188 protein-coding genes, 15 tRNA genes, 8 pseudogenes and 1 riboswitch (2 of these 212 running past the window's edge) are annotated in these 230,686 nt (G+C 46.4%); of the genes and pseudogenes, 83 read left to right on the top strand and 128 right to left on the bottom strand.

Annotated elements, in window-relative coordinates:
• From folC to fabB, 6 genes are all read right to left on the bottom strand, one after another.
• A protein-coding gene (folC, locus tag N5E87_RS07765; protein ID WP_086904072.1) for a bifunctional tetrahydrofolate synthase/dihydrofolate synthase crosses the window boundary here: on the bottom strand, positions 1–1,275 show its 5' portion. 24 nt of this gene lie to the left of the window's left edge; 1,275 of the gene's 1,299 nt are visible here — the first part of the coding sequence; its start codon is at positions 1,273–1,275; its stop codon lies beyond the left edge, outside the window.
• Between the two features lie 51 nt (positions 1,276–1,326).
• The gene (gene truA, locus N5E87_RS07760; protein ID WP_011625793.1) at positions 1,327–2,112 is read right to left on the bottom strand and encodes a tRNA pseudouridine(38-40) synthase TruA; all 786 of its coding nucleotides are present in this window, start codon (positions 2,110–2,112) and stop codon (positions 1,327–1,329) included.
• Positions 2,113–2,215: 103 nt separating this feature from the next.
• Positions 2,216–5,563 (bottom strand): FimV/HubP family polar landmark protein, encoded by a 3,348-nt coding sequence (locus tag N5E87_RS07755; protein ID WP_086904071.1) that lies wholly within the window; start codon positions 5,561–5,563, stop codon positions 2,216–2,218.
• Positions 5,564–5,742: 179 nt separating this feature from the next.
• On the bottom strand, positions 5,743–6,759 hold the full coding sequence (locus N5E87_RS07750) for an aspartate-semialdehyde dehydrogenase (RefSeq protein ID WP_086904070.1): 1,017 nt from the start codon (positions 6,757–6,759) through the stop codon (positions 5,743–5,745).
• A gap of 2 nt (positions 6,760–6,761) precedes the next feature.
• Positions 6,762–7,892, bottom strand: coding sequence for a 4-phosphoerythronate dehydrogenase (locus N5E87_RS07745; protein WP_086904069.1), 1,131 nt, complete (start codon positions 7,890–7,892; stop codon positions 6,762–6,764).
• 150 nt (positions 7,893–8,042) lie between these two features.
• On the bottom strand, positions 8,043–9,254 hold the full coding sequence (gene fabB / locus N5E87_RS07740) for a beta-ketoacyl-ACP synthase I (protein WP_041416791.1): 1,212 nt from the start codon (positions 9,252–9,254) through the stop codon (positions 8,043–8,045).
• A 138-nt stretch (positions 9,255–9,392) separates the two neighbouring features.
• Here fabB and mnmC point away from each other — a divergent pair, with 138 nt between their 5' ends.
• Positions 9,393–11,486: an FAD-dependent 5-carboxymethylaminomethyl-2-thiouridine(34) oxidoreductase MnmC gene (gene mnmC, locus N5E87_RS07735; protein WP_086904068.1), complete on the top strand. Its 2,094-nt coding sequence runs from the start codon at positions 9,393–9,395 to the stop codon at positions 11,484–11,486.
• Between the two features lie 120 nt (positions 11,487–11,606).
• Here the strand turns inward: mnmC and N5E87_RS07730 are convergent, their stop codons facing one another.
• The 6 genes from N5E87_RS07730 to prmB all read right to left on the bottom strand — a co-directional run bounded on the left by N5E87_RS07730 (position 11,607) and on the right by prmB (position 17,169).
• Entirely contained in the window at positions 11,607–12,215 is a 609-nt protein-coding gene (locus tag N5E87_RS07730; RefSeq protein WP_086904067.1) for an RNA methyltransferase, read from the bottom strand.
• 3 nt (positions 12,216–12,218) lie between these two features.
• Positions 12,219–12,500 (bottom strand): YfcL family protein, encoded by a 282-nt coding sequence (locus tag N5E87_RS07725; RefSeq protein WP_086904066.1) that lies wholly within the window; start codon positions 12,498–12,500, stop codon positions 12,219–12,221.
• 55 nt (positions 12,501–12,555) lie between these two features.
• On the bottom strand, positions 12,556–13,698 hold the full coding sequence (locus N5E87_RS07720) for an ATP-NAD kinase family protein (protein WP_086904065.1): 1,143 nt from the start codon (positions 13,696–13,698) through the stop codon (positions 12,556–12,558).
• Between the two features lie 64 nt (positions 13,699–13,762).
• The gene (locus tag N5E87_RS07715; protein WP_086904064.1) at positions 13,763–14,932 is read right to left on the bottom strand and encodes an MFS transporter; all 1,170 of its coding nucleotides are present in this window, start codon (positions 14,930–14,932) and stop codon (positions 13,763–13,765) included.
• A gap of 69 nt (positions 14,933–15,001) precedes the next feature.
• On the bottom strand, positions 15,002–16,096 hold the full coding sequence (aroC, locus tag N5E87_RS07710) for a chorismate synthase (RefSeq protein WP_086904063.1): 1,095 nt from the start codon (positions 16,094–16,096) through the stop codon (positions 15,002–15,004).
• A gap of 128 nt (positions 16,097–16,224) precedes the next feature.
• Positions 16,225–17,169: a 50S ribosomal protein L3 N(5)-glutamine methyltransferase gene (gene prmB, locus N5E87_RS07705; protein ID WP_011622198.1), complete on the bottom strand. Its 945-nt coding sequence runs from the start codon at positions 17,167–17,169 to the stop codon at positions 16,225–16,227.
• An 80-nt stretch (positions 17,170–17,249) separates the two neighbouring features.
• Here prmB and smrB point away from each other — a divergent pair, with 80 nt between their 5' ends.
• Positions 17,250–17,780 carry an endonuclease SmrB gene (smrB, locus tag N5E87_RS07700; RefSeq protein ID WP_041416788.1) on the top strand — a complete coding sequence of 177 codons (531 nt, stop codon included), beginning with the start codon at positions 17,250–17,252 and terminating at the stop codon, positions 17,778–17,780.
• Positions 17,781–17,846: 66 nt separating this feature from the next.
• Here smrB and sixA read toward each other — a convergent pair whose 3' ends face one another.
• The gene (gene sixA / locus N5E87_RS07695; RefSeq protein WP_011625784.1) at positions 17,847–18,317 is read right to left on the bottom strand and encodes a phosphohistidine phosphatase SixA; all 471 of its coding nucleotides are present in this window, start codon (positions 18,315–18,317) and stop codon (positions 17,847–17,849) included.
• Positions 18,318–18,486: 169 nt separating this feature from the next.
• Between sixA and N5E87_RS07690 the strand changes: the two genes are divergently transcribed.
• Both N5E87_RS07690 and N5E87_RS07685 read left to right on the top strand, forming a co-directional pair.
• Positions 18,487–21,276, top strand: a complete 2,790-nt coding sequence (locus N5E87_RS07690) for an insulinase family protein (RefSeq protein WP_086904062.1) — start codon at positions 18,487–18,489, stop codon at positions 21,274–21,276.
• Positions 21,277–21,560: 284 nt separating this feature from the next.
• Positions 21,561–25,829, top strand: coding sequence for an EAL domain-containing protein (locus N5E87_RS07685; RefSeq protein WP_086904061.1), 4,269 nt, complete (start codon positions 21,561–21,563; stop codon positions 25,827–25,829).
• Positions 25,830–25,849: 20 nt separating this feature from the next.
• Here N5E87_RS07685 and N5E87_RS07680 read toward each other — a convergent pair whose 3' ends face one another.
• A complete protein-coding gene (locus N5E87_RS07680) occupies positions 25,850–27,463 on the bottom strand; it encodes an IS1634 family transposase (RefSeq protein WP_218558478.1) in 1,614 nt (537 codons plus the stop codon).
• A gap of 157 nt (positions 27,464–27,620) precedes the next feature.
• Between N5E87_RS07680 and N5E87_RS07675 the strand changes: the two genes are divergently transcribed.
• Entirely contained in the window at positions 27,621–27,974 is a 354-nt protein-coding gene (locus N5E87_RS07675; RefSeq protein WP_279775248.1) for a hypothetical protein, read from the top strand.
• A 745-nt stretch (positions 27,975–28,719) separates the two neighbouring features.
• Here N5E87_RS07675 and fadJ read toward each other — a convergent pair.
• The gene (gene fadJ, locus N5E87_RS07670; RefSeq protein ID WP_086904160.1) at positions 28,720–30,849 is read right to left on the bottom strand and encodes a fatty acid oxidation complex subunit alpha FadJ; all 2,130 of its coding nucleotides are present in this window, start codon (positions 30,847–30,849) and stop codon (positions 28,720–28,722) included.
• Between the two features lie 5 nt (positions 30,850–30,854).
• Positions 30,855–32,165, bottom strand: coding sequence for an acetyl-CoA C-acyltransferase FadI (fadI, locus tag N5E87_RS07665; RefSeq protein ID WP_086904131.1), 1,311 nt, complete (start codon positions 32,163–32,165; stop codon positions 30,855–30,857).
• A 273-nt stretch (positions 32,166–32,438) separates the two neighbouring features.
• On the opposite strand from fadI, the gene N5E87_RS07660 reads away from it, so the two are divergent.
• The 17 genes from N5E87_RS07660 (at position 32,439) to N5E87_RS07580 (ending at position 53,899) form a co-directional block, all read left to right on the top strand.
• On the top strand, positions 32,439–33,395 hold the full coding sequence (locus tag N5E87_RS07660; protein WP_086904132.1) for a MoxR family ATPase: 957 nt from the start codon (positions 32,439–32,441) through the stop codon (positions 33,393–33,395).
• A 73-nt stretch (positions 33,396–33,468) separates the two neighbouring features.
• Positions 33,469–34,437, top strand: a complete 969-nt coding sequence (locus N5E87_RS07655) for a DUF58 domain-containing protein (RefSeq protein ID WP_086904133.1) — start codon at positions 33,469–33,471, stop codon at positions 34,435–34,437.
• A gap of 63 nt (positions 34,438–34,500) precedes the next feature.
• Positions 34,501–35,094, top strand: coding sequence for a DUF4381 domain-containing protein (locus N5E87_RS07650; protein ID WP_086904134.1), 594 nt, complete (start codon positions 34,501–34,503; stop codon positions 35,092–35,094).
• Positions 35,088–36,104, top strand: a complete 1,017-nt coding sequence (locus N5E87_RS07645; protein ID WP_086904135.1) for a VWA domain-containing protein — start codon at positions 35,088–35,090, stop codon at positions 36,102–36,104. The genes N5E87_RS07650 and N5E87_RS07645 overlap by 7 nt, the downstream gene beginning before the upstream one ends.
• Entirely contained in the window at positions 36,104–38,149 is a 2,046-nt protein-coding gene (locus tag N5E87_RS07640; RefSeq protein ID WP_086904136.1) for a VWA domain-containing protein, read from the top strand. Before N5E87_RS07645 ends, N5E87_RS07640 begins: the two co-directional genes overlap by 1 nt.
• The gene (locus N5E87_RS07635) at positions 38,143–39,804 is read left to right on the top strand and encodes a BatD family protein (RefSeq protein ID WP_086904137.1); all 1,662 of its coding nucleotides are present in this window, start codon (positions 38,143–38,145) and stop codon (positions 39,802–39,804) included. Before N5E87_RS07640 ends, N5E87_RS07635 begins: the two co-directional genes overlap by 7 nt.
• Before the next feature lie 80 nt (positions 39,805–39,884).
• On the top strand, positions 39,885–40,448 hold the full coding sequence (locus N5E87_RS07630; RefSeq protein ID WP_086904138.1) for a sigma-70 family RNA polymerase sigma factor: 564 nt from the start codon (positions 39,885–39,887) through the stop codon (positions 40,446–40,448).
• On the top strand, positions 40,441–41,145 hold the full coding sequence (locus N5E87_RS07625) for a DUF3379 domain-containing protein (protein ID WP_086904139.1): 705 nt from the start codon (positions 40,441–40,443) through the stop codon (positions 41,143–41,145). Before N5E87_RS07630 ends, N5E87_RS07625 begins: the two co-directional genes overlap by 8 nt.
• 158 nt (positions 41,146–41,303) lie before the next feature.
• Complete coding sequence (putP, locus tag N5E87_RS07620; protein ID WP_086904140.1) at positions 41,304–42,755, top strand: sodium/proline symporter PutP; 1,452 nt, start codon at positions 41,304–41,306, stop codon at positions 42,753–42,755.
• Positions 42,756–43,095: 340 nt separating this feature from the next.
• Positions 43,096–44,391, top strand: a complete 1,296-nt coding sequence (locus N5E87_RS07615; RefSeq protein WP_086904141.1) for an outer membrane protein transport protein — start codon at positions 43,096–43,098, stop codon at positions 44,389–44,391.
• 100 nt (positions 44,392–44,491) lie between these two features.
• Positions 44,492–44,878 (top strand): VOC family protein, encoded by a 387-nt coding sequence (locus N5E87_RS07610; protein ID WP_086904142.1) that lies wholly within the window; start codon positions 44,492–44,494, stop codon positions 44,876–44,878.
• Between the two features lie 155 nt (positions 44,879–45,033).
• A complete protein-coding gene (locus N5E87_RS07605; RefSeq protein ID WP_086904143.1) occupies positions 45,034–45,750 on the top strand; it encodes an SIMPL domain-containing protein in 717 nt (238 codons plus the stop codon).
• Positions 45,751–45,929: 179 nt separating this feature from the next.
• Positions 45,930–46,943 (top strand): efflux RND transporter periplasmic adaptor subunit, encoded by a 1,014-nt coding sequence (locus tag N5E87_RS07600; protein WP_086904144.1) that lies wholly within the window; start codon positions 45,930–45,932, stop codon positions 46,941–46,943.
• Positions 46,944–46,978: 35 nt separating this feature from the next.
• The gene (locus tag N5E87_RS07595; RefSeq protein WP_086904145.1) at positions 46,979–50,221 is read left to right on the top strand and encodes an efflux RND transporter permease subunit; all 3,243 of its coding nucleotides are present in this window, start codon (positions 46,979–46,981) and stop codon (positions 50,219–50,221) included.
• A 41-nt stretch (positions 50,222–50,262) separates the two neighbouring features.
• Complete coding sequence (locus N5E87_RS07590; protein ID WP_011622175.1) at positions 50,263–50,475, top strand: DUF2892 domain-containing protein; 213 nt, start codon at positions 50,263–50,265, stop codon at positions 50,473–50,475.
• Positions 50,476–50,500: 25 nt separating this feature from the next.
• Positions 50,501–50,899 (top strand): rhodanese-like domain-containing protein, encoded by a 399-nt coding sequence (locus N5E87_RS07585; protein ID WP_086904146.1) that lies wholly within the window; start codon positions 50,501–50,503, stop codon positions 50,897–50,899.
• Positions 50,900–51,481: 582 nt separating this feature from the next.
• Positions 51,482–53,899 carry a S8 family serine peptidase gene (locus N5E87_RS07580; RefSeq protein ID WP_086904147.1) on the top strand — a complete coding sequence of 806 codons (2,418 nt, stop codon included), beginning with the start codon at positions 51,482–51,484 and terminating at the stop codon, positions 53,897–53,899.
• A 39-nt stretch (positions 53,900–53,938) separates the two neighbouring features.
• Here N5E87_RS07580 and N5E87_RS07575 read toward each other — a convergent pair whose 3' ends face one another.
• The 10 genes from N5E87_RS07575 to N5E87_RS07530 form a co-directional block, all read right to left on the bottom strand.
• Positions 53,939–54,484, bottom strand: a complete 546-nt coding sequence (locus N5E87_RS07575; protein WP_011622172.1) for a YaeQ family protein — start codon at positions 54,482–54,484, stop codon at positions 53,939–53,941.
• A gap of 85 nt (positions 54,485–54,569) precedes the next feature.
• Positions 54,570–55,481: a bifunctional precorrin-2 dehydrogenase/sirohydrochlorin ferrochelatase gene (locus N5E87_RS07570; protein WP_086904148.1), complete on the bottom strand. Its 912-nt coding sequence runs from the start codon at positions 55,479–55,481 to the stop codon at positions 54,570–54,572.
• A gap of 35 nt (positions 55,482–55,516) precedes the next feature.
• Complete coding sequence (locus tag N5E87_RS07565; protein WP_011622170.1) at positions 55,517–55,876, bottom strand: rhodanese-like domain-containing protein; 360 nt, start codon at positions 55,874–55,876, stop codon at positions 55,517–55,519.
• Positions 55,877–56,168: 292 nt separating this feature from the next.
• Positions 56,169–56,486 carry a DUF2007 domain-containing protein gene (locus N5E87_RS07560; RefSeq protein ID WP_011625764.1) on the bottom strand — a complete coding sequence of 106 codons (318 nt, stop codon included), beginning with the start codon at positions 56,484–56,486 and terminating at the stop codon, positions 56,169–56,171.
• A 256-nt stretch (positions 56,487–56,742) separates the two neighbouring features.
• The gene (secF, locus tag N5E87_RS07555; protein WP_086904149.1) at positions 56,743–57,690 is read right to left on the bottom strand and encodes a protein translocase subunit SecF; all 948 of its coding nucleotides are present in this window, start codon (positions 57,688–57,690) and stop codon (positions 56,743–56,745) included.
• A gap of 12 nt (positions 57,691–57,702) precedes the next feature.
• Positions 57,703–59,553 carry a protein translocase subunit SecD gene (secD, locus tag N5E87_RS07550; protein ID WP_086904150.1) on the bottom strand — a complete coding sequence of 617 codons (1,851 nt, stop codon included), beginning with the start codon at positions 59,551–59,553 and terminating at the stop codon, positions 57,703–57,705.
• Between the two features lie 17 nt (positions 59,554–59,570).
• Positions 59,571–59,903 carry a preprotein translocase subunit YajC gene (yajC, locus tag N5E87_RS07545; RefSeq protein ID WP_011622166.1) on the bottom strand — a complete coding sequence of 111 codons (333 nt, stop codon included), beginning with the start codon at positions 59,901–59,903 and terminating at the stop codon, positions 59,571–59,573.
• Positions 59,904–59,929: 26 nt separating this feature from the next.
• Positions 59,930–61,054, bottom strand: a complete 1,125-nt coding sequence (tgt, locus tag N5E87_RS07540; RefSeq protein ID WP_011622165.1) for a tRNA guanosine(34) transglycosylase Tgt — start codon at positions 61,052–61,054, stop codon at positions 59,930–59,932.
• 161 nt (positions 61,055–61,215) lie between these two features.
• Positions 61,216–62,253 carry a tRNA preQ1(34) S-adenosylmethionine ribosyltransferase-isomerase QueA gene (gene queA / locus N5E87_RS07535; RefSeq protein ID WP_086904151.1) on the bottom strand — a complete coding sequence of 346 codons (1,038 nt, stop codon included), beginning with the start codon at positions 62,251–62,253 and terminating at the stop codon, positions 61,216–61,218.
• Between the two features lie 64 nt (positions 62,254–62,317).
• Entirely contained in the window at positions 62,318–62,521 is a 204-nt protein-coding gene (locus N5E87_RS07530) for a hypothetical protein (protein WP_086904152.1), read from the bottom strand.
• Positions 62,522–62,703: 182 nt separating this feature from the next.
• Here N5E87_RS07530 and N5E87_RS07525 point away from each other — a divergent pair, with 182 nt between their 5' ends.
• The 3 genes from N5E87_RS07525 to N5E87_RS07515 all read left to right on the top strand — a co-directional run bounded on the left by N5E87_RS07525 (position 62,704) and on the right by N5E87_RS07515 (position 64,795).
• Complete coding sequence (locus N5E87_RS07525) at positions 62,704–63,330, top strand: acyl carrier protein phosphodiesterase (protein WP_086904153.1); 627 nt, start codon at positions 62,704–62,706, stop codon at positions 63,328–63,330.
• 145 nt (positions 63,331–63,475) lie between these two features.
• Positions 63,476–64,030, top strand: a complete 555-nt coding sequence (locus N5E87_RS07520; protein ID WP_086904154.1) for a protein disulfide oxidoreductase — start codon at positions 63,476–63,478, stop codon at positions 64,028–64,030.
• A 93-nt stretch (positions 64,031–64,123) separates the two neighbouring features.
• Positions 64,124–64,795: an RluA family pseudouridine synthase gene (locus N5E87_RS07515; RefSeq protein ID WP_086904155.1), complete on the top strand. Its 672-nt coding sequence runs from the start codon at positions 64,124–64,126 to the stop codon at positions 64,793–64,795.
• Positions 64,796–64,905: 110 nt separating this feature from the next.
• Here N5E87_RS07515 and N5E87_RS07510 read toward each other — a convergent pair whose 3' ends face one another.
• On the bottom strand, positions 64,906–65,340 hold the full coding sequence (locus N5E87_RS07510; RefSeq protein ID WP_086904156.1) for a hypothetical protein: 435 nt from the start codon (positions 65,338–65,340) through the stop codon (positions 64,906–64,908).
• A 336-nt stretch (positions 65,341–65,676) separates the two neighbouring features.
• On the opposite strand from N5E87_RS07510, the gene N5E87_RS07505 reads away from it, so the two are divergent.
• A complete protein-coding gene (locus N5E87_RS07505; protein WP_086904157.1) occupies positions 65,677–67,056 on the top strand; it encodes a Gfo/Idh/MocA family oxidoreductase in 1,380 nt (459 codons plus the stop codon).
• 52 nt (positions 67,057–67,108) lie between these two features.
• Here the strand turns inward: N5E87_RS07505 and N5E87_RS07500 are convergent, their stop codons facing one another.
• The 5 genes from N5E87_RS07500 to N5E87_RS07480 form a co-directional block, all read right to left on the bottom strand.
• Positions 67,109–67,633 (bottom strand): CIA30 family protein, encoded by a 525-nt coding sequence (locus N5E87_RS07500; protein ID WP_086904158.1) that lies wholly within the window; start codon positions 67,631–67,633, stop codon positions 67,109–67,111.
• Between the two features lie 76 nt (positions 67,634–67,709).
• On the bottom strand, positions 67,710–68,936 hold the full coding sequence (gene sstT / locus N5E87_RS07495; RefSeq protein ID WP_011716493.1) for a serine/threonine transporter SstT: 1,227 nt from the start codon (positions 68,934–68,936) through the stop codon (positions 67,710–67,712).
• Positions 68,937–69,108: 172 nt separating this feature from the next.
• Complete coding sequence (locus N5E87_RS07490; RefSeq protein ID WP_011716492.1) at positions 69,109–70,008, bottom strand: chemotaxis protein CheV; 900 nt, start codon at positions 70,006–70,008, stop codon at positions 69,109–69,111.
• Between the two features lie 91 nt (positions 70,009–70,099).
• The gene (locus N5E87_RS07485; RefSeq protein ID WP_256657207.1) at positions 70,100–71,308 is read right to left on the bottom strand and encodes a phospholipase D family protein; all 1,209 of its coding nucleotides are present in this window, start codon (positions 71,306–71,308) and stop codon (positions 70,100–70,102) included.
• Between the two features lie 42 nt (positions 71,309–71,350).
• Positions 71,351–72,556: a transposase gene (locus N5E87_RS07480; RefSeq protein ID WP_279775246.1), complete on the bottom strand. Its 1,206-nt coding sequence runs from the start codon at positions 72,554–72,556 to the stop codon at positions 71,351–71,353.
• A gap of 45 nt (positions 72,557–72,601) precedes the next feature.
• Between N5E87_RS07480 and tnpA (N5E87_RS07475) the strand changes: the two genes are divergently transcribed.
• Positions 72,602–73,018, top strand: coding sequence for an IS200/IS605 family transposase (gene tnpA / locus N5E87_RS07475; protein WP_037426855.1), 417 nt, complete (start codon positions 72,602–72,604; stop codon positions 73,016–73,018).
• A gap of 3 nt (positions 73,019–73,021) precedes the next feature.
• Here the strand turns inward: tnpA (N5E87_RS07475) and N5E87_RS07470 are convergent, their stop codons facing one another.
• The 5 genes from N5E87_RS07470 to N5E87_RS07450 all read right to left on the bottom strand — a co-directional run bounded on the left by N5E87_RS07470 (position 73,022) and on the right by N5E87_RS07450 (position 77,675).
• The gene (locus N5E87_RS07470) at positions 73,022–73,474 is read right to left on the bottom strand and encodes a hypothetical protein (RefSeq protein ID WP_254803567.1); all 453 of its coding nucleotides are present in this window, start codon (positions 73,472–73,474) and stop codon (positions 73,022–73,024) included.
• A gap of 34 nt (positions 73,475–73,508) precedes the next feature.
• The gene (locus N5E87_RS07465; RefSeq protein ID WP_086904846.1) at positions 73,509–73,979 is read right to left on the bottom strand and encodes a dual specificity protein phosphatase family protein; all 471 of its coding nucleotides are present in this window, start codon (positions 73,977–73,979) and stop codon (positions 73,509–73,511) included.
• A gap of 65 nt (positions 73,980–74,044) precedes the next feature.
• The gene (locus N5E87_RS07460; RefSeq protein WP_086904847.1) at positions 74,045–75,328 is read right to left on the bottom strand and encodes a DEAD/DEAH box helicase; all 1,284 of its coding nucleotides are present in this window, start codon (positions 75,326–75,328) and stop codon (positions 74,045–74,047) included.
• 37 nt (positions 75,329–75,365) lie between these two features.
• Positions 75,366–75,932, bottom strand: a complete 567-nt coding sequence (locus N5E87_RS07455) for a methylated-DNA--[protein]-cysteine S-methyltransferase (RefSeq protein WP_086904848.1) — start codon at positions 75,930–75,932, stop codon at positions 75,366–75,368.
• A 114-nt stretch (positions 75,933–76,046) separates the two neighbouring features.
• Positions 76,047–77,675, bottom strand: coding sequence for an AlkA N-terminal domain-containing protein (locus N5E87_RS07450; protein WP_086904849.1), 1,629 nt, complete (start codon positions 77,673–77,675; stop codon positions 76,047–76,049).
• A gap of 181 nt (positions 77,676–77,856) precedes the next feature.
• On the opposite strand from N5E87_RS07450, the gene N5E87_RS07445 reads away from it, so the two are divergent.
• Positions 77,857–79,686, top strand: coding sequence for an ABC transporter ATP-binding protein (locus tag N5E87_RS07445; protein WP_086904850.1), 1,830 nt, complete (start codon positions 77,857–77,859; stop codon positions 79,684–79,686).
• A gap of 449 nt (positions 79,687–80,135) precedes the next feature.
• On the opposite strand, the gene N5E87_RS07440 is transcribed toward N5E87_RS07445, so the two are convergent.
• The 11 genes from N5E87_RS07440 to gltX form a co-directional block, all read right to left on the bottom strand.
• Positions 80,136–81,467: an IS4 family transposase gene (locus N5E87_RS07440; protein ID WP_043015601.1), complete on the bottom strand. Its 1,332-nt coding sequence runs from the start codon at positions 81,465–81,467 to the stop codon at positions 80,136–80,138.
• 146 nt (positions 81,468–81,613) lie between these two features.
• A tRNA-Glu gene (locus tag N5E87_RS07435) sits at positions 81,614–81,689 on the bottom strand.
• Between the two features lie 100 nt (positions 81,690–81,789).
• Positions 81,790–81,865, bottom strand: a tRNA-Glu gene (locus tag N5E87_RS07430).
• A 100-nt stretch (positions 81,866–81,965) separates the two neighbouring features.
• A tRNA-Glu gene (locus tag N5E87_RS07425) sits at positions 81,966–82,041 on the bottom strand.
• A 100-nt stretch (positions 82,042–82,141) separates the two neighbouring features.
• Positions 82,142–82,217, bottom strand: a tRNA-Glu gene (locus tag N5E87_RS07420).
• Positions 82,218–82,317: 100 nt separating this feature from the next.
• Positions 82,318–82,393 (bottom strand) — tRNA-Glu (locus N5E87_RS07415).
• A 100-nt stretch (positions 82,394–82,493) separates the two neighbouring features.
• Positions 82,494–82,569 (bottom strand) — tRNA-Glu (locus N5E87_RS07410).
• Between the two features lie 64 nt (positions 82,570–82,633).
• A tRNA-Ala gene (locus N5E87_RS07405) sits at positions 82,634–82,709 on the bottom strand.
• Positions 82,710–82,815: 106 nt separating this feature from the next.
• Positions 82,816–82,891: transfer RNA gene (locus N5E87_RS07400), tRNA-Glu, on the bottom strand.
• 67 nt (positions 82,892–82,958) lie between these two features.
• Positions 82,959–83,034 (bottom strand) — tRNA-Ala (locus N5E87_RS07395).
• Positions 83,035–83,138: 104 nt separating this feature from the next.
• A complete protein-coding gene (gltX, locus tag N5E87_RS07390) occupies positions 83,139–84,548 on the bottom strand; it encodes a glutamate--tRNA ligase (protein WP_011625747.1) in 1,410 nt (469 codons plus the stop codon).
• 598 nt (positions 84,549–85,146) lie between these two features.
• Here gltX and N5E87_RS07385 point away from each other — a divergent pair.
• The 12 genes from N5E87_RS07385 (at position 85,147) to N5E87_RS07330 (ending at position 92,956) form a co-directional block, all read left to right on the top strand.
• Positions 85,147–85,222 (top strand) — tRNA-Val (locus tag N5E87_RS07385).
• Between the two features lie 48 nt (positions 85,223–85,270).
• A tRNA-Val gene (locus N5E87_RS07380) sits at positions 85,271–85,346 on the top strand.
• A 32-nt stretch (positions 85,347–85,378) separates the two neighbouring features.
• Positions 85,379–85,454 (top strand) — tRNA-Val (locus N5E87_RS07375).
• A gap of 41 nt (positions 85,455–85,495) precedes the next feature.
• Positions 85,496–85,571: transfer RNA gene (locus tag N5E87_RS07370), tRNA-Val, on the top strand.
• A 25-nt stretch (positions 85,572–85,596) separates the two neighbouring features.
• A tRNA-Val gene (locus tag N5E87_RS07365) sits at positions 85,597–85,672 on the top strand.
• A 25-nt stretch (positions 85,673–85,697) separates the two neighbouring features.
• Positions 85,698–85,773: transfer RNA gene (locus N5E87_RS07360), tRNA-Val, on the top strand.
• 144 nt (positions 85,774–85,917) lie between these two features.
• Positions 85,918–86,148: a hypothetical protein gene (locus N5E87_RS07355; RefSeq protein WP_023267212.1), complete on the top strand. Its 231-nt coding sequence runs from the start codon at positions 85,918–85,920 to the stop codon at positions 86,146–86,148.
• 394 nt (positions 86,149–86,542) lie between these two features.
• Entirely contained in the window at positions 86,543–87,565 is a 1,023-nt protein-coding gene (locus N5E87_RS07350) for a TRAP transporter substrate-binding protein (protein ID WP_086904585.1), read from the top strand.
• Positions 87,566–87,627: 62 nt separating this feature from the next.
• Complete coding sequence (locus tag N5E87_RS07345; RefSeq protein ID WP_086904586.1) at positions 87,628–88,272, top strand: TRAP transporter small permease; 645 nt, start codon at positions 87,628–87,630, stop codon at positions 88,270–88,272.
• Positions 88,272–89,669 carry a TRAP transporter large permease subunit gene (locus N5E87_RS07340; RefSeq protein ID WP_011625744.1) on the top strand — a complete coding sequence of 466 codons (1,398 nt, stop codon included), beginning with the start codon at positions 88,272–88,274 and terminating at the stop codon, positions 89,667–89,669. Before N5E87_RS07345 ends, N5E87_RS07340 begins: the two co-directional genes overlap by 1 nt.
• Before the next feature lie 99 nt (positions 89,670–89,768).
• Positions 89,769–91,580 carry an ATP-binding protein gene (locus tag N5E87_RS07335; protein ID WP_086904587.1) on the top strand — a complete coding sequence of 604 codons (1,812 nt, stop codon included), beginning with the start codon at positions 89,769–89,771 and terminating at the stop codon, positions 91,578–91,580.
• Positions 91,577–92,956 (top strand): sigma-54 dependent transcriptional regulator, encoded by a 1,380-nt coding sequence (locus N5E87_RS07330; protein WP_086904588.1) that lies wholly within the window; start codon positions 91,577–91,579, stop codon positions 92,954–92,956. Before N5E87_RS07335 ends, N5E87_RS07330 begins: the two co-directional genes overlap by 4 nt.
• A 229-nt stretch (positions 92,957–93,185) precedes the next feature.
• On the opposite strand, the gene N5E87_RS07325 is transcribed toward N5E87_RS07330, so the two are convergent.
• Both N5E87_RS07325 and N5E87_RS07320 read right to left on the bottom strand, forming a co-directional pair.
• The gene (locus tag N5E87_RS07325) at positions 93,186–96,257 is read right to left on the bottom strand and encodes a transglycosylase domain-containing protein (RefSeq protein ID WP_086904589.1); all 3,072 of its coding nucleotides are present in this window, start codon (positions 96,255–96,257) and stop codon (positions 93,186–93,188) included.
• 287 nt (positions 96,258–96,544) lie between these two features.
• A complete protein-coding gene (locus N5E87_RS07320; RefSeq protein ID WP_011716478.1) occupies positions 96,545–97,123 on the bottom strand; it encodes a thymidine kinase in 579 nt (192 codons plus the stop codon).
• A 539-nt stretch (positions 97,124–97,662) separates the two neighbouring features.
• Here N5E87_RS07320 and N5E87_RS07315 point away from each other — a divergent pair.
• Positions 97,663–99,753 carry a cytochrome c3 family protein gene (locus N5E87_RS07315; protein ID WP_011716477.1) on the top strand — a complete coding sequence of 697 codons (2,091 nt, stop codon included), beginning with the start codon at positions 97,663–97,665 and terminating at the stop codon, positions 99,751–99,753.
• Between the two features lie 171 nt (positions 99,754–99,924).
• A complete protein-coding gene (locus tag N5E87_RS07310; protein ID WP_088213103.1) occupies positions 99,925–102,075 on the top strand; it encodes a M3 family metallopeptidase in 2,151 nt (716 codons plus the stop codon).
• A 114-nt stretch (positions 102,076–102,189) separates the two neighbouring features.
• On the opposite strand, the gene N5E87_RS07305 is transcribed toward N5E87_RS07310, so the two are convergent.
• The 3 genes from N5E87_RS07305 to N5E87_RS07295 all read right to left on the bottom strand — a co-directional run bounded on the left by N5E87_RS07305 (position 102,190) and on the right by N5E87_RS07295 (position 105,806).
• The gene (locus N5E87_RS07305; protein WP_248967228.1) at positions 102,190–103,758 is read right to left on the bottom strand and encodes a Na+/H+ antiporter NhaC family protein; all 1,569 of its coding nucleotides are present in this window, start codon (positions 103,756–103,758) and stop codon (positions 102,190–102,192) included.
• A gap of 79 nt (positions 103,759–103,837) precedes the next feature.
• A riboswitch (Lysine riboswitch) is annotated at positions 103,838–104,034 on the bottom strand.
• A gap of 95 nt (positions 104,035–104,129) precedes the next feature.
• A complete protein-coding gene (locus N5E87_RS07300) occupies positions 104,130–105,056 on the bottom strand; it encodes an FAD-binding protein (protein WP_086904463.1) in 927 nt (308 codons plus the stop codon).
• Entirely contained in the window at positions 105,057–105,806 is a 750-nt protein-coding gene (locus N5E87_RS07295; RefSeq protein ID WP_279775244.1) for an electron transfer flavoprotein subunit beta/FixA family protein, read from the bottom strand.
• A gap of 310 nt (positions 105,807–106,116) precedes the next feature.
• Between N5E87_RS07295 and N5E87_RS07290 the strand changes: the two genes are divergently transcribed.
• The 12 genes from N5E87_RS07290 to N5E87_RS07235 all read left to right on the top strand — a co-directional run bounded on the left by N5E87_RS07290 (position 106,117) and on the right by N5E87_RS07235 (position 120,816).
• Positions 106,117–106,509 carry an H-NS family nucleoid-associated regulatory protein gene (locus N5E87_RS07290; RefSeq protein WP_011625737.1) on the top strand — a complete coding sequence of 131 codons (393 nt, stop codon included), beginning with the start codon at positions 106,117–106,119 and terminating at the stop codon, positions 106,507–106,509.
• 199 nt (positions 106,510–106,708) lie between these two features.
• Positions 106,709–109,783, top strand: coding sequence for an amidohydrolase family protein (locus N5E87_RS07285; protein ID WP_279775243.1), 3,075 nt, complete (start codon positions 106,709–106,711; stop codon positions 109,781–109,783).
• Complete coding sequence (locus tag N5E87_RS07280; RefSeq protein ID WP_279775242.1) at positions 109,783–111,072, top strand: amidohydrolase; 1,290 nt, start codon at positions 109,783–109,785, stop codon at positions 111,070–111,072. Before N5E87_RS07285 ends, N5E87_RS07280 begins: the two co-directional genes overlap by 1 nt.
• 77 nt (positions 111,073–111,149) lie before the next feature.
• Positions 111,150–111,530, top strand: coding sequence for an Rcs stress response system protein RcsF (gene rcsF, locus N5E87_RS07275; RefSeq protein ID WP_011622132.1), 381 nt, complete (start codon positions 111,150–111,152; stop codon positions 111,528–111,530).
• Between the two features lie 94 nt (positions 111,531–111,624).
• Positions 111,625–112,359 carry a tRNA (N6-threonylcarbamoyladenosine(37)-N6)-methyltransferase TrmO gene (gene tsaA, locus N5E87_RS07270; protein WP_279775241.1) on the top strand — a complete coding sequence of 245 codons (735 nt, stop codon included), beginning with the start codon at positions 111,625–111,627 and terminating at the stop codon, positions 112,357–112,359.
• Positions 112,360–112,989 carry an acyltransferase gene (locus N5E87_RS07265; protein WP_086904468.1) on the top strand — a complete coding sequence of 210 codons (630 nt, stop codon included), beginning with the start codon at positions 112,360–112,362 and terminating at the stop codon, positions 112,987–112,989.
• A gap of 170 nt (positions 112,990–113,159) precedes the next feature.
• Complete coding sequence (locus N5E87_RS07260) at positions 113,160–114,872, top strand: proline--tRNA ligase (protein ID WP_279775240.1); 1,713 nt, start codon at positions 113,160–113,162, stop codon at positions 114,870–114,872.
• A 263-nt stretch (positions 114,873–115,135) separates the two neighbouring features.
• Entirely contained in the window at positions 115,136–116,260 is a 1,125-nt protein-coding gene (locus N5E87_RS07255; protein WP_279775238.1) for a patatin-like phospholipase family protein, read from the top strand.
• A gap of 271 nt (positions 116,261–116,531) precedes the next feature.
• Positions 116,532–116,780 carry a hypothetical protein gene (locus tag N5E87_RS07250; protein ID WP_011716464.1) on the top strand — a complete coding sequence of 83 codons (249 nt, stop codon included), beginning with the start codon at positions 116,532–116,534 and terminating at the stop codon, positions 116,778–116,780.
• Positions 116,781–116,931: 151 nt separating this feature from the next.
• Complete coding sequence (locus tag N5E87_RS07245) at positions 116,932–117,642, top strand: YjbF family lipoprotein (RefSeq protein WP_279775237.1); 711 nt, start codon at positions 116,932–116,934, stop codon at positions 117,640–117,642.
• A 10-nt stretch (positions 117,643–117,652) separates the two neighbouring features.
• Positions 117,653–118,438, top strand: a complete 786-nt coding sequence (locus N5E87_RS07240) for a capsule biosynthesis GfcC family protein (RefSeq protein WP_279775235.1) — start codon at positions 117,653–117,655, stop codon at positions 118,436–118,438.
• Positions 118,438–120,816, top strand: a complete 2,379-nt coding sequence (locus N5E87_RS07235; protein ID WP_279775234.1) for a YjbH domain-containing protein — start codon at positions 118,438–118,440, stop codon at positions 120,814–120,816. The genes N5E87_RS07240 and N5E87_RS07235 overlap by 1 nt, the downstream gene beginning before the upstream one ends.
• Before the next feature lie 19 nt (positions 120,817–120,835).
• Here N5E87_RS07235 and rfbC (N5E87_RS07230) read toward each other — a convergent pair whose 3' ends face one another.
• From rfbC (N5E87_RS07230) to N5E87_RS07215, 3 genes and pseudogenes are all read right to left on the bottom strand, one after another.
• On the bottom strand, positions 120,836–121,378 hold the full coding sequence (rfbC, locus tag N5E87_RS07230; protein ID WP_188872207.1) for a dTDP-4-dehydrorhamnose 3,5-epimerase: 543 nt from the start codon (positions 121,376–121,378) through the stop codon (positions 120,836–120,838).
• Positions 121,365–122,255: a glucose-1-phosphate thymidylyltransferase RfbA gene (rfbA, locus tag N5E87_RS07225; protein ID WP_037428277.1), complete on the bottom strand. Its 891-nt coding sequence runs from the start codon at positions 122,253–122,255 to the stop codon at positions 121,365–121,367. The genes rfbC (N5E87_RS07230) and rfbA (N5E87_RS07225) overlap by 14 nt, the downstream gene beginning before the upstream one ends.
• 151 nt (positions 122,256–122,406) lie before the next feature.
• A pseudogene (locus N5E87_RS07215) lies at positions 122,407–122,843 on the bottom strand (HAMP domain-containing sensor histidine kinase); the annotation flags it as partial.
• A 278-nt stretch (positions 122,844–123,121) separates the two neighbouring features.
• Here N5E87_RS07215 and N5E87_RS07210 point away from each other — a divergent pair.
• On the top strand, positions 123,122–123,568 hold the full coding sequence (locus N5E87_RS07210) for a copper resistance protein NlpE (protein ID WP_279775845.1): 447 nt from the start codon (positions 123,122–123,124) through the stop codon (positions 123,566–123,568).
• Positions 123,569–123,709: 141 nt separating this feature from the next.
• On the top strand, positions 123,710–124,477 hold the full coding sequence (locus N5E87_RS07205; RefSeq protein ID WP_279775230.1) for a HutD family protein: 768 nt from the start codon (positions 123,710–123,712) through the stop codon (positions 124,475–124,477).
• Between the two features lie 113 nt (positions 124,478–124,590).
• Here N5E87_RS07205 and rfbB (N5E87_RS07200) read toward each other — a convergent pair whose 3' ends face one another.
• The 9 genes from rfbB (N5E87_RS07200) to N5E87_RS07160 form a co-directional block, all read right to left on the bottom strand.
• Positions 124,591–125,610, bottom strand: coding sequence for a dTDP-glucose 4,6-dehydratase (gene rfbB / locus N5E87_RS07200; RefSeq protein WP_279775844.1), 1,020 nt, complete (start codon positions 125,608–125,610; stop codon positions 124,591–124,593).
• Between the two features lie 498 nt (positions 125,611–126,108).
• Positions 126,109–127,518, bottom strand: a complete 1,410-nt coding sequence (locus N5E87_RS07195; RefSeq protein WP_279775843.1) for an ammonia-forming cytochrome c nitrite reductase subunit c552 — start codon at positions 127,516–127,518, stop codon at positions 126,109–126,111.
• On the bottom strand, positions 127,502–128,713 hold the full coding sequence (locus N5E87_RS07190; protein ID WP_279775228.1) for an NnrS family protein: 1,212 nt from the start codon (positions 128,711–128,713) through the stop codon (positions 127,502–127,504). The genes N5E87_RS07195 and N5E87_RS07190 overlap by 17 nt, the downstream gene beginning before the upstream one ends.
• A 212-nt stretch (positions 128,714–128,925) precedes the next feature.
• The gene (locus N5E87_RS07185; RefSeq protein ID WP_279775227.1) at positions 128,926–129,840 is read right to left on the bottom strand and encodes an RNA-guided endonuclease TnpB family protein; all 915 of its coding nucleotides are present in this window, start codon (positions 129,838–129,840) and stop codon (positions 128,926–128,928) included.
• A gap of 64 nt (positions 129,841–129,904) precedes the next feature.
• Positions 129,905–130,168 carry a transposase gene (locus N5E87_RS07180; protein ID WP_279774985.1) on the bottom strand — a complete coding sequence of 88 codons (264 nt, stop codon included), beginning with the start codon at positions 130,166–130,168 and terminating at the stop codon, positions 129,905–129,907.
• 18 nt (positions 130,169–130,186) lie between these two features.
• Positions 130,187–131,935, bottom strand: coding sequence for an IS66 family transposase (locus tag N5E87_RS07175; protein ID WP_279774986.1), 1,749 nt, complete (start codon positions 131,933–131,935; stop codon positions 130,187–130,189).
• Positions 131,936–131,956: 21 nt separating this feature from the next.
• Entirely contained in the window at positions 131,957–132,307 is a 351-nt protein-coding gene (gene tnpB, locus N5E87_RS07170) for an IS66 family insertion sequence element accessory protein TnpB (protein ID WP_253990070.1), read from the bottom strand.
• Entirely contained in the window at positions 132,307–132,588 is a 282-nt protein-coding gene (locus tag N5E87_RS07165; RefSeq protein ID WP_253990071.1) for an IS66 family insertion sequence element accessory protein TnpB, read from the bottom strand. The genes tnpB and N5E87_RS07165 overlap by 1 nt, the downstream gene beginning before the upstream one ends.
• 63 nt (positions 132,589–132,651) lie before the next feature.
• On the bottom strand, positions 132,652–132,879 hold the full coding sequence (locus N5E87_RS07160) for a helix-turn-helix domain-containing protein (RefSeq protein ID WP_279775226.1): 228 nt from the start codon (positions 132,877–132,879) through the stop codon (positions 132,652–132,654).
• A gap of 54 nt (positions 132,880–132,933) precedes the next feature.
• Here N5E87_RS07160 and tnpA (N5E87_RS07155) point away from each other — a divergent pair, with 54 nt between their 5' ends.
• Positions 132,934–133,332 carry an IS200/IS605 family transposase gene (gene tnpA / locus N5E87_RS07155; RefSeq protein ID WP_279775225.1) on the top strand — a complete coding sequence of 133 codons (399 nt, stop codon included), beginning with the start codon at positions 132,934–132,936 and terminating at the stop codon, positions 133,330–133,332.
• 452 nt (positions 133,333–133,784) lie between these two features.
• Here tnpA (N5E87_RS07155) and N5E87_RS07150 read toward each other — a convergent pair whose 3' ends face one another.
• Both N5E87_RS07150 and N5E87_RS07145 read right to left on the bottom strand, forming a co-directional pair.
• Complete coding sequence (locus N5E87_RS07150) at positions 133,785–147,035, bottom strand: putative Ig domain-containing protein (RefSeq protein WP_279775224.1); 13,251 nt, start codon at positions 147,033–147,035, stop codon at positions 133,785–133,787.
• A gap of 15 nt (positions 147,036–147,050) precedes the next feature.
• Positions 147,051–147,893 carry a sulfotransferase gene (locus N5E87_RS07145; protein ID WP_279775223.1) on the bottom strand — a complete coding sequence of 281 codons (843 nt, stop codon included), beginning with the start codon at positions 147,891–147,893 and terminating at the stop codon, positions 147,051–147,053.
• A 335-nt stretch (positions 147,894–148,228) separates the two neighbouring features.
• Between N5E87_RS07145 and N5E87_RS07140 the strand changes: the two are divergent.
• Positions 148,229–148,414 (top strand): annotated as a pseudogene (locus N5E87_RS07140) (HAD family hydrolase); the annotation flags it as partial.
• Between the two features lie 108 nt (positions 148,415–148,522).
• The gene (locus tag N5E87_RS07135; protein WP_279775222.1) at positions 148,523–149,446 is read left to right on the top strand and encodes an IS5 family transposase; all 924 of its coding nucleotides are present in this window, start codon (positions 148,523–148,525) and stop codon (positions 149,444–149,446) included.
• 124 nt (positions 149,447–149,570) lie between these two features.
• Here the strand turns inward: N5E87_RS07135 and N5E87_RS07130 are convergent, their stop codons facing one another.
• Positions 149,571–150,695 (bottom strand): ISAs1 family transposase, encoded by a 1,125-nt coding sequence (locus N5E87_RS07130; RefSeq protein ID WP_279775221.1) that lies wholly within the window; start codon positions 150,693–150,695, stop codon positions 149,571–149,573.
• 242 nt (positions 150,696–150,937) lie between these two features.
• Between N5E87_RS07130 and N5E87_RS07125 the strand changes: the two genes are divergently transcribed.
• The 7 genes from N5E87_RS07125 to N5E87_RS07095 all read left to right on the top strand — a co-directional run bounded on the left by N5E87_RS07125 (position 150,938) and on the right by N5E87_RS07095 (position 159,947).
• Positions 150,938–151,309 carry a hypothetical protein gene (locus N5E87_RS07125; RefSeq protein ID WP_279775220.1) on the top strand — a complete coding sequence of 124 codons (372 nt, stop codon included), beginning with the start codon at positions 150,938–150,940 and terminating at the stop codon, positions 151,307–151,309.
• On the top strand, positions 151,309–152,919 hold the full coding sequence (locus N5E87_RS07120; protein WP_279775219.1) for a hypothetical protein: 1,611 nt from the start codon (positions 151,309–151,311) through the stop codon (positions 152,917–152,919). The genes N5E87_RS07125 and N5E87_RS07120 overlap by 1 nt, the downstream gene beginning before the upstream one ends.
• Positions 152,912–155,860, top strand: a complete 2,949-nt coding sequence (locus tag N5E87_RS07115) for a hypothetical protein (protein ID WP_279775218.1) — start codon at positions 152,912–152,914, stop codon at positions 155,858–155,860. The genes N5E87_RS07120 and N5E87_RS07115 overlap by 8 nt, the downstream gene beginning before the upstream one ends.
• Before the next feature lie 7 nt (positions 155,861–155,867).
• A complete protein-coding gene (locus tag N5E87_RS07110; protein ID WP_279767716.1) occupies positions 155,868–157,382 on the top strand; it encodes a hypothetical protein in 1,515 nt (504 codons plus the stop codon).
• A 413-nt stretch (positions 157,383–157,795) separates the two neighbouring features.
• A complete protein-coding gene (locus tag N5E87_RS07105) occupies positions 157,796–158,962 on the top strand; it encodes a DUF3596 domain-containing protein (protein WP_115014222.1) in 1,167 nt (388 codons plus the stop codon).
• A 73-nt stretch (positions 158,963–159,035) separates the two neighbouring features.
• Positions 159,036–159,761, top strand: coding sequence for a zeta toxin family protein (locus N5E87_RS07100; protein WP_126512855.1), 726 nt, complete (start codon positions 159,036–159,038; stop codon positions 159,759–159,761).
• Positions 159,762–159,782: 21 nt separating this feature from the next.
• Complete coding sequence (locus tag N5E87_RS07095; protein WP_014610884.1) at positions 159,783–159,947, top strand: hypothetical protein; 165 nt, start codon at positions 159,783–159,785, stop codon at positions 159,945–159,947.
• 77 nt (positions 159,948–160,024) lie between these two features.
• Here the strand turns inward: N5E87_RS07095 and N5E87_RS07090 are convergent, their stop codons facing one another.
• Positions 160,025–160,201 (bottom strand): tyrosine-type recombinase/integrase, encoded by a 177-nt coding sequence (locus tag N5E87_RS07090; protein WP_197721152.1) that lies wholly within the window; start codon positions 160,199–160,201, stop codon positions 160,025–160,027.
• Between the two features lie 71 nt (positions 160,202–160,272).
• Positions 160,273–160,824, bottom strand: a pseudogene (locus N5E87_RS07085) (GDP-mannose 4,6-dehydratase); the annotation flags it as partial.
• 355 nt (positions 160,825–161,179) lie between these two features.
• Between N5E87_RS07085 and N5E87_RS07080 the strand changes: the two are divergent.
• Positions 161,180–161,434, top strand: a complete 255-nt coding sequence (locus N5E87_RS07080) for a type II toxin-antitoxin system HicA family toxin (RefSeq protein ID WP_014610888.1) — start codon at positions 161,180–161,182, stop codon at positions 161,432–161,434.
• The gene (locus N5E87_RS07075) at positions 161,431–161,772 is read left to right on the top strand and encodes a type II toxin-antitoxin system HicB family antitoxin (protein ID WP_014610929.1); all 342 of its coding nucleotides are present in this window, start codon (positions 161,431–161,433) and stop codon (positions 161,770–161,772) included. The genes N5E87_RS07080 and N5E87_RS07075 overlap by 4 nt, the downstream gene beginning before the upstream one ends.
• A gap of 163 nt (positions 161,773–161,935) precedes the next feature.
• Here the strand turns inward: N5E87_RS07075 and N5E87_RS07070 are convergent, their stop codons facing one another.
• The 6 genes from N5E87_RS07070 to N5E87_RS07045 all read right to left on the bottom strand — a co-directional run bounded on the left by N5E87_RS07070 (position 161,936) and on the right by N5E87_RS07045 (position 167,187).
• On the bottom strand, positions 161,936–162,316 hold the full coding sequence (locus N5E87_RS07070; RefSeq protein ID WP_086904820.1) for a helix-turn-helix transcriptional regulator: 381 nt from the start codon (positions 162,314–162,316) through the stop codon (positions 161,936–161,938).
• The gene (locus N5E87_RS07065) at positions 162,313–163,680 is read right to left on the bottom strand and encodes a HipA domain-containing protein (protein ID WP_014610930.1); all 1,368 of its coding nucleotides are present in this window, start codon (positions 163,678–163,680) and stop codon (positions 162,313–162,315) included. Before N5E87_RS07065 ends, N5E87_RS07070 begins: the two co-directional genes overlap by 4 nt.
• Positions 163,681–164,034: 354 nt before the next feature.
• On the bottom strand, positions 164,035–164,352 hold the full coding sequence (locus tag N5E87_RS07060) for a CcdB family protein (RefSeq protein ID WP_279775217.1): 318 nt from the start codon (positions 164,350–164,352) through the stop codon (positions 164,035–164,037).
• The gene (locus N5E87_RS07055) at positions 164,352–164,597 is read right to left on the bottom strand and encodes a type II toxin-antitoxin system CcdA family antitoxin (RefSeq protein WP_014610893.1); all 246 of its coding nucleotides are present in this window, start codon (positions 164,595–164,597) and stop codon (positions 164,352–164,354) included. Before N5E87_RS07055 ends, N5E87_RS07060 begins: the two co-directional genes overlap by 1 nt.
• Positions 164,598–165,634: 1,037 nt before the next feature.
• On the bottom strand, positions 165,635–166,885 hold the full coding sequence (locus N5E87_RS07050; RefSeq protein WP_014610931.1) for a type II toxin-antitoxin system HipA family toxin: 1,251 nt from the start codon (positions 166,883–166,885) through the stop codon (positions 165,635–165,637).
• A complete protein-coding gene (locus N5E87_RS07045; RefSeq protein WP_004249763.1) occupies positions 166,882–167,187 on the bottom strand; it encodes a helix-turn-helix domain-containing protein in 306 nt (101 codons plus the stop codon). The genes N5E87_RS07050 and N5E87_RS07045 overlap by 4 nt, the downstream gene beginning before the upstream one ends.
• Positions 167,188–167,470: 283 nt before the next feature.
• Between N5E87_RS07045 and N5E87_RS07040 the strand changes: the two are divergent.
• Both N5E87_RS07040 and N5E87_RS07035 read left to right on the top strand, forming a co-directional pair.
• Positions 167,471–168,174: pseudogene (locus N5E87_RS07040) on the top strand (IS3 family transposase); the annotation flags it as partial.
• 658 nt (positions 168,175–168,832) lie between these two features.
• Positions 168,833–169,963, top strand: a pseudogene (locus tag N5E87_RS07035) (reverse transcriptase domain-containing protein); the annotation flags it as partial.
• 39 nt (positions 169,964–170,002) lie between these two features.
• Here the strand turns inward: N5E87_RS07035 and N5E87_RS07030 are convergent.
• Positions 170,003–171,558, bottom strand: a protein-coding gene (locus tag N5E87_RS07030) for an IS3 family transposase (protein ID WP_088213182.1) whose coding sequence is annotated in 2 segments (ribosomal slippage) — positions 170,003–171,096 and positions 171,096–171,558 — 1,557 coding nt in all. Because the reading frame shifts where the segments join, the coding sequence is not laid out codon by codon here.
• A gap of 88 nt (positions 171,559–171,646) precedes the next feature.
• Between N5E87_RS07030 and N5E87_RS07025 the strand changes: the two genes are divergently transcribed.
• Positions 171,647–172,030, top strand: a complete 384-nt coding sequence (locus N5E87_RS07025) for a group II intron maturase-specific domain-containing protein (RefSeq protein WP_347881463.1) — start codon at positions 171,647–171,649, stop codon at positions 172,028–172,030.
• A gap of 186 nt (positions 172,031–172,216) precedes the next feature.
• Positions 172,217–172,444 (top strand): annotated as a pseudogene (locus tag N5E87_RS07020) (transposase); the annotation flags it as partial.
• A gap of 28 nt (positions 172,445–172,472) precedes the next feature.
• Here N5E87_RS07020 and N5E87_RS07015 read toward each other — a convergent pair.
• From N5E87_RS07015 to tnpA (N5E87_RS07000), 4 genes and pseudogenes are all read right to left on the bottom strand, one after another.
• A pseudogene (locus tag N5E87_RS07015) lies at positions 172,473–172,822 on the bottom strand (helix-turn-helix domain-containing protein); the annotation flags it as partial.
• A gap of 129 nt (positions 172,823–172,951) precedes the next feature.
• A complete protein-coding gene (locus N5E87_RS07010) occupies positions 172,952–173,281 on the bottom strand; it encodes a type II toxin-antitoxin system PemK/MazF family toxin (protein WP_014610905.1) in 330 nt (109 codons plus the stop codon).
• Positions 173,281–173,571 carry an AbrB/MazE/SpoVT family DNA-binding domain-containing protein gene (locus tag N5E87_RS07005; protein WP_220777345.1) on the bottom strand — a complete coding sequence of 97 codons (291 nt, stop codon included), beginning with the start codon at positions 173,569–173,571 and terminating at the stop codon, positions 173,281–173,283. The genes N5E87_RS07010 and N5E87_RS07005 overlap by 1 nt, the downstream gene beginning before the upstream one ends.
• A gap of 393 nt (positions 173,572–173,964) precedes the next feature.
• Positions 173,965–174,381, bottom strand: coding sequence for an IS200/IS605 family transposase (gene tnpA, locus N5E87_RS07000; protein WP_037426855.1), 417 nt, complete (start codon positions 174,379–174,381; stop codon positions 173,965–173,967).
• A 45-nt stretch (positions 174,382–174,426) separates the two neighbouring features.
• Here tnpA (N5E87_RS07000) and N5E87_RS06995 point away from each other — a divergent pair, with 45 nt between their 5' ends.
• Positions 174,427–175,632, top strand: a complete 1,206-nt coding sequence (locus tag N5E87_RS06995) for a transposase (protein ID WP_279775216.1) — start codon at positions 174,427–174,429, stop codon at positions 175,630–175,632.
• On the opposite strand, the gene N5E87_RS06990 is transcribed toward N5E87_RS06995, so the two are convergent.
• Positions 175,629–175,886, bottom strand: a complete 258-nt coding sequence (locus N5E87_RS06990; RefSeq protein ID WP_279775215.1) for a type II toxin-antitoxin system RelE/ParE family toxin — start codon at positions 175,884–175,886, stop codon at positions 175,629–175,631. The genes N5E87_RS06995 and N5E87_RS06990 overlap by 4 nt on opposite strands.
• A complete protein-coding gene (locus tag N5E87_RS06985) occupies positions 175,879–176,121 on the bottom strand; it encodes a type II toxin-antitoxin system ParD family antitoxin (protein ID WP_014610908.1) in 243 nt (80 codons plus the stop codon). Before N5E87_RS06985 ends, N5E87_RS06990 begins: the two co-directional genes overlap by 8 nt.
• Before the next feature lie 191 nt (positions 176,122–176,312).
• On the opposite strand from N5E87_RS06985, the gene N5E87_RS06980 reads away from it, so the two are divergent.
• On the top strand, positions 176,313–176,840 hold the full coding sequence (locus tag N5E87_RS06980; protein WP_279775214.1) for a hypothetical protein: 528 nt from the start codon (positions 176,313–176,315) through the stop codon (positions 176,838–176,840).
• On the opposite strand, the gene N5E87_RS06975 is transcribed toward N5E87_RS06980, so the two are convergent.
• The 5 genes and pseudogenes from N5E87_RS06975 to N5E87_RS06955 form a co-directional block, all read right to left on the bottom strand.
• Positions 176,833–177,201: a DNA-binding protein gene (locus N5E87_RS06975; RefSeq protein ID WP_014610936.1), complete on the bottom strand. Its 369-nt coding sequence runs from the start codon at positions 177,199–177,201 to the stop codon at positions 176,833–176,835. The genes N5E87_RS06980 and N5E87_RS06975 overlap by 8 nt on opposite strands.
• A gap of 10 nt (positions 177,202–177,211) precedes the next feature.
• Complete coding sequence (locus N5E87_RS06970) at positions 177,212–177,511, bottom strand: type II toxin-antitoxin system HigB family toxin (RefSeq protein WP_014610937.1); 300 nt, start codon at positions 177,509–177,511, stop codon at positions 177,212–177,214.
• Between the two features lie 320 nt (positions 177,512–177,831).
• Positions 177,832–178,116: a type II toxin-antitoxin system RelE/ParE family toxin gene (locus N5E87_RS06965; RefSeq protein ID WP_069453194.1), complete on the bottom strand. Its 285-nt coding sequence runs from the start codon at positions 178,114–178,116 to the stop codon at positions 177,832–177,834.
• Positions 178,106–178,345, bottom strand: coding sequence for a CopG family ribbon-helix-helix protein (locus N5E87_RS06960; RefSeq protein WP_069453195.1), 240 nt, complete (start codon positions 178,343–178,345; stop codon positions 178,106–178,108). The genes N5E87_RS06965 and N5E87_RS06960 overlap by 11 nt, the downstream gene beginning before the upstream one ends.
• A gap of 115 nt (positions 178,346–178,460) precedes the next feature.
• Positions 178,461–179,081 (bottom strand): annotated as a pseudogene (locus tag N5E87_RS06955) (IS66 family transposase); the annotation flags it as partial.
• 108 nt (positions 179,082–179,189) lie between these two features.
• Between N5E87_RS06955 and N5E87_RS06950 the strand changes: the two are divergent.
• The 4 genes from N5E87_RS06950 to N5E87_RS06935 all read left to right on the top strand — a co-directional run bounded on the left by N5E87_RS06950 (position 179,190) and on the right by N5E87_RS06935 (position 182,254).
• Positions 179,190–179,486, top strand: coding sequence for an antitoxin of toxin-antitoxin stability system (locus tag N5E87_RS06950; RefSeq protein WP_224021882.1), 297 nt, complete (start codon positions 179,190–179,192; stop codon positions 179,484–179,486).
• Between the two features lie 11 nt (positions 179,487–179,497).
• Positions 179,498–179,914 (top strand): type II toxin-antitoxin system YafO family toxin, encoded by a 417-nt coding sequence (locus N5E87_RS06945; protein ID WP_126512853.1) that lies wholly within the window; start codon positions 179,498–179,500, stop codon positions 179,912–179,914.
• 89 nt (positions 179,915–180,003) lie between these two features.
• On the top strand, positions 180,004–181,617 hold the full coding sequence (locus N5E87_RS06940; RefSeq protein WP_218558478.1) for an IS1634 family transposase: 1,614 nt from the start codon (positions 180,004–180,006) through the stop codon (positions 181,615–181,617).
• Positions 181,618–182,047: 430 nt separating this feature from the next.
• Entirely contained in the window at positions 182,048–182,254 is a 207-nt protein-coding gene (locus N5E87_RS06935) for a hypothetical protein (protein WP_279775213.1), read from the top strand.
• A gap of 119 nt (positions 182,255–182,373) precedes the next feature.
• Here the strand turns inward: N5E87_RS06935 and N5E87_RS06930 are convergent, their stop codons facing one another.
• The 3 genes from N5E87_RS06930 to N5E87_RS06920 form a co-directional block, all read right to left on the bottom strand.
• Positions 182,374–183,582 carry a molecular chaperone DnaJ gene (locus tag N5E87_RS06930; protein WP_279775212.1) on the bottom strand — a complete coding sequence of 403 codons (1,209 nt, stop codon included), beginning with the start codon at positions 183,580–183,582 and terminating at the stop codon, positions 182,374–182,376.
• Positions 183,583–183,793: 211 nt separating this feature from the next.
• Positions 183,794–184,141, bottom strand: a complete 348-nt coding sequence (locus tag N5E87_RS06925) for a type II toxin-antitoxin system RelE/ParE family toxin (protein WP_055647497.1) — start codon at positions 184,139–184,141, stop codon at positions 183,794–183,796.
• Between the two features lies 1 nt (position 184,142).
• Positions 184,143–184,403, bottom strand: coding sequence for a type II toxin-antitoxin system Phd/YefM family antitoxin (locus N5E87_RS06920; protein ID WP_086904670.1), 261 nt, complete (start codon positions 184,401–184,403; stop codon positions 184,143–184,145).
• A gap of 414 nt (positions 184,404–184,817) precedes the next feature.
• On the opposite strand from N5E87_RS06920, the gene N5E87_RS06915 reads away from it, so the two are divergent.
• Both N5E87_RS06915 and N5E87_RS06910 read left to right on the top strand, forming a co-directional pair.
• Positions 184,818–185,240: a nucleotidyltransferase domain-containing protein gene (locus N5E87_RS06915; protein ID WP_088585314.1), complete on the top strand. Its 423-nt coding sequence runs from the start codon at positions 184,818–184,820 to the stop codon at positions 185,238–185,240.
• Positions 185,233–185,649, top strand: coding sequence for a DUF86 domain-containing protein (locus N5E87_RS06910; protein ID WP_088585313.1), 417 nt, complete (start codon positions 185,233–185,235; stop codon positions 185,647–185,649). Before N5E87_RS06915 ends, N5E87_RS06910 begins: the two co-directional genes overlap by 8 nt.
• 394 nt (positions 185,650–186,043) lie before the next feature.
• Here N5E87_RS06910 and glmM read toward each other — a convergent pair whose 3' ends face one another.
• The 22 genes from glmM to rfaH all read right to left on the bottom strand — a co-directional run bounded on the left by glmM (position 186,044) and on the right by rfaH (position 210,964).
• Entirely contained in the window at positions 186,044–187,396 is a 1,353-nt protein-coding gene (gene glmM / locus N5E87_RS06905; RefSeq protein WP_279775211.1) for a phosphoglucosamine mutase, read from the bottom strand.
• Positions 187,397–187,432: 36 nt separating this feature from the next.
• Positions 187,433–189,043: an IS1634-like element ISSpu7 family transposase gene (locus N5E87_RS06900; protein ID WP_011787758.1), complete on the bottom strand. Its 1,611-nt coding sequence runs from the start codon at positions 189,041–189,043 to the stop codon at positions 187,433–187,435.
• A 193-nt stretch (positions 189,044–189,236) separates the two neighbouring features.
• Positions 189,237–190,298 (bottom strand): UDP-N-acetylglucosamine--undecaprenyl-phosphate N-acetylglucosaminephosphotransferase, encoded by a 1,062-nt coding sequence (wecA, locus tag N5E87_RS06895; protein ID WP_279775210.1) that lies wholly within the window; start codon positions 190,296–190,298, stop codon positions 189,237–189,239.
• A gap of 143 nt (positions 190,299–190,441) precedes the next feature.
• The gene (wecA, locus tag N5E87_RS06890; RefSeq protein ID WP_279775209.1) at positions 190,442–191,515 is read right to left on the bottom strand and encodes a UDP-N-acetylglucosamine--undecaprenyl-phosphate N-acetylglucosaminephosphotransferase; all 1,074 of its coding nucleotides are present in this window, start codon (positions 191,513–191,515) and stop codon (positions 190,442–190,444) included.
• A 129-nt stretch (positions 191,516–191,644) separates the two neighbouring features.
• Positions 191,645–193,066, bottom strand: coding sequence for a phosphomannomutase (locus N5E87_RS06885; RefSeq protein WP_279775208.1), 1,422 nt, complete (start codon positions 193,064–193,066; stop codon positions 191,645–191,647).
• Positions 193,067–193,069: 3 nt separating this feature from the next.
• On the bottom strand, positions 193,070–194,488 hold the full coding sequence (locus tag N5E87_RS06880) for a mannose-1-phosphate guanylyltransferase/mannose-6-phosphate isomerase (RefSeq protein WP_279775207.1): 1,419 nt from the start codon (positions 194,486–194,488) through the stop codon (positions 193,070–193,072).
• Positions 194,481–195,449, bottom strand: coding sequence for a hypothetical protein (locus N5E87_RS06875; RefSeq protein ID WP_279775206.1), 969 nt, complete (start codon positions 195,447–195,449; stop codon positions 194,481–194,483). The genes N5E87_RS06880 and N5E87_RS06875 overlap by 8 nt, the downstream gene beginning before the upstream one ends.
• A 9-nt stretch (positions 195,450–195,458) precedes the next feature.
• The gene (locus N5E87_RS06870; protein WP_279775205.1) at positions 195,459–196,058 is read right to left on the bottom strand and encodes a DapH/DapD/GlmU-related protein; all 600 of its coding nucleotides are present in this window, start codon (positions 196,056–196,058) and stop codon (positions 195,459–195,461) included.
• 11 nt (positions 196,059–196,069) lie between these two features.
• Positions 196,070–197,110, bottom strand: a complete 1,041-nt coding sequence (locus N5E87_RS06865) for a glycosyltransferase family 1 protein (RefSeq protein ID WP_279775204.1) — start codon at positions 197,108–197,110, stop codon at positions 196,070–196,072.
• Positions 197,094–198,077 (bottom strand): hypothetical protein, encoded by a 984-nt coding sequence (locus N5E87_RS06860; protein ID WP_279775203.1) that lies wholly within the window; start codon positions 198,075–198,077, stop codon positions 197,094–197,096. The genes N5E87_RS06865 and N5E87_RS06860 overlap by 17 nt, the downstream gene beginning before the upstream one ends.
• 268 nt (positions 198,078–198,345) lie before the next feature.
• Positions 198,346–199,263, bottom strand: a complete 918-nt coding sequence (locus N5E87_RS06855) for a glycosyltransferase family 2 protein (protein WP_279775202.1) — start codon at positions 199,261–199,263, stop codon at positions 198,346–198,348.
• Positions 199,220–199,819 carry a DapH/DapD/GlmU-related protein gene (locus N5E87_RS06850; RefSeq protein ID WP_279775201.1) on the bottom strand — a complete coding sequence of 200 codons (600 nt, stop codon included), beginning with the start codon at positions 199,817–199,819 and terminating at the stop codon, positions 199,220–199,222. The genes N5E87_RS06855 and N5E87_RS06850 overlap by 44 nt, the downstream gene beginning before the upstream one ends.
• The gene (locus tag N5E87_RS06845; protein WP_279775200.1) at positions 199,803–200,321 is read right to left on the bottom strand and encodes an acyltransferase; all 519 of its coding nucleotides are present in this window, start codon (positions 200,319–200,321) and stop codon (positions 199,803–199,805) included. The genes N5E87_RS06850 and N5E87_RS06845 overlap by 17 nt, the downstream gene beginning before the upstream one ends.
• Positions 200,322–200,334: 13 nt before the next feature.
• Positions 200,335–201,804: a flippase gene (locus N5E87_RS06840; protein ID WP_279775199.1), complete on the bottom strand. Its 1,470-nt coding sequence runs from the start codon at positions 201,802–201,804 to the stop codon at positions 200,335–200,337.
• Positions 201,804–202,631, bottom strand: a complete 828-nt coding sequence (locus N5E87_RS06835) for an SDR family oxidoreductase (protein ID WP_279775198.1) — start codon at positions 202,629–202,631, stop codon at positions 201,804–201,806. Before N5E87_RS06835 ends, N5E87_RS06840 begins: the two co-directional genes overlap by 1 nt.
• Entirely contained in the window at positions 202,632–203,189 is a 558-nt protein-coding gene (gene rfbC, locus N5E87_RS06830) for a dTDP-4-dehydrorhamnose 3,5-epimerase (RefSeq protein WP_279775197.1), read from the bottom strand.
• Between the two features lie 11 nt (positions 203,190–203,200).
• Complete coding sequence (gene rfbA, locus N5E87_RS06825) at positions 203,201–204,064, bottom strand: glucose-1-phosphate thymidylyltransferase RfbA (RefSeq protein WP_279775196.1); 864 nt, start codon at positions 204,062–204,064, stop codon at positions 203,201–203,203.
• Positions 204,065–204,156: 92 nt separating this feature from the next.
• The gene (gene rfbB, locus N5E87_RS06820) at positions 204,157–205,257 is read right to left on the bottom strand and encodes a dTDP-glucose 4,6-dehydratase (RefSeq protein ID WP_279775195.1); all 1,101 of its coding nucleotides are present in this window, start codon (positions 205,255–205,257) and stop codon (positions 204,157–204,159) included.
• 212 nt (positions 205,258–205,469) lie between these two features.
• A complete protein-coding gene (locus N5E87_RS06815) occupies positions 205,470–206,444 on the bottom strand; it encodes a Wzz/FepE/Etk N-terminal domain-containing protein (RefSeq protein ID WP_249554536.1) in 975 nt (324 codons plus the stop codon).
• A gap of 186 nt (positions 206,445–206,630) precedes the next feature.
• The gene (locus N5E87_RS06810) at positions 206,631–207,008 is read right to left on the bottom strand and encodes a four helix bundle protein (RefSeq protein WP_069453219.1); all 378 of its coding nucleotides are present in this window, start codon (positions 207,006–207,008) and stop codon (positions 206,631–206,633) included.
• 150 nt (positions 207,009–207,158) lie between these two features.
• Positions 207,159–209,672: an SLBB domain-containing protein gene (locus tag N5E87_RS06805; protein WP_279775194.1), complete on the bottom strand. Its 2,514-nt coding sequence runs from the start codon at positions 209,670–209,672 to the stop codon at positions 207,159–207,161.
• Between the two features lie 791 nt (positions 209,673–210,463).
• On the bottom strand, positions 210,464–210,964 hold the full coding sequence (gene rfaH, locus N5E87_RS06800) for a transcription/translation regulatory transformer protein RfaH (protein WP_279775193.1): 501 nt from the start codon (positions 210,962–210,964) through the stop codon (positions 210,464–210,466).
• Between the two features lie 474 nt (positions 210,965–211,438).
• Here rfaH and N5E87_RS06795 point away from each other — a divergent pair, with 474 nt between their 5' ends.
• Entirely contained in the window at positions 211,439–212,908 is a 1,470-nt protein-coding gene (locus N5E87_RS06795) for a peptide MFS transporter (RefSeq protein ID WP_279767646.1), read from the top strand.
• 201 nt (positions 212,909–213,109) lie between these two features.
• Here N5E87_RS06795 and N5E87_RS06790 read toward each other — a convergent pair whose 3' ends face one another.
• Both N5E87_RS06790 and N5E87_RS06785 read right to left on the bottom strand, forming a co-directional pair.
• Positions 213,110–214,213 (bottom strand): response regulator, encoded by a 1,104-nt coding sequence (locus N5E87_RS06790; RefSeq protein WP_279775192.1) that lies wholly within the window; start codon positions 214,211–214,213, stop codon positions 213,110–213,112.
• 122 nt (positions 214,214–214,335) lie between these two features.
• A complete protein-coding gene (locus N5E87_RS06785; RefSeq protein WP_279775191.1) occupies positions 214,336–215,121 on the bottom strand; it encodes a VacJ family lipoprotein in 786 nt (261 codons plus the stop codon).
• 221 nt (positions 215,122–215,342) lie between these two features.
• On the opposite strand from N5E87_RS06785, the gene N5E87_RS06780 reads away from it, so the two are divergent.
• A complete protein-coding gene (locus tag N5E87_RS06780) occupies positions 215,343–217,406 on the top strand; it encodes a flagellar hook-length control protein FliK (RefSeq protein WP_279775190.1) in 2,064 nt (687 codons plus the stop codon).
• Between the two features lie 15 nt (positions 217,407–217,421).
• The gene (locus N5E87_RS06775) at positions 217,422–217,730 is read left to right on the top strand and encodes an EscU/YscU/HrcU family type III secretion system export apparatus switch protein (RefSeq protein ID WP_086903746.1); all 309 of its coding nucleotides are present in this window, start codon (positions 217,422–217,424) and stop codon (positions 217,728–217,730) included.
• Positions 217,731–217,756: 26 nt separating this feature from the next.
• Here the strand turns inward: N5E87_RS06775 and N5E87_RS06770 are convergent, their stop codons facing one another.
• The 13 genes from N5E87_RS06770 to flhA form a co-directional block, all read right to left on the bottom strand.
• Positions 217,757–218,155, bottom strand: a complete 399-nt coding sequence (locus N5E87_RS06770) for a DUF2802 domain-containing protein (protein WP_011622093.1) — start codon at positions 218,153–218,155, stop codon at positions 217,757–217,759.
• Positions 218,156–218,309: 154 nt separating this feature from the next.
• Complete coding sequence (locus N5E87_RS06765) at positions 218,310–218,804, bottom strand: chemotaxis protein CheW (RefSeq protein WP_011073088.1); 495 nt, start codon at positions 218,802–218,804, stop codon at positions 218,310–218,312.
• A 7-nt stretch (positions 218,805–218,811) separates the two neighbouring features.
• Entirely contained in the window at positions 218,812–219,819 is a 1,008-nt protein-coding gene (locus N5E87_RS06760; protein WP_011716436.1) for a chemotaxis protein CheW, read from the bottom strand.
• A complete protein-coding gene (locus N5E87_RS06755; protein WP_011716435.1) occupies positions 219,803–220,594 on the bottom strand; it encodes a ParA family protein in 792 nt (263 codons plus the stop codon). Before N5E87_RS06755 ends, N5E87_RS06760 begins: the two co-directional genes overlap by 17 nt.
• A gap of 64 nt (positions 220,595–220,658) precedes the next feature.
• The gene (locus N5E87_RS06750) at positions 220,659–221,174 is read right to left on the bottom strand and encodes a hypothetical protein (RefSeq protein WP_041412972.1); all 516 of its coding nucleotides are present in this window, start codon (positions 221,172–221,174) and stop codon (positions 220,659–220,661) included.
• 13 nt (positions 221,175–221,187) lie between these two features.
• Complete coding sequence (locus N5E87_RS06745; RefSeq protein ID WP_011716433.1) at positions 221,188–222,312, bottom strand: chemotaxis response regulator protein-glutamate methylesterase; 1,125 nt, start codon at positions 222,310–222,312, stop codon at positions 221,188–221,190.
• 18 nt (positions 222,313–222,330) lie between these two features.
• Positions 222,331–224,613, bottom strand: a complete 2,283-nt coding sequence (locus tag N5E87_RS06740) for a chemotaxis protein CheA (RefSeq protein WP_279775189.1) — start codon at positions 224,611–224,613, stop codon at positions 222,331–222,333.
• Between the two features lie 15 nt (positions 224,614–224,628).
• Entirely contained in the window at positions 224,629–225,366 is a 738-nt protein-coding gene (locus tag N5E87_RS06735; RefSeq protein WP_011622087.1) for a protein phosphatase CheZ, read from the bottom strand.
• A gap of 13 nt (positions 225,367–225,379) precedes the next feature.
• The gene (gene cheY / locus N5E87_RS06730; protein WP_007649667.1) at positions 225,380–225,763 is read right to left on the bottom strand and encodes a chemotaxis response regulator CheY; all 384 of its coding nucleotides are present in this window, start codon (positions 225,761–225,763) and stop codon (positions 225,380–225,382) included.
• A 47-nt stretch (positions 225,764–225,810) separates the two neighbouring features.
• A complete protein-coding gene (locus tag N5E87_RS06725) occupies positions 225,811–226,524 on the bottom strand; it encodes an RNA polymerase sigma factor FliA (RefSeq protein ID WP_011716431.1) in 714 nt (237 codons plus the stop codon).
• Positions 226,517–227,398, bottom strand: a complete 882-nt coding sequence (locus N5E87_RS06720) for a MinD/ParA family protein (RefSeq protein ID WP_011622085.1) — start codon at positions 227,396–227,398, stop codon at positions 226,517–226,519. Before N5E87_RS06720 ends, N5E87_RS06725 begins: the two co-directional genes overlap by 8 nt.
• Positions 227,399–227,402: 4 nt before the next feature.
• A complete protein-coding gene (flhF, locus tag N5E87_RS06715) occupies positions 227,403–228,779 on the bottom strand; it encodes a flagellar biosynthesis protein FlhF (protein ID WP_279775188.1) in 1,377 nt (458 codons plus the stop codon).
• An 11-nt stretch (positions 228,780–228,790) separates the two neighbouring features.
• Positions 228,791–230,686: the 3' portion of a flagellar biosynthesis protein FlhA gene (gene flhA, locus N5E87_RS06710; RefSeq protein ID WP_011716429.1), read on the bottom strand. It continues 204 nt past the right edge of the window; only the last 1,896 of its 2,100 coding nucleotides appear in the window; its start codon lies beyond the right edge, outside the window; the stop codon is at positions 228,791–228,793.

Genomic DNA, 230,686 nt, shown 5'->3' with positions numbered 1-230,686 from the left:
AAAGAGAGACTTAAAACCTGCCACAGTGTAAAAGGAGCCAAACACAATTACCACATCATCGGGCTGAATTTGCGCTTTTAATGCCGTCCATGCCGAGGCGATATCGTCAAACTCATGGGCCTTAGTGTCTTTTGCTAAGGTTTGGCGCAGCAGGCTTGCATTCGCGCCGCGCTCACCCTGTAAACTCACTAAGTACCAAGTATCGATTAAGGGCGAAACCACAGGCAATACGCCTGCAATGTCCTTATCCTTTAGCATGCCACACAGGGCAAACACTCGCTTCCCCGTCACCATAGGCGTGAGCTGCTTGACTAAAAAGCGTGCCGCATGGGGATTGTGCGCCACATCGAGTAAAATCAGCGGCTGCTCGTTAACTTGTTCTAAACGCCCAGTTAAGCGCGCGCTACTGATACCTTTGGCAATGATATCGGCAGCAATATGCGGCCAGCCATGCTCAACAATCGCAATCACAGTCGCAGCGTTGGGTAATGGCAGTGTCGGCAAACTCAGCTGCTTAAGGGTCAATACTTGGCCTTGGTAATCCCACGTCTCGCCATCTTGCTGGTAACTAAATTCCTCGCCCACACGATAGAGCTTGGCGCCAACATCTTGGGCGACATCATTGACCGTATGGGGTAAGTTAGGCTCACCAACAATCGCGGGGCGACCTTGGCGAAAAATGCCTGCCTTTTCACGGCCGACCAGCTCGCGGGTATTGCCCAAATACGCCTCGTGGTCTAAATCGACGGACGTCACCACGCTGATATCGGCATCAATCATATTGGTGGCATCCAAACGGCCGCCAAGACCGACTTCTAAGATCACCACATCCAACTTGGCCGCTTTAAACAGGATCAAGCCCGCCAAGGTGGCATATTCGAAGAAGGTCAGCGAAATCTCACCGCGCGCCGCCTCAATCTGCTCAAAGGCCGCCACAAAGGCTTCATCGCTGGCATCTTGACCGTTGATACGCACCCTTTCATTGTATTTGAGCATATGGGGCGAGCTGTAGACGCCCACCGTCAGCCCTGATAAACGCAGGATGTTTTCGAGCATGGCGCAGGTGGTGCCTTTGCCATTGGTGCCCCCTACTGTGACCACTTTACAGGGGCCGAGATCCAATAAATGCAGGCGCGCGGCAACCTTTGAAACCCGGGTTAATCCCATATCGATTTCGGTTGGGTGAATCGATAATAAATAATCTAGCCATTGTGCCAATGGCGCATTCGCACTCGGCACAGTTAAGGCTGTCTGTTCAGTCGGGGCTGTGGTCATCTGTTCTTTCCTTCCTTCGATACGCGCTTCACTTAATCGGCAAAGCGGCGATTAATCCAGCATAAACAATGGCCCTAAAGCCAACTTAGGCAGTTGATACTGCTCGGGATATGTTACATCGACTAAATAGAGCCCATTGGGTTTGGCGGTGGCCGCCGCTTGATTGCGATCTTTAAGCGCCAGCAAATCCGCCATCCAAGTCAGTGGTTGGTTGCCTAGGCCGATTTCCAACAGGGAGCCAACAATGTTGCGCACCATATGGTGCAAGAAGGCGTTGGCAGAAATATCGACAATCACATACATGCCCTGACGGGTCACTTTAACGCTGTGTACATTGCGAAATGGGGTTTTCGATTGACATTGAATGGCGCGAAAACTGGTAAAGTCCTGCTCACCGAGCAGCGCCTGCGCTGCAACATGCATTTTATCGGCGTCGATATCACCATGGTAATGGCTCACACCGTGACGTAGGATCCCGGGGCGAAAATTATGATTGTAAATCACATAGCGATAACGTCTGGCCGTGGCTGAAAAGCGAGCATGGAAACTGTCATCCACCTCTTTGGCCCAGCGAACGGCGATATTATCGGGCAAATTGGCATTCACCCCTAAGGTCCACGCGCCTTCGTTACGTATGGCATTCGTCTCGAAATGCACCACCTGTCCCGTTGCATGAACGCCGGCATCGGTTCGTCCCGCACAGAACAAGCTGATGGGTTCGTTGGCCACCTTAGATAAGGCTTGTTCTAATTGCCCTTGTACTGAATCGACTTCGGCCTGACGTTGCCAACCGAAATAACCACTGCCGTCATATTCAATACCTAATGCAATCCGCATCCACACATCCTCACAGTTAATTTAGCGGCGCATTTTATCACAGCAGCCCACAAAAAAAACGGCGCTCTGCGCGCCGTTAGTGTGAAATCAAGCCCCTTAGGGATTAGCCCATCTCTTTAAGTAAACGAGCAGCTTCTTCTTGCTGACGCTCGTTACCGTCGATTTGGACTTCCCGTAGCAATGCTTTGGCACTGTCGCTATCATCGATTTCGATATAGGCGCGGGCTAAATCGAGCTTGGCATTGACTGAGTTTTCCTCATCGTCCACGTCGATCATGGCGGCATCGCCAATCAGGGCGCCCACATCGCTCATCTCAACATCCATTTCGGGATAGAGATCTGTCTCTGTGTTGTCCTGCTCGGCATCGTTAAGCAGTTTTTCGATATCGATATAACCATGCTCGTTTTGGAAGTTAGTTAAATCATGCTCTGGAACAAACTTCTTCGACTTGCGAGATTCCTGCGCATCGAGCGCCGCTAGAGCCTCATCTACGGTGAGCGTATGCTCATCATCGAGGGCAAAGCTGTCCTCAGGGGTTAATATCTCTTCCTCTTCGAGGTCGGTATTGGTGCTAAAGGCGGCAAGTACGCTGTCATCGCTTAAATCGACATCATCTGTATCGTCTTTTAAATCGAACTCGTGGCCTAAATCCAGCTCATCGTCGAGATTAAACTCAGTGCTCGAAGCTGTATTTTTAGCATAAACCTCTGGCTGAGTATCTGGTGCAAACTCTAGCGGTTTACGCGACGTGCCCTGCACTGGTACCGGATCTAAAGGCAAATCGCTTTCGGGTTTGACCGGCGTTTTCGCTTCAGGCGTAGGCGCAAAATTCAGTTCGGTATCCCAATCGAGAACATGGGGATCTTTAGTCTTGTTGGCCTTTAAGTCATTGAAGAAAGATGACTCTTTTTCCTTCGTACTCGCGGCGGCCGCCACGGCAGATGCGGCGACAGCGGCACCAAGAGCAGGTGCGATATCGTCAGTATCTTCATCAAAGCCTGTAAACTTAGGCTCTGTGGCAGCGTCATCGGCACTGTTATCCGTACTGTCTTGGTTATCCGCAATCTCTTCACTCAGTTCGAAGGTATCGTCCGTGCCATCAATGGCATGGGCGGCACCAATGCCCTTGAGTAAATCTTCTTCCTCGTCTTTTTCTTCTGGCTCGACATGGGTGGTTTCTAAGTCGAAGTTAAAGTCGTCGGCATCCGCCTCGGCTTGTTCAGGCACATCAAACTCGGCTAAGAGTGAATCGAGGTCGTCCTCTGCCGTTGACAAGTCTTCAGGTAATGCGGCTTCGAGTTCGGCGGCAATGTCATCGCGCTCAAGGGCGGCTTCTGCTTGAGCCGTATCGTCGATAACAGCCTCTTCGACGAGCGCTTCTTGCGTGTTAAAGCCTGCCAATAACTGGTCGAGGTCTTCATCGCTCGTTGGTAAGTTTGGAGCGAGTTCATCATCCAACTCGGCGGCAATGGCCGCTGCGACTTCAGGATCGGGCTGCGCAGGAGCATCTAAGCCCGCGAGTAGCGCATCGATATCGTCGGATTCGCTTACGCCAATGTCAGTTAAGTCGGCATCAAGCTCGGCGGCAATTTCATCGCTTAAATCGGGTTCGGGCGCGGCGGGTTTATCAAAATCTGCCAGTAAAGCATCAATATCATCGGTTTGCGCAACACCCAACTCGGCTAAGTCATCGTCCAATTCGGCGGCAATTTCATCACCGAGATCATCAGCAGTTTCTACTGGCGCCTTGTCATAATCGGTCAATAAGGCATCGAGATCCTCATCCGCCGCTTCGACAGGTTTGTTAGCCTCTGGCTGATTAAAGCCTGCGAGTAACGCATCGATATCGTCGTCGGCAGGCACAGCGTCGTTTTCAAGCTCAGCGCCTAGCCCAGAATCTAGCTCGGCGGCAATCGCGGTGGCTAAATCTTCATCCTCTGGATCTGGCGCAGTTTCAGCTGGTAAATCGAAACCGGCTAATTCGTCGAGTTCATCAAGCCCTGCAGCTGCAACTTGAGCCTCCTGCGGGGCCTCTTCTTCATCAGAGCCTAATCCAGCCAGCAGTGCATCGAGGTCTTCTTCCTCAATAATATTGCCAGATGCAGCTTTCTCTTCGGCAAAGGCTTCGGCTTCCTCTTGGTCTCCCATGGCCTCTGCCCAGAGATCGTCCAGAGACTGGCCTTCATCCTCTTCAAATTGTGGTTCAGGTTCAGTGCTGACACCTGGGTCAATAAACATTTCTGATGCCATGTCCATTTGTTCATGGCTATCGGTCATTTCCTGCTCGGGTTGCAGGTCAACACTGCCAACATCGAGTAAGCTGTCGATCGAATCAGCATGGTCAGTATCTAGATGCACCGCCATGTCGCTGAGATCGTCATCATCCATCGCCAGCACAGACGCACTCGCCACGCCAGCCGCACCCGCGGCCATCATCGCCGCCTGCTGCGCTTCTAACTCGCGGCGCTCTTTATTGCGTTTACGGCGTAATAGCCAGAAAACGAGCACCAGTAGCAATAATGCGGGGATCACCGCCGCCGCAACGAGGAGCAGCGGATTACTCATCAGGTTACGCCACAGATCATCGGGCTCTGCGGGCATGGCAGGCTCGTCTGTCGTCGCGGTATCTGGCGTTTGTGCAGCCTCAACCTCGGCTTTAAGTGCAAGGTTTTGCTTCTTACTGGCCTGTAGGGTTTCTTCTAATACCGCAATCTGTTGATTTAATTCTTCAACCTTGGCTTTGAGTGTCTCAACATCGGTATTTCTCACCGCGAGTTGATCTTGCGCTCTGGCTAACTCATCGGTCAGGGATAAATTCTTGCTCTCCGCCGCTTCGAGGCGTGCATTGATATCCGAACTCACCATCTTAGGCGCGGTTGGCGTCGCAGCCACTTCGGTATTGGTCACTTTCGCCGCTTCGGGCTTCACCTCGGCCTTAGGTGGCGTCTGCACCTTAGGTTTCGGCTGTGTGACGGTCTGAGTCGGTACAACAGGCTTAGTCGCAGGTTTGGTTTCTGCCTTAGGCGTGGCTTTAACACCAGAACGAGCCTGCTTGTCGCTACGCTCGGCGCGGGCAATGGCCAGACTATTGGGGATGGCGAGCATCACTTCTTTCGAAGGGATAAGCAAAATCATGCCACGTTCGAGGCTGTTATAACTGTCGGAGTTAAACGCATGGGGGTTAGCATCAAATACTGCGGCCATCACCTGATAAACGCTGACACTGGCATCGGGACGGACTTTTTGCGCAATACTCCAGAAAGTGTCCTTAGAGGTCGTTGGTCCATATTGATGATTGACCTGACGGATCTGTCCGTCTGGCCCCATGATTTTTAAAGGTTTTATTTTGGGAGTATCAGCAGCTATCGCAGGATCAATAAAAGAGGTCGTGGAAGAAACAGCTAAAACGGTGGCCATCAGGCCCACAAGATACGAAGTGCGAAATTTCATCAATCCTTCCCTTTGAAGCGCTATTTAAGTTATCTCGCTGATAACAGGCTTTAGGCAATTGTATTTATTGAGATTACTATAAACTAGAAATCCCAGCCCTGCTACTGTTCACAATTGTAAAACAAAAAAAGCCTGCTGGCAGCAGGCTTTTTCACTGGGCATCAATTGCCACTTAAGAGTTAGTAATAGTCTCTCACTAAAATCTCAGCAATTTGCACACTGTTTAAGGCTGCGCCTTTACGAATATTGTCCGACACCACCCAAAGGTTAATACCGTGAGAATGGGAGATATCCTTACGCACACGGCCCACATAAACAGGATCGGTACCCGCTGCATGGGTCACTGCCGTTGGATATTCGTCATCGGATTCGAACAATACCACTCCTTCGGCATCGCGCAGTAAAGCTTTAATATCTTCTGCATCCGCAGGCTGACGCGTCTCGATATGTACGGCTTCTGAGTGACCATAGAATACAGGCACACGCACGGCCGTTGCGTTAACGAGGATTTCGTCATCACCGAAAATCTTCTGGGTTTCCCAGACCATTTTCATTTCTTCTTTGGTGTAGCCGTTATCCATAAATTTATCGATTTGCGGCAATACGTTAAACGCGATTTGCTTTGGATAAACTTCAGCGTCAGCAGGCAGACCTTGCAGCAACTTAGTGCATTGTTTTGCCAGTTCTTCAATCGCCTTTTTACCTGTACCAGAGACCGATTGATAGGTCGCCACGTTAATACGGCTGATACCGTAAGTATCATAAATCGGTTTTAAGGCCACCAGCATTTGGATAGTCGAGCAATTCGGGTTGGCAATGATATTACGGTTGCGGAAATCGGCAATCGCATGGGGGTTAACCTCAGGCACAACCAATGGAACATCAATGTCGTAGCGGAAGTGCGAAGTGTTATCGATCACCACACAACCGGCTTCAGCGGCAATAGGTGCCCACTTGGCCGACACATCGCCACCGGCAGAGAAAAAGCCTATTTGTGCTTGACTCCAATCGAAGGTTTCGACGTCCAAAATGGTAACTTGTTTGCCATGGAAGCTGACCGTTTCACCGGCGCTACGGCTACTGGCTAAAGGGTATAAGTTCGCTACCGGGAAGTTACGCTCTTCGAGGATCTCAATCATAGTTTGACCCACTGCGCCCGATGCACCTAAAACGACAACATTAAATTCCTGCGACATAATTACCGACCGACTCCTGAAAAACCTAAATTGGACAACCAATCTACCTCAGATTGGCCGTGATAAGCCAGCGCCAATGCACTAAATTCGCGTCTATGTTTGTGATTTTTTCTCATAATGTCGAAGCCATTCTCCTTTGCAAAGCCATTTCGGAATACGGCATCGTCATCACGCAGGTCGTAGACGAATCTTGCGAGCTGTAATAAGGCTTTTTCATCGGGAGTTTGTTCGAGCTCGACCGCCTTAAAATGAAATGGCGGCAAGAGCTCGGATAAGCGTTTGGTGGCCGGAATGGCTAACAACTCACACAACTTTTGGTACAGCATAAAAGTGCCACGGGCCTTACCTTCTAAGCTGTAACCGGCGATATGCGGAGTCGCAAACTCAGCAAAAGGAACCAGCTCAGGCATGGGATGCGGCTCCCCTTCCCATACATCGAGCACCAATTTAAGGTCATCCCTTTGCTGCTTAACCTTAATTAAGGCTTGATTATCAATTACATCACCACGGCAACAGTTCACCAGCCAGATATTGGGTTTAAGACTCATCAGGCGTGCTTCATCGAATAAATGCAGTGTCTTATGCTCGCCACTGCGAGTGATGGGCACATGTAGGCTGATGATATCCGCTTGGTGTAATAGGGTCTCAAGGCTTATAAAATGACGGGGATCGCCCTCGGCCGCTTTGATGGGGTCATTGAGTAATACCTTAATGCCGTAGGCTTCGAGGCATTTGGCCGTCGCGCTGCCAGTATTGCCCGCGCCGACAATCCCCACAACTTTGCCCTTGAGCGGCGAATTAAACCGCGCCGCCAGTTCTAACATCGCAATAAAGGCAAACTCCCCGACTGCGGTCGCATTACAGCCGGGCGCATTCGAAAAGGGAATACCACGCACTGCAAGATAAGCAAGATCCACATGATCCGTCCCTATGGTGGCACTGCCGACAAACTTAAGTTTTGGATTGGCATCTAACAATGCAGCATTGACCCGGGTAACCGAGCGCACCAGTAGCACATCGGCATCTTGCACCTGCTCAGGCGTTAGCGTGCGGCCATTGACTGGGATTATCTCGCCTAACGCCCCAAATAAGGGTTCGACATAGGGCATATTTTCATCGACAACAATCTTCATGGGGACCTTTCTGATAAAAATGGGCTAGAGAGTGAGTAGCCAAGGATTCTAGCAAGACTCTGATCATAAACCCAATCCCTGAGTCGCATTACTGAATTTCAGCCAATAAAAAAGGAAGCCTAAGCTTCCTTTTTTAACGAAAATAATGGCTTACTTATATTTACGCATCACTAATGTTGCGTTAGTGCCACCAAAACCAAAGCTGTTGCTCATCACAGTGTTTAGCTCAGCATCGCGGTATTCACGCACGATTGGCATGTCTTTCGCGGCTTCATCTAAGTTATCGATGTTGATGCTAGGAGCAATAAAGCTGTTTTCCATCATGATCAAGCTGTAGATGGCTTCGTGTACACCCGCCGCGCCTAAGGCATGGCCAGTCATAGACTTAGTCGATGCAACTGGTGGGCACTTGTCTTTAAAGACTTCACGCAGAGCTTCTAACTCACGCACGTCACCAACTGGGGTAGAAGTACCGTGGGTGTTGATGTAATCAATTGGCGTGTCCACATCGGCCAGAGCCATTTGCATACAACGCACCGCACCTTCACCAGACGGAGCTACCATGTCGTAACCGTCTGATGATGCACCATAACCAATCACTTCAGCGTAGATCTTCGCGCCACGAGCCAGAGCGTGCTCTAACTCTTCAACGATTAAGATACCGCCGCCACCAGAGATCACGAAACCATCACGGTCCGCATCATAGGTACGAGAGGCTTTTTCTGGAGTGTCGTTGTATTTAGTCGACAACGCGCCCATCGCATCGAAGCCCATGGTCAGGGTCCAATCCACTTCTTCTGAACCGCCCGCAAACACCATATCTTGCTTACCCATTTGGATAAGTTCAACGGCGTGACCGATACAGTGAGCACTGGTCGCACAGGCTGAACTGATTGAGTAGTTCATGCCTTTGATTTTGAAGGGGGTTGCCAAACACGCGCTGGCGGTGCTCGACATAATGCGTGGCACGATATAAGGACCGACGCGTTTTACGCCTTTTTCGCGCAGAATATCCGCCGCTTGAACTTGGTTAGAAGACGAAGCGCCGCCTGTGCCCACAATCAAACCTACACGAGGATCTGAATACTGCTCTTCAGTTAACTGAGCATCCTTAATGGCTTCTTGCATTGCAATGTAAGCATATGCCGCAGCATCGCCCATAAAACGCAGCGCTTTACGGTCAATCAGCTCAGAAGGATCTAATTTGATATTGCCCCATACATGACTGCGTAGTTGCATTTCTTCAAACTGAGCGGAATGTGTAATACCACTACGGCCCGCTTTAAGTGACTCAGTCACTTCTTGCTTGTTATTACCGATACTTGAAACAACACCCATTCCGGTGATCACGACTCTTTTCATTTTATTGCTATCCATTGTGTACATGTCAGTACCTACTTTTTGCTGAGCCAATAGTATCTGTTTTGCTTCAATTAAGTGGTCAGCTTTCCATAAAGGCGGGTAAAATAATGCCCAATATGAGACTGAGAGTATATTTCTTTGACTGCTAAGCCCCAAAAATCTTGCCAATTTAAGCGTGATTACCCGCAATTGATCAACCTTTATCCCCCATGCGCGTTGACTACTGCACAGTCTCTGGACAATTTAACTCGCCTTCGACTCTCCCGCTTAACGACGCCATCAGCCCAACTCGGTCAGGGACTGTGCGTCATGGGGCAATGGGGATTAGGCGATGGACTCGAGCTGCTCTCTCTACTACAACACTGGCAAACGCAGACTCAAAGCAACACACGGCTGTTAGTCAAAGTGTTTGAGCCCAATCCCATTAACGATTACGAACTTAAATTACTTTGGGATCAATCGCAAAGCTTAATTTCCACGCCTCATTTACAACCGATTGCCAATGCCTTACTTAAGGCAAAACCTGCGCGCATTATAGGGTGCCAGAGATTAATTTTTGATGACGGCCGCATCACGGTCGATTTGCATTTTGGCGATCTACACACTGCACTCAGTCAACTGCCCCACAGCGCTGCTCATCCCATTCAGCAATGGCTGGTTTTACCGTATTTGGCATCGCATTTAAATGGCAAGCAAGTCTGGCAAATGGCCCGTTTGAGTACCGATGATGCCCAGCTGATTGGGGTCAATTTGGCTGAAACCGTGCAACAGCTTGCCCACAGCAGTGGCTTTAGCACACTTAACGTCAGCCAAGATACTTCGAATGGTGATGCAAGTGATGCGCTGCCAAGCCAGATGATCACCGATGAGATTTTGCTCCATGAGCGCAAACTGCTGCGCCAGCAAGCCGATACCGCTCAGGCATTTACCCCAAAACCTGCAACGCTCGCCACTAAAGATCACCCTGTAGCCATCGTCGGTGGCGGACTGGCATCAGCGAATCTAATGCTCTCCCTTGCCGAACGAGGCCAAAGTAGCACATTGTTTTGTAAAGATAATGAGTTAGGCCAAGGCGCATCCGGCAATCGCCAAGGGGCGATTTATCCCCTACTCACGCCTGAAAATGATGAACTGAGTCGTTTTTTCCAACAGGCATTTTTGTTCAGCCGCCGCCGTATCGAGGCGCTGAGCCATGCGTCGATGATGGAGACAGACGCTGCCCCTACTGTTACCGCGATTTCCCATGACTTTTGTGGGGTACTGCAAACGGGTCATGATGAGCGCAGCCAACAACGGTTGGATAAAATCATCCAAAGTCAGGACTGGCCGGCGGAAATCGCCTACGCCGTGGATGCGAATGAAGCCAACGAAATTGCTCAAATAGGGATTGATAAGGCTGGATTTTTTTATCCCCTCGGGGGCTGGGTATGCCCATTTGAATACGCCAAGGCGGCGGTAGATAAGGCCTCGCAGCTTGCCAATGTGCAATGCCATTTCAATACCGAGATCACCGAAATCGAGTGTAATGCAAAGGCTTGGTATCTCCACTGTCAAGGCCAACGTTTTGGACCATTCCACCAACTCGTGCTCGCCAATGGCGCGCAGCTCACCCAATTTTCGGCCAGTGAGCGATTACAGATAAGTCCGTTTCGCGGCCAAGTGAGCCACGTCCCCGCCCAATTTAAGCTGAGCCAATTGGCGACAGTGTTATGCGCGAACGGTTACCTCACCCCGAGTCATCAAGGCTTGCATTGCCTCGGCGCCAGTTATGTCAAAGCGGCGGAGCATCTCGATTTTTGCCCGCAGGAGCAACGGGAAAACCTCGGAAAAATGCAAGAAAGCTACCCCAACCAAACCTGGGTTGACGATATCGACATCAGCGGCAATAGCGCCCGTGTCGGCGTGCGGATGGTGACGCGGGATCATTTCCCCATGATGGGCTGTGCGCCCGATGTGACTGAAATATTGGCGCGCTATGAACTGCATCAACTCAATCAGCAGCAGGCCAAACAAAGCAAGCATTATTGGCAAACGACTCCGGCTCCAATCCTCGATGGCTTATATATCCTGGGTGGCTTAGGATCGCGGGGATTAAGCTCTGGCCCCCTGGCAGCCGAATGTTTAGCGGCGCAATTAACCGGTGAGCTGCTGCCACTGGATTGGCCCACCTTAAATAAACTCAACCCAAATCGGATGTGGCTACGCAAATTACTAAAGGGTAAAGCACTCTAGTAAAGAGCGCTTTAGTAAAGAGCAGCTTGAGTGAAAATTAGTCAACCAAAACAAAAAGGATTAAGCAGTGCTTAATCCTTTTTTGTATTTCGACAGAGCATTGACCATTGAGCGTTAACCCTAGAGCGAAGAACCCTGCTTAGTGGTTTTTACTCGGGTGCGATTATTGTTGTCGCGGCTTTGACGGATCAAGGCATCACCGTCAAACTCGGTTTGAGCTGATAGCTGCTCGCGATGGGCTTTCGCCAATCTATCGTAAAGCAGTACGTTCACCGAGGCCGCCAGATTCATGCACCCTACAGTTGGCACATACACCACGGCATCGGCTCTATCGATAATCTCTTGGCCAATGGTGCCATCCTCTGGGCCAAACACATAAAAGGCTTTCTCGGGATGCACAAACTCAGGTAAGGGTGTTGCCCCTAGGACTAAATCCACGCACACCAGCTTAGTGTCAGAGGGGAGCGCATCGAGTAAGGAGGCCACCCCAGTTAACGGAATGCGCTCGGCGGCGCTCTGCGTATCGGCATTATATTGCTGCGGCCCACGGGCGGCATACTCATAGCGTTTGCCGGTGTAGAACACGGCATCGACACCATAACAGCCCGAAGCGCGCATAATGCCGCCCACATTGGTCGGGGTTTTCGGATTGACTAGACCGATATAAACCGCTTGCTTCGCATCAGGTTTTGCCATGGCATCAACCGAAGTCGTCGTGGATGTACTCATCAATTAGGCCGCTAAATGACTAACAATCTTGCCATGCAATTGTGTCCACGCCGCTTCCACTAATGCAAAATCGGCATCATTTAATTCTTGGCGCGCGAGGGCTAAACAGTCGGTCATTTTTTCGAGCAAGGCAGCTAGCGTGCTCTCGCCTTCGTCTTCGAGTTGCGATAACACCACAGCCACATGCCCTTGCAGATAACCACAGGCAAATAAGGCGTCGTCATCACCATGGCTCACTACAGACTCAATCCACTGTTCTAGTGCTTCTTCATACTGCTCTAACATCGGGTCAAACTCTCCAATAACGTATTTCGCCCAAATGGCCGCTGGCCCCTCGGTGCTATAAATCTGAATAGTCGGGGTTGGCCACCTGATACATTACATAATCATGGTAACCCGTCGTTACTTTGTAATAGCCACAAAGCTCACGATCTAATTGAGGGTCGCCACTATCCACAATTAAGGGGCGTCCTTCAAGTGCTTTTAGCTTAGTTTTTGTGGCGAGGATAATAATATTGTCCTTACCGAGGCGGCGGATAAGCTCTGGCGACAACTGCTGGTTGCCACGACCGAGAATATGCCCCTGCCCGCCAATCAAGGTAATAACCAGTTTTGCCGGCTTATCTTGGGTAAGCTCGAGTAACTGCTTGGCGGTTAAATCACTCGCCACTAAGGCTTTATCTTGGATAAGATCTACCCCCAACAGGGTGTTATCGAGGCCAAGCTCTTCCATCACAAAGGCGACCGTGCTGCCCGAGCCCATAATGTACAGCTCGTCTTCCATCTGCTGGATAACATCGGCGGCAATGTCGGCGAGCACGAGCTCATCGACTTCTTTTCCGCCCATCTTCACCGCTTGCACATAACGGGGTTCTGCAGGCACTAACAGCTCACCAAACCGTTTGGCGCGCACCGTGCCTTGGCGAAATGCCACTTCATCAATATCCATCACATCGGCGCTCATCAGGCTGACTAACTCGCCATCAAGCAGCATTTTCACGACCATACCCGCAGCATGGGGCGTGATCCCGTAAACGCCCGAATGGATTTTTACCCCAGCCGGCACACCAAGCACGGGTAATTTATCGTCGATAACGGCTTGTTCAAACACGCTATACACATCGCGCGCGGTGCCATCGCCCCCCGCAAACAGTAATAAATCTAACGGTTCATCAAGCAAGGTACGCACAACGGCTTGCGTGTCTATCGCTTGAGTTTTATCCGGAGTTTGATACACGACACGGGTGTTAAAACCTAAGGCGTTGGCGGCATCCTCCCCCATCACCCCTGAGGCGGTAATGATTTCGATATCTTTGGCAAAAGGGGCAATCACTTCTAAGGCTTGCATCATACGCTTTATCGCCTTGGGCTCGGCGCCTAAGGCAAGGGCTTCTTCTGCCACACCATCGCTGCCCTTAAGACCCACACTACCACCTAAACCCGCCAGTGGATTGATGACTAAGCCTAAACGAAACCGGATCACCTTAACCTCTCTTGTTAATTATTCTAATTTTTACAATGAGTTATTTTTAAAAATAAATATAAGCTTATGCAGCAACTGCTTGCGCCCTATCCTTAGGGATCAAAAATACCGCTAACATGGCCGCAAAGGCACAGGCCGCCGCAAATACCCAAGACCATACAGCACCGCTACCATCACCCCAGATATAACCGCAAATCCACGTTCCGAGTGCGCCGCCAACCCCAAAGCTTAAGCTGGCATACAGGGCTTGTCCTTGACTGCGATGACTGGCATCAAAATGACGGTGCACAAATTGAATCGAGGCCGCATGGGTCAAACCGAAGGTGAACGCATGCAGCACTTGGCTTAATCCCAGTAACAACATGCTCTCAACGCCAAAGGCGACCAGCAACCAGCGCACGGCGGTCATAGCGATACTGACGACAAGCAAGGTATTGACGCCATAACGTCCAAGCAAGCGAGGCGCAAACATAAACATCACAATTTCGGCCATTGCCCCGAGGGCGACAAAAATCCCCGCAGCCGCTTCGGTGTAACCCGCCTGCTTAAGGTAGAGCACAAAGAAACCGTAAAAAGGCCCAGCGCTCATCTGTAATAACATCGCCGACACCATGAACCACAGAATGGGTTTAGTCCATTTGAGCGGTTGTCGCTCCTGCCCTTGAGGGCGCACGGCACGATTCGCAGGCAACGGCAAGGCACTGACCAGCATCCCAGTAAACAAGGCTAAACCAATATAAGGCAACACCTCAGTACCCCATTGGCCGATGGCAAAACCAGCTCCGACCACTAAGCAGATATAGCCAATGCTGCCAAAACTGCGGATTTGTCCATAGCGGCTGGCATTTTCACCTAAGGTTTCAAGGGTGATCACCTCAAGCTGTGCCAAAATCGCGTTCCAGAAGAAGGTATATAGCGCAAGGCTCAGCGCCATATACACAAAGCCACCGTGATAGAAAAAGCTTAAATAAGCCAGCATCGCGGCGCCCGCGCCCATCTTCACCAATTCGGAGCGCATGCCAGTGCGATCGGCCACCTTAGCCCACACATTGGGGGCCACGATTCGGGTTGCCATTAAAATCGCCAGCAAAAAACCGATTTCTTGAGGGTTAAATCCACGGTTTTCGAAGAAGACCCCAAGGTAAGGGATCATAGTGCCGAGAATTGAAAAGAAGAAAAAATAACAGGCACATAGCCAGCGTAACTGCTGGCTTGTGCTAGAGATTGTTGGCATTAACGCATTCCATTTATTACACAGCCGCTATGCATCTTTATTCCATGCAGACTGTCTCATTCATCGCGCCTATCTCATGCCGAGAATCGGTGTATGACTGCGAACATCCTGATTTTGAGCTCTGTGTCTTAACAGATGATCCATCAACACAATCGCCAGCATAGCTTCGGCGATCGGTACCGCACGGATCCCGACACAGGGGTCGTGACGACCTTTAGTCACGACTTCCGCCATTTCCCCTTGGGCCGTCATGCTTTGGCCCGGCACACTGATACTCGAGGTTGGTTTTAATGCAATATGGGCGACAATGGGTTGACCCGATGAAATGCCGCCAAGTATGCCACCGGCATGATTTGATTCAAAACCCAGTGGCGACATTAAATCGCGTCCTTCCGAGCCCTTTTGCGTGACAACGCCAAAACCATCGCCGATTTCAACGCCTTTTACCGCGTTTATGCCCATTAAGGCATGGGCGATGTCGGCATCTAGCCTATCGAACACGGGTTCACCCAGCCCAACGGGAACGCCAGTCGCCACCACAGAGATTTTGGCGCCAATCGAATCACCGGATTTTTTCAGCTCGCGCATATATTCATCCAGCGCCTCGAGCTTACTCGCATCGGGGAAGAAAAAGGCATTCTGCTCGACTTGACTAAAATCGAGGGTCTCAGCACAAATCGGTCCAAGTTGCGACATATAGCCTTGGATATTAATGCCATGCACTTGTTTTAAATACTTTTTCGCCACAGCACCCGCCGCGACCCGCATAGCGGTTTCGCGGGCCGATGAGCGGCCACCGCCACGGTAATCACGCAGGCCATACTTTTGCTGATAGGTGTAATCGGCGTGTCCTGGGCGGAATAAATCTTTGATATTAGAGTAATCTTGGCTGCGCTGATCGGTGTTTTCGATCAGAAGCCCAATGGAGGTGCCTGTGGTTTTGCCTTCAAACACACCGGATAAGATCCGTACTTCATCAGGCTCACGGCGCGCGGTGGTATAACGGGATGTACCAGGACGACGGCGGTCTAAATCATGCTGCATATCGGCTTCGGTGAGTTCGAGCCCTGGAGGGCAACCATCAATAATACAACCGAGCGCCACACCGTGACTTTCACCGAAGGTAGTCACCACAAAATTTTGACCAATACTGTTTCCAGACATCCGCTTTTTACACCTTAAATGATTTGCTTATCGCTCCGCGCCCAGCAATGGCTGGACAATTCTTTTTCCCGCTGCAAGCCTAACTGGCAGCGGGAAAAGACTCAACCTAATTTATGTACTTATTGTGATTATTGCGCGTCGCGATAAATAGCAAAAAGCGATTGATGTTCGACCAGTTGATCGCGAGTCAGCACAAACACACCGTCACCGCCGTGTTCAAAACTAACCCAAGTAAAAGGCACTTCAGGGAATTGCTCCATCAGATGCACCATAGAGTTACCCACCTCAACCACTAAAATCCCTGTTGGTGTCAGGTATTGGGCAGCATTCGCTAAAATACGTTTGGTTAAATCGAGGCCGTCACGACCCGAAGCTAAACCAATCGCAGGCTCATGGTGGTATTCATCTGGCATATCACCAATATCTTCTTCATCCACATAGGGCGGATTAGAGACAATCAAATCATATTGTGGACCTTCAGGAATGGCTGAAAACAGATCCGATTGCATCGGGAAAACTCTGTCCATCACCCCTAAGGTTTCGACGTTGATTTGCGCCACATCGAGGGCATCTTCACTGATATCCAGCGCATCAACCTCGGCCTCATCAAATTCGTAAGCACAGGCAATCGCGATACAACCACTGCCAGTACATAAATCTAAAATACGATTAACGGGTTTGCCGTATAACCAAGGGGCAAAGCGATTGGCAATCATCTCGGCGATAGGTGAACGTGGCACCAATACGCGCTCATCCACATAGAACTCAAGCCCAGCAAAGCGCGCTTTATTGGTTAAATAAGGCACTGGCAAACGTTCACGTACACGGCGAATAATCAGCTCGACGATTTTGTGTTTTTCGCTGCTGGTTAAGTTACTTAAAATCACCTGTTGGCCGATTTCTTCGGGCAAGTGCAGCGCATGAAACACTAAGGCGATAGCCTCATCCCACGCGTTATCCGTCCCGTGGCCATAGTACACATTGGCATCATTAAAGCGGCTCACCGCCCAACGCAACATGTCACCAATGGTGCGTAACTCTGTCACAGCTTCATCTACAAAGATCTTATCCAAAACGCTCTCCCGCTTGTATGTTCACAAACATTGTAACTGAACTCTATTCAGAAACCATAGGATTCAATAGAATACCCGCCATGAATAAAGACGATGACAAAGAAGGCATGGCGATGTTTTCGGCGCTAATCGAGGGGATAAAACCTATCACCCAAGATAAGCGGCATTTTCGCGCGCCCCTAAAAACCAAACAAGAAATTGAACTAAAAGAGCAACAGTTGCATGCTAACAGTTATTTCTCAGATACTTATCAACCGCTACTCCCCGTTCAAGGGCCGATGCGCTGGCTCGATGAAGGAGTCGATAGCCTCGAGCTTAAACGCTTAAGACGCGGCGATTATCAGCCGGATTTGTTGCTGGACTTGCACGGTTACCGCCAATCCGAGGCTAAACTCGAGCTCGCGGCGCTCATTCAAGCCTGTGTAAAACAGCAAAGCCAATGTTGTTGTGTGATGCACGGTTACGGCACTGGCATACTAAAACAGCAGGTGCCTATGTGGTTGGTGCAACATCCGATGGTAAAAGCGTTTCATCAGGCCCCCAAGGAATGGGGTGGCGATGCGGCGCTGCTGGTGCTTATCGATATTGGCGATCAACCACATCGACGTTAATGGACGTATTTATCCTCTAAAAAACAAAGGGCCCACTAATGTGAGCCCTTTGTTTTATCGAATGAATTAACTAATGCTGTGGGGCGCATGTTGCCAAACAATGCAAGCCTGCTCGGCATGTTTATCTATCAGAGTAATTCCAGAGGTAGCAAATAAGGGCGGCTCGACACCCGCAACTAACTCGCTGACCAAATAGCCTAAGAGTGGCATGTGGGAAATCACCAGCACTTTATCAGCCTTATACAACTCGGCATAGGCAACAATTAAAGCAGCCACATTAGCAGGATCGCCTGAAGGCACTAAATCATCAACAACTAGCCATTTACGGGGTTCGGGGAAATGTTGACTCAGTTCTTGCCAAGTTTGCTGAGCACGTAAATAAGGGCTAACCAAAACAAGATCAAAATCGCTGACACTTCGGGCTAACCAGTTACTCATTAACACTGTATGGTGTCTTCCTAAATCGGTAAGCGTTCTGTCCCTATCCGACTGAGCATTAAATCCAGCGTCACCATGTCGCATCAAAAATAGCTGCATACTTCTCTCGCTACCCACACTTGTTTTTGTTTTATCCCAATTGTAGCCCTAAAATGGATTTCGACAAACCTTGTAAGGGTTAATCTTTAGTCGATAAACACAAGAGATATTTGCCAAAAACCATTAAGACTATCAATATATAACAAGCCATCGTTACCGGAGTGTCTCTTTGCAAGCCTCTCAGTCTATTTACAAAAGTCCAAACGATCATCGTCAGTACCGTTATCTCGTATTAGATAATGCCCTCAGAGTATTATTGGTCGAAGATTTGGACGCCAGCCAAGCCGCCGCTTCCATGGCGGTGGCCGTAGGACATTTTGATGATCCTGTGGATAGACCCGGTATGGCGCATTTTTTAGAGCATATGCTCTTTTTAGGCACAGAAAAATTCCCCGACTCCGGCGAGTATCACGCCTTTATCAATCAGCATGGCGGCAGTAACAATGCGTGGACCGGCACAGAGCACACCAATTTCTTTTTTACCATCAACGCTGACGTATTTGCCGACTCCTTAGACAGATTTAGCCAATTCTTTATCGCCCCCAAATTTGACCTCGACCTAGTCGATAGGGAGCGCCAAGCGATTGAATCTGAATTTAGTTTAAAGCTGAAGGACGATATCCGCCGCACCTATCAAGTGCTTAAAGAAACCGTCAATCAACAGCATCCGTTTTCGAAATTTTCCGTCGGCAATTTAGTCACCCTTGGCGGAGAACAGGCGCAGGTTAGAAGCGAGCTATTGGCGTTTTATCAAAGCCATTACAGTGCCAATTTAATGACGCTCTGTTTAGTCGCGCCTATGCCGTTAGATGAGCTTCAGGCGCTGGCGGCCCAATATTTCAGTGCGGTCCGCAACTTAAACTTAGTCAAACAGTATCCTGATGTGCCGCTGTTTTCAGAAAATGAACTGCTTAAGCAAATCAATATTGTCCCTTTAAAGGAACAAAAGCGTTTAAGTATCAGTTTTAACTTCCCTGGCATCGACCACTACTACAAACGCAAGCCGCTGACCTATATTAGCCATATCCTCGGCAATGAGAGTAAGGGGAGCCTACTGTCGTATCTTAAAGAACAGGGGTTAGTGAATAATCTCTCCGCGGGCGGCGGAGTCAATGGCTATAACTTCAAGGATTACAGCATTGGCCTACAACTGACCGACAAAGGCTTGGCCAATATTGACGATATTGTCTGTAGCTGTTTTGAATATATCGAGCTGATAAGGACGCAAGGCCTTGAGGATTGGCGCTATCTAGAAAGAGCAAACCTGCTCAAAATGGCATTTCGCTATCAGGAGCAGGTGAAATCCCTCGATTTAGCCAGCCACTTAAGCATCAACATGCACCACTACGAAGTGGAAGACTTAGTCTTTGGTGACTATCGCATGGATGGCTTAGATATTAGCGAAACCCTTGAGCTATTGAGCTTAATGACGCCGCAAAATATGCGCTTGCAACTCATAGCACAGTCCGTTAAGACCGACCGCAAAGCCAATTGGTACCATACGCCATATCAAGTCTTACCGATAAAACCCGAATCCCTTGCCCGGTGGCAAGTGACACAAATTCGCCCTGAGTTGCAATTGCCCGCAGCCAATCCCTTTATCGTGGCCGACTCCATTGCCCGCCCCGATAAAAGTGAAGTCGCCGTGCCGGTGATTGTTGCAGAATCAACGGGATACCGGATTTGGCATAAAAAAGACGATGAGTTTAATGTCCCTAAAGGCCATATGTATCTATCGCTCGATTCGGAACAGGCGAGTAAAACCCCAAAACACGCAGCCCTCACCCGCCTATACGTTGAGATGTTGCTCGATTACTTGACTGAGCCAACTTATCAGGCTGAAGTTGCTGGACTAAGTTATAACATTTACCCCCATCAGGGCGGGATCACACTGCATCTATCTGGTTTTACGGGCAATCAAGAGACCCTGTTAGCCTTACTTATCCAAAAGGCGAGAGAACGTAATTTCACTGAAGAACGGTTCGCGTTAATTAAATCTCAGCTGCTGCGTAGCTGGCAAAACTTGGCGCAAGCCAAACCCATTTCACAGCTATTCACGAGCTTGACTGCCACACTGCAAAAACGCAGCTATGAACCAGCTCGCATGGCGCAGATGCTGGAAAATATCACCTTAAATGATCTGCATAACCATGTACGCGCCTTTTACGAGAAGATTTACCTTGAAGGGCTGATTTACGGCGATTGGCTTGTGTCAGAGGCGCAAGCCTTAGGAAAACGACTGGAGCATATCTTGTCCCTCGTCTCTAGCCCAAGCGCAGAGTCGACCCGTGAATTAATCAACTTAACCGGGCAAGGCACTCTCCTTCGGGAATTGTCGATAGACCATCAAGACAGTGCGATTATTGTTTATTATCAATCAGCTATAGCAACACCTGAAAAAATGGCGCTGTTTAGCTTACTCAACCACACTATGTCTTCGACCTTCTTCCATGAGTTACGTACCGAAAAACAATTGGGCTACATGGTCGGCACAGGTTATCTGCCACTCAATCGCCATCCGGGACTCATTTTCTATATTCAATCCCCGACAACGGGACCGCTGCATTTATTAGAGGCAATCGATGAATTTATCGCGGACTTTAATTATGCCGTGATGCAAATTACCAATGAAGAATGGGAAAGCACTAAACAGGGACTCATCAATCAAGTGATGGAACATGATGCTAACCTAAAAACCCGTGGTCAGCGTTATTGGGTGAGCGTGGGCAACCGTGATTATCAGTTTAATCAGCGTGAATTAGTGGTCGCGGAAATCAACAAACTCACTCGACCAGATCTCATCAAGTTTATGATGCGAAAAATGCGCACTAAGCATAGCGATAGACTGGTGCTTTTTAGCACAGGTTCTGCCCATGCGGCGCAGTCAGCGCTCAAATCAGAGAATATGATTACCGATCTTAAACTCTTTAAACAAAATACTGAAAAGTTCAATTTTTAGGCTGCAATCTCAAATTAGTTCATGAATTGAGAATTTGAACTAAACAAACAAAAGCGCTGTGTTACGGGTTTTACCTAGTCGTATCTCTTGTCTTTGTATAAAAATTTGATGCAAAACGCGGTCAATCCTCTTGATAGATGAAAAAGGATGCAAAATCCAACGCCATCTATATGCAATCCAAAGGATTTTTTACATCCTCACTTTTGACAAAAGCAAGTATTTCTGGAAAAGTGATGTAACACAATTGTTTCATGGCATCCTCGGACAATACTAAGAACAACACTATGCCAAAAGCACTCTTACAAATAATCCTACTTAGTTGCTTATTTTTAAGCACGTTGATTTCATCTTTCTCTGCTTCAGCATTTTCGAGTGAACCCTCTCCCATAGTGGTTTTACAGTCACAGTCATTTGGTGTCGAACAAGGTCTTTCACAAGGTACTGTAACTTCAATAGTACAAGATAACGATGGCTATCTCTGGATAGGTACGCTTAACGGACTTAACCGGTTTGATGGAAGAAATTTCAAACATTTTTATGCAAATGGAACAAACTCGGGGTTGCCAAGTTCATTTATTAGAAGTTTACAATTAGATAAGAATGGTGATCTTTACGTTGGTACTGATAATGGCTTAGCAATATATGATAAAAGTAAAGACTCCTTCATAAAATACGGCCCTCCACTTGAAAACAAACCTATTTGGAGCATAAATTTATCAATAAATAGCATCATTATTGGCACTAACAACTCAATAATAGAAATAACTGAAAAAAATAACTTTAATACATTAGCACCAAAAGGAATAGGAGAAATAAAGAAGTCCATAAAAATAGGTGATACTTACTTATTTAAGGACTACTCAGGAAAACTGTATGAATTAAAGAACGGAAACTTAGTTCTCATTAAAGAAAACATTATAGATATTGAACAAAAAGATACCAACACGCTCATACTATCTTCAAAGAATGGTCTTTTTGAATATGATGGTAACCTTGTAAAAAAAATAGATGACCGTGCATTTTCACAATTAGCCAAAAACAATGAGCTTATATATGGAATTTCCGAAAACAGTATCGTTAACATTCTTACAAGAAAAATAATAGGGTCTATATCTGAATACTCTCAAGACAAAGCAACTTACTTTTATGTGAATAAAAATTACTTTTCGATCGGTAGTGTTGACCAAGGATTTTCAATCATAAAAAGTCAAAGTAACTTAGTGAAACACACTACACTCGCTAACAACAGCACTTGGCATATAACTAAAAACAAAAGCGGTTTCCTTGTATCATCAGATTCAGAATATATCTCTCTTTTCAACAATAACTTTCAAAAAACATTTGATTTCAATACTCATACAAAGGGATACAAATATGCGGTAATGAACGAAGAGAAACTTTTTTACGGAACTAGCTCTGGCTTATTCGCTTTAGAAAACGAATCAACGACTATGCTGAGTCAAGAAACTATTTCATCATTATCTAGTAATGATGATGGCTCAATCTTATCTGCTGGGACTCCAGATGGGAAAGTATTAATAATTAAAGATTCTAGTATAATAAATACCTTTGACACAAAAAGAGGGGAGCCGATTTTCGATATTGAAATAATATCTGAAAACCTGTTTTACGTGGCAAGTCAAGGTGGTTTAAGAAAATATGAGAATGGAAACGAAACTCTTATCAGCGAACAATTAACTTACAGCATTGAAAAAGATAACAACAATATATTATTTGGAACTTCGACGGCCTTAATGCGTTATAACACATTAACGGGCGCAACAGAAAAAATATTATCCAACAATAAAGAAATATATTCAATTGTTAGTAACACAGACTTCATTACGGTATCATCGTTAGGTGAAGTCATTGTTTACAACAAGAAAAACCACACTTCATATACGTTAAATACATCAAATGGAAGTCAATATGAATATAACTCTCCTAGCGCTATAAGAGTTAACGAATTTGTTCTACTGGCAGGAATAGATGGGGTAAGTATTGTATCTCCAGAAGAAGTTAATGAATACATAAAAAACCAAAAAGTCAGCAAAACTGAGATAACAAACTTTTCGGTCTTCAATATTGCACAAGAAAAAAATGGCAAATACTTAAGCCAACCAATTGATGTTACTAATGAAATAAAACTAAAATACTCTGAATATCCATTCTCTTTCGATTTCATATCTCCAATGTCAGATGAATTTGCTACAAGCTATTACTATAGAATGCAAGGACTTTCTGATACTTGGATTTATTCTAATGGAACTAACTCTGCCACTTACACGAACTTATCACCAGGGAAATACATTTTTCAAGTTTATGCTATTAATAAACTTTCAGGAGATAAATCCCCTGAAAAAGAAGTGAATATTATAATAACTCCACCTTGGTGGTCATCAACTCAAGCCAAAGTATTTTATTTCATTATTTTAATGCTTTTCTCCCTGTTTATCTTCAAAGCCATCCTACGTAAACGAGAAATCCAACGGCAGATAGCATTAAGCGAAGAACGACTAAAGCTTTCTTTATGGGGAAGTGGAGATGAAATGTGGGACTGGGATATTGAGACCGGCAATATTTTCCGTTCGAATATTTGGGGAGCATTGGAATTCCCGAGAGATGGTCACCGTTCTGGCAACACTGATGAAGAAAGTAATATTCATCCCATGGATCAAGAACGTGTAAGAGAAGCGCTCAATAAACACTTCTACGGTGAAACCGATCATTTTGAAGCGGCATATAGAGTTAAAGGCAAAGATGATAGTTGGATCTGGATCCTAGACCGAGCGAAAATCGTAGAAAGAGACGATAAAGACAATGCACTGCGGATGACGGGTACAATTAAAAATATCAGTCAGTTCAAGCAAAAGGAAGAACAATTAAAACTGTTCGAAAAAGCCATTGAAAATATTTCCGAAGGTATGTTTATTCTCGACAGTGAATATCGATTTGTTGAGGTGAACGAAGCATGCTGTAGAATTTCTCAGCGTAATCGAACTGATTTTATTGGTAATCTGCTTACCTTCGATTTGTATCCGGAGTCCTTTACTAATCAAATTCGTACCATGTTAAAACAACAAGGTCGTTGGGCCAGCGAAGTTGAAGCAAGCCGTGGTGACAAGAGCCATTTCCATATGGAACTCACAATTGACGCCATTTACGATGAATTAGGTGAGTTATCGCATTACGTTGGAGTATTTTCTGATATATCAAGACGTAAACAGCAAGAAGAAGAGCTTCGTAAACTCACCAACAATGACCTATTAACGGGGCTGCCCAATCGCTCAAACTTGCAAGTCACATTAGGAAACTTGGTTAATAAAGAAATTACCCATGCCTTAATGGTACTCGACCTCGACAATTTTAAGCGTATCAATGACTCATTAGGCCATCAAATTGGTGATCAGTTACTCAAACTCGTTTCCGTCAGAATTAAGTCTGTTGTACCTAAAAACACCAGCATCTATCGCCTAGGTGGCGATGAGTTTGCGATTGTACTCGATAAAACATCTGACATTAGTGCCTGTGCCGCGATTGCAGGACGTGTCATTGAAGCCTTTAAAACCATATTTGAAATCGGCAATGAGCAGCTGGTTTTGGGCGTAAGTATTGGTATTGTTTTCTACCCTGAAGATGAACAGAGTGAGCAAGCACTTCTGAGAAAAGCAGATATTGCCATGTATCATGCTAAATCTGCCGGCGGTAATTGTTACCAATTCTACTCAGAATCCCTTAACCAACATGCGATTAAACAATTAGAAATTGAAAACCTAATTCGTGAAGGATTAAAAGAAGATTTATTTGAGGTGTATTATCAACCCAAAGTCGATCTTAAAAGTGGTCACGTCGCGGGGATGGAAGCCTTAGTCCGTTTAAATCATCCCACCCGTGGACTGGTCCCACCAAATGATTTTATTCCTCTTGCGGAAGAAAATGGTCTCATTATCGAAATCGGTGAAATTGTGCTGAGGAAAGCCTGTTTTGCTGCGCAGAAATGGCGTGAACAAGGGCTCTTTAAAGGAAGAGTCGCCGTCAATTTATCGTCACGTCAGTTTGCCCTACCCGATTTACAGCAACGAATTGAAGCTATTTTACGCTTGACACAATTGCCAGCAGCACATCTTGAACTCGAAATCACCGAAGGGACGGTTATTAAGCAGCCAGAAATGGCTATAACCGTTATGCAACAATTAGCGAAGATGGGGGTTAGTCTAGCGTTAGATGACTTCGGTACGGGTTACTCTTCGCTTTCTTACTTAAAACGATTCCCTATTCATACGCTCAAAATCGATAAAGCCTTTGTCGATGATATTGATAAATCTGACCGAGATTTAAAGATGGTCGATTCGATCATTACCATCGCTCACAATATGGGTCTGTCGGTTGTCGGTGAAGGTGTTGAACAAGCCGCACAACTAAATATCCTGCGCGCCCTTAACTGCGAAGAAATACAAGGTTATATCTTTAGCAAAGCGATTAATGAAACCGAATTTACTCAATTGCTGCAAGATGATCGAAGTAAATTCATGCCCCACCACAACATTATTTAATCCGACATTCCGCACCTGATTTAGGAATAAATTTGCCGATAGCGTTCACCTAACACGTCGAGAATGATCTGCTGGTCGGCCGTTAGCCCCGTGACCTGAGGTGGCGCCTCTCCTAACTGGTACTCGTGTACCCCGCCAAAGCGTAAAAAGATCCAGCGCGCAGTTGGTTTTTGCGTGGGTTTCTTTTTCATGTCCGCCACACTGCGATTCTGCTCTACTAAGCCCTGCCGGATACGGTGCTCCAGCGCCGCATAAATCATCAGGCTACAGGTCATCACCATCAGTAATGCTTCGATACGTTCTGGTTTTTTAAGATACAACGACGAGGTTAAAAATTCGGGACTTTTCAGAAAGCGAAACCCACGCTCGACGTTCTGCTGGGCTTTATAGATTGCCAACAGCTCAGCCATGGTGAGCGTTTCACTGTGATCATTGGTCGCGAGGATGAACACCCCAGTCTGGTTGCGTGCCTCTGCTACCCGCGCCAAGCTACTTGCGGCTAACCCCTTGATGTGAAATTGGTAGCTCACCGGCACTTCACCCTTTTGCGGCCTTCCGCGCCCAGCATAGAGAGGTTCACTCACGACCTCTGCTTCCAGTTGCAGCAGATTTAAGTTGGCTGCAAAACGGGCTAATTCAGCCTGCGCATCGGCCTCGCAGGCAAAACGCTGAGCACATAATTTGCCAAAGGCTTTCAGCTCACGCGTGCTGTCTTTCAGTAGGTTTTTGGCTAATGTTTGCTGCTCACGGTGGCTAGCCTGTTCGCTGCGCACCAGCAACCAACGCTGCGCGACGTCGGCATAATTGGCGCTTTGCCAACAGCCATGATAGCCATTGCCCAGCGCAACCAGCGACTGGGTGCCAATGGTTGCCACGGCTCGCTTGGCCTCATTGAGGGTGACAGGCACACGAGTCACGAACAACTGTTGCTGTTGTGCCAGTAGTTGCAAGGTGTCGGTGCAATACAGCGCCGCATCGCCGACCAGATAACGACTCTCCTGCGCGGCCTTGAGACTGCTCAAGTGGCGCCGTACGGTCTGGGCAAAGGCCTTGGTATCATTACTATTGCCACTCAAGGCTTGCATATAAATGGGCAGGCCGGCTTGATTTTCGCAGATAAGTTCCAGGATAACCTGGTTTAGCTCTGGCCGGTGGTCGCGGCTGTAGCCCCGTACCAATTGCAACTTACCGAGCTGTTCGCCATCGACTTGGTCATAGGCACCATCGACGTGGAAACTGGTGATATCGAGGTGTACTGCGGTACTTTTGAGCTCCAATCGCTCGACGACCTGTTCCGCCATCACCTGATAAAGCGTGCTGACATCGGCCTCAAAGAGGGCATCAAGGCAGCGGCCGAGCACGTCATCATTTAGGTCATCGGCACAGATCCCAGGGCCAATCAGACGCTCTACAGGCTTGTTGGCAAAGAATTGCGGGAACATGTGCAAGGTGGAGCTATGAAAGCCAAGACCATTCAGAATCATCGCCACCAAGGCTTCACCATGTGAAACTTTGTAGGGCGGCGTTTTGGGGAGCACCGCATCAATCATGCGAGCAATGCCGAGTTCTTGGCAGAGTGCAGCGACCAAACCAAGGTGGTCGAGGTTACGAATAGCGATAGCGGGAGTGGCCATAATGATCTACCTGCAAAAAGTAGTAATAGATCAGAATGGCCGATCGCCGTCAAGTTTTTTTAAATCGAAAATTAGGTGCGGAATGACGGTTTAATCATTAAATGATCTCTCAACGGTAGTTTGAAACATTGGCACAACATCTGCAATAAGGTGTTCAGTGTCAAAAAATAAAACAGTATCAACTACCCTGAGAGATAAAATGATGAAAGGAATTCTAACTGCTGCGTTACTGTCTACCATCGGCTTTGTAACAACTGCCACAGCCATTGAAACAACTGTAGAGAATACTCCATCTCAAACAGTTATATCATCTGAAGCGATTAAAGAAGTTAATCAAGAAGTCGCTGGCCATCCATATGTGAAGTTCAAGCCCTTAGAAGTCGCGGGCCATCCATATGTGAAGTTCAAGCCCTTAGAAGTCGCTGGTCATCCATATGTGAAGTTCAAGCCCTTAGAAGTCGCTGGTCATCCATATGTGAAATTTGCCAATTCAGATATTGAAATCGCTTAATTAAACTTTAAATTGAGGTGATAGAAAATGATTAACTCACTCAAAAAAGCATTTGGTTTCGCAAAGCCTGTTCGTAAAAAAGTGAAATTACCAGAAGGCTTAAACCACCTAGAAGTGATCCCTGCAAAGGGTTGGTGGAATTAATTCCACCTTAAGCGGAAATACACCGCCCACAAAGCCTAGAGCCATTTTGCTAGCGCTCGGCCCAGGCCAATAGAAAAGGAGCTTAATGCTCCTTTTCTATTGGCCATATTTACGAAAAACCATATACATTAAGCGGTTAGTCTAACGTCAGAAGTCTGGTACATTCTGCTTAACGCGATACGTTTATGGGAAGAGAAGAGTGGAAACGCTAAGGGACCCAGTATAAATCCCATTACAGCCCAGTAGCTTACCGATAGTCCTGCTCTAAAAGCCGCAACACCAAAACACCAGGAACAACTCGCAGACAAGGCAACAACGATATAAAACATGAATCCCACAGCAACCTCTTTATCGGCTAAGTCACGATAGTGCAAGTCAAAAAATAGCATTTCACTATGCCAATAGACTCTAAGCAAGGCTATTTATCTGCACTAATCAACATCTACATACACGGCGTCACGGCACAACTACCGTAAATAGGCACGCCATAATACAAGATCCCCCAGACAAATGTGAACATTTTTTAGGCAAAAATTAGCCTGGAGGCAATAAAAAAGCGGCATCGAATTGCCGCTTTTTTAACCGATACCTATTTATGTACCTAGAAGAAACGAGTCTTTTCTGCCGCCATCGCCTTAAGACGTGGGCATGGCTCAAATCGGTCGCCGTATTGAGCCTGATAACGTTCCAGTATGCTCACTAAATTATCGGCCCCTAGAGTATCGATATAGTGGAATGGGCCACCCAAGAATGGTGGGAAACCAATACCGAAGATAGCGCCAATATCACCATCGCGCGGTGAAGCAATAATGCTGTCATCTAAACAACGTACCGCTTCATTGAGCATTTGCACTACACAACGTTCCGCTACCGCGCTCATTTCTTTATCGATACCCGGTTTGATACCTAATACGCCATATACACTTTCATCTACGGCTTTCTTCTTGCTCGACGCTTTATTGCCAGCAGCATATTGATAGAAACCTTTGCCATTTTTACGGCCTTTTCTATCATCGCTCAGTAACTTATCGAAGGCTGCAGGGGCTTTAAAGCGCTCACCCAGTTCTTTTTCAAGGATTGGAGCGATTTTAGCACCGACATCGATACCCACTTCATCGAGCAAAGTGATAGGGCCAACGGGGAACCCGAATTTCACTAAGGCTTCGTCTAAGTGCTCAATACTCTGCCCTTCTAGCAGTAATTGCGCAGCTTCGTTCATGTAAAGTGCGAGGATACGGTTAACATAAAAACCGGCGCCGTCTTGTACCACGATTGGCGTTTTACCCTGTTTGCGGGCAAAGGCCACTGTGGTGGCTATCGTCTCAGGAGACGTTTTCGCATGGGCAATCACTTCCACCAGCGGCATTTTTTCTACTGGTGAGAAATAATGTAAGCCAATCACATTTTCAGGACGGCTTGCCGCTTGTGCAATTTGGCCAATGGGTAAAGATGAGGTGTTAGACGCAAAAATCGTGTGCTCACCGCATTCACGCTCAATATCTTTAACCATCTGATGTTTGAGCGCTAAATCCTCAAATACGGCTTCAACAACAATGTCAGCGTCCTTAACGCCTTTATATTCGGTCGTCGTTGTCATCAGTGCCATTAAATTGTCGCGAACGGCCGGCGTCATATGACGACGTTTAACGCCTTTATCCAATAATTTATAGGCGTAGGAAAGCGCATTGCTTAAGCCCTTTTCGTTAATGTCTTTTACCCTTGCAGGAATTTTAGCCTTAGTCGTCGTGACCGAAGCAATTCCACCGCCCATCAAACCGCCACCTAAGATCACGGCTTTTTTGACTTTACGTGGTGTCGCCCCTTCGGCGCCGGTTTCTTTCTTCATCTCTGTGGTTGCAAAGAAAATACTGCGCAGCGCCTCAGATTCTTTCGACACCACCAGCTCAGCAAAATGGCTGGCTTCCACCTCAAGCCCTTTTTGCATCCCCTTCGCCATACCTTGGCGCACACAATCAATAATTTTTGCTGGCGCAGGATAGTTACCTTGAGTTTTCTTAGCGACTTGCTTGGCGGCTTGATCGAAAATAATGTTACGACCGAATCCTGTGCCTTCGAGTAATTGATTGACCAGCGATTTTTTAACCGGTTTCGCCGTACGCTTACCCGCAAGCGCCATCTCCACCGCGGTTTGCAGTAAAATCGTCTGTGGTACTACGTCGTTAACTAAGCCCATCTTTAACGCTTGCTTCGGACGGATTTGTTTACCCGTCAACATCATATCCAGTGCAGTAGTGATCCCCACTAAACGAGGCAAACGCTGAGTACCGCCGCCACCGGGTAATAAACCGAGTTGCACTTCGGGGACACCCAGCATGGTCTTGCCATCATCACTGCACACACGTTGATGGCAGGCAAGCGCTAGTTCTAAACCGCCGCCCAAGCAAGCGCCATGTATCGCGGCAACCACAGGGATATTCAAGGCTTCTAACTCGTTAAACACCACATGCCCTTGCTGGGATAAGGCTTTCGCATCGCCCGCCGTTTGGCAAGCGTCGAGCATAGAGATATCCGCCCCAGCTACGAAGGAGTCTTTTTTACCCGAAATCAGCACTAGTCCACGGATACTGCTATCGCGTTTAATCTCAGACAGGATCTCACTGATCTCAGGGCCAAATTCTGCCTTGAGGGTATTCATGGTTTCGCCGGGTACGTCCATCGTTAGAATGGCGATACCGTCTTCACGGCGGGTTAAATTAAATGTCTTTTCCATCGCCATTACTCCACTTCCACAATCATTGCAGCCCCTAAACCACCCGCAGCACAGGCCGTTGCCAGACCCGTTCCACCGCCACGACGTTTAAGCTCACGGCAAACCTGAGTGATTAAACGTGTACCTGTGGCCGCAAAAGGATGGCCGTAAGCTAAAGAACCACCGAGCACGTTAAATTTGCTCATATCGATTTCACCAATAGCACGATTACGCCCTAATTTTTCTTCGGCAAATTTCTTTGAGGCAAACATCTGCATATTGGCTAAGGTTTGTGCCGCAAAAGCTTCATGCATTTCGATGAGGGTTAAATCTTCTAATTCCATGCCGGCGCGCTTTAATGCCAATGGCGTTGCATAGGATGGCCCCATCAGCATGTCTTGCCAGACATCAATCGCGGTAAATGCGTAGCTCTTAATGTAACCAATAGGTTGATAACCCAAGGCTTTAGCACGGCCTTCACTCATCAAAATGATCGCCGAGGCGCCATCGGTCAGCGGCGTACTGTTAGCGGCAGTCACGCTGCCATGCTTTCTATCGAAAGCGGGACGCAGTTTAGCGTAAGAGCTTAAATCGGAGTTTTCTCGAATGTTATTATCGCGCTCGATAAACTGTTTATATGGTGGAACATGAGCCACCATCACTTCGTCACGTAGGTGACCTGAGGCCCAGGTTTCACTCGCCAGCGTGTGAGAACGGTGTGCCAGCGCATCTTGGTCGGCGCGGCTGATATTATAGGTCTTGGCCATTTGCTCTGCGGTTTGTCCCATGGACAATCCCGTAGAATACTCAGCAACGGCAGGCGGCACAGGCAGTAAATCTTTGATGCCTAAACGGCGGAAAATTTGTAACTTTTGGCCAAAAGTGCGGGCTTTATTCAGATCGACTAAGGCATGGGCAAGTTTTTTAGACACACCAATAGGTAATACAGAAGAAGAGTCGGCACCGCCGGCAATACCAATCTCGATATTGCCGGTCATGATTGACTCAGCCACATTCACCGCAGATTGGAAACTGGTCGCACAAGCACGGGTCACGCTGTAGGCATCGGTTGACACATCCATGCCCGTTCCTAACACGATTTCACGAGCAATGTTCGGTGCCGCTGGCATTTGTACCACCTGACCGTACACTAATTGCTCAATCAACTTAGGATCCAGTTCGCTACGGGCCAGCAGTTCGTTAACCACCATTTTGCCCATATCGAGCGCCGACACACCGTGGAATGCGGTCGCCTGTTTCGCAAATGGCGTTCTTAAGCCTGCCACAATGGCGATACGCTCACCTTTTGCGTTAGTTACCTGTTGTCTATCACTCATTTGTCACCCTCTTTATGTGCGCTATCGCTGAGAGATTTCAGGCGGCGCTATCGATTTCCATGTTTGCCCTGCTGTTTGGCACCAAAAAAGCCTAATAACAGGTCTGACCATTAAAGTGTGATCTGATTCTAACTTCTTGTCAGCAAGTTTTAAACACCTGTTTGTTTTTTTAACACTAGCCAAACCCTTAGGGAATTCTTTACCATATTCGTTGTCTATAGCCCACACACGTATTTTCAATCGATATTTTCAACCTAAAAAACGAGTAGCATCATGCCTTTGAGTCGCTTCCACGCATTACGCACTTACCTAAATAAGGTTGTTTTAGGGCAGCCAGTTTTGACTGAAAACCTGCTCATTGCCCTCATTGCCAATGGCCATTTATTAGTAGAAGGCCCACCAGGTCTCGCTAAAACCCGTGCAGTTAAAGCCCTCTGCGATGGTGTTGAAGGGGATTTCCACCGGATCCAATTTACCCCTGACCTACTGCCAGCCGACCTTACGGGTACGGATATCTATCGCTCACAAACTGGTACCTTCGAATTTGAAGTGGGCCCGATTTTCCACAACCTGATCCTCGCCGATGAAATCAACCGCGCTCCAGCTAAGGTGCAGTCGGCGTTATTAGAGGCCATGGCCGAAGGTCAAGTGACAGTGGGTAAAAACAGTTATAAGTTGCCGCCACTCTTCCTCGTGATGGCAACTCAAAACCCCTTAGAAAACGAAGGCACTTATCCGCTGCCCGAAGCCCAGCTCGACCGCTTTTTAATGCACCTGAATTTAGATTATCCAAGTGGTGACACTGAAATCGAGATCCTGCGCCAATCCCGCCAAGAAGCACTCACCCATGAGTTGCCGACTGCGGAACCCATTGCCCAGGCCGATATTTTTGCCGCCCGAGATGAAGCGATGGAGATCTATCTCGCCGAACCGCTAGAGAAATACATAGTCGAAATCATTATGGCGACCCGCCAACCCGCGCGTTACAGCGACGAGCTGGCAAAATGGTTAGAGTACGGAGTAAGTCCGCGTGCGACGATTTCGCTGGAGCGCTGCGCCCGTGCCAGAGCTTGGTTACACGAGCGCGATTTTGTCTCTCCCGAGGATATTCAAGCCGTTGCCCCCAATGTGTTAAGACACAGACTGCTGCTGAGTTATCAAGCGCAGGCCGAGGGTGTCAGCCGCGACCAAGTGATCAACCATATTTTGACTCAGGTCGCCGTCCCTTAATCTCAGGGCATGGTCTGGATACGCGGGCTGATAAATCCTAGGTAACTGAATCGCTTTGTATGAGTAGCTTTGAATGAATAACAGTGCGCTAAACGCAACCCAACACAGTGATGGCAATCCACATGGCTTGCCATTATTTGCCGACGGGCTGCATTTAACTGAGAAAGAACTGCTCGCCTGCCAGACAATTGCGCGGGCTATTCCTGAGCGCCACAGCCGGGCACGTGCCAATATGGCGGGGCATCGCAGCAGTTTAATCAAAGGCCGCGGGATGGAATTTGCCGAAGTGCGCCATTATCAACAGGGCGACGATGTACGCACTATTGATTGGCGCGTGACCGCCCGCACGGGACAAACCCACACTAAGCTATTTATTGAGGAGCGCGAGCGCCCTATTCTGCTGCTGCTCGATTTAAGCCAGAGCCTGTATTTTGGCTCGAGTTTGTTGCTGCAATCGGTACAAGCGGGGCATTTAGCGACCACGTTAGGTTGGAATGCCATCAATCATGGTGACAGACTCGGCGCCTTAATCGCCTGCGAGTCTGAGCATCTAGAGTTAAAACCCCGCAGTCGCCGCCAAGGGATTTTACAGCTCATTTCAGGCCTGCGCCGAGTGCACGAGCAACAACTCAATCAGCTCGGCAGTCATCCACGGGATCCAGACCATATCCTGCGTGCCTGTCAGCGCTTGCAACGGATCGCGAAACCGGGCTCATTGATTTGGATCATCACAGATGGCAGCCATTTTACGCCGCAATGTATCGCGCCGCTGACAGAACTTAAACGCCATTGTGATATTGGCGCTTATTTGGTGACCGACCCACTCAGGCAGGGCAACCTCAACTTACCCAAGCAGTTTAGTTTGCCTGTTCGCGAAGGGGACCAAGATTTAGTGCTGACTCGCGACAGTTATCAAGCATGGCTTGGGCAGCAACAACAGCAGCAAAATGACTTTATCGCCATGATGCAAAAGCTGAAGGTGCGTACCCAATTTATCGACGCGGGTTTACCCCTCGCACAGCAATTAGCCTTACTGCAATAACGGCACGGCAAATAAGTGAGTAATAGTAGACAGTGCAACATAAAGCATAAGTGAGTCCAAAGCGTGAACCCACAAACTCTAAATCCAGCCTTGGATAAGGCTGCCACGCCAAATCCTGCTTTGGCGGATTTACAAGATATTATTCTCCCCGACCCGATTGGGGCTTGGCCATGGGCCATAGGTTATTGGTTAGCACTCGCTATCCTGTTGGTTTTGTTGATTGCCGCAATTCTTTGGCTCAAAAAACGTGCCGCCTACTTAGCGCCTAAAAAAGCCGCCCAAGGTTTATTTGCAGCACTTGATCCTCATTCGGCCCAGTATCCCTCTGACGTGAATCAGCTGTTAAAACGCACCGCCTTAAGTTATCAGCCAAGGGAAGTGATAGCCAAACTCGACGGTCCCGCATGGGGAACCTGGTTAGATAGCCATTTGCCCACAAAGCAGCGCGGCCGCATTGGGCCATTATTGGATAAACGCCACCAGGCTAAACCACTCAGCGCCGAGGAGGCCCTTGAGTTACAGGCTCTCGCCCGCTGCTGGTTTGCCTCAAAAGCCAAATTAAGCGCACCGATAATGCACACTGCTGCAAGCCAAAACCCGACTTCGTCGGCAACAGTAACACCGACTCCAGCTAAGCCTGCGGAGGAGCAATGTTAACAGTCGTATGGCCTTTGGCATTGATTTTACTGCCTTTACCTTTTATTTTTTGGCGTCACCAAACGGTGCAAGCCGAAGGTGGCCGCCTGCAATTGCCCGGTATTAGTCAAACGGGCAAGGCCAATATCACTAGCCACAGCCGCCAAAGCCGCAAGCGCTATTGGTTGATGTGGAGCTTGTTAGTGCTTGCTATCGCCCGCCCACAATGGCTTGGCGATCCGATTGAACTACCAAGCCAAGGGCGGGATCTGATGCTGGCGGTGGACTTATCCGGCAGTATGCAGATTGAAGATATGGTGATTAACGGCAAAGTCGTTGACCGTTTTACCCTGATCCAACACGTGGTCAGTGAGTTTATTGAGCGTCGCAAAGGCGATCGTATCGGTTTAATTTTATTTGCCGATCACGCCTATTTACAGGCACCACTTACTCAAGATAGACGCTCTGTCGCCCAGTTTTTAAAGGAGGCGCAGATTGGCCTTGTCGGTAAGCAAACGGCGATTGGCGAGTCGATCGCACTCGCGGTCAAGCGCTTCGATAAAATGGATGAGAGTAACAGAGTCTTGATTTTATTGACTGACGGTTCAAATAACGCCGGTAATATCGATCCTGAGCAAGCGGCCCAAATCGCCGCTAATCGCAAAGTGACGATTTATACCGTGGGCGTGGGTGCCGATGTTATGGAAAGACGCACCCTGTTTGGGCGTGAGCGCGTCAATCCGTCGATGGATCTCGATGAAAACCAACTCAAGCATATTGCCGATGTTACCCATGGCCGCTATTTCCGCGCCCGTAACAGCCAAGAGCTGGAACAGATTTATCAAGAAGTTGATAAACTGGAGCCAGTGAGTCGCGATCAACTCAGCTATCGTCCTCAAGCGGAGCTATTCTATTGGCCGCTCGCACTCGCGCTGCTCACCAGCATTTGGATAGCCTTAGGTCAGTTATCACTGTTTTCGCGGACTAAAAACCCTATTCCATCAGCAACACCACGGGGGGATGTTCGTTAATGAGCCTGCATTTTATTCGTCCAGAATGGTTACTCGCCCTATTGCCACTCGCCATCATCCTGTGGGCGCTATGGCGCCAACACCAGAGCAACAGCGCCTGGAATCGCTATATTGCACCGCACTTGGCCAAAATATTGGTCACAGAGGGCACGCAAAAATCCCGTCGACCACTGCATATATTGGCTTTCACTTGGGTGATTGCCACCTTGGCCTTAGCGGGCCCCGCCCTCAATAAGCAAACCTTGCCCGTTTTCGCCGCCGAGCAAGGCCGAGTGTTGGTGATGGACATGTCTGTCTCCATGTTTGCCACCGATCTGGCGCCCAACCGCTTAACCCAAACCAAGTTTAGAGCGACGGATTTGCTCCGCGGCTTAAAAGAAGGCGAAACTGGCCTGATTGCCTTCGCCGGCGATGCCTTTACCATAAGCCCGCTCACCCGAGACACGGGCACGCTGCTTAATTTATTACCCACGTTAAGCCCTGACATTATGCCCGTGTTGGGCTCAAACCTAGCGGCCGCGCTAACCCAAGCTAAAAATCTACTGGCACAGGGCGGGCATCTACGGGGCGATATTATTGTGATGACAGATGGCATCACCCCGAGGCAATTCGATGAGGCTAACTCTGCCTTAGCCGGTAGCCAATATCGCCTCGCGATCATGGGATTTGGTAGCCCCCAAGGCGCGCCCATCCGCTTACCCGATGGCCAATTACAGCGTGACAGCAGCAATGAAGTCGTTGTCGCCAAAACCGACTTTGGCTTACTGCAAAAATTAGCCGATAACCATAATGGCATCATGATCCCCAATCGTGCCGATGGTCAGGATTTAGCACAGTTGCAACATTGGTTGAGTGACAGTGGCAATGCCAAAGCCACGGATCTCGATGGAGAAACCTGGCAAGATCTCGGCCCTTACCTCGCCTTACTCTTACTCATCCCTGCCCTGCTGAGCTTTAGGCAAGGCATGCTCGCCAACTGGCTGCTGATGGGATTGGGCGGTCTATTGCTCAGCGCTGCGCCGCAAAGCGCCCATGCCAGCGCATGGGACTCACTCTGGCACACCCAAGAGCAACAGGCGATGCAGGCCTATCAAGCTGAGGATTACGCCAATGCCGCACAAAAATTCGAGACGCCCCAATGGCAAGGCGCGGCGCAGTACAAGGCGGGCGAGTACGAACAGGCGCTAAAAAGCTTTGAGCAAGATAGCTCAGCCAATGGCCTTTACAACCAAGGCAACGCGCTGATGCAACTCGGTAAACCCGACAAAGCCAAGGAGCGTTATCAGGCCGCACTCGACAAGCAGCCCGAGTTTCCACAGGCCAAGGCCAACCTTGAGTTAGCAGAGAAATTGCTGAACCAGCAGCAGTCGCAGCAAAATGCTGACAATCAAGATAAACAGTCTCAAGGCGATCAAAACCAACAGGGACAGGACCAGAACGATCAGCAGCAGGGAGATCAACAATCCTCGCAAAACGACCAAGCTCAAGATCAGTCTCAAGAGCAGCAGTCCCAACAGCAAAATAATTCTGATCAAGCGGACAAAAAACCATCGCAGGAGCAAAGTACCTCATCAGAGCAGAATGATCCTGAGCAAGGCGCGCAGGATAAACAGCAAGCGAGTGATGAAAACGCCAAGCAAGATCAGCAAGATGCACAGCAGGAACAACAGCAGGCCGAGCAACAAGCCAATCAGCAAAACGGCGCCGATAACAATGCTGAAGATAAAGAAGATCCAGCCAGCAACGAGGCAAAAATGCAGGCAAAGGTCGAGGATGATAAGTCCAAAGCCAAGCAAGAACAGCAACAGGCCGTAGCGCAAAAAGCGGATAAAGAGAAACAGGCGCAGGCGGATAAAAAACCAGATACCGCTGTTGAGTCTGTTGAAGCGCCGCCGAGTAACAGCGAGCCTTTACCCGCCGAGATGCAGCGAGCACTGCGGGGCCTGAGTGAAGATCCACAGGTGTTGCTGCGTAACAAGATGCAACTCGAATATCAAAAACGCCGTCAAAATGGCCAAATATCAAGGGATAACGAACAGTGGTGATCAGACAATTTTTTATCCTCCTCACGCTTTGCATCGCGGTCATTCAACCCGCCTTTGCCCTGAGCAAACTCGAGGCGTCGGTCGATCGCAATCCGGTGATGGAGGGAGAGTACTTTGTGCTCAATGTCAGTGCCGACGATGAGGTCGACACGGGTAAACTCGATACCTCCATCCTGCTCAAGGATTTTATCGTGGGTCGCACCAGCGTGAGTCGCAGCACCCAGATAATGAACTTCGATGCGGTCAAAGAGACCCGCTGGCAAGTGCTGCTTGCCCCAAAGCAAAAGGGCCAACTGACCATTCCATCTTTTAGCATTGATGGCGTCAGCTCCGCCGAAATTCCCCTCAAGGTAGTCGAAGCGGGCGCACAACCTGAGCAGGCCAAGAATCTGTTTATCGATGCCAAAGTTTCGACCGATGAGGCCTACGTCGGCCAGCTTATCACCTATAAAGTAAAGCTTTATCTTGCGGTCGAACTGCAACGCGGTGTGCTCAATGCCCCGGTTATCGAAGGCGCGCAGATTAAGCAAATTGGCGAAGACAAAGACGGCTCAGAGATCATCGAAGGCCGTCGTTATCGCGTGATTGAGCGCACCTATGGCATCATTCCCGACTTACCCGGCCAAGTGAACATCAAAGGCGCGACCTTTTCTGGCGATGTATTAGTAGAATCCCAACGCCGTGGCGGCATGTTTGGCTTTAACGAGAGCCGGCCAATGCAGGCTGGCGCGCCCTCCTTAAGCATCCAAATCGAACCTGCGCCAACGAGCTTCCAAGGCCAATGGCTTGTGGCCGATTTAGTGGCCTTAAAAGAAAGTTTTCCCGAGGATGTAAAAGAGTTTACCGTCGGTAGCCCCATCACCCGCACGCTCACCTTATTGGCCTCCAATGCCGATGAGAATAGCCTGCCGGATATCGCGCAAAACCTGCCACCTGAGCTCAAATCCTATCCCGAAAAACCCCAGCGCCAGAGCTTTGTGCGCGACGCGCAGATAGTGTCACAGTACAGCATTACCTCGGCCATAGTCCCCAGTAAGGCGGGCACTTTTACCTTACCCGAAGTGAAAGTACCTTGGTGGAATCCGCATCTTAAACGCCAAGAAATGGCGACCCTGCCCGCCCGCACCATTCAAGTAAAAGGTGGCGCCGTGGTCGACACGCCCATCGAACCCAACTGGCAGGCAAATACCAGCACGAACAGTGAAAGTCATTGGAACGCTAATCTGTTCGCCCTGCTGTGGCTGGTGACATTAGTTGCTTGGGCCGTCACTTTTGTCGCTTGGCGACGTGCGCTGAAGCGCCAAACAACAGTCAATACACCAGTCACAGCGCAACCGCTCGTTCTTAGCACAGGTCTTAAGGGCTTAGAGCAAGCCTGCGCTAAAGGTAATGTCAGTGATATTTTGCAGCAATTGCAGCAATACTGTAGTGAGCAGGCCGCTCGCCCTATGACACTCGATAAAATTGCCGCGCAGTCGCGCGAGTTAGCTGAAGCGATTCGTCAGTTGCAAGCCTTAGCCTACGGTGGTAAAGCCAATAGCGATACCCAACTGGCTGTCGCGGTAAAAGCATTGTTAAGCGCGGTAAAAAACGGCAATCTAAAATCCATGGCGCAGCAATCCACGCCATTACGCCCGCTAAATCCAAACGGCTAACCCTAAACGGCGCCACTGCTTTCTCGCATGAATAAGGTGTAATGTTTTGAATCGTAAAATAAAAAGAAAATATCGAAAAAATGTTTGCTAACTGGCGAAAGAAATCCGTCGAGCCTGCGGTCTCTTCTGACATGCTGAGCAAACAACGACGATACAACAGCCTAGTCAAGGCGCTGCACGCCGATATCTTCCGCTATGCCTTTTGGTTATGCGGCGATAAGCCGGTGGCAGAAGACATCACCCAAGAAACCTTCTTGCGGGCATGGCGCTCTTTAGATTCCCTACAGGATGATAAAGCGGCGAAGGCTTGGCTGATCACGATTCTGAGGCGCGAAAATGCCCGTCGATTCGAGCGTAAACAATTTGATTACGCCGATGTCGAGCAAGACAGCTTAGAGGATCACCTCGCCTCCAGCACGGAAGAACAAACCGAGCAGTATTGGCTGAGACGGCAAATCGCAAAGTTAGATATTGAATATCGGGAACCCTTATTGCTGCAGTTAATCGGCGGTTTTAGTGGTGATGAAATCGCCCAACTGTTGGAGTTAAACCGTAACACAGTGATGACACGCTTATTTCGGGCGAGAAACCAATTGAAAGAACTACTTGAGAAAACCGATCTGAGAGGTCAATCCAATGGATGAGCTTAAATTTAGACGTCAAGCTTATGAAGATCCTCATAATCAAGATCCCGAGTTTGTTGCGCAAATGCAGGAAAGCGCAGAAAACCAAGCATTTGTCGCAGAACTTAAAGGCCTAGATGCCAAAATCAGTCACGCATTAAAAGTGAATGTGCCAGAGGACTTGGCCGACAAACTTATCCTGCGCCAACAACTGCAGCAACACCATAAACAGCGCCGACAAACGGGCTTTTTAGTCGCCATGGCCGCGTCGATTGCCTTTATTGTGGGGATCAGTTTCAGTTTATTGCGCTTAGGTCCAGTCGATTTAGCCGAGCATGCCTTAGCCCATGTTAACCATGAAGGTGTGGCCTTGCAGGTAGATCAGAATGTCAACTTTAGCCAAGTGAACGCGCAGCTCGCCTCCTTAAAACACTTAGAGCATGCCAAATTTACCGAGCAACCAGGTAAGGTCTATTACACCTCTTACTGTGATTTTCAAGGGGTTAAGAGCTTACATCTAGTGCTGCAGGGCGAAAAAGGTAAAGTCACCCTATTTATTGTGCCAGTTGAAAAACGCATGGTGCTGGATAACACCTTTGCCGATGGTAAATACCAAGGCATGGGCTTTGAGGCCGGTGATGCCTACATTTTGCTTGTGGGTGAAAATCAGGCCGACCTTAGCTTCGTAAAAGACGAAATCAAGAACACTTTTATCTAACTCATTAATATTTAATATTTTATAAAATCGACCTCCGATCTTTTCTCATGCTCGGAGGTCGGATTTCGATCACATCTCTATCTACTAATGGGTTCTTGCTCAAACATCTGGTAGCATGCTTGCCACTTTTAATAATAACAAGATGGGATAAAGACAATATGACGATTGAAACCCCGATTTTAATCACATTTGTTGGCTATTTAGTATTGATGATGGGCATAGGATTTTGGGCTTACCGTGCCACCGATACTGTTGATGATTATATTTTAGGCGGCCGTAAAATGGGTCCCGCCGTCACCGCGCTTAGCGTGGGCGCCTCCGATATGTCAGGCTGGTTGCTCTTAGGCTTACCAGGTGCCGTTTACTTAGGCGGCTTAGGCGAAGCATGGATTGGGATTGGCTTAGTGGTCGGCGCTTGGCTTAACTGGTTGTTTGTGGCCAAACGCCTGCGCATTTATACCCAATTAGCAGACAACGCCCTCACCCTGCCCGACTTCTTCGAGAAACGTTTTCACGATAAACAGGGTTACCTCAAGCTTGTCTCTGCGGTCACGATTCTGGTGTTTTTCACCTTCTATGCATCTTCTGGCATGGTGGGTGGCGCCATTCTGTTCGAAAAAGTCTTCGGCCTCGATTATAACGTTGCCTTAGTGATTGGCTCGGCCATCATTGTGGGTTACACCTTTATTGGCGGTTTTTTTGCCGTGAGTTGGACCGACTTCTTCCAAGGCTGTTTAATGCTAATAGCCCTGCTGATCATCCCCTTTGCGGTGTTCTCGCACCCAGAGAGCCATGCGGGAATTGAGTCTATCGACCCAGCCATGTTGGCACTGATCAGTGACAAAACCACAGTGATTGGCTTGTTATCACTGCTCGCATGGGGACTGGGTTATTTCGGTCAGCCCCATATTTTGTCGCGCTTTATGGCCATTGGCAGCGCCGATGCACTGCCGCTGTCACGCCGTATCGCCATGAGCTGGATGATGTTATCTCTCATCGGCGCGTTAGCCACAGGCTTAGCGGGTTCACTGTATTTTGCCAATCAACCCTTGGCCAATGCCGAAACCGTGTTTATTCATTTAGCCCAAGCCGCCTTCAATCCTTGGATTGGCGGATTACTGATCGCCGCGATTCTGTCGGCCATTATGAGTACCATTGATTCGCAGTTGTTGGTGTGTTCGAGCGTGATCACCGAGGACTTTTACCGCAAGTGGTTACGCCCTCAAGCCGACGACCGCGAGCTGATGATGGTAGGTCGTATGGGCGTGCTGGCCATTGCCGTGATCGCAGGGATCATTGCCCTGAATCCTGAAAGCAGTGTATTAAGCCTAGTTAGTTATGCGTGGGCAGGTTTTGGTGCCGCCTTTGGTCCTGTCGTACTGCTATCACTCTTCTGGAAGCAGTACAGCCGTAACGGAGCGATTGCGACCATTATTGTCGGCGCATTAACCGTAGTGATTTGGAAGCAGCTCTCTGGTGGTATTTTCGATCTGTACGAAATTTTACCCGGATTTGTGTTTGCGATTATTGCCGGTGTTATCGTCAGTAAAATGTCACGCCCTGCCGAAGAAATTACCGCGGAATTTGAGCAATTTAAATCCGCGTTATAACAGCAAATTTTCTGGCTATGATTGTAAAAAGCGTACATGTGTACGCTTTTTACAAATTGTTTAAATTTCTTAACTTTTCCATCGTTACAAAGCATTAACCTCAATTAAAACTCCCGTCACCCATAAAAGCCAAAGATACCAAGCATCTGGCCAGACCATTCGTTCATGCTAAAGTACGACTCCGTTTTAATTAACTGTTATTTAACAAATTTCAAATCTGGTCGGACTTGTTGAGGTTACGCACAGTCCCTACCATGCCGGAGATTATAAAAGGATTTGCGCCTTGTTCTGGCAACTAGGACCGAACAAAATCCAATACCAAAATAATGAGAGAATAATAATGAAATCATTCAACAAGACACTGCTTGCCGTTGCCGTTGCATTGGCGAGCTCACAAACATTTGCATCGGGTTTCCAATTAAACAGCCAATCAGCCACAGGTATGGGCCGTGCATTTGCCGGTGACGCAGTCATCGCCGATAACGCTTCAGTGTTATCTCGTAACCCAGCAGCGATGGCATTATTCGATAAAGATGCAATCTCTTTAGGCTTAACCTATGCCGATATTACTGTTGATGTTAAAGACGTTAACTTTGGCGGTGGCGCCTATGATTTAGGCAGCATCGACGATGCGGGTAGTTCTAAAGTTATCCCAAACATTTTCTACATCCACCCAATCGACGATAAATTCGCCGTGGGTTTTGCTGCATTCTCTAACTTCGGTACCGGTACCGATGCCAGCTCACTTTCGAAGAATTTGCCAGCAGGCTCACCAGCGCCTTTCGACCTACTGGGTGAAACTGAAGTCACTACCGTTAACTTCAACGCCAGCGTGTCATACCGCATTAACGATATGTTCAGTATCGGTGCGGGTGTGGACGCAATCTACGGTGAAGGTCGTTTAACCCGTAATATGGGCACAACGCCTCTGGTTGACGTAGACGCTGACGGTTGGGCATTCGGTGGTATCGTAGGTGCTACTATTGAGTTAGATAAAGACAACCGTTTTGGTATCAGCTACCGTTTCAGCCCAACAGTCAATGTTGAAGGCGATATCAATACGGTCTCGATGACAACCATTCCTGGTGTTGGTGCAGTACCAGTTACGACCAGTTTTGATAGCTTAGATGTACCGTTAGCGGATATTTTCCAAGTAGCCGGTTTCCATCAAATCACCCCTAAATTTGCACTGCACTACACTGCACAGCACACCCAATGGGGCAACTTTGATCAAATCACCGCGAAAGATGGCACAGCAACGATTGCCGCTGTGGGTATGACTCAGCCTGTAGGTGATGTAGCCCTGAAAGAATACCAATGGAAAGATTCATGGTTATTCAGCGTGGGTGGTACTTACACCATCAACGAACAATTCACCGTTCGTGCAGGTTACATGCATGACCAAGGCGTTGTGGACGAAATCAGCTCGATTTCATTCCCAGACTCTGACCGTAACTGGTTCACAGCGGGTATGAGCTACCACCTCAATCCACAAAACACCGTTGACTTCGGTATCGCTTACATTAAAGGTGAAGAAGTTCACCTGATCGAAAACAGTGCAATCACAGGCCCTGTGAACGCGGTAACTGAATCAAGCGGTATGTACTACTCAGTACAGTACAGCTACCAGTTCTAAGCTGTTTCGAACTCAAAAAAGCCGCATTTTTGCGGCTTTTTTGTATCTTGCGTATTTATTGCCTAAAGTTAATCCATCCCCCACTTACACTGTCACCCTTATGGCAAAAGTCATTGGACTCGGTGGTATTTTCTTTAAAAGTACTGATCCCATCGCGTTAGCCACTTGGTATCAAACCCATCTGCAAATACCAATTGAAAACTGGGGCGGCGCAGCCTTTTATCACAACGATAAACCAACCCCCGGTTACCATGTGTGGACCCCCTTCGACCATAACACCAGCTATTTTGCCCCGACCGACAAAAGCTTTATGTTCAATTTTATCGTTGACGATCTGGAGCAAGCCCTGTTTCAAGTCACTCAGGGCGGCGGCAAACAAATTGGAGATATCGAAGACTCAGAATTTGGCCGCTTCGGTTGGTTTATCGACCCCGATGGCAATAAAGTCGAATTATGGCAGCCAAGCCCGATCCCTCCCGTTAACTAAGTGGCTAACTTATAAGCCGCTTTTACAACCGCGTATCAATCCTGAATAGCGGCTGAGCATTTTCAATAAAGCCCAAAGCTTTACTCATTTGCCTATGCCCAAAGTCAGATAATTGCAGTAAGGTAGCTTCAACAATCCCATCGAGTGAGTAAGTTATGCAACGCAATTATCTTCTTCCCGCCCTCGTGCTTGGCGGTTTCTTATGTGCAGGCATGGTCTATGTAGGACAAAGCGCCAGCTTGGCGCTGCTAGAAATGAAAGCCCTAGAACGCACAGTCACAGTTAAAGGGCTGGCCGAAAAGGAAGTGAAAGCCAATATCGCCATCTGGCCGATTAATTTCACCGAAGTCGACAATAACCTGCCTAAGCTCTACGACACAGTGCAGCAAAAAACCGACAGCGTGGTTGCCTACCTCAAGGAACAGGGTTTTAGCGACAGCGAAATTACAGTCTCGCTTCCGACGATAGAAGACAGGCAGGCTCAAGGCTATGTTGACCCAAATGTACGCTATCGTTACTCGGCCCAGGTGAATCTTTCTGTCTATACCCCACAAATTGATTTAATGCTCAGCACGCGTAAGCAAATGATAAATCTAGTTAAAGAAGGCATCGCCATCGGTAGCCAAGATTATGAAAACCGTACCGAGTTTTTATTTACGGCACTCAATGATGTGAAACCGACCATGGTGCAGGAAGCGACGCAAAATGCGCGGGAAGTGGCCGAAAAGTTTGCCAAGGACTCACAATCGCGTCTGGGTAAGATTAAGAGTGCCAGCCAAGGCCAGTTTACGATTTCCGATCGTGACAGCAGCACGCCTTACATAAAACAAATTCGCATTGTGTCTACGCTGACCTACTATTTAAACGACTGATATTTAAAGCTGGACAGGACCAGAGTGATGACATGGCGATTGATGTAAGGGAAGATTCATTCGCCGTTTCCCTATATTAGTAAAATCGATTACATTAAATTTTTCTAATAAATATTGATTGCCTAATCAAAACAACTCCATTAGAATTTACTCATGAATTATTTTTGGGATGATTTGGTATGGCTGCAATCTCACGTACTCTATTCACATTATTCGTTTTTTCCCCCTTTGCCACCCAGGCTGCGCCCTTGGCGACCCTCGAGGTAATGAGCAAACCTTACGCGAATTGGGTGACCTTAGACGCCAGTATCGAGGCCGTCAAAGCGGCTACCGTCTCGGCGCAAACCTCAGGCCGAATCGTTAAGCTCAACTACGATGTCAATGATGTGGTACCAGAAGGCGCAGCCTTACTCGAGATAACTAGTAAAGAACAAGGCGCTGAACTCGCAAGCTATGAAGCCGATCTCGCCAAAGCCACCGCACTAAATGTGGAGGCGCAGGCACAATATAAACGCTACAAAGAACTCTTTCCCCAAGGCGCGATTTCAAAAGGCGCTATGGATGAAGCAACCGCCAATGCTAAAGCTGCCGAACAAGCCGTGAGTGCGGCTAAGGCGCGGGTTATCAAGGCGACTGAGTCACTCAAATATACTGTGGTATCGGCCCCATTTAGCGGGATTGTTACCGAGCGTTTAGTCGAATTAGGTGAAACCGTGATTGTCGGTCAGCCGCTACTCTCTGGATTTTCACCAAGCCAAATGCGCGCCATCACCCAAGTGCCACAACGCTATATTCAACAGCTAAAAAGCGCCCCTGAATTTTTAGTACGCTTAAATGATGGTCGTGAAATCCTCTCTAAGGACCTCACCATCTTTAGCTTTGCCGATCCCGTGAGCCATAGCTATCAAGTGCGGATTAACCTGCCAAAGGATGAACCTAACCTGCAACCCGGAACTTGGGCCAAGGCGCTGTTTAAAAATGGCGAGCGAGAAAAAATCCAGCTACCGACCTCAGCGCTAATCACCATGAACGAACTCAGCAGTGTGTACCTGAAAAAAGGCGAGCAATTTGTGCTCACTCAGGTACGAGTATCAGAACCTGTCAATGGTGAAGTGGAAATACTCGCAGGACTTAAATCCGGAGATATTGTCGCCATGGATGCTTACCAAGTGTTGCTTGAGCAAAAGCAATAAATTCCCTAGCGATATCAATTTGATGAGGTTGTTGAATGAAACACGCTAATGAATCTCCGATGACACTTGGTTTTTCGGGTCGGATTGCGGCCGCCTTCCAAAACAGTGCCATCACACCGCTGCTGGCACTTTTAGGCTTATTGCTCGGCTTATTTGCTATTTTAGTGACCCCAAAGGAAGAAGAACCACAGATTGACGTTACCTTTGCCGATGTCTTTATCCCCTTTCCTGGCGCCACTCCGGTCGAAGTTGAAAACTTAGTCACCCTGCCCGCCGAGCAAGTGATCTCTGAAATCAAAGGGATAGACACGCTCTATTCTTTCTCCCAACCCGATGGCGCCATGATCATTGTGATCTTTAAAGTCGGCGTAACCCGCAATGATGCCATAGTGAGTCTCTACAACCAGATTTATTCCAATATGGATAAACTGCCGCAGGGCGCGGGTGTGGGTGAACCATTAATTAAACCTCGGGGCATTGATGATGTACCTATTGTTAGCCTGACCTTATGGTCCAAGGACAAACAGGTCTCGGCCGAACAATTGACCCATGTTGCGCAAGGGTTAGAAACCGAAATCAAGCGTATCCCTGGCACGCGGGAGATATACACCGTCGGCCAACATGAGATAGTGGCCAATGTACGCATCGATCCCGCCAAAATGAATAGCTTTAATCTCACCTACGACAAGTTGAGACAAAGCCTAAATGACAATAATCACATCTCGATGCCTGCGTCTTTAGTACAAGGTAATCAAGAGATTAAGGTTCAGGCTGGGCAATTTTTACAAACAATAGACGATGTAAAACAGCTCGTTGTGAGTATTTCGCAGGATAAAAACGGCAAGCCTACCCCTGTTTATTTGGCCGATATCGCCGACATCAGTTTAAAGAGTGATATTCCCACTCAAAGCGTTTGGCACAGTGACAAGACAGATATTTACCCTGCGGTGACGATTGCCATAGGTAAACAACCGGGGCAAAACGCTGTCGATATCGCCGATGCAACGCTTGCTCGCATTGCTAAGGTCAAGAATGTATTGATCCCCAGCAATGTCGAAGTGACTGTTTCGCGCAACTATGGTGAGACGGCGGCGGATAAATCTAACACCCTTATTCTTAAGCTGATTTTTGCCACCAGCGCCGTTGTCGTATTGGTATTTTTAACCATGGGCGCCCGCGAGTCCTTAGTGGTCGGTGTCGCCATTATTATCACCTTGGCGATCACTCTATTCGCCTCATGGGCGTGGGGATTTACCCTCAACCGAGTGTCACTCTTCGCGCTGATTTTCTCCATCGGGATCTTGGTCGACGATGCCATTGTGGTAGTGGAAAACATTCACAGGCATATGGCGCTGGGTAAAAAATCCTTTAGTGAACTCATCCCCGTTGCGGTGGATGAAGTCGGCGGCCCGACGATTCTCGCCACCTTTACGGTTATCGCCGCTCTGCTGCCCATGGCATTTGTGTCAGGATTAATGGGCCCATACATGAGCCCGATTCCCATCAACGCCAGTATGGGCATGCTGATCTCCCTTGTGGTTGCCTTTGTGGTCACGCCCTGGCTAAGCCGTAAGCTGCTCAAACACCATAGTGGCCCAGCGACCGAAACTGTCCACAGCGACGATGCCGCGATAAATGAAAGTAAAATGGTGCGCCTGTTTACCCGTCTAATTGGCCCCTTCCTATTAGGTAAAGGCGCCCGTAAAGCACGGATTGGACTCGCTGCGGGTGTATTTGTATTGATCGGTATCGCCGTGGCCTTGCCCATAGGTCAGCTCGTGGTGTTAAAGATGCTCCCCTTCGATAATAAGTCAGAGTTCCAAGTGATGGTGGACATGCCAGAAGGCACACCAGTGGAACAAACCCAGCGCGTGCTTCAGGATTTAAGTCGTTACCTTGCCACTGTGCCCGAGGTGGAGCATTTGCAGCTGTATGCTGGCACCAATGCGCCAATGAACTTTAACGGCTTAGTGCGTCACTATTTCCTACGTAATAGCCAAGAACTAGGCGATATTCAGGTCAATTTAGTCGATAAAAAGCATCGCAAACGCGATAGCCATAGCATTGCACTCTCAGTGAGAGAGGAACTACAGCAAATAGGTGCGCCATATCAAGCCAATATAAAAGTGGTTGAAGTACCACCAGGCCCGCCAGTCTGGTCACCAATTGTGGCCGAAGTCTATGGCCCAAGCCCTGCGATTCGTGAACAAGCAGCTTATGATCTGCAGTCACTGTTCCGTGAGACTCAAGATGTGGTCGATATTGATATCTTCTTACCCGCAGCACAGCAAAAATGGCAGGTGATGATCGACCGCTCTAAAGCTAGCCTGATGGCGGTGCCCTATAGCAATATCGTTGATTTAATTGCGACCTCAGTGGGCGGTAAGGATGTAAGCTACTTGCATATTGCTCAGCAAAAACACCCCGTGCCTATCCGCCTGCAACTGCAAGAAGGGGCGAAAATCGATTTAGAACAAGTGCTAAACATGAAGTTACAAAGCCAAACTGGGCAATCCGTGCCCGTGTCTGAGCTGGTGACCATCAAGCGCGGTAAAATCGATGCTCCTATCATCCATAAGAATATGATCCCTATGGTGATGGTAGTTGCCGATATGGCCGGTCCGCTCGACAGTCCGCTCTATGGCATGTTCGACATGGCGGGCAAAATCGACGGCGAAAATGGCTTAGGTTTCGATCAGCATTATATCCACCAACCAACAGGGCTAGACTCAGTCGCCGTGCTCTGGGACGGTGAATGGAAGATCACCTATGAAACCTTCAGGGATATGGGTATCGCCTATGCCGTGGGCATGATTGCAATTTACTTATTGGTCGTCGCCCAATTTAGATCCTATCTCGTGCCGCTTATCATTATGGCGCCAATCCCACTGACAGTGATAGGGGTCATGCCGGGGCATGCCCTGCTCGGCGCGCAATTTACCGCGACTTCAATGATAGGCATGATTGCCTTGGCGGGGATTATTGTCCGTAACTCGATATTATTAGTGGATTTTATCAATCAGGAAACCGCCTCAGGGGTTCCCTTTGAGCGCGCTGTCATCCACTCGGGCGCCGTGCGGGCCAAACCGATTATGCTGACCGCTTTGGCGGCCATGATTGGCGCCTTGTTTATCTTGGACGATCCTATCTTCAACGGGCTTGCGATCAGTCTAATTTTCGGGATTTTTATCTCGACCTTACTGACCTTAATCGTTATCCCAGTGCTTTACTACGCGGCGATGAAAAATCGCATAAACTTAACTCAAACAGCCGATTAACCCACAATAGGCAGCCATAGCGCTGCCTCTAGGAGCAACCTATGTCACTCGAACGCAGCATTATGGCCTTTGCCGGATTTATGGTGTTACTGTCTTTGGTGTTAACCGCTTTTGTGCACCATAACTTTATGTGGTTAACGGCCTTCGTTGGCGCTAACCTATTCCAAAGCGCTTTCACGGGTTTTTGCCCTGCGGCCATGGTATTACGCAAATTGGGCGTCAAATCCGAAGCCGAAATCGCGAAACAAGGTTAATGCACATTTGCAAAGGAGAAAGTCAGTGTTCAACAAGTTACTGTGTCGCAGTAAAACCTTACTGGGGGTGGCTCTCTTGAGTCTGTCATCACTCGCCTTAGTCCCGAACGCGGCAAGTGCCGCCGATCAAGAGCCCCAAGTTGCGTGGCAGAAAATCGCTGCTGGCGCTATGGTGCTCGATGTGCGCACCCCTGAGGAATTTGCCGCTGGCCATTTAGCCAATGCGGTTAATATTCCCTTTGAGCAAGTCGCCGCCGAGTTTGCTAAGCGCGGTATCGCCAAAGATGCGCCTGTAGTGTTGTATTGTCGTAGCGGTCGACGCAGCAGTATCGCGACCGAAGCCTTAGTCGCGGCGGGTTACACTCAAACCTATAACGGTGGCGGTTATCAGACCTTAGCCGACGCTCAGCCTAAAACAGAGTAAGTCACTCTTTTACTGGCGGACTAAAAAGCGCCAAATGGCGCTTTTTGTATATTGTTCTTTTTTCGAGCCTGCCACCAAGATTACTTAATCATTTACGCCGTTCATTTCATACAATTAAGCCAATAAATTGGCAAATGCCAAACTGCCGACGCCAAAATTCAATAAAACCGCATAATCAATCACTTGAATAAAATTCAACATTCAAACCAAACAGATGCAATCATTTTTGAAATTAATCATTCCAAAAAATTATATGAAGTAATTTCAATAAAATAGAACGTTACATTTTTCAAAACCCTGCGTTCTATGGCTTAAAAATTCGCTTTTGCTTATTCACCTTTTCCACATAAAAAAACATAAATATTTAAAAACAATGGTTACAACTTGTTACATATGAGTATTTATTCATTTAAAACGCTTATCAACAGAGCTATTTTTACCAACCATCATACCATTAACATTTAATTTACAAACACTTACACCAAAGATAAATTCACTAACCGAGTAGCATCTGAGTCGTAGTTATTCTTTAAAAGCCAAAAATAATAATGATTAACACTAAATTGAACATGGAAGAAAAACATGACAATCAATCGAACCACTAAGATAGCCCTGAGTCTATCCAGCCTAGCTATTGCAATCTCGGCAGGTGTTCATGCTGCCCCCGACGCACCGGGTTTCGCCGCAGCGATGCAAGCACAGACCTCTCCTCTGCCTAAGCGCTATATCGTTAAATTTAAAAATGCCGATGCGCCAGCCCTGATGTCAGAAAGCAGCGATCAGCTCGCCACTACGATGAATTATCAGCCTCAAGTGGCTGAAATTAGCGCCCAACACAGTGTGTTGAACAAGGCAAAAGCCAAAGAAATGAAGCGTATCGGCCGCAGTAACAGCTACTCAGTTAAGCTGGATAACAATGGCATCAAGGCATTAAGAGCCCGCGCCGATGTGGAATATGTGGAAGAAGACATGCCACGCCGCCTCTTAAGCGAAACAACGCCTTGGGGACAAACCTTTGTGGGTGCGACTCAATTAAGCGACAGCCAAGCGGGCAACCGTACTATCTGTATTATCGACTCTGGTTATGATCGTGGTCACAGCGACTTAAGTGGTAACAATGTCACAGGTACCAACAATTCAGGTACGGGCAACTGGTACGATCCAGGCAATAACAACGCCCATGGAACCCACGTGGCTGGTACTATCGCGGCGATCGCTAACAACGACGGTGTTATTGGCGTAATGCCAAATCAAAATGCCAATATCCATGTCATTAAAGTCTTTAACGAGTCTGGCTGGGGCTACTCCTCATCACTCGTGTCAGCGGTCGACACCTGTGTGTCAAACGGTGCAAACGTTGTCACTATGAGCTTAGGTGGTTCAGGTTCTAGCACCACAGAGCGTAATGCTTTGGCAGCCCACTACAATAACGGCGTGCTGTTGATTGCTGCGGCCGGTAACGCCGGTAACAATACCCACAGCTACCCCGCCTCTTACGATGCGGTGATGTCTGTAGCGTCGGTTGATAATCACAAAGATCACTCAGCCTTCTCTCAGTACACCAACCAAGTGGAGATCTCAGGCCCTGGTGAAGCGATTCTCTCAACCGTTACTCGCGGTGAAGGCCGTTTAGCCGATATTACTATCGGTGGTCAGTCTTACTTCAACTCAGGTGTTGTGCCACACAATCGCTTAACGCCATCGGGCACCAACTACGCGCCCAATCCATACAATGGCACGGCAACTGCAACCTTGGCCGAATGTACGGTCAGCGGCTCAACTTTCAACTGCGGCAACATGGCTAACAAAGTGTGTTTAGTTGAACGAGTCGGTAACCAAGGCTCTTCTTATCCAGAAATCAATGCGGTAAAAGCCTGTAAAAATGCGGGCGCCAGCGCCGTTATCGTTTACAGTAATAGCGCATTACCTGGATTACAAAACCCCTTCTTGGTCGATGCGAACAGTGAAATCAACCTAGTGTCTGTCTCTGTTGACCGTGCAACGGGTTTAGCACTGCGCAACCAATTAGGCGCAACCGTTACCGTCAGCAACCAAGGCAATAAAGACTACGAGTACTACAACGGTACATCGATGGCGACCCCACACGTTTCTGGTGTGGCGACCTTAGTCTGGAGCTACCACCCAGAATGTAGCGCGGCTCAGGTACGGAACGCGCTCAAACAAACCGCTGAAGACTTAGGCACAGCTGGCCGTGATGATTACTATGGCTATGGTCTGGTCAATGCCGTTGCAGCGAAAACCTTCTTAGATGCTTCCTGTAATGGTCCAACGGATCCGGTTGACCCGACTCCAACTGACAGTGTGTTAGTAAACGGAGTGCCAAAAACGGGTCTAAGCGGCGCTGCCAGTGAAGAACTGCATTTCTCCTTTGAAGTGCCACAGGGCGCAACTAACTTAGGCTTTGTGATGAACGGTGGCACGGGTGATGCGGATCTGTACGTACAGTACGGTGCAGCGCCAACGACCTCAAACTACGATTGCCGTCCATACAAGGGTGGTAACAGCGAATCTTGCCCAATCAGCAACGTTCAATCAGGTACTTACTACGCGATGGTGAAAGGCTATTCAGCCTTTAGCGGTGTATCGTTAACCGCAAGCTACACAGCCCAAAGCGGCGGTGGCACCCCTACCACGCCAGCAAGCTACACCAACACCGATAACTACAATATTCCTGATAACAAAACCACAGGTATCACGAGCCCAATCACAGTGACCCGCACGGGTAATTCAGGCACTGTGACAACCGTGGTGAATATTGTTCACCCTTACATTGGTGACTTAAAAGTGCAGCTCATCAGCCCAACAGGCCAAACGGCAACACTGCATAGCAACACTGGCGCAGGCGCAGACAATATCAACAAGAGCTACACCGTTGATATGACTGGCGTTGAGTCAAGCGGTGTGTGGAAACTCAAAGCGGTTGATAGTGGCCGTGGCGACGTAGGCTATATCGATAGCTGGGAACTCAAATTCCAATAATGTTCGTCTAAAAAAGAGCCTGCAATTGCAGGCTCTTTTTTATTGGTCATCTTTCAGCATTTCGGGCTCGATAAGCACGCTGTGCTCGTTATCCGATAGCCAGACTTGCCCTTCACTGATAGACGCTTGCAGCGACATAGTGCGGCTCACTAAAGCCTCCATCGCCGTCACCGACTCTTCGGCAATATTCCACACTTTAAGGTTTTTATAACGCTCTAGTGCCGCTTGATTCTGCTTCCACCAAATAGGGACACTACGTCCGCCGTAAGTAAACAGCTGCACCGCTTTCGCGCGACCACTCGCCTTACGCAGCCATTTCTCATCGGCTTGGCCAAACTCAATCCACAGGTCCACTTCACCGGAGAGACTCTTGTCCCAGAGTTCTGGCTCATCGTCGACGCACAATCCCTTAGTAAAACTTAAGGTCTCGGAAGCGTTCAGGATAAAGGCCAACAAACGCACCATCATGCGGCCATCGGTCTCGGAGGGATGCTGCGCTAACGTCAGCTGATGATCTTGATAATAACCTCGGTCCATATCGGCGATCTGAAGATTGACCTTAAACACGGTCGCTTTGAGAGCCATAGTACATCCTAAACTTAACGATAAAAAATAACGGCGAGTCTACCTAAGACTCGCCGTCAGCTCAAACAAACTGCGATAAAGAAGACTAAATCGCGCCGGGGCGTAAATGTTTGGCCACCAGAAAATGCGCCTTAAGTTGCTCAATCTTTTGGGTATCGGCGACCAACAACATGCGTGAGCCTTGCTCATATTCACGGCTGATATCACTCAGCGCGGGGAGCGCTGCGCGATTAGCATCGCGGCGCACCAGTTCTGCCAAGTCCTCGGATAAACCTACCTCGCTGTAAATCCAATCGAGGCGCTGTAACAAGGGCATGGCCGCCAGCGGCAATAACTCAACGGGCGTAGCATCATCCAACAATAGGATTTCCCCACGGCTGACAATATGGTTAAAGGCATTCTGATAGTGCTCGGGGGTGCGCGCATCAAACCTATCGCCATTGGTGTCGAAAAAGCGCTCCCAGAATAATCGACGCGTCGCGGTTTTGGTGAGTCGTTGCTGCACTTCGAGACGCTTGTCGGCCACAAAGTCGAACAAGGGCTTCAGCGATTGCGGCAGGCTGGTCTCTAAGCGAGCTCGAATGGTGCGCGCAAACACGGGCGCTGCGCCCGCAGTGCTGATCGCCACCACAAGCCGGCCCCTATCGACAATCGATGGGGTAATAAAGTGGCAATAGGCGGGGTTATCCACGGCATTGACCCAAATTCCCCGCTCGGTAGCTAAGGTAGCTAATTCGGCGTTGAGCTTATCATTTGCGGTCGCTAGATAGATGAGATCATAGTTTTGAATATCGGCCTGCACCACGGGCCGCTCAGACAATAAAACCCTGCCCTTATCGGCATAGGCTTTTACCTCAGGATTTACCTCGGGGGCAATCACATGGATATTAGCTTCGGTACGCGTCAGTAAGGCCAGCTTACGACTGGCGACATCACCCGCTCCCACCAGCAGGACATTTAAATTAACAGTATCAATAAACAGCGGGAAGTATTGCATGTGACTCGCCTATAAAAAGTTAAACCCAGCCAAGATTAATCTTGCACCACGGGCAGCTGGCGTTGGATCCAGCCTTTATAACCCCCAATCAAGGAGGCCACCCTTTGGTAGCCCATCAGTTGCAAACTGCTGGCCGCCAGTACAGAGCGTGCGCCACCCGCGCAATAAAGCAGCAGAGGCGTATGTTTATCGGGGAAGCGCTGTTCAATATCGCGCTCAATAATGCCGCGGCTCATATGTTTCGCCTGCGGCAGATGATCCTGTAGCCACTCGTTATCTTCACGGACATCAATCAATACCCAAGTGTCATCGGCTTGGTAGGCCTCAATACTCACTTCAACGACATGGGGTCGAATCGATTCGACAAGGGCCGAAAAAGCACTGGATGGATTCATCAGAGACTCCTTAGATAAGGGATTGAATGACTTAACGAATATAAGTTGAAGTGTAATTCGCTACGGGGGGAGACGCAATCATTGCCATTAACGGCGTGTAACACTCGATAGGCTAATCAGCTTTAGTTCGGGTGAAGGAAGGAAAGAACAAACGCCCTCAACAAGTACTTAGCCTCAATTTAGCACTGAGCGCTAATAACAAGGCGGACTAATTGCCAGCCACGTAAATTCGACGCGCTAAGCGGTGTCAGCGCGGTTTGAAATGCTGTCGATGAGTAGGAATGAGTTGAGATTAGTTATGGCTTTCGCTGCGCTCAGCACTGCAGTGCCAACATAATTCAAAATTGCCTTCGTTCATCTCATGGCATTGCACACATTGCCACTGTGGACTCACGACATCCAAGGCGCTTAACTGGGCCTGCGCTTTCGCCAGTTGCGACTCGCGCACCCAAAGCTCGACGTTGTGTAGCCCCGCAGGCAACTCACCCACGCCGCCTAATAAGGCCTCACCACGCAACTCCACATGAATACCACAGGCTTCTAACAATCCCTTCCATGTGTGGGCCTGCAATAAATTTCCACCAGCAACTAACGTCTTACGTTCTTCCATGCGACATCCTACAACAATACTCTCTAGATATGGGCAGCCGACATCCTACTGTGAAATAACCGAGCCTGTCGAGCGCTGTTTTTTGCAGCAGTTGTTAATAAAATTAACACTTAGGTTTTACAGCATTAGTCACTATAAAGTTGTGAGTTTGCTAGCAGATTATCGGAAAGGTCAAAATCCACCGAAAAAAAAGCCACCTTAACGATGGCTGTTTTTTGAACAGTCGTGATACACGACCTCGAGTCTCAATACCCGATTAAGGCATCATCGAAGGTTGGTCAGCGCCTTCTTTCTCGACTTCAACTGGCATCATATGCTCACGGCAAATACCCAGTTTGATCGCAAGGTAACTTGCTACGTAGATAGAAGAGTAAGTACCGACAAAAATACCTAACAAGAGTGCTGTCGCAAAACCGTGGATCATAGTGCCGCCCTTAAGGAACAGCGCAACCACAGTCACCAGCGTCGTACCCGTAGTGATAATGGTACGGCTCATAGTTTGCGTGATAGACACGTTAACCACTTCTTCTGGCTCGCTCTTACGCATCTTGAGGAAGTTTTCACGGATACGGTCGAACACAACTATGGTATCGTTCAGTGAGTAACCCACAACGGTTAACACACCGGCTAATACGGTCAGGTCGAATTCCAGTTGCAATACAGAAAACACGCCTAAGGTCACAATCACGTCGTGGGCCAGAGCCGCGACCGAACCGAAGGCTAAGCGCCATTCGAAACGGAAAGACACGTAGATCATGATACAGATAAGCGCGACTAATACCGCTAAACCGCCCTGCTCGGCCAGCTCTTTACCCACCTGAGGACCGACGAATTCAACCCGTTTCTGTTGAACGCCAGCATCCACTTCCTGAGCTGCAGTCATCACAGATTTTACTTGTATATCGCTGCTTATGCCTTCTTTCACCGACAGACGTACTAATACGTCGCGGCTCGAACCGAAGTTTTGCACCACTGCACCGTCTAATTCAGGCGCAGACAGTTTAGTACGCAGCACGTTCAAATCGACGGGCTGAGTGAACTCCATCTCAACTACTGTACCGCCGGTAAAGTCTAGGCCCCAGTTAATGCCCTTGGTCGCCAGAGAAACGAGCGAGCCGAACACCAAAATGGCAGACATGATACTGATAGGCAGCGCATGACGGAGGAAGTTAACCGTACGTTTTAAAGATAAAATTTCTAACATTATCACTTCCCCTTAGATAGACAGCGTCTTCACGCGCTTACCGCCCCAAATCGCGTTCACGATTGAGCGAGTACCCACGATAGCGGTAAACATCGATGTCGCAATACCGATCATCAGGGTCACCGCGAAGCCTTTGATCGCGCCAGTACCGACGGCGAACAGGATCAGCGCTGTCAAGAAGGTAGTGATGTTAGCGTCGGCGATGGTAGAGAATGCGTTACCGTAACCTTCGTGAATGGCCTGCTGTACGCTGCGACCTGCACGTAACTCTTCACGGATACGCTCGTAAATCAGTACGTTACCGTCAACCGCCATACCCACAGTTAACACCATACCGGCAATACCAGGCAGGGTTAATACGGCGCCAGGGATCATAGACATCACCCCAACCACCATCACTAAGTTGGCCGTTAAGGCTAAGTTCGCGATCAAGCCGAAACTACGGTAGTAGACCAGCATGAAGATAAGTACGACTGCCATACCCCAAATCATGGCTTGCACACCGCTCTCGATGTTTTCCGCACCTAGGCTTGGACCGATAGTACGTTCTTCCACAATAGATACTGGCGCAATCAGGGCACCGGCACGCAGCAGTAGCGCGAGGTTTTGTGCTTCACCATGGCTTAAGCCGGTGATCACAAAGTTACGACCTAAACGCGCTTGAATGGTCGCCACAGAAATCACTTCTTGGATTTTCTGCATCTTGACGCTGCCATCAGCGTTACGCTCACCGCTGTCTTTATATTCGATGAATAAGGTCGCCATCGGTTTACCGATATTGTCCTTAGTCACGTTAGAGAAAATGGTACCGCCTTTAGCATCGAGGTTGATGCTCACCTGTGGACGGCTGTATTGGTCGAAACTAGGTTGTGCGCCAGTGATATGATCACCCGTTAGCATCACTTCTTTCTTCAATACCACTTGACCGCCTTCACGGCGTTGATACACTTCAGAACCCGCAGGTACACGGCCAGATTGCGCCGCATTGGGGTCGGCCTTATCGTCCACCATGTGGAATTCAATCGATGCGGTTGCACCTAAGATTTCCTTGGCGCGGGCAGTGTCTTGTACACCTGGCAGCTCAACGATAATACGCTCAGCACCTTGGCGTTGAACCACAGGCTCAGCTACCCCTAACTCGTTCACACGGTTACGGATAGTGGTAATGTTTTGCTGCAGCGCTTCTTCTTTAATCTGCTTGAGATAGGTTTCGCTCATGACGGCTTGCAGGGCAAAGTCTTCACCCTTGCTCACATCGCTGAACACCATATCGTTGCTGCGAGATTTTAAGAAACGTTCTGCACTGGCTAAACTTTCGGCATCACGGAATTTAATCTCGATACCTTGCGCATTGTTGCGAATGCCCGCATAACGGATTTTTTCTTCACGTAATTGAGAACGGAAATCGGCCACTTTGGCCTCTTCCATCTTGCGGATGGCTTCGCCCATGTCCACTTCCATCAAGAAGTGCACACCACCACGAAGGTCCAGACCGAGTTTCATTGGGCTACCGCCCATGGACTCGAGCCACTGCGGCGTCGCAGGGGCAAGGTTAAGCGCCACGGTAAACTTATCACCTAATTCTTCGGCGATGGTTTCCTTGGCCAGCAACTGTTGATCCGCGTTTTGTACGCGAACCAACAATTGGCCTTTTTCAAGCTCAGAACGTTTTACCGCAATGCCCTTACTGGCTAACAGCTCGTTCACTCTGGCTTGGGTAGATGCCGTGACTTCAGCACCTCGAGTCGCCACTACTTGCACCGCATGATCTTCACCGAACAGGTTAGGTACGGCATAGAAACAACCTATGGCGATGACGAGCACCACCATAATGTTTTTCCACATTGGGTATTTATTTAACACGCCTGAGCCCTCTTGGCTTACAACGACTGGATAGAGCCCTTAGGCAATACAGCTGCAATGTAATCTTTTTTAATTGTAATTTGAGTAGTGTCGTTCAAGCTCAGTAACACGTAGTCATTTTCATCGCTGATCTTTGCAATCTTACCTAAGATACCGCCGCTGGTCAGGACTTCGTCGCCCTTGGTTAAAGATGACATCAGGTTCTTGTGCTCTTTAACACGCTTAGATTGCGGACGGAAAATCATGAAATAGAAAATCAGACCGAAAATCACCAGCATGAAAATCAATTCCATGGTGCCGCCACCCTGTGGAGCGCCTGCAGCATTTGCATATGCATTTGAAATGAACATAGTTTTCTCTTCTTATTAGCAAAAAATCAATCGACTAACTCTGGAACTTCACGACCTTGACTGGTATAGAAGTCCTTTACAAAGGCGTCTAATGTACCCGTCTCAATCGCCCCGCGCAAACCTTCCATTAACATTTGATAGTATCTCAAGTTGTGAATGGTGTTTAAACGCGCACCCAGAATCTCATTACAACGATCTAAATGGTAAAGGTATGCCCGTGAATAGTTTTTACAGGTATAACAATCACACTTAGGATCGAGCGGTGAAGTGTCATCACGATGACGCGCATTGCGGATCTTGATCACACCTTCACTGGTAAACAGATGACCGTTGCGGGCGTTACGGGTTGGCATCACACAGTCAAACATGTCGATACCACGACGCACACCTTCAACTAAATCCTCTGGCTTACCGACCCCCATCAGATAGCGAGGTTTGTCCGCAGGAATTTGTGGACAGACATGCTCAAGAATGCGGTGCATGTCTTCCTTAGGCTCACCTACGGCCAAACCACCGACGGCATAACCGTCGAAACCAATTTCGACTAAGCCTTTTAAGCTCTCGTCGCGTAAATCTTCATAAACACTGCCTTGGATGATCCCGAATAATGAATTGGGGTTTTCCAGACGGTCGAACTCGTCGCGTGAACGCTTAGCCCAACGCAGTGACATCTGCATTGACTTGCGCGCTTCATCTTCAGTTGCCGGATATGGAGTACATTCGTCAAAAATCATCACCACATCACTGCCCAATGCATGTTGAATTTGCATTGATTTTTCAGGATCTAAGAAGATTTTCTCGCCGTTAATTGGCGAACGGAAATGCACACCTTCTTCGGTAATTTTACGAATGTCACCCAAACTGAACACTTGGAAACCGCCCGAATCGGTCAGAATAGGACGCTGCCAGTTCATAAAATCGTGCAAGTCACCATGCTTACGCATGATTTCTTCGCCGGGACGTAACCACAGGTGGAAAGTGTTACCGAGCAGAATGTCCGCGCCAGTAGCACGCACTTCTTCAGGCGTCATGCCTTTTACCGTACCGTAAGTACCAACAGGCATAAAGGCTGGGGTTTCCACCGTGCCGCGTTCAAAAATCAAGCGACCACGGCGCGCACGGCCGTCGGTAGTGTCGAGTTCAAATTTCATAATTCACCTCGCCAGATAAACAGTCTGACTACATTTGTAATGGCACGCGCCATTTTGATTAACAATAGAGATAGGGGCAGATCCAAAAGGTTCAACCTTTGGCTGAAAAAAATTACCGCCCAAACTCAATGTGGGCGGCTATTTTAAAACAAAATCTTGGTCTAGTGAGCTTTTTTCGTCACAAACATGGCATCGCCATAGCTAAAGAAGCGATATTTTTGCGTGATTGCGTGTTGATACGCCGCCATAACATGGTCAAAACCGGCAAAGGCACTGACCAACATGATGAGCGTCGATTCCGGCAGGTGGAAGTTAGTGATCATGGCATCGACGATTTGGAACTGATACCCGGGGTAGATAAAGATATCGGTATCGCCGCTAAAGGCTTTAAGTTCGCCTTCACTTGCACGGGCAGCACTCTCCAGTGAGCGCACAGAAGTCGTCCCAACAGCGACCACACGCTTGCCTGCCGCTTTAGTTTGGACAATTAAATCCACCACATCCTGCGGCACATTGGCCCACTCGGAATGCATTTTGTGCTCGAGCACGTTATCAACGCGCACAGGCTGGAAAGTTCCTGCACCGACGTGCAAGGTTACAAAGGCGATATTCACGCCCTTGGCCTTTAAGGCGTCGAGCATAACATCGTCAAAGTGTAATCCCGCCGTTGGCGCGGCAACCGCTCCGGGGTTTTGGTTATACACGGTTTGATAGCGCTCTTTATCGGCATCTTCATCGGGACGGTCGATATAAGGAGGCAGTGGCATATGCCCTACTGCTTCGAGCACTTCTAAAATCGTCAGATCGGATAAGAGTTCGAGCTCAAATAAGGCGTCATGGCGCGCAGCCATCTTCATCTCATAACCGCCATCGAGGTGGATAATGCTGTCCACCTTCGGGGATTTAGAGCTACGCACATGGGCGAGGATTCGCTTATCGTCGAGCATACGCTCAACTAAAATCTCGAGTTTGCCACCGCTGGCCTTTTGGCCAAATAAACGCGCCGGGATCACCCGAGTATTGTTAAATACCATTAAATCGCCGGGATTAATCATCCCCAGCAGATCGGTAAACTGTTTATCGGCGAGCGTGCCAGTATTGCCATCTAAGGTTAACAGACGTGACGCATTGCGTTGCGCCATGGGATAACGAGCGATGAGTTCGTCGGGAAGATCGAAGGAAAAGTCTGTTACGCGCATGCAAAGGCCTCTAGATAGCTTAGAACGGCGGCTAGTCTATGGTTAGAGGCCAATAAGATCAAGATTACTTGTTCGCGATATCCATATCCGCGTCTGACTCATTTAGCACATTTGAGGCTAACGCATCATCGACATCATACTTAGGCCGAGTCCGTGAAAAATGCTCCATTCGAAAGCTATGTTGCTCATAGGGTATATCGACAAGCACTTTTTTACGCTTAGGGCGCTCGTCTTTACCGAGCATTTTGGTAAACCAGTTCCACATCATCCATGATCCTTAACAGGTTAATTGATTGGTGCATTTTCAGTCTTGCGTCAGCATTCCCCCTCCTGTTGAAACGCTAACGTATAAACTCCCTGAGAAAAGCACTGGATTTTTGCCTATTTGCACTTTCCTCAGCGCGCCCGCCCATGATAACGTGAACTAACGCGATTAACCAAGCACAAAAAATGAACATTCTTACACACTTACATCTGGCTGAGATCAGTAAAACCCACCTAGGTGCCAATTTGGCAGGCAATTTTATCACAGCGCCAATCGATTCTGCGCCGCAAGCACTTCGCCAAGGACTGTGGTTAAACCAAGAAATCAATCAGCTCTGCGCCACCCATGAACTGACCCAAGAGCTGATGGCCCTGTTCCCTGCCCAGTTAACAAGCATAGCAGCAGATTTGATGTTCGTAAGTTTCGATCATTATTTAGCCTACTACTGGGAAGAATATCATCACCTACCGCTACCCGAGTTTAGCCAAAAGGCCTATAGTGATTTGGCAGCATTTGCCGCGCAAACCGATGAGTATCACCCACAGTCCTGTCTGGACATCATCGACAATATGCGCAGTCAAGATTGGTTAAACGCTTACGCCACGCCTAAAGGCATTCAACAGGCATTAACGCAACGGGCCAAAGGTCATCCGCACAGTGCCTTATTTAATGGCGCGGATAAACTGTTAGCGAAAATGCAGATAGAGACAGAAACCGCCTTTCGCACCTTTTACCCTCAGTTGATGGCATACACCCGTATTTGGAGTCGTAAAACCCCGAGTGACTATCTACCCAGTGGCTCAGCCGACTAGATTTGAACTTAGCGCTTAGCTCGAACTAAGTTCGGAAGTTGGCACAGACTCGAATAAGTGAATTCAGTGTTCAAGCCTTATTTAAGCCTAAGCGTTTACTCTAACGCCTTTGCGATAACGCCTATTCAGTGAGGTTCCCGTCGCAGTGACGACTGCAAACTCAAGCGCTAAGCCATCTAAACCACTCAGTTGGCGCCAAAAACTACGAAGCCCGCGCTTTTGGCTTAAACAGTTTAGGGATCTTAGCATCATGGCGCTGGTGCTCTACGGCGTCAGCCTCTATTTGCAACGGGATATGCTCACCGGCCAAGCGCCAGAATTAAGCGGTATCGCGATTGATGGTAGCCAGCTTGCACTTAATTCTGCCCAGACAGAGCCAACATTAGTCTATTTCTGGGGCACTTGGTGCCCTGTGTGCCGCGTCACCTCCCCTATGGTTGAGAGTATCAACCAAGACCATAATGTCATTTCAGTGGCGGTGGCTTCTGGCAGTGATCGCGAGATCCAGCACTATATGGACGAGCATCGATATCACTTTCCGGTGCTAAACGATGAAAATGGTGAGCGAAGCACTCAGTGGGGCGCGATGGCATTTCCGGCCATTTATATTATCGATACCCATGGGGAAATTCGTTATATCACCTCGGGAGTCACCTCAACTTGGGGCATGAAATTCAGATTGTGGTTGGCACAGTTCTAGTTGTTCTAACAACCTCAGCAAACGCCAGCTCGAGAATATACTGCTTAGTGACTGATATTTTGCTAGTATGGCCGCGCAAATGATGAGGATACGATGCAGATATTTGATTACCAGCCCCCTTCAGTCCCTTGGTTAGATCTTCGCTATCAAGATAGAGATTTGATCATTATTAATAAACCTTCTGGATTGTTGTCTAACCCCGGCCGAGCCGCACATACCTTCGATTGCGCCCTCACCCGACTACAACGCTTGTATCCTGACACCATTCTCGTGCATCGACTCGATTGCGCCACCTCAGGCATTATGGTGTTTGCCCGTAACAAAAAGGCCGAGTCCCAGTTAAAGACCCAGTTCCAAGATAGGCAAAACGAAAAAGTGTATATCGCCGAGGTCATGGGTTTGATTGTAAAGGATGCTGGGATAATTGATTTAGCCATCGCGCCCGATCCCGAGCACCCGCCCTATCAAAAGACGCAAACGCCGGGGACAGCTGGCGCTAAGAGTGCTCTGACCCATTACCGAGTGCTAGAAAGACGCGAAAACAGCACCTTAGTCGAATTAACGCCACAAACGGGCCGTACCCACCAACTGAGGGTGCATATGCTCGCCTTGGGACATCCCATTCTTGGGGATGAATTTTATGGCGATGATGAAGTGATAAAAGCCAGACCGAGACTCTGCCTTCACGCCCAAAGTTTACGTTTTACCCATCCTTACTCGGGTAAAGCCATGCATTTTTACAGTAAGCATCCGTTCTCGGTTTAGCGCAAAAGTTAACCGCTAAAAAGACACGAGGTCGCCATAAGCGACCTCGTATTGAGCAAATCGGGTTGGTGTTTGCCGATTTATTGATTAGCGTCTTTCACGGTGACTCATTAAGCTACGCGCTGATTGAAATCAATATCCGCCATTAACTTATCGACTTGGAAATAACTGCCCTGCTCATTGCAAAACTGCAGTTGCATGGCAGGCGTCACCATAAAATATTCACCGAAGAAGTTACCGCCAACATCTTCCACTTTTTGGCCCAGCGGCGTATCGGACAGATTCACTTCATCCAAACTATGGCAGCCATCGCTAAACCAGGTTTCTAAATAATATTTGTCCGCTTCTTTATAGAGGGTAATTTTGTCACCAAGCAGTGGACGCTCATCTAACCAACGACCAATAATTTCTCGATTTTGCATATCTGACTCCCGCCAATGAAGGCGACGGCGTTTTTCAATCCCAGACATCCTGATATCCTTATGCAATACCCACTCACCTAAAGTGAACGTCAGTTGTGGTAGTACATTAAGCATAGAACCCATTTACCGCTTTACTCCCCCGAGTCGCAAATTCCCCCAAATCAACCACGGAATGTAATTTTTTGGTTAAATTAAATTTGCTAAACGTTTAAAAACTAAAAGATAATTTCGCCTGATTAATTAATCGGCAGTGTAGCTTAATTAGAAAATAAAAACGCGATCTTTATCACTATTTACCTATCGCTAAAGTAAAGATAAATACCTTATTTCACCTCTTGCGCATTCATCCCCATGAATGAGCTTGTTACATCTTTTCTTATTCACTCGGCTTAGGATTCTGATATAACAAACGGGATATACATCGCCCTACAAATAATCAAAAAATAATGCAGGAAGCTTATGCACAATATTCATCGCCGCCATTTTCTAAAAGCTGCGGGCGCCGTTACCGCAGGTCTGGTTACGGCCAATATTGCCCTCAATGCCAACGCCAGCAGCGTTGCCCCTAAACCCCGCGTTGGAAAATCCGTTATCGGACTTATCGCCCCGAAAATGGGGCTGGTTAGAGTCGGTTTTATCGGTGTGGGAGAGCGAGGTTTTAGCCATGTCGAACAATTCTGTCACTTAGAAGGCGTGGAACTTAAAGCCATTTGTGATACCCACCAAGCCGTTATCGATAGAGCCGTTGAGCATATCGTTAAACAAAACCGGCCAAAACCTGCGGTCTACACGGGGAATGATCTCAGCTATCGCGAACTGTTAAACCGCGATGATATCGATATTGTGATTATTTCAACCCCGTGGGAATGGCACGCCCCCATGGCCATCGATACCATGGAAAGTGGTAAACACGCCTTTGTGGAAGTGCCATTGGCACTGACAGTGGAAGAATGCTGGCAACTTGTCGACACCGCCGAACGCACCCAGAAAAACTGCATGATGATGGAGAACGTCAATTACGGCCGCGAAGAATTGATGGTGCTCAACATGGTGCGCCAAGGTGTGTTTGGCGAGCTGCTCCACGGTGAGGCTGCTTATATCCATGAGCTGCGCTGGCAAATGAAGGAAATCGACCATAAAACCGGTTCGTGGCGCACCTATTGGCACACAAAACGCAACGGTAACTTATATCCGACCCACGGCTTAGGGCCGATTTCTCAATATATGAACATCAACCGCGGTGATCGTTTCGATTATCTCACCTCCATGAGTTCACCCGCGCTCGGTCGCGCGCTGTATGCCAAACGAGAATTCCCCGCCGATCATGAGCGTAATCAGCTCAAGTACATCAATGGCGATATGAGCACTAGCCTGATTAAAACCGTTAAGGGCCGAACCATTATGGTTCAGCACGATACCACTACCCCTCGACCCTACAGCCGCCATAACCTTATCCAAGGCACCAATGGCGTTTTTGCCGGATTCCCAAATCGGATTGCCGTTGAGCACGGCGGTTTTGGTAAGAGTTACCACGAGTGGGATATGGACATGCAAAAGTGGTATGACAAATACGATCATCCACTCTGGCAACGCATCGGTAAAGAAGCCGAAATCAACGGCGGTCATGGCGGGATGGATTTTGTGATGCTCTGGCGTATGATCTATTGCCTACGTAACGGCGAGGCGCTCGATCAGGATGTCTACGATGGCGCCGCTTGGTCTGTGGTGAATATTTTAAGTGAGCAATCGCTGAATAACCGCAGCAACTCGGTCAACTTCCCCGACTTTACCCGCGGCGCGTGGGAGCATGCCACGCCATTGGGTATTGTCGACGCCTAAATCACTCTAAAGTGAGCGGTTAACGTAAAGGGATACACTTAGGTTTATCCCTTTAATAGCACCCTATCGATTTAATCTTTAACGAAAAATCACCACTTTGCTGCGCACCAATCACCAGCCCTATGCTCGTCAAACGGCTTAAATCTATCGCAGCACGCTCAATCGGCTTACCGCGGCACTGGGGATGAAACGCCGTAAAAGGGATTTCGATACGTTGCCAGTGAATAATACTGCCACCGTTAACGCCAAAGGATTGATGCTTAGCATCGGGCATTGACGCCTGATAAACCGTGCTCTGCGGCGTATCTACATCCTTAAGGTTCACTTTGTAGTGCTTGCTCCTGTCGCGGTCGAGTTCGAGGTAAATCCCACTAAACTCGCCGACATCAAGCGGCGAAAACTCGCAGCGCACTGAGGCAAAGCCCCCCCCATTGGCGAGCGACACATGGCCGCTAAACATCCCATAGCCTAAAGGTGAAATGGTGAGCTTACTGCGTGACAGGCCGCCCATCACGGTATCATTGACGCCATACCAAGACTTAGCCGCATCTAAGTCCTTAAAATCGAAAAGGATCATAACTACTCCCATAAAAAAAGCAGCCACCGTGGTGACTGCTCTTATGATACTTTTTCTACACTAACAACAGCACACTTTATCCAAGTTTAGCTTTGTTTTCAGCGGCTTCACAAGCAGCGGCCGTAAAAATCACGTCCGTAGAGCTATTCAGTGCGGTTTCGGCCGCATCTTGGATAACCCCGATAATAAAGCCAACGGCAACCACTTGCATGGCCACATCATTAGAAATACCAAACAGGCTACAGGCCAGCGGAATAAGCAGTAACGAGCCACCAGCCACACCGGATGCGCCACAGGCCGAAATCGCCGCCACGACACTCAGCAGTAACGCCGTTAATAAATCCACCTGAATGCCTAAGGTATGCGCCGCGGCTAAGGTCAGCACGGTAATGGTAATCGCCGCGCCGCCCATGTTGATGGTTGCACCTAACGGAATAGAGACAGAATAAGTGTCTTCATGCAGCTTTAACTTTTCACACAGCGCCATATTCACTGGAATGTTCGCTGCGCTAGAACGGGTGAAAAATGCAGTTACACCACTTTCACGCAGACAACGGATCACTAAAGGATAGGGATTACGTTTAATTTTCACGTAAACAATCAGTGGGTTCACAATCAAAGCTATGATAGCCATCGCACCGAGTAACACGGCTAATAGCTTGGCGTAACCCGCAATGGCGGCAAAACCGGTTTCGGCAAAGGTCGCCGCCACCAGACCAAAGATACCGATAGGTGCTAAACGAATGATAAAACGCACCATTTGCGAAATACCGTGGCTCACATCGGCAAACACTTGCTTGGTCGAGTCGCTCGCATGGTGCAGGGCTAAACCTAAACCCACACCCCAAGCCAAAATGCCAATGTAGTTGCCCGTCATTAACGCATTGACTGGGTTATCAACCAGTTTAAAGAGTAAGGTATTGATCACTTCGCCAATGCCCTGCGGCGGGCTGGTGCCCTCAACGCCAGCGACCAACACTAAATTGGTTGGGAACATCATACTTAACACCACGGCGGTTAACGCAGCAGCGAAGGTGCCAAATAAGTACAGCACCACAATCGGACGCATATTGGTTTGAGTATTTTTCTTTTGATTGGCGATGGAAGACGCCACTAGGATAAACACCAGAATAGGTGCAATGGCTTTTAATGCACCTACGAAGAGACTTCCTAAAAACGCGACTTGCTTTGCGGCTTCATGTGAAAAACTGGCTAGACTCACACCAGCGATGATCCCCACGAGAATTTGCAGCACCAAACTGCCATTAGCCAACTTGGCTAACAAAGACGATTCTTGTTTCATTACTTAACCTATCGTTATTATATTTCGGCTGAGTTTCCCCACCCCACACCTTCAAAATCGAGGCCAATAAGGTTTTTATAGGATGTGATCGAACTTGTCTAGCTTTGCAGGGAAATAAGCCGATTAAATTACCCTGCCCCTGCAAAACCCTTACAAAAATCCAACATGGGGCCTAATTCGCCCGCGTAGCCGCTAAATCGGCGCCCCGCAGCATGGCTTCCACCAGCTCATGGGCATCAAACTTTGTCAGCGCCTCATTTGCGCCAACTTGGTGGGCTTGGCTGACGCTGATCTCGCTCGAAAGTGAGGTATGCAGAATGATATAAGCTTTGGCGAGAAGAGGATTGTCACGCACTTCAAACGCCAGCTCATAACCATCGAGCCCAGGCATTTCAATATCGCTGACCAGAATATCGATAGGATGATGCTCGGCGGCGGCCTGCTCCATAATCGAGAGCGCCTCTTTACCGTCAGGGGTCACAAAATAAGGAATGTTAATGCTATCGAGCGCATCGGAAAGTTGTTTGCGCGCGACCTTAGAATCATCCACCAGCAAAATACGCATGGGTTTTAACTTCTCGCGCTGCACGTCAGTTAAAATGGCGCGATTGGCCTCGGGCGCATCGGGGAAGACCTTCGACAGCAACAACTCCACGTCGAGTAACTGCACCAGCTGATTATCGTAACGCGTTACTCCAGTTAAAAAGGCATTGCGGCCTAAATTGGCCGATGGCGCTTCAATATCGCGCCAATTACACTCGATGATCTTATCAATCGCACGCACCAAAAAGCCGATAATCATCCGCTGACAATCGGTAATGATGATATAGCAATGTTGGCGCTCTTCATCGCTGATGGGGCGATAACCAATCGCTGCCGCCATATCTACCACGGGAATGGTATGGCCGCGAATCGTTGCGGCTCCCATGATCGTCGGATGAGATTGAGGAATTTTACTCAGCGGAGTGTAAGGCACTAACTCACGGATTTTAAGCGTGCCCAGAGCAAAGACCTGTGTTTGCGATAACCGAAACAGTAATAGCCCCTGGGACTGACTTGCCTTGCTTTTCATAAACCTAAATTCTCATTAACTATTCTGTTTTTATCATAACGGTTCACAAAATGAGTTGCGATAGCTAAAACCGCTATTTAGTCACCTTAGCTTATAACTGTGACTCTATTGGCAATAGCCCGAGGAAATCGGCGACAAAGATACGCCAAAATCCGGCATCAGGCTCACTGTCGTAGCGCTGCTGCGCCCCATCGTCCCACCAGACGAGATCGCCATCATCCAAGGCGAGTCGATAGGTATTCGTCGCGAGCTTTTCCTCAATATTATGGCTGACATGGCCACTCAATTGCGGCTGAGTGATCAACAATCCAAGCTCGGTATTCACCGCCGCAGAATGGGGATCAAAGTTAAATGAGCCCACAAATATCTGATTATTATCAAATACAAACGATTTGGCGTGCAGGCTGCTTTTTGAGCTGCCATGCCAGCTGTGGGAGCGCTCACCCGCCTGAGCTTTCACTTCGTAGATTTCGACGCCCGCGGCCAACAAGGTTTTTCGATACTGCTTATATCCCGCATGCACCGCCAGCACATCGGTTGCCGCCAGACTATTAGTTATGACTCGAACCCGCTTACCCGACTGCGCCAAGAGTGTGAGCAAATCGGTTCCCGATTGCGTCGGCACAAAATAAGGCGAAATGATGAGTAACTCGGACTCCACCTGCGTCAGGTAAGGTAATAACTGGCTGAGCAACCAAGTGGATTTATCGCCCTGCTGCAATTTATCGGACGGGTCAACCAGCACTAAGGCTTTGCCCCAAAACCAAGTCATGCTATCGCTCTGCAAATTTGCCAATAATTGGCTTTCGGCTAAGCGCTTCACATATTCGCTGGATTTGGACTGTTCACGCTGTTCACTCACCCGCTGCGCCAGCGCCTCAAGCTCCGCCTGCGTGGGATTATGGTCACTTAAGACTTCAATCGGATGGGTCGTGTCGGCATTCCAATATCGGTCAAATTCATCGGATATCTTAGGCACTGCATCGCCCATGGCTAACAGGTCAAAATCGCCAAATTCGAGGTCACGATTTGCCGCAAAATACTCATCACCAATATTACGCCCACCGACAATGGTCATCACATTGTCCACTGTGAACGATTTATTGTGCATCCTGTGATTTAAGCGACTAAAACCAAACAACATGGCAAGGCCGCGGTAATTGCGCTCTGTGCTTGGGTTAAACAGCCGAATATTGATGTTAGGGTGGCGCGCGAGGGCAATTAGCTGCTCGCCCATGTCGGCACTGGTCATATCATCCAGCAATAAACGCACTCGCACCCCGCGATCCGCGGCATCCATTGACATCCTCCTCGCCGTAAACGACGAGGATTCCTACTGCGGTTAGGCGCGAACGCCGGACTCGCTTCGGTGGGTTCCTGCTGCTGGCGGCATTGTTGCACCACTCACTTCACAGGCTAATCGGGCGTGTCCCGCCCTTAATACATTGATCGCGCCGACGACATCGGCGTTTTCTTCAAAGCCACATTCCACACAGGCAAACCGAGCTTGCGTGGCGCGGTTATCCTTCGATATGTGACCACAGCACGGACACGTCCGGCTGGTGTTTTTCGGTGGAACGGCGATCAGGTGGCCGCCATTCCATGCCAGCTTGTAATCGAGCTGGCGACGGAACTCAAACCAGCCTTGATCAAGAATGGCTTTATTCAGGCCTGACTTCGCCCTAACATTCCTACCCTGTTGCTCGGCGGTTCCTGCCGCTGATTTTGACATGTTTTTGACCTGCAAATCTTCAATACAGACTATCGCGTGGTTTTTGCTAATGTCGTTTGATATTTTATGCAGGTAGTCACGGCGGCTGTTGCCGATATTGGAATGAATGCGCTGAACTTTGGCTTTGGCCTTTTTCCCGTTATTGCTGAATTTTACCTTGCGGCTCATGGCCTGCTGCGCCTTGCGCAAAGCGGTTTCGTGCCGTTTGAAACTGTTGAGCGGGGCGTAGAAACGGCCATCGGACAGGGTGGCAAAGCGGGCAATGCCCATGTCAATGCCGATGGCATCGCCCTGATGCACGGCAATTTCAACTTCCCGCTCGGTCTGGATCGATACATACCACTTACCACAAACCTGACTGACCGTGACGTTTTTAATCTCACCTTCCACCGTCCGACTGTTGCGGTAACGCAGCCAGCCGAGCTTGGGCAGGAAGAGTCGATTATTACCTTGCTCCAGTTTCACCCCTTGTGGATAGCGAAAGCTATCTGACTGACCCTTCTTTTTGAAGCGCGGGAAGTCTGCTCGTTTGGCAAAGAAATTTTTGTACGCCCGATCTAAATCTTTCAGCGACTGTTGCAGCGTTTGAGAAGGTGAATCAGACAGCCATTTTGTTTCTGGCTCTGCTTTCCATTGTGGTAACAGATTATTCAGTTCAAAGGCCGATAGTTTCTTTTCACCCTGCTCATGTCGTTCTTTTTGCAACGCCAGCGCCTTGTTATAGACAAACCGACAAGCACCGGAGAAGCGGCGCATCTGGCGCTGCTGCTCTCCAGTGACAATCAGTTCGAATTTGTAGGCTTGCAGTCGTTGCATGGCTTGCTCATACTGTGTCAATACAACTCAATTATAGATTGGTCTATGGAAATTGAAAGCGATTTAAGGCATGGCAGGCATTGTGTTTTTAAAATGCACGTTCATTTGGTGTTTGTAACAAAATACCGACGAAATGTCTTTACCAAAGAAGTGCTGGATGATCTAAAAATCTTTTTTGAAAAGGTCTGTCTTGATTTTGAATCAGAGCTGGTTGAGTTCGACGGTGAAGACGACCATGTGCATTTGTTGGTGAATTACCCGCCGAAGGTGGCCGTGTCGAATCTGGTTAACAGTCTCAAAGGTGTATCCAGCCGGATGATCCGAAAAAAGAATTACCCTTCGATCAAAAAGAAACTCTGGGGAGGTGCGCTCTGGTCGCCCAGTTATTTTGCGGGGAGCTGTGGTGGTGCGCCAATTGAGATCATCCGGCAGTATATTGAGCAGCAACAAACTCCGGCGTAGCCCTCAGAACGGCTTCGCCGTTGCGCTATTCATCCTCGCCCTGAACGGCGAGGTTTTCCGCGCTATCCGATAAATATAATATTGCAGATCGATACTGCTGACGGCGGACTCAATCAGCAACAAGCGAGCGACGAAGGCATCGACCCCATCACCGAGGGGAAATACCCCAGTTTGCTCGGGATGCTGCGTCATGGCGGTTTTTACCGCCTGATACAGGGTGGAGTTTTCGGCTAAGGGATAGGCTGTTTCAATTGATTTTGCGGGTAATTCTGCCATTGAGCTACAACCGTTAATCAACAGGAGCAAAAGCCCCCAAAAGGGAAGCGAGAGACGAAATACCATTTGTTTGACGGGATAACTCTTGCGTTTTTGCCCCATCTTCTTGGCAAGATGCTGGGCGATTGTGTTGGCGAAGGTGGCGCCACAACTGCGCGATGATATCCCTAATATCGTCACTAAATGGTATTCCTTATTTTATGAATTCAGATGGTTAGTCCTGTAACGCATAGAGCACATCGAAGGCAAACTGGTCCCAACCTTCGGCAGTAAACGCAATATCGCGAATACTGCGTACTTGACTAACGGCATGCAAAGGCGCGGCGCCATTGACCATCAAGTAATAGGCCATAATAAGCCCAGTACGGTCTTTACCCGAGCGGCAATGGATTAGCACGGGCAAGTTATCGGCTTCACACTGCTGAATAAACGCCAGCGCACGCGGTAGCTGGGCAACACATATTGCAACATCCCCTTCCTGCGGCGGGACATTGCGGGAGAAAGGAATGCATTCATAACGCAATCCATGATGCTTAAAACTGCCCGGCTCACAGCCCTCTCCGCCATTCACGGATAACACGGCACGGATCCCAGAGTCCTTAAGCTCGGCTAAATCCCAAGGATCCTTATTGGGGCCACTTCGACCCGCTATCTTGCCTTCAACTAACCAAAATAGATGCTGCATACTGCTCCCACAAACCAGATGCGAAGGGACATGAGATGCACTAAGCATAACTCACGCCCAAGGAATTAAGACTTTTTACCCCAAAATTCAAGGTTCGCCGCGGGTAACTGTTTACGCTTTTTCTTGCCAGTGCCTTCGGGTTTAGCCTGCGGTTTTTCCTGCGCCAACACTTCCAGTGGCATCTCGGCATTCGCTTCAAATCCGGTGATTTGTTCACGTACCAGTTTGATTTTGTTTTTCTTTTCAATCACGCCGAAGTGATGATATTCCTCATGGGAAATCAAGGTCACCGCCAAACCCGCCTCTCCCGCGCGGCCGCTACGACCAATACGGTGCATATAATCGGCCGGGCTTCTTGGCAAATCGAAGTTAATCACCACAGGGAGTTTATCAATATCAATACCGCGGGCTGCGATATCAGTCGCAATCAATACACTGATTTCGCCACTTTTAAAGCCATCGAGTACCCGAGTACGCGCGCCTTGCGCCTTATCGCCATGGAAGACTTCGGCACTGATCCCACGTTTAGACAGCTTCTGTGCGAGGTGATTACAAGTATTTTTAGCGCTAACAAAAATAAGCGCCTGCGACCACTGATGCTGTTTAATCAAGTGTGCCAATAGCGCCGTTTTTTGTTCACGGTTGACTGTGATAACACGCTGTTCAATAGTGCTTTCTTGCTCACTTTGCAGATGATATTCAAGCGGTTGATGGAGTAATTTGGCCGTGAGTGCTCGGACTTCTTCAGGGAATGTAGCCGAAAACAATAAGGTTTGTTTCTTGGCGGGCAGCGCCTCAAGCACTTGATTTAATTCATCGGTAAACCCAAGGCATAACATGCGGTCAGCTTCATCCAGCACTAAGGCCGAGACGCGGTTTAACTTAAGCGCATTACTGGCTAATAAATCCAATAAACGGCCAGGCGTTGCCACCAGCACATCGGCCGCCGCGCGTAAGCTTTGCATTTGCAGATTGACAGACACGCCGCCGAACGCCGCGACTATCTTAAGTTGGCCATTGAAGTGAGAAGCATAGGATAAAAAGCTATCGGCAACTTGCTGCGCCAATTCGCGAGTTGGCACCAGTACCAAACAACGCACTTGGCCTGCCGACTTTTCCGCAGTTTTCGCCTCAAACAGGCGCTGCAATAACGGCACGGCAAAGGCGGCCGTTTTGCCTGAGCCCGTATTCGCCCCCGCTAATACGTCCCGTCCACTGAGCACGGCCGGAATAGTGGCCGCTTGTATGGGCGTAGGGGCCGCATAGGTCAGCTCAGAGAGTCGATTACACAGGGGCGCAATAATGCCAAGTTCGGCAAAGCTGGCAACGGAGGAAGAAGCTTGGGTCATAAAAAATTACATGGCTCATCAATAACAAATATGACCGCTATTCTAACGTAAAATGCGCTCCCTTGCTTGTCGATTCCAGCATTAACAGCTGTTGTTTCATCGTAAGTCCATAGGCATAACCGGTTAATTGGCCATTTTTACCAATGATACGGTGACAGGGCACAATAATCGCGATGGGATTGGCACCATTGGCGGCACCCACCGCCCTGACGGCTTTGGGCCTGTCGATGCGCTGGGCGATATCGCCATAACTGTAACTCTGCCCATAACCGACCTGCACCAGCGCCTGCCACACCTGCTGCTGAAATTCGGTTCCCTTAGGCGCTAAGCTTAAGTGGAACTCAGTTAGCTCACCGCGAAAATATTTCTGAAGCTGCGCCTTTGCCTGCTCAATATGGCTTTTGGCCCGCGCGAGTTCGACATCAGTTGCAACCTTTAGCGGGATCTCCGTTCGGCTCGACCCTACGACCGTTAAGTGGCTTAATCCGTAGGCATTGGCATTGAGTTGTAGTACGCCGACAGGGGTACTTAAGGTATCGACAGCGCAGGGCTGATAATCTTTGGCCGTTGGCGCGCTAATCAATTGGGAGAAATTCGGGCTCATAATGGGTCTCGTAAACGGCTTTAGTACAGTGTTTTCGTACTGTGTTTCAAATAGTAATAGTGGCTCTCATATGGAGCCTAGGTATTGGATACATAACGAGTGGCCAGAAATACCTTATGCATTGGACCACAGCTGAAAGGTTAAATAACTCCCCCAAGGGGCGATATCCGCACTCACCCGCTGTGCAAGCACCGTATAATCCAGCTGTTTTACCGCTTCAATATCCAAGCCTTTTTGCTCGGCAACACTGGCTACCAATTGTTTTTTAACAATTAAATCCGTGTGCAAGAAGATATTCGGATCGCCAAGTCCACGTAATTTGGCGTAGGCAATGGTCCAAGGGCCTATGCCTTTTACCCCAATCCACTCATCGACTGAGGCTTCGGGCTGCTCACAGATAAAGGCTGCAAGCGCATTGAGCGCCAGTTTGCGCGCGCCGGGCATTTTAAGCTCATCGAGACTCGCTTCACGAATCGCCTGCGGTGTGGGGAACAGGCGATATTCCCGCCCGTTTAAACTAAAGCGCTCGCCATAGGCTTCGACCAATATATTCAGTAATTTAGTCGCCTGCACTACGCTCACCTGCTGACCTAAGACCGCTCGACAACCCGCCTCAAATACCGCGCCAGCGCCAGGGATCCTAAGCCCGGATTTGCTACTGAGTTTTAGATCGGTCAAGTGCGCTAGGTTGTGTTCAATCAGCTGCATATCGGCATCGAGATCTAAAATGCGCCGCACTTGGGTGATGAGCTTTTGTAGGCCCGATATGGGCGAGTCGGGCGTTAACGTCAGCGTGATTTTAAAGCGATGCAAAGGCGCCTCATGGACGATATGTACCACAGCGCGGATATCCTCAATTTGCAGAGTACGGCCATACTCAAGTGGTATATTTGGGTCAATCGCCCCATGGGAGTGAGGGTTTGCATTATCGCTAAACCATTCCATGCCTTCGACGGCGCGCAGGCGATAAAAGGCTAATTGCGCCGCCCAATCGAGTGGCGGTCGATAATACTGATACAGACTCAAGCTGTGCGCTGGCATCTCCTGCGAACAAGCGAGTTCGGCACTCTCCCCGTCGTCTATTTTAATAGTCGATTTCTGACTGGATTTTCGCAACTGGGTGGGCGTTAATTGCAGCGCCTGCTGAAATGCCTCGTTAAAACGGCGAATACTGTTAAAGCCTGCGGCAAGGGCGACCTGAGTGATGGGCAACTGCGTCTGATGCAACAACTGCTTTGCGAACAATAACTGACGATAGAGGGCAAATTGTTTAGGTGAAGTGCCAAATCCTGCGGTAAATAATTTATTTAAATAACGGCTGCTGATCCCCAATTTGTCCGCCAAGGCCTCGACCGTTAATCCGTGCTCACCAGATAAGGCGCCAGCTTCAATCAAACCTATGGCTCTGTCTAGGGTTGTGTTAGTGCCTTTCCACGGATTAGAGCCAGGAGCACTGTCGGGGCGGCAACGTAGACAAGGCCTGAGTCCCGCCTGTGCAGCTTTAATGGCCGAGTCAAAATAACGCACATTTTCTTCCTTCGGCGCTACTGCTGGGCACACTGTTCGGCAATAAATCCCCGTACTTAACACGCCCACAAAGAACTTACCGTCAAAACGTGGATCGCGGCTCATGCGCGCTTCACGGCAAATCCCGGCGGATATTTGGCAATCCTGCGCGTCGCTTGATGTCGGCTCGGATGGCGGTTGTGGGGCTGAATTTTGGCTCACGCTTGTCTGCTTCATTTGGCTATCCGACACTCTTATTCACAATTTTGTACTTGTCGGTTACTGTACGTCACCCTATGCTAGCACACTCGCGGAAAACGGAACTGGATCATCGCGTGCTTTTAAAGTGCAAGATCCTATATGCTAGACACCTCGACGTTTTCCCCATCCACTTTTCTCAATAAAATAGAGTCAATTCATGTTTAAACGATTTGAATCTTGGGTTGAAGCCCTGCCCGATGGCGAACCAACCAAGCCGCCCACGGGGGTATATGCGTTTTGCCGCCATTACACTAAGGGCTATGAATTACCGCTTATATTAATGTCAGTGCTGACGGCATTAATCGCCATGCTCGAAGTCTCGCTCTTTGGCTTTATGGGGCAATTAGTCGATTGGTTAGTGAAAAAAAGCCCTGAGACGCTCTTTCAAGATGAAGGCTCGACGCTGTTATTAATGGGGCTGATGGTCCTAGTGGTGATGCCATTATTAGTGCTATTTCATGCGCTGATCATGCATCAAACCTTGCTGGGTAATTATCCCATGTCGATTCGTTGGCTTGCGCATCGCTATCTGCTCAAGCAAAGCGTGTCCTTCTATCAAAATGATTTTGCCGGCCGCATTGCCACTAAAGTGATGCAAACTTCCCTTGCGGTCCGTGAAACCGTAATGAAACTGCTCGATGTGCTGGTGTACATTTTAGTGTATTTCACCTCCATGCTGGTGATGGTGGCCAGTGCCGATGTTCGTCTGGTGATCCCCATGCTGATCTGGCTGGCGCTCTATATCGGTTTACAGTGGTATTTTGTGCCTAGGCTGAAAACAGTTTCGACTGAACAGGCCGATGCGCGCTCGACGATGACAGGACGCATTGTCGACAGTTACACCAATATCACCACGGTGAAACTCTTCGCCCATACGGATAAAGAAGCCGAGTATGCCAAGGCGAGTATGCGCAGTTTCCTCGACACTGTGTACCGCCAGATGCGCCTTGTCACGGGGATCAGTGTTAGTGTGCAAGTGATTAACTATATGCTCGCCTTCAGTATTGCCGCTGTGTCTATCCTGCTCTGGAGTGACAATGCCATCTCCGTTGGAGCGATTGCGATTGCCGTGAGTTTAGCGCTGCGTCTCAATGGCATGTCGCAATGGATCATGTGGGAAATCAGTTCGTTATTTGAAAATATCGGCACAGTAACCGATGGGATGAATACCCTTTCCAAGACAACACTTATCCAAGATTCGCCCAATGCCAACACTTTAGTGGTTGAGCAAGGACGTATCGATTTTAATCAGGTGAGTTTCCATTACGGCGAAGAAACCGGTGTTATCGAAGATCTAAACCTCAATATCAAAGCGGGCGAAAAAGTCGGTCTCGTTGGCCGTTCTGGTGCGGGTAAGTCCACGCTAGTGAACCTGTTGATGCGTTTTTACGATGTTGAGAAAGGCCAAATTTGTATCGATGGCCAAGATATTAAAGCGGTCAAGCAGGACTCACTGCGTTCACAGATTGGCATGGTGACTCAAGATACGTCTCTACTGCATCGCACTATTCGGGAGAATATTCTTTACGGTAATCCTGATGCGAGCGAAACCCAACTCGAGCATGCAATAAAACAGGCTCAGGCCCATGATTTTATTAATGAACTGACCGACCCTAATGGCAACCATGGCTTAGATGCACAAGTGGGTGAACGTGGAGTTAAGCTCTCCGGCGGACAGAGACAACGTATCGCGATTGCTCGGGTACTATTGAAAAATGCGCCGATTTTACTGCTCGATGAGGCGACTTCTGCCTTGGACTCCGAAGTGGAAGCTGCGATTCAGGAAAGCTTGTACGAACTAATGCAAGGAAAGACTGTGATCGCAATTGCCCATAGATTGTCCACTATCGCGGCGATGGACAGATTAATCGTGCTCGATCAAGGTCGTATCGTCGAGCAAGGCACCCATCAAGAGTTGATTGCTGCAGGCGGTATCTATGCCCAGCTTTGGGCGCATCAAACTGGTGGCTTCCTCGGGATTGAGTAGCTTTGCGTTTATTAAGCGCACTACCTTGCACTTTGATGTGAAAAATCATTGAGTTTGGATGTAAAAGGCGACCTAGAGTCGCCTTTTTATTTGGCTTTATTAGTGGTCTTATTGTTTGCGTTTGCTTTATTGGCTAGGTGGTACAAGCACAAAGAGTTTGTTGCAGGCACTTATCCTCAACAATATCCGCAAACCAATTCCTTCAAGTATGGTGCTCTACTGAGATGACACGCCGTTTGCTCTTATATAGGTAGGTACTGCGATTTGATAAGAGGTAAATACAGCAGAAAATACTAACTCCCCTACCGCAATCCAAGACAAATAAACTGATACGATCTCAATAGAATAGGCTTATGGCTTATGGCTTATGGCTTATGGCTTATGGCTTATGGCTTATGGCAGGATAACGAATTTTACATACAAAAAAACCACCTAAAGGTTAACACCTATCACTTAAGGTGTTTAGAGCGAACAGGGTAGCGAGTTTTATTGATACGAACGGTCCTTGCTTTGGGCCGTTTTCTTTTTTGGGGCAGTATGTAGCGTTTAACTCTCTCCCGCATGGCCCTTAGCTTTCTCGGGATGGAGCCGGGGGAGGCTATCGCACACCACATCAGCTCATCCTGAATATCTCTCAATGCCATCATAAAACTTATACGCAATGGCGATACCTGCGCCTCTCTCGCAATACGACTGATTTCCAGGCGAACCAAATTGTAAGCTATCAATATTCCCCAGATTTCTTGTATTACCCCCTCCACAGACTGACTTCGTAGCAGCACTTCATCTTCGAGCATATTGTGCTTTATCTCTCCGTAGCTGTTCTCTATTTCCCATCGTTCAAAATACACATCCAGTAATGACTGCGTACCATATTCCAGACTCGTTAAGGAGGTGAGAACACCTATGACGTGATTAGGTTGTTCTGGCTTAGGGTACAGGACAAGGCGGGCTTGCCATTTCTCCGGCAAGCTTGGGTCTTGTTTCCGAGCATGGGCTGACACTTTCATTTCCACTAAAAGGTCTCGCCCTTCCTTATCCAGTTGCTCAACCACTTCATATTGCGTGTTGGATTTTATCGGCGTCATCCAGTGACTCGTCGTATGTTGCCGTTGCCAATTAATCATCAACTCGGCACTGAGGTAACAGCGGTCAAAAATCGTCAGGGAGTGAGCGGGGGCTGAAGCGGCCAGCTGTTTGGCATAAGAGACCTCTCCTGTCGAGCTGGGCCCAAAGACAACATCATGTAATAAACGACTTCGCAGCGATGTGAGGGCACATAATCGAACAATCGGGTATTCAGTATGGTGGTTTTCATTGTACTTGATGTATTGGAAGTGCTCTGCAAGACAGGCGGTATCATGGGTGCGGAACTGAGTGCCGTCGACAGAAAGTAAACTCAGTCCAAACCATTTGTCATCGCTATCTTCCTGCTGGGTCCAATGGGCTGCTGTCAGTTTAAAAAGCGCTTCCAAAGGTTGGGCGGTGAGGCGCTTTCTCGCTTGAGGAATAGCACTTGGTGCAACAGAATCCCCTAAGTGGTTGGAAAGCTTGAGGTCTAGTTTATCTAAAACTTCCGTGATGGGTTTATCCCGATACAAGCCAATACCGACAATTAGCCAAACGACAAGTTCGGCGGGTAACTTACGCCGTCTCATGCTGGCTTTATTGGTAGAATCAAGGGCTTGCTCTATCCATTCGAGCGGGAGTTCTTTTTGGAAGAGAGCCAGTGATTCTGGTGCAGCAAACGTATCGACATCAATCAGCCAGTGAGCCAACATAAAAAATACCCTCAGCAATTAGTGTACTGAGGGTATTGTTAACCATCCGTAGGATCGTTCAACTGATCAATGCCTTAACTGATCGGTGTTAACCTAAAGGTGGCTTATTGTTCTCAACTAACATTAGCGATTAATTTTAGTTGAGGTGGTATCCCCTAGGGGATTCGAACCCCTGTTACCGCCGTGAAAGGGCGGTGTCCTAGGCCTCTAGACGAAGGGGACACAAGGACTTATGTTTTTCCTCATAACTGAGGTCTTGCTAGTTATCTCACAAATCACTCGCTAGTCATTTGTGAGAGCACCCTATCTTTAAGGGATAGAGTGGTATCCCCTAGGGGATTCGAACCCCTGTTACCGCCGTGAAAGGGCGGTGTCCTAGGCCTCTAGACGAAGGGGACACAAGGACTTATGTTTTTCCTCATAACTGAGGTCTTGCTAGTTATCTCACAAATCACTCGCTAGTCATTTGTGATAGCACACTATCTTTAATGGATAGGGTGGTATCCCCTAGGGGATTCGAACCCCTGTTACCGCCGTGAAAGGGCGGTGTCCTAGGCCTCTAGACGAAGGGGACACAAGGACTTATGTTTTTCCTCATAACTGAGGTCTTGCTAGTTATCTCACAAATCACTCGCTAGTCATTTGTGAGAGCACCCTATCTTTAAGGGATAGAGTGGTATCCCCTAGGGGATTCGAACCCCTGTTACCGCCGTGAAAGGGCGGTGTCCTAGGCCTCTAGACGAAGGGGACACAAGGACTTATGTTTTTCCTCATAACTGAGGTCTTGCTAGTTATCTCACAAATCACTCGCTAGTCATTTGTGAGAGCACCCTATCTTTAAGGGATAGAGTGGTATCCCCTAGGGGATTCGAACCCCTGTTACCGCCGTGAAAGGGCGGTGTCCTAGGCCTCTAGACGAAGGGGACACAAGGACTTATGTTTTTCCTCATAACTGAGGTCTTGCTAGTTATCTCACAAATCACTCGCTAGTCATTTGTGAGAGCACCCTATCTTTAAGGGATAGAGTGGTATCCCCTAGGGGATTCGAACCCCTGTTACCGCCGTGAAAGGGCGGTGTCCTAGGCCTCTAGACGAAGGGGACACAAGGACATATTAATTTGAAAACTATTAATGACTAACAGTGCTCTCGCTTAATACGGCGAATTTGGTGGAGCTAGACGGGATCGAACCGTCGACCTCTTGCATGCCATGCAAGCGCTCTCCCAGCTGAGCTATAGCCCCAAATTCTTTCGACATACTGATACTCAGTATATATCGCAGAAACTGGATTTGTTCTTACCAAACGACTCGTTAGTCATTTGCTAGGAACCCTATGTGATAAACATAGTGGTATCCCCTAGGGGATTCGAACCCCTGTTACCGCCGTGAAAGGGCGGTGTCCTAGGCCTCTAGACGAAGGGGACACAAGGACATATTAATGTGACTCGCATTATTACTAACGCTTATCCCGCTTAATATCGGCGGTAAGTTTGGTGGAGCTAGACGGGATCGAACCGTCGACCTCTTGCATGCCATGCAAGCGCTCTCCCAGCTGAGCTATAGCCCCAAACTTATCAAGCTGTATTTAAGTGCACTACAAGCATTCGCTCGTCTGTGTCTCAACTACGGGGCGCATTCTATGCAGCGCACCTAAATGTGTCAACTCGTTTTTTAGGAATTTATTCTATCTGCTACAAATTCAATCGCTTTGGATATTCTTTGCTCAGAACGCGCCTTTCCTATTAAGAATAAGGTGATATCTAAGCCAGGAGACTGCCCTGCACCTGTCACAGCGACACGTAATGGCATACCGACTTTACCCATTCCGACTTCTAATTCGGTCGCGGTGGCTTCAATCGCTTGGTGGATAGCTTCAACAGTCCACTCAGTTAATGCTGCCAGTTTTTGTTGCACTAATTGCAATGGCTCAAGCGCGACACCACGTAAGTGCTTTTTCGCTTGCTCGGCATCGAACTCTGCGAAGTCTTCATAGAAGTAGCGGCTAGAAGCCGCTAACTCTTTTAAGGTCTTAGCGCGTTCAGCCAATGCTGTCACTACCGCAGATAACGCAGGGCCATTTGAGGTATCGATCTTTTGATCGTCCATATGCCATTGTAAGTGCGACGCCACATATTCAGGATCGAGTGTCTTAATATAGTGTTGGTTTAACCAAACCAGTTTTTCGGTATTAAAGGCAGAAGGCGCTTTGTTGATGTCGTCTAACTTAAAGAGCTGCTTCATTTCTTCTAAAGAGAACACTTCTTGGTCGCCATGTGACCAACCTAAGCGAACTAAGTAGTTAAGCAGTGCTTCAGGCAGATAACCGTCATCACGGTATTGCATTACGCTGACCGCACCATGGCGCTTAGATAACTTGGCACCATCGTCACCTAAAATCATCGACACGTGGGCATATTCAGGAATAGGCGCGCCTAATGCTTTAAGGATGTTGATTTGACGCGGGGTGTTGTTGATATGGTCTTCACCACGAACCACACAGGTAATCCCCATATCCCAGTCGTCAACAACCACACAGAAGTTATAGGTCGGTACGCCATCGGTACGGGCAATGATCAAGTCATCTAATGCATCGTTTGAAAATTCGATACGGCCACGAACATGGTCATCAAACACCACTGAACCGCCGATGGGGTTTTTGAAACGCACAACAAAAGGTTCGTCAGTGTCACGCGCTGGCAAGTCACGGCAGCAACCATCGTATTTTTGGGCTTCGCCATTTGCCGCTTGTGCTTCTCTTAATGCATCGATACGTTCACGCGAGCAATAACATTTATAAGCTGTGCCCTGCTCTAACATCTGCGCGATGATTTCGTTATAACGATCAAAACGCTTAGTTTGATAGTACGGGCCCTCATCCCACGTTAGACCTAACCAGTTCATGCCTTCTAAAATGGCATCACAGGCAGCCTGAGTTGAACGTTCAATATCCGTATCTTCGATACGTAAAACAAACTCACCATTATTGGCTCGAGCTTGTAACCAAGAATAAAGAGCTGTACGGGCACCGCCCACGTGCAAAAAGCCTGTTGGGCTTGGGGCAAAACGCGTCTTAGTTGTCATAATGGGACACTAACCTATATAAAGTCGTCTAGATAAAGACAATCACGGTAAAAAGTGGGCTTATTCTAGCAGCCTAAGTCTGCGCTGCAAATGGCACTGAGTGCAGGTATTGCAGATCCCCTCAAAGTATCGGCCCAAAGGTGAGCGCTTTAGATTACTCTGCTAAAGATGAGAATCCAGCATTCTATATCCGAAAACAAACACTCGAAAACCCAAGCCATGTAATCGAAACTACATAAAGGTTACGCATGTCTATTTAGAAACATGCCATCAAGATTTAGCAAAATAGATGAAGAGAATGGCGCAGCGCCCTCCTCTATTTATCGTTCAAGCCGTATCGACAACACTCTTCAGTCTAAAAAAGCCGCAAACCCTCAAAAAAGAACGCTTAACGATGCAATTGGCTGACTTTTGGCAAGATGAGCGAAAAAGCCTGAAAAGAAAATACCGACGAAATTGTCCAATAAAGTAACACTTTGAATGATGACGTGATTAACATTAAGTCAATCCGAGCAAAAATAGCGCGACCAATGCTTTTTTCATTAAAAAGCGTTGACACTCGATCGAACCTCCCTATAATACGGCTCCACACAGCAGAGGTCGCTTAGCTCAGCTGGGAGAGCACCTCCCTTACAAGGAGGGGGTCACTGGTTCGATCCCAGTAGCGACCACCATGTGTTAAATGCAAATTTAATCATGGTATACAAGTTGTTATATGCCCGGGTCGCTTAGCTCAGCCGGGAGAGCACCTCCCTTACAAGGAGGGGGTCACTGGTTCGATCCCAGTAGCGACCACCATATACTTCTCATCCTCTGTGTCGTCATTCTCCGGTCGCTTAGCTCAGCCGGGAGAGCACCTCCCTTACAAGGAGGGGGTCACTGGTTCGATCCCAGTAGCGACCACCATATTTTTAGAATGACATTAAAATTTGTATTGAAAGAATTCCGGTCGCTTAGCTCAGCCGGGAGAGCACCTCCCTTACAAGGAGGGGGTCACTGGTTCGATCCCAGTAGCGACCACCATATTCTTCAGTACTGATTTACCCCGGGTCGCTTAGCTCAGCCGGGAGAGCACCTCCCTTACAAGGAGGGGGTCACTGGTTCGATCCCAGTAGCGACCACCATACTCTTCAGTATTGATTTACCCCGGGTCGCTTAGCTCAGCCGGGAGAGCACCTCCCTTACAAGGAGGGGGTCACTGGTTCGATCCCAGTAGCGACCACCATAATCCCCCCAAAAACTTTACCCCTAGCTCAACTCAACTATGCTTGATCTTAATCAGCATCTGCTTAACTGAGTCTGTTACCCGATATTCAATCCAATTAAACGCTGCTGATTGTTGCCTTAGGCATATTTGGAGATCAATACTATGGCCAGCGTCAGTCAATCTGCATCCCTCAGCAATATTGCAGCGTATCTAAAACATACCCATGCCTGTGATGAGCAAACCGCTCTCAAAGAAGCCCGTGAAGTCATGCAAAATCTCGTCAGCATGCGCCAAAAAGGCTTTATTACTGGCTGGTACTTCGATGAGCGCGGGCATTTGGAGTTACTTCCGAGTGATGAAATTCTTAAGCGAATAGGTGAAGATCATGGCTGACTACCCCATTACTTCATCTTAGCCATCCTACCTATCCCCTTCTCCACATCCATTTTTCAAACCATTTTTGATCTAAAAGCAACTTATTTTGCTCAGTTAATCGTCAAACTAAAAACCTCTGCTCATACCCCACAAAATGCAGTTTGGGTGGATTTCCACCCATAGCCAAAATCAACGTGAGCGAGATCTCACCCACAAAACTAAAAGTGTGACAAACATCAAATGAACTACACTTTATTAACCAAACACTTACAGAGTGCATCGTAAGTTGGCGTGGTATTTGCCTTTATTAAGACAGACCTCAGGGAAATCAAGGCTGTATTCCTACTCACACTTGGTAACAAACTAACCAAGGCTGAGGACAAATCCTAACAACAGAAAAAGGAACTCAAAAATGACATTGAATCAACAAATGGGTATCACACGTCCATTAAAAACCGTAGCTAAGATGCTGGCACTGGCCTCAGTGTTCGCGACCAGCTTTAACCTGTTTGCGGCGCCCGTTGAAATCAAGTTCTCCCACGTGGTTGCAGAAAATACGCCAAAGGGTCAAATGGCGTTGAAGTTTAAAGAACTCGTTGAACAACGTTTACCTGGTGAATATACGGTCAGTGTATTCCCTAACTCACAGTTATTTGGGGATAACAACGAGTTAGCGGCACTGCTGTTAAACGATGTGCAATTTGTCGCGCCTTCTCTCTCAAAATTTGAACGTTATACCAAACGCCTACAGGTTTTCGACCTGCCATTCCTGTTTAATGACATGGATGCAGTAAACCGTTTCCAACAAGGTGAAGCCGGTCAAGCACTGCTGAACTCAATGAGCCGTAAAGGTATTGTCGGTTTAGGTTATCTGCACAATGGTATGAAGCAGTTTTCTGCGAACACACCACTGAAACAACCTTCTGATGCTAAAGGCTTAAAATTCCGTGTAATGGCATCTGACGTATTAGCCGCCCAGTTTGATGCTGTGGGCGCCATCCCAGTGAAGAAACCATTCTCTGAAGTATTTACCCTGCTGCAAACCCGTGCGATCGACGGTCAAGAAAACACTTGGTCTAACACCTACTCACAAAAATTCTATGAAGTTCAAAGCCAAATCACCGAAAGTAACCACGGCGTGCTGGACTACATGGTCGTAACCTCTGACGCCTTCTGGAAGAGCTTACCAGCGGATAAACGTAAAGTGATCAAAGAAGCCTTAGATGAATCTATCGCTTTAGGTAACAAGATCGCCGCTGAAAAAGATAACGAAGACAAACAATTAATCCTTGATTCTAAACGTTCTCAGCTGGTGACCTTAACGCCAGATGAGCGCCAAAAATGGATTGATGTAATGAAACCTGTTTGGGCAAAGTTTGAAGACCAAGTAGGTAAAGATGTGATTGAAGCCGCTGTTGCTGCAAATAAACAATAATGAAATAAACCGCTTAGCCTCTTTTTGGGGTTAAGCGGTATTTGAGCGAGGGGAGTACAGCTGTGATATCGCGAATTTTTGGTTACTTTGAAGAAGGGGTGCTCAACCTCTTAATCACCTTAATGACACTCTTAGTGTTCACTGAGGTAGTGGCGCGGTTTTTCTTCAATACCGGTTTTTTATGGATCCAAGAACTGACCTTAACCCTCTGTGGTTGGTTTGTGCTTTTTGGTATGTCCTATGGGGTGAAAGTCGGTGCTCACATCGGTGTTGATGCGTTTGTAAAAAATCTGCCCCCTAAGGCTAAAAAGATCACTTCCCTAGTGACGGCATTGATTTGCTTAGCTTATTGCGGACTATTTTTAAAAGGTAGCTGGGAATATCTGTCACAGATGTACCAAATCGGCGTACCGATGGAAGATATTCACTTTCCTAAGTTCCTGTTAAACAGCTTAGATCCCGACTTTGCTTGGAACACCTTAAAGATTGATGTCGAAGACGGCGCTGTGCCCATTTGGTTATCCCAAAGCATTCTATTAATTGGTTTTAGCATGTTGACTTGGCGTTTCTTAGAACTGTTTATCGCCATCCTGCGCAACCAAGTTTCTGGATTCCAATTTGCCGACGAAGCGAAAGAAAGCATGCATTTAATTGATGAAGGTGCTCAGCACGCACAACAAGAAACAGACAACAAGGAAGCGAAGTAATGGCGATTGCGACCCTCTTTACAGCCCTACTCGTCTGTATGTTTTTAGGTATGCCTATCGCGATTGCGTTAGGTTTCTCGAGCATGCTGACGATTTTATTCTTCTCCAACGATTCCCTCGCCTCTGTGGCGTTAAAACTCTATGAGTCATCGTCAGAGCACTATACCCTGCTGGCGATCCCCTTCTTTATTCTGTCCTCAGCCTTCCTGTCAACCGGTGGGGTGGCACGACGGATCATCGATTTTGCGATGGACAGTATCGGTCATATCCGTGGTGGTTTAGCCATGGCCTCAGTGATGGCCTGTATGTTGTTTGCTGCTGTGTCTGGCTCATCGCCCGCGACCGTGGCCGCCATTGGCTCGATTGTGATCGTCGGCATGGTGAAAGCGGGTTATCCCGAAAAATTTGCCGCTGGCGTCATTACCACTTCTGGCACCTTAGGGATTTTGATTCCACCTTCAATCGTAATGCTAGTGTATGCGGCGGCGACGGAAGTGTCGGCAGCCAGAATGTTTATGGCGGGCTTAATCCCAGGTTTGATGATGGGCTTCCTGCTGATGATAGTGATTTATATCGTCGCCCGTTTTAAAAATCTGCCATCACGCCCCTTCCCCGGCTTTAAGCAACTGGGTATTTCCAGTGCTAAAGCCTTAGGTGGTCTGGCGCTTATTCTTATCGTGTTAGGTTCAATCTACGGCGGTGTGGCCAGTCCAACCGAAGCCTCTGCCGTAGCCTGTATGTATGCCTATTTCATTGCGGTATTTGGTTATCGCGATATCGGCCCATTGAAAAATGTGGCTTGGCGTAACCCTAATGAGCCCATCCCCAGCGCGATTGCCCGTAACTTGGGCCATATGGTGCTCGGACTGATTAAAACCCCAATCGACAAAGAAATTCGCCATGTGGTGCGCGACGGGGCAAAAGTCAGCATCATGCTGCTGTTTATCATTGCCAACGCTATGTTATTCGCCCACGTACTGACCACTGAGCGTATTCCCCATATTATTGCCGAATACATTGTGAGCATGGGCTTACCTGCTTGGGGCTTCTTAATCATTGTTAACTTATTGCTGTTAGCGGCGGGTAACTTTATGGAGCCATCAGCCATCGTGTTGATTATGGCGCCAATCCTGTTCCCGATTGCGACTCAGTTAGGTATCGATCCTATTCATTTAGGTATCATTATGGTGGTGAACATGGAGATTGGTATGCTGACGCCGCCGGTGGGGCTTAACCTCTTCGTGACGGCGGGGATCACAGGCCGCAGTATCGGCTGGGTGATCCAATCTGTACTGCCGTGGTTAGCACTGATGTTGGCCTTCTTGGCACTTATCACCTATGTGCCACAAATCTCCCTGTTCTTGCCAGAATTTCTGGATAAGCTCAACGGATATTAATCTCAAGGAATAAGGATTATTCCTTGATTCTAGATAGTTTTTAAGCGAGCCTACTCAGGCTCGCTTTGTTTTATTCAGTGTGGATCAGGATCGCCTGCTATGTTGCCCATGACGCCCAAGGCCAAACAACGTCTTTTAATGACCATAGTGTTACTTGCGGGCTTATTTGCCATCTTAAAATTAACCTACTGGGTGCACTTTTATCAGGGCAAAATAGAAATCCAACAGCAATCAGAAAAACAACTCAAAGAGCTGGTTAGCTTCCTCGATGGCGCCCTGTCGCGTTACGAGAGCATCCCCCATGTTTTGTCGACCAACCCCATGCTCGCCAATGTGCTCAACGATCAACAAAACCCCAAGAAAGTACAAGAACTTAACCTGTACTTGGAAGAAATTCAGCATGTGACTGAAGCATCCGATATTTATCTTATCGACGCCCTTGGTATTGCGATTGCCGCCAGCAACTGGCAACAGAGCTTTTCGTTTATCGGCAAAGACTATTCCTTCAGACCCTATTACACCGACGCGATTTCAGGCAATTTGGGCCGCTACTATGCGGTGGGCACCAGTTCGGATAAACGCGGCTTTTACTTTTCTTACCCCATTTATCAGCAAGGCGCGAAGGGCATTCTGGGCGCCATTATTGTGAAAGTGGATATCGCCGATATCGAGCAGCAAAGTACCAGTATTGCGATAGCGGGCCAGTATCAGTTCCTCATCAGCGATCCCGACGATATCGTGTTTATCTCCAGTGTCGATGAATGGCGCTTAGCCTCACTTACGCCACTGACTCAGGCGAAACAATATGCCTTAAACGCCTCGAAACGTTACGCCGAGCGGCCGATTGGTGAATTACTGATTAAACCCCAATACCAAGAAGACAGCCTGAGTAATGGCCATATCTATCAAATTCGCTCCGGCAACAGCCAAGCGCAATATATGGATACCCATCATTTGATGACCAAAGCAGGCTGGCGAGTGCATATTCTGGCGCCCATGAAACCTCTGCTCGAGTCTATGCCAGCGCTCATGCTGTTATCGGCCTCAATCTATTTACTGCTCGCCTTAGGCTTACTCTTTAGTAGCGAACGTCGCCGCAACCTACAGCGAATGCAACTCGCCCAGAGTTTGTTAGAGCAAAGGGTGGAAGAGCGCACCCAAGATCTGCAGCAAGCCAATAATCGCCTTAAAGACACTCAGGATGAACTCATTCAAGCGGCTAAGTTGACCGTGATAGGTAGCCTATCCGCCAGTATCAACCATGAGCTGAATCAACCCTTAGCCGCCCTTCGCAGCTACGCGCAAAATACTCAAACCTTCCTCGCCCGCAATATGCCGGATAAAGCCTCTGATAATCTTAAAATTATTATCGAGCTGACCGACCGATTAGCCGATATTGTCGGCCAATTTAAGAGTTTTACCCGCAAGAGCCAAGGCAATGACAGCGCCACCGACCTCAAAGGCTGTATCAAGCAAGCCCTGACCATAGTCCAGCCCGAAATCGACAAACAAGGGGTTGAACTCGATGTGCAGCTCCCCGAAGGCCAATATCAGGTCTGGGGTGATAAGGTGAGGCTACAACAAGTGTTTGTGAATATTATGAGTAACGCGATTGTTGCCATGCAGCAATCGTCAAAACGGACACTGAGTATTAGGGTAAACTGTCAGGACAAGTTCTGTATCAGTATTCAGGACTCGGGCCCTGGGGTGCGCGAGAGCCAAATGGAGAAAATTTTTGAGCCCTATTTCACCACCAGCGAACGTACAGGGCTTGGACTCGGGTTATCCATTTCCCAGCGCATTATCGAGTCCATGCAGGGGCAAATTAATGTTGCCAATGCCGAGGACGGCGGCGCCATTTTCCAAATTATTTTACCGATTTATTTAGCCGAGGAACGTCAGTCATCATGAGTCTGCCCAATTCAATTCAAGACTATAGCGTACTGATCATCGACGATGAGCCCCATATAGGCACCGTGCTCGTGCAGCTTTTTGAGCTGGAAGGCATTAAAGCCTTCGCCACAACCGATCCTAAAGGAATAGCCAAATTACTCGACAGAGACTGGGCGGGCGTGGTGATTTCCGATGTGAATATGCCGCAGCTCGACGGCATCAGTTTGATGCTGCAAATTCGTCAGCAGGATCCCGATTTACCCGTGGTGTTGCTCACCGGCTTTGGCGATATCGCCATGGCGGTCAATGCGTTAAAACAAGGGGCCTACGATTTTCTCGAAAAGCCCTTTAACAACGAACACATGCTAGACGTGGTGAAACGCGCCTTAGATAAACGCAGCCTCACCTTAGAGAACCGTAAATTAAAGAAAGAGCTAGAAAGCCATAACGTGCCGGGCCCAAGAATATTAGGCCACAGTGTCGGCATTTTGCGTATGCGTCACATCATAGACCAAGTGATCGACACCCCCGCCGATGTGCTTATTGAAGGTGAAACCGGTACAGGTAAGGAATTGGTCGCCCGCTATCTGCACGACCACAGCAGTCGCAATCAAGCCAACTTTGTGGCGATTAACTGCGGTGCGATTCCCGAAAACTTGATTGAGAGCGAGCTATTTGGCGCCGAAGCTGGTGCCTTTACCGGTGTCGATAAACTGCGTGTCGGCAAGTTTGAATACGCCAATGGTGGCACACTCTTTTTAGATGAAATCGAAAGCACGCCGCTGTCGTTACAGGTCAAACTGCTGCGGGTGCTCGAAGATCGTAAGGTCGAACGCCTAGGCTCCAATAAAAGCATTCATTTGGATATTCGGGTAATTGCCGCCACTAAGGTGGATTTAAAGTCCCTGTGCGACACCGGAGAGTTTCGCCAAGACTTGCTCTATCGCTTAAATCTGGTGACAGTGCCCATTCCACCACTCAGGGATCGCCGCGAAGATATTCCCTTATTATTCTTACATTTTGCCCGTATGGCCTCGGCGCGCTATCACAAGGCCTTAATTGCCCTCAATGCCGAGCAGAATGCCATCCTCACCTCCCACGACTGGCCGGGTAATGTGCGCGAGCTGCGAAATCTGGCCGAACGTTATGTGTTACTCGGTGGCGAAGCCGCCTTCGCGGGCACCTTAGGCAACGCGCCCAGTCTGCATACCAGTATGTCATTGCTACAACGGGTCGAGTTTTTTGAGCGGGTATTGATAGAAGAAGCCTTAAGTCATAACAAGGGCAGCATTAAGCAGACCATGGAGCAACTCGAACTGCCCCGCAAAACCTTGTACGACAAGATGCGTAAATACGATTTAGACCGCAAGCAGTATATCAACGCTGACGAGTAATACCACTTTCGACAGAGCGCCACTATGCCTTCAAGCCTTCGCCTTGTCTAAAGCACGTTTAACTCCCGCTGAATGAACAGATATTTAATACGATTGGTATAAGCCTGTCGATACCAATAAAAACCCCGCAAACCGATTCACGGCTGCGGGGTTTGCTTTATCTAAGGAACTTCAAGCTAGCATTACAATGCTTATGCATCAAAAACCATATGGCAAAATAAGTGAGTCATTACTCATCCCGCACGCACATGCCTTTCGAGGATTTCACATAGGGCGCAAGGATTGGCATCATGCCCTTCATCACTTGTAATGGCAGCGCCGAAGTAAAACTAAAATCGTCCGACTTACTGCCCGGCACAAAGGCGGTTAAGGTGCCGAAGTAGTTATCCCCTAAATAGAACACAAACGTCGCGGTACGGTTCATCGCCGTGGTAGCCACTTTGCGGCCCTGCTGCATCTGAGTCACGATACGGTTGTCACCCGTACCGGTTTTACCGCCGATAGCCAACATGGCGCCATTATCGTCTGTAAAGATGCCTTTAAGGCGTCTTGCGGTTCCGTTTTCAACCACGTTAGCCAGCGCAGCCTTTAGGGCCTGAGCAACTTCGTGTCGCATCACTCGCTCACCTTGGCTATTTTGGTTATCGAGCCGTACTTCATAGGGCGTATCTTCGGCAAAGTGCAACTGATTGATCCGCACCGTCGGTAATCGGTAACCATCGTTTTGGATAATCCCCATCAATTCCGCCAGCGCCGCGGGTCTGTCACCCGAACTGCCCAGCGCCGAACCTAAAGAAGGCACCATAGATTCAAAGGGATAACCTAAACGCGCCCAACGCTGATGAATATCGAGGAAAGCCTCCACTTCAAGCATTACCTGCACCCGCACATCACGCGCGTTTTTATGGCGCGTTCTGAACAGCCAGCGATACACTTCCTGACGCTCATCCTTACTCGCCTCTTTCACATCATTGAGGTTGGCCTCGGGATGTTGATTCAAGTAATCGAGTACCCAGAGTTCGAGTGGGTGCACCCGCGCGATATAACCTTGATCGGGCAGATTATATTTTTCAGGGCCGTACTTGTTATACAGCTCTTTAATCCGCTTATCCGTGTAATTGTTTTGCGGCAAACGCTGCTGCAAAAAGGCCTTAAACGAAGCGATGGACTCATAGGGTTGCAAGTAACGGTAAGCCGCGGTCAGTTGCTGCTCCGCTTGGGTTTGACCATCAAAAAACAGCGCTAAACGCTCATTGGGCGCCACTTTCTTATATTTACGATAGAACTTATTCACGAAGGTATTGCCTTCGCGGTCGGCAAACACCCGCAGATATTCCTCGCGGCGTGGGTCCTTATCATTGCGCAGCAGGCGCGCCATATTGCCTTCGTTTTGCATACTGCTGCTGTAGTTGACTATGTCACGCATCAAACGTACGAAGGGTAAGTTAATGGAGTTTTGCAACGCCTCGTACATGGTCGGCACTTTAAAGTCTTCTGTCTTTTTAAAGTTGTTAAACACATGCAAACCACCACCCGTAAAGAATTGCTCGTTCGGTGAGGCTGAGTATTCCCGTTGCAGCGCCGCATTCAACATACGGTCGAGGCGCCTATCTGGGTTCACAATCAAGTAGTCAATCGCCCAGCGAGTGAGGTGATCGCGGGGTTCAATCTCAATCGACTCCAACTCAATACCATGTTTCTTCGAGTATTTGTCGTGGATCTCGGCAATGATCTCAAGGTACGTCGCCAGTACCCTGAGTTTGGCCGTCGAGCCCAGCTCTAACTTACTGCCCTCGTTAATATCGAACGGTTGGTCGGTGCTGTCGGTTTGCACCCGTACGCGGTTAGCCGTTGCGGTTTTTTCATAGAGAGTGAAGCTATAAAGCACATTTTGTAGCTGGCTTGGCTCGAGTAACCGCTCACCTAAGAGACCGACTTTCTCGGCCGTAGCGGCTTGCCCAAGGCTGCGTAAGTATTGACTCACTTGCTGCTGCAGGTCGCTGTGCAAACTGCTATTCACGGTTAAATCGAGGCGGTCTAAATCATACAGACCGACATTTAACATCCCCGCGGTACGAATACGGATGCTGTTAACGCCCTTATCGGAACCCGACTGCGTATTACGTTGAGGCTTGGCGACTTTAAACTGCAACTTTTGAGCAAGTGCGGCATCCCTCAGGGGTCGGTCAATCAAGTAATATTGGCCGAGCAAACGGATATGGCTGTCGACCAGTTCCTCTAAGTCCTCGTGCCCCTGCAATAGATAATAGGAAGGACGACGCTGGGCAATCATCAAGGCCACCACTTGGCGGAACACTTGGCCACGCTTAGCGGCATTGGCTTTGATTTGCGGCGAAGCTAACAGTTGGTTCGCCGTGTCGAAATCCGTACCAAACCAGGCCCATAGGCCATCACCAATACCATGTACTTCACCATGGTTAGGCGCAGAGGATAAAGGTACAGTGTTTAAATAGTCTTGAATAATGCGCTTACGGGCAGGCTCGGTTATTTCACCTTGCTGATAAACCCGCACTGTGGCCGAACCAATTTGCAGCAGTTTATCCTTGATGCTCAGGGTTAACCCTTGGGAGGAATGGCGGAACTTCTCAATTTGTGTCGCCAACGTACTGCCACCTGCTGTAGAGACATTCATCCCCACCATTTCAGCGATTTGGCTCATCCCCGCCACAATAAAGCGTGGCCAGTCGATCACCGGATTAAGTTTAGGCTCAGTCGTCCACAGCTCGCGGTTTTCAATAAATAACAAGGTATTGACGATTTCATTGGGGATTTTATCGTCATCTTGGTACACACGTTTAGGATAAGTAAACTCGTACAGATCGGTATTGCGACAATCCAGCAGCGCTAACCCCGATTGCGCCTTCTCATGGTAAGGCGGGAAAAAGCCCATTTGGGCGTATTCCTGTAGCGCAGGGGAAAACTCCACTTGCTGCGTCACTTGGAAATTACGCTGAAGCAATCTATCGATGTACTGGGGCAACTTACTGTAGCCGTGACGTTCATCGAAGGGTCCGTAACTTGGATAGATAATTGACTGAGTGGGCTGATTTTTCAGCTCATAGGTCAAGGTCTGCGCATATTGATGAACATACTTAGACTGGAAATAAGAGGTTTTAACCTCTTGGCCAATTAAAATCGCCACACAGATAATCAGAATAAAAAACAGGAACCAGACACGCCCCTTAGATCTCGGCTTGCGCTGACGCTTAGCCTTAGGTTCGGGTTGTGGCGGACGAGGACGATAATTTTCGAATTGCATTTCTTGCGTAGAATTAGGCAAAACGGCTCCCAAAAATCACTTAACAAATCCTTTCTACGTGGGAAAGTTCCCAACCTATGCTCAACACATCCAGTATCAGGGCAAAACTCACACTTAAGTTCGTCCACTGTGCATGAGTCTGCAAATACATTCCTTTGCCTTCATTGAGCAAGACCTAACAACACAGGATCATTGCGTCTCTTGTTAGATCTCACCGTATTTTAATGAGTTGGCAGCGCGCCTCAAAGTGGTTAGCGCAAAAATACTTAGCAACTTATCGCAAGTGCTAACCGCGCTTGAGGCTTCAATCAATCCCAAATAAACTCACGAAAATGCTTACGGCAAACCGATTCGTAACTTTCATTACCGCCGATTGCCACCTGCTCACCTTCGCGCATCACTTTACCTTCACCATCAAGACGCACCACCATATTGGCTTTGCGTCCACAGTGACAAATGGTTTTCAGCTCGACTAACTTATCGGCCCATGCCAACAAATAATGACTGCCAGTGAAGAGTTCACCTTGGAAGTCGGTACGTAAACCATAGCACAAAACTGGGATATCAATTTTATCAACAACATAAGTAAGTTGTTTAACTTGCTCTTTGCTTAAGAATTGGCACTCGTCCACCAGCACACAGCTCAAATGATTCTGTTGGTGCGCCGTGGTGATCATGTCTATCAGATTGTCGTGGCTGCTAAATACCTGGGCATCGGTTTCAATACCAATACGTGATGCCACCTTACCTTTACCGTATCTGTCGTCGATAGAGGCCGTCATCACTAGGGTATTCATGCCGCGCTCGCGGTAGTTATAGGAAGATTGTAATAGAGAGGTGGATTTACCCGCATTCATTGCTGAATAGTAAAAATACAATTGCGCCAAAACGAATCCCTTTTTTAACTTAAATTTATTGTTTCTCTGTTGCCAGAGCTTATGGCGCCTAGTTTACCATTGCGCCGTGCCCTAACACACTAGGCTAATCTCAGCTTTTCTACTGAAATCCCAATCTTGTGGCTTCGAACGGATATTAAACCAACGACCTCTTCTACCTCGGCTTAACATGATTGTTCGTATTTCCGTCCAAACCAGAAAATAGTCATCAGACAAACCCTGTCACAGCCCAATTGTTACAATAAGCTTAATTTAACCTTAAATATTGTTTTATATAAGAAATAACACATTAACAAATATTTAAAATTGAGATCTACCTCCAAAGATATAGGCTAAAATGTGGTTTGGTTCAAAAAACAAACATTCCATTATCCGTAATATTTGCTCGAGACAAATGTACTCACAAAAACAAAAAAAGTTATTCGAACGCTTGCAAATTAAATCAGCGGCTCAAAGCACTAATCTCCCCTGCAAACTTTAGTGCTGCAATCCGTGCCTTTAAATGCGTATTGGATTAAATGGAGATTATGATGAGAATATTCACATCTAAAAAACTGGCATACCTAGTCGCAATCGCCCTAACTGGCGCTCTAGCAGGCTGTGGCAGTGATGGTAAAGACGGCGCACCAGGCCAACCCGGCGATCCAGGTCAACCCGGTAAGCCTGGAGACCCATGGACGCCACCACCAGTTACAAGTTCAGCGGTGACCAATGTTAAAGTACTGGGCTACAGCTTTGGCGAAGGCAGTATCACCTATGAATTTGAAGTCACCGACGAAAACGGCAACTTAGTCAATGGCCTATTAAATGCAGAAGCTAAAGTCGCCGCCTTAACCGACAAAGGCTTTATCAATAACCGCGACGAAGCCGACATTAACAATGTCACCGACAACGTGCATATCGGCGGCGCTGCAACTCAAGCCACTGAAGGCGCTGAAATCAAGTCGCTAGGCGATGGTCATTACAGCTTTAAAGCTCCAATGAAAGGTGTCAACGCCAGTACTGAAGGCATCGTCTGGCTCAGAGTCGGCGGTAACAGCGAAAGCGGTATTGCGCGCTCTGCGCCAATGGTTGTGAATAAGCCTGAAGGCACGCATTCAACCACCACCGACAGTTGCTATGCTTGTCACGTCGATTACGCCACTAGCCCACGTCGCCATGCTAGCTATGTCGCTACAGGTATGGACAGCGAAGTCACTTTCGTTGAAGGCTGTTTGGTCTGTCACGGCTCGGTGAGCCGCGGCGCGAAAAATGCCGAAGGCTTCTCTATCGGCGGTTACGCCACCAATACACTGTCTAAAATTGGCCACATTAATCACCAGAAATTCACTAAAGATTTCAGCGTGATGAACTGTACTTCTTGCCACGTTGAAGCGCCAACCAATATCAGCGTTTCAGGCCCTGGTTGTATCGACTGCCACAACACTGGCGGCGTACCAGGTGCGATTGTGCCAAGTAACGGTGCCGATGTGCGCCCAATGCATGAAGGCAAAGAAGGCATTACCGAGCGTCAAGCTATCCGTGCTAAGTACCAAGTAACACTCTCAACCCCCGTTAAAGTAGATGATATTTCCACCTTAACCGACCACTATGCGCCCGATGGCTCAAGCGTAGCGAAAGCGGAACCCGGTTGGTGTACCACCATCACAGTGAAAGACACTGACGGCAACATCTTTAGCATTAAAGATAACTTCAACTACTCAGATCCTCTGGTATTTGATGCCAAGAAGCCGATTGTCTACGCTGGTGCCTATCTGCATGCTTATGACAACAACACCTTAGTAGGCCGCCCAGGTAACCGTACAAACTATTACTATGGTTACAACACCGATGGTACTAAGAATATCTGTCACCTACTGACGGATATCAGCGCAGTGAATGCTAACTATGCTTACTCTGCACGGGTCACCTTCAGCACCGCAGGCTGGATGGAATACGACGGTAATCAACGCTATCAAAGCAATGGTAACCTCAGAGCCAAGGGCTATGACGGTTCAATGGGTGTTTCTTTCACCGCCTACTCAGATGTAGTTAATCCAGTAAGTGCTGAGAAAGTATCTGGTTTTGAACGTCGCACTGTGATCAGCGATAACAGCTGTACGACTTGCCACAACGATGCCACCGCTTTCCACAAAAACGGTGCATTCGACCAAGGCGGTAACGGCTGTATTGCCTGCCACGATAACGGCATGGCTCGGACTTCGGCCACACTGGGTGCAGGTTTTGGTCCTATGATCCACAGCTGGCACTGGGGTAATGGTGCAAATGTTGGTGAGATGAAGGCCGACGGCACCCAAGCCAAGACAGCGAACGGCGCAGGCGCTATCAACCCAGTCACTAGCTGTGTTGCCTGTCACGAAACCGCTATTGATTTAAACAAAGTGCCAAATCAATACATTCTTGAACCCGGCAGCAAGATGACCAGCCCTGTTACCGCTAACTGTTATGCCTGCCATACTGGCGATGCAGTTAAAGCCCACATGGTGAGCAACGGTGGCGAGATCAGCGTGCCAGCCACTGGCGATTGGTTCAAGCAACCTACGGGTGAATCTTGTGCCGTGTGCCACAACACAGGTAGCAGCTCTGGTATCGACAAGTACCATAACTTTACCCGTAAATAACTAGTCGTCCCGCTATTTTCCCTGCAAGAAAATAGTTCAAGCGCCCTACGGTTGTAGGGCGCTTTTTTTGTTTACTTTTACTTACAACTTCACCCCATAGGTTTTCAGTCCTATTTAAGTTAGTAACGCTAGAGTCACAAAAAACTACAATTCTAAGGAAATCACTCAACTATGCGTAAAAGTTTTATTGCCATCGCCATTGGCGCCACTTTGATGACAGGCGCACTCGCAGGCTGCAGCACTCAAGATACTAAAGCGACGAATGTGACCGCAGTTCAAACCCAAAATCCTCTGTTCCAAGCCAGCACGCTGCAATACCAAGCGCCTGATTTTAGTGTCATTAAAGACGAGCATTTTCAGCCCGCATTAGAGCAAGGCATTAAAGAGCATTATCAAGAGATTTTGGCCATTGCCAACAATCCTGCCGCCCCAACCTTCGACAACACGATTGTCGCCATGGAAAAAAGCGGTGCCCTGCTGACCCGTGCATCGAGCGTGTTTTACAACCTCGCGGGTTCAAACAGCAATCCTGCCCTGCGTAAAATCCAAGGTGAGATGGCCCCGAAAATGGCAGCGCACTCAGATAACATCAACCTCAATCCAGCACTATTCGCCCGTATTGAAACTATTTATAACGACCGCAATAACTTAGGCTTAACGTCTGAAGCGGTACGTTTGGTTGAGGTGTATCACCAACGCTTTATCATGGCCGGTGCTAAACTGACCGATGAGCAGAAAGTGAAGATCCGTGCCCTGAACGAAGAACAATCGACGCTGACCAACGAGTTCTCACAACGTTTACTGCGCTTAACCAAAGAAATCGCCATCGTTGTCGATAACAAAGAGCAACTGGCGGGCCTGACTGACAGCGAAATCACCTCGGCAGCAAACGATGCCAAGGCCGCAGGCCACGAAGGTAAGTACTTAATCAACATCACCAACACCACTCGCCAGCCTGTTCTCGCCTCTTTAGAGAACCGTGAACTGCGCCAACGCATTTGGGAAGCCTCGGCAAACCGTGGCTTAACGGGTGAAAACGAAACCGCATCTTTAGTGTCTCGCCTTGCGCAATTACGTGCCGAGCGTGCCGCTCTATTAGGTTATGAAAACTGGGCCAGCTACCGCCTCGCGCCACAAATGGCAAAAACGCCTGAAGCGGTATACAGCATGTTTGGTTCAATGGTGCCTGCCGTCGTCGCTAATACCGAAAAAGAAGCTGCCGATATCCAAGCGATGATCGACAAGACTGGCGGCAAGTTTGAACTCGCGCCATGGGACTGGGAATTCTACGCTGAGAAGGTTCGCCAAGAGAAATACGCCCTCGATGCCAATAGCATTCGCCCTTATTTCGAATTTAACCGCGTACTCGAAGACGGTGTGTTCTACACCCTCAAAGAACTCTATGGCGTCACCTTAAAGCCGCGCCCAGATTTACCCGTGTACCACCCGGATGTGAAAGCCTACGAAATGTTTGATGCCGATGGTTCAAGCATGGCGATTTTCTACGCCGACTACTTTGCCCGTGAAGGCAAACGCGGCGGCGCATGGATGAGCTCGTTCGCGGGTCAATCCTTCCTCGAAGGCACTAAGCCTGTCGTGGTCAACGTGATGAACATTAAAAAGGCGCCAGAGGGACAACCGACCTTCGTCAGCTACAACGAAGTGACCACTATGTTCCACGAAATGGGCCATGGTACCCACGGTATGTTCTCTAAGGTGACTTACCCAAGCTTGGCGGGTACTTCTGTCTCCCGTGACTTTGTGGAATTCCCATCAACCTTCGAAGAAGACTGGGCAGCCCACCCTAAAGTGTTAGCCAACTACGCCAAACACTACGAAACAGGTAAGCCAATTCCCGATGATTTGCTGCAAAAACTGCTCAAATCCGGCAGCTTTAACCAAGGCTTCGATACCTTAGAGTATATGGCTGCGGCGCTCGTCGACATGGAATGGCACTCATTAAGCCCAGATGCCCCACTGCAAGATGTGGCGACATTTGAAGCCAATGCGCTGAAAAAACACGGCTTAAATATCACCGCCGTGCCACCACGTTATAAGTCAACTTACTTTGCCCACGCCTTCCCAGGTGGTTACTCAGCAAGTTACTACGCTTACATGTGGAGTGAGATTTTAGCGGCAGATGCCTACGCTTACGTGCAAACTCAAGGTGGCTTAAACCGTGAAATCGGCATGAAATACCGCAAGACCATTCGCGAAGTGGGCAACAGCATTGCACCAATGGAAGCTTACAAAAACTTCCGTGGTCAAGAGCCTACCACCGAAGGGTTATTGAACCGCCGTGGACTCAACACCGCCCTGTAATTTGGGATGTGTGATAGATAAAAAATCAGCCAGCATAATGCTGGCTGATTTGTTTTGAGAGCTTGGGAAATTAACAATGAAGACTCGCGAAAAAAGCGCTCGCTTACGTCAAGCTTATTTCGCGTTGCTTTGGGATTTGAGTCGTAACCACACAATGCTTAAGACAAACAGCACGCCACAGGTCAGCAGTCCCGCATTCACAGATTCTGTAAAACCAAGCACCACATAACCTACCATGCTGATCAGCGCCACAATCACAGCGTAAGGCAACTGAGTCACAACGTGGTCGATATGGTGACAGCTCGCGCCAGTTGACGACAAAATCGTGGTATCTGAAATCGGTGAGCAGTGATCACCAAATACCGCGCCCGCCAAAACCGATGCCAGCATAGGTAACATCATGGCTGTATGGCTGCCCATCGCCATATCGGCGGCAATCGGTAGCATAATACCGAACGTGCCCCAACTGGTGCCGGTAGAAAACGCCGTTAGACCCGCTAACACAAACATCAACGCAGGTAAGAAGGCAAAGGGAATATTGCCTGTGGCGAGGCTTGCCATAAACTTACCGGTTTCAAGCTGGCCAATCACGCCGGCAATGGTCCAAGCAAATAACAGGATGTAAATCGCAGGCAGCATAGAACGAGCGCCCTGCACCACGCCTTTGACGACCATCGACTTTTCAACGCCTTGCACTAGGTTAAGTACCAGCGCAACTGCTAAACCAATCAGGGCACCAAAGAACAGTGATGAACTCACATCGGTTTTTTCAAAAGCTGAAATAATATTAAATTCAATACCTTCTTTCGCTAATACCTGGGCACCACTGTCGATCATAAAATACAGGGTCGCAAATACCAGCACGGTAATAGGTAAGAATAAACCGAGGATCTTACCCGTTTCGGCTTCGGGTAAATCGGCATTCGCCCCAGGTGGTAATCCTTTATTCTCATCATATAAATTACCGCGCTGCGCATTTAATTCATGCTCACGCATAGGGCCAATATCTAAGCCCATAAATGCAACACAAAGTAATAATAATAAAGAGAAAATAGCGTAGAAATTCATAGGGATCATTTGAATAAACACACTCAAATGACCAGAATCAGCAAAACCGTGGGCGGTTAATATGCCGCCGATCAGCGCAATAATATAAGCACCCCAACTGGATACTGGCGAAATAACACAAACCGGTGCCGCCGTTGAATCTAATAAATAGGCTAACTTAGCGCGGGAAATATAATAACGGTCGGTAACGGGTCTGGCGACAGAACCCACGACTAAGCTATTGAAATAATCGTCAATAAAGACAACACAGCCTAAAAACATGGTCAGTAATTTGGCATCGCGTTTATTGCGAATATGCAGGCGCGCCCAATCGGCAAATGCCCTAGCACTACCACTGACGGTAATTAATGCCGTGATCATCCCTAAGACAATTAAAAAGCCGAGAATGTATAAATTCCAAGAATTTACGCCATCTTCTGACCAAAAAAGTCCTTTTACACTGTTAAATAAAAACTCACCGCTGGCCACAGGTGAAAATTGATTGAGTAATAACACCCCAATCACAATACCTAAACCGAGGGAAAGGAGAACGCGGCGAGTGAAAATCGCCAACACAATTGCGACCACAGGCGGCAGCAGAGAAAGTGCCGAATCGGCGTAACTTACTACAGTCATTGATTATTTCTTCGTCAAAATACGAATGGAGGGCGACTGAACTGGTGGGAAAAGGCAATAGATACCCAAGATCACCTGTCCTATCAGTAGCGCTCCATAGTAACTATTCCCAATATCCGTATCAGAAAATACTATGGCAGTGTTGTACCTATTCGGCACAACCCCAGCAGTTGATCGTGATAAATCAAACCACTTCGGCACCAAATCCTTTCGTGAACGATCAACGGAATCACCCTACTGATCACTACTGATATTTGGTGCGCCTCTACTTCTAAGAACGCCCATGCACGGGCGTGAGGCACATAAAAACATAAGCGGCTAAGCAGTTACCACCGCAAAGCCGCTTACTTTGACTTAGATCACGGATAAAATCAACCCAGAGTTGAAATCAACTCTGGAACGGCGTCGAACAGGTCGGCTTCGAGACCATAATCGGCCACTTGGAAGATTGGCGCTTCAGGATCTTTGTTGATTGCCACAATCACCTTAGCGTCTTTCATCCCAGCTAAATGCTGAATCGCCCCCGAAATCCCCACGGCGATGTAGAGGTTTGGTGCCACAATCTTACCGGTTTGACCCACTTGCAGGTCGTTAGGCACAAAACCTGCGTCAACCGCGGCGCGAGAAGCCCCAACCGCGGCACCGAGTTTGTCCGCCAATTGCTCTAACATACCGAAGTTTTCACCGCTGCCCATACCACGGCCACCAGAAACGATAATGCCCGCATTACCTAACTCTGGACGCGCAGAAACGGTCAATGATTGAGACACAAACTGAGTCTTGGCTTCAAACACTTTATCTAAGGTGGTAACTGCAGCACTGTTGCCCTGCGCCGCCGCATCGAAGGCACTGGCACGGACTGTCATCACTTTAATCGCGTCATGGCTTTGTACTGTCGCTAAAGCGTTACCTGCATAAATCGGGCGAACAAAGGTGTCGCTGCTCACTACGCCAATCACTTCAGAAATTTGCGCAACGTCTAACAAGGCGGCCACACGCGGTAGCGTATCTTTGCCAGCGCTCGATGCTGCAGCGAGGATATGGCTGTAGTTTGGTGCTAAGTCCACCAGCAATTTAGCTACGTTTTCGGCTAAATGCGCTTCATAGGCACTGTTATCGGCGACCAATACTTGAGCGACGCCTTGTAGGGCTTGCGCAGCTTGCGCCACTGCGCCACATTGGTGGCCCACCACCAATACATGCACATCATCACCAATTGCACGCGCTGCGGTGACAACCTTTGCGGTATCCAGTTTCAGTGCCGCATTATCGTGTTCTGCTAATACTAAAATGGCCATTTAGATCACCTTCGCTTCATTCTTTAACTTTTCAACCAGCTCAGCTACCGACGCAACCATGATGCCTGCTTTACGTTCTGCAGGCGGCGTCACCTTTACCACAGTTTGATGGGCTTTAAGCGTCACACCTAAATCCGCAACAGTGTGCACATCTAATGGCTTACGTTTAGCTTTCATGATGTTAGGTAATGAAGCGTAACGAGGTTCGTTCAAACGTAAATCGGCTGTCACCACAGCTGGCAATGGCAGACTTAAGGTTTGCATCCCGCCATCAATCTCGCGATCCACTTGCACTGAATGGCCTTCTACTTTGATTTCAGAAGCAAAAGTAGCTTGTGGCATATCCGTTAATGCCGCAAACATTTGGCCAGTTTGGTTATTATCGCCATCGATAGATTGCTTACCAAACAGCACTAATTGCGCTTGTTCTTTTTCTTGTACGGCTTTGAGTAATTTGGCAATCGATACAGGGGTTAACTCTTCTTCAGTATCAATGTGAATCGCACGGTCAGCACCTAATGCTAACGCGGTACGTAATTGTTCTTGAACGGCTTTATTGCCGATACTAACGACCACTACTTCAGTAGCACTGCCCGCTTCTTTTAAACGAACCGCTTCTTCTACTGCAATTTCACAAAAAGGGTTCAACGCCATTTTGAGGTTTGCGGTATCAACGCTGGTGTTGTCAGCTTTTACCCTGACCTTCACATTGGCATCAACTACGCGCTTAACAGGCACCAATACTTTCATAGGGTTTCCTTCCTACACTTTCATGTACATGGACAAAACATTGGTCATCACCAATGCAGGATAGAGCCACTTTACGTCCTGTTAACGTTAACGTCAACTAAACTCAAACGCCTGTTTGCATTTTTTAAGACTGTGGTATTGGCCACATTTTTGAACACTTATCTGCCATATTTAAAAAGTTCAAAATTTAAATAATATTTAATTTCTGTTTATTGCATAATTTTATTTGATTCGAGCTATATTACTTTCTATCATTTAGCTGTTGTTCACCATTATCCTGTAATAAAAATAGAGTGGGACGAAAATAGATATGAGCGAATTTTTAGAGATATTAACTCACGGTCGTCGTTTTAAAGCTGCGGTAAAAGATCTCAGCGTTGAAGAACTGCGTGATTTAGCGGCTAAGCTAGATAAAATTTTAGTTGAGCGTGAGTCAATGGCAGCAGAAGAGCAGCAAGCTATTGCTGCACGTAATGCTAAAATCGAAGAAATCCGCCAACAAATGGAAGCAGTTGGTTTATCAATCGACGACTTAGGTGGCGTAGCAGTTAAAGCTGTGGGTAAAAAACGCGCTCCACGTCCAGCAAAATATCAAATTGAAGTTAACGGCGAAGTGATCCAGTGGACTGGTCAAGGTCGTATGCCAACGGTATTTAAGAACGAAGTCAATAAAGGCCGTTCTATGGATGATTTCTTAATCTAATCCCATACCATGCTGGTAATAGCCGTTTGCTATTACCATTGAGTAACATAAAAAAGCTCGCGCCCTGCGAGCTTTTTTATGCCTGAATGCCACTACCATTGCATTCAAGCAAATGCTTAAATTGCGTTACAATTCAGCTTTAGTATTTACATCTGCTTTAGGTTACTCTTTATTCACCCTCAGTCTAAGTGAATAAAAAATGCAGATAAACAATAAGATAATAATAAGCTGCGGCATTATAAGTAGTTTGGTATCCCACAACATTTTTGCCAAGGCCAACCCCATCTCCCCCGTCAATAAGTTAACGGCCTTCACTAATGCTGAATTAATCATGGCGCCAGGGAAGCGACTCACAAATGCCACCTTATTAGTAGAAAATAATCGGATAAAAGCCATTATTGAAAAAGGGGATATTCCAGAGGCAGCATTAAAGGTTGATCTCAGTGGCTATACTATCTATCCCGGTTTTATAGATCCCTTTACCGATTATGGTATCGAGTTTGAATATCCCAAATTGGGGCTGACTCGTCCGGTATATGATATTAAACGTATCGGTGGTAATGCCGAAAATGGTGCAATTCACGCTGAAAAAGAATGGTTTAATTACGTTTACCCAAATAAAGAACGCGCACGTGATTGGATCAATAACGGCTTTACCAGCGTGCAAAGCAGTAAACTCGACGGTATTTTCCGCGGTACAGGTGTTAGCCTTTCATTAGCCGATAAAACCGCCAACGAGGTGATTTATCGTGCACGCAGCCAACCTTTTATGGCCTTCGATAAAGGCACGTCTGAACAAGACTACCCCAATTCTCTGATGGGCAGCATCGCGCTTATTCGACAAACCTTTGCCGATGCTAACTGGTATAACCAAAATAAGCACAAATCGGTTAATAGTTCAGCAAATGCTCAAATTGAATTTAATATCGCCTTCGAACGCTTAGATAACTTAGCCGAGAAACAAATCGTCTTTGAAACAAAAAACCTCAACGATTTGCTGCGCGCCGCGAACCTGCTCAAAGAACACCAGCAGCCCGCCAACTTACTCGCAAGTGGTCAAGAATATGCGCGCATCAATGAGTTAAAGACCCTGAATTATCCTCTAATCCTGCCGCTCAACTATCCGCAGGCACCGGATGTGGGTACCGATGATGCCGACCGTGAAGTCTCCCTTGCAGAACTCAGACAATGGGAGCGCGCGCCCACAAACCCAGCAGCAGTGGCTAATGCGGGCATCCCTTTTGCCTTTACCCAATTTGGCATTAAGACCGAGGCATTTTGGCCTCGCCTACGTCAAGCCATCGCCCAGGGACTGAGTGAGGACAAGGCCCTCGCCGCGCTGACGACTCAAGCCGCCGAAATGGCGGGGACGGCCGAGTTCGTCGGTAAACTTGCTCCCGGCTATATGGCCGACTTTGTGATTACTAAGGGCAATATCTTTAAAGATGGCCAGATTTACAGTGTCTGGCTGCAAGGCGAAGAGCAGTCCATTCGCTCACTCCCACAGGCCAAACTCTTGGGCGATTATCAGCTCACGCTGAATAATCTCACCTTAGATCTAAGCCTTGAAGAAACGGGCAAAGCGGGCAAAACCGCCTTCCAAGGTCAGCTGACTAGTGGTGAGAAGAGCATTACACTCACCAATCTTCAGCTTGAAGACGACGGCAGCGTAAGCTTTAACGCCGATTTAAGCGATGCGGGCATTCATGGCATCAGCCGTTTTACCCTCTGGCTCGCTAAAGATGGTATTCAAGGCCGCATGGTGGACGCCCAAAGTCGCAGCATTAAAGTAGCGGGTATTGCTATCGCGTCGAGTCTAAATACAAAGCCTGCCGATACCCCAAAAACCGATGCTGCAACGACTTTAGTGAGTCAACTCACCTACCCTAACGTCGCCTATGGTTTAAGTGAGGCGCCCAAAGCCGAAAAACTCCATATTAAAAATGCCACCCTGTGGACCTCGGATAAACAGGGGATTTTGGAACATGCGGATCTGTTAATGGCCAATGGCCGAATTGAAAAAATCGGTCAGCAACTCAGCACACCTTCGGGTTATCAAGTTCTCGATGCCACGGGTAAGCACTTAACTGCCGGTATCGTCGATGAACATTCCCATATTGCTATCAATGGTGGCACTAATGAAGGTACTGATGCAGTCACCTCTGAGGTGCGGATTGGCGATGTGATCAATCCCGAAGATATCTCCATCTACCGTGCACTCGCGGGCGGCGTCACCAGCGCACAATTACTCCATGGCAGCGCTAACCCAATTAGTGGCCAATCCCAGTTAATCAAGATGAAATGGGGTGAGAGTGCTGAGCAGCTTAAATTTGCCAATGCCCCTGCCAGTATCAAATTCGCCCTTGGCGAAAACGTCAAACAGAGTAACTGGGGCGAGAAATTTATTCAGCGCTTCCCGCAGACTCGCATGGGCGTAAAAGCTTTATTTGAAGAAACCTTCGATGCCGCAATCGCCTATGAGAAAGCGCAGAAGGACTACGATAACTTACGCAGCAGTGAGAAGAAGAAAACCATTGCGCCGCGCCCAAGCTATCGCCTACAGGCAGTAGCCGAAGTGTTAAAGCAGCAGCGCGATGTGCATATCCACTCCTACGTGCAGTCAGAAATCTTAATGTTCCTGCGATTAGCCGAAGCCTATCACTTTAAGGTGCAAACCTTTACCCACGTACTGGAGGGTTACAAGGTTGCCAGTGAACTAGCCGCCCATGGCGCAGGCGCCTCGACCTTTGCCGATTGGTGGGCCTATAAGTTCGAAGTCTATGATGCAATTCCACAAAACGCCTGCCTGATGCAAAAACAGGGCGTGCTTACCAGCATCAACTCTGACGACTACGAAATGCAGCGCAGACTTAACCAAGAAGCGGCGAAGTCAATGATGTATTGCGATATGTCTAAAGAAGACGCCTGGAATATGGTGACCATCAACCCGGCAAAACAGCTCAGAGTCGATGAGTATGTTGGTTCACTCACCCCAGGCAAAATGGCTGATATCGTGCTTTGGAACGCCGAACCTCTGTCGATTTACGCCAAGGTGACCCAGGCTTGGGTCGAAGGCAAACGCTACTTCGATCGCGACCAAGACCAGCTTGCCCAGCAGCAGGTCGTCGCAGAGCGCGCCGCCCTTATCCAAAAAATTCTCAGTAGTGATGATAACGCCAAGGCGGGTGAGAAAGTCACTCCGCTTAAGGAACCACAATGGCACTGCGATACCCATTATCAGGCTTGGGGCCAACATCATCAGGGAGCAAAATAATGAAGCACTTACCCACTAGCTTGCTGCTGTCGACACTGGCTTTCACGCTGTCAACCCAGGCACATAATCTGATCCCTGCGGGCAAACAAACCCAGAGCGTGCTGATTAAAAACGCCACAGTGCATACCGTCAGCCAAGGGACATTAACCAATACCGATGTGTTGATTGAGCAAGGTAAAATCAGCGCCATCGGGCCACAGCTAAGCGTCAACGGTGCTGATGGCCAAGCGCAGCTCATCGATGCCACGGGCAAACACTTATATCCCGGTCTTATCGCGCTCGATACCAGTCTCGGTTTAGTAGAAATCGAGATGGTACGTCCAACCGTCGATAATGCAGAAGTCGGAGATTTTAATCCGCAAATTAGCGCGGCAACGGCTTACAACCCTGATTCAGAGCTGTTGCCAACCATTCGCTATAATGGCATCACCCACGCACAAATCGTCCCCAGTGGCGACGGACTCGCGGGCCAATCTGTGGTCGTGGATCTCGATGCTTGGACGATTGAGGACGCCCTACAACCTAGCGAAGGCCAATTTCATGTTTACTGGCCGCAAATCAAGCGTATGCCAGAGGATGAAAAGGAAAAAGCTAAGGCCATTGAGAAAAATCAGCAGGCCATAGATAAACTGACCACAGCCTTTGAGGATGGCTATCGCTACTTTTTAAGCCATAAGGCAAAGGATTCGGCCAAGACAACCAATTTACGTTGGCAGGCCATGTTGCCCCTGTACCAAGGTAAGGCCACGTTATTTGCCCATGCGGACAGCGTCAGCCAAATTGAGCAAGTCATTGCCCTGACTAAAAAATATCAATTTAAATTGGTGATTGTCGGAGGCTATGATGCGTGGCGACTCGCTTCAAGCTTAAGGGAAGTGAACGCCAGTGTGATTTACCCGCACACCCTGAGTCTGCCCAAACGTAAAGATGAACCCGTGGATTTGCCCTTTAAAATCCCTTCGTTGCTGGCAAGTGCAGGCATTCCCTATGCCCTTGGTTTTTCATCGGATTGGAACAGTCGTAACCTCCCCTATGCCGCGGGCTACAGTGCCGCTTACGGCGTCACGCCCGAGCAAGCATTAAAATCGGTGACTTTAGATGCAGCAAAACTGCTGGGGATCACCGATTTAGGAGCCATCGCCGTCGGTTATCAGGGCAGTGTTGTGCTGAGTGACGGGGATATCCTCGACCCCATGAGCAACAAAATTGATGCGATCTGGATTGAAGGCCGGCAAATAGATCTGAATAATCGCCACCAGCAGCTTTATCAAAAGTATCTTAAGCGCTAGAATTTGCTCATATAAATCGCTCGATACCGCGCAGTCCGTTGGACTGCGCTTATTTACCCTTAATCTCAGGTCAAACCATGAAAATCATCCTCTCAAGTGCATTAGTGCTACTGCTTAGCGCCTGTGCCAGCGATTATAGTTTTAACAGCAATTTGGACGGCGAGGCGATTAATGACTACTTCAAGGCAGGAGATGTCACGCTGTTTGAGGGCGATAGTTTGCCTAAAGGCCATTACGAATTAAAAGGTTTGGTACAGGGTGAATCTTGCCAAGCCGATGTGAATGCGGTGCCCGCTTCCTTAAGTGAAGCCCGAACCGAAGCCCGCCGTGCCGCAGCCGATAAAGGCGCCAATGGCATCATCATCAAACAATGCGTGATGATGGAAGAAGCAGCCCAAGGCTGCGTCAGCCGCGCCCTCTGCGTTGGCCAAGCCATCAAAATGGCCTCTGCCGACTAGTTCAAAGCGTGTATAATGCACGCCAATATTGATGTACTTAACAACCTAGACCATCTGCGTTTGGGTTGTTGCCCTTGCTTTAGGTATTTTTTGCATGACATTTACCAACCAGATTACCGCTGTCGCCACTTGCCGTACTCCCTATAAACAAAAATTTGGCATTCCAAGGCAGCCCGGTTTGGTGGAGGCGCGCGGTTATGTTGAGCTGGAGCCCCATGTCAATCATCTCGATGCCGTGCGCGGTATCGAGCAATATTCCCACCTTTGGTTGTTGTTTTGTTTCCATGAGAATCTCGCCCAAGGGTGGAAAACGACCGTTCGCCCGCCCCGTTTAGGCGGCAATGAAAAACTCGGCGTATTCGCGACTCGCTCGACCTTTCGTCCAAATGGCATAGGCCAATCCGTGGTCAAACTCCACGGGGTGGTGCAACGTAAAGGCAAGGTGTGCCTAGAGATTTCGGGCATGGATCTTGTCGATGGCACGCCAATCATCGATATTAAGCCCTATATTCCGTTCTCGGATTCGATTGAAGGTGCTGTCGGCGGTATCGCGCAACAAGCGCCAAAACTTATCAGCGTGGTGTTTTCAGAGCTCGCCGCAACCCAGATTGATGCCTACAGTAAACAGGACGCCTATACCGATTTAGCCATACTCATCCACGGCGTGCTGGGGCAAGACCCTCGCCCCGCCTATAAAAAAGCCAAAGATGACCCTAAGTTATATCAAGTGGCTTTGTATGATTTAGACATCTTTTGGCGGATGGCGGTCGATGAGGATGAGCGGGAATACATTCAGGTATTAGAACTCAAACCGGGGAAATGTGGCTAAATGCAGACGCCAATCACAACGGCCTTGCCTGATTATCAAAGCCAACATAAAAAGCGTCTATCTTGGATGCCCTGGCTGTATTTTTCCCTCAAAGAAAAACACTTAGTCTGGGCTAAACCTTGGCAGGATGAAGTGCAAGCCAACCTTTGCGCCCTCGAAACCGTAACCATTGGCGAAAACTGTTTTATTGCGCCCGAGGCACAATTATTTGCCGAGCCCAATCGCGATATCACAATCGGTAATCGCTGCATGATTGCCGCTGAATGCTTTTTGCACGGCCCTATCACGCTCGGTGATGAAGTTGCCATCAATCACGGCTGCTCCTTCGATGGCGGCCGAGTGGGTATTCAAATTGGCTCCCAAACCCGCATTGCTAACCATGTCACTATTTATGCGTTTAATCATGGTATGGCACCCGATACGCCCATTTATCAACAAGCCTCAAACTCTAAAGGCATAGTGATAGGTAAAGATGTGTGGATTGGCGCACAGGCAGGGATAGTCGATGGTGTCACCATTGGCGACCATGCCGTGATTGGCATGGGCTGTATTGTCACTAAAGATGTTCCCGCATGGGCTATCGTCGCGGGCAATCCCGCTCGAGTGATTGGCGATAGACGGGATAAATAATCCACTTAGCTTTATCTGTATGCATCGCCCGCTGTTGCGGCGCGGCACACTTTGTAAAATGAAAACGGCCATTTGTCTGCAGCTGATTGAATTTAACCTCAATCCATAGGTGACATCATCGAAGCAGGTGATAAAATGGCGCCCATTCAACTCAAATTTGGACATCGGTAATGCGCGTTAGCAAATACCTACTTTCTACTCAAAAAGAAACACCTGCGAATGCAGAAGTCATCAGCCATCAATTAATGCTACGTGCGGGTATGATCCGCCGTAACGCTTCAGGTCTATACAGCTATCTGCCCACGGGCCTGCGTGTATTGCGTAAAGTCGAAGCCATTGTTCGTGAAGAAATGAACAAAGCGGGCGCGATTGAAATTCTTATGCCTATGGTGCAACCGGCTGATTTATGGGTAGAAACGGGTCGCTGGGACAAATTTGGTCCTGAGCTGCTGCGTTTTAAAGACCGCCATAACCGTGACTTCGTGCTGGGGCCAACCCACGAAGAAGTGATCACCGACTTAATCCGTAAAGAAGTCAGCTCTTACAAGCAATTACCGCTGAATCTTTACCAAATCCAGACCAAATTCCGTGACGAAGTGCGCCCACGCTTTGGCGTAATGCGCTCGCGCGAGTTCCTGATGAAAGATGCGTATTCTTTCCATCTGGACGTGGATACCATGAATGAAACCTATGAGGCCATGTATCAAGCCTATAGCAACATTCTGTCACGCATGGGCTTGGCCTTCCGCCCAGTTTTAGCGGACACAGGTTCTATCGGTGGCAGCATGTCACACGAGTTCCACGTATTGGCACAAAGCGGTGAAGACTTAATCGCCTACTCTACTGGCAGCGACTATGCCGCTAACATCGAGAAAGCCGAATCGCCAATGCCAACCGAAGCGCGTGGCGCGGCGACTGAAGAGTTACGTTTAGTCGATACCCCAAATGCGAAAACCATTGCCGAGTTAGTTGAGCAATTCGGTTTAGATATCACTAAGACAGTGAAAACCTTGATTGTGAAAGGTGCGACGGAAGAAGCGCCACTGGTAGCGCTGATTGTACGCGGCGACCACGAGCTGAACGAAATCAAGGCAGACAAGTTAGATTTAGTGGCATCACCATTAGAATTTGCCCCAGAAGCCCTGATCCGTGATGCCATTGGCGCAGGTCCTGGCTCATTAGGCCCTGTCGGCCTGAATATGCCAATCATCATCGATCATAGCGTTAGCATGATGAGCGACTTCGCCGCTGGCGCTAACCAAGATGACAAACACTACTTTGGCATCAACTGGGAGCGCGATCTGCCTCTGGCACAAGCAGCCGATATCCGTAACGTGGTTGAAGGCGAGCCAACACCTGATGGTTTAGGTACTTACGCTATGGCGCGTGGTATCGAAGTGGGTCATATCTTCCAACTCGGTACTAACTATTCTAAATCGATGAATGCGACTGTTCTCGATGAGAACGGTAAATCACAAGTGCTGCTGATGGGTTGTTACGGTGTTGGCGTGAGCCGTATCGTGGCAGCTGCCATTGAGCAAAACTTTGATGACCGTGGCATTGTATGGCCAGAAGCGATTGCACCATTCAGTGTGGGCATTCTGCCAATGAATATGCACAAGTCGCACCGCGTGACCGATATCGCCGAGCAGTTATACAAAGACTTAAGTGCTGCGGGTATCGATGTCCTGTTGGATGACCGTAAAGAGCGTCCAGGCGTGATGTTCGCTGATATGGAACTGATTGGTATTCCACATACAGTGGTGATTGGCGATCGCAATATCGACGCCGGCGTTTTTGAATACAAAAACCGCCGCACCGGTGAGAAGCAAGACGTTCCATTCGACCAAATCGTCGATTTCTTAAAGAATCTGCAAGCTTAAGCACTGTCTTCAAGCACTGAATGCACATTCAGCCAGTGTGAATTAATGGTTAGCCATTGGCCGCTCAATACAGAAACGCACTTAGGTTAAACTTAAGTGCGTTTTTTATTTCACGTCATTCGATGGCAAACTGAGTCACAAACGCTCCCTACTCTCCTCATCAGAAACTAAAGATATGTCATTAAGATAACTGCTCAGACTTGCTTTTTTAGATAAGGCATTGCTTTAATAAAATCATAATAACAAGTCGTTGAGTCATAAGATTGCCAACATCAACAGCATTAGTTCTCGGAGGCGGTGGCGCTCGGGCCGCCTATCAAGTGGGAGTGTTAAAAGCACTGGTCCAATTGTATCCCCGCAACCATGGCGTGCCCTTTAAAATCATTTGTGGCACCTCTGCGGGCGCCATTAATGGCACCTCCATCGCCACCCACGCCTCCTGCTTTCACTTAGGCGTCAAAAAACTAGAGTGGGTTTGGCGCCATTTTGAAACGAGAAAGGTATATCGCGCCTCCATCCCAGGCGTGTTAAGTCATTTAGCCAAGATGGCGCTCAAGGGCCTGCAAGATGATAAGGTGAATACCGACGCGGGTAGCCTACTCGATAACGAGCCTTTACGGCATTTACTGAATGAACTTATCGATTTTAAGAGAATCGATCGCAATATCCGCAACGGTGCATTGACGGCGCTCAGTGTCGATACCTCGTGCTATAACAACTCGCGCTCGGTGACGTTTTTTCAAGCGGCCAGGGATATTGAAAACTGGACTCGCGCTAGGCGCAGCGGTGAGAGACGGATGTTAAATACCGAACATCTTTTGGCAAGCTCGGCGATCCCTATGGTGTTTCCGTCGATTAAACTCAATCAAGCTTATTATGGTGATGGCTCAGTCCACCAACTCGCGCCGCTCTCAAGCCCAATTCATTTAGGCGCCAATAAGCTATTAGTAATCAACCTAGACAGTCCCCATAAGCATTTTCCTATGGAGCTAGAATATCACCCGAAGACAGCGACCATTGCTGGTCATCTGCTGGATACTATCTTTTCCGATACCTTAAATAGCGATCTTGAGCGCCTAGAGCGGATTAATCACACGCTGTCGCTTATTCCCGAAGAGAGCCGTACTCAACTGTCATTACATCCCATACAGACCCTAGTGATAAAACCCAGTGAAGACTTAAGTAAAATCGCCGCCCGTTTCTATGATGATATGCCTTGGGCGATTAAAACCTTACTGGGCTTTATCGGTATCGACAGGCAGTCAGACTCAAGTATTGTGTCCTATCTTTTGTTTGAAAAGTCCTACACCAGCGCCTTGATCGAATTAGGCTATAAAGACGGTATGACTCAAATGGATGAAATAAAAGCATTTTTTAATCTGACATGAGGATGGCTTAAGACTTGTTACAAACGGCCAAATAAATCGATTTGAAGCACCACCTTCTGCGTGGTATAAAATAGGAGTAGCCTAAGAGTTATCCCGTGAATGTGGCAAACCCATTCTAAATTAAGGATTATTTGAAGGCGAATCGGCAGCAAATCAGTCTAAAGTTTGAATAGCGAAACAGATTTAACATTGATCATTTAAGTTGAATCGCCTATCATGCTGTACTAGATTAGCTAAAAATTAGGTTAATTTTTTCTAAAAGGGAATCACGATGAAAAAAACTTCATTAGCACTTATTGCTGCTATTTCAATGTTAGGTTCAGTTGCTGCTAATGCTAACCCAACGACTGGTGGAACGACTACTGGTGGTACTACGAGTGGCGGCGCTACTGGTACTATTGTTGCGGGTAGTATCGCAGCAGGGGCAGTTGTAACAGGAGCGTTAGTTGCTGCAAATGGTTCAGATGGCAACCCTGTCACAACATCTAACAGCAACTCTACATCAGTGTCATCTAACTAATCATTAGTTAGTGCATATCGCTAATAACCGCCTTCTGGCGGTTGTTTTTTTTAGGGTATTTAAATTTCCTAATCAAAATAGTGAAAACTTGAAATCATCTCGCCATATATTTACATTGGTTATCTATCATTATTGAGAATAAGCAACTCGGATGCGTGTATATAAAAAACTCCTCCCCTTTTTTGCCATTTCGGCAATAATTGCAGGGCTCTCGGGCTGTAGCCAACGAATTAATGCTCTGAACGAAACCGCCAAACTCGCCTTTTTAGGAAGTGAGGATGTTGTTCTCCCCCCTGAGCAAATATCTGCAAATCCCTATGCCAGCATCTATGTAAAAATTGAAGATACACCTCAGGCATTTGTGGTGCTAGCTTTTGCTGAACCTAAAACCAATCTATCGCCAGTAAAAAAGGCACCTGAAGCACTAGAGCTCAAATGGTTATCAGCAGATAAAGGTATGTTAGTTACAGTTAACGGCCGCTTAGTCAAAACCCACAATCTACTCACAGGTAATTTAAGTGCAGTCGAAAGTGATGAGCCTGACCCTTTACTACTAGGTTTGCATTTAAGCAATACACCCAGAACCTGGACTCGCACGCTAGATTGGCAACCTGGTTATCATTATGGCTACCGAGCAACATCAGAATTTAAATTGATTGGTGACGAAAATATTCTAATCAATGGCGCTCCCACACAAGCTTTGCATTTTAGTGAAAACGTCTCTGTGGATGCACTCAATATCCAATATCAAAATGAGTTTTGGCTAGATCCACAAACAGGCAACGTTATTAAAAGCCATCAGAAAATTGCGCCCAATCTGCCGTTTATTGATATCACCTTACTGAAGCCTTTTGCTGCTTAGTGGAGCCATAATGAGATCTTACATCACCCCGTTGGCACTGCTAGTAGGTTCACTGTTTTTACCCGCTGTAGAAGCCAATACCCAACTTGCTGTCAGTACCACTGCGTCTAACACGCCGCAGCTACACATTACCTATCCCTCAGCCATTCGAGTTGGACAAGCCGTTCAGGATGGGTTAACCCAGCTTCCTCTTTATAATCAGCCAACAAAAAATGAGGCTGTGGCAATTTATTGGCTAGGTGCGGCACTTTTAGATATAAAAAATACTGCAGCATTAGAGGCCACTCGTCAGCAAGTATTGCAACAATTGGCTACGATGGGTGAGCAAATCGATAATGGTAACTACATTGCAAAACTGAGCAAGCTTGCTCAGTTTTTACGCACCATCAAACTTGGCCAGCGAGTTAATCAGCCGTTAGATCTCGACTTAGTCCGGATTACCGACGCTTATAATCCGGTTATCGATGGTGATTTTTTACTGGTGCTACCACCTCGACCAACTACGGTCACTGTCGTTGGAGCGGTCGCGCAAACCGGTGAACAACCATGGCAATCGCGGGCCAGCAGTAAAGATTACCTAAAGCATGCGGGTTTACTCAATAACGCCGAAAATAGCTTTGTATGGATTATTCAACCCGATGGTAACGCTATTCGCCAACCTATCGCCTATTGGAATCATCAAGCTCAGGATATCGCTCCTGGTGCAGTACTCTTTGTTGAGTTTTCAGCTCTCTTTGACGGCTATAGCACATTAAACAACAACATTATTGAATTACTCAAAAATCGGGCTCTGTAATGAAAAAGTCGACACCCACTTTGCATACGTTCGGGCGTTTATCTGCGCTGTCATTAGCACTGCTACCTTTATTACATGTTAGCGCCGATGAATTTTCTTATCCGACACTATTGCCTTCACAATCAGATTTTGGTGGCGTTGGTTTAATGCAAATGCCTACAGGCCGTATGGCACCTGAAGGTGAATTTAACTTTAAAACCACTTATAACGATGATTATCAGCACTTTAGTGCTTCAGTAGCGCTATTTCCGTGGTTTGAAACCACCATTCGCTACACCCTAGTACAAGACCTACTTTACAGTAACGACCCAAGCTTTAGCGGTAATACTAAATACACAGATAAAGGGATCGATTTTAAGATTCGTCTACTCGAAGAAAGTAATTGGTTGCCCGAAACCTCTATTGGGGTGCGAGACTTTGGCGGCACTGGCTTATTTGATGGTGAGTTTATCGCCGCAACGAAACGAGTCGGCCCATTGGATTTTACCCTCGGCATAGGCTGGGGCTATATTGGCAATAGCGGTAATCTCACCTCTGATAAAAAAGATCTTAATTACAACTGCGACAGAGATACCTCCTATGGTGGTAAAGGTGGAACCGTAGATTACCAACGTTGGTTTAAAGGCTGCGCAGCGCTCTTTGGCGGCGTTGAATATCAAACTCCATGGGAGCCTCTTCGCTTAAAAGTGGAGTACGACGGTAACGACTATCAATCAGATTTTCCCGTCGTACGAGGCAACATTCCAATGCCTCAGGACAGTAAATTTAACTATGGACTACTCTATCGGTTTGGCGATTGGGGCGATCTGCATTTAAGTTATGAGCGCGGTAATACTTGGACGCTTGGCTTTAGTCTACAGACTAATTTTAATACCTTATCGCAGATTAAAACCGATCCTGCTGCGACTAAATATAAGCCGCTTCCGGCTGCGCCATTAACCCTTACACAAACAGAATCCTCCGCACCGATAAACACACCAACAGTCAAACAAGCGAGTGTTGGCGCAGATACTTCCGCAACGCATAAATCAAAAGAGCAAAATACCGAAGTAGCAAATCTAGAGCCTGTAAACGCTTCCAGTCAGACGGTTGCGAATACCCAAGTAGATTGGAATAAGGTCGCTCAAGACTTACAAACCATCGCAGGGTACGCAAACGCCAAAATTTATCTGGATAAAGACAGCATTACTGTCGTCGGTGAACAAACCAAATTCCGCGATAGAAATGAAGCACATCAACGAGCGGCCACCATTCTTGCCAACAATACAGATGTAACTCGTATTAAAGAGTACCGATTAATAGAAACTCGTTATAGCCAACCGATAACGGAAACCCGTATTGATGCACAGAAGTTTGCCCAAGTCGCAAGTTATGGCTACCTCAATGCCAAAGTCACCGATGCAACTGTAGTGAGTATCCCAAGCTTACCTCATGGACAACTAGTCAATAATACTGATAAAGATTGGTTAGATAAGCTTAGTTTTGATGTTTCCCCCACCATGTCCCAATCCTTTGGCGGTTCCGAAGGATTTTACATGTTTAGTATTGGCATGACGGGTAGTGCAAATTACCGCTTTACCGATAATTTTGAGTTTTCTAGCTCCCTTTATCTCAACCTTTACGATAACTTTGATAAATTTTTATACGATGTACCACCCGATGGCACTGACTTAAAACGTGTTCGCACCCTGGTTCGTCAATATATTCATGATAATCCTGTACGAGTGAATAACCTGCAACTAACCTGGATGGATAATTTAACCGATAACATTTCTTTCCAAGCCTACGGCGGCTATTTAGAAATGATGTATGGTGGTGTGGGCACAGAGGTTCTCTATCGACCACTTAACAGCCAATGGGCTTTTGGGGTTGATGTGAATTATGTTAAGCAGCGCGATCCAGACAGCATGCTAGGCTTCTTTGAAGATGAGCATCAATTTGACTCACTCACTAACCCCCCCTATCGAGTGCAAACGGGTACGGTAACAGGACACGCATCAATCTATTATCAACCTGACTGGTTCCCCAATACTTTACTGAGAATCAGTGCCGGCCAGTATTTGGCCGAGGATAAAGGAGTAACCATAGATTTCTCGAAACAATTCGATAGTGGTGTGATTGTGGGTGCCTTTGCAACTAAAACCAACCTGTCGGCAGAAGAATATGGTGAAGGTAGCTTTACTAAAGGCTTCTACGTGTCAGTACCATTTGATTTAATGACGATTAAATCAACCCATAGTCGGGCGACAATCAGTTGGATGCCTCTTACTCGCGATGGTGGCCAAACATTAGGGCGCAAGTACAGCCTTTATGACGTAATGGATGCAAGAGATCCTTGGTTCACTCGCTCCAGCACTGAAAATAAGCCTGTAAAATAACCTAAACCGCCGTTAGCGTTTAGACGCTAACGGCGGCATTGGCATCTCTTGCGGAAAGAATGGGTCTGTTGTTTAACAGTGGCCACTCAATCGTAAACTCGGCACTATTCCAAGCAAGTACATATTCATCATCCGGCGCATAATAATCGCTGCAACGATACAGCACATCAGCATACTCACTTAACACATAAAACCCGTGGGCAAATCCTGGGGGGATCCACATTTGCAAATGATTATCCGCAGAAAGAATCCTGCCAACCCATTTGCCATAGGTCGCGGATTGTGGACGAATATCGACGGCAACATCAAAAATACTGCCAGCACACACTCGGACTAATTTGCCCTGCGGATATTGTTGCTGGTAATGCAATCCACGCAATACATGCTGCTGCGAGCGACTATAGTTATCTTGCACTAACGCTGGCGCTTCAAATCCGCGACTCCGCAAGCACTCAGTAAAATACGCTTGCCGAAAGGTTTCCATAAAAAAGCCACGCTCATCGCCAAATACCTTAGGTTCAAAGACTAGTACTTCAGCCAGCTCGGTTTCAACGCACTTCATTAAACACCTGTTTATTTAATAAGCCTAAAAGATACTCACCGTAGCCACTTTTAAGTAAAGGTTGAGCTAAGGCAGCTAGCTGCGAGGCATTAATCCAGCCACAATGGAATGCCACTTCCTCAGGGCAATTCACTTTCAAGCCCTGTCGTTTCTCAATAGCGGCAATAAATTGGGTCGCTTCAGCCATCGCATCGGGCGTGCCTGTATCCAGCCAAGCGGTCCCCCGCCCCATGATTTCAACCTGCAACTCCCCAAGCAGCAGATACTGATTGATCACATCCACAATTTCTAGCTCACCTCGCGCAGAGGGAGCAACCGTTTTAGCCAGTTGACTGGCTCTATGATCAAAGAAATATAAACCGGGAATGGCATAGGAAGACCGGGCTGCGCTCGGTTTCTCTTCGATGGAAATGGCTTTACCATTAGCATCAAACTCAACGACGCCATAAGCATTAGGATTCGCCACATGATAGCCAAATACGGTGGCGCCAACGGCTAACTGGGTCGCCTTTTGTAAGTTGGTGTTAAGTTGCTGACCATAAAATAAGTTATCGCCAAGAATTAACGCACAGGAGTGGCCAGCAAGAAAGGGTTCAGCGATGATAAGGGCCTCAGCTAATCCCCTTGGTGAAGGTTGTACAGCATATTCAAGCTGGATCCCCCAACGCTGACCATTACCCAGTAATGCCTTAAAAAGTGGCAAATCATTGGGAGTACAAATAATCAAAATGTCTCTAATGCCCGTCTGCATCAGAGTCACCAATGGGTAATAGATCATTGGCTTATCGTAGATAGGCAATAATTGCTTACACACAACCTGCGTCATCGGATAAAGGCGAGAGCCTGTACCACCCGCCAATAGAATGCCTTTTCTCATTGATATATCGAGGATTAGTGAATTGAATCAAGGCGCAGATTGTAGCATATAACTGCAAGCTAAGCGCAGCGCGGCCAATGGTTTACGAGAAGAGGCAGAACGTCGCTATGCGACTTCTAGGCTTATAGGTTCTAAGATTCTAGATTCCGCCTTATTTCTCAGGAAGTTGTATCTCGACTTTTACGCCTTGGTTAGGCGAAGAGGTCAGCGTAATGCTGCCATGGAGCTTTTGGGTAACCAAATTGTAGATAATTGACATTCCTAAGCCTGTGCCGCCATCTTTGCGAGCGGTGGTAAAAAAGGCTCAAAGGCTTTCATCTTGACCTCATCAGTCATGCCGACACCATTATCTTGATAACTCATGCAAACGTTCGAGCCTTGCTGTTCAACTCGGATAGTAAATTGTTTATCACCAGCAAAATTGTCAGGAAACCCATGCCGAAAGCTATTGGCAACTAGATTGGTAAAAATTTGCGCTATTGCCCCAGGATAAGACTCGATAAAAATTTGGTCATCAAGGTCAACGGTTAAGGTAATATTCTTCTTACGCATTAATGGCCTTAATGAGCTAAAAATCTGGAAAAGATAAGTATAGATTCTATCTGCAAACTCACTAGGTAGATTACTCTACAGAATAGCATTTCAGCGCATCTCGTTCCCCCAGCTCAACTGCGATAGCGCCATATTCTCGGATTTAACACTATAGCAATGAAGCCGTAAGCGCCGCTGAAATTAAGCTCCCAAATGCCATATCGAGCATAGCCTTAATGCCTTTAATATGACCCCTTAGCATAGTAAATAAGTTTGGTGCCATTGTAGATGGCGGTTATCATCCCTAATCAATAAATCAGAGGCTTGAGATGAATATGCAACGTCCACTCTTTACTATCGCCTTAGTCGCAATCATGGCAACTGCTTGCAGCGATCCGCAACATGCAACAGATCAAAACTCCACAGCCAATACAGAAACTCAAAAGACCATCCCCGTTGGCGATACCAGCCAAAATGCACTCGATTGGCCAGGCATGTATGAAGGTGTTTTACCCTGTGCGAGTTGCGAAGGTATTCAAACCACGCTAACGCTACTGGCAGATAACAGCTTTGAATTAAAAAGTATTTATTTGGGCAAAGATGAGAGCATCTTCAAGGTGGCAGGAAAATTTGACTGGGATGGCAAGGACTCAAAAATTACTTTATCCGATGGCAGTAAATACCTCGTCGGTGAAAACCAGCTATTTATGCTAGATAACGAAGGCAACCGGATCAGCGGCGAACTGGCTGAGCACTATATATTGAAAAAGAAAGGGATGTAAAAAAGAGCATTGCAGCGTGACAGTGAGAAGTTGAGTGATCCACCCAGCTAGAACGCAGCGATTCTAGATTCTAGAGCAAGCATGTCAGCGTCCTAGATTCTTACATCGGTGGTCACTCAAAATGAAAAGAGTTACTAAGACATGAACCCAGATATCCAAATTATTCGCTATCAAGACTGTGAATCGAGTTTATGGAAAAACGGCGGCGGTAGTACTAAACAACTGTTAATATCGCCAAAGGATGCTGACCTAACTAACTTTGATTATAGGATCAGCATTGCCACCATTTCGAGCAACGGCCCCTTCTCACCATTTCCTGGCATCGATAGACAGTTGTGTATCTTGGAAGGCGAAGGCGTAAAGCTGATGATGTCTAACAATGCGGCTAAATCAAGCGAGTTAGTACTCCGCCCAAACCAACCTGCATTTTGTTTTAGCGGCGAAACTCAGATTGAAAGCCAACTCTTAGATAAACAAATTATCGACTTAAATGTGATGATCAAACGCGGCAAGTATCGCGCGCATATTGAGCGGCTAGAGTTGAATGGCTCGTTAAACCTTACGTCCTATGAAACCAGCCATGACGATAAGGTTTATCAAACAAAAAAACTTTACAACAACGAGTTGCAACAATGGCTACTTTGCCTTGAACCAATGTGCTTAGTTTATCAAGATCAAATGATCCAACTTAAGCGTTACGACATGGTGCAATACCCACAAGTCCAAAATTCAGCAGCACAATCGCCAGAAATACGGCTCTTAGAAGTAATAACTCCCGAAGCAAACCGTTCAAACAAGGGACAATCAACAATTAAGCAAACCAAAGCAGACAACCAGCATCCACTAAACCATACACAAAGCCAGGTGCTGCGTATCGTTATAGAATGCATAAAAGGATCTAGGTTCTAGAGCCACGAAGTGGCGTTCTAGAAGCCGTAGGCTGTCCTAGCAGTTACGAAGCAACGCCCTAGATTCTAGACATGATGTTCGAGGATGAACTTGCGCACGCACTAAGCACTCGCTTAAAGATGTTGCTGGTTAATAATCCACTCCACCGTCTTTCTGAGACCTGACTCAAAAGACTCTTGCGCTCTCCAACCTAATTCACGTTGAATTTTACTGGCATCAATAGCATAGCGTACATCATGGCCAGGCCTGTCAACGACATACTGAATTAAATCAGCAAACCCCGCACTACCCATTGCAAGAGATTGCGGATGAGTAGGCACTAACTCCTCTAATAAGGCGCAAATTTGCCGCACAACCGTCAAATTAGTTTGCTCACAGGAACCACCAATATTATAGGTTTGCCCAAGCTCCCCCTGAGTCGCAACTAAATAGAGCGCCTTAACGTGGTCATCCACATACAACCAATCACGCACTTGCTGACCATTACCATAAATTGGCAACGGTTTACCCTGTAACGCATTGGTGACCATTAGGGGAATGAGCTTTTCAGGGTATTGAAAAGGGCCATAGTTATTGGAGCAGTTGGTCATCACTATCGGTAAAGCATAAGTTCGATGCCAAGCACGAACCAAATGATCCGCTGAAGCTTTACTTGCTGAATAAGGCGAGCTCGGATCATAAGCTGAGGTTTCACTAAACAATCCAGTTTCGGTCAGTGAACCAAAAACCTCATCGGTAGAAACATGATGAAATCTAAATAACCCTTTTCGCGTATCCGCTAATTGCTGCCAATATCGGCGCGAAGCTTCTAACAACGTATAGGTGCCCACAATGTTGGTTTGGATAAATGCAGCGGGTCCTTCAATTGAGCGATCAACATGACTTTCAGCCGCTAAATGCATTACCACATCGGGCTGATGAGCCTGAAAGACTTGCTCTAATGTCGCTCCATCACAAATATCCGCCTGTATGAAATGATAGCGCTCACTATCGGCAATAGCCGCTAAAGCCTCAGGATGACTGGCATAGGTTAACTTATCGAGATTGATCACGATGCACATCGTTTGCTCAATCAGCATTCGCACTAATGCAGATCCAATAAACCCTGCACCACCGGTAATGAGTATTCGCATATCGCCTATCCCAAAGCAAAAGGTTAGAAAAATAAAAGGCCCGAAAGTATACAACTTTACCAGCAGAGCGACGTGACCTTTTTAAGTATGAGGAGCAAGAGAAATACAAGCTGTGCAGGGCGAAGCGAACACTGAGGCGAATGCGCACAATAGCTTGTGCCATTGATTAACGATAAACATCACGCTTAGATCACCCAAAGGAGTTAACGATTCAGGCATTGTTCTGAAGCAGGTCTGGGCTAGTACACGTTAGTCGATAATTCACCTTTCACAACGGGGTATCAGTTGTTAATGGTTCACACTCTTGCGACTTTATGTGTATATGAACCAGCAAAAGAACCCCTTCAAGAACAAACTACAGGCTTGAATTGGAGCTGAGAAGATTGAAACGATCTCTATGAATCACACACTTTATTTATGGCAATCCCCCTTAGTAGTTCTATATCACATTTTGATATGAACCAAACGCTAAACTACACCATTTGCAGGTATCATTTGCTAATAACCATATTGACTAACTGGTTGCCAGTGTTTCTTAACATCATTCTCAATAAACTTTTGTTTTTCTTTAATTAAATCGGCCTCTACTAACCCTATCGCTTGATGGGCCTTTTCTTTAGTGCTGATATCTGGATAGCTAACTTGGGTCACGTTAAGTTGCTTCAATATTCCAGCCAGCAGATGACGTGCTTCGCTCGCTTGTTCGATGGCTTTATCTAAAAGCTGCTTACCTTCCTCTGGATTATGTGCATACAAACCATGTGAAGACATCGCGAAGTCCCACCGCCACTGACTGTGGCGTATCGCCATAATAGGCTCATTCATGTTCTCCCATTTAGCACCAGCATCCCATGCAGCTTTGGCTTCATAGTGGGCTTTGACGAGCAGAGCTTCAACTTCGCGGGCTTTGGTCTCAATCGTTAATTTATTAGCCGCTAGCTTGGTTTCAATTTTGGTTTTACTGCTATGGCAGCTACTGCAGCTATTATCAAAGTGCGGTAAAGCTTTATCAACTTTATGGCTAGTAAATTCAACACCTTTTGCATCCTGCTGGGTTGGCATATGACAGGTAATACAAGTAACACCGACTTCGGCATGTTTACTGCGACTCCAGTGTTCAAACTCAGGATGCCGTGCTTTGAGTATCGGCGTCTTTGAAAGAGGATGGATCCATTCGAAGAAGCGGCGAGTATCATAGTATTTTTCAATATCATCAGCGGTATTGCCAAATATCCAAGGAATGTTAACAACATTACTTTTTTCCGGACGGAAATAGTAAGTGACATGACATTGACCACAAACCTGCGCACCTTGCATATTAATATCTTGTTTATCGAATGGCAGGTGAATTTTAGCCATCGCGTCTTGCGCATGAGGGCGAGGTAAGGCTAATTTCTGAGTGCCAGATTCATGGCAATCGCTACAATACACAACGCTTTGAATTTCTTTACCAAGATCCGTAAAGTTTTTGGCGGAGTATCCTTCAAATCCCAGTTGTTCGATTAATCTTGGAGCATCAGGCGTTTTACAGGTCCAGCAACTGGCTGATAAACCTTTATCTCCTGCTTTAGGGGGCACACCGGTACGTAAAGTATGAGCCACATCGGCAACGGCAAAATGGTGTCCCCGTGGGCTATGGTACTCTTTGGCATAGGAAGAACCCGCCCAGAGTATGATACTGGCAGGATAATTGGCGAGCATATCCTCGCGTTCAACTTGTTCGGATGTAGCTTGCCAAGATTGATATTGGTTAGGATATTTTTGTTGATTGTTATTATCGGAAGCCGCAACAGCTGTACATATCGCAATAGAAGATAAACCAATAAATTTAAGTAATGCCGCTGTTTTTAAAGAATTTTTCATTTTATATCCTTTTTCCATAATATCACTATTAACCTGGGCGCCCATCAATACGGGGTCGGGTGAGTATTGGTAAGTAGTGCCATACAAATAGTGCAAATGCGATAAACCAACAACTAGCCGCTACCCATAACCAGACTTGAGTATGCGCGGGAAACCAAATAGCCATCAGAGCCCTGAACACCGCAGCTAACGGTAGGCAAATAAAAGCTAACATCATCTTAGGGCCTTCATAAATATTTCTACTTGTGTGCCCGAGTGACACTCTAGAGATCATCGAAAGACAGAGCGTTGCCATACAACCAATAGCAAATAGATGAAGCAAACTGCGATAAGCATATTCATTATCAAGATACCAACTCATAGATAATAAGCTGATTGGTAGCATTAAATAGGCAATATGCAAAGACCACAACATGGGTTCTTTCAGTGTTTTATGGGGTAGCCAGCGTGCAAATCGGACAAGCTGCAAAAGCCCGGCAATCAACAATAAGCCTCGTTCAACTTCAAGAGGGATGAAATGAATGAGTGATTGAATAACAAGCAAGATCATAGTCACGATCAGTGGGTACTCAATCCAAGTTAAGGGTTCAGCTTTGGTTGCCTTAATGCGCATAGCAGTAAAAAATGGAATGACACGCCCACCAACAATTGTGATAAGTAAGGCTAACCACCATAACATAGCCTGCCAAATTTGATTGGCAAGGATGAAGTCACGTTCAAATAGAGCATAATAGCTGATGTTGTTAATCACGAGAGCAACAAACAACATAATTGGAAAACCAATATTACGCCATTGCTTAACCTTATAAATACAGCGCCATAGGGTAAGGCTTGCCAAGCCAAGAAACAATGAATCAAACAATGCAGGTAAGATGAGTGGAATTTGAATAGGGAGTAAAAGTAATAATCTTGCCAGTAACCAACAACTAAAGGTCAATGCAAGTGGCCATCCCTTTAATGTGGATTGATTTGTCCAATTTTGAACAGCAGTAAGTAAAAAACCACAGACAATTGCGATTGCAAAACCGAACAACATTTCATGTGGATGCCACCATAGGGGCAATACTTTACTCCAAAAAGACGAAGGAAAAAAACTATATTGAGGAGTAAACCAAGTTATTAACCACAAAGGGATATATAATGCAGCTACTATTGCTCCCCCAAGAAAAAAAGGTCTAAAGCCAAGTCGCCATAACGCATGAGTTCGTTCGGTTTGTGTAGGATCATCAATATTTAGCATAGTTTTCAGCCTAGAAGCAGACGACATGTAAGATTCATTAATTATACACCTTATATTAAGCTGTTATGACCTTCAATTCAAACCAATCTTGACCTACTCCCGCCACTAAACCAAAGGTTGTAGTGGGGGAATCTTTGCGACCCGTGCAATCAAATTGATTACACCTTTCGATGCCACACTTGCACTGACAAGTATTGTGGCACAGGAACTCTTTACACAACACTAAGTCCTAGTGCATCAGCTAAAGCGAAATTACGGATGTTCAGGCTTGCATTAATGTCACGATCTCTCACAAGCTGACAGCTTGGACACTCCCATGATCTCACGCTTAACGGTAGCTTTTCCATCTTGTAGCCACAGTTAGAACAAGTTTTTGAACTTGGCATAAATCGACCAATTTTCAAAATATTCTTGCCGTACCATTGAGCCTTATATTCCAACAATGTTAGGAACTGTCCCCACGCAACATCCGAAATGGATTTCGCAAGTTTACTATTCTTAACCATGTTTTTAATGCCTAAATCCTCTACTGCATACGTGGTCGCTTGGTTTTCACAGATCAAGTGATGCGTTAGTTTGTGATTTAGGTCTAAGCGTTGTAGACGTACCTTTTCATGGATGCGTGCAACATTTAATTTCTGACGTTGATAGTTCTTGGATTCTTTTTTCTTTCGAGCAAATATCTTTTGCTGAACTGCTAATCGCTTTTGAGATTGGCGTAAATAGCGAGGGTTTTCAATTTTTTGACCATCAGATTGAATCAGTAAGTGATTTAAGCCTAAATCAATACCAATGGTTTTATTCGCTTCAATCGTGGAAGGTATTACTTTGGTTAGATTGGTTTCCACTAGGATTGATGCGTAGTATTTTCCTGTTGCTGTTTTACTAATGGTGACAGTTTTAATCTTTCCATCAAACTGACGACTAAATACAGCCCTGATACCTTTTAATTTGGGTAGATTGAGTAAACCTTTTTCAAAGTCTACATTGCAATGTTGAGGGCATTGGTATGAGCGCTGCGGTATTTTTTTAGATTTGAATTTTGGGAACTTTGCTCGACCTTTGAAGAAGTTTCCAAAGGCGTTATAGACATGCAGCAATCCACTAAGTAGGGATTGACTATTCACTTCATTGGTAAGCGTTCATTTTAGGACGTATTGACGCCTTGCAGATTTCTGCCAACCAACCTGACTAAACGTCTTTCATGATCTGTACCAGTCCTGGTGGCATTTTCCACTGGCGATTATCGTCACTGACCACCACCACCGATTTCTTGTTAATTTTGATGACCACGCCGAATACCTGCCCCTCTTTGGCCTTGAAGTGCACTTTTTGGCCTAAGCGTAACTGACTCAGGACATTAATATCGTTTTGCAAACGCAAGTACTCAATCCGTTTCCAGATAAGCTCGTTCAGCTCGTGTAATTCGTCTAAGGTTAGGTCTTCTATGCGCATATCGCCTCCGTCTGGAGGCTATTCTACCGAAGTGGCGGGTAAAGCAAAGAGGTCAGAGCGTAGCGGGTTGTCAGCGAACTTGGTTTTCCAATACTGTGGCGTCAGTTCGTGTACCTGGCTGGCAGGATGTTGGCTGATGCGCAGCAGTACATCGGTTAAATAGTCGTTCACGTTGATATCGTGCAAGCGGCAGGTCACTATCAGGCTTTGGATAACGCCGACATGCTCTGCACCGATTTCGGTCCAACAGAACAGCCAATTTTTTCGACCCATTGGAATGGACCTGAGCGCCCGCTCCAGATGGTTCGTATCCAGCGGCACATCAGGGGCTTCCAGGAAGACGCGCAGTGCCATTTCTTTGCTTTGTACATAGCCAATCGCTTTATAGAGGGGGTCTTTGGGCAGCAGCGTCAGGTTATGCAGGATGTCATCACACCACTGGAAGAAGCGGTCCACCACCGGTTTACTGTGGGTAAGCCGGTATTGGCGTTTTTTGTCATCAGTGAGCTTTTGGCGTTGGATAGTCTCTTCTATTTCATACAGCTTAGCGATTAGGCTTATCGCTTCGTTGGCCGGTTGTGGCCAGCTGTTTTCAGCTTCAATAAATTGCCGGCGACTATGCACCCAGCACTGGGCGTGGGTTAAGCCTTCATTGGCTTTGATATAACTGGCATAGGCACTGTAACCATCACTTAATAAGGTGCCTTTAAAGCGATGTTTTAATATCTCTTCGATATGCTGCCGCCCGCGGCTGGTGGAGAAGGTAAAAACAATTTCATCTTTATCGCCATACACCGGCCAGAAGTAACTTTGCTTCATTTTGCCTGGCCCAGCTTTGCCTGCTTTGATGGGCGTCTCGTCCATGGCCAGCACCTGGCTTTGTAAGATGCTGGTCAGCATCGCATCGACAATCGGATACAGTAAATCAATGCCACGTGCCACAATGGTGCCCAGCGTACTGCGGCTTAAGGTAATGCCCGCCGCAGCTAAACGCTGGTGTTGGCGATACAACGGCAAGTGATATTGGAATTTATCGACCAGCATCCCGACGATAAAGCTCACATCCGCACAGCTTTTATCCAGCACATTAAACGGCGCCTTGCTTGGCAGAATGGCTTCGCTCTCTTTGTGTTTGACGATTTGCCGGTCATAACGCAGCACTTCGAAGCTCGCCGGGCGCTGCGCTAAGCGGAAGGTGCTTTTCACACCAATCACTTCATATTTGTCCGCATCTTCCCCTTTTAGCTCATCGGGAATAAGCGTAATCACTTTGACCGGCACGTTATCGTTAAAACGTAGGCCACTGTCATTGACGCAATCATCCGGACGCTGCTTGCCTTTTCTGCGGGTGTAGGTGGTGTATTCGGTTTCACCTTCGGGCTGGGTCAGCGCGGGCACCATATCGCCCAGCAAGCTTAACTGCATACCCAATTCCAGCGCGCGCTTTTCTGACTTCTGACCAAACAACTGCTTCTCAAACCAGGCTAAGCGCTGCTTAATGCCTGCGAAGGACTGGGTCAATGTCGTGAATTTCGCTTGTAGCTCATCCCAGTTTTGCTCAAGTGTGCTGTGCTTTTGCGATAAAGTTGCATGCTGTTTTGATAAGACAGCGTGCTTTTGCGCCAATTCAGCATGTGCTTGCGCTAAGGTGTCTTTTTGCTGAAGAGCCTCAACCAAGGCTTGCAGACGCGCAATTTCACTGGTCAAATTAACCAGTGTCTCAGCATCCGTTGCCACGTTGGATGAGGGTGAAGGCTTGATTTTCATAGCGCCAATTATACAGGCTTATCAAGCGCTTGGCTGCCCATAGCGCTTCGCTTGTTTTTGACGAAGTACGGTAATTCCGTCAACGATCATTTGCAGGGTGCAGCCGGTGAGCGATTGGATCCCATTGGGGTGCGGTTTCACCGGAAACTGGCCTTGCTCTAGGCGCTTCGCCCAGACACAATAGCCTGAGCTTTCGAAGTACAACACCTTCATCTGGGTTTTACGGGCGTTGATAAACACAAAGTACTGGCCGCTTTGTGGATTATGGCAAAGCTTATTGCGTACCAGGGCACTTAAGCCGTTAAAGGATTTACGCATATCCACGGGCGTGGTGCACAGCCAGATTTTTTGGTTAGCTGCAGGGATAAACATTATTGCTGGCTAAGGGTAAGTTCAACGCCATTGCCCAGCGACAAGACAATATGCCAGCGGGTGTTGCCTTGGTGTGCAAACGCGGATAAATCGATAAACTGTGTATCTTGACGAACAGGTGCTTGCTCGGTTTGTGGAGCCAAGCGTTGCCGCCATTTGTAAAATGACATGGTACTCAGTTGATGGGTTTGGCAAAACTCAGCAATGCTCAGCTCTGATGTGTGCCATAAGTCGATTAATTGCTGCCATTGTGCAGCGTTGCGGTAAGCGCGCTTTGTCATATCACTCTCCTGTTATGGTGAGTGCACAGCTTATCGCGCGATCGTTAGTGGGGATAGGACGTCCTAAAATGGACGCTTACCTTCATTGAGCCATGAGTATTGTTCTTGCTTTTTAAGTGCCACAAGCTGATCTTGAATGTCTTTACGAGAGAGCGACTTCTTATGCTCAATATAATATTTCTGTTGAAGCGCTAAAGCCCAATTGTAAGTAAACCTAGCACAGCCAAAGTGCTTTTCAATCAACACTTTTTGCTCACCATTCGGATAAATACGATATTTATAGGCTTTCATTAAGACTTCGTTCATGCTTATAATTTATCAAATTTCTAACTTGGTGTAAATGCCATGAAATCACATCATCACTGTGTTTATAAGCTAACTTATCATTTAGTGTTAGTTACAAAATATCGAAGAAAGTGCTTCACAAATAAAATGCTTGATCGGCTAGAGGAAATTGTAAAAAAGAACTGTCAAGATTGGGAAATTACTTTGATTGAGTTCAATGGTGAAGCCGACCATATTCATTTGTTGTTAGATATGCACCCCAATATTATGCCTAGCAAATTCATTAATAATCTAAAAACTGTATCTAGCAGACTGATACGCAAAGAGTTTGGTGAAGAACTAAAACCGTATTATTGGAAACCTGTACTTTGGACTAGGGCTTATTGTTTACTTACAACGGGTGGCGCGACCATTGATGTCATTCGTGAATATATACAGAATCAAGAACGACCTGAGTAAAAAGAAAAATCGTGCTATCCATCCCCACCCAAATCAAAGATTATGGATGGGGAATTTCGCACAATTAGTTAAATTTTGGAACTAAGATCCCAAAGATGAATGTGTGAACTTGTTACAGAGAGCGAACAAAACAAACTTGACGTCCTCAAAGGGCATTATTGCATATGCATAACCAAAATGTTGCTCCATCTCGGCTTCAAGAGCTCGTTCAGAAAGCTTTTTAGGCAACTGTTTAAGGATAAGGCTTGGTGGTTGGAAAGACAGTAAAACAATGGAAGATCGTTAGTTAAGACGATCTGGGAAGGATAGCTCAAATTGCAAGCCATCCCTGAGGGTTACGAACTCGCTCTGTTTCTTGAACAGGTCTTGTGATCAAGAGACTGCCTACTGAAGTAGGTGGTTTAGGGCAGGAAACAAAAAAGGGGCTAAGCCCCTTTTGATGTCAATATCATCTAAAACTGATAACGCAGATTGAGTTGATAACTCAATAGGTCATTCGGCTCGATAGCTAGGTATTGATAACCTAAGCCCACAGACCAAGCATCACTAAATTGGTAACTAAAACGCACTCCCGCATACCAATCTGTGCCGTCTAAATCAGTCGTTATCGTGGTATTGCCCATGGTACTACCAATATCCGCTTGCCAATGGAACAAGCCAACAGGCACTTCAAAGCGCCAACCTTGATGCTGCAGCAACGTAAATCTCAAGCCCAACATCACCCCATCGGCAAGCACTGGGGTGACGGTTTTCACCAACTCATGGTATTGTTCCGGCGTTAACGTCGCGCCCTTAATCCTCGCTGTTCCTTCACCAAAATCGGCATAGCCCAGTTCTAACGCTACAATCGGTGTCCATTGATAACCTAGGCTCACCCCAAATGCGGTATCCGAGTCATCGACGTTGAGGAGCTGTCCCTCTCCCACTTGGGTATTCAACTCAGGCAGTGTTTTATCGGCCTGCGCTTGACCGATAAAACCCTCAACATACCAGTCTGTTGCCTGTGCCTGTTGCGTCACACTGAGCAATAACAGGCAGCCTAAGGCCAATCGCTGTAATTCTCGGCGACGCAATATCGCGCATGCCAAGATAAATGCCAACGCCCATAAGGTCATACTGCCTCCTCCTGACTTATTATCGATAATGACCTCTTGATAGGCTTTCACTGTGATAAGCACCTGCCCCGTCGCTTCACCACCTTGGCCATCGCTAATCCTATAGGTCACGGTATCCACACCATCGAATCCTGTTTTAGGGATATAGCGCAGTTTATTGGCTTCGATAGCCACAGTGCCCTGTTGAGCCGTCGCACTTAACAGGGTCAACGTATTACCATCCACATCGGTGTCATTACTCAGCACATCGATAAGCAAGCTGGTACGGTCATCGGTAGCGGCGCTGTCATCGACAGTCACAGGTGCCGTGTTGCCATTCACCACGATCGTCAGCTCACTGCTTGCCGTACCGCCTTTGCCATCGGTAATGCTATACACCAACACATCGGTGCCGATAAAGTCTGTCGCCGGTGTGTAGCTGAGCCGTTGATCCGCTAACACAGTGACAGTGCCAAACTCACTAATCACTTGCGTGACGCTCAAACTATCACCATCGCTATCCGTATCGTTGGCAAGCACATTGACATCGATACTTTGGTTCCAGGCAATCGCAGCCGAGTCTGGGTTGGCGACAGGCAAGTGGTTACCATTGAGCATCACAGCAACGCCACTTGGGTCGACGATAGTACGGTTAGCCACACCATCATCATCGTTAGGACCGCCGTCTTCGATGGTCAACTGCACACACCAATGGCCTTCGGTTAATCCCGGCATCCAACGGCTATCCCCCGGTGGCGGGCAGAAACCACGTTCCCCCTCAGTACTGGCAACAGTGTTGTTTGCATCAATCACAAAGTCTCGCCAGCCCGCTTGCGCATTAAACTTGCGATAGACGGCATTCGCTGGAACGGGCGAACGTTGTGGCAATACCAAGCTATAGCTTTGGCCCTGTTGTGGTAGGCCCGTCGCGATAAAGTCGAAAATACCACCGACATTGGCAGCTAAAGCATCTTCAGCCACGGCTTCAGGCTGTAGTTGCACGCCGCTCTGTCCACGGCTTAGGGCAATATTTCCCAAACGTAAACAGACGCCCGCCTGCCCTTCGGCCAAGAAGTACACCGGCTGCAATTCACCTTCAGGCATCACATTACAGTCGTTATTTGCATCCAAATAATCTGGGATGCCATCACTATCGCTGTCGATATAGCCTTCTTGAACATCGGGGATTAAATCGCCATCCGTATCGGCACTCGTTAATGCAGCTAAACTTGGACGCACTACGATGTACACTGTTTCGGTACTCGACAGCATAGGCGAACCATCATCGGTCACCGTTAGGCTCACGGGATAAATCCCCGGCGTTACCGCGGCTGGAGAGAACATCATCCCTGTCGCATCCGCTTGCAAGCTTAACGCACCGCTTGCCCACGTCAGCGTTAATGTATCTTGCTCATTGGCATCGGAGGCGGTAGCACGAATATGCACATCACCGCCATTTTGCGCGACTATCACCTGCTGTTGGCCAGCTTGAGTCACCGCTAAACTAACCTGTGGTGCAATATTGGCTTCGGTAATCACCACTTGAGTCTGCTGCTTACTACCAAGATTCAGGCTTGGGTCAAGGCTGATTAGTACCTCTTCATTCCCTTCACTCACACCATCGTTCAAGGTAGTAAAGTGGATTTCTGCCATTTGTCCTGAGGCTATCTCCACTACGCCATCAACCAAATCATGGTCGCTGCTGTCTGCCGTTCCTGACACTGTGTAAGGAATACTCAGCGGATAGCTTGGCGCCTCACCATTGAGGTGAACACTCACGGTCACTTGATTCCCTTCAGCAACAACTTGATCTTTGCTCAGCGAAATCAATGGATTGACTTTGACCTTCTGCGCTTTAATCGCCTTATTGCCCTCGCTGTCTACAGCCTGCCAATAGGCTAAGTAGTTGCCAGGAGCGAAGAACAAGCTCTTATTCACCAGCGACACGGGTAATGGATGGCCATTACGGTCAACCGCCTTGGCAAAACCGAGTTTAACCCGCGTAAACAGGCCTGTCGCATTCACTTCCACATCATCAGGGAGGGTGATCACGGGTTGATTCGCTGAATCAGCGCCTTCAATCAGCACATTCACTTTGGCGGTTGCTCGGCCTTTGTTGCCATCGCTAATGGTATAACGCAGTGCAACTGGCCCCACATAAGCCTCGGGCGCGGTAAAGTTGAGTCCATCAGCAGTGATTTGTACACTGCCAATATCCGCAGCAGCACCATCAATGCTTAAGGTGTCGCCATCGACATCCACATCGTTTGCCAACACAGCTAACGAATAGGTGTCATTTGCAGTACTGGTTAAGGTATAGCTGTCATCGACCGCCTGAGGATCATCGTTCACTGGCGTAACCGTAACGGTGACTGTGGCAGGCTCTGAGCTCAGCTCTGCATCTTTAGCGATAAAGCCAATAGAGTCAGTACCATTAAAATCCTTCTCAGGCGTGTAGAGCCAGACACTACCATGTTGCTCTAAGGTACCAGAGGCAGGTTGGGCGCTGATCTCATAGGTCAGAGGATCATTATCGGCATCCTCACCCGCAAACGTGATCATCACCGAACTGTCTTCCTCAAGAGTCACAGACTGATTAGAAGCGACAGGCGCATCGTTAACGTTCGCTACCACAATGCTGAAGCTTTGCTCTGCGGTTAAACCATCTACATCCGTGGCGCGTAGCACTACGGCATGACTGCCAACGTTAGCATTAGTTGGGGTACCGCTCAGCACGCCAGTGGCCGCATTAAAGCTCAGCCAACTTGGCAGTGTCACGGCGCTTAAGGTGACACTGTCGCCCACGTCGCTGTCGGTCGCCACCAAGGTGTAGCTATAGGCCGCATCTTGGGTAGCACTGGTTAACGCCGTTGAACTGATGGTCGGTGCGTCGTTGACGTTTGCCACCACAATCGTAAAGCTCTGGTCAATCGTCAGACCATCCACATCCGTGGCGCGTAGCACCACCTCATGACTGCCGACATTGGCGTTAGTTGGGGTACCGCTTAACACGCCCGTGGCTGCATTAAAGCTCAGCCAACTTGGCAGTGTCACGGCGCTTAAGGTGACACTGTCGCCCACGTCGCTGTCGGTCGCCACCACGGTGTAGCTATAGGCCGCATCTTGGGTAGCACTGGTTAACGCCATAGAACTGATGGTTGGTGCATCGTTGACGTTTGCCACCACAATCGTAAAGCTCTGGTCAATCGTCAGACCATCCACATCGGTAGCACGTAGCACCACCTCATGACTGCCGACATTGGCGTTAGTTGGAGTGCCACTTAACACGCCCGTGGCTGCATTAAAGCTCAGCCAGCTTGGCAGTGTCACGGCACTTAAGGTGACACTGTCGCCGACATCGCTGTCGGTCGCCACCAAGGTGTAGCTATAGGCCGCATCTTGGGTAGCACTGGTTAACGCCGTCGAGCTGATAGTCGGTGCATCATTAACGTTTGCCACCACAATGCTGAAGTTTTGCTCTGCGGTTAAGCCATCCACATCGGTGGCGCGTAGCACCACGGCATGGCTGCCCACGTTAGCATTAGTTGGGGTGCCACTTAACACGCCAGTCGCCGGATTGAAGTTCAGCCAGCTTGGCAAGGTCTCTGCGCTTAAGGTGACACTGTCGCCGACATCGCTGTCCGTCGCCACCAAGGTGTAGCTATAGGCTGCATCTTGGGTAGCACTGGTTAACGCCGTTGAACTGATGGTCGGTGCATCGTTGACGTTTGCCACCACAATCGTAAAGCTCTGGTCAATCGTCAGACCATCCACATCCGTGGCGCGTAGCACTACGGCATGACTGCCGACATTGGCGTTAGTTGGGGTACCACTCAGTACGCCTGTCGCCGGATTAAAGCTCAGCCAGCTTGGTAAGGTCTCTGCGCTTAAGGTGACACTGTCGCCGACATCGCTGTCGGTCGCCACCAAGGTGTAGCTATAGGCCGCATCTTGGGTAGCACTGGTTAACGCCGTCGAGCTGATAGTCGGTGCATCATTAACGTTTGCCACCACAATGCTGAAGTTTTGCTCTGCGGTTAAACCATCCACATCCGTGGCGCGTAGCACTACGGCATGACTGCCAACGTTAGCATTAGTTGGGGTACCGCTCAGCACGCCAGTGGCCGCATTAAAGCTCAGCCAGCTTGGTAAGGTCTCTGCGCTTAAGGTGACACTGTCGCCCACATCGCTATCCGTTGCTACCAAGGTGTAGCTATAGGCCGCATCTTGGGTAGCACTGGTTAACGCCATAGAACTGATGGTTGGTGCATCGTTGACGTTTGCCACCACAATCGTAAAGCTCTGGTCAATCGTCAGACCATCCACATCCGTGGCGCGTAGCACCACCTCATGACTGCCGACATTGGCGTTAGTTGGGGTACCGCTCAGCACGCCAGTGGCCGCATTAAAGCTCAGCCAGCTTGGCAAGGTCTCTGCGCTTAAGGTGACACTGTCGCCGACATCGCTATCCGTTGCTACCAAGGTGTAGCTATAGGCCGCATCTTGGGTAGCACTGGTTAACGCCGTTGAACTGATGGTTGGTGCATCGTTGACGTTTGCCACCACAATCGTAAAGCTCTGGTCAATCGTCAGACCATCCACATCCGTAGCGCGAAGCAATACCGCATGACTGCCCACGTTAGCATTAGTTGGGGTACCACTTAACACGCCACTGGCTGCATTAAAGCTCAGCCAACTTGGCAGTGTCACGGCACTTAAGGTGACACTGTCGCCGACATCGCTGTCGGTCGCCACCAAGGTGTAGCTATAGGCCGCATCTTGGGTAGCACTGGTTAACGCCGTCGAGCTGATAGTCGGTGCATCATTAACGTTTGCCACCACAATGCTGAAGTTTTGCTCTGCGGTTAAGCCATCCACATCGGTGGCGCGTAGCACCACGGCATGGCTGCCCACGTTAGCATTAGTTGGGGTGCCACTTAACACGCCAGTCGCCGGATTGAAGTTCAGCCAGCTTGGCAAGGTCTCTGCGCTTAAGGTGACACTGTCGCCGACATCGCTGTCCGTCGCCACCAAGGTGTAGCTATAGGCTGCATCTTGGGTGGCGCTGGTTAACGCCGTTGAACTAATGGTCGGTGCATCGTTGACGTTGGTCACTGTGATGCTGAAGCTTTGCTCTGCCGTTAAGCCGTCCGTATCCGTCACCCGCAGTGTTACTGGGTGTGCACCCACATCGGCATTGCTTGGCGTGCCACTTAACAATCCAGTGCCCGCATTGAAGCTCAACCAACTCGGTTTGGTCACGGCGCTTAAGGTTAACGTGTCGCCCACATCGCTATCCGTTGCCACCAAGGTGTAGCTATAGGCCGCATCTTGGGTGGCACTGGTTAACGCCGTTGAACTGATAGTCGGTGCATCATTAACGTTCGCTACCACAATGCTGAAGCTTTGCTCTGCGGTTAAACCATCCACATCGGTGGCGCGTAGCACTACGGCATGACTGCCAACGTTAGCATTAGTTGGGTTACCACTCAGTACACCCGTGGCCGCATTAAAGCTCAGCCAGCTTGGCAGTGTCACGGCACTTAAGGTGACACTGTCGCCGACATCGCTATCCGTTGCTACCAAGGTGTAGCTATAGGCTGCATCTTGGGTAGCACTGGTTAACGCCGTTGAACTGATGGTCGGTGCGTCGTTGACGTTTGCCACCACAATCGTAAAGCTCTGGTCAATCGTCAGACCATCCACATCCGTAGCGCGTAGCACTACGGCATGACTGCCAACGTTAGCATTAGTTGGGGTACCGCTCAGCACGCCAGTGGCCGCATTAAAGCTCAGCCAGCTTGGCAGTGTCACGGCACTTAAGGTGACACTGTCGCCGACATCGCTGTCCGTCGCCACCAAGGTGTAGCTATAGGCTGCATCTTGGGTGGCGCTGGTTAACGCCGTTGAACTAATGGTCGGTGCATCGTTGACGTTGGTCACTGTGATGCTGAAGCTTTGCTCTGCCGTTAAGCCGTCCGTATCCGTCACCCGCAGTGTTACTGGGTGTGCACCCACATCGGCATTGCTTGGCGTGCCACTTAACAATCCAGTGCCCGCATTGAAGCTCAACCAACTCGGTTTGGTCACGGCGCTTAAGGTTAACGTGTCGCCCACATCGGTATCACTCGCCGCAAAGCTGTAGCTGTACGCGGTATCCTGAGTGGCAGCTGTGATGGCCGTTGAACTAATCGTCGGCGCATCGTTGACGTTGGTGACCGTGAGATTGAAAGCAGGCAGGCTCGCACTGAGCACTCCATCATTCACACTGATCACTATTGCCGTCGTCACACCGACATCCGCATTCGTTGGCGTACCGCTTAATTCCCCTGTTGCCGTATTAAAGCTCGCCCATGCAGGTCGATTCGTAATGTCAAAGAGCAGACTATTACCATCCGCATCTGCACCTGTTGGCACAAAGCTATAAGGTGCACCTTGAGCCACATTCGTCGCGGGTATTCCCAAAATTGTCGGAGCACTATTCACCACAACCTCGAAGGTTTGAGTACTAGTATTACCCGCACCATCTTCGAGCGTCAGGGTGATGGTACTGGTACCCGAGCCAAGCGCAGTCACAGTCACACTTCTGTCGGCATTGCTTCCTGCTAATACAACATCCGCCAGTGGAACCACTGTGGTCTCCGAACTCGCTGGCGTCACAAGAATATCCGTCACAGCGGTTACATCATCGGCAATAGTAAACGCGAGCGTAGATGAACTCTCGCCAGGTTGAATGTTTTGATTATCAATTACTGAGGAAGTGGGCGCGCTCGTATCAATAGTCACAGATAGGGCGCTCGATGCGACACTGCTATTTCCTGCGATATCAGTAGCAACCGCCGTGATGCTATGGGTGCCCGCACTCACGTTGGTCGCACTGACACTCCAATCACCACTGCCATCCGCATTGACAGTGCCAAGCTCACCATCAAGTTGGCTGCTAAGGACGACACTGGCACCAGCCTCTGCAGTCCCCGTCAACACGAGTGTTGTATTCTTGGTGATGTTATCCGCGGAACTCGTCCCCGAATCGCTTGCTGCATCCAGATCTGGCGTAGATGGAACAGCTGGCGCCGTTGAGTCTTGAGTAATAGTGGGGACATTCTGGGGTGCGGAAACATTGCTCGCTGCATCGCTGGCAATCACAACGAAATTATTGCCGCTGTCCGTCGATAATGAGGCACTCAGAGTCCAAGTGCCCGCGACCACTATAGTGTCATCCAACACAGTCGCGTTATCGGCAACACCGTCATTATCCACATCGGCATAGAGGCTGATTGTCACCCCATCGTCAGGGTGCGTTCCGCTGATCAATGTCGTTGCCAGATTGGTACTTATAGTGCCAGCAGGCGCAGTAACAATAGGATCGACGGGGGCAGTCGTATCGACAATTACATTGACACTGTCCCACTGGCTATAGCTTAAATCGGCATCGTTGCTGCCCGTATCCCGCATGGTGTCACCATTAAGCACTATGCCATTAGCATCGACAATTAAACCACTCGCCCCCGTGTTATCGCCCGCTTGGACCGTATATCTATATGTCAGAACACCACTCGCCGCTGACACAAATACCGCTTGACGAGCCACGCCATCGATATCGAGCGACAGTGTAGAAAGTGTGCCAGAAACCACCACATCCTCGGTCAGTGTAAGCGTGATATCGATAGCACTGCCGACGCCATAATGACCATCGTTAACATTAACCACATTCACAGTTGGAATGACAGCATCCTTCGATATGGTATCGGTTACTGCTGGGCTAGAAATATTACCCGCCGCATCAGTCAGGGTCAGGCTCACGGTCAGAGTGCCATCCCCTAAACCGCTCACATCTATATTGGTGATCTGTTGTGACGCACTTGCGACTGCAATAGATCCTGTGACAGGCGTGCCCGTACTGCCGGTAATAGTGTAATTTGCACTGGTTCCCACCTCAGCACTCGCTAAGGTCAAGCTAATCATGCCTTGATTTGCCTGGGTGACCGATGCCTGATCAAAACTGACGCTAGCAATAGTCGGCGCATCCGTATCGACCGAGTGTGCAGCACCTGCACTATAGGCTCCGAGAGCATTACCCGCATCATCGGTGATATCACTCGATACATGGCCCACCTTCAGACTACCCGTACCCGAAATAGCATTAACAGTCACAGCAACGCCAGCACCTGAACTGGCTGAAATATTCGAAATAGAGCCGGATGCTGTGCCTGTGCTCACCAAGGCAAAATCATCCGTCGTCAGACTATTCACAGATTCACTAAAGGCGAGGTTGAATATCACACTGACATCCGCAGCAGAGGCCCCCCCAGTGGGGGCCGAACTGGTTATCGTGGGAGTTTGCGTATCGAGCGTAAGCGCAAGTGCCGTCGATGCCGCGCCAGTATTGCCAGCGACATCGGTCGCAGTGGCCGTAATGTTATGCGCTGAATTACTGGTTAATAGCGGCGTGGTAAATGACCAATTTCCAGCACCATCAGCAGTTGTATTCCCCAATGCGTCATCGATGCTGCTCGTGAGCGTCACTGTGCTATTCGCCTCTGCGCTGCCAGTGAATGTCGGAGTAGTATCGTTGGTTACATTATCTGTGCTGCTGATTCCCGAATCAGAACCTGCGGCAAGATCGAGCCCCGAAGGGGCTAAAGGTGGATCACGATCGACGGCATGGCTTGCGCCACCGGTATAAGTGGCGGTATAGCCATTAGTGCCATTACCATTACCGGCAGTATCTTGGATATTAGTATTCGCGTTGACATCGAGTCTCAGACTACCCGTGCCACTCACAGTATTCACAGTCACATCAACACTGGTGCCGGATGCAGCAGAAACGCTGGCAATACTGCCACTTGCCGAACCTGTTGCCGTAAGAGCAAAATCATCGATAGAGAAATTGCTCGCCACCTCATCTAAACTCACACTAAACACGAGACTAGCGGCGTTCGCTGCGGGTAAGCCCGATACCACCACGCCAGTAACAACTGGTGGAGTCACATCGGCAACGGTGAAGTTCCAATCGGTTTTATTGCTAATCCCAGCGTAAATGTTACCCGCCAAGTCAGTAATAGCCCCATTGGCGATTTGAATATAATAACTGGTGTTTTCAACTAGATTAGCGGTTGGGTTAATAGTCAACATGTCACCATCTGTACTTAACTGTCCCGCATGTGCAGTCACATCAATGGTCGCTACGGCCAGATCATCGGCGTCGTAGATCACTATAATGCCGGTACCGAGTTGAATATCTTCATTCATAGTCAGCACAAAATTAGCACCAACTGCCACCCCAACATCGCCATCGACAGGATTCAAGCTCTGCACTGTCGGTGCGGCAGTATCTACGAGAATTGCGATAGTTGAACCAACCGAGTGCAACGTGAGCACTAAATCATTACCCGCACCGTCAAGTAAGGCTCCTCCGTTGGCATCAATGCTAGATGCCAAGGCAATACCGTCGGTATCGTTATCACCAACCTGTACTGTGTAGCTAAAGACTAGATTAGTGGTTCCAGAGCCACTGATATATGTGGCATAACGGGTGGTTCCGCCAATAGTTACGGCGATACGCGGCGTCCCCCCGCCCGTATTCACAGTCACATTTTCAGTGCTGCTCACCGTAAAACTCAAGGTTTCCCCAACCACATACGTATCATTTGCGGGGACAGTAACACTACTCACAGTTGGCGCTATCGCATCCACTAATACGGCCGTGGTATTACCGACCGAATTTAAGGCTGAGTTCAGAGTATTACCCAGACTATCCTTTAAGATGCCACCATTGGTTTCTATCAACCCCGCGACTGCTATTCCATCGGTATCGAGATCACCACTATGCACTGTGTAGCGGAAAGTCAGTGCGTTGCTGCCGGAGCCGGAAAGATAACTGGCATACACAGTGGCAGAGCCTATCGTCAAGGTAAGCTGCGGCGTGCCACCCCCAGTATTCACGGTAATCGCCTCTGTGGTATTGACGGTAAAATCGAGGTTTTGCCCTACAATATAAGTCGCATTGGCCGGAACACCGACACTGGCCACCGCTGGTAGCACATTATCCACAACGGCATTGCTGCTGTCGGCCTGGGTTCTGGTATTGCCGGCATTATCCGTTACGGTGACCGACACATTACGATTAGAGGAATTAATGGCACCGGCAACCAAGGTATAAGTGGCGGTCCAAGTACCGCTGCTATTGGTGGCAGCCACGGCCACACCGCCGCCGAATTGGCTGAAGTCAACCGTCACTGCACTGATGATATCGCTGTTGTTATCGCCGCCTGCGGTGTTGTTCCATGTCGCGGTGACAGTATCGCCGACAATATAGGCACCACCAGTACCCGTGGCGCCACTGATACTGATATTGCCATCCGTCAGTGTAGGCGCAGCCGAATCCACTATCGCGTTTGTGGTATCTGTCGTAGTGGTTGCGTTGCCAGCATTGTCCGTCGCAGTGACCGATACATTGCGATTGGTCGCATCGATGGCGCCCGAGATTAGCGTATAAGTTGCCGTCCAAGTGCCACTACTATTGCTCGCCGCCACCGCAGCACCGCCACCAAAAGCTGAAAAGTCCACAGTAGCAATGCTGATAATATCCGTGTTGTTCTCACCACCTGCGGTATTATTCCAGCTGACTGTTACAGTATCGCCGATAATGTAGGTACCACCAGCGCCGGTACCGCCGGAAATGCTGATATTGGCATCACTCACTGTCGGCGCGACGTTATCGACAGTCGCATTGGTGGTATCAGCGGTAGTCGTAGAGCCATCAGCATTGCTGGCGGTGATACTGACATTGCGGTTGGTGGCATCAATAGCACCTGCAGTTACGGTATAGGTGGCTGTCCAACTGCTTGCGCTATTGGTTGCAGCTACGGCAGCTCCACCGCCAAACTGGGAAAAGTCTGCGATAACGCCGGTAATGCTGGCGTTATTATCACCGCCAGCGGTATTGTTCCAGGTGGCGCTGATGGTATCGCCAATTTTATAAGTACCGCCGGTACCGCTGGCACCGGAAATACTGATATTGCCATCGGTTACCGTTGGGGACATATTTACGGTGTGAACAGCACCCGAAGAATAAGCCGCTACATAACCATTGTTGTTATTACCATTACCTGCTGCATCAACAATATTGGTACTACTCTTTAAATCCAAACGCAGAGTACCCGCGCCGGAAATACCATTAACAGTCACGTTTACGGGAGAGCCAGACGAAGCACTAACCGAACTAATGGTGCCGTTTGCTGTACCTGTTGTAGTCAGCTGAAAATCGTCAGCACTTATATTGTTAGCAGCCTCATCAAAGGCCACTACATAGGTAACAGAACTTGCATTAGCGGCAGGTGATCCCGATAAAGTGATTGAACTAACACTCGGCGGGGTGATATCAAGACCTTTTATGTCATCGAGCGTGACTGATTTAAAAACAAAATATTTGTCATTTGGCGCCCCCCCCGTATAACTGATAACAAATCGCTTTAAATCGTAATTGCTACCAAAAGTCGCACTCAAATCAAAGGTATCTGTATCGTTAGTGTTATAACAGGGAACTGTAGTAACACTAATATTAGTTGAGCCAATGTTGGAGTCAGCACTGTTGTAACCAATAATTGTTAAATTAACCGTATCTTCTACAACCTGGTAACTCTGTACGCAAAGTTTTATTGAATGAAGCTCAAAAGTGCTCGTAATCGATGGATTAGCCGCGATTTGCAATCTGGCACCAAAATAATCCCCGATACCATTAAGCGCATTCATCGCTCCGTCCGTACCTGTATTATTAAAATTGGTTACAGTGCCATCTGGGCTGGTAAAACGAATCTTATTGTCCGGTGACACCATCTCAGCAACATTGTATAAGTAACTCATATCCGCCGGACGGTAAACTGTAGGAGCCAGAACGTCATTGAAATCTGCTAAAGCCTTATCGGTAAAGGCCAGTTCAGTTTCAATATGACCGCGCTGAATTTCTAAGTTCCAGTCACCATGTTGCCGTGAATCTCCGGTTAAATTGTTTGATGCAGCCACATCCAGATGAGTGTTGTGCTGAACTATATCCAGCAACTCCTCACCAGCAGCATTTGCCGCTAACTCACAACCGTAAAACAACAGGTCACCACCTTCGCGTACTGCACCATTTAAGGCAGCGAAAACCTCCACTTCTTTCTTGATATTCTCGGCAGTGATATGAGAGTTACCGAGTAACAAGGCTCCCTCTTGCGCATGGGATACAATGTGAATTGCAGTAAGGTCATGATATTTAGCGAGAATAGTCTTTAGTTGACGTACCCCAGATTGGCTCGAATCGATTTCAACAATATCAATCCCGGGTTTAAGGCCACGATAAAAGAGTTGTTTGTCCGGTACAGCAGAATCAATAACCACCAACTCCTTAACGAGGTAGGCACCAATTATATCTAGGTCGTTAGCCTTTTCAGGCGCTAATCCGCGTAGCACCTTTGAATATGCAGCAGTGGTTACTGGAAGTGGGTTTCCTTGAGCCGTAGCCGAAAGATACGAACGTGAATAACCAGAAGAAAGCTGCACGGGCGCGCCATAAAGCCCAAAGGGAAGCAACAGAGAAGACAACCCGGTAAGAATTTTGTTTGCCATAGTACTCTAAGTTCCTTAGTTTTTAACTGGTATTACTGGCGACTTTTTACTGGCAATAATATTGGCTGCAGTGCCAGTAGTATCCAGCCAGAAGTCCATTTCTTGGTACTTCACAAATAAATCCGGCGGCAAAATGCTGCGCCGACTTTTAAACTCCACCTTTCTACCAACGTTATGTAAACCTTTTACACCTAGGTTTTGATCAAACTCATTCTCTGAATAATCGACATTATCGAAATCATGCGCAAACAAAGGCTCGCCAATAAAGCGGTAAATTAATTCTAGAGTGCGAGCAGGATACTGAGTCAGCAGATCGTAATCCACCAATAACAATCGCTCTGAATATTCGCCGTAATAAGCCTCTTTTAATGCCGTCCAAGCGGCCCCCACACTACCACCAGTATTAATAAGAGCTTCGCAGCGGCTATATACGGTTTGGCGAGTAGCTGCGTTAAACATCCGACTGTAGTCAAAGGGGTTTTTACGGTAAATTTTTTCAAAGCTATCCATAATCCATGCAGGATTTCGCACACAACAAATCACTTTAAAATCATCAACTAATTCAACTAACTGATGAAGACGCGCTGTCCATAGACGATTGGTATCAAAAATAACTGCTTGGCTTTTATCGCTGTAGTAGGCATCGATCAATGCTCGACAAATGGCTTTGCGCTTTTGTTCATCAAAAAAGGAATAGCTTTCACTTCCTGCGCCCATTTGCTCCAAGGCGCCATTCACAAGTCCCGCAACAGGACTACTCATAGCAGCGTGAAAACGTGGATTTTGCCTCAATATTCCCGCAAGCAGCGTGGAGCCAGAACGAGGTAAACCCGAAATAAAATGTAATTGAGCCGCCATTCAATCCCTTGCTTTCTGAAATCATTATTTATATAGAAATGTCAAAGCGTACGACTAAGACACCTAACCATAATCTGGGTGAAAATAAACTTATGTGGATAAATGAACTTCTTACCCACACAATCTAGGGCAGTTATCCAAATCAGTGTTGAATTCACGGTATAATCATTTCGACTTACCGATTTCAACCCGCAAAATTTAACCAATAATAAACAAAAATAAACACCAAATAAGGATAGCACAAAACAAATACGAAACATCTGAAAACATATTTTGTCGTTAGGAATATATTCACCACTTTTTGTTGGACAAATAGCAACCACACAGGACATCCCATGTTTGACTGGAAGAAGATTGATACTGTACTGCTCGATATGGATGGCACCCTGCTCGACCTGCACTTTGATAACCATTTTTGGCTGAGTCTGGTGCCGCAGGAGCTGAGCAAGCAGCGGAAATTAAGCCAGAGCCAGGCGCAACAATGGGTGGAAGAAGCCTACGGCAGAGTTGCGGGCATCTTAGGCGGCTTTGTTTCCTAAATCGGTTGAAGGCTTTGTTTCCTAAATCAGTTGAACTAAAACCATAGCTGGTGATCTGATCGGCATAGCCTATCAACTCACCAATCAATCGTGTCAAAACCTCGCTATAAAACAACTAACTGGAAGCAATACAATCAAGCCTTAATCAATCGTGGCTCACTCACCTTTTGGATTGATGAGGACGCCATCGCCCAGTGGAAAGCTAAGGTCGAGCAACCAAGGAAAGGTCGCCCACACGTATTTAGCGACTTAGCCATTACCACTGCGCTGATGGTTAAACGTGTTTTCTCTATGCCACTGCGAGCGTTACAAGGTTTTATCAACTCGGTGTTTAAACTGGCAGATATTCCGCTTTCGTGCCCACATTACACTTGCATCAGCAAACGAGCGAAAACCGTCAAGATTGCTTTTAAAACCAAGACTCGTGGCACCATTGAGCACTTGGCTATCGACTCGACAGGCTTGAAGGTTTATGGCGAAGGCGAGTGGAAAGTGAAGAAACATGGTACAGATGGTAAGCGCCGTGTGTGGCGTAAACTACATATTGCCGTCGATACACATAGCCACGAAATTATTGCCGCTGAACTGAGTTTATCCAGTGTCACTGACGCTGAAGTTATGCCGAATTTGCTCAAGCAAACCCATCGAAAAATCCATAATATTTCAGGTGATGGTGCTTACGATACAAGAGCCTGTCACGATGCGGTTCGTCGAAAACGCGCTTTAGTGCTCATTCCACCGAGGGAAGGAGCCGCACTCTGGGAACAGGGGCATCCGCGCAACTTCGCGGTCAGTTGGCAACATCTTTATAGTTCAAATAAGCAGTGGAAAAAACGGTATGGTTATCATCGGCGGTCAATCTCAGAAACTGCCATGTATAGGGTGAAGCAATTACTAGGTGGCAGATTAAGCCTGCGAAATTATCACGGTCAGGTAGGAGAAACTTACGCGATGGTAAAGGCGTTGAACAAGCTCACAGGGCTAGGTATGCCTGAAACTCACTATGTAGTTTAATATTTAAACGATCATGAGGGGCTTTGTTCACTGGTTTGATTTAGGAAACAAAGCCAACAACTGGAAGCAACATGATTAATGCAACTGCTTAAATGCACTCAATACAGGGTGAGATTACGAGTGGTCATTTAATCACCACACTCATGCCAGCCTCCAACACTGCATCAAGATAGGCTGCATTCATTAAAGCCTGACGCTGCTTTCTTCTGATACTCATTTTCCGCTTTTCAGCGCGTAACATGTTTAAGCCGAAGTGCCGCATCGTGGCAAGATTGGCGGCGGCATTGCCACGGTATATCTGGCACGCATCCTCACCTAAACTCACATCCAGCACCCAGTGCAACTGGTTTTCTATACCCCAATGCTCACGGATCGCACGGGATAGCCGCTCCGCACTAAGCGCAGCAGAGCTAATAAAGTAACGCTGCTCTAATACCGCTCGTTTGTTCTTTTCCACCCGATAGGTGGTGGCCATACCTAAAGTCGTCAGCCCCGGCCAGGCGGCTTTGAGCTTTGCCGGTAATTCACTGGCTTGGCATACCTGGAACTCACGGTATTCCAAGCGCCCACGGTTCTTTTCCAGTGACTGAGATGCACTGTCTTTGTGGGCTTTACCCGCAAAAACTTGCTTCACTGCATCGTGCAGTTGACCTTGGTTGCCTTTAACCGTAAGCAGGTAATCAGCGCCCTTATCTACTATCTGCTGGGCTATCTCTTTCTGGCATCCCATGGCATCCAAACTGACCAGGCAACCTTTAAGCTCCAGCAAATTGAGTAGCTGAGGTATCGCCGTAATTTCGTTGCTCTTCTCGTCAGTCTTAACCTGTCCCATAACCACGCCATTTGCACTGGCAAAGGTACTGACCATATGAATAGAAGAGCAACGGTCTTCCCGGTTGTATGAACCTCGCAGCGTTTTGCCATCAATTGCCACCACCTGACCATCGGTAAGCTCTGTACAGGCCTGCATCCAACTGGCAAAACAACGCTGCAAGGCTTCACTGTCCAGCAATGACATCACCCGCGCTATGGTGTCGTGAACAGGCAAACCCAGTTTAAAAAAGCCATGTTCTTGCAGCCAGTCAAAGCGATTTTCACCGAAATCTTCAATATCTTCCCAACCCTCGCAGCCCGCGATAACGGCACACAACGTTAAAAACACGACATCAAACAAGGGGTAAACGACCTTTGCAGCTTGCCTTGGGTCTTCTAATTCTGAAAAGTGCTCTGCAAAAATATCGATGTTCATAAACTGGCTCCGCGTAAAAGCCAGTATCTGATCACAGCAGAAGATCGCGGTCAATCAATTATGCTAAAGTGTGCGAAAAACGTTCGTGATCTTGCCCTGGCACTCAATAGGCCAATTAAAAAACTTAAAATTAAAAAAACATAAATAAAAAACTATTCCTGTGACAAAACTAGCTCATGAATTGAAGATATTTACCATTTTTTTGTGATTTAATCTAAAGGCTTGGACGTTGGAGCTTGGTTATGAGTATCGAGAAATCTAAAAAAGTACTACCCAATTTATTTTCACAGCACCAAAACCCAGCACTTGTGAGACTGCGGGCAAATGAAAAGGTTAAACAGTGCGCCCCGCAGAACCGCACCTCCGCCTCCTTTGTTGCACTTCAAATAGCGTTAAATGAAAGCACTATTCCACATGTCATCAGCACATTAAACACGCTTACACCCTCATTATCTTACCCAAAGTCTACACGATGCCATGTTACGCAGGCTCATCAAATTCAAGCTGCAAAACAAGCAGAATCCTCAGTTGTATTTAAAATACAACTCGCTCACTTAGCGCAACTCTCTCCCTGCGCGATTCATACCTCAGATATCGCAAAAGGATATGAGTAATGGGAAAGCTACAAGCTAATGCTAAAAGTCATAGGCTAAAAAATTCCGGCGGTGTCATGCCCGATAGACTCGGTACTAACACAGCGTTAATGAAGATGTTTTACCAAGCCGAAAAACAGAGTCATGAAACCAACTCAGGCAAGTTATTAGTTGTTTTGTTGTATTTGTGGCTTACTCAGCAGTTAGATGACGTTCTCCTGCACGCCAATGAAAAGCCTCTCACAGTAGATGATATTCCCGACTGTCACAAAGTGAAAAATAGTGATACATGCGAAGCACATCGATTCAAAAATCACAAGTTTGAGGATGGCAAGTCCTGGACCTATTACGCGCGTGCAACCATTACTCAAAAAGGCGATAAAAAATTCGAATGGCAACCCATCCCTAATAGCTTAATCCACATTTTCAAACCCTTCGTTAGCAATCACAGCTATAACGTGCCGTGGCTAACGGCAGCTGAAAAACAACAATTGCTTAATCTGCTCATGGCCAAATGGCGAAAACCTGCTGAGATCGAACACTTTCCAGCGATAAGAAAGCAATTGTTTTTAAAGTACATAACACACTGTATTCAAAAAGATAATCAACTTTCCAGTTTAACTAAATCATTATTACTACCTACTGATATACGGCACCATCGCCATGCCGCGGTTTATCAGCAAAAAAACAGTGAACAAGTTCGAGCAGAGCTATTTCACGCACAAGATCGGTATCTCAGCCGATTATTCACTCATGCAAACGCTCTAGGTGTGAGCAAACTGCTGACACTCACATTCTCGTCGAGTTCTACAGTAGGTAAAGCCACACTGCCCAACATTTCGCTATTAAATGATAACGCCAAGAGAAACATTCCTGCTGACATTACAAGCTCAAAAGTGGGTGTGAGTTTTCATAGTAAATGGGTTGGTGAAAACCTAGAAAAATACGCAGACGAGTCTGTGTGCTACGGCAGTAGTCGACTTATACCCGAGAGTAAGATTGTTGCGATTTTTAGTCATCTTCATGACGAGATAACTTCATCTAAACCTGAAAACAAAGCCGGTCAAGCCGCTTTAATTCATTATCACAATCTCTGCGCTAACCATACTGCGCTGTTATTTATACTGCTTACTGGCATGCGCCCTACCCATGCTATCTCTATCAATAAACAATCACACTATGATTACCGCCGCACGACAGTATCTGATAAAGGCTTTCAACGCGAAATCAGAATTTGTGACTATCTTAGACAACAAATTCTGCATTACATCTCGTTGCAACAAAAACTCAGTTCCAAGCTGAATTTGATCAATGATCTTCCCTGGGCATGGAGTTTATATGATGAAAATAATCAAGCGACTGCAATATCAGCAAAATCGCTGCGACAATTTTTACATCTAAGAGCCAATGGCATTGTCCCCTATGTGTTGCGTCATCAATTTGCGCAAAGTGCAGCTACCAGCATTATCCACAAACTGACAACACACCAAATTGATCGCTTAATGGGACACGCGGAGTACGGTGAACATCTGGGCAGTGACCATGCATTTCCAGCTAGCATAAAACAACAAGACTTATTTCTTGATAGTCTGCCGGCTCGATACGGCTTAAAGGAGTTGAAATATGTCTAGTATATTCAACAAATTAAACCCTGTTGAGGTTTATAATTATCACCAACGTCAGGGCTTGTCAAACGCTGGCATAGATGCCATTAGCTGGGTGATCAGCCAGTGGCCGAACCCAACACTCAAAGCCTCAAACCTTTCAGCTCAAAAGCCGACTCACATATTAATCAGCCAACCCAATAGTCGTGAAATCACTCTTCAAGATTTACAAGTCATCAATAAAATCATCAGATCTGTACCTACAGGCAAGCAACGTCACTATAAACGTGCGCTAGAAGCCATTATTGTCTACCTCAAAGAAGCACTGAAGTGGCAAACTCCTGAGATTGAAAAGCTGCCTTGGCCAGATCCTGATTTAAGATGGTATGAATGCATCACAGCTCAAGCGAACGATGCATTTAAACTGCAAACAGAGTATGAAAACGTCAAAGCTCAGTTCTTGAAACAAAGATCTGAACTGTCAGCTGAGTTTATGGCATTGATTATCGCACTTGAAATTGCGCCACTAACCATTGCACATCTCGTCAACATCATTAACGACAAAGAAAGCATTCAGCGTATTGAAAGACAAACATATCTTAATATCAAACACTTAGATAAGTCATCTAATCAAGACGATCTACCGAAATCAAGCCGGTATCACCTGCCCTTATTTGTCTATCAATCATTGACGGAATATCAGGCATATTCGCATAGCAAGCTAACTGAAAAGCAGTTGCTAAAAAGATTAGAAACCTTATTAACGTCATTCTCCATATCAACTCAGGTCTCTCGTCATTACCAGCACCTTTTTCAAGCCGTTTGGCACTATCGCGATCATGTCGTTCCTACATTCTTAAAAGATATTAGTTACCCAGAACGTCATGTCGCAACCCCTTTAGTCTCGGTTGACAAGAAGGACCAACAACGACAATTAGTGAGAATTTATGGCATCGATTATGACGAAATGGCAGTTACCGCAATACCTAAAGCCAATCAAGCCTCGAAGAAATGGCCGCACCTCGAACTGCAAAATAATCGCAATAAGATTACAGAATGTGTCCATGACCTTAGTCATTGGCCTGTAGACAATATCCTGCCAACAATGCTCTATCGATACACGTTAGAACTCATCAATTTCGGTGGGGTAAAAAAGCAAAAACTCGCAGAAAGCACCATCAAAAAATACTGCAATATTCAATTAAAACTCACGAGCCCGCTCAGTTATGACCAAGCAATAGACCAAGAACTACTACAACAATGGAGCCACAACATTTATGACAATTTAGCGACTGAAACAGAGCAACTGATCATGCTGTATTTTTTTCGCTTTATGCGTCACCAATCACTCACAGACCATTTAGACATTAGCCAGTTCGAACCACCACTCAGCCCTCCAGGTGTTGATCCATTTCGGATCTCAATAGAACAGTTGCATGAAATCGTCGCAAAGCTCATCGCGCCGCCCTACGGGGGGTTATTGCAGAGGTTATTTTGCGCAGTCACTGTCATTATCAGCTATTTCGCAATGTTGCGCCGAGGAGAGTTACTGCGTCTTCGTTTAAAGGATGTATTTGTTGATCCAGCGAATAAACAATTGTTTCGTTTCAATATCACAAATACTAAGGAGGGGACGACCAAAAGCAGACATTCACGCGTTGTCTATACCGTCATACCGGAAGAATTCGCGATTCTAGTCAGAATTGTGATAAAAAACAGTGAACTTTGTGAACCTCACCAGCATTTGATCGGCTTCACAGAAGAGCCATACCATTCACGGCAGTTGCAATACTTATTACCTGCCACTAAATGCATCAAAGCATTATGCGGCCAGCAAGCGCGGTTTCATCACCTGCGTCATAGCGGTGTACATTTATTTATGCTGCAAGCACTGCACCTTGCATACAATCTGCCGCCACAGCAAACCACGAATACAGAGCAAATGAAACGCTTACTCCATGATGACGTGCTTGCTGCGCGATTTGACTATTGGCTTGAAGGGCAACCATTTTCACTGTGCAATGATGGGATTTTGTTAGATGAAATGACTCGTCAAATCGGACACGAGTACTATGCAACAACTCGATGGTCCTATCTGCACGATATAGACTGGCTTTACCCATTCTATCGGCCAGGCTTTGGTGAATCACAGCCTCGAGAATTCTCGCATAGTGAATTGCGATATTTGCTGGGGTTAAAAAACGACTCAAATGATCTATCACGTCAACTCGCTTTAATCAGCCCTGATTACCAAGCAAAAGACATTAACCAGAAGCGTCAAAACCACGTCTTACTCACAGAGACAGCACTGAGACAACATCTATTTAAGACGAATAAAAATAGTGTCGCCCAAAAGCCGCTCAGCGATTTTCATACAGTCTCGATTGCACAAGACACCGTCAAGTATCATCAAAAATGGCTTGGTAACGCCAACAAAATTTCTCATGACTTTCTTCAATATCTATTTCTTGAAATGCGAAAAGTAAAAGAGGTTAACTGGCCGTTATTAAGCCAAATCTCGCAATCTCCAGGCAAATATCAATTCTTGCCAATGACCAAAGCGCAAATCACAGCACTCAGTAATTTGCCAGCAATCGTGCTAAGCAACGGCATACATCCAGCATTAACATTAACCTTGGCGTGTAATGTCAAAAATGCACGACATTTTGCAGCAGTATTTCGTCAGCCACTGTGGCGCTGGTTAGCGCCCAGCTTTGTGTTAACCGTGAATAGAAAAACAAAAATCGACATTCTATTAAACAGGTTAAAAGACCATTTTGCTCAATCGGGTGAAACAATAACGCTTCAAAAACAACCTGTTGGTCAAAGCGAACTGACCATCACTCTGACGCCCAAATTGAGTGAAACCAAACTAAACCCTCATAAGCAGCACGCTAAGTTAGTGGATCTGCAATTTGTCGTTCAACAAACACAGCTATATCTCTCACACTTTCAACAGAACAACTAGGTGTATTATGTCAAAGATATTAATCCCGAAAATAAAATCCCCCTTGTTTATCAATATGATAAATGCACTAGACAAACATCATTCGGATGCATGTATCAGTGTGTTTATCGACAGCGATAACAGCCGTATGCTCCTTATTGGTGGTGCCCCTGGTCAATATGGACAAATTGAAATACCTCTCGAAAAAGGCCATGGTTTGAAGAATGCTGAATTCTCAATCCCTTTCGATTTTTTCATGTGCATGAAAGAGCAACAGCAAGAGTTTAATACCCTAGCCAATCAGTATATTTTTGAGCTCAGGTACAAAAATGGCAAATACATCAATATCGAGTATTGTTTATTACTCAGAGACGACAAAAAGATTGATGATTCAATACATTTCCCAATGTCCCGTTTTGAATTAGACGCTGCTCATGAAAATCATATTCAATATCAGGTGGCCAATACTCAACGTGCTTATCATGAGCTGAACAGACGCTCGATTGTTGACATTATCAATTCAACCAATTCACTCATACCTTTTGATTTTGTTGAATTTAGAAAAAATGAAAAAGAGATCCGCTTCCAGAAAAATGGTGAAGTCACGACCAAACGATTACAAGACAATATCGACTTACCTCATACCCTCCCCTTGACTGAAGCCGCAAGCCAAACGCTTAAAACGCTGTACATGAACTCTGAAACAGGCAGCATAGCGTTTAGCTTAGAAGGAGAACTACTCACGTTTAAAACTGACCAGCACACGCAAAGTATCTCTCTGGAAGGCATAGAGCAATTTCATCGAAAAATAGCTCAGGAAAGCAGGTTACTCCTTGAATTTGCATCTAATTTATACGATTTCAAACAGTTAAATAACATGATCTTAAAAGAAACCAGCGTTAGATCGCTCAATACTGCGATGCTACTGTTTGACAGCAACAGGTTATTCTCATGCATGTTGCCCGGACGTCGGGAGTTCATTCGCGAAGTCAGCGTTAAACACCTTCATAATCACAACGCATTATTATTTTCCTATTCGCCTCGCACTCTCAAAGACATGAAATTAAAAATTTTTGCTAAAGGAGGCGAGATCCGCATTACGTTAACTCAAAATCAAAATGGTGAACTGAAACTCAATTTCTTTGATAAACCAGAAGATATGTCACCGTTTGATAGCCTTAACTTAGTATCAGAACAATCACAGTTAGCTGCATATCAAAAATTGAAAAACGAGTACCTGAACACTTACGATGACCGCTACATTTTGCCGCCATCGCGCCAAGGAGAACTCGATTTGTTTGCCGAACAACCAAGCGATGTGCCAGACGAAATTGATACTCCAGTTAATGACATAGAGTCGCATGCGCAATACACCGACACGACAGAAACCCAAACAGAAGATAAACTCAAGAACGCTCGTGTTTATTCGCCAACGACTCATCCTGATTTAGCACCTAAACCGAACAATAAGCATTCCGAAAACATCACAGAAAACAGTGGCGATTTAGCCAATATCGATGAATATGGGTTTGCCGATGATTAAGTAAGCTCTCAAACAGTAAACTGAATACGGTTGCGTGTGGTTGTGTGTGAAGTGGGGTAAATGACGGCAACAAGCTTCTGCTAAAATGCTCAACAATTTTCATTGGTAAATGGTCAATTTAAAAAGCACAGCAATTTAAAATAAACCACTGGACAAATAAACAGTATTGGTTATATTGATAGGTGTGTTTTTAACCAATAGTTGGCAAACTGCAACTATTGGAAAGGGACATTTCAGGTTGAGTTGCGCGATGTAAAAGTGCGGTTAACCTAATAAATAAGCAGTTGGGAGAGAGCGGCTGCAACCACTCTCCCCCGTACCGGCTGCACTAGCTATTAACAGAGACCCAGCCGATTGCGAAATTCTAACGAATTCCATCGGATAGGGACAGTGCTATTTGATGGAGGCCACCTATGGCTCATATTCGTGTGCGCCCCAATGGGCGTATTCAGTTCGACATGCATCTTTATGGCTGCCGTTTTCGTGAAGGCACAAAAATGCTGGCCACACCTAAAAACCTTGCAACTGCCAAGACAACACTCAAAAAAATGAATGCGGAGATAGACTTAGGCTGCTTCCAATACCGTGACTATTTCCCCAAAAGTAAAAAAGTCGCTCAATTTGAGCAGTTGCAGCGTGAAAAACATCCTGATCGTGAATATCCATTTTTCAATGATTTTGCTTATCAGTGGTTTGAACGCAAAAAGGCGACGTGGAAAAATAGCTATAGAAACACCATGCAAAACGTTTTAGATAAGTATCTGATCCCACAATTTGGCAATACATTGATGAATGAGATCACCCTATCGCAGATCGATTTTTATCGTCAGCAGTTAATGCAAATGGTAAAGGCAGATAATACCCGGCAATTATCTAATCGGCGCATTAATAACTTACTGTGGCCCATCGTCTCCATGGTAAGCCTCGCGGCAGAAGAATATAAATTTGAATACCCATTGAGACGCTATCGCTCACTTAAAGAAGAAAAGGCTGAGTCTCATCCGATGACGATAAAGGAGGTTAAACTTTTCCTATCCCACGTCCCTCCCGAATGGAAAGATTACTTCATCATTCGGTTTTGGACCGGCATGCGCAGCTGTGAAATACATGGATTAGAGTGGCAACATGTTGATTTTAATCACCGCTTAATTCGCATACGGCAAAACTGGGTGAATGGTGAAGTATGTGATGTGAAAACACCAAAATCTAGGCGTGATCTTAAGATGTGTGACACGGTATACGATGCCTTTAAACGCATTAAAAATTTGGCATTGTCAGAGTCAGGCTTTGTGTTTACTGGCAAATCAGATGCGCCACTGGATACCCATTTTGTTAGCAAAAAATTATGGTACCCGACACTCATTAAAGCGGGACTGAAACGTCGACGAGCTTATGAAACTCGTCACACCGCGGCAGTGCTGCATATCGCAGCCCTAGAAAATCCACTGTATATATCTCAAATGCTTGGCCACAGTGATACTCGGTTATTATTTGATGTCTATGCACCTTATGTTGCAAACGCATCTCGAAGCGATGGCAACGCATTTGATAAACTCATGCGCAACGAAAACATGCTGTAAAACCCCGTAAGTTATACTCAACTTGAGTTGGCTGATATCATGTTGTTTAAATCTGGTAACGTTATCACTGACTATGACAGAGCAAGAAACAGAAATTGAAACTCAAGCGGTCACCTATGCGAAAGCAAATCGTACTCGGATAGCTCGAGAACTGACCGATTTGGACAAGTTTCCAGCTGATCAACAACCTGTGTCTATTTTTATGTGCGGCTCTCCTGGCGCAGGAAAAACCGAAGCTTCAAAAGCGTTTCTTGAAATGTTTGATGAAACGGGAATTATTAGGCTTGCCCCTGATGAGCTAAGAGTCTTCTTCCAAGAGTACACTGGTGAAAATTCATTCCTCTTTCAGAAAGCTGTCAGCCTTATTGTTGAACGAACCCTAGACAGAATTTTTAACAACAACCAAAGTTTCATCTTAGATGGTACTTTTTCAAACTTTGATATCGCTTGTAAAAATATCGATCGCTCACTAAAGCGAAATCGAGCCGTGCTCATCATCTTTGTTTATCAAGAACCTACACTAGCCTGGGAGTTTGTCCAAGCAAGAGAAAAGCTTGAAGGCAGACGCATTTTACCTACTACATTTATCGATCAATTCTTAAATTCGCAAGAGGTAATCCGGCAAGTCAAAGCCAAATATGACGCGGCAATCAAGATAGATTTACTGATAAAGAACAATTATGGTAGCACTCGTATTTACCATGATAACATTACGGATGTTGAGCATCACATAAAGAAAAAATACTCTCGCACAGAATTAATAAGACTGCTAATCTTGCCACCTGAGCCTATTTTTTAGGCTGTTTTATGTGAGAAATCTATGTCGACCAATACAGCTAAAATTAACGTTACTACATCCAAGCTTTCAGCCTTTGTTATGAACGCAAGTTCAGCAGAGAAAAAACGTGTGTATACTCAAGTTATCAAGAAAGCGACTGAGTCACAGAATAAAATGATTATTGAAGCCAAATCCATGGCAGTGTAATTCATTGGTTTTGTGAATAAAGCCCCGTTAGGGGCTTTTCCTATTTCCTCTGCATCATCACCAACACTCTTCAAGATTCATTCCCCTTCTCGTGCTGCAGGGTGCGTATGATGATAAACCTCCTTTAGCTTACCAATCGTCACCTGGGTATAGACTTGTGTTGTCGAAATATCTGCATGGCCTACCTGCTCTTGGATATAGCGAATGTCGGCACCATTTTTTGACATTACGGTAGCGGTGGTGTGTCGATACAAATTACATGCACCAGGTTTATCAAATTAAATTAGATCCTAAAAGTACTCTGACATCAATTACGCGGTGGTTTTTAGACCGCTTGCACTATCCACTCGACAGTTTTCCTAAGGCCTGAATCAAAGGATTCGAGTGGTTGCCAACCTAATTCACGTTGAATTTTACTCGCGTCAATGGCGTAGCGCACATCATGGCCAGGACGATCAGCAACATGTTGTATTAAATCACGAAACCCCATGCCACTCATTGTCAGAGACTGCGGATGAGTGGGCACTAACTCTTCTAAGAGATCGCAAATTCGCTGCACCACAGCAAGATTAGTGTATTCATTTGAGCCTCCAATATTATAGGTTTCCCCTAGTTGCCCTTCAGTGGCGACTAAAAATAACGCCTTAACATGATCATCCACATACAACCAATCCCGCACCTGCTGGCCATTGCCGTAAACGGGCAGTGGTTTTCCCAATAACGCATTATTCACCATTAAAGGGATCAGCTTTTCAGGGTATTGAAAAGGGCCATAGTTATTAGAGCAGTTAGTAATAACTATCGGTAAACCATAGGTACGATGCCAGGCGCGAACAAGATGGTCCGCCGATGCCTTGCTGGCAGAATAAGGAGAACTTGATCTACTCACACATATGGACGCTTACATCCCCGCAATAAAAGTACGGGGTTTTACGCTTAATGAGATAGAGACGTTACTAAAAAATGCGGGGATTGAGCAGCCAAGTGTGCTATCTGGACGTAGAGCATTCGCAGTAGAGCTTCACCGCCTCGGCTACGATGTTGCTCACATACTTCATATGCTTGGCAATCGCACTTTGGAGACAACACAAAAATTACTAACTACAGACCCCGTATCAATGTGGGCAATTGCCGCTAATGCATTTTGATTGGTGGTACTAAAAAATAGTACCAAATTCGCTTGAAATGATACTAAAAAGTAGTACTATCGATTTAACGGATTATGAGACTTTATGAACAAAAAACATTTAAGAACGTTGACGGCTATCTTTGCTAGGCCTGTCAGCGGAGCTATCAAGTGGTCTGATATTGAAGCGCTGTTTATTGCTCTAGGGGCTGACATTGAAGAGCGTGAGGGATCTCGAATTGGTGTGGTGCTGTTTGGTGAAGTTCAGGTATATCACCGCCCACATCCTCAGAAAGAAACTGACAAAGACGCAGTGATAAGCATCAAAAAATGGTTAGAAAGGAACGGGGTGAAAGCATGAAAAATCTTATGATGATCAACGGGGTAAAAGCCTTTATTGATTATGATCCAGACGCTGAAACATTCCGTGGTGAGTTCGTAGGCTTAAACGGCGGCGCGGATTTCTATGGTGAAAGCGTCGCTCAATTGGAAGCCGAGGGCGCGAAGTCATTAAGCGTTTTTTTAGAGATGTGTCAGGAGCGTGGCATTGAGCCTTACAAAAACTTCTCTGGCAAATTCAACGTTCGGATCTCGCCAGAGGTTCACGCTCGACTTAATGAAATTGCGCTATCGCAAAGCATTAGTTTGAATGCAGCGGTAGAAAATGCAGTCAATGACTACATTGCACATTCAGCGTAGGACGGAAAATTGTTCCTCGTTTTGCGGGGATGCAAGTGTTGGCATATAGCTAATGTTAAACGGGGTTCACCATGTCAATTAAAGCATGGGCTTGGCAATCTAATTCCTGACTTGCATCTGCACCCAGGCAGTCGTCGCTTTGCGGCGTTCTAGATCTTAGCTTCTAAATCGCCTCTACCGCCATTTTCAGCACGACACTATCCTTTGGCATTAATGCTATACGAAACCCGACTCCGCTAAAAACTCGATTAATCAACTCAACACCGTTTTTACCTTTATCACTTTCGATATCAGACAATGCTTTACGGCTAACGCCAACCATTTTGGCATATTGGTCCTGGCTCAGTGATAACAACTCAACCCTCAGCCATTTAAGTACTTGACCTTGAGTCTTTTTCCCCGAAAAGAGATCCAATGTAGCGGCTAATAATAAATCTTCCCTATCTTTAAGGGTCAAAGGCTTTCGATTAACCGAAATTTTTTTTCGACCACCTCTGCCTTTTGTTTCAATCGAATCCGTTGCAACATTAGATGAAACCGTCATAATAGCCCCCATTGCTGCATTCTCGCTTCTAACGTGGCAAAACCAATTCCCGAATGCGCAAGAATCGATTCTGGCACACCCCGCTGACGTAAACGTTGCTCAAGACCAAGCAAACGAGCAGCGGTTTCATTCAAAGCGCTCATTAACTCATTAGGCGACAGTAAATCAGATAAATGTTCTGCAATTGCAGGAAAGTTATACACGCCACCTAACTCCATTCCCTCACCCCAGGTAAAGGTACGAGTGATCATCTCATAATCTGCTTTCATTGGCGCAAAATCATAAATGGGTGCCAGCTGGACGCGGTTTCCATACTTGATAAAAGAGGTATTTCGGCCATGATTATCTGAATTTCCAAAGGCAATATTTAATAAATCTCTACGTACCCATTCAATCACAAACGCCTCAATGCCACTCTTGCCTTCAAGCTCAGCCTCAACGTCGAGTAGCGTCCTGGTATTACCATAATTTTCTTTTTTATTAAACGCGGCCAAAAGCCGTCTAATCACATCGGCATGTAGCAAAGGCTTTGCTGTCGGCTCACCTAAAATGGCATAAACCGACTCCATGCCATAACTCACCATTGCTCCCGCCTCAACACCGTAATCAAAGCGTGGCAACCATAAAGAAGGGCCACGTTCAGCTTCAATAAGCTTCATCGACTCAACGGAAATAGTCTCAAAGCCCAATTGTGTAAGCTCATGATAAAAATGATACTCTGCTCGCAAAATATCGCCATCCAGAGTGGTTTTACCCCTTGGAAACTTAACTAAATAAGGCTGATCGAGATTACGCGGATCATCTTGAAAGGTATCAATCCAAACATCTTGCTGCGCATTTAATCGCACTAATAACTTAGGTGCGGCCCCGCCTGCGCCGGAAGCGCCACCTGCTGCTGCACCGCGAGACTGGGCATACTCAATAAAATCAATCTGCAACTCACTGACATCAGCGATACTAAAGGTAACAGGTAATGATCTTTTAGCCTTTTCAGGCACCGATTCTTTTATACGTAAGTTGCCAATTGGCGCGATAGTTCCATATTTCAACAATTGGAAATCACGTTCCAAATTAGGCAAATCCTGCAATCCAAGCCGCTTAACCCAATAATCCCGGCTGGAACCTGCTGGCATAATATCTTCTAAAAAACGATGCCAGTGAGGGCTTCGCAACGGGATATTATCAACGGGTAACGATACACTCACTGCAGTTTGCGCAAATTGATGGAAGTAAGACGTGACATGTTCGATCTCATAATTTAATACACATGGCCCGCCAGTGCCCTTATCTGGCGCATAAAACTCCACCAAAGCAACATCACGCCATTCTCCGGCAATGTTCATCTGCACCGTTAAAATTTGCATTACCTAACCCCTAAAAGCAGACGACAATTAATGAACACTATAGCACTCAAAAATAGATAAAACAGCCAATTAATGCAACCTACAGTACTCAGTAATTAAGAAAAATACTAATTAATGACACCTAAAAAACGCAAAAACAGTCAGAGAAAATAAGATGGGAGGAAAAGCAAAGACGTTGACGGTTGACTGAACGCTCGCAAGCTCACCGTCCGGGCGGAGCCCGTTCAGTAACCTGCAGCGGTAAAACGGCGTTCCTAGATGTATGGACTCCCTCCCACTAAGAGGATACGGTCTTAATCGATTCAAAGATTAGCCAAAGGAGTCCATACATCTCGAGCAACGCTCCAGCTTCTGTTATATGCCAGTAATCAAAAAATCGATAGCCGCTACGATCTCATCCCTGAAACTACTCAACTCATTGACAGGCTCACGTAAAATCTTCGTTGGTACACTTGCCATTTGGTGAGTTAACATCACGAAGTCACCCTCATCGATATGGATCACAGGGCATAAATGCCTAGGGGCTTTTTTCTCCAATAGTTCGACAGGTGTTAGCGGAATAACTAACCGAGTATTCAAGATATTAAGCAATTCACTTTGAACATCAACAAAGTAAGGATATGCAATTGCAGTGCGCTTATCGTGGTTTTGGTATAAGGCAAACTGTGACATTAGAATACTCGGTAAGAATCAGAAAATAAGCCTTGTTTTTCAACCAATTCATTGCAAGCGTTAATCGCTTGGGCATTTTGTTCTAACCATTCGGCTTTTAGACGATGCTTTACTTCTTTCTCAAGAGCCTTTTCCATTGTCGCTGAAAGATTTATGTTCAGGCGTTTAGCTTCCGCTAATAACTCACTGTTTAAGCTTAAATTTGTAGCTTTTTTGTGTACTTGATTGCTATATTTGTTTCTCATAACAATAACCCATGCGCGTTGTTTGTGCGCATAAATTATAAGTATGGATAGGATATATAACAAGCCATCAAAGATGGCGCTGAGTGTATCTATAACCTGCAGCAGTAAAACAGCATTCGTAGAATGCTTAAGCGCATCGCTACTAGAGTCTAAACCCTAGAGCCACGTAGTGGCGTTCTAGCAGTTGCGTCGCAACGCCAAAGCGTCTCCCAGCCGAAGGCCGTCCTTTTTGCTGCGCCTTATATGCTATATACTCCCCCTGTATTCATTAAATCGTGCAATGGGCCTATGCAACAACTAAATGAAAGCATTATTTGATGCTCAGTTTGGTGCTCTCAGTGCCGTCATTGCAGGGGCTCGTGGTTGGACGGACATTCGTGAATACGTTCTGGGTCACCATGAATAGTTTCGCCGTCAACAGTTAGATGTAATATTTGGCGAGGATGCCTGCCAAATTTACCGGGAGAATGCGGCATAAAATGTCGCTAATTTGCATCATATGTCACTGAACATGCTACGAGCTACACCTCAAGCCCATACCGATTACCGATATACTTTTCAATGACCTGCTTCATTGCAATTAACATCTTACTATTGAAGTCCCTACCTCCTGCAAATCAAGATATTCACTATATCGATTTGATTCTCGGCACAAACGCAGTGAAGTTCCGCCCTGAAAAACCAAGTTATCGAGTACCCAAGCTTCATCCAGTGCATACAAGATGTCGTAATGAAGAAGTTCTTTCTCAATGACAGGGCGCATATCCTTTGCGCCTCCTTGTTCCACAGCTTTAAGTTACTTTTATCCTACGAGTTTAGAAAATCAAAGCAAAATAAACCAACTACTTTTTTATAGCACCTAAAGGTGTTGTACTGAACTCTTCATGGCTACTAGAAAAAGGGTATAGTTTACAATTACAAGATCGATACAAAAAAGTCAGTGGTTCAAATCAGTTGGCAGAGGCGCTTTGATACGTAATAAGGATCTGTTGATTATTAATTGAAATAAGTTGAGCTACGCTGCCGTAAGCTCACCATTAAACGTTAAACGCTGATTGTTTCATGGTTTGCTCGGCTCGGCTGACCCCTAGCCGCTTAGCAACGGTTTGCCATTGCTTAACCGCCATTAATACTTCATCGTAAATTTGCGTGGCTTGGGTTTGCGAAAGTCGGAAGAAGTCTTTTACGTCAAAGGCTAATTGGTAGTCTAGAGCGTTGTCTGTATCGGTAATATTCAGATGCAGGCCATGCTTACCCACTATCGGGTTTAAATCATAAGCGGGTGATAACTTCCAACCATTCTTTGTTAATAAAAACCCATGGTTACGCAGGTGATCATCCGTGTTGGACACCGCAATATTAAACACGATACGTCGCCATAACTGTGCTAAATCAGCTTCGGTTTGCGCACCACAATTGGAAATAAATTCAGCAATCTCTAAGTAGCTGGCACCTTGAAATTGTTCACCATCATAGTATTGAAGCTGTGTCATGGCCGATGAAAAATGCAGTCGCTTTTCGCCATCGCGGTCAAACCGTTTTGTTAAAAAGGTATGGTGCTGTGACGAAAACTGCTTGATCTCACTTGGAAACATGTCAACACCTGCCGCCAAAGCCAATTCATAACAGACCATCTCCCATGCGCCCACGTCATGGGTATCATTTAGATTGGGAAACTTTGCAATCCACAAGTGGCCTTGTTCATCTGTGACACAAGCCTTGGGCCTTGCACCACCTAATGATGAGCCTGGAGAAATCAGCATTTTCAACCAGCGATAATACTCGTCACTGTCGATGTCATCGTCTTTTTCAATCTGCATGGCTGCGTGCTCTAGCTCTCGCAAAGAAGCCATTGGCGGCGCAGCAAATTCAGAATTGTCGTCCAAAAAAGCATTCGAGCCTGCTCGCTTAAATCGAATACCACCCATCCGGTAAGAGTCGTGCACGCCCAACAGGTAATCCAATTCGTTTAATCGACTTGTTGCTCGAATGCCTTTGCGCGCATCAATCGCCGCACGCCGTTGCATTAAAATACGTCCCCATCTATCAGGCGATGAATCAAGAAATGCGCGAAAGTTTTTATCGGCTTCATCGTTGTAGAGTTCACCGGAGTGAAGCGTCAAGATTGGATCAATTTGCAAGCGACAGGTTGAGGTTAAAAATGCTTTATCGTAGGCAAAACTAAACACGCCACCTCGGCTTGAATCGCTATAAGTAAGCCGCCCTATTAGCAGTGGCGCTTCGATTGGCTGCCAGTCGGCATAGACTTCGACGATTTCACGGCTCATCTTGAACCTTCCAGCAATTTTATGTTTTGCAGCTTGATACCCACTTCATCATGAGCGGCCATTTCCGCAAAGTTGCTTTCCATGCCAAGTACGGCCATTACTTTTAAGTAAGTGCCTATGGCAACGCCCGGATCACCTGCGAAGACTTTGTTCACGGTTTTATGATCAAAACCAGTACGTTCACACAGCAGCTTTTTTGTAAAACCACGTCGTTTCATCGCCAACAACAAGTCCTCACCAAAATGAGTCAGGATTTTGCGTTGTTTTGGAAACAGTACATTGTGTAAATCACGCTTAGCCACACCACCAACCAAAGGGACTATATTCCCACTATTCAGCCATTAATGGGAATATAGTCCAACTTTGAAATCAAAGCAACTCTAACATGTGAAAGGCAGGACTATATTCCCACTTTACTGAATATTATAGGATTTATATCCCACTTTTAGGTTTAGATTGCGCGTTGGCCAAAGCGATGATGTGAATCCCTGAATGTCAAAGGCAACCAAATCACACTTTTGTGTGATCTGATCCAGTAGTTCTGTACACCGCGCTAAGTGAGTAAAATCACATAACGAGGTGCCTATGACAACTAAAAAGAACCGTAAGACTTATACCGCAGAATTTAAAACCGAAGCCCAGAAACTGACCGAGCGTGTTGGCGTGGCCGAAGCAGCACCGCAGTTGAAGCTATACGAAACCCAGATTTACAACTGGCGTAATGCATCAGAGAAAAAATCCACTACCAGCCAGCGTGAAGCTGAACTAGCGGCCGAAGTAGCTAAGTTACGTCGCCAACTGGCTGATCAGGCTGAGGATTTAGCCATCTTAAAAAAGGCCGCAACCTACTTCGCGAAAAATCAAAAGTAGCTGCATTTGAATTTATGCTGGAGCACCAACACAGGTTCCGCCTGCTGCGCATGGCCGCTGTGTTTGGTGTATCTCGAAGTGGGTATTATCAGTGGCGTCGTACCGGTGAAGAACCTGGCGAGAAAGCCCTACGGCGGGCCGCGCTGGACGAGAAAATCAATAAGGCTTTTACGCAAGGTAAGCAACGTGACGGTGCGCGCCGTATTCAGGTTGCGTTGGCTGAAAATGGCGACCATGCAGATCTGAAAACGATATTGAACAGCATGAAAAGACAAGGGTTAAAAGCCAAAGCAGCTCGTAAGTTCAAGGTGACCACAGATAGCAACCATCAGTTGCCAGTGGCCCCAAATTTGCTGGAGCAGAACTTTAGTGCGGATGCGCCCAACCAGAAATGGGTAGGTGACATCACGTATTGTGTGCCCGGAGTTCAGCACTAGCATGGAATGCTTTAATGAGCCACGAGTCTATCTGAAATACATGAACACTACGGCAGGAGCTACATTGTTTATGGCACTATCTGGTTGTGCAGATAGTTGAGTCTGAGCGGCAGTGACTTATCGTATGCTGATAAGGTGATGTAACTCGCTGACAACGGGGAGTGAGGCGAATTCGTTAAGCCAAGATGCTCCTCTAGACTAAGTATTGGACGGATGAAGAACATGAACCGGTTAACCCGCATCTATGGGCTGAAACGTCGCCATTGCCTACACGAATTAACAGGCAATATGGTACTGCAATAGTGCTAAATGTATGGGCACTATTGCCGAATTAATGAGTAATAAATATGTACTTATCAATGGATAAACGTTAAATCACAATTCTGCGTTTAAGCATCATCACCTTACAGTACGATAAGGTCAAAGACTGCGATCGGCATCCACCCCAATATGTTTGAGTTCAGGTAGATAAACCGGGGAAGGTTTGTTTTGAATGCTAAGGGAGCATGACCCTGATGACAAACAAGCTGGCGGAGTGTTCGTAGTAGTCTGAGATGGGGAAATCCCATTACATGGCGAAGGGACACAGTTTAATTGATTTGCGTCAGCAAATTACCTGACCTTAATGAGGTGAAGACCTTTGATAATCAGCGAACAGCAACGTAAATTAGCAACATGGACAGCAACCGATAAAACGCGTCGCGTTAATCGACTGCTGCGCCTTATCAGTCACCCGCATTGGCTTCGCCAAGCGGCTGAAGTAACGCTTTCTTCAAAAGGTGCTAAAACGCCTGGTGTTGATGGAATAACAAAGATTCATATACAGGCTTATTTGGCTGGTTATCTTGATGAGATCAGAGATGATCTGCTGTCAGGTAACTATCAACCGATGCCTGCTAGACGGATCTATATTCCCAAGGCCAATGGAAAGCTACGTCCTTTAGGTATACCAACGCTTAGGGATAGAATAGTTCAACGTGCCATGCTCATGGCAATGGAGCCGATATGGGAAAATGATTTTCATTCGTTGTCCTATGGCTTTAGACCAGAGCGCAGTGTCCATCACGCCATTCGCACGGTTAAACTACAAATGACCGAATCCAATGAGCCTAGTGGTCGCTGGATAATTGAAGGAGACTTATCAAGTTATTTTGATACAGTTCACCATCGATTATTGATGAAATGTGTTCGTAAACGGATCAACTGCCGTCGATTTAATGATTTGCTTTGGCGCTTCATTAAAGCTGGACATATTGAACGTAACCTATTTTGTGCAACAAGCGAAGACGTACCACAAGGTGGTGTAATTTCTCCGTTATTGTCAAACATAATGCTTAATGAGTTCGATCAATATTTGGATAAATGTTACTTGAGCAAGAAAGCCCGTAAAGACCGCTGGTACTGGAACCACAGTATCAAAATCAAGCGAAAACCTGCGGTTGAGGAAAACAGACAATGGAAACCTGCCGTTGCTTATTGCCGTTATGCTGATGACTTTCTAGTGATTGTCAAAGGCAATAAACAACAAGCAGAGGCAATTCGGGACCAATGTCGACACTTCCTAGAAGGTAAGCTGCAACTCACGTTAAATATGGATAAAACTCATATTACACATGTGAATGACGGTTTTATATTTCTCGGACATAGGATCATTCGAAAGCGTGGACCTAATGGAAATATGCGAGTGGTGTCTGGTATTCCAAACGGTAAAGCCAAAGCATTTTCTCATTCATTGAGTCAGGCTTTATCAGGAGATCATAGCTGTAGCAAGCGGTGTTTTTCAAGGTAGTTGTCACTCTTTGCTTAAATATTAAGCTGCATTTATTACCCCTTCTATTGGTGCTTTATCTGGGTTTAGGGTCACGGGCCCAACTGCCTCACAATTTCTCACGTCTTTAGACCAGCGCGTCGGTCTTCTTGCCTTTGCCGCTTCAAGCACTTCCTTACGCTTGGCTAAAATAGCGTTATCTAGCTGAGCATGACGTTGTCCTGGTGAGACAAAATTGAGCTGGCTGTGTTTATGTTCATCGTTGTACCAGGTTACAAACTTTTCCACCCATTCTCTTGCTGTTGCTAAGCTGCTAAAACCTGATGCAGGCCACTGTGGTCGGTATTTTAAGGTTTTAAATAACGACTCTGAAAAGGGGTTGTCGTTACTCACCCGCGGCCGACTTAATGATGCCGTAATACCGAGTTCTTCTAGCTTGGCTTTCATGGTCAATGACTTCATCGGCGCCCCATTATCAGAGTGCAGCACTAATGGCGTATTAAAACATTGTTCGCGTAACATGCAGCGTTGGATTAGCGCGGCGGCGTACTCACCGCATTCTTGTTCGTGAACTTCGTAACCCACTATTTTTCTACTGTAAATATCTTCAAACATGTACAGATAATAAAACTGGCCTTTGACGGTTGAAGCCAAATAAGTGATGTCCCACGACCACACTTGATTCGGCCCATCTGCCCGATAACTTAACGGTTTGCTTCGATTAACAGCAGCCTGAGTGCGACCACGATGGTTAAGTTGACCATGAGCATTTAACACTCTGTAGAAGCTGGATTCCGAAGCGATATAAATCCCGTTATCTAATAATGTTGGCACAATTTGCGACGGGGGTAAGCTGGCGTACTCCGCTTGATTACACACACTTAATATCTGTTGTCGCTCATGTTCTTCGAGTTTATTGGCGGGCTCTGGACGAGCCGCTGTCGGCCTTAAATCAGCTTGTACTTGACCTTCTCGATACCAACGTCGATAGGTACGCTTACTGAGGCCCGTTTCAGCACAAGCCTTATAAAGGCGAGCACCATTGGTATAGGCCTCTTGAATTAAGGCAATCAATGCTATGCGCTCAGGCAAGGGGGTTAGCTCTCCTCGCTGTCGTCCCCCCAGAGCGCATTGAGCTTTTTTCTGAGCACCAGTAATGCGGCAGCTTCTGCCAACGCTTTCTCTTTGTAGCGCAATTCCCGTTGCAGCGATTTGATTTCGGCTTTGTCAGCCTTGGCCTGCTGTTTAATGGTTTTAGTTTGTACTTCTGAGGTTTGAAAACCAGACAAGCACTCCAACTTCCACTGTTGTACTTGTTCGCGGTACAAGCCTTTTTCACGACAATACTGGCTTATTTCTGCTTCTGATAGCGGAGCAGTTTCAATAATCACGGCAAGTTTGGCTTCAGCTGACCAATCATCGGCTGTTAATGTTTTACCTGGCACGGGGCGACCTTCTTTTCTGGCAATATCCCGCCAATGATACAAGGTTTGCACCGCAATGCCTTCTTCCCGAGCAACCTCTGCGACCGTTAAATTGTGAGGCGGTAATAATTTTTTAAGGATCGCCTCTTTACGTTCTGGTGAATACCGAGCCATTTTGTTCTCTTTTGCCGCACCCTGTCTTTAAAAATAATGATTATTTAGGGGTGACAACAATCCTGACACAGGGGGCAAGATAGACAAAGTGGAACAACTCAATCGCAAACTTAAGGGTTGGGCACAATTTTATCGACATACTGATTACACCGCGAAAGTTTACAGCAAAATTGATCGTATTATTTTCTGGAAACTCGCTAAGTGGTTGGCTAGAAAATATCGTTGTTCTATTAAATCGTTAATGATGAAATGGATCAAACGTCCAACACCAAATCAGGCGACGACATGGGTATTATTTGGTAAAAGCAATCGTGGAAATTTATGTGACGCGTCACTATTTAGATTAGTGAGTAGTCCTAAATTACCCTTTAGATGGCGATCACCAGGAGCAAACCCCTACCTCAGAGATGAAATTAGAAATACTGTCACGTCTCGCTATAGCGATGTTGCCATGGCTGTTAGCCACAATTAAGCGGAGAGCCGTATGCGCTGAAAGGTGCACGTACGGTTCGGAGAGGAGAAGCAGAGAAATAGTTCGACTACGCTCTGCCTCTTACTCTACTGCTAACCAACGAGGGCTGGCTCTATCTGGCCAGAAAACTATGAATTAAAGAAAGTAGCTTAGTGGCGTGTCCAGTGTTGCCGGATCAGATCAGGAGTGGAAGTACCAACTTTACTTCACACTGCAAGCAAGGTCACAGGTGTTGATCTGGGGCTGTTTCATTTCGCCATCGAATCGAATGGCAAAAAGATAGCCAACCGAAGATTTGTAAAGCGTGCTGAGAAAAACCTCAGACGTAAGCAGCGTCAGCTATCAAGAAAAGCAAAAACTAGATTGATGGTCGCCAAATGCCATGAAAAAGCAGCGAATGCTCGCGCTAATTTAGTAAATCAGACTATGTTGATTAAGTTCAGCTATGCTGCCGTAAGCTTACAATCAGTTTACGCCGCCTACGACTGCCGTTGGTTTCTTTGGCTTTGTCCTGCCCTGTATATATCCAGCCGTGTGAGATTTTGGTTGCCTGAGTCTGAGTTAAATGGGCAATTAACTCTGCGGTTTGCTCAACAGATTACAGGCTTTGTGAACCGCGACATTTTCAGACTTGAGCTTCTCTGACAAGGTGTAATCGGCAAGGTGACGGCGGACCGTTGATTCATTTATCCGTAATGCTTGAGAAATCATTGTCGCGGTCCAGCCTTCGGATGCAAGAAGTACTGCTTTAATGCGGTCACAAACAAGCCCGTCACGCGTTTGAGCATGCAGGGTCTCTAGGACTTGTTTTTGGTCAGGAGTAGTCTCGTGACAGCGACCTTAATCCTCATGTCACTGAAAATCAAGCATCTTCATTGATCACGAGTATAGGAGGGTTGAGCCATATCTGATTTCCTCTTCTTAACTGACCAATACTCGCACTTTTGCGAGCACTTCATTTAGCACTGCAACGGGAGCTTTTTCGATATACTTGACGTCCCTTGCTGCGTAGTCAATCGTCTTGACTTGTTGACACAAAACAACACCTTTGGTTTTATCGGTATCAACAGCAACCTCGAAACCATGACCTCTAACCCTAGATGTTATTGGTGCGACTAAAGCAAGTTGAATTTGCTTGTTGAACGGCTCAGGCGAAAGTACCAGCGCAGGACGATGATGAGCCTGCTCGTGTCCCGCAGATGGGTCAAAATCAATCCACACTATGTCACCTCGTTTTGGGGTGTAACTCATTAGATTTCTTCCTTGCCTACAGGTGACGAACTCAGCCATTGAGTATCTTCTGAATCAAGTTCAAAAGACCCTTTTGGACTGGCACTTAGCAACTCATCAAGTGTGAATATTGGGGTTGCTGGGCTCATCACAATACACCCCTGAACAACCTCTATTTCAACTTGATCCCCCATACCGAACCCTGCCTTCTTCAGCACGGCAGCAGGGATAATTGCTCCGGCAGAGTTCCCCCATTTTTTGATACTGGTCTGCATATTAACCTCACCAACCATGATACATTGTTTAAACATGCTACCACCAAATATGGGGTTATACAATGTATAACCCCATATTAAGGTGCAATATCGAGTGCTTGGCTGATAGCTCGCGGATCAACATCAAGATACGGCCAACCCAGCAATTCAAGAGTTCTAGAATTAAAGGCGGCTGGACGGTCATTTCTGCTTATGGAAGCTGCGTAAGTTTCGATACTATCGAGCAGCGGCTAACGAAATAAAAAGCATCACCCGATAGGGCGGTGAGAAGTCACTCAGTATCTGGATAAAAATGCCGTAATGGTTCCATTTGTTGATGAAGGATGCGGAGGATGTAGATCCCATAAGTCTGTTTTTTATCGGATAGCGCGGAAAACCTCGCCGTTCAGGGCGAGGATGAATAGCGCAACGGCGAAGCCGTTCTGAGGGCTACGCCGGAGTTTGTTGCTGCTCAATATACTGCCGGATGATCTCAATTGGCGCACCACCACAGCTCCCCGCAAAATAACTGGGCGACCAGAGCGCACCTCCCCAGAGTTTCTTTTTGATCGAAGGGTAATTCTTTTTTCGGATCATCCGGCTGGATACACCTTTGAGACTGTTAACCAGATTCGACACGGCCACCTTCGGCGGGTAATTCACCAACAAATGCACATGGTCGTCTTCACCGTCGAACTCAACCAGCTCTGATTCAAAATCAAGACAGACCTTTTCAAAAAAGATTTTTAGATCATCCAGCACTTCTTTGGTAAAGACATTTCGTCGGTATTTTGTTACAAAGACCAAATGAACGTGCATTTTAAAAACACAATGCCTGCCATGCCTTAAATCGCTTTCAATTTCCATAGACCAATCTATAATTGAGTTGTATTGACACAGTATGAGCAAGCCATGCAACGACTGCAAGCCTACAAATTCGAACTGATTGTCACTGGAGAGCAGCAGCGCCAGATGCGCCGCTTCTCCGGTGCTTGTCGGTTTGTCTATAACAAGGCGCTGGCGTTGCAAAAAGAACGACATGAGCAGGGTGAAAAGAAACTATCGGCCTTTGAACTGAATAATCTGTTACCACAATGGAAAGCAGAGCCAGAAACAAAATGGCTGTCTGATTCACCTTCTCAAACGCTGCAACAGTCGCTGAAAGATTTAGATCGGGCGTACAAAAATTTCTTTGCCAAACGAGCAGACTTCCCGCGCTTCAAAAAGAAGGGTCAGTCAGATAGCTTTCGCTATCCACAAGGGGTGAAACTGGAGCAAGGTAATAATCGACTCTTCCTGCCCAAGCTCGGCTGGCTGCGTTACCGCAACAGTCGGACGGTGGAAGGTGAGATTAAAAACGTCACGGTCAGTCAGGTTTGTGGTAAGTGGTATGTATCGATCCAGACCGAGCGGGAAGTTGAAATTGCCGTGCATCAGGGCGATGCCATCGGCATTGACATGGGCATTGCCCGCTTTGCCACCCTGTCCGATGGCCGTTTCTACGCCCCGCTCAACAGTTTCAAACGGCACGAAACCGCTTTGCGCAAGGCGCAGCAGGCCATGAGCCGCAAGGTAAAATTCAGCAATAACGGGAAAAAGGCCAAAGCCAAAGTTCAGCGCATTCATTCCAATATCGGCAACAGCCGCCGTGACTACCTGCATAAAATATCAAACGACATTAGCAAAAACCACGCGATAGTCTGTATTGAAGATTTGCAGGTCAAAAACATGTCAAAATCAGCGGCAGGAACCGCCGAGCAACAGGGTAGGAATGTTAGGGCGAAGTCAGGCCTGAATAAAGCCATTCTTGATCAAGGCTGGTTTGAGTTCCGTCGCCAGCTCGATTACAAGCTGGCATGGAATGGCGGCCACCTGATCGCCGTTCCACCGAAAAACACCAGCCGGACGTGTCCGTGCTGTGGTCACATATCGAAGAATAACCGCGCCACGCAAGCTCGGTTTGCCTGTGTGGAATGTGGCTTTGAAGAAAACGCCGATGTCGTCGGCGCGATCAATGTATTAAGGGCGGGACACGCCCGATTAGCCTGTGAAGTGAGTGGTGCAACAATGCCGCCAGCAGCAGGAACCCACCGAAGCGAGTCCGGCGTTCGCGCCTAACCGCAGTAGGAATCCTCGTCGTTTACGGCGAGGAGGATGTCAAAGAAAATCGCATGTTTATGATGATTATGACGTCGAAGTTCTTTAGCAATTTCTGGACACTCATGCCCCATTAGAGGCTGCTCAGTGATTGCCAACAAAGCATTATGCATACTTACCGTATAGTCATCCGCTTGCTTAACACCAAAGTTCAATAGGGTGTATTCAAAAATTCGCTCAAAGTCTTCGGCAGCAAGGTTGGAAAGTTTATACATTGTGCTTTTGTTTCACCATTGCAGCGATGTCATGAAGTGATAATGCGCATTCACCACTTTGCTCACCAGCTTCAATCGCCATTTTCAAAGCTATCGTCTGGTTTTCTTGTCTTTCTAATAGTCGTAAGGCAGAACGAACAACTTCGCTTGTCGAGCCATAGCGACCTGACGAAATAAGCTGACTGACAAATTCATCTAACTGTGATCCGATAGTAACACTGGTTGTCCGTGACATGTTTCCACCGATTTGTGTGAATAGTTAACACAGCAATAATATATGATGTTAGATACCAAATCAAAGTAATGTTAATGAGTAAGCGTCTAGGCAAAGGCACAAAAATGCTGGCCACACCTAAAAACTTGCAACTGCCAAGACAACACTCAAAAAAATGAATGCAGAGATAGACTTAGGCTGCTTCCAATACCGTGATTATTTCCCCAAAAGTAAAAAAAATCGCTCAATTTGAGCTGTTGCAGCGTGAGAAACATCCTGATCGTGAATATCCATTTTTCAATGATTTTGCCTATCAGTGGTTTGAACGCAAAAAGGCGACGTGGAAAAATAGCTATAGAAACACCATACAAAACGTTTTAGATAAGTATCTGATCCCACAATTTGGCAATACATTGATGAATGAGATCACCCTATCGCAGGTCGATTTTTATCGTCAGCAGTTAATGCAAATGGTGAGAGCAGATAATACCCGTCAATTATCTAACCGTCGCATTAATAACTTACTGTGGCTCATCGTCTCCATGGTAAGCCTCGCGGCAGAAGAATATAAATTTGAATACCCATTGAGACGCTATCGCTCACTTAAAGAAGAAAAGGCTGAGTCTCATCCGATGACGATAAAGGAGGTGGAGGATGTCAAATTGGCCTTGGGTACTTTCTACCCTCTGATATCTCGATTCGCCATGCTTGTGAGTAGTCATAGACATTCCGTTATTTAGCTAATTGGTATTCTTTGACCAAGCAAGGCAGCGGGATTTTAAGCCCCTCATTCAGCTTGCGGATCATGTTCAGACTAAGCCGACGTTGGCGGTTTAGCACTTCTGATACTCGGCTACGTTGCCCAAGGAACGGCACCATATCGGCATCAACAAGCCCTTGCTGTTCCATGCGAAACTGAATGGCCGCGATTGGATCTGGCGTTTCAATTGGAAAATGAGCGTCCTCAAACGCGCTCACCAGCGTGATCAACACTTCCAGCTCATCACCCTCTGGCGTGTTAGGTTCAGCATCAAAAAGCTGTTCAATACGCTTTAAGGCTGCTTCATTATCAGCCACGGTTCTGATCGGTTTAATTTGCATTGCAAACCTCCTAAATTGTGGTTGCATCAACTTTGTCATACTCAGCATGAGAACCAACAAAGCGAACATAGACCATTGCAAACTTGTAATTCACGGCCACAATAAGACGGTACTTATTGCCGTGGATGTTGAATACCACCCTGTTATTGCCAACAAAACTCGCGTTGCGGTACAACGCTTTTATGTCTTGCGGATTTTGCCAGTTAGCGTTTTTAGCTTCCTCGTACCATGACTTGAGAGGTTGCTCACTATCTTGATAAATGGGCTGCTCCCAAAACTCCCGCAATGCGACTCTTGAAACAACTCTCATGCAATCCCCTTTTCTATATTTCCCATTATGGGAAACGCATAAACGATAGTCAATAATTAATTTCCCTTTTTGGGAAAATATATTAATTTTTTGATTTTTACCATATTGCTGCGAGCAAGCGTGTACTCTCCTTCATGCTCGGGTATTTGTGGGATTTTGGGATTGTGGGATTGTGGGATTGTGTAGCTAAGAAGGTTCTGCTGGAATTGACATCCTCCCCCCCTAAAGGAGGTGGAGGATGTCAATGAATCACTCTTGCCTAAAGCCGCTTAAAAAATTCTGAGGAGCTCGTAGCACTTTTTGCAATTAAATCAATTTTTTTACCACTGACTAGGTAAGCGTAATCGCGTGTGGAATATCCGTAGAATATGGATTTCATCTTGCTTAACCCTGTACGGGATGATGAACGGGTAATCCTGTATAACCTGTTCCCGTGTACCAACTACGCGCCCAGCCCGTCCCATGGCGGGTTGCACCGGCAATAAGTTCACTAAGCGGTAAACGTCTTGCACGAATGCTTGAGCGACCTTGGGGTTGTCTTTGGCTAAATAATCATACGCATCTTCAAGATTTTGCGCGGCCTTGCGCAACCATTTAACCCGCATTGTTCCCCCAACGCTGGAACTTGGCATTCATCTCGTTCTCTGGCACAAAATCACCGGCATCGGCTTCACGTAATGCGGCTTGGATTTCAGCAATTTGCCAAGCTTCCCGGTCTAAATAATCCTGAATCGCTTGGCTGGCCAACCACGATTTAGTTCTGCCAGTTGACTGGGCAAGCTGTACCAGCTTTTGCTCGATTTCATCGGATAAGCGCACTGACATGACACTCATGGTAAACCTCATCATACAATGTATACATCAAACTACATTACACTGATTGAGGATAAATTGCCATGTTTGGCTTATCAGCCAAACTGAATGTTAGTATCCGTCCGGTGATCTGCACCTAGCCTAGTTTTGCATTCCAAGGTAACAAATGATCCAGGCTTTCTGGCTTGAGTGACAGCTGATCTAGGCAGTACATGAGATAGTCAAAAGGCATCAGCCCATTAGCCTTGGCAGTTTCTATCATGCTGTACAGTATGGCACTGGCTTTTGCTCCATTGGCCGTATTGGCAAATAGCCAATTTTTACGGCCAATGACGAACGGCTTTATGGCTCGCTCTGCGCGATTATTGTCGATATTCAGTCGCCCATCCTCAAGATAGCGGTTCAGATTGGGCCATTGATTTAGGCAGTAGGTTATTGTCTTCCCTAAGCTGCTTTTAGGTGGCACATGGCGTTGTGATTTCTCCAGCCAACGATGCAACTCATCCAGTAAGGGTTGGCTGTGCAGCTGCCTTTGTTGGCGGCGAACCTCGGGGCTTGAATCTTTATTCAAGGTTTCGATTCGGTAGATTTTCTGGATATGGTTCAGAGCCCAGTTTGCCTTGCCCGTTTTGCCTTTAGGCTGAGCGATTTCAGCCTCTGTGAACTTACGACGAGCATGGGCCCTGCAGCCCACGAGTTCGGCATCGGTTTTAGCATAACCGGCGTAACCATCGACTTGCAGGTAACCACTAAATCCGTCGTTTATTTGAACTTGATGGATGAATAATCCGATACTGGTATAGGTCTAAATTTAGGTCTATACTTAGGTCTTGGTATAACTGTCGCAACAGTAGAAAATGGAGCTATGATGTTACAGAAAATTTTATGTGGCTATACCACACCGATCAGCAAGTTCAAATCAAACCCCAGTGCTGCATTAGCCGAAGCCCAAGGAGATGCAATTGCGGTGTCATCTAATAACCAAATCCAGTTTTATGCGGTACCGGCGTCACTGTTTGAAGAAATGACGGCGTTTTGTGAGTTTGCCCAACGTGGCACCACCACATTGGAAAGCATCCCTGCCCAGTTTACTGCTGCCAATCTAAACATGGATAAGGTTTCGACTCAGATGGCTAACAAACTGAAGCAAGGTGCCAAGTGACAATTTGAGGAATGGAAGTAAAGGCGGTACGCATATTTACGCATCCCTATTTAAAAGAGGCCCTAGGTGAGCTGGCTACCAAAGCATTAGTAGATGATTTTCGGGTGTATAAGGAAGGTAAAGGCCTGCCTACCGCCTTTGGCCGCGACGTTCCTTACCTGTTTACCCATAACCGCTCGTATCTTGAATTACAACATCTGCATTTCAAAGCTGCAGGTTTTCAGCTCAAGCTAGTGCAATTCAAACGGACCAGCGGTTATGTTCTGGTGTATTGTCCAGGCTTCTTCAACAGCCATTGTTACCTACTGATAGCCATCATTAAACGTTGGGATAAGAACAAGCCGAATGATGTCGATAATACCGATCGTGATAGCGGCTTAATGAACCAACTGGAGAAAATAGCCGAAGGCTTCAGGGAGCAGTTTTAACCGTCATTCCGCACCTAATTTTCGATTTAAAAAAACTTGACGGCGATCGGCCATTCTGATCTATTACTACTTTTTGCAGGTAGATCATTATGGCCACTCCCGCTATCGCTATTCGTAACCTCGACCACCTTGGTTTGGTCGCTGCACTCTGCCAAGAACTCGGCATTGCTCGCATGATTGATGCGGTGCTCCCCAAAACGCCGCCCTACAAAGTTTCACATGGTGAAGCCTTGGTGGCGATGATTCTGAATGGTCTTGGCTTTCATAGCTCCACCTTGCACATGTTCCCGCAATTCTTTGCCAACAAGCCTGTAGAGCGTCTGATTGGCCCTGGGATCTGTGCCGATGACCTAAATGATGACGTGCTCGGCCGCTGCCTTGATGCCCTCTTTGAGGCCGATGTCAGCACGCTTTATCAGGTGATGGCGGAACAGGTCGTCGAGCGATTGGAGCTCAAAAGTACCGCAGTACACCTCGATATCACCAGTTTCCACGTCGATGGTGCCTATGACCAAGTCGATGGCGAACAGCTCGGTAAGTTGCAATTGGTACGGGGCTACAGCCGCGACCACCGGCCAGAGCTAAACCAGGTTATCCTGGAACTTATCTGCGAAAATCAAGCCGGCCTGCCCATTTATATGCAAGCCTTGAGTGGCAATAGTAATGATACCAAGGCCTTTGCCCAGACCGTACGGCGCCACTTGAGCAGTCTCAAGGCCGCGCAGGAGAGTCGTTATCTGGTCGGCGATGCGGCGCTGTATTGCACCGACACCTTGCAACTACTGGCACAACAGCAACAGTTGTTCGTGACTCGTGTGCCTGTCACCCTCAATGAGGCCAAGCGAGCCGTGGCAACCATTGGCACCCAGTCGCTGGTTGCGCTGGGCAATGGCTATCATGGCTGTTGGCAAAGCGCCAATTATGCCGACGTCGCGCAGCGTTGGTTGCTGGTGCGCAGCGAACAGGCTAGCCACCGTGAGCAGCAAACATTAGCCAAAAACCTACTGAAAGACAGCACGCGTGAGCTGAAAGCCTTTGGCAAATTATGTGCTCAGCGTTTTGCCTGCGAGGCCGATGCGCAGGCTGAATTAGCCCGTTTTGCAGCCAACTTAAATCTGCTGCAACTGGAAGCAGAGGTCGTGAGTGAACCTCTCTATGCTGGGCGCGGAAGGCCGCAAAAGGGTGAAGTGCCGGTGAGCTACCAATTTCACATCAAGGGGTTAGCCGCAAGTAGCTTGGCGCGGGTAGCAGAGGCACGCAACCAGACTGGGGTGTTCATCCTCGCGACCAATGATCACAGTGAAACGCTCACCATGGCTGAGCTGTTGGCAATCTATAAAGCCCAGCAGAACGTCGAGCGTGGGTTTCGCTTTCTGAAAAGTCCCGAATTTTTAACCTCGTCGTTGTATCTTAAAAAACCAGAACGTATCGAAGCATTACTGATGGTGATGACCTGTAGCCTGATGATTTATGCGGCGCTGGAGCACCGTATCCGGCAGGGCTTAGTAGAGCAGAATCGCAGTGTGGCGGACATGAAAAAGAAACCCACGCAAAAACCAACTGCGCGCTGGATCTTTTTACGCTTTGGCGGGGTACACGAGTACCAGTTAGGAGAGGCGCCACCTCAGGTCACGGGGCTAACGGCCGACCAGCAGATCATTCTCGACGTGTTAGGTGAACGCTATCGGCAAATTTATTCCTAAATCAGGTGCGGAATGTCGGTTTTAATCATACCGAATTTGCCCAACGCGCCAAAAATGTAAAGTTAGCCTACATTAAGGCCTTGTTGCTTGTCCGCTGATACAGCATATCTCGACTCTCTACGAGCTTGTTGGATCATGGCTGTTTATTGGCAGTTAATGTGAGTCGGTGGTCCCGCTTATTATCAGCTAATGTGAGCCCAGTTTGGCGGATGTAATCGCGCCGAAGGGATTATGTGTGCAAGCCACTACAGTTACCAAACATATCGTTCTCCTATGATTCAGAAGAACAAGGATGGCGACATATGGTCAAGTTATGAAGGTGTGCTTCGGCGGACGCTTACGTTATTCTCGATAATTGCTCCTGCATTATTCTACCTTCGCCCGTCCCTGGGCTCGTACCTCCTGCATCTAACTACCATGGAGGGTGGAAATGTCATATTTTGTATGGAACAAAATTGACCATGCAGTCGTTCGCGGGAATGACAGAAAAGAGAAGGATTACGGAACGCTCGCGCGCTCACTCACCGTCAGTGCACAGCCCGCTCCGTTATCCGTAAGTCACGCAGTGACGTTCCGTAGCCGCAAAGCGGCGTTCGTAGAAGCTATCGCTTCGCTGCCAGAGTCTAAAGCGACGTAGTGGCGTTCTAAAGCGAGCTGGCGAGCGTCCTAGGGCCGAAGGCATCCTAGCAGCAGTGCTTTTTGCTGCGTACTTGCGGCCGAAGGCCGTCCTAGCCGTTACGCAGCATCATCATTGCGCTATTTGTATTGCCAAAATTCATCAAAAGTTTCGTCATTAAACATAGCAAGATCAAAAATGTCGTTAAAACTCCCCCGTTGGCTACGTTGGTTTAATTCCTTTTGTATCGCTTGTACTGTTTTGATCTTAGTCACTTTTGCGAGTAACTCTTCAGTTTCAATCGTGAGATGATCACCATATTGGGCCAACTCCCTAGCGCGTGATGCTTTTGAACCACTCCCAAAACGTTGCCAAATCATACTTTTAATATCATTACCATTCTGCATTGATTGATAGTCTTGATTTAATAAACTAATTTTAACCTGCAACGCAGCCTCAATACGTTTAATCATATCTGCATCGGCCTCAAGCTTATACTCTGGCAGATATTCAAGAGCCAACATCAGCAAGGCGACAGCATCCTTGCTTTTCTTGGCTTGAGATAGTTGCTGCATCAACTCTTTTTTTAGCGCCTTTTTAGCAGGTTCAGGCTCTTTATCGGGATGAAATTGATTTGCCAATTGTCGATACAATTTGGTCATGGTTTTATCGCTAAATAACTCAAGGCTTAATGCTTGCTCTGGTTGACTCGATTCAAAGAAAAAATCATCCTCTTGGGCATCATACTCAGCCTCATCTTGCTCAAACGCATTTTCAGCGTCGCCGTCATCAAAAGCCTTATTGTGCTGCTCAGCCAATTTTTGCTCAAAAAATGCCTGGAACTTCGCCGGTTCATCAATGAGTTCAGACAGTTGCGCATCGTCTATATCCAACTCAAAGCCAAACATAGATTCTAACTCTTCACGAAAAGCATCAAGCTCGTGCTGACCAATGTCTTGCTTAGGCAAGGTTGCTTGATAAGCCATAAGCAAACTAGTGAAGCTATCGCGTATTTCGTGAGTATTGATAGGATTAAACGGGTTCGATTCAATAATACTTATTTCTTCGTCAATCCATTCTAGCAGCGCCTCCCGTTGGCGACCTTTAATGGATTTACGCGGCACAAAAGTCAATAAATGACGCACCCATTGGGCTGAGGCTTCACATACGGCCTGCTCTTTTTCAAGTAATTGTGAGGTGAACTCGCGATAAAAACCCTCTAATTTTGTTTGATAACGTTTATTTCTTAATTGTTTTTTTTCGTAGTCTTGCCACAATTTTTCGAGTGTTTGCGAGCGGTTACGTGATTGACTTGAAGCCGAAGTATTGATGATGTTCATTAATGACATAAATATTTTCTTTTGATGAAATGTTTACAAACCCGAGTGACCCAAAGTACAAAACTCGCATACCAATATAGCGAAAAACGTGACGACATCCTTAGCAAAGCGACGTTAGAAGAACGCTAGAGCGCTTCGCAGCTAGAGTCTAAAGCCAGCTTGTGAGTATCCTAGATTCTCGCGACTAAAGGCCATCCTCGATTCTCACTGCCGCAAGCAATTACTTATAAACCAAGCAATGATTGATCAGTTGATTCTGTATGCTTTGTCGTTGGTTCAAAAAAAGTAGCACAGTAACAAGAGACTCATCATTAATGTAGCTAACCTCGTACAGTATTCTAAAATCCTCTTTTATCGCGTGCCTTACTTGAGTAATGCCAAGTTCAACTAACTCTTGACATAATGCATGGCTCAAAGGATTTTGCGTCACAGATGCTTCAAATGCCTCAATAACTGCCTCAACTCTCTCAATAATAGTGATCTCGTCATGCCATTGGGAATAGTGAGATATAGCACTATCTACGGTATCTTCAAATGTCTTGGTATATTCAAGTTTTACCACAGACATACTACTTATTATCCTTTAAAGCCATTTTACGACCCGCCAAGCGTTCCTTGAATGCATTTGATGACATAGTGCGGCCATTTTGTTGATCGCTTTTTGCAAAACTGACTAGCTTGAGTAAAGCTATCGCCTCATCACGTCGATTTCTATCCGCTACCGACTCGATAACGTAAGCAGGTACACCATTTTGAGTAATAATCATCGGTTCATCGAGGGTTAAGCTCGCGGCATTTTTCTTCAAAAAACTGATTGTTTCTATGTTCATAGGTTGATGCCTAGTTGATTAATTGAAAATAAGAAAACCCATTCACTAAGCCAAAATCATATCATGCGATAGATTAAAGACCAAAAAAAGACTAAAAAAAGACTAAAAAAAGACTAAAGACATCAAAACGCTTAACGCCGTGCTGACGGTTGACAGATTACGAATTACGGAACGCTCCAAGCTCAACTCACCGTCAGGGCACTGCCCGTTCCGTAACCTGTAACCGCAAAAGGCGGCATTCCTAGCCCCTAGCAGCGAGCTTGCGAGCGTCCACTGCATGGATGCAGGAGGTAGAATAAAGCAGGAGCAGTTATCGAGCAACGCCCTAGTTTCTCCCAGCCGAAGGCCGTCCTTTTTGCTGCGCCTTATATGCTATATACTCACCCTGTATTCATTAAATCGTGCAATGGGCCTATGCAACAACTAAATGAAAGCATTATCATCAACTTACTACAAGATAACATCCCGCAGTTGAGATTGATCTACCTATTTGGCTCCTATGCACAGGGCACGCAACACCGCAACAGTGATATCGATATAGCGGTACTCGCCGATGTCACTTTAGACAATATCGCCCGCTGGCAACTTGCCCAAAAACTCGCCTCAGCGTTAGATACTGATGTTGATCTTGTTGATTTACGCACGGCATCCACAGTGTTATGTCAGCAGGTAGTCACCCAAGGAAAGCGACTTTGGGGAACGCGACAAGATGATGAGATTTTTGCAGTGAAAACCATCTCAATGTACCAACATCTACAAGCTGAAAGACAAGCAATTATTGATGATGCAACGGCCAAAACAACAGCCAACGATCACAGGGGACGTCACTTTGAATGACATTATTATCAACAAAATAGCAACCATCAAACGCTGTATAAAACGCATCCAACAAGTTTATGGTGATGGCAGCATGTTCAAACAAGACTTCACCCTGCAAGATAGCGTTATCCTCAATTTACAACGCTGCTGCGAAGCCAGTATCGACATAGCAAACCATATTAACCGCCAACAACAACTGGGTATCCCCCAAAGTAGCCGTGATAGCTTTACACTACTTTCACAAAATAAAATAATTAATCAGCAGCTTGCAGACAACTTAAAGAAGATGGTTGGCCTAAGAAATATCGCAGTACATGACTATCAAGAACTCAACCTCGATATCGTTGTGCATGTTGTACAGCATCATCTTGAGGATTTTGAGCAATTTATTGAAGTGATAAAATTTTGTCCAAGAATGAGTTATTGAATCACTCTTGCCTAAAGCCGCTTAAACAAGCCCTGAGGAGCTCATAGGGCTTTTTTAATTAAATCAAACTATTAACACTGACTAGGCAAGCGTAATCGCGTGTGGAATATCCGTAGGATATGGGTTTCATCTTGTTTCACCCTGCGGTTGTCGCAAAACGGCGTTCGTAGAAGCTAGAGCGAGTTTGCGAGCGTCCTAGCAGTTGCGAAGCAACGCCCTAGATTCTCGCGCCACGCAGTGACGTTCCGTAGCCGCAAAGCGGCGTTCGTAGAAGCTAAAAGCCTAGAGCCACATAGTAGCGTCCTAGGGCCGAAGGCCTCCTAGCAGCAGCGCTTTTTGCTGCGTCCTAGCAGTTGCGAAGCAACGCCCTAGATTCTCGCCCGAAGCGCCCGCTTTACGCCGCTCTTACTGCCTCTGCGATAAACTCGGCTTGAGTCTGTGTCATCAGATTATCCGTTGACTCCACCATCACCCGGATTAAAGGCTCTGTGCCGGACTTACGTAATAGCACGCGTCCTTGGTCGCCCAAAATCCCTTCCGCTTTTACCACCGCTTGCTTAACACTGTCTAAAGCCAAAATGCTGTCGGCACTGCCTGATGATAAACGCACATTAATAAGTACTTGCGGCAGCTTGGTCATGCCCGCTTTAATGTCGGCTAAACGTTTGCCTGACTCTAAAATGGCTTTAAGTACCTGCAAAGATGCCACAATGCCATCGCCAGTTGAAGCATGCTGCAAACTCAAAATATGCCCAGAGCCTTCGCCGCCCAGTTGCCAACCCGTTTGTTTGAGCTGTTCAACCACATAACGGTCGCCCACCTTTGCACGCACAAAAGGAATATCCATTTGTTTGAGTGCCAGTTCTAATCCGAGATTTGACATGAGCGTACCAACCACCCCGCCCTGCATTTCGCCTTTTTGATATGCTGCTTGTGCCAAAATAAACAAGATCTCATCGCCATCAACCACATGGCCATTATGATCAACAAACATGACTCGGTCGGCATCACCATCGAGCGCAATACCTAAATCCGCTTCATTGATCATCACCGCAGATTGCAAGCTATCTAAATGTGTTGCGCCACAATGATCGTTAATGTTCACGCCGTTGGGTTTGTCATTAATGCTAATCACCTCGGCCCCTAACTCGCGATACACATTCGGGGCAATATGGTAGGCAGCACCATGGGCACTATCGACAACAATCTTTAATCCCGCCAAGCTTAAATGATTCGGGAAGGTTCCCTTACAAAACTCAATATAACGGCCTGCGGCATCATCAATACGGCGAACCTTACCGAGTTTTTCAGAAGCCACACACTGCATCGCATTATGCTGCAGTGCCTGCTCTAACAAGGCTTCAATTTCAAGCTCCTGCGCATCATTTAACTTAGTGCCAGCGTTTGAAAAAAACTTAATACCGTTATCATAAAAAGGATTATGGGAAGCACTGATCACCACGCCAGCGTCAGCTCTAAAGGTTGAAGCTAAATACGCCACAGCAGGCGTTGGCATGGGGCCAATCAAAGCCACATTGACACCAGCAGCAGAAAAACCCGCTTCCATTGCGGATTCCAGCATATAACCGCTAATGCGGGTATCTTTACCAATCAACACTTCTTTAGTGCCAGTGGATGCCAGTACAGTCCCTGCCGCCCAACCTAACTTCATCGCAAAATCGGGAGTAATAGGAAATGTCCCTACCTTGCCGCGCACACCATCGGTACCAAAATACTTCCTAGACATACAAAATCCTTATAAATCCGACATTCCGCAGCTAATTTAGGAATAAACTACCTCATAGAATCTACCGAGTAATTTGAGTAGTTGTGTTTGGTGATCTTGAAGTCCAGTGATGAACCTTTGGCCGTTAATCTCTAGCGTATCTATGCCTTCGAATTGCAAGAAGACCCAACGTGCCGTCGGTCTGGAGGTCGTCTTGTTCTTTACCATACTTGGGAAGAACGCTTCGGTTTGTGCGAGTTGTTCTCTGATTTTGTGTTCTAAACTAGCGTAAACAAGCAAGCTCAACGTCATTATCATTAGCAACGCTTCAATGCGCTCAGGCTTTTTCAAGAAGATGGAAGAGGTTAAAAACTCAGGGCTTTTTAGAAAACGGAAGCCGCGCTCGACTTTTTGTTGCGATTTGTAATGTGCTAGAAGAGCCGCCATGGTGAGTGCTTCATTGTCGGTGTCATTCGTCGCGAGGATAAACATGCCTACTTTGAGCTTAGCCAGTTTTACTTTTTCTAGGTCGGTGAAGGGGGCGGCTTCGATAAAGTATTGGTATCCTGTCGGTGCTTCATCTGTCTTTGGGCGGCCCGAATGAGAGTAAGTCGGCTGTTTGATGAGAGTGCCTTGTTCAAACCCAAGTAAGTCACATTGTTTCTTGAAATCGTTAAACGCTAATTCTGCGTCAACTTCACAAGCGAATGGTTTTTTACTTAGCTTTTCCAACGCTTTGATTTCTTTTGCTATGTTTTTCTCTAAGTTCTTGAAGAAAGTGATTTCTTCCCGCTTGGTGGCCTGTTCACTGTGAACGAGCAACCAACGTTGATTGACCTTTCCGTAATCCGAGTCTATCCAACATCCTGAGTAGCCATGACCGATAGTGCTTAATTGCTCTGGCTCTAGCGCAAGTAGTGCTTGTTTTGCGAGCTTGATGGTCATGGGGACACGGGTAATGAATTTTTGATTTTGCTCATCTAGCGAGGAGATGCTTTCTTCGGTGTACAAAGCGGCATCAGCGATAAAGTAACGACTATTTTGCGCGGCTTTTAGGCAATGTATGTGTCTTTTAGTGACTTCAGCGAATGCCTTGGCATCATTGGTGTTACCACTCAGTGCTTGCATGTAAACAGGAATACCTGCTTGGTTTTCACAGATGAGTTCAAGCACGACTTGGTTAAGCTCTGGCCTATGATCCCGACTATAACCTCTTACAAGCTTAATCACGTTGGTGTTTTCATCTTGTGCATACTCACCATCAACGTGGAAGCTAGTGATATCAAGATGAACAGAATCGGTCGTCAAGCCCAGTTTATCAACAACACGCTCAGCAATAACCTGATAGAGCGCTGAGACATCGGCTTCGTATAGAGCATCTAATGTGCGGCCTAGTACATCATCAGTCAGGTGGTGTGCTTCAATGTCTTTGGCGAGTAGCTTAGATACAGGCTTGGTCTTAAAAAAGTCCGAGAACATGTGCAGTGTTCTGCTATGAAAGCCAAGTCCATTTAGGAGCATGGCCAATACCGCGTCACCATGAGAAACATTGTGGTCAGAATATTTTGGGATAACGGCATCTATCATCCGTGGCAGGCCAATTTCGTGACAAAAGGCGGCAATGAGACCAAGGTGATCTAAGCGTTTAATAACAGGATGGGTAGACATATTTTGAGACCGTCAAATAGCAGTAATAGATCAAAACTGTCGATCGCGGTCAAGATGGTGTCGTAGTTTTTATGAAAAGCTGATCGCCAGATCACACTATTTAAATTCTGGAATTAGCTGCGGAATGACGGATAAATACCAAAAGAAAAAGCCAGCTTAAATTAGCTGGCTTTTGCAAAAATGACCTTAAAAATTATTCCTTTCTAAACCGGGTCAAAAGTTGCCACACATTAGCAAGGGCCCAATTATAAGCGGCAAAAATAGCTAAAAAAGCAACAAACATAATGGCTTCGGGGACTTGAGCTAAATCAGCACCAATACCAATCACGGCAAGCAACAATGAGGCAAGGGATATTCTAATCAATGTCTGTTTACGGTTATAACCCGCACGCTCAAAAATATGGTGCAAATGGTCACGATCTGGTTTAAATGGTGACATGCCTTTTTTAATCCTTCTGTACATAATTGCCGCCATATCCATTAACGGGATAGCGATAATATATAGTGCAGTAACAGGCGAAAACACTTGCCCTTTATGTAGCAGATTACTATTGGCTTGCGTGCCCAACACCAATAACCAAACAACCGTTAAACCAATCAGCATACTGCCAGCATCACCCATGAAAATCTTCTCGAAAGATGCGAATGGCCAACGCAAGTTAAACAATAGGTATCCTATTATCGCACCAATGAATAGTAAAGGAAGTACAAACCAACTATTTCCAGCCCAATAGAACAAAAAAGCCAATGACGAAAAGGTAACAAGACTCAACATCCCAGCTAAGCCATCAATACCATCCACCATATTAAAGGCGTTGATAGCACCTATCACCGCAACAGTGGTTACAAAAATGCCAACATAGCCGAGTTTAAATTCAAAAAAGTACAAAATATGGCCAAATGTGGTGAGATATAATCCAGCCCCAAATATCAGAATAGAGGCTGTAATCACTTGGGCAGCTATCCGCACACGTACAGATAAATCATACTTATCATCAAGCACGCCAAGAAAGAGGATTAACGCAGCAGAAATAAGATATAAGTTTAAGGTTTGGCTTTGCGGAATAACAATGTTGGATACCAGTAGCACACTACAGTAGATAGAGACTCCTCCAATCAATGGGACAGCACCTTCATGTAGCTTACGCTCATTGGGTAAATCAACTAAGCCGACACGTTGTGCAATAGGATTTAAGACTTTGATTGCAACACAAGTTAAGCAAAAAACACTCAAAAGCGGTATGAGGTATTCCATCACTCTCTTCCTTTAATAGCAACTGCTGCCGAAAATACTAACGACTTTAAAAAAAGTCTATTTCAAAAATATGACAATGGATTATAGCAGCATGCAATTAGCTAGATAAGTATCAAACAAAAATTTTTAGGCGCGAGAAAAGTCTAAACGGACCTCAGAAACTTAACATGACGATGTAAAAAAGCTGTGATACGCCAAATATTACTCAAAACCGTAAAATAAGCTGCGAAACTCAATAAAAATGCGAAAAACATAATATATTCATCAACCTTTGCAAGCTCTGACCAAATACCAATCCCAGCCATCAAAGCTGCCGCGACGCAAATTGCTAATAAAGATTGAAAAGGTGACAAACCTATACGTTGACAGATATGGTGTAAATGCTCGCGATCCGGCTTAAAAGGCGATTGGCCCTTACGAATTCGACGGATCATAATGCACGCCATATCCATCAGCGGTAATGCTATCAACCATAGCGCAGTAACAGGGCGAATAGTCGTTGCTCGCTCACCTTGGCTAGCCACAATCAACAACCAAATTACAGTGAAACCAATGAAGATACTTCCCGCATCACCCATAAATACCTTAAAACGCCGCCCAAACGGGAAGCCTAAATTGAGCATGATGTAAGGCAGCATAGCTGTAACTAACAGAGCGCAAAAAAGCGCATTATTTGCCATCCCATTCCAATAAAAGAGTAAACCTAAGCCACCAAAGGTGACTGAGGCTAGGCCCCCCAGTAAGCCATCAATTCCATCGACCATATTAAACGCATTAATAGCACCAATAACCGCCACCGCGGTTAATACGTAGCTAGCAAGTTCAGGTATTTGTAACGCCTCGCTCCCCATCAAATACCCAAGATTATATAAACTACGTTCACCCAGCACTATCATTGCAATTGACACCAAGGCTTGTATCACCAAACGCAGCTTAAAACTGATGTCATAGCGGTCATCAATGGCCCCCACTATCACCAGCGCCAACGCACACCCCATATACAAATATGGCAAAGTCAACAATTCAGGTAACCACAGTAAGGCAAGCAGCATAGTCACAAAAACCGAAATCCCACCTACTAAGGGAATTTGTCCAGTGTGATGCTTACGTTCATTAGGTTTATCAACTAAGCCAGTACGTTGAGCAACCTTACGAAATACAAACAAACAGATAAAAGAAAAGAAAAAAACAAATAAAACTGCGATGCTTGCTGACATAAAACCACTAAATTAACAGATAACTAAATAAAAATGGACAGTTATGAAACTGTCCAAGGGCTGCCTAACAAATCCCAATTATCTTACATTAATCAGCCAAACCAAACTCAGCTATAACCAATATAATGACTAATTGCTTTCAATAAGAGCCGCCAAAACTAATTCAACAAGTGACAGGGCTGCTTCAACTGACTTTGACTCTGCATAACAACGTAATTCAGGCGCATTACCTGAAGGACGTAAATGTATAACATCGCCATTTGACAGTGTCATTCTTAATCCGTCAGTAGTGTCAACTGATAACACCTCAAACTGACCAAGAGATAACTTTGCTAAAAAGGATTTAGGTGATGCAATCCCCTGCTCAATCAGCGCAAGGCTTCGCGTCCTTTCGAAATTTTGTATTCGGTCACTTGCTGTAAAAATACTAGGCAGTTGAGCAACTAATTGTGAGATAGGACAATTACGAGCCATAGCTAAAACAGCAAGGGCCGGAAGCAGTGCATCACGCGTAGGTAGTGCACTCAAGTTCACACCATTTACATCAATATCTGACCCTAGCAAAAAACCACCGTTTGCTTCGAAACCGGCTACACGAGAGAATTGAGTCAGTAATCTAGCAAAAGCTTCTATCACATAAGGAGAACCAATTTTAGTGCGAAAAACTTGCTTAAAAGAACCACAAGCTTCAACCGCAGAATTACAACTCACGGGAATAGCAAGCGCCTCGATCCCTAAAAACTGAGCAGCAAGTAAACATAAAATATCCCCACGAAGATAAGTACCAGTTTCATCAGATAACAAAGGTCGATCACCATCACCATCCGTAGAAAACACCGCATCGAGTTGATACTCTTTTTGCCAACACTGTGCCATTTCAATATCTTGCAAACTCACAGCTTCAGTATCTATCGGCACGAATTGCTCACTGCGGCCAAGGTTAACAACTTCTGCACCGAGCTGCTGAAATAGCTTAGCATAGAGGTCACGCCCTGCACTAGAATGCTCATAAATCCCGATACGTTTACCCGCTAATAAAGTAGGACTAAATAAATCAAGATAACGAGCGATGTAAGACGTTGCTGCAACATCAGCAACTGCGGGTAAATCACAAAGCTCAGCTTCAACAAGTTCAGCGTCGTCAACCAGAATAGCTAACTCATCAGCCTTTGTGATTTCACCATCTGGGCGATAAAACTTAAGCCCATTACGATCAAACGGTATATGGCTTCCAGTAACCATAATTGAAGGAATGCTTTGCTGCATTGCTGTATATGCTAATGCTGGCGTAGGCACAACGCCGAAGTAAATTGGCTTTAAACCAAGTTCAATCAACGAGCTAGCACAAGCCTGTGCCATTGCATAACTACTCGGGCGATTGTCTATCGCTATAGCAACAGCATTAAACACAAAATTCTGCTGCATCACGCCAACAAAGGCTTGCGTGAAAGCCATGCAAACCTGCGGCGTAAACTGAGTAACTAACCCTCTTGCACCGCTTGTTCCAAAGGCCACACCACTTTCCGATAAAACTGAACTAGTACTTGGCATAAACTACTTCCCTTCAACTCGTCCATATCTATCTTCAAAACGAACAATATCATCTTCACCAAGGTAAGAACCGGATTGAACTTCAATAAGCTCTAGATCAACTTTGCCTGGGTTTTCAAGTGCATGAATTACGCCTACAGGTATATAAGTTGATTGATTTTCTGTTAATAGAATATCATTATCACCGTTAGTCACCTTCGCCGTACCAGAAACCACAATCCAATGTTCTGCTCTATGATGGTGCATTTGAACAGAAAGCTTAGCCCCAGGTTTAACAGTAATACGCTTCACTTGAAAACGCTCGCCATTATCGATTGAATCATACTTACCCCAAGGGCGATAAACTTCGCGATGGAAAGTAACCTCGGTTCTATCTTCTAACTTAAGCTGGTTCACAATCTCTTTAACGTGCTGTGAATTGTCTTTATGTGCTACTAATACAGCATCTTTAGTATTAACAATCACAAGATCTTCAACGCCAACCGTTGCAACAAGCTTATCTTCGCAAAACACTAAAGTATTCTTGGTATTAACAGCTTTTACATCACCAGAAAAAACATTACCATTTTCATCCTTAGCTGAAACCTCCCATAAAGCGGCAAAACCACCTACGTCACTCCAACCAGCATCCATTGGTACAACTACAGCATCATTAGTGTGCTCCATTACTGCATAGTCAATTGACTCATCTGGACACGCTTCAAATGCGGTTTTATCAACTCGGATAAAGTCGAAATCATTATTTTGTACCTTCATGGCAGCGTCACAAGCAGCATAAATATCTGGTCTGAATGTTTTTAATTCAGTTAAGTAGCGACTTGCTTTAAATAGAAACATGCCGCTATTCCAGTAATAATCACCACTAGCAATATAATCTTTTGCTGTCGCTAAATCTGGCTTTTCCACAAAACTGTCAACAACAAAACCAGTTTGGAATTGTTGACCACGTTTTATATAGCCATAACCCGTTTCTGGTTTGTTACCAACAATGCCAAATGTCACTAACTTATTTTGTGCAGCTAATTCAGCAGCCTTTGAAACACTCTGCTGAAATGCATTTACGTCATCTATAACATGATCGGCTGCCAAAACCAGCAGCAATGGATCATGACCTTGCTCTATTGCTTTGAATGCTGCTAATGCAATTGCAGGAGCAGTATTCCGGCCTACTGGCTCTAAAAATATCCCGCTGTGTTTAGCCCCAATCTGCCTAATTTGCTCTGCTGCAATAAAGCGATGTTCTTCATTGCAAATAAGCATTACCGAGTCTGTTTTTAAACCATTTAGTCTACTAACTGTGTCTTGCAGCATAGTTTGAACACCAGAAAGGGACAAAAACTGTTTAGGATAATTCCCTCGAGAAAGTGGCCACAAACGAGTACCAGAACCACCGGCCATAATTACTGGTGTTATTTTATTCATAAACAATTCTCTTTACCCATTGACTTAAACTATATGATTTATATGTTTCATCTAACTCTATAAAAGGTTTATCTAAAAAATTAATCACATCATTAAAATTCATAGCGTTATGATAATAAAGTATATTATTTTCGTTATAAAAATCATAATCCATAACATTACGGTTTGTTGTAATTAACTTTTTACCTGCTGCAATTATTTCGAAAGTTCTTATTGTTAGCCCAACTTGTGATGGGTGGTTTATATCAATTACAGCCTTGGATTTTCTAATAGTATCTATCACATCCTGCCTAGACATTGGAGTTGAAGAAACATCAAAATAACTTAATCCAGTAAGTTCTTTACAAAAATATCGTTTGTATAAAAAAACCAACTTATTAGGTGTATAAAAAAAATTAAACACTTTATTAAAACCAGAAGTGATGTCCATTACCAGCTTATATCGTTCTGAATGAGCCGTTCCAATGAAAACCAACTCAAAATCATTATCTTTATTAGATCTTATCTCTTCATATTGCGGAATATAAAAAAGCGGTAGAAAATTAACTCCATAATCATTCGCATCAATTGGATCAAAAGTAAAAAAAGAATCAGAAACAGCAATGAGTTTACTCGCTTGTTTTTTGTTTTCAAAGGAGTCCCACATATAGACTACAATTTTTACATTTTTGTTCAGGAGTTTAACCTCTCTTAATAAATCAGGAGGAATCGATTCTGGATTTACCAGCACGATTAAATCCAAATCCTGGAGTGAAGAAAATATTATTTTCCTGAAATAATTATCAATATACCATCTAAATAACCAAGCTAAATTAAGCCTTAACAAAGCCTTACCAAAAAAAGATTTAAATGGACGTTCATCAAACAAAGAAACTTTAGGTCCAAGCAATTCCATTTCTTTTTTTATTGCAATATCATAACCAAAAAAAGAAGGGCAAAATAGTAGTATTTTTTTATTCATATTAAGTTCTTATTTTGAAACAGACACCCATTTTTGAAGTGCAAAATCAAAAAATTTAATTTTTTTAGCAGGATTACCTACTGCAATTGAAAAAGCTGGAATGTTTTTAGATACTACAGCATTAGCGCCTATTATTGCGCCTTGTCCAATAGTTACACCCGGTAACACTACAACACCTTCACCTAACCATACATTTTGTTCAATTACCACTGGGGTACCAATTAAAGGACGGTCTTTGCATATTGATAATGGATCCGAGTGTAAATCACCACCGTAACCACCATGATTAAGGTCGGTAATAAACACTCTACTGGCTATCAACACGTTATCGGCAATACTGACGCTTTTTAGCGCAGCTATGTGCACGGAATCATTCACTTGACAGTTGTCACCTATAGCTATATTGATTTCGCCATGTTGGCCATGGGCCTCGAAACGACAATAACGGCCAGAAGAGAACCCCCTGCCAATTTTAATATTTTTTTTACCGCGACAATCAAATGGACGACGTATAATCTTGGCATTTTTGAATAAAAAATAAGTTAATACCTTTTCATAAACTAATGAAAAAATACCCCAAATACCATAATGCTTAATTAAATTACCCAAAATATATCCCTTTATAAAACTAAAGCTTCTAGCTCTTGATAGACTGCTAATGTATCTTGGTAACATTTTTCCCATGAAAAATGACTCGCTTGTTTATAGCCCTTCTGGATAATATCAGAACGGGTGTTGTTATCACTCAAGATAGCAAAAGCATTATTAAAACTAGCCACATCCGCTTGCTGTGTAAGGATTGCTGCAGATCCTGCAACTTCAGGAATGGAAGATACATTGACCGCTATCACTGGACAACCAGCACGCATAGCTTCTATAACAGGTATACCAAAACCTTCATAGCTAGATGGATAAAATAAACAATGAGCACGATTGTAGACTTTATTTAATTCTTCATCAGTCAATCTACCTAACCACTTATATCGGCCAGGTATAGTTGACTCAAGCAATAGTACTTCTTCATCAGTAAGTTTGCCGCCACCAACAATCGATAACTTTAAATCAGTTTGATACTGTAATGTTTGTACTGCCAAAGTAAAGTTTTTATACCATCCACGGGCGCCTATAAATACAACCTCATTAGTTTTTTCAGATGTATTCAATGGATAGTAATCTGACGATACACCGTTATAGACCACCCTAATCTTATCTGGATCTATGGGACAAAACTTCATTAAGTCATCTGCCGTATTTTGAGATACACAAATAACTAAATGACTATTGCGAATCGCTCTAAATTTTTGCCAAGAATGCATCCATCTGGCAGGTCCTTTTCGATATAATTCATAAGTAAAGTCATGCACTGTGGTCACCGTTTTTACTTTTTGTTTGGCTAAACGGTAATGAGTAGAGTGAAAAACAGTATCTTTAGTGACTTGTTGCAGGTTTACGTCACGCCATCTTTCTTGCCACTTAGGTGCTTGAAAGTTTACTTGGGTGTTTTCGCCAAACAGTGGGATATGACCTAGCTCCTCTTTAAATCGAATATAGTTAAGATCGATTTTGTTGTTTTGCATAAAAGAAAGAATTTGCGCAAAGTAAACGGTACAACCACCGTTGTCTTGTAAGTTTTCGATAATACCATCAACAATCAGTTTCATTTTTTTCCAACTTAACTTTTGAAATTTGTACAGAGAAATAAAAAACACTAACTATAAATAGGTACATTAGAGGACTAAAATAGCCTACACCACGAATAAAAAACTCTAGAAAACTAGCTATAAAAATGGCATAAAAAAACATATCTACTTTAGAAAGAGAAACATTTCTGTTCCTTAGCATTAAAAAAAATTTTACATAAAAGAATAAATAAACACACAAGAACGCAATCCCAAACACACCAAACTCACCAACTAATTTAGGTGCTGTTGAACCGCCATCAAATTGATTAATACTGAAACCAAGCAATGCATAAAGCTTGTCCGACACAGAACCGTAAACAGTGGTAATACCAAACTGCTGAAAACCACCCCCAAGGTACGATTGAGTTGTTAATGTCTCTATCGCATTTTGCCAACCCTGAAATATTACCAGTACAGATAAGTTGTCGCTATCATCAGATAGAACCAGTCGGTCGGTAAAATAGCTTAGGTTTTCGATACCCAGCAAGGTGATTAGCGCACCAATAAATAATGTAAATAATAATGCTGCAAATATTAAGTTTTGCCGGGAAGAAATAGCAAAAGCTAATGCAACCCCAAAAAATAAGGTTAAATTTTGAATATGCCCAGCCCAACTTGCAACAACGAACAGAAGTAATATCGCTTTATTTCGAGAAAGAGTGAGGCAAAAAAATATTAAAAATGGAGTGACTACTAACGCAAAGTGTGACGGTTCAAGGAACAAAAATGTTGGTTTCGAAAGACCGGTACTAAAAAAATCTATTTTTGTTAAACTAATCAACCCATTTAACAACAACAAAACGCCACAAACATTAACAACATCAAAAAACAGTTTAGCATTTGAAATACTTTTTAAATATAAAGCAATTAAAAAAGCTGACAAAACCACAATAAACAAACAAACAAAACTAAAAAAAAATCTCTTGGCATCAACTTCAATTAACATTGGCAGTTGTTGATTTACTAGAAATAAGTGAAATACAATAAAGCAATAACATGACAGTATAGTAAATAAAACAAAAATAACACTTTGATCGAATTTTAGCGTTCTGTGTAGATAAAAATAAATGCTTAAGAAAAACGAAGTACACAATGAGGCAACTACTATCCCTAATGTGAAAGAAGATTGTCTTAACAAAATCATCGTTAAAGAAGGGAAAAATAATATCATTGATGCCGACAGAAACATCAATATTGCTTGCAGTGTATGACGACTACAGTTTAAAACCATCCGCTATCCCTTTTTTTATTGCCTGACTAATCTCACGGGGGGCTGATAAAAGTCTAATACAACGTGTAGTTAGAGTGTATAGTAAACTCACATATTTTCTTATGCCTCTAATGTTTTTGCGAATAAAGTAAATTCTATTTCGAGCTAGGTGATAGGCCCCAAAGTAGGATAAATCTCCACCGGTTGAGCTACCCACTTTATGGTAGATAACCACATTTGGCAGTAGTTCAACTTTGTATCCTGCTTGATTACATCGAAACAAAAAATCAGTGTCGTCGTAGTATGCAAAGTACTTTTCATCCATACGCCCTACTCTGCGGAGTAATGCAGCCGTAACCATTAAGAAACAGGTGGGTGCGTAGTCGAACGATGCGCGTTGTATGCTATTAGGAATGTATTCATCATCGATACTGTGATGAGGGGCAACAGCTTTAATTGTGTCGATGTATCCGCCAGCGTACCAGATTTTTTTTGCTGGATAGTTGAGAATAACTGGGCTACACATATTGAGTGCATCTGAGCTCATGCTGTTGACCAGAGTGGACAGCACATTTTCATCTTTAAAAATTAGGTCATTGTTAATAAACAATACCAGATCGCAGTTGTCATCTAATGCGGCATCTATACCCTGATTATTACCGGCTGCGACCCCCACGTTATCGCCTTTATTATCAATAAAGGTAACAGGGATTTGATAACGTTCAGCTAGTTCTCGCGATTTAGCTAACGGTTCAGGAATGGTACTATTGTCAATAATATATATCTGATAGTGTTTATAACTCTGGCAGGATAAGCTAACAAAAAAGTCATCTAATACGTCTGGTGAGTTAAATAAAACGGTGACTAGACCCAGTTTTTTATGTTGATTCATGGTTAACTTTTTTCCAAGACTGGCTTTCATGACAATAACGTTTGATGATTCTAGCTGGAGCACCTGCGACTACACAGTAATCTGGTACATCTTTTGTGACGACAGAGTTTGCACCGATGATACAATTTTTACCGATGTTAACGTTCGGGCTGATATGTGTCCCATAACCAATAAATGAGTCATCACCAATATAAACAGGATAAAAACCTTCTGAAATTCGGTTGCCAATTTTTTGATTATTTTTGATGTCCTCATAGGGGTGAATAACATCAACAATTGAACAACCGCCGGTAATTGTTACATTATTACCAATTTGTACCAAGCAACGGCCTACTATATGTACATTTTGTTCTATATTGACATTGTCGCCAATTTTAATAACAACTTGATTCTGAGGGTCGACAACTTCAATTCTTGCGCCATTTCGAATTAATACATTATTTCCTATAGAAATATGTTTGTAGTTCAATATTAATAAAGGTTTAATTATTCTACTTTTACGACCGAAATGAAACATAAATAAACGATAAAAGATTTGTGAAAAAAACAAATAAAATAAGCTATTAAACTTAACGATTAAATTCATTAGTACTGATCCATTTATTAAGATTAAGATCGTACTTTTTAATTAACTTGGCAGGATTACCAGCAATCATCGAGTACTCCGGAAAGGATTTTGTCACTACTGAGCCAGCACCAACAATGCACCAATTACCTAATCGAATGTTAGGCATAACTTTAACACCAAAACCAAGAAAGACATTTTCTCCGAGAATAATACTACCTTTGTCATAACTAGGCTGTAGCATTATAGGACCATTTATAGGTTCAATACCGTGAGAAAGTGTACTTAAATACACATAATCACTCAATACACTATTGTTACCAATTGTGATTTCTGAACCTGTATGTATATTTGCAAAACGCCCAACATAAACATTATCATGGATTTTTATTCTGGCGTTTTCGTTATTATTAAGAATAAAAGTAGCTGCATGATGAATAAATGCAGATTGATTAATTATGACTCTTTTATCTAAAAATTTATATTTTAACCTGTAGTATAAGCTTATCAATTTACCGAACATAAAATCACCTAAACTAAGTTAAAGACTTAGTATTATCTACAATTAATTTAACTTTGAAAACATTAATAATTATTAAATATATCGCTAATAGAGAAGCTACCAGTAAACTTATAGCAAAATACCCAATAAAATCCATTGAATTTAGTAAGAAAACAGATAGCACTGTTACTGAAGGTATAATTATGAAGGATAAAAATATAATTAAAGTACTTTGAGCTAAAATATTTTCTTTCGAGTACTTTATTGCATATACCAACATAATAACCAATGCAGATAGTATTGTTGAATAAGCAATACCGACAGCCCCAAATTCTTTTACGAATAGAATTGATAGTAAAAAATTCAACACGCCTTCAAAAACAGGGAAGTGAGCAATTTTTAATTGCTGAGCATTAGCAACTAATTTCATACCGTAAGGTGCAACCACCATTCGAATGGCAAATGCGACTAGTAAATAATTGAAGTATTGATTAGCTAGTTCACCATTACTGCTGCCAACCCAAAGCTGAAGTATTGGCAAAGAAATATAATTGGAAATGTTAACGCCCAGAAATATCGTCAATGAAAATATCATTGATAACGCTGTTACAAGTTCATCAACGCCTTTTTTATTATCCGCCTCATTCAACTTTACTATTGGTTGAATAATCGGGTTTACAATCGCACCTAACAGGCCAACGATTGCATTCACCATGGTCATAGCTAATACAAAATAGGGTAGATTTTCAAAGTCATAAATGGAAACAACAAAAATGCCGATCCCTGATATCAGGAACTGTGCAACATTCCAAATCGTTAACCCACCAAAGAACTTAATAAGCTCGTCGATTTTACCTTGCAAGCCAAATGAAAAATGATGTTTTTCAAAAGCACGAAATTGTTTGTACATAAACAAATATGAAAGCACATTAATCACAAAGTAACCGGACGCAATAGCAACTAAACCATAGTCGGCTAAAAATACTACTGCGATACCAATGAACACTCGGGATATAAGATTAATATTTGCCGTGATATGGTTTTTTTCTATGCCAATGAAGTAACCAATGAAGACTGTAGAAAAGACACCTAGCAGAAATGAACCAAAAACAAATAAGAAAGAAACCTTCGACTCAAATAGTATATCATTTGGTATATTTGTAAAAATAGATTCGAAGTTAGCTATAAAGGCAGTTAATACTAATATGAAAAATAAAAAAATACCCAGAATGATATTAAAGTAGTTATTAATAACCTTACTAAGTCCCAACTCATCATTATTAAACTTAAATTGGGAGGTAAAACGACCTATTGTTATTTGTCCTGCTACACCAAAAATGCTAACAGCAATACCAGCCTGGAGGCATATGGACCAAACAGAAAACTCCTCTAAGCTCAGTGTATTTATCAAAAATGGCGATATTACTATGCCTAAAATAACATTTGAAAAACCATTGATAATGTTAGCTAATGAGTTTTTTATTAAACGATTAAATCCGCTCATTAATTGGTACTTAACACTTTTTTAAACTCGGTAATCATTTCTTTTAAATCAACTAACACATTATTAGGCGTAAAGTTTGTAATCAATTGATTTATTTTGGTTATGTCTGTTGTTGGAAAAGACTCATTAGGAAAGTCAATTTCATGCCAGATAATCTCGCATTGTGTATGCTCTTGTAACACATCAGCAATTTGTTTTGCCGTTATGTTATAACCTGCTGCTACATTAATGGTTTGATTATGGCATTGTACATTTGATGCTATCAAGATACAGCTAGAGGCAACATCTTTTACTGACACGTAATCTTTAGCGTAATCCTTAGCTATATACATATCGACTTTGCCGTGGTTAATCGCATTACGGGTAATTGCAGGAAGAAACAAAGGGCTATTTAGCGCAACACCATACACATTACTAGGCCTAACGATACAAACATTACGGCCACTTTTTAAGCATAGTTCTTCAGCTACAAGCTTAGTTAAATTAAATAGACGCCGGTTATCATCAACACATACCGTTAAGTTTGCTTGTTCATTAGCTGATGCTTGATTCATGTATACTCGAGTTGAAGATACATAGAGTAAACGTTCAAACTTTGCATGTTGGAGTAATTGAGCGAGTAAACTGACATTGGCTTCTAATACAGAGAAAGGCGTATTTTTACAGTCGCCATTTCCGGCACAATATATAACGATGCCTAGTTCACGCTCTAACAGACTAGTGTCGTCTCTTGCTGGAACAAAAGTACTATGGCCTTGCGCTTGAAGTTGACTGACGATTTCTGAACCGATGAAACCACGGCCGCCAAAAACAGTATAAAGTGCCATTTATTGTCCCCACCCGTTAATGAGCTTATCTTTAATCGCGTCTAATGTAGGTTGAATCATGTCTTTATCAGATAATAGTGGATTGCTTAATGGCCATTGGATTTGCAAGCTTGGATCATTCCACAATAAGCCACTTTCGTCCGACGGATCATAGTAGTCAGTACATTTATATTGAAAATCTGCAAAATCACTGAGTACGCAAAAACCATGCGCAAAACCTGGCGGCACGTAAAATTGTAACTTATTTTGGCCAGTTAAAATTATCGCTTCATGTTGTCCAAATGTTTCAGAGCCCGGACGCAAATCAACTGCAACATCAAAAACCTCGCCATCGGTAACTGTAACTAATTTACCCTGAGGTTTTGTTTTTTGAAAATGCAAACCTCTAAGCACACCTTGGCTTGAACGAGAACGGTTATCTTGTACAAAGTCAGCATCTATTCCTGCTGCTTTATAACGTTCAGCTTGAAATGTTTCATAAAAGAAGCCCCTATCATCACCAAACACTTTAGGCTCTATAATTAATAGGTCTTTAATTTTTGTTTTAATAACTTTCATCGTATTTTCTTTTATTTGGTAATATTTAAAAGATACTGACCATATCCAGTTTTTGATAAAGTTTTCGCAATGTCGCGTACTTGCTGCTTTGTTAACCAGCCCTGTAACAAAGCTATTTCTTCTAAACAAGCAATTTTGAAACCTTGTCTTTTTTCTACCGTCTGAACAAATTGTGATGCTTCTAACAATGAGTCATGAGTACCAGTGTCTAACCATGCAAAACCACGTCCTAATTGCTCAACATTTAGGTTACCTTGATCTAAGTACGCTTGGTTAACACAAGTAATTTCAAGTTCACCACGTACAGATGGTTTAACATTTTTAGCAATATTAACAACAGAATTATCGTAAAAGTAAAGTCCTGTAACAGCCCAGTTTGATTTAGGTGTTGTTGGCTTTTCTTCTATTGATAATGCTTTAAAGTTTTCATCAAACTCTACGACGCCAAAACGTTCTGGATCCATGACTTGGTAACCAAATACCGTTGCTCCAGATAGGTTTTGAACAGCATGCTTTAATTGTTTACCAAATGCTTGGCCAAAGAAAATGTTGTCGCCCAATGCTAAACATACATCGTCTGAACCAATGAATGATTCACCGATAATAAATGCTTGCGCCAAACCATCTGGTGATGGTTGAACTTCATAAGTAAGACTAATACCAAACTGACTTCCATCACCTAATAAGCGTATAAATCCCTCTTGCTCTTCTGGTGTGGTGATAATTAATATCTCATTGATTCCCGCTAACATTAATACCGATAATGGGTAATAAATCATTGGTTTATCGTAAATAGGTAATAATTGTTTTGAAACACCTTTTGTGATCGGATGTAATCTGGTGCCAGAACCGCCAGCTAAAATAATGCCTTTCATATATAAATAAGTTCCTAGGTTAATAGGTCCTGGGTTCTAGGTTCTAGGTTCTAGAAGATAAAACTAGGACTTTAAAACAATGTATGAGATGGCTAAATGCCTAAACGTTCGCGTTGGTAACTACCGTCTTGTACATGCTGACACCAGGTTTGGTTAGCTAAATACCATTCTATCGTTTTACGCAGGCCTGTTTCGAATGTTTCTTGTGGTTGCCAGTTAAGCTTTTGGCTCATTTTACTTGCGTCAATGGCATAACGGCGGTCGTGGCCTGGACGATCTGTTACATAAGTAATTTGATCTGCATAAGGCGTGGTTTTAGGCACCAATGAGTCTAAGATACTGCAAATGGTTTGTACCACTTCTAGGTTCTGTTTTTCGTTATGGCCACCAATATTGTAGGTTTCGCCAATTTTGCCCTCGGTAACGACTTTGTATAACGCTCGAGCATGATCTTCAACATACAGCCAGTCGCGGATCTGGTCGCCTTTACCGTAAATCGGTAATGGCTTACCTTCAAGCGCATTGAGTATTACCAATGGGATCAATTTTTCAGGAAAGTGATATGGGCCATAGTTATTCGAACAATTAGTGACAATAGCTGGTAAACCATAGGTACGTAGCCATGCACGAACTAAATGATCACTTGAAGCTTTAGAAGCAGAATAAGGGCTGCTCGGCGCATAGGCAGTCGTTTCGGTAAACAGCGGCAAGTGCTTGTTACTTGTTAATGGTGAATCGTGATTAGCGTCCACCATGATTTCGTCTGGGTGAGGTAAATCGCCATATACTTCATCGGTAGAGATATGGTGGAAACGGAATGCAGCTTTACGCTCAGCATCAAGCTCGTTCCAATATTGGCGAGCGGCTTCAAGTAAAGTGTAAGTCCCCACTATATTGGTTTGGATAAAATCAGCCGGGCCAGTAATAGAACGGTCAACATGGGATTCTGCCGCCAAATGCATAACGGCATCAGGTTGATGCTTAGCAAATACTCTATCTAACTCAGCTCGGTCACAAATATCGACTTGCTCAAATGCATAACGCTCACTTGCCGCCACGCTTACAAGTGATTCTAAATTGCCTGCATAAGTCAGTTTATCAAGGTTAATTACGCTATCTTGAGTATTGCTGATAATATGACGAACCACTGCAGAGCCAATAAAACCGGCGCCACCTGTAACTAGAATTTTCATTATTTACTACCAATAATTGTTGTATTTAACCATTTAGAAGGTCAATGAAGGGAAACAAACACAGAAAATATAACTTTTCCATCTCAGCCTTTCAAACCAACCTGAGACACTTTTTATCCATTTTGAGACAACTTTATCTTCGCCATCCCACGTAAATCCTAGGTTTTACTGTTTTTCTTCAAACTGTCCCAATAGGCCCATTTTTTTAATCTCTAGTTTTGATCTTTTCTCATAAAATGCCTTACCAGCACTAACATCACCCCCAACATACCGCCGAGCATGGTGCCTAAAACGCATATTAATGCGCGTTTAGGTTTGGCCTTTTCCTCAGGCGCTAATGCGGGATCGATAGTTTTAAATACGTATTCATCACGCACTTCGGCAAACATGATGGTTTTTGCTTGCTCTTCAACCAACTTATAAAGAATTGTCTTAATATCGGCGACATTGGTTAGGGCGATTTGCTTATTTAAAAAATCGCTACTGCGATTAGCTTCTGCTACATCACGCTCCTTCATCACCTTATTAATATCTTGAATCAACCAATTGACCCATTGCTCGGCAACCGTTGGGGATAAATGCTCTACTGAAATAGTCACCATGCCAGATTCTTTATCTTTATTAACTGCGATGATTTTACTAAATACTTTATAGGCCTCTTGCATTGACGGTTCAGGCTTAAATGGAGGTTCGACATCGCGCACCCAAGTATTGGTTTGCTCGTTATATAGCTCAGGGTCGTAGATAATTTTATCCGTATCCTGAACCCATTTTTTTGCGGCCATTAAATCAGCAAGTATGTTGTGCTTTTGAATAAACTCACTGGTAAATTGGCGGGATTTTAATACTTCAATCGCAAGCTGGGTTTTATCAGTACCACCTTTACCGCCGAGGTTAACCCCAGCAAGGCTCGCTAAACCACCAAACTGCGACGCCAAGGCACTTAAGCCACCGCCCTGTTCCTCTGATGCTGGCGCAAGGAGGGCTTCGGATTTATAAATATTGGGCTGTAAAATAGCAAAGGCGACAGAGGCAATGGCAAAAACAGCGGTTATGGCAATAATGAGCCATTTGCCTTGCCAGATGACGGCAAAAAGCTCACGAAGATCGATTTCGTCGTCTTGCGCTTGAGGAAATCTGGCGTCGGATTGGTATGTGTTTGGATTTTGAGTAATTTGTGTATTCATTTTTTAGGTTCTAGGCCCTAGGTGCTAGGCCCTAGGAAAGCTTAAAGATATTTAAAGAAGGTACTAGGTGCTAGGTACTAGATTCTAGGTTTTAAATCCTAGGTTCTAGGGCCTAGAGCGAGCTTGCGAGCGTTCTAGCAGCAGCGTTTTTCGCTGCGTCCTAGAGGGCGTAGGCAGCCCTAGTTTCTACGTACTTTTATAATCTGCGTACTCTTCTCGGACACTGCCTTTTCGTATTTTTATCAAAGAAGCAATCATTGCTGAAATTTCTTTTGCCTCTTTGATAAGAGTCATTCCGTTTTGTTTGTCTATTACGCCAATTTCTATCGCAATATATATCTGAGTTATCAGCTCCCCTGATGAGCCTTTTGCAAAATAAAGAAATCTTGCAGATTCAGCAGTTGATTCACGCTCTTCCCCCTCAGCAATATTTGAGGGAATAGAAACTGCCGCTCTGGTCATCTGATCTCTGAGCCCATAATCTCTGCAATTCTTAAGTTCCTTGTAGACATCACATGAAAGGCGGCAAGCTCGTTTCCAAACATCCAGTTGTTCGAATCGCATGAGAGCTCCTTAATTAGAGAAGGTTCTAGGGCCTAGAGGCCATAGGCCGTCCTAGATTCTAGAGCCACGCAGTGGCGTCCTAGAGCAGCGCTTTTTGCTGCGTCCTAGCAGTTGCGAAGCAACGCCCTAGATTCTTGCCACACCGTGGCGTTATATCCCCGATATTGCGGATACTGCAACGGCGGTGTTGTAGATAATGCTCGTTACTTGAGTCCATAGCGTGAGGTTATCTTTGTATTCGGTATCTAATGGTACAACTATGGTGTCACCAGGTTCCATTGAGCTACCGCCAGTAAACCACAATGAAGATTCAGGCATTTGTACCGAGCCATCAGCTTTTAATATATAAGTGCGTGATTCGTCAGCGCGTTTACGTGCCCCACCGGATAACGCTAAATACTGTTCGTAGGTTAGACCAGTTTTAAAGCGATGAGTGCTTGGGTGTTGCACTTGGCCCATAACAGAAACCGTCTGGTTAGCAGGTGGAATGTAGAGTGCATCTGCATCTTCTAGCATTAAATCGGCACTTTCGATACCTAATTCAATCGCATTGATATCGACAACTAAACGACCAACCGTTTTAACGTTTTCCAACTGATTTAACATCATTTGTGCATCGTTATAACCAACGGTAGGCGTGTCTTTGGTTAAGGCTTTTGCTGCAATCTCACGGCGCAACTCATCGGCAAGCTTAGCAAGCTCTTGCTGTTCTTTCTCTTGAATAGATTTGCGTAAAAAGACTGCACTGCGGGGTGCAGCATCACTCGTCATCCCCCCTGCACGAGCAAGCACTTGTTTTAAGGTTTCGCCGCGCTGGATACTGTAAGTACCGGGGAATTTGACTTCACCTTTAATGGTGACCCAGCGAGTTTCTTGCCAGTCTGGCAACGTACGTACGGTTAAGATGTCACGGCTTTGCAGTTTGATATTGGCCGCCGGATCATTTTGCATAACGCGGTCTAAACTAAGCTGCACATGTTCTACTTTAACCCCATTTTGCTCAGACACTTGTTGGCGAGTCAGCTCTGCAGATAGTGTATATGCGCCTTCTTCTAGCCCGCCTGCAGCTATAAGTAAATCTTTAACATCGGCATTAACCGTTATTGGATACTGGCCAGGAAAACGCACATTACCATTGATATTAACTAGCTTCGCTGCATCGCCAAAACGGCTTTGCTCTTTTAACTTTTTAATAATGGGCTTAAGCAGCTCCTCACGATCTGCATAGTCAAATACGATGACTGAATCACGTGGCTTTAGCTCAAGATTATAATGTGATTTTGGTTCACCAATTGCGCGACCGAGGTTAATACGCTCGACTTCGATATCGCCACGTTGGTTGACTTCTCTAACCAACAAGCTGTAATCCAAGTCTGCCGAGATGGTTAAATCGCCCCAAATAGAAGGCAATAAATCGGCAACGGTTAGACCATTTGTCCATTGATATTTACCAGGGCGGATTACTGCTCCTGAGACCGTAATAGCATTATCAATACGGCTTGAAGCTGAGCGCACATTTAGCAAGTCGCCATTTTTAGCTAACGTACTTAAGCCTGAATTTTCGGTTAAATCTACGCTTACCACGGTTTTTACCGCTTCACGACTATAACGTTCTATGGTACTGGCTTTAGGATAAGCGCCAGGGTTTAAGCCACTGGCCATATTAATCACATCGGCCATGGTTTCGTTATTTTTAAGCTCGTAAATGGCAGGGCGACGCACTTCGCCAATGACACTCACAGTGCCCCCTGTAGATGGAACAAAGACCACATCACCGGATTGTAATCGCATATCACCCGAAGCATCGCCACGAAGCAATAAATCATACAAGTCTAAACGGCCAATAGTTTTACCAGAGCGCTTTAATTGAATATCACGCAAGCTACCAATTTCGTTCACGCCACCCGAGATAAACAAGGCTTGGGTAATAGTGGATAAACTCGATACAGTATAGGAGCCTGGCTTGTAAGCGTCACCGGCAACAAAAATCCGGATTGAACGTAACTCACCCATAGTGATATTAGACTCAATACCTATCATGCTTTGGCTGATCTTTTGCTGTAATAACTCGCGAGTTTCAGCAAAGGTTAAGCCTACTAGTGAGATAGGCCCCAGGTTAGGGAATTGCACTGCACCATCACGGCCCACGGTTAACGTGAACTGATTATTTTCTTTACCAAAAAACTGCACATTTAAGGTATCACCGGGGCCCATCATGTATTCAGCAGGCACTGGTACATCAGAAACGGGAGCAAACGTACTTGGAGAACCAGCAAATAAGTCATAGCCAAAACGTTTTAGCTGATCTTCTTTTTTGCTTTCAATCGCTTCAACCTTAGCTTCCGTTTTGGTTGCCTGGTTAAGTTTATCGTCTTCAGATTGATCGATGACGTTGTTACCTGTTTCCGTTCGTGGCGTAACTACAGGTGGGTTTTCAACAACAGTAGCAGTAGATGAGGCCCCCGTGATCATTGACGGATCAATACCGTATTGGCGAGCTAAACGTTCTTGCTCTGACTTAGGTAGTTGTTTGAATTGCTCTATCATCTGCGGAGAGGGCGTAATAGCTTGCGCCTGTGTGCCCATCAATATCGTGGCAGTGATGCCAACTAATATTGCGGTTTTGGGAACCGCTTTGATGTATTTTTTGAATTGTTGTAACACCAGATATCTCCGATTGGGTAAAGATGATGGAAAACATTAAAAACTTTAAAAGCTGATCGGGCTTTGCCCTGCGAGAAGATTGTACTTCTAAGGTCTAGGCTCTAAAGCTAACTTGCGAGCTTTGCAGAGCGGCGCTTTGGATTGTGCCCTAGAGGCCGAAGACCATCCAAACAACTGCGCATGGATATCGTTCATCGAAACCTGACACGCTATCGACCCCTTTGGCATCCGCTAAGCGAATAAAACCATTCATTCGATGTCATTCGGACACGCTACCGCCCATAGATTGCGGCCTCTATATTGCCCTTCGCATTGCGAAAAATTAGATTTTTTAATAGGTTAAAGCTATGTCTCAAGGTATATCGAACTTTATCACTTACCCATGTTGAGACTTAAGATTTAAGTACCAGGTTCATGCTTTCGGTCTTCGAATAACAGAGAAATAATGCCTGTTAGAAACCTAAGGTCAGAACTTGCTACAGCATAAAATCAAATAAAACGTTTATTGTAAAAACTAAGTTCTAGCGGCTTAAGCAGTGGCAGATTGTACTGCTAAACCACTACGCAGTTTGTTTAATTAATGGCTACCACACCTTGCTTGGTTGCTTTTTATGCACTTTTTCTTTTAACAAACAACGTAAATTCAAAAATAGCCAGCAAAATATTGATTAAAAACAAAATTTTTATTTCAATCTTAATCTTGTTTAAATTTTATAAACTCAACTTATAGCAAATTTCTTACACGTCTCTAGGTTAAAATCCTAAACCAGCAAAGTGAAATAGTTAATAAATCACACGCGCTCAACAGATTGCATTGGAACTGTTAAGGTTTTGATTTGCCCCATGATATTAAATAAAACTTGGCAACGTTTGTTTGGGCATCTTTCTTGAAAAATGCCTTCTAAATCAATAAATGGCCCATCTTTAAAGCGAATTTTTTCCCCGGTTTTTAGTTCTAGTTCGTGGTCTAAAACCGCTTGGGAAGGCGTTAATTCTTTCATGCGAATGGCGTGAATAATACGATCGTCAATAGGCGTCATTTTTTCTTGGCAGTTGACGATACGGCTCACTCCACGAGTAGAGTTGACCTGCTTAACACTGGTTTGGCTTGGGTCGAAATTGATGAACAGATAATTTGGGAATAGAGGTACGCGACAGATCCGCTTCTGCCCGCGTTGAGATTTTTCTTCAGAAACCATCGGTAAGTATGTCTCTAAATTTTGAAGCGCTAAGTTCTGTTGTGCCCTCGCTTCACTTCGAGGTTTACAATACAAAAGGTACCATGCCTTCATCTACTAATCTCACTACCCTATGTTAAGTGACGTCCATTCACGGCTCGCAATCATAGCAAAGTTGTGAATAGAGATGGAAGCAGTTTTTTGGCACAAAAGGATTGCCGCTCGGTATATGAACAATGACGACTTATATTAGTAAAATCAGCATTAATCGGCCTTTGCTGTAAGTTGCAGATAATCTCACCAGTTAGCAAGCCAAAATTGACTTTAGCCACTTTTAAAGGGTATATAAGGTGGGATTTTAGCGAAATCGTTCAATTTAATGCTATAAGATATTACTTTTATTATAAGAACGTAACAATAACTCATACCAAAGCCGCCGTAATTCAACAAGTTACTCTTGCTTTAAAGCTTTAGTAAACCAACGAATTCACAGTGGATAAATGAGAAGAGCAACAACCATTTTTCTGTGGTGACATCATCCTGTTACAGGGGCGCCACAGGCAATCACGAGCTTAAGGTGGAAACTTCATGAGCGTAGCAAAACCACAAGGGACGATGCTTGGTCATCCCAAGGGCCTGTTCCTTCTATTTACAACAGAACTGTGGGAACGTTTTAGTTATTACGCAATGCGCGCCATTTTGGTGCTGTATTTAGTGGACAAAGTGCAGAGTGAAGGGGGACACGGTTTAGGTTGGACGCAAGCCGATGCGATTTCACTCTATGGTACATTCACTGGCCTAGTTTACTTAACACCGCTTATCGGTGGCTGGTTAGCTGACACCTTTTTAGGCCAACGCCGCGCGATTATGATTGGCGGTACTTTAATGGCCGCAGGTCAATTTATTCTTGGTACGCCGCACGCTTGGGTACCAGGTATGGAAACCGAAGTTTTCTATGTCGGCTTAGGTACCTTGATCTTAGGTAACGGCCTGTTCAAGCCGAATATCTCTACCATGGTAGGCGATCTGTACGAAGAAGGTGATCATCGACGTGACGGTGCATTCACCATTTTCTACATGGGGATCAACGTCGGTGCTTTCCTATCGGGTATTATCGTAGGTTCGGTGGTGGCGGCTTATGATGGCAACTTCCAAGCCGGCTTTATCTGTGCCGGTATTGGTATGATCCTGTCATTAATCATCCAACTTGTGTTTGCGCAAAAGCTACTTGGTGACATCGGTAGAACTCCTGCTGCTAAGCTTGAAAAGCAAAAAGCGGCAGAAAAAGGCGAAGTTCGCAAAGAGCCACTCACCAAAGTTGAGCGTGACCGTATTAAAGTCATCATGGTGATGGGCTTATTTACCATCATCTTCTGGGCGGGGTTTGAACAAGCTGGCGGCTTGATGAACCTGTTCACGAATGACTTTACCGACCGTATGATCGGTACTTGGGAAGTTCCTACCACTTGGTTCCAATCCTTAAACGCGATGTTTATCGTGATTTTTGCACCTGTTGTAGCCTCGATTTGGGTACGCTTAGGTAAGAATGAACCAAACTCGCCTGTTAAGTTTGCTTTAGGCTTAGTGCTATTAGCCGTTGGCTTCTTATTCATGATCGGTGCCGTTGTTGAGATGGGTGGCGATGCTTCCGCGAAATCGAGCATGTGGTGGTTAGTCGGTGCTTATTTCTTCCACACTATGGGTGAGCTTTGCTTATCACCGATTGGTTTGTCGATGGTGACTAAGCTAGCCCCATTACGTATAGCTTCATTAATGATGGGTTCTTGGTTCCTGTTCGTTGCTGCCGCTAACAAGATTGGTGGCGTAGTGGGTTCATTCATCGGCCACGGCGGTGAAAAAGAAGAACAGCTCGCCAATGCAATGGCCATTTTCTCGGGTATTGCGATTACTGCTGCGCTTTCTGGTGTGATCTTATACTTCATGGCCGACAAACTTGTGGATTGGATGCATGGCGCAGAAAGCAAGCATCACAACGAAGCCGAAGCGTTAGAAGATGAAATTGCCGTTACCGGTGAGCATGAAGCGATTAAACGTTAATATGCTTTAGGTTCAATCAATAAAAAACGCTGCCATGGCAGCGTTTTTTATTTGTCGCATAGAAGATTAACTTAAGCCATCGAGCTAATTTCCAATTACATTTCTGGTTAATAGTCGATTTTAGAATCATCGCCAACCTTCACATTCGTTGTCATAGATACGCACAAAGTCGCTGTCGTGGCATAGTGAATTTCCCCACAGTTATAGACTTAATTGCATAAAGCCACCCGCTGGTAACTGTGAATCATAAACAAGGCCTTTAAATTGGTTTTCTAAGAGTTGCTGCTTATGTTCAGGCTCACTGGTCGCGATACAGAGCTGCTCCTGCGGCAATATAGTGCGAAACTGAATGCTCGGTTTACCCCAATCTAACATCCCCAATTGCAAGCTCTCAGAAAGTGCTAATGGGCTCAAACCTTCATCATTACGCAAATAGCACCTCAGCCCCTTACCTGCTTGCGCAATCGCGGCGCGATAGCGTGTTAATTCGATAGCGACATAAATAATATCGACTGTAATATCGAGGCCAGATTTAACTAAACGCTCGTTCAAATAACTCAACATATTGAAGGGCTCGATAATGGTCTTGCTTTGGCCACTACGATAACTTTTGAGCTTTTGGTTAACAAAACTGCGCAGCAATACACAGGCAAAAGCCGCTCTATTATCTTCGGGATAGAGATGGGCCATGTACATGATGAGGTAGTCACTACCCACCATAGTGGAATCAATAAAGTAACTGCTGATATCGCTACTCTTAAACAGACTGTAATCCACCTTGGCTGTGGGATAGCTGATGTTAGAGGCAGGAAATAGCTGCTGCTGAACTTGCTTAGCTGCCTCGACACTTTGTTCTAACAGAACCAAGTTATCCTTGAGTTCTTGATTAGATAAAGCATCAAACTCTGCTTGAGTCACATCATCGGAATGGTGTCGTTGCAACCCCTGTTTTATGGCTTGTTCGATGATAAATAAATCGGGGACGGGTTTTACGAGATAATCACAGGCACCAACACGCAGAGCTTCGACGACATCCGCCATTACGTTATTACCAGAGACCACAATTGAAGGCACCAGCGGCTCTAATTTACTCATTTCCTTGAGCATATCGAGTCCACCGAGTTTAGGCATGCTGAGATCGGCAAGAATAATATCGAAACGTTGTTGCTTAAAAATATACAGTCCCTGCTCACCATCGCAGGCCTGCACTACTTTGGCACCGCGCCCAATCAGAAAAGTGGCGACGATTTGCCTAAAGACCGGGTCGTCTTCGACCCAAAGAATAGAAACATCATTTAACGCCATAAAGATTCCCGAATAACATTCATTGCGATAGCAATAACTCAATCATGACATCGGAAGAATCATTCAATACGGCAAGGGCTTGGCTGCAAAAAAGGATTTACAGCCAAGTACAGCGCATAAGCTTACTCAAGTTCCTGCATGTACTGATCGAGCAACTCATCATCTTCTTGTTTTTGAGGAACATTGCCATCATAGACTTTATAGTCCATGTGTTGTAAGTACGCATCTTTCACAAAGGTATAGGGATCGAGCGCATTATCAACAAGCCTTTCTTGGTCAATCGCCGATGCTCTCGCATGAAGACTCTTAAGTCCCCATTTAACAATGGATTGCCACACTGTTAGCTCAGATAGTGGAAAGTATAGACCATCAACCCAATCCGACGCGAGTTCTCGCACTACATAGGGGCCGGCAAAGGGAGCCATAAAATACGGTCCGTTTGGCACGCCGTAGTAGCCTAGCACTTCGTTAAATTCATCTTGCTTGCGTGGCATCCCCATCATATCGGCCACATCAAATACCCCTAGTAAACCGATTGTGGTGTTCACCGTAAAACGGCCACCAGCATTTGCCGCCCAGCCCCATTTACCCTGTAAGGCGTTGTTAACTAGGCTACTCGGTTCTTCCAAATTCTGTACGAAGTTGTTTATCCCCGTTTTGGCGGGCAATGGCAGATAATCGTTGTATCCATGTGCGACAGGACGATAAATATACCGGTCTAAATACAGATAGTTGAAATCCCACATTGCACGGTTAAATCCCTCAAAGGGATCACGCGGATCATCGTAAGTAATCTTTACTGCTGAAGCCGTATCCTTTGGAGTAGTCTCAGGTACAGTCGCCTCTGCCCCATACACCTTAGGCAGTAATGTAAATCCTAAAAGTACCCCTAGCCATTTCAACTTCATATTGCTCTCTTAAATAAATGTACTGCTTAGATATCGAGTTTTGCTAAAGTGACCAAGGACAAGTGACGATAAAAGATTATTCACCTGAGTGGCATACTCTAGTATGACAGAGAAACTGTCGTTGTTTTTACAAAGCGCATAAGCATACTTGGCAAAACATTTTGGTCAATTGTTAATTTTTCAAAATAACGTGCCGTTAGATACACCAACAAGGGCCTTACATGGAGTCAATTCCACTTATTAATACCGCTAATGCGCAATTAATCGCTCCAGCCTCTTCAAACGATGCCGTGAGCGTAAACTCACGTCCCCTTCCAGCTGAAGTGCAAGTCTCCCCCGAGGGCGATAGTATTATTCTAAACGGTACAGAATATAATTTAAAGCTTGTTAATGCACAGCAAAGACAAGCCTTGATTGTGGCGAGTAGTTTCTTAGTGAATCCAATCCCCCCAGAAGCCACTGCCAGCACGAGTGCCAATAGCACTGTCGCTAACGCACAATTACTGACGCTAGGCGCGACACTGACCCTAAAATTACCCGAAGCGATAGCGCAACTTGCGCAGCAAAATGGCATCTCCCTGGATAAGCTCTATACCCTAGCGGCTAGGCCGCAGGGATATCCGCTACCCAATGTCACTGTTACAACAAAAGAATTTCAATTTGCCAACGGGACTGTGGTGCCACAGGATCCTGGTACTCGACTCAGCACTGGAGAATATCAAGCTAAAATAAGCCTCTCGCAAGGAAGGCCTATTTTAGTCCTGACCCCAATACTGAGCAAACTTGAAATCCACATTGGCGCGCCAATAAATGAAACTCAACTTCCCATTATTGATAAACAAGCAGCTAATGTGGTCATCACTAAAACTGAGCCTGCTCAGATAATTGCTGCATTTTTACGTAAACTTGAAGGAATTGCACCACAGGCCGAGCCATCAAATGCAGCGAAGCCTAGTACTCAAGCACCTGTGTCCTCGGAGAATAAAGCTGCCAATATGCTAGCTCCTTCTTCCGCAACAGATATGCCAAACAGCAAAATCAATGTATCGGCCGCTAATCCTCAAACCAGTCTACAAGCCAATACTGAACCTAAGCTGACTGTTGTAAATCAAACGTTAAATACCACGGCGCAATCGCAAGAAACTTCCCAAGCTCAGCAAAAAGCACAAGTGCTGGATGCTAAGACGTTAGAATCCAAGGCCTTTGAATCTAAGTCCCTTGAATCTAAACCACTAGAATTAAAACCTTTAGAAGCTAAAACAATGGCATCGGGTGCGAGCAATCTCGATAGCAATCGAAATTCGCTTTTAGCAGCCAAGGCTCAACAGGATCTCCCCCCTACAAGTTCCACTAAAACTGGCTTAGTCGGTAACGAGTTGCCGCTGAGTCTCAAACCACAGGCGATGGAGGCTCAATTAGGCGAAAAAACAAATAAGTCCACCGAGGCACAAATCAATGTCAATGAGGTGCTACAGAAAGCTTTTACCAAAGCAGGTGCCTTACCATTAGAACAAATGCTCGCGCGCGGCGGAGCAAATCTAGCGGCGGAGTTATTAAAACATTTGCCCCATTTAAGCCCGCCAACATTAGGCCAATTAAGTGAACTGAGCGAATTAAAGGACGCTATGCTTGGGCTTTCAGCCTTAAACCTTGCCGCGCCACAGCTTAGTCAACCCGCCGTTTTTATGAATGCCAATGCGATTACCTCGTTATTTCAACTATTGTTGGGGTTTAGGGCCAATAATGGCAACAATACGGTCAGCCAAAAGCTTGCAGATTACCTAGAGCAATTACAGGCTAAAACGGGTTTATCGACCAATCAGCTTGGACAATTGAGTAAAGCCGGAGGGTTTGAAAGCATGAGCCAACTGGCCTCGAGCTTACACCTTTATCAGCAGGCAAGCGGCGAAAACAACGGCAATCTGGTATGGTTTTTTGCCCTGCCCTATGGGATCAATCAACGGCATGAACAGCTCGAAGGAAAATTTGAACGAGATGCCTATGATGACGAACAACAAAAGCACAAAGCTTGGCATCTGCAATTGAAGTTTAATCTTGCACAGGGGCCGCTGCTAATTTCGGCACGCTTCCATCAGCAAGTGTTAGATATTCAATTTAAAGGTAATAGCCAACAACTGCTCAATCGCGTTGATAATTTTTTAGCTCCCCTAGGCCAAAAGTTATCCCAGCTAGGCTTTACGCCAGGGGAGCTTTCCACCCAAATTGCCCAAGTGCCGGCGACACTGCTCCCGGGCGATCATTTTTTAGTGAAAACACGTGCTTAAAGTCGAGAATGAATGATGAATGAAGAACCCAAAACCCAGCAAGCCGTCGCCTTGAGTTACGATGGGAAACATGCCCCTAAAGTCGTGGCATCAGGGGAAGGATTGGTTGCAGATGAAATTATTGCGCTCGCAAAAGCATCAGGCGTTTATATTCATCAAGATCCCCACCTGAGTAACTTTTTGAGATTACTCGAATTAGGTGAGGAAATTCCGAAAGAACTGTATCTGCTGATCGCAGAACTGATTGCCTTTGTGTACATGTTGGATGGCAAATTTCCTGAGCAGTGGAATAACATGCACAAGAAAATTGTAGAGAAAGCCTAAAATAAGGACGATGCGACTTTGTCTGCTTATTTTCGATGAAGGCGAATTAACAGCTCAGCCTCGGCTTTAGGTAACTCACACTCTTTAATCAGTTCGTCTACCCCCGCGCCTAACGCGACCATTTTCATCGCTCGGGTATAGAGTTTGGCTTGAGGATCCTGCTGCGTCGACTCTTCGATACGCTCAGATTGTTGATGTAAGCGCTTCTCAAGCTCGATAACACGTCGTCCCATGCCGATAGTGCCGCTGCGAAGCTCCTGCAACTCCCGTTTAAAGGACTCACGTTGGCGATCGCCTTCTTTGACCAGCACGGTTAACGCTTCAACTTTACTGCGCAACTTACTCAATTGTTTTTGGAGATAAAGGACTAACCCTAAACACGCAATCACATAAACTAAGGCTGCGATTAAAAATTCATCGCCCATTAATCATCCTTACGCATCACAATAAACTGAAATCAACAATACAACGGGTTCACCAAACGGCAATCATAATGGTTAAACAATGGCGAAATAAACCGTTTGCATTTTGAAAAGCAAGGACGACAGATTAACTAATCTGTCGTCTGATCATGGAAGCTTAGAGCTGATTTAACTCAGCCCATTCTTCATCGGATAATAACTTGTCTAAATCGACGAGGATCAGTAGCTCGTTATCGCGATTGCTCACGCCTTGGATAAATTTGGCGCTTTCTTCAGTGCCGACATTCGGGGCATTATCAATTTCAGAGCGGCGCAGATAAACTACTTCGGCCACACTATCCACCAAAATACCGATTACTTGTTTCTCAGCTTCGATAATCACGATACGAGTCGAATCATCCACTTCCGCCGATTGCAGACCAAAACGTGATCGTGTATCGATAACAGTCACCACATTGCCGCGCAGGTTAATGATCCCTAATACGTAATGGGGGGCGCCAGGCACAGGAGCAATCTCGGTGTAACGTAACACCTCTTGCACCTGCATCACATTGATACCATAAGTTTCGTTGTCTAACTTAAAGGTAACCCATTGCAATACTGCATCATCTTTACTTGCAGCCACGGCCGCGACATTTCTTGTATCTTTCATGTTTACCTCAACCAATGGAGTCCTGACAGCCTAAACCCGCATCAAGCATTTCAACTAAGGCTTGTACGTGCAAAATGCCACACATTTGTTCTTTCACTACACCAGCTAACCAAGGACGTTTCCCGGCTTTGCTGCGCCAGTTTACTTGCGATTTATTAATTTTTACTGCATTAACGAGAGACTCACAAGCTAATCCCCAATTACTGCCTTCTAATAATACAAGATATTGATAATTTACCGATTGCGCCAGTTTATCCGTGTATTTTTCTGGCATCACCCATGCACAGGTATCAACCAGATTTAACTGCTCTTCCCTATGGGTTTGCACCCCTAAAAACCAAGAAGGGCGACCGATAATATGATTAATCCGCTCAACCTTAACGATCCCACCCAGACTCACTAAAGGCACAGCTAAGGTTAACCCTGCCACTTTAAAGAATAGTACTTGAAACTCATCATCGAGTACTTCTTGCAGGTCTTTTGTGATACTTGGAGGGGCAAACCCCACCTGAGTCTCGGGTGTTGTCTCAATGATTATCTCGTCATCTACGACAGTGGATGGCTGCTCAATGGTGACGCTAGCGTCGCATTCGGGTAGCGAAGAGATACTCTCTTGGATCTCCTCAGGCACCTTATCCATCTCGGGCGCGACTTCGCTCAACACTTCCGCAGGCTTATCCTCAATCACCACCGTTTTTAATACCGGCGCGAGGAGTTTCTCCAAAGCCTGCTTATTAACTAACGGCGCTGGCTCATCAAGATGAGGCATATTACTGACAGACTTTGCCTTCTGCGGCTGCACTTCAGCAGCAATGGTCACACTCGCGTGCACTTTAGCCTGACTGTGCTCGGCTAAAATGGCGTCATCGAGTAATTGTGCTTCATTTTTTTTGCCAACCAGTGGTGCCACAACCTCATGTTGAGGCGCACTCGGGGAATCCACAGCTTTGCAGTCTTCTTCATGCAGCAATAATTCAAAAAAATCAAAAACAGTTTCATCAACCGATTTTGACATGGCCAAACTCCCCAGCTAAAAGAAAATCTAATAATCGCTCGTAAGCTTTTACGCCACGACTGCCGCTTGCATAATGGGAAGCGGGTAAATGTGCCAAACTGGCGTCTCTAAATTTAGTATCTACTGGGATCACATCTCGCCAAAGGCTGTCGCCATATTGTTCACTCAGCACCTGCAAGGCAGCAGGTGATGCCTTGGTACGTTTATCGTACATAGTGGGTACAACAGTATAGCTATAACGGGTTTTCTTTGACCGCCCCATGATTTCCATGGTTTTGACCATGCGCTCGAGCCCTTTTATGGCCAAAAACTCGGTTTGCACTGGGATCACTATGTGTTGACTGGCCGCCAGCGCGTTCACCATTAATACCCCTAACACGGGTGGACAGTCGATTATCGCCACATCGTATTCATCGGCAACCAGAGCCAATAAATTACGCAGCACTAACCCCATGCCCTCTTGATGTCCTAGGGCTCTGTCTAGCGTGGCTAACGCCATCGTAGCGGGCAGTAAATCTAAACCATCGACTAAGGTGGGCACTATGTGGGATTTCACTAAGTCTGTCGTCAGACTCTTATGCGCCACAAACACGTCAAATAGCGAACCAGGAACCTCTTCAGAGTCAATGCCAAGATAATAACCAAGCGATGCATGGGGATCGGTATCAATCATCAGTACACGTTTACCCCGTTTAGTGAGCGCACCCGCTAAACTGGCTACTGAAGTGGTTTTTCCAACCCCACCTTTTTGATTCGCAATGGTCCAGACTTTCAAAGAACTGACCTCTTTAATGTTGATTCTCGGCTATTTATCATGCCCGTTTGAGCAACGACAAGCACTACTCGCCTTCCCTTGTGGTCACTCTTATGCCGCCGTTAGGCAAACTAATGACTTTGACCCCATCGGCATTTTCTGAAATCACCACGGGAACATTACTCGACTGAGGTTGTGCTTCCGTAGCAGCAGCCGATGAAGCTTCTGTACGCAGAGACTCAGGCACGGGATCGACAGCAGTTTGCTGCTGCGACGGTTTATCCTCTACCGGTTTCTCAAGCGTCGGCGGAATTTTTGCATCGGATGCCGAGAACGCCTCAGGGCCCAGCGTCACCGCCTTTTGCTCTCCCGGTGAAGCCAACTTTAACATTGCTTTGGTTTGATCCGGATGGGAAGCGAGCCAAGACGCAATCGCCTGTGCCTGTTCATCCGGCACCATGAGCAAAATCTGTGTCGACTCCAATCGCTTTACATCATCGCGTAATGCAGTGATTTTTCGATGATAGTCGAGACTTAACGCGCCGAGGCACAATATAGCGATCGCCATTAACACTATGATAAGCACAATATTTGTGCTTATCGGTGTTTTCGACTTAGCCACGCGCAGACTCTTTTAAAATCGACTCCGCCATGTTATCCAGAGAAATTGACTGAGTGGCGATACCCGCACTGGCCACCGCCTGCGGCATACCATAAACCACGCAGCTGGCCTCATCCTGAGCCCAAATAGTCGCGCCCACCGATTTCAGCATACGCGCACCTTCGCGGCCGTCAGCTCCCATGCCCGTCAGCACGACCGCCAGCACATCCCCGCCATAGGCTTTAGATGCTGAGGCAAAGGTAATGTCGACGCAGGGTTTGTAATTCATCTCAGCGCTACCCGCCAAGACTTTAACACGGCCAGTAACACCAGCGCGCTCAACCATCATTTGCATTCCACCTGGCGCAAGATAAGCGCAACCTGGACGCAATACATCACCATTAGCCGCTTCTTTCACTTCGATCTTACACAAACCGTTTAAACGGTTCGCAAAAGCGGGGGTGAAAGCCGCAGGCATATGCTGGATAAGCAAAATAGGATGAGGATAATTTGCTGGGAACTGAGTCAAAATCTTCTGCAAGGCGACAGGCCCGCCAGTCGATGTGCCAATCAGCAATAATTTATATTGCTTACCACTTGGACGAATCGAGGTTGCAGGTGAAGAACGCACAGGCGCTGGCGCAGGTTGCGCATGGGTAGCAGCGCCGCCTAATACGGTACTCGCACTCTGGCGAGGTGGCGGCGTAGGCGCCGTTGGACGCACCGTCGGGCGGAAAATCCGGCGACGACCTAAGGCTTTAACCCTTTGCTGCAATAATAGAATTGCTTCGTCTTTATTGGTCGCAATATCTTCAAAGCGCTTAGGTAAGAAATCGAGCGCCCCCGCATCGAGGGCATCTAGCGTGGCTTTGGCGCCATCGTGGGTCAATGAAGAAAACATCAAAATTGGTGTTGGACATTTCGCCATGATCTCACGCACGGCCGTAATACCGTCCATGACAGGCATTTCAATATCCATTGTAATGACTTGAGGATTTAGCTCGGCAGCCATCTTCACCGCTTCGGCCCCGTTAGAGGCCGTCGCGATCACTTCCAGTTCAGGATCTTGATTGACTATTTCACTAACACGTCGTCTAAAAAAACTTGAGTCATCAACGACTAATACTTTAATGGCCATTCCATTCCTTATTGGAAACTAACTTTTATTTTTCGCATAATGCTTTAATAACCCTGGGACATCCAAGATGAGGGCGATGCCACCGTCGGATGTGATTGTCGCCCCCGCCATACCTGGCGTGCCATGCAACAATGCACCCAAGGGTTTAATCACCACTTCTTCTTGTCCAATTAAAGCATCAACAACAAAACCAATTTGCATCATTCCCAGCTGTACAATCACCACATGGCCATGTTTCTTGTCACCATGTTTAAAGTTGGTTCTATTGCGATGTAACCACTGCTCCAGATAGAAAAGCGGTACGGCCTTGTTGCGGACAATCACAGTAAGTTGTCCATCGACAATATTGGTCTTGGTGAGATCGAGATGGAAAATCTCATTCACACTGGATAAAGGCAACGCAAACACCTGCTTGGCAACGTCCACCATTAAGGTAGGCATAATCGCCAAGGTCAGCGGCACTTTAATCTCAAGTACGGTGCCCTTGCCTTTCATCGAGTCGATATGCACGGTTCCGTTAAGTTGGGTAATACGGGTTTTCACCACGTCCATCCCAACACCACGGCCGGAAATATCTGAAATCTCCACTTTCGTCGAGAAGCCAGGCGCAAAAATCAGGTTATAAGCTTCGCTGTCGGTCATCCGCGCCGCGGTATCCTCATCGAGTACCCCACGCTTGATGGCAATTTGCTTCAACTTTTCAGGATCCATACCCGCGCCATCGTCTTCAATTTTCAGCAGGATATGATCACCCTCTTGGCTTGCAGACAGAGTGATGGTGCCTGTTCTAGGTTTGCCGCTGGCCTCACGATCATTAGGCATCTCAATGCCATGATCTACTGAGTTACGCACTAAGTGCACTAACGGATCGGCAAGCGCCTCGACTAAGTTTTTATCGAGGTCCGTCTCTTCGCCCACGAGGACTAAATCAATTTCTTTATTCAGAGTACGAGCTAAATCGCGTACAACCCGAGGGAAGCGACCAAAGACTTTCTTGATGGGTTGCATACGCGTTTTCATCACCGCGCCCTGCAAATCCGCTGTCACCAAGTCTAAATTCGCTAGCGCCTTAGACATTTCTTCGTCATCACGACTAATACCTAAGCTCAATAAGCGGTTACGCACTAACACTAACTCGCCGACCATGTTCATGATTTGGTCGAGCCGGGCGGTATCGACGCGAACAGTTGTCTCGCCCTGAGGTACGTTAGCAGACGCTGCTGCCGCTGCTTTAGCAGGGGCTTTTTCAGCAACCGCCACATCAGTTTTGGCTTTTACCGCAGGAGGTGTTGCTGGTGTAGCAACACTGGCTTTGGGAGCGGCAGGAGTTGAAGGCGCTGCGGCACTTGGAGGCGCTTTAGCGGGCTCGGTTTTAGCTGGAGCAGATTCGGCTTTCGCAGTCACTTTTGCAGGTGCACCGCCTTTACCGTGTAACTCATCGAGGAGACGCTCGAACTCATCTTCAGTGATTTCGTCCGAATCAACAGCTGGAGCGGCAGGCTTTGGTGCAGCGACAACTGCTTCAACTTTTGGCTTGGCAGGCTCTTCCACTTTACCTTTAAACTTGCCAGAACCGTGCAGCTCATCGAGCAGCGCTTCAAACTCGTCATCGGTGATATCATCGCTTGCGCTTGCAGATGTCGCTTGAGGCTTATTTTGCACAGCAGGGGCAGCATCGGCTTGTGGAGCAGAAACTCCGGGACCTTTTCCGGCGCCGTGCAACGCATCGAGTAATGCTTCAAACTCCGCTTCATCGATTTCATCGATACTGGAATCTGAAAGCTCTGATTTCTCAATCGGCATTTCTTCAACGGCGGCAACTTCAACCACTGTTTCTATGACAGGTTCGGGCTCAGGTTCTGGCAATGGTTCAACTTCGGCACTACTTTGACCTGACTCGGAAGGAAGCGGCTCACCGGAGCTGAGCATTTTCAATTTAGCCAATAATGCAGGATCTGCTGGGTCTTGTTGCTCGCCTTGTTGGGTTTGAGCAAACATAGTGTTAATCGCATCGACAGCCTGAAGAATGATGTCCATTAACTCTGCGGAGACACTGCGCTTGCCAGTGCGTAATAAATCGAAGGTGTTTTCTGCTTCGTGACAGACATCCACCATGGGAGTGAGACTAAGGAAACCCGCACCGCCCTTTACAGTATGAAACCCCCTGAAAATGGCATTTAGCAAGTTAGTATCATCAGGATTGTTTTCAAGCGCGACCAGCTGCTCTTGCAGCAACTCAAGAATTTCGCCCGCTTCAATTAAAAAGTCCTGGAGTATCTCTTCATCTACATCAAAGGCCATCAAATTGACTCCCAGTTAGAAACCCAGACTCGACAGCAGATCATCGACTTCATCTTGACCGGTAACGACGTCTTGACGAAGCTCGGCATTCATTATCGGTCCTTCAGCTTCAATATTATTTTTCTGAGTAATCTGACTCTCAATCACGGGTTGCTCACCAAATACTGTCAGCATAGACACCAGATTACTTTCAACTTCCATCACTAGATCGATCACCCGCCGGATCATTTGTCCAGTCAGGTCCTGAAAATCCTGCGCCATCAAAATCTGGTTGAGCAATTCGCGTAAGCGATTGGAATCCAATTCGCTACGTGACATCAAATGCTGCACATTGTGGCAAAGCGCTTTAAAATCGCTCAGAGCGATTTCACGGCGCATCAATTTGTCCCAAGAAGGCATCACTTGTTGAATATTCGCCGTTAATGCATTCGCGAGCGGCAAGCACTCTTCTACCGCATCCATGGTTTTATTCGCTGCTTGCTCGGTCATGTCAATGACATAACTTAGCCGTTCCTTAGCATCGGGAATTTCGGTATTCGCAAGTTCAACCAAACGATTATCAACTTGGAAATCCATTAATGCGCTGTGAAGTTGCCTTGTAAGTTTACCAACTTCATCAAAGAGCTCCCGTTGAAGTGGAGCCGCGAGTTCCCTAAATAAATCATCTGCTTGAGCTTGTTCATTTGCGCTTAATAGTTCAACTAAACGCTGAGCCTTCTCGAGCGTAATGAGCCCTGATGTTTGTGACTTCATAGCTCATCCCTGCTTAAGCGAGTCGTTCGAATATTTTATCTAACTTCTCTTTAAGTGTTGCTGCGGTAAAAGGTTTAACCACATAGCCGTTAACACCGGCTTGTGCGGCAGCAATAATTTGTTCACGTTTTGCTTCAGCGGTAACCATTAATACGGGTAAATGCTTAAGGGAATCGTCAGCCCGAATAGCCTTCAGCAAATCAATACCCTGCATACCTGGCATGTTCCAGTCTGTCACGACAAAATCAAAGTCGCCCTTTTGTAACATAGGCAGCGCAGTTGAGCCGTCGTCTGCTTCTTGGGTATTGTTAAAGCCCAAGTCTCGCAACAAGTTCTTGATGATACGTCTCATTGTCGAAAAGTCATCAACGATGAGAATCTTCATATTCTTGTCCAAGGTTTCCTCCGGTGAGCCGACATTCTGTGCTCAATAAATAATTATACTTATGTCCAATGCTTGAGTTTGCCTTTGAGCCGCAACATTGCCTGACTTAATATCTGGCTAACTCGCGATTCACTTACCTCAAGAATGGCGCCAATTTCTTTTAAATTCAATGCTTCATCGTAGTATAACGATAGCACTAGCGCATCTCTTTCGGGCAATAATTTTATCGCCTCAACTAGTGCTGAATGAAACTGGGTTTCTGCTAACGCTTCATATGTACCATCACTGACATTATCGCTCGAAGTGAGTATATCCTGCGATACGCCTAAGTCTTCTATCCCTATGATTTTACCAACAGAAACATCGTTAAGAATATGATGGTACTCATCGAGCGTCATATCAAGTTTTTCTGCAATTTCTGTGTCGCGTGCATCACGACCCAAAACTTGCTCCAACTCATCAATGGCTTGAGCAACTCGACGATTATTTCGATGAACAGAGCGGGGAACCCAGTCGCCACGACGGATCTCATCCAACATGGCGCCACGGATCCGTATGCCGGCGAAGGTTTCAAACTTTGCACCTTTGCCACCATCAAACTTGGATGATGCTTCTAATAACCCCATCATCCCCGCTTGAAGCAAGTCATCGAGCTGCACTGAGGCAGGTAATCTGGCGAGCAAGTGATGTGCAATTCTTTTAACCAACGGTGCATACTGTTCAACGATTGACGTTTTACTGTCTAAACAAGTATACGCTGCGGCTTTATTCACTCGTTTTTTCCTCTTGAAAATCTGGTCGCTGAACTAAACGCTCAACGAAAAACTCCAAATGCCCACCAGGTTGCTGTGGTACTGGCCAGCTCATGATTTTATTCGCTAGGCCATGGTACGCAATCGCAGCTGGAGACTTAGGATAAGCCTCAACCACTAACTTTTGTTTACGCACTGATTTGCGAAGGTTTTCATCAAACGGAATGGTCGCAACCAGTTCGAGTGCCACGTCCAAGAATCTGTCGGTCACTTTACTGAGTTTAGCAAACAATTCCATACCTTCGCGCAAACTGCGCACCATATTAGCAACAATTTTAAAGCGGAAAACGCCGTGTTCACGGCTGAGAATTTTGATTAACGCATAGGCGTCAGTGATAGAGGTTGGCTCGTCACAAACAACCACCAACACATCCTGTGACGCGCGAGAGAAACTGAGTACCATGTCAGAAATCCCCGCGGCAGTATCCACGATGAGGATATCAAACTGGGTGCGCATCTCACTGAAAGCACGAATTAAGCCCGCATGTTGCGCAGGGCTCAACTCTACCATGCCTTGAGTTCCTGAGGTCGCAGGGACAATGCCAATGCCCTTAGGTCCGCGGACGATAATATCATCCAGCTCAGCATCGCCAGAGAGTACATGGGACAGGTTACGTTCAGCACGGATCCCTAACATGACATCGACGTTTGCTAAGCCTAGGTCGGCATCAAGCACTAAGACACGCTTGCCCTTTTCGGCTAATGCTACTGCGGTATTGATAGACACGCTGGTTTTACCCACGCCACCTTTACCACCCGTAACCGCGATTACTTTCACTTTTTCGTTATAGGGTTGATTCATCATACGTAAACCACTTGCTTGATCCAGGGTCATAACTCTACTCAAATGCACAGGTCATATTATCTGACCACGCTGTGTCTGGTAACGATTGTTGTTCAGTGTTTTCTAAGGCCGCTAACGCCTGCTCTGCGAGCAGCAAAGTATCGGCAACTTTCATATCTTCGGGCACTCGCTGCCCATCCGTAACATAACTTAATGGCAACCCACTTTGGATCAACACACTTAATGCACCCGCTAACGACACGGACTCATCGAGTTTGGTGAGTACAACACCAGATAATGGAATGCGTTTAAAGTGATTTACAGCATCCTGTAGCACACGGCGCTGTCCTGTGGCAGACAGTACCAGATAACTGCGGATAGGTATTCTGCTATTTGCAGTTAAATTATCAAGTTGCTGGTAAAGCCGCATATCTCGTTGGCCCATTCCTGCGGTATCTATCAATACTAGCTTGCGATTTCTGAACTGATACAGTATTTGCTCTAGCTCAGCAAGATCATGGGCTTGCTTAACGGGGCATCCCATAATTTTGCCATAGGTGGCCAATTGCTCATAGGCGCCAATACGATAATGATCGGTAGTGATCAAGGCGACTTGATCCGCGCCATGATGGGCGGCGAAACGAGCCGCTAATTTGGCTAAGGAAGTGGTTTTGCCTACACCCGTTGGGCCAACCAGCGCTACAACACCCCCTTGCTTAACTATATCATCGCCTTGATTATCAAGCATATTAGCTAGACTTTGTGGCAAGGCACGAACTAATTCTGCTGGGGTATAGTGTTGACTAAGCGCCGCTAACTTGTTCGCGACCGCAGGCGAAAACTCCGCTTCCAGTAATTTTGACTCCAGCATCGCACCAACAGGGTCGATACGCTTTTTGTGTTCAGTCATCAGCGCAGACACTTGATGAGTAAGCAAATTGCGTAAGGATGCTAACTCATCACGCATCGCTTCGATATCCGCATTTTGCTTCTGTGAAACCTGTGGCTTCTTATCGAAAGCATGGCCCATATCTCGGCGCTCAGCTTTTGGCGCGGCGGGAGCTTGTAGACCTTGTGCCCACGCAGGCAGTTCGGCGTCTTGTTGTTGATGGGTGAGCTGTTGGTTTAAACGGCTTTGTTGCTTCTCTAGCAATGCTTGGAGAGAGTCTGCTGGCGCCGAGGGTTTTAACTTAGTTTCAGCGCGAATCGGCGCTTTAGCACCGAGCGACACTAAGTCATCACTCACATCCATAAAAGTCGGTGCAGCGGCAGGCGCCTTCGCTTTGGGCTCGTCATAGTCAACGGCGGCCACAATCTCAATGCCGCCATTTACCTTTTTATTCGACATAATCACGGCATCGGAGCCGAGCGTGTCCTTCACTTGGGCCAGTGCAGCACGCATGTCTTTGGCAAAAAAACGTTTAATCTTCACTTATGCGTCCTCTACTGGCCGACGGCAGACACTATGCGTATTTGCTTTTCATCGGGGATTTCTTGGTAAGAAATCACTCTGAGATTAGGAATAGTATATTTAACAAAGCGAGACAGTGTCGCACGTAACATACCTGACGTTAGCAAAATAGCGGGCTGACCAACCATTTCTTGCTTTTGAGCGGCATCCGCTAAGGATTGCTGCATACGCTCTGCAAGACCAGGCTCGATATTTGGGCCATCGCCACCGGTTGCTTGCATTGACTGATGCAACATCTGTTCCAACTCTGGCGCCAAAGTTATGACAGGTATTTCAAGTTCAGGACCCGAGATCTCTTGAACTATCATGCGCTTCAATGCGATACGCACTGCCGCCGTTAACACTTCAGTATCGTTACTCTTAGTGCCGTATTCTAACAAAGTTTGCACTATGGTACGCAAGTCTCTGACAGAAACTCCTTCATTTAATAGGTTTTGCATCACTTTTACGACATTTCCGAGCGGCATCACATCAGGAATAAAGCCATCCACCAGCTTAGGCGAATGCTTGGCAAGCATATCCATCAGTTGTTGCACTTCTTCGTAGCCTAAGAGTTTCGCCGCGTTATTCGTCAATATTTGGCTGATATGGGTAGCCACCACTGTCGCGGCATCCACCACGGTATAACCTAAGGTTTGTGCATGTTCACGCAGCTCAGGGGCAATCCACACGGCTTCGAGACCAAAGGCTGGATCACGCGTTTCGATACCATCGAGCTTGCCATAAACTTGGCCTGGGTTGATGGCGAGTTCGCAGTCATGGCGAATATCCGCCTCTCCAACCACCACGCCCATTAACGAGATGCGGTAGGCATTAGGTGATAAATCGAGGTTGTCACGAATATGAACCGCAGGTACCAAGAAGCCCAGTTCTTGAGAAAGCTTTTTACGTACCCCTTTGATCCGGCTCAGTAATTCCCCACCTTGTCCCTTATCGACTAATGGGATCAAACGATAACCCACTTCCAGACCGATAGTGTCAACATGGTGTACATCGTCCCAGCTAAGTTCTTTAGGTTCTCTTTCGGCTCTTTCCGTTGGGCCCGTTTTGACTTGCTCAAGAGCTTTAGCACGTTTGGCTTCATTACGTTTGAAGATAAAGTAAGCCGCACCAGCTGTGATCACGGCAAAGCTTAAAAACGCCATATGTGGCATGCCAGGCACAATACCCATGACAAAGAGTACGCCAGCAGCAATACTGAGCGACTTGTGACTGTCAAACATCTGACTAATTAACATCTGGCCCATATCGCCAGATTCATTTTGACGGGTCACCATCAACGCCGCAGCGATTGACAGTAATAGACCAGGAATTTGTGCGACGAGACCGTCACCAATGGTTAACAGTGTATAAATTTCAACAGCTTGGGAGAATGTCAAACCGTGCTGCACAATCCCGATAATAAACCCACCGAGAATGTTGATAACTAAGATCATGATACCGGCAATCGCATCGCCCTTCACAAACTTAGATGCACCGTCCATTGCGCCATAGAAGTCGGCTTCGCGGGTCACCTCGGCGCGTCTGGTTCTGGCTTGATCCTGATTAATAATACCTGCGTTCAAATCGGCATCGATGGCCATTTGCTTACCGGGCATCGCATCTAAGGTGAAGCGAGCACTCACCTCGGCAATACGGCCAGCACCTTTAGTCACAACAGCAAAGTTAATAATAATCAAGATGATAAATACAACTAGACCCACTGCATAGTTACCGCCAATGACCACGGAGCCGAAGGCCTCAATCACCTTACCGGCGGCGTCACCACCATTGTGACCTTCGAGTAATACCACACGGGTCGATGCCACGTTAAGTGCGAGTCGCAGCAATGTCGCGACTAATAAAACAGTTGGAAAAGCAGCAAAGTC

This window comes from Shewanella sp. GD03713 (assembly GCF_029843705.1).
Classification (GTDB): Bacteria; Pseudomonadota; Gammaproteobacteria; order Enterobacterales; family Shewanellaceae; genus Shewanella.
Note: the sequence above shows the minus strand (reverse complement) of the source record. Positions and strands in the feature narration are given on the sequence as shown.

Excerpts from the sequence above, each read along its gene's own strand:
- N5E87_RS07455 (WP_086904848.1), bottom strand. The coding sequence starts at position 75,932 with ATGAGCCCGAATTTCTCCCAATTGATTAGCGCGCCAACGGCCAAAGAT.
- N5E87_RS06765 (WP_011073088.1), bottom strand. The coding sequence starts at position 218,804 with ATGAAAGATACAAGAAATGTCGCGGCCGTGGCTGCAAGTAAAGATGAT.
- N5E87_RS07065 (WP_014610930.1), bottom strand. The coding sequence starts at position 163,680 with ATGCAAATTTTAACGGTGCAGATGAACATTGCCGGAGAATGGCGTGAT.
- N5E87_RS07565 (WP_011622170.1), bottom strand. The coding sequence starts at position 55,876 with ATGAATCCATCCAGTGCTTTTTCGGCCCTTGTCGAATCGATTCGACCC.
- N5E87_RS07525 (WP_086904153.1), top strand. The coding sequence starts at position 62,704 with ATGAACATTCTTACACACTTACATCTGGCTGAGATCAGTAAAACCCAC.
- N5E87_RS06790 (WP_279775192.1), bottom strand. The coding sequence starts at position 214,213 with ATGGCGTTAAATGATGTTTCTATTCTTTGGGTCGAAGACGACCCGGTC.
- N5E87_RS06875 (WP_279775206.1), bottom strand. The coding sequence starts at position 195,449 with ATGAATAAAAAAATACTACTATTTTGCCCTTCTTTTTTTGGTTATGAT.
- N5E87_RS07115 (WP_279775218.1), top strand. The coding sequence starts at position 152,912 with ATGTCTAGTATATTCAACAAATTAAACCCTGTTGAGGTTTATAATTAT.
- N5E87_RS07745 (WP_086904069.1), bottom strand. The coding sequence starts at position 7,892 with ATGAAGATTGTTGTCGATGAAAATATGCCCTATGTCGAACCCTTATTT.
- N5E87_RS07630 (WP_086904138.1), top strand. The coding sequence starts at position 39,885 with ATGTTTGCTAACTGGCGAAAGAAATCCGTCGAGCCTGCGGTCTCTTCT.
- N5E87_RS07260 (WP_279775240.1), top strand. The coding sequence starts at position 113,160 with ATGCGCGTTAGCAAATACCTACTTTCTACTCAAAAAGAAACACCTGCG.
- N5E87_RS07640 (WP_086904136.1), top strand. The coding sequence starts at position 36,104 with ATGAGCCTGCATTTTATTCGTCCAGAATGGTTACTCGCCCTATTGCCA.
- tnpA (WP_037426855.1), bottom strand. The coding sequence starts at position 174,381 with ATGGAAATTGAAAGCGATTTAAGGCATGGCAGGCATTGTGTTTTTAAA.
- rfbA (WP_279775196.1), bottom strand. The coding sequence starts at position 204,064 with ATGAAAGGCATTATTTTAGCTGGCGGTTCTGGCACCAGATTACATCCG.
- N5E87_RS06900 (WP_011787758.1), bottom strand. The coding sequence starts at position 189,043 with ATGTCTACCCATCCTGTTATTAAACGCTTAGATCACCTTGGTCTCATT.
- N5E87_RS07580 (WP_086904147.1), top strand. The coding sequence starts at position 51,482 with ATGACAATCAATCGAACCACTAAGATAGCCCTGAGTCTATCCAGCCTA.
- fadI (WP_086904131.1), bottom strand. The coding sequence starts at position 32,165 with ATGAGTGATAGACAACAGGTAACTAACGCAAAAGGTGAGCGTATCGCC.
- N5E87_RS07460 (WP_086904847.1), bottom strand. The coding sequence starts at position 75,328 with ATGACCCAAGCTTCTTCCTCCGTTGCCAGCTTTGCCGAACTTGGCATT.
- N5E87_RS06975 (WP_014610936.1), bottom strand. The coding sequence starts at position 177,201 with ATGCAAATTAAACCGATCAGAACCGTGGCTGATAATGAAGCAGCCTTA.
- N5E87_RS07080 (WP_014610888.1), top strand. The coding sequence starts at position 161,180 with ATGAACAAAAAACATTTAAGAACGTTGACGGCTATCTTTGCTAGGCCT.
- rfaH (WP_279775193.1), bottom strand. The coding sequence starts at position 210,964 with ATGAAGGCATGGTACCTTTTGTATTGTAAACCTCGAAGTGAAGCGAGG.
- N5E87_RS07300 (WP_086904463.1), bottom strand. The coding sequence starts at position 105,056 with ATGGCCATTTTAGTATTAGCAGAACACGATAATGCGGCACTGAAACTG.
- queA (WP_086904151.1), bottom strand. The coding sequence starts at position 62,253 with ATGCGCGTAACAGACTTTTCCTTCGATCTTCCCGACGAACTCATCGCT.
- N5E87_RS06985 (WP_014610908.1), bottom strand. The coding sequence starts at position 176,121 with ATGTCACGGACAACCAGTGTTACTATCGGATCACAGTTAGATGAATTT.
- N5E87_RS07120 (WP_279775219.1), top strand. The coding sequence starts at position 151,309 with ATGGGAAAGCTACAAGCTAATGCTAAAAGTCATAGGCTAAAAAATTCC.
- N5E87_RS07175 (WP_279774986.1), bottom strand. The coding sequence starts at position 131,935 with ATGAAAATCAAGCCTTCACCCTCATCCAACGTGGCAACGGATGCTGAG.
- N5E87_RS07195 (WP_279775843.1), bottom strand. The coding sequence starts at position 127,518 with ATGGGCGCCCAGGTTAATAGTGATATTATGGAAAAAGGATATAAAATG.
- tgt (WP_011622165.1), bottom strand. The coding sequence starts at position 61,054 with ATGAAATTTGAACTCGACACTACCGACGGCCGTGCGCGCCGTGGTCGC.
- N5E87_RS07605 (WP_086904143.1), top strand. The coding sequence starts at position 45,034 with ATGCAACGCAATTATCTTCTTCCCGCCCTCGTGCTTGGCGGTTTCTTA.
- wecA (WP_279775209.1), bottom strand. The coding sequence starts at position 191,515 with ATGTCAGCAAGCATCGCAGTTTTATTTGTTTTTTTCTTTTCTTTTATC.
- N5E87_RS06990 (WP_279775215.1), bottom strand. The coding sequence starts at position 175,886 with ATGTATAAACTTTCCAACCTTGCTGCCGAAGACTTTGAGCGAATTTTT.
- N5E87_RS07050 (WP_014610931.1), bottom strand. The coding sequence starts at position 166,885 with ATGAGCCGTGAAATCGTCGAAGTCTATGCCGACTGGCAGCCAATCGAA.
- rfbC (WP_188872207.1), bottom strand. The coding sequence starts at position 121,378 with ATGAAGTGCGTTGAAACCGAGCTGGCTGAAGTACTAGTCTTTGAACCT.
- N5E87_RS07210 (WP_279775845.1), top strand. The coding sequence starts at position 123,122 with ATGCAACGTCCACTCTTTACTATCGCCTTAGTCGCAATCATGGCAACT.
- N5E87_RS07570 (WP_086904148.1), bottom strand. The coding sequence starts at position 55,481 with ATGCAATACTTCCCGCTGTTTATTGATACTGTTAATTTAAATGTCCTG.
- N5E87_RS07685 (WP_086904061.1), top strand. The coding sequence starts at position 21,561 with ATGCCAAAAGCACTCTTACAAATAATCCTACTTAGTTGCTTATTTTTA.
- N5E87_RS07590 (WP_011622175.1), top strand. The coding sequence starts at position 50,263 with ATGTCACTCGAACGCAGCATTATGGCCTTTGCCGGATTTATGGTGTTA.
- N5E87_RS07485 (WP_256657207.1), bottom strand. The coding sequence starts at position 71,308 with ATGGATGCCGCGGATCGCGGGGTGCGAGTGCGTTTATTGCTGGATGAT.
- N5E87_RS07725 (WP_086904066.1), bottom strand. The coding sequence starts at position 12,500 with ATGTTAGAGCAGTATGAAGAAGCACTAGAACAGTGGATTGAGTCTGTA.
- wecA (WP_279775210.1), bottom strand. The coding sequence starts at position 190,298 with ATGGAATACCTCATACCGCTTTTGAGTGTTTTTTGCTTAACTTGTGTT.
- N5E87_RS07105 (WP_115014222.1), top strand. The coding sequence starts at position 157,796 with ATGGCTCATATTCGTGTGCGCCCCAATGGGCGTATTCAGTTCGACATG.
- N5E87_RS07205 (WP_279775230.1), top strand. The coding sequence starts at position 123,710 with ATGAACCCAGATATCCAAATTATTCGCTATCAAGACTGTGAATCGAGT.
- N5E87_RS06850 (WP_279775201.1), bottom strand. The coding sequence starts at position 199,819 with ATGAATTTAATCGTTAAGTTTAATAGCTTATTTTATTTGTTTTTTTCA.
- N5E87_RS06810 (WP_069453219.1), bottom strand. The coding sequence starts at position 207,008 with ATGCGATTCGAACAACTGGATGTTTGGAAACGAGCTTGCCGCCTTTCA.
- N5E87_RS07235 (WP_279775234.1), top strand. The coding sequence starts at position 118,438 with ATGAAAAAGTCGACACCCACTTTGCATACGTTCGGGCGTTTATCTGCG.
- N5E87_RS07315 (WP_011716477.1), top strand. The coding sequence starts at position 97,663 with ATGAGAATATTCACATCTAAAAAACTGGCATACCTAGTCGCAATCGCC.
- aroC (WP_086904063.1), bottom strand. The coding sequence starts at position 16,096 with ATGTCTGGAAACAGTATTGGTCAAAATTTTGTGGTGACTACCTTCGGT.
- N5E87_RS07500 (WP_086904158.1), bottom strand. The coding sequence starts at position 67,633 with ATGATCCTTTTCGATTTTAAGGACTTAGATGCGGCTAAGTCTTGGTAT.
- N5E87_RS07265 (WP_086904468.1), top strand. The coding sequence starts at position 112,360 with ATGCAGACGCCAATCACAACGGCCTTGCCTGATTATCAAAGCCAACAT.
- N5E87_RS07505 (WP_086904157.1), top strand. The coding sequence starts at position 65,677 with ATGCACAATATTCATCGCCGCCATTTTCTAAAAGCTGCGGGCGCCGTT.
- N5E87_RS07130 (WP_279775221.1), bottom strand. The coding sequence starts at position 150,695 with ATGAACATCGATATTTTTGCAGAGCACTTTTCAGAATTAGAAGACCCA.
- N5E87_RS07145 (WP_279775223.1), bottom strand. The coding sequence starts at position 147,893 with ATGGCGGCTCAATTACATTTTATTTCGGGTTTACCTCGTTCTGGCTCC.
- N5E87_RS07350 (WP_086904585.1), top strand. The coding sequence starts at position 86,543 with ATGACATTGAATCAACAAATGGGTATCACACGTCCATTAAAAACCGTA.
- rfbC (WP_279775197.1), bottom strand. The coding sequence starts at position 203,189 with ATGAAAGTTATTAAAACAAAAATTAAAGACCTATTAATTATAGAGCCT.
- N5E87_RS06840 (WP_279775199.1), bottom strand. The coding sequence starts at position 201,804 with ATGAGCGGATTTAATCGTTTAATAAAAAACTCATTAGCTAACATTATC.
- N5E87_RS07335 (WP_086904587.1), top strand. The coding sequence starts at position 89,769 with ATGTTGCCCATGACGCCCAAGGCCAAACAACGTCTTTTAATGACCATA.
- putP (WP_086904140.1), top strand. The coding sequence starts at position 41,304 with ATGACGATTGAAACCCCGATTTTAATCACATTTGTTGGCTATTTAGTA.
- N5E87_RS07625 (WP_086904139.1), top strand. The coding sequence starts at position 40,441 with ATGGATGAGCTTAAATTTAGACGTCAAGCTTATGAAGATCCTCATAAT.
- N5E87_RS06935 (WP_279775213.1), top strand. The coding sequence starts at position 182,048 with ATGTCATATTTTGTATGGAACAAAATTGACCATGCAGTCGTTCGCGGG.
- N5E87_RS06760 (WP_011716436.1), bottom strand. The coding sequence starts at position 219,819 with ATGTCAAAATCGGTTGATGAAACTGTTTTTGATTTTTTTGAATTATTG.
- N5E87_RS07250 (WP_011716464.1), top strand. The coding sequence starts at position 116,532 with ATGAAAAAAACTTCATTAGCACTTATTGCTGCTATTTCAATGTTAGGT.
- N5E87_RS07150 (WP_279775224.1), bottom strand. The coding sequence starts at position 147,035 with ATGGCAAACAAAATTCTTACCGGGTTGTCTTCTCTGTTGCTTCCCTTT.
- N5E87_RS07290 (WP_011625737.1), top strand. The coding sequence starts at position 106,117 with ATGAGCGAATTTTTAGAGATATTAACTCACGGTCGTCGTTTTAAAGCT.
- tnpA (WP_279775225.1), top strand. The coding sequence starts at position 132,934 with ATGAAATCACATCATCACTGTGTTTATAAGCTAACTTATCATTTAGTG.
- N5E87_RS07280 (WP_279775242.1), top strand. The coding sequence starts at position 109,783 with ATGAAGCACTTACCCACTAGCTTGCTGCTGTCGACACTGGCTTTCACG.
- N5E87_RS06795 (WP_279767646.1), top strand. The coding sequence starts at position 211,439 with ATGAGCGTAGCAAAACCACAAGGGACGATGCTTGGTCATCCCAAGGGC.
- N5E87_RS07295 (WP_279775244.1), bottom strand. The coding sequence starts at position 105,806 with ATGAAAGTATTGGTGCCTGTTAAGCGCGTAGTTGATGCCAATGTGAAG.
- N5E87_RS06775 (WP_086903746.1), top strand. The coding sequence starts at position 217,422 with ATGAATGAAGAACCCAAAACCCAGCAAGCCGTCGCCTTGAGTTACGAT.
- N5E87_RS06970 (WP_014610937.1), bottom strand. The coding sequence starts at position 177,511 with ATGAGAGTTGTTTCAAGAGTCGCATTGCGGGAGTTTTGGGAGCAGCCC.
- N5E87_RS06995 (WP_279775216.1), top strand. The coding sequence starts at position 174,427 with ATGCAACGACTGCAAGCCTACAAATTCGAACTGATTGTCACTGGAGAG.
- sstT (WP_011716493.1), bottom strand. The coding sequence starts at position 68,936 with ATGAAACAAGAATCGTCTTTGTTAGCCAAGTTGGCTAATGGCAGTTTG.
- N5E87_RS07070 (WP_086904820.1), bottom strand. The coding sequence starts at position 162,316 with ATGACGGTTTCATCTAATGTTGCAACGGATTCGATTGAAACAAAAGGC.
- N5E87_RS07655 (WP_086904133.1), top strand. The coding sequence starts at position 33,469 with ATGAATAACAGTGCGCTAAACGCAACCCAACACAGTGATGGCAATCCA.
- N5E87_RS07010 (WP_014610905.1), bottom strand. The coding sequence starts at position 173,281 with ATGAGTTACACCCCAAAACGAGGTGACATAGTGTGGATTGATTTTGAC.
- N5E87_RS06860 (WP_279775203.1), bottom strand. The coding sequence starts at position 198,077 with ATGTTAATTGAAGTTGATGCCAAGAGATTTTTTTTTAGTTTTGTTTGT.
- N5E87_RS07110 (WP_279767716.1), top strand. The coding sequence starts at position 155,868 with ATGTCAAAGATATTAATCCCGAAAATAAAATCCCCCTTGTTTATCAAT.
- N5E87_RS07515 (WP_086904155.1), top strand. The coding sequence starts at position 64,124 with ATGCAGATATTTGATTACCAGCCCCCTTCAGTCCCTTGGTTAGATCTT.
- N5E87_RS07610 (WP_086904142.1), top strand. The coding sequence starts at position 44,492 with ATGGCAAAAGTCATTGGACTCGGTGGTATTTTCTTTAAAAGTACTGAT.
- N5E87_RS07530 (WP_086904152.1), bottom strand. The coding sequence starts at position 62,521 with ATGATGTGGAACTGGTTTACCAAAATGCTCGGTAAAGACGAGCGCCCT.
- N5E87_RS07355 (WP_023267212.1), top strand. The coding sequence starts at position 85,918 with ATGGCCAGCGTCAGTCAATCTGCATCCCTCAGCAATATTGCAGCGTAT.
- rfbA (WP_037428277.1), bottom strand. The coding sequence starts at position 122,255 with ATGAGAAAAGGCATTCTATTGGCGGGTGGTACAGGCTCTCGCCTTTAT.
- N5E87_RS07310 (WP_088213103.1), top strand. The coding sequence starts at position 99,925 with ATGCGTAAAAGTTTTATTGCCATCGCCATTGGCGCCACTTTGATGACA.
- fadJ (WP_086904160.1), bottom strand. The coding sequence starts at position 30,849 with ATGGAAAAGACATTTAATTTAACCCGCCGTGAAGACGGTATCGCCATT.
- N5E87_RS07125 (WP_279775220.1), top strand. The coding sequence starts at position 150,938 with ATGAGTATCGAGAAATCTAAAAAAGTACTACCCAATTTATTTTCACAG.
- N5E87_RS07660 (WP_086904132.1), top strand. The coding sequence starts at position 32,439 with ATGCCTTTGAGTCGCTTCCACGCATTACGCACTTACCTAAATAAGGTT.
- N5E87_RS07510 (WP_086904156.1), bottom strand. The coding sequence starts at position 65,340 with ATGGGTTCTATGCTTAATGTACTACCACAACTGACGTTCACTTTAGGT.
- N5E87_RS07730 (WP_086904067.1), bottom strand. The coding sequence starts at position 12,215 with ATGAGTACATCCACGACGACTTCGGTTGATGCCATGGCAAAACCTGAT.
- fabB (WP_041416791.1), bottom strand. The coding sequence starts at position 9,254 with ATGAAAAGAGTCGTGATCACCGGAATGGGTGTTGTTTCAAGTATCGGT.
- rcsF (WP_011622132.1), top strand. The coding sequence starts at position 111,150 with ATGAAAATCATCCTCTCAAGTGCATTAGTGCTACTGCTTAGCGCCTGT.
- N5E87_RS07645 (WP_086904135.1), top strand. The coding sequence starts at position 35,088 with ATGTTAACAGTCGTATGGCCTTTGGCATTGATTTTACTGCCTTTACCT.
- N5E87_RS06770 (WP_011622093.1), bottom strand. The coding sequence starts at position 218,155 with ATGGGCGATGAATTTTTAATCGCAGCCTTAGTTTATGTGATTGCGTGT.
- N5E87_RS06745 (WP_011716433.1), bottom strand. The coding sequence starts at position 222,312 with ATGGCCATTAAAGTATTAGTCGTTGATGACTCAAGTTTTTTTAGACGA.
- N5E87_RS06740 (WP_279775189.1), bottom strand. The coding sequence starts at position 224,613 with ATGGCCTTTGATGTAGATGAAGAGATACTCCAGGACTTTTTAATTGAA.
- sixA (WP_011625784.1), bottom strand. The coding sequence starts at position 18,317 with ATGCAGCTATTTTTGATGCGACATGGTGACGCTGGATTTAATGCTCAG.
- N5E87_RS06785 (WP_279775191.1), bottom strand. The coding sequence starts at position 215,121 with ATGAAGTTGAAATGGCTAGGGGTACTTTTAGGATTTACATTACTGCCT.
- N5E87_RS07480 (WP_279775246.1), bottom strand. The coding sequence starts at position 72,556 with ATGCAACGACTGCAAGCCTACAAATTCGAACTGATTGTCACTGGAGAG.
- N5E87_RS06880 (WP_279775207.1), bottom strand. The coding sequence starts at position 194,488 with ATGAATAAAATAACACCAGTAATTATGGCCGGTGGTTCTGGTACTCGT.
- N5E87_RS07615 (WP_086904141.1), top strand. The coding sequence starts at position 43,096 with ATGAAATCATTCAACAAGACACTGCTTGCCGTTGCCGTTGCATTGGCG.
- tnpB (WP_253990070.1), bottom strand. The coding sequence starts at position 132,307 with ATGTTTATCCCTGCAGCTAACCAAAAAATCTGGCTGTGCACCACGCCC.
- N5E87_RS07160 (WP_279775226.1), bottom strand. The coding sequence starts at position 132,879 with ATGAAAGCCTATAAATATCGTATTTATCCGAATGGTGAGCAAAAAGTG.
- N5E87_RS07190 (WP_279775228.1), bottom strand. The coding sequence starts at position 128,713 with ATGCTAAATATTGATGATCCTACACAAACCGAACGAACTCATGCGTTA.
- N5E87_RS07490 (WP_011716492.1), bottom strand. The coding sequence starts at position 70,008 with ATGAAAAGCAAGGCAAGTCAGTCCCAGGGGCTATTACTGTTTCGGTTA.
- N5E87_RS07075 (WP_014610929.1), top strand. The coding sequence starts at position 161,431 with ATGAAAAATCTTATGATGATCAACGGGGTAAAAGCCTTTATTGATTAT.
- N5E87_RS07165 (WP_253990071.1), bottom strand. The coding sequence starts at position 132,588 with ATGACAAAGCGCGCTTACCGCAACGCTGCACAATGGCAGCAATTAATC.
- N5E87_RS06945 (WP_126512853.1), top strand. The coding sequence starts at position 179,498 with ATGGAAGTAAAGGCGGTACGCATATTTACGCATCCCTATTTAAAAGAG.
- truA (WP_011625793.1), bottom strand. The coding sequence starts at position 2,112 with ATGCGGATTGCATTAGGTATTGAATATGACGGCAGTGGTTATTTCGGT.
- N5E87_RS07240 (WP_279775235.1), top strand. The coding sequence starts at position 117,653 with ATGAGATCTTACATCACCCCGTTGGCACTGCTAGTAGGTTCACTGTTT.
- N5E87_RS07330 (WP_086904588.1), top strand. The coding sequence starts at position 91,577 with ATGAGTCTGCCCAATTCAATTCAAGACTATAGCGTACTGATCATCGAC.
- N5E87_RS07560 (WP_011625764.1), bottom strand. The coding sequence starts at position 56,486 with ATGGAAGAACGTAAGACGTTAGTTGCTGGTGGAAATTTATTGCAGGCC.
- N5E87_RS06735 (WP_011622087.1), bottom strand. The coding sequence starts at position 225,366 with ATGAAGTCACAAACATCAGGGCTCATTACGCTCGAGAAGGCTCAGCGT.
- N5E87_RS07005 (WP_220777345.1), bottom strand. The coding sequence starts at position 173,571 with ATGTTTAAACAATGTATCATGGTTGGTGAGGTTAATATGCAGACCAGT.
- N5E87_RS06720 (WP_011622085.1), bottom strand. The coding sequence starts at position 227,398 with ATGACCCTGGATCAAGCAAGTGGTTTACGTATGATGAATCAACCCTAT.
- N5E87_RS06965 (WP_069453194.1), bottom strand. The coding sequence starts at position 178,116 with ATGCGGGTTAAATGGTTGCGCAAGGCCGCGCAAAATCTTGAAGATGCG.
- N5E87_RS06960 (WP_069453195.1), bottom strand. The coding sequence starts at position 178,345 with ATGAGTGTCATGTCAGTGCGCTTATCCGATGAAATCGAGCAAAAGCTG.
- N5E87_RS07440 (WP_043015601.1), bottom strand. The coding sequence starts at position 81,467 with ATGTTGGCTCACTGGCTGATTGATGTCGATACGTTTGCTGCACCAGAA.
- gltX (WP_011625747.1), bottom strand. The coding sequence starts at position 84,548 with ATGACAACTAAGACGCGTTTTGCCCCAAGCCCAACAGGCTTTTTGCAC.
- N5E87_RS07450 (WP_086904849.1), bottom strand. The coding sequence starts at position 77,675 with ATGAAGCAGACAAGCGTGAGCCAAAATTCAGCCCCACAACCGCCATCC.
- N5E87_RS07340 (WP_011625744.1), top strand. The coding sequence starts at position 88,272 with ATGGCGATTGCGACCCTCTTTACAGCCCTACTCGTCTGTATGTTTTTA.
- glmM (WP_279775211.1), bottom strand. The coding sequence starts at position 187,396 with ATGTCTAGGAAGTATTTTGGTACCGATGGTGTGCGCGGCAAGGTAGGG.
- N5E87_RS07600 (WP_086904144.1), top strand. The coding sequence starts at position 45,930 with ATGGCTGCAATCTCACGTACTCTATTCACATTATTCGTTTTTTCCCCC.
- N5E87_RS07715 (WP_086904064.1), bottom strand. The coding sequence starts at position 14,932 with ATGCCAACAATCTCTAGCACAAGCCAGCAGTTACGCTGGCTATGTGCC.
- tsaA (WP_279775241.1), top strand. The coding sequence starts at position 111,625 with ATGACATTTACCAACCAGATTACCGCTGTCGCCACTTGCCGTACTCCC.
- yajC (WP_011622166.1), bottom strand. The coding sequence starts at position 59,903 with ATGTTCATTTCAAATGCATATGCAAATGCTGCAGGCGCTCCACAGGGT.
- N5E87_RS06865 (WP_279775204.1), bottom strand. The coding sequence starts at position 197,110 with ATGAAACTGATTGTTGATGGTATTATCGAAAACTTACAAGACAACGGT.
- N5E87_RS07305 (WP_248967228.1), bottom strand. The coding sequence starts at position 103,758 with ATGACTGTAGTAAGTTACGCCGATTCGGCACTTTCTCTGCTGCCGCCT.
- N5E87_RS07095 (WP_014610884.1), top strand. The coding sequence starts at position 159,783 with ATGTCGACCAATACAGCTAAAATTAACGTTACTACATCCAAGCTTTCA.
- N5E87_RS07465 (WP_086904846.1), bottom strand. The coding sequence starts at position 73,979 with ATGCAGCATCTATTTTGGTTAGTTGAAGGCAAGATAGCGGGTCGAAGT.
- N5E87_RS06835 (WP_279775198.1), bottom strand. The coding sequence starts at position 202,631 with ATGGCACTTTATACTGTTTTTGGCGGCCGTGGTTTCATCGGTTCAGAA.
- N5E87_RS06940 (WP_218558478.1), top strand. The coding sequence starts at position 180,004 with ATGGCCACTCCCGCTATCGCTATTCGTAACCTCGACCACCTTGGTTTG.
- N5E87_RS07100 (WP_126512855.1), top strand. The coding sequence starts at position 159,036 with ATGACAGAGCAAGAAACAGAAATTGAAACTCAAGCGGTCACCTATGCG.
- smrB (WP_041416788.1), top strand. The coding sequence starts at position 17,250 with ATGAATAAAGACGATGACAAAGAAGGCATGGCGATGTTTTCGGCGCTA.
- N5E87_RS07595 (WP_086904145.1), top strand. The coding sequence starts at position 46,979 with ATGAAACACGCTAATGAATCTCCGATGACACTTGGTTTTTCGGGTCGG.
- N5E87_RS07755 (WP_086904071.1), bottom strand. The coding sequence starts at position 5,563 with ATGAAATTTCGCACTTCGTATCTTGTGGGCCTGATGGCCACCGTTTTA.
- N5E87_RS06885 (WP_279775208.1), bottom strand. The coding sequence starts at position 193,066 with ATGCCAAGTACTAGTTCAGTTTTATCGGAAAGTGGTGTGGCCTTTGGA.
- N5E87_RS07285 (WP_279775243.1), top strand. The coding sequence starts at position 106,709 with ATGCAGATAAACAATAAGATAATAATAAGCTGCGGCATTATAAGTAGT.
- N5E87_RS06930 (WP_279775212.1), bottom strand. The coding sequence starts at position 183,582 with ATGTCATTAATGAACATCATCAATACTTCGGCTTCAAGTCAATCACGT.
- N5E87_RS07575 (WP_011622172.1), bottom strand. The coding sequence starts at position 54,484 with ATGGCTCTCAAAGCGACCGTGTTTAAGGTCAATCTTCAGATCGCCGAT.
- N5E87_RS06925 (WP_055647497.1), bottom strand. The coding sequence starts at position 184,141 with ATGTCTGTGGTAAAACTTGAATATACCAAGACATTTGAAGATACCGTA.
- N5E87_RS07180 (WP_279774985.1), bottom strand. The coding sequence starts at position 130,168 with ATGCGCATAGAAGACCTAACCTTAGACGAATTACACGAGCTGAACGAG.
- N5E87_RS06915 (WP_088585314.1), top strand. The coding sequence starts at position 184,818 with ATGCAACAACTAAATGAAAGCATTATCATCAACTTACTACAAGATAAC.
- N5E87_RS06950 (WP_224021882.1), top strand. The coding sequence starts at position 179,190 with ATGATGTTACAGAAAATTTTATGTGGCTATACCACACCGATCAGCAAG.
- N5E87_RS07245 (WP_279775237.1), top strand. The coding sequence starts at position 116,932 with ATGCGTGTATATAAAAAACTCCTCCCCTTTTTTGCCATTTCGGCAATA.
- N5E87_RS06845 (WP_279775200.1), bottom strand. The coding sequence starts at position 200,321 with ATGTTCGGTAAATTGATAAGCTTATACTACAGGTTAAAATATAAATTT.
- N5E87_RS07750 (WP_086904070.1), bottom strand. The coding sequence starts at position 6,759 with ATGTCGCAGGAATTTAATGTTGTCGTTTTAGGTGCATCGGGCGCAGTG.
- N5E87_RS06780 (WP_279775190.1), top strand. The coding sequence starts at position 215,343 with ATGGAGTCAATTCCACTTATTAATACCGCTAATGCGCAATTAATCGCT.
- rfbB (WP_279775195.1), bottom strand. The coding sequence starts at position 205,257 with ATGAAAATTCTAGTTACAGGTGGCGCCGGTTTTATTGGCTCTGCAGTG.
- secF (WP_086904149.1), bottom strand. The coding sequence starts at position 57,690 with ATGTTAGAAATTTTATCTTTAAAACGTACGGTTAACTTCCTCCGTCAT.
- N5E87_RS06855 (WP_279775202.1), bottom strand. The coding sequence starts at position 199,263 with ATGAAAGCCAGTCTTGGAAAAAAGTTAACCATGAATCAACATAAAAAA.
- rfbB (WP_279775844.1), bottom strand. The coding sequence starts at position 125,610 with ATGCGAATACTCATTACCGGTGGTGCAGGGTTTATTGGATCTGCATTA.
- N5E87_RS07060 (WP_279775217.1), bottom strand. The coding sequence starts at position 164,352 with ATGTCACAGTTTGCCTTATACCAAAACCACGATAAGCGCACTGCAATT.
- N5E87_RS07680 (WP_218558478.1), bottom strand. The coding sequence starts at position 27,463 with ATGGCCACTCCCGCTATCGCTATTCGTAACCTCGACCACCTTGGTTTG.
- N5E87_RS07055 (WP_014610893.1), bottom strand. The coding sequence starts at position 164,597 with ATGAGAAACAAATATAGCAATCAAGTACACAAAAAAGCTACAAATTTA.
- N5E87_RS07445 (WP_086904850.1), top strand. The coding sequence starts at position 77,857 with ATGTTTAAACGATTTGAATCTTGGGTTGAAGCCCTGCCCGATGGCGAA.
- N5E87_RS06920 (WP_086904670.1), bottom strand. The coding sequence starts at position 184,403 with ATGAACATAGAAACAATCAGTTTTTTGAAGAAAAATGCCGCGAGCTTA.
- N5E87_RS06815 (WP_249554536.1), bottom strand. The coding sequence starts at position 206,444 with ATGAATACACAAATTACTCAAAATCCAAACACATACCAATCCGACGCC.
- tnpA (WP_037426855.1), top strand. The coding sequence starts at position 72,602 with ATGGAAATTGAAAGCGATTTAAGGCATGGCAGGCATTGTGTTTTTAAA.